A 230686-nucleotide genomic window follows, 5' to 3' on the forward strand; every position below is an offset into this window, starting at 1 on the left:
ATTACGGCGGACGGGTGTTTGTGGGTAGGCCCCTACTGTGCGGCATTCCAAACAAAAAATCCCGGTGCATACTTGCACCGGGAAAATACCAATCTTATCGCTTCTCCAGCGGAACGTACTCCTGCGGCTTGCCGAGGTACTTGTAGGCGGGGCGGATGATGCGGTTCGCGAACTCGACCTCCTCGACGCGGTGGGCACACCAGCCGGGCACACGGGCAATCGCAAACAGCGGGGTGTACAGGTCCTCGCTGATGCCGAGCATACGGTAGATCAGGCCGCTGAACAGGTCCACGTTGGCGCAGACCTTCTTCGGGCCGTGCTTTTCCTCGGCAAAAACCTGCGGGGCCAGGCGCTCAATGCTGCACAGCAGCTCGTACTCCTCGTCGTAGCCCTTCTTGTAGGCCAGGCTCTTGGCGTGGGTTTTCAAAATCTGCGCACGGGGGTCGCTCATCGTGTAGACGGCGTGGCCCATGCCGTAGATCAGGCCGCTGCCGTCGCCGCGCTCCTTGCGGAGGATCTTGCGCAGGAACTCGCGGACCTCGTCGTCGTTGGACGGGTCCTCGACATTTTCCAGAATGTAATCCAGCTGGTGCATGACCTTCAGGTTCGCGCCGCCGTGCTTGGGGCCTTTCAGCGCGCCGATGGCCGAGCTGATGGCCGCATAGGTGTCCGTGCCGGAGCTGGACAGCACGCGGCAGGTGAAGGTCGAGCAGTTGCCGCCGCCGTGGTCCGCGTGGACGAGCAGGCAGAGGTCGAGCAGACGCGCTTCCTCGTGGGTGAACTTCTGGTCGGCGCGGTAGGTGCTCAAAATATGCTCCGCCGTGCTCTGGCCCTCGGTGGGCAGGTGGAAGTACATGCTGGACCGGTCATAGACGCGGCGCTTGATCTGGTAGGCGTTCACCATCATCGTGGGCAGCTCGGCGATCAGGTTGATGCTCTGGCGCAGGATGTTGGGCAGACTGTTGTCCTCGGCGTGCTCGTCGTAGCTGTACATGGCCAGCACGCTTCGTGCCATCTTGTTCATCAGGTTCGGCGACGGCGAATTTAAGATCATGTCGTCGGCAAAGCCCTGGGGCAGCTCGCGATGGTGCTCCAGCAGCTTGCGGAACTTGGCGTACTGCTCCTGCGTGGGCAGGGAGCCGAACAGTAGCAGCCAGATGACCTCCTCAAACATGAAGCGGTCATGGGCGTCGGCCTCGGCGGCCAGCGTGTCAATGTCGATGCCGCGGTAGACCAGGCGGCCCGGAATGGGCACGATGGTGCCGTCCTCCTTCTTGTCATAGCCGATAACGTTGGAAACGTTCGTGATGCCGGCCAGCACGCCGGTGCCGTCCAGATTGCGCAGGCCGCGCTTGACGCCCATCTGATCCGCCAGATGCGGGTCAAGGGTGGCGTTGTGTTCCAGATATTCGTGGCAGAGCAGCTCAAGCTCATCCGGCTCCAGGGCCGGGACGTCCGGGTAATACATCATGCGTACCCCTCTCTTTGACCAATTTTATATACTTTGCATACTTATACAGGCGCATACCACTGTTGGCTTCCCCTAGCAATATGCCCGATAGATTGATTTTATAGCATTTCCGCAAATTTGTCAAGAAAAACTTAAAATTTTTCTAAATTTTTCGGGAAAATGCTTTAAAAAATTAAGCTGGCGGCCAAAAATGTGCCTATTGTGTAAAAATGCGGATTGACAACCGGCTCTAAACCGGGTAGTATGTTAGGTATACCGCAGAAAATGCAGAGTAAGACAGGGAAAGGGGAAAAGTACTATTTATGAAAGCAGTTCTGATTCCGGGCGACGGCATTGGCCGTGAAATTGCCGAGAGCGTCCGCGAGGTATCCGCCGCACTGAACACCGGCATTGAATGGCAGGAGTTTGCTGCCGGTGCCGAGTACGCCGCCGAGAGCGGCGAGCTGATCGCCCCCGGCACGCTGGATGCGATCGAAGCGTGCGGCTGGGCACTCAAGGGCCCCACCGCCACCCCCATCGGCAAGGGCTTCCGCAGCATCAATGTGCAGCTGCGCCAGCGCTTTTCCACCTATGCAAACCTGCGCCCGGTGCACACGCTGCCGGGCGTACCGACCCGCTTTGACAATGTAGACCTTGTCATCGTGCGCGAGAACACCGAGGATCTCTACAAGGGCATCGAGTATATGCTGAACGACGAGATCGCCAACGGCGTCAAGCTCATCACCCGCCCCGCGTGCGAGAAGATCTGCCGCTTTGCATTTGACTATGCCCGCAAAAATGGCCGCAAAAAGGTCACGGCAGTCCACAAGGCCAACATCATGAAGCTGACCGACGGCCTGTTCCTGCGCACCTTCCGCGAGGTCGCCGCGGAGTACCCCGAGATCACCGCGGACGACTGCATCATCGACGCTTTGTGCATGAAGCTGGTGCAGAAGCCCGAGCAGTTCGACGTGCTCGTCGCGCCGAACCTCTACGGCGATATTATCAGTGACCTGTGCGCCGGTCTCGTCGGCGGCCTGGGCTTTGCGCCCAGCGCCAACATCGGCGACAGCACCCGCATCTATGAGGCCGTCCACGGCTCTGCCCCCGACATTGCCGGGCAGGACAAGGCTAACCCCAGCGCCATCCTGATGGCCTTTGCCATGATGCTGAACGACCTTGGCGAGACTGACAAGGCCGCCAAGCTCAATGCCGCCATCCTGGCCCAGGTCGAGGAGGGCAAGGTCGTCACTGCCGACATCGGCGGCACCGCGGGAACGAAGGAGTTTACCCAGGCAATCATCAGCCGACTGGCAGAGTGAGCGGTGCTCAAATAATAAAGAATAAATAAAAAATAATAAATGCGGTGGATCGCGTCGCTGTGCTCCGCTCAAAAAAATGTGCATCGTAGGGGCGCATTCTATATGCGCCCGCAAGGCGGCTGCCTGTGTCCGGGCGGATATGGAATCCGCCCCTACGTTTTTGTTTTCGACCAACGGGAGAAAACTCCACAATCTTTATTATTTATTATTTTTTATTTCTTATTTGCAAAAACGGAGGTTTTCCCATGAAGCTGCACGACACCGGCGTATACCTTGTAAACGGCGTGCCTCAGACTTCCGCCCCGGCGGGCGTCACCGAGGCAGACGCCAAAAAAGGCACCATCGCCTACGGCATTTTGAAGGCCCATAATACCGGTGACTCCATGCAGGACCTGCGCATGAAGTTCGACTCGATGACCAGCCACGACATCACCTATGTCGGCATCATCCAGACGGCCCGCGCGTCCGGCATGACGGAGTTCCCGCTGCCCTACGTCATGACGAACTGCCACAACAGCCTCTGCGCTGTCGGCGGCACCATCAACGAGGACGACCATCAGTTTGCCCTGTCCGCTGCCCACAAATACGGCGGCATCTATGTTCCGCCGAACATGGCCGTCATCCACAGCTACAACCGCGAGATGATGTCCGGCTGCGGGCGGATGATCCTGGGCTCTGACTCCCACACCCGCTACGGCGCCCTCGGCACGATGGCCGTCGGCGAGGGCGGCGGCGAGCTGGCCAAGCAGCTCGTGGGCCGCACCTACGATATGAGCTATCCCGGGGTCGTTGCCATCTACCTGACCGGCAAGCCCGCTCCGGGCGTCGGCCCGCACGACGTCGCGCTGGCGCTGGTTGCCGCGACCTACGCCAACGGCTATGTGAAGAACAAGGTCATGGAGTTCGTCGGCCCCGGCGTGGCAAACCTGAGTGCCGACTACCGCAACGGCATCGACGTCATGACCACCGAGACGACCTGCTGGTCCTCCATCTGGCAGACCGACGATACCACGAAGAAATATTTTGTGCAGCATGGCCGCCCCGAGGCTTATAAGGAATTGAAGCCCGCCGACGTGGCCTACTACGACGGCTGCATTGAGCTGGACCTCTCCACCGTCGAGTGCATGATCGCGCTGCCGATGCACCCCAGCTACGCCTACCCGATCCGCGAGCTGAAGGCCAACGCCAAAGAGATCCTGCAGGCGGCGCAGGACCAGGCCAACAGGCAGCTGGGCGGCAAGGTCGAGATGGACCTCGTCGGCAAGATCTGCGACGATGGCCGCATCTACGTTGACCAGGGCGTTGTGGCCGGCTGCTCCGGCGGCACGTATGAAAATATCTGCGCCGTGGCGGACATCATTAAAGGCAAGAGCTGCGGCAACGGCGAGTTCAAGTTCAGCGTCTACCCCGACAGCATGCCGACCTATCTGGAGCTGGTCAAAAATGGCGCGGTGGCGGACATTGTCGCCGCCGGCGGCATCTTCCGCGAGTGCTTCTGCGGCCCCTGCTTCGGCGCGGGCGACACCCCGGCCAACGGCGAGTTCTCCATCCGCCACACGACCCGCAACTTCCCGAACCGCGAGGGCTCCAAGCCCGGCGAGGGCCAGATCAGCGCCGTCGCCCTGATGGACGCCCGCTCCATTGCGGCCACCGCGGCCAACGGCGGCTACCTGACCGCCGCCAGCGAGCTGACCGACGTGGAGTACACCGTGCCCGACTACCACTTTGAGCAGGGAGTCTACGACAAGCGCGTCTACAACGGCTGGGGCCATCCGGAGCCGGACTACGCGCTGAAATTCGGCCCGAACATCAAGGACTGGCCCGAGCAGCCCGCTCTGACCGACGACCTGCTGGTCAAAATTGTCAGCTACATCACCGACCCCGTCACGACGACGGACGAGCTGATCCCGTCGGGCGAGACATCGTCCTTCCGCTCCAACCCGCTGCGGCTGGCGGAGTTCACCCTCTCCCGCAAGGACCCGGCCTACGTGCCGAACGCCAAGGCCGTGAAGGCGCTGGACGAACAGCGCAAGGCAGGCAAGCTGCCCGCCGAGGTTGCGCGTGTCTACGACGATTTGAAGAAGCTGGGCTACGCGCCCGACGCGGCCAACACCAACATTGGCTCGGCCATTTTTGCCAACAAGCCCGGCGACGGCTCCGCCCGTGAACAGGCCGCCAGCTGCCAGCGCGTGCTGGGCGGCGCGGCTAACTTTGCCTGCGAGTACGCCACAAAGCGCTACCGCTCCAACTGCATCAACTGGGGCATGCTGCCGTTCCTGGTGGAGAACCCCGGCGCGCTGGACAACGGCGATTACGTCTACCTGCCCGGCGTCCGCAAGGCTCTGCTGGAGGCCGCGGACGAGCTGGACGCCGTGGCCGTCAAGCCGGACGGCGGTCTGGTGAAGTTCACCGTCAAGCTCGGCGCCATGACCGACGCCGAGAGACAGATTCTGGCGGACGGCTGCCTGATCAATTATTACAAGAATAACTAAAGAAAAACGGCCCGCTGGGAAAAAATCCCGGCGGGCCGCTTCTGTAGGGGCTGATGCTTGCATCGGCCCGCGGAGGGGTCAAGACCTCTCCCTACAATGCAATTCAAAAGGGGTGCTGTAGGGGCGAACATTGTTCGCCCGCGGCACATGGCGGCGGTCACAACACTTCCGGGGCGATGACGAGCATCGCCCCCTACACCGTAGGGGCGGATTCCATATCCGCCCGTAGTGTCCGGCGGATCGCTGCAAAAATTCTTGCATACCGTCGAAATTTCTGCTATAATACAAAAGCCGCCTGTTTCACAACAGACGGCAAGGCGCTGCACACAACGGCAGGCGGTTGGCCACACTTCCGTAAAGGAGGTGAGACCATGCGTTTTACATTTACGTTCTATATCGGTCGCAAGACCTTTACTTTGAGCTTAGTTGTAAAAAGCAATAACCGCCACCCTGGCCGGTGACGGTTATTAGTTTGAGCTTTTAACTTTCACCTGAAAGGGCCAACCGCTTGTCGCAGCGCCTTTTCTATAGTCATTATACCCCACTGCCGCGGCCATGTCAAGCGTGCCTTGCACCCCGCGGCATTTCGTGCTACAATAGACGTACCATTAAAAAACAAAGGACGAAAAACAATGAGTGCGATTTTAGCAGTATGCGGTGATACCTTCTGCGCCATGGTCAGCGATGGCCGCTATGTCGAGGAACCCATCACCGGCGAAAAGCCCCATATCCTCAAAAACGACCTGCCCAAGGTCCGCAAGATCAACCGCAACGTCGTGGTCGGTTTTGCGGGCGACACGCTGGCCGCCGTGCAGATCATCAACGCGGTGGACGAGTACCAGACCCAGTACCTGACGCTGGAAAAGGTCGTCAAGATCCTGCGCGAAAAGGCCGCCACGGTCTCGGTGCAGCCGGTGGGCGTGCGGCTCATCGTGGGTGGGCGCAACCGCAAGGGCGTGTTCACCATGACGATGATGGGCAGCGTTGACGGCTACGAGCCGCAGACCCAGGCCGCCCGCAAGGGTGCCTACCTCATCGAGGGTGCCTGCTCCCACACCGACGTGGCCCCCTGGCTCGAGGAGGAGGTCAAGCCGCAGGCCGCCAACTGGCACAGCCTGGACGATGTGGCCCATACGCTGGACGGCTGCATTGCCAAGATGGCCAAGCTCGACAAGAGCATCAACACCACGTATTTCCGTCAGCTTGTAATGTGAATTTGACGATAAAAGGAGAAAAACTATCATGAAAATCGCTCTGATCAATGAGAACAGCCAGGCCGCCAAGAACGCCCTGATCGAGGCCACCCTGCGCAAGGTCGTCGAGCCGATGGGCCATGAGGTCGTCAACTACGGCATGTATGCCGCCGACGATGCCGCCCAGCTGACCTACGTTCAGAACGGCATCCTGGCCGCTGTGCTGCTGAACTCCGGCGCTGCGGACTACGTCATCACCGGCTGCGGCACCGGTGAGGGCGCTATGCTGGCCCTGAACAGCTTCCCCGGCGTCATCTGCGGCCACGTCGAGGACCCCGTTGACGCTTACACCTTTGCCCACGTCAACGACGGCAACGCTGTGGCTCTGCCCTTTGCCAAGGGCTTCGGCTGGGGCGGTGAGCTGAACCTCGAGTACATCTTCGAGAAGCTGTTCGGCTTCGGCCACGGCCAGGGCTACCCCAAGGAGCGCGTTGTCCCCGAGCAGCGCAACAAGAAGATCCTGGACGGCGTGCGCGCTATTGCTTTCCGCGACCTGTCCGACATCCTGAAGGATCTGGACCGTGACCTCGTCAAGGGCGCCTTCGCCGGTGAGCACTTCGCCGAGAACTTCTTCCCCGCCTGCAAGGACGAGAAGCTGGCCGCCACTGTCAAGGAACTGATGGCGTAAGCCTTGCCGTAAAATAAAAGAACTGCCGACTCCCGGTACACTGTAGGGGGCGATGCTTGCATCGACCCGCCAGTTGCCGGGCGTCGGCTTTTTATTTGTACAGCCGCGTATTTGTAGGGGGCGGCGTCCTCGACGCCCCGCGTGGCCGCTTGGGAATGACCGGGTCGTCCGTCAGACCTAACAAATAATCCGTGGTTGTATTGTACAACTTGGCAAGTTGAATCAAAATGTCGGTGGGAATGTCCCGCAGGCCCTGTTCGTAGCGGAAATACTGCGGTTGAGGCATGCCAAGATATTCTGCAAGTTTCTGCTGGGTCAGGTCGTGGTCCTCGCGCATGTCCCGCAGACGGGGATAGTAAGCCATAGCATTGCTCCTTGATAACTGATTGGTTATATTGACAATACTATGGATTTGTGCTATCTTGTCTATGTAATATCCGTTTGGTTATAAAAGCATGAAAGAAAGCTGCGCCCTCATGGAGGACGCAGTCACGGCGTGTCACGCAGACCTAAGAAATAATCGCTGGAAACGTGATACAGTTCGCATAGTTTAATAAGATGGTGGATCGGCAGCTCATTTGCACCGCGCTCATAGCGGGCGTACATTGTTTGTGATGTACCAAGTTTTGCGGCGACTTGTGCCTGAGTCAGGTCGGCGTCCTCCCGCAAGTCGCGCATACGGCGGATGTAGTCCATAGAAATTTTCCCTTTGCAAATCGCAATTTTCTATTAGAATATGGTAACACAGAGGGATTATTCTACTTGACTTTAGTAAAGATATTTACTATAATAAAGATACAAAATCTGTTTTGGATTTGGTGAAAAAACTGTGGGAGGTGCTCGGTTTGGAGAGTATGACAAACAAAGACTATTATTCCTACAAATCGGCCATAGAGGCAGCCAATGACACGCAGGATAAAGAAGCACTGCGGCAAATTCAAAAGCAATTAATTGCAAAATACACGCTGGATAATGAGGATGTTCGGGATTTGCTTCGCAAATTTCGATACTCTGTATAAAAATTGCGGCTTAGGAGGTACAAGATGATTTACGGCAATGTAAATGTTGACATGAACCCGGATGGCTTGGGTGCGTGGGAGGATATTCCGACCCATGTGCAGGTGGCGGGGCGTTACACGATTGATGACGTGCAGGCATTGCTTGCAAAGGCAGACACGGGCCTGGCTACCAGCGGACTGCCTGTCACCTATGAGCGTGATCAAATCCAAACAGGAAATCTTATCAAAAAAAATTACCAGGATTGCTTGATCGTGAAAAACAGTGAGCACCCGGACGATTATTTCAAATTTGTCTTTGCAACCCGTACAACCGGGAATATGACAACAATCAGCGTCTATCGCAGTGGCAAAAGCCCACTGATTGCCAAGAAAAATGCAGATGATGAACGCCGTCAGAGCAGCAATTTGTTATTGAATATTTTGAGCGCGGTATCCACACTGGACGAAAACGCCCTTGCCGCAGAGTATGATTACTACAGTATCCTTTCCCGTATTATTCGGGAAAATCTTGGTGTATAACTAATTTGGGAGGTAAACGAAAATGGAAAAGAAAAAGATTGTCATTCCTACGCTTACGTTTAACGGTGACTACTTTAAGTGCCCAAAGTGCGGTTGGATTTATCCCGGACCGCTGCGTGTACTGGGGAATGTGGCGCATGGCACACCCTGCCAACAGTGCGGCAACTCGACGCTTGAGCGCATTCAGTGAGCACACAAGTTACGATTTCTAAAAAAACAATCCGAAAAATTGCGACGGCCATTGCGGCAGTAAACAATTCCCGAGAGGTTGGCGGATTGTTTATGGGATACCGACATTCTTCAAAATATCGAATTGTGGATGCAACCGTGCCGGACTGTGAAAAGTGCAGTGGTGTGGCGTCCTTTGTGCTGGATGGTGCAGAGGAAACAGCAAAGGCAGAGGCTTTGGCAGGGCGCTACACGAATACACCGGAAATTATCGGCGTATGGCACAGTCATATTTGGGGAGATGCGGTGTTTTCGCTGCAAGACGAAGAGTCGAATCGAAGACTTGCACAAATCTTGGGAAACTGTCTTTCGGCTCTTGCACTGCCGGAAAAACAGAATAACCTACGGAAACTGATGATTTGGGAAATCGACCCGGCGGGTGAGGCAAAAATCTGCCGAGTCGCCTGTGAAACGGAGAATATACCATGACAGAGGAGCGATGCAGCAACTGCGTATATTGGCAATTCAGAAAATGTGCTGTGACTCAGCAAATCCGAAATGACGGAATCTGTAATTGCGGAAGTTTTCTGCGTAAGGAACTGCGCGATTGAAATAGATTGCCGATATTGGCTTTCTTGCCAATGTCGGCATTTTTTTCTCAAATTGCCGAAATTTACCGTTGACTAATCCGTTCCCAGATGGTAAAGTAACTATAGGTGCGAATAGCGCCGTGTAGTAAAAATTCAAACAAAGGTGAGGTGGTTGTCACAATGGATACCCCCAGTCCCAGTCCTGTGTACCGATGTATCTTGAATAACGGCAGCCACCACTTTTTTGTCAGGCAAACCAAAGCAAACTGTACGCGAAAATAAGCGCACGGTGTTGCTCTGCTTTGCATTGCCTAAAATTAAATGTGCCTGGCTGCCGCCTGAAAAGGAGGCAGCTTTTTTATGTCTGATACCGCGATCCTGACCCTCCGCACGATGCTGGCCAACCTGGACGACGCCAAAAAGTACCAGAGCCTGCGCGATGTTATGTCCACCCTGCCCGCGCCCGACCTGGCCGCCGTGTTCGAGGACCTCCCGCCCGAGAAGCTCCCCGTGCTGTTCCGCCTGTGTCCCAAGGACCTGGCGGCGGAGATTTTCGCCGAGCTTACCCCCGAGACCCAGCAGGACCTTATCGACGGCCTGACCGATAAGGAGCTGAAGGCTGTTGTGGACGACCTGTTCGTCGATGATGCGACGGATCTGGTCGAGGAAATGCCCGCCAACGTCGTCAAGCGTATTCTGGCGCAGGCAGACCCCGCGACCCGCCGCATGATCAACGAACTGCTCAAATACCCCGAGGACTCCGCCGGCGGCGTGATGACCACCGAGCTGATGGAGCTGCGCCCCGACTGGACGGTGTCGCAGGCCATGGCGGCCATCCGCAAGAACGGCTTTGACAAGGAGACCATCAACAACTGCTACGTCACGGACCGTGACCGCACCCTCATCGGCGTCGTCTCGCTGCGCGCGCTGGTCCTGTCCAAGGACCCCGACAACGAGCTGATCCGCGACATGATGGACGACAATGTCGTCAGCGTCAGCACGACCACCGACCAGGAGGACGTCTCCCAGATGTTCGAGAAGTACGGCTACCTGGCCATTCCCGTTGTGGACAACGAGAAGCGCCTGGTCGGTATCGTCACGATTGACGACGCTATCTCGATCATGCAGGACGAGGCCAGCGAAGATATTGCCAAGATGAACGCTATGGGCCCGTCGGACAAGCCTTATTTTAAACAGTCTATGTGGGAACTGTACAAAAACCGCGCACCGTGGCTGCTGTTCCTGATGATTTCCTCCACCTTCTCCAGCATGGTCATCCGCGGGTATGAGGATGCCCTCGCCGCCGTGACCGTGCTGACCGCCTACATCCCAATGCTGACCGACGCGGGCGGCAACGCGGGCAGTCAGAGTACCTCCACCATCATCCGCGGCATGGCCGTCGGTGATATTGAGCCGCACGACCTGCCGAAGATTCTGTGGCGTGAATTCCGCATTGCCATCCTCTGCGGCGGCACGCTGGCGCTGTGCAACTTTGCCAAGCTGATCTTCCTGGACGGCATCGCGCCCCCTGTAGCGGCAGTCGTTTGCCTGACGCTGATCTGCACGGTCATCCTGTCCCAGCTCATCGGCGGCCTGCTGCCCGTCGTTGCGGAAAAACTCAACTTTGACCCCGCCGTCATGGCGTCGCCGCTTATCACGACCATTGTCGATACCACGACACTGCTCGTCTACTTCAACATCGCGCGGGTGTTGCTGAGAATTTAAATTTTAGACACCGTGTTCAATATTGTAAATTGTACCGCACCCGGTTGGTGTGGTACAATTTTTTTAGAGAAAAAGCCTTCCCCTGAGGGGGAAGGTGGCCCCGCAGGGCCGGATGAGGGGCAAAGTTACTGCAGCGACCCGCTGGCGGGTAATAGCGGAAGGTTCGCCCTCATCAGTCAGCGGTCGGGGCCGCTGACAGCTTCCCCCCCCAAGGGGGAAGCCGCGTACCCGCGTGCTCTGCGCCCCGCGGGTCGATGCGAGCATCGACCCCTACAGGAGAGCGGCATTTTACATCCTTACAATCGGGAGTTTTCATCATGAACATGCAGGATTTTTATACCGGGCACGCTTTTGATGCGTATGAGTTTTTCGGTGCGCATACCTATTTCGGCGGCACGCATTTTGCGGTGTGGGCACCGTCCGCACAGCATATTGCCGTTGAGACCGAAATCGGTACCTTTGATCTGCACCGCACCCAGTCCGCCGTGTGGGAGTGCGACGCCCCCGGCGTGCAAGCGGGGATGGTGTACCAGTATTGGGTGCGCGGCGCGAACGGCCAGAGCGTGGCCCACTGCGACCCCTACGGCACGGCCATGACGCTGCGCCCCGACGGACGCAGCATCGTCAGCGATGCCCCCAAGGGCTTTGCCGATGACAAATGGATGCAGGAACGCACAAAATGCTTTGATAAGCCGTTGAATATCTACGAGGTCCACGCCGGCAGCTGGCGGCAGAAGGAGGACGGCAGCTGGTACACCTACGCCGAGCTGGCCGACCTGCTGCCCGCCTACTGCAAGAAGAACGGCTTCACCCATATCGAGCTTATGCCCCTGGCCGAGCACCCGTTTGACGGCAGCTGGGGCTACCAGGCCACCGGCTTTTTTGCGCCCACCAGCCGCTACGGCACGCCGGACGAGCTTGTGGAGTTTGTCAACGCCTGCCACAAGCAGGGGATCGGCGTTATCCTGGACTTTGTGCCGGTCCACTTTGCCGTGGATGCCTACGGTTTAAAAGAATTTGACGGTACGCCGCTGTATGAGTACCCCGCCGCCGCGGTGGGCCAGAGCGAGTGGGGCAGCTGCAACTTTATGCACTCCCGCGGTGAGATACGCTGCTTTATCCAGTCCTGCGCGGACTACTGGCTGCGGGTGTTCCACGCCGACGGCCTGCGCATGGATGCCGTGTCCCGCCTGATCTACTGGCAGGGCGACCCGAACCGCGGCGTCAACGGCTCGACGCTGGAATTCCTGAAGGGCATGAACGCCGGTTTGCAGCAGCGCCACCCCACGGCCATTCTGATCGCCGAGGACTCTACGAGCTTCCCGAAGGTCACGGCCCCCGTCGAGTACGGCGGCCTGGGCTTTGACTACAAGTGGGACCTGGGCTGGATGAACGACACCCTCGACTACTTTAAAAAGACGAGCGACGAGCGGCGCGAGAATCTGGGCAAACTGACCTTCTCGATGATGTACGCCTGGAACGAGCACTACATCCTGCCGTTCAGCCACGACGAGAACGTCCACGGCAAGGCGACCATCGTGCAAAAAATGTACGGCGAGTACGAGGGCAAGTTCCCGCAGGCGCGGGCGCTCTACCTGTACATGGCCATCCATCCGGGCAAGATGCTTGATTTTATGGGCAACGAATTTGCGCAGCTGCGCGAATTTGACGAGAGCCGCGAGCAGGACTGGATGGTGCTCAAGTACCCGAACCACGACGACTTCCACCGCTATCGCAGGGCGCTGAATGAGGCGTATCTTGCCAACGAGGCGTTCTGGAGCCGCGAGTACGACCCCGAGGCGTTCCGGTGGCTGGACTGCGCCCACCCCGAGCTGGACGCCTGTGCCATCTGGCGCGACGGCCATGACGGCGCGGTGCTGGCGGCATTCAACTTTGGCGACACGGAGCTGGCCGACTACACGCTGACCCTGCCCCGCGCGGGCAAGCTGACGAAGCTGCTGGACACCGACTGGCAGTGCTTCGGAGGCCGGACCGAGAAGCCGAAGCGGCTGGTCGGCAAGGCCTGTGGGGGTGAATTGAAGCTGACCCTGGCCCCGTTCAGCGGGCAGCTGTTTAAGCTGGTATAACTGCATACAAACAGGCCGCGCCTTTCCCGATACAGGATGGGCGCGGCCTTTTGCTGTACTGTAGGGGCAGGGCATGCCCGGCCCGCAGCTTTGCCGCTGCAACCCCTTTCGTGGTAGATTTGTAGGGAGGGGTCTTGACCCCTCCGCGGCGGCCAGAGGGCTGGCCGCCCTACAAGCTCCCGCAAACGGGGAGTGCAGGGGAGGGATTCATCCCTCCCGCGGGGCGTCGGGGACGCCGCCCCCTACAGGCGGAACCCGCAGGCGCTTCTGATGCCGAAAGTGCGCATTGACGTCAAACCCTCTGGATAGAATGGCTTCCCCCGAGGGGGAAGCTGTCAGCGGCCCCGCCCGCTGACTGATGAGGGGCGAGCCTGCCATTATTGCGCGTTTACGGCTTGCGGCGGCAAGCTCTCCCTCCGTCCGGCCCTGCGGGGCCACCTTCTCCCCCAAGGGGAGAAGGCAAAGAGAAATTCACCGCCCCCAATACTCCTCCACGATCTCCCGTTCCACAAACGGTTCCTTGATTCCGCCGCGCTCTATCGTTGTCTCGTGGCCCTTGCCTAAGATCGCGATAATATCCCCGGGCTGGGCGTGGTCGAGGGCGTAATAGATCGCCTGTCTGCGGTCCGGTATCTCGGCAAACGGCGTGGCCGGGTTGCCAAGGCGCAGCCCGGCGCGGATGTCCGCTAAAATGTGCTCCACGGGCTCGCCGCGGCTGTTATCCTCGGTGATGATGCAGAAATCCGCCAGCCGTGCGCAGACCGACCCCATGCCGAACCGGCGCAGGCGGCTGCGCGCGCCGCCGCAGCCGAACACCGCGACAAGCCGCGTCGGGCGGTAGGCCCGCAGCGTGCGCAGCAGGCACTCGGCGGCGGCCTCGTTGTGGGCGTAGTCGATGACCACCGTGAACGGCGCGTCCAGCGGCACCGGCTCGACCCGCCCGCACACGACGGCCCCGGCCAGCCCGGCATGGATCGCGTCCTCACCCGCGCCCAGCACCCGCGCCGTCGTCAGCGCGGCCAGCGCGTTGTACACGCTGAACGCCCCGGGCATGCCCACGGCGTACCGTGCGCCGTCCACGGTAAACGCCGCGCCCAGCCGCCCGCCCGCGCGGGTCAGCGCAAAATCGGCGTCGGCGCGTACATCCGCCGGGCAGCCGATGCCGTAGGTCACGGCGCGGCAGGGGAGACCCTGCATAATTTTCCCCACATGCGGGTCATCATTGTTGAAAACTCCCACGCGGCAGCGGCGGAACAGCGCCCGCTTCCAGAACAGATACTCCGCAAAATCCGCGTGTTCGTCGGGGCCGATGTGGTCGGGCGACAGGTTCGTGAACACCCCCACCGCAAATTCGATCTCCGCCGCGCGGTCAAATTTCAGCCCGAGGCTCGAAACCTCCATGACGCAGGTGTCGCAGCCGTCGTCGGCCATGCGGCGCAAAAGCAGCTGCAGATCGCAGCTTTCCGGCGTTGTATGGTTCAAATCATGCCGGTGCCCGGGCCAGCAGACGCCGTTGGTGCCCACCAGCCCGACCCGCCGCCCGTCGGCCTGCAAAACGGCTGCCAGCAGGTGGGCCGTCGTCGTCTTGCCCTTCGTGCCGGTCACGCCGATCATCGTCATGGCGCGTGCCGGTTCGCCGTAGAGCCGCGCGGCCAGCGCCGCCATGGCACGCCGCGGGTCGCCCGCCAGCAGCACGGCACACCCGGCGGGCAGGCCGGGCACATCATGGATGCAGAGCACCGCCGCGGCCCCGGCAGCGACGGCCTGCGCCGCAAAGTCGTGGCCGTCGGCGTGCCGCCCGGGCAGACAGACGAACAGCGCCCCCGGCCCGGCACAGCGGGAGTCACAGCAGACGGACGTGATTTCGGTCAGGGCATCGCCGCGCAGAAGCCGACAGCCGGTGTTTTGGGTAAGCCGCCGCAGGTCCATTCAGCATCACGCTCCAAAAAATTGCTCATACCAGATCAAAAAGCTGTATACGCACCAGATCTGCCGCCAGCAGTCGCCGCCGTGCAGGTGCTGGTTCAACATACTATGCAGCGCGCGCGGGTCAAAGAACTCCGCCGCTGCCGGGCGGCTGAACACGGCCCGCACCCGGCTGGTGTAGGGCTCCTGCCGCAGCCAGTCCCGCACCGGCACAGGAAAGCCGAGCTTTTTGCGCGCGGCGCTGGCGGCGGGCAGCGTGCGTGCCGCGGCCCGGCGCAGGGCAATTTTCGTCGTGCGCGCGTCGGCCTTGGCGGCAGCGGGCAGCGCGGCGGCCAGCGCCCAGACCTCCCGGTCCAGATACGGCACCCGCAGCTCCAAACTGTGCGCCATGCTCATCTTGTCGGCCTTGAGCAGGATGTCCCCGGCCAGCCACAAATTTAAATCCACCTGCTGCATCCGGGTCACGGGGTCCAGTCCCTCGGTGGCGTCCCAGATAGCCTCGGTCAAAAACATCGGGTCGCCGTCCCCGGCGTAATCCGCCAGCAGGCGGCGCTTTTCGCGCTCATTGAACAGGGCTGTGGGGCCGAAATACCGCTCCTCCAGGCTCATGCCGCGCCGCACGAGAAAGTTCACCCCGCGCGCGGGCGGCAGCAGCGACGCCGCCGCCCCCAGCCCGGCCCGCAGCCAGGGCGGCAGGCGGTCATACCATCGCGCCGTGAAGGGGTCGCGGTAGATGTTGTACCCGCCGAACAGCTCGTCCGCGCCCTCGCCCGAGAGCACGACCTTGACGTCCTTCGCGGCCTCGCGGTTCAAAAAGTAGAGCGCCACGGCGGCAGCGTCGGCCAGCGGCTCGTCCATGTGGTACTGTACGGCGGGCACGGCGTCCCAGAACTCGCCGGGGCTGATGCGCCGCACGCGGTTGCGCACGCCGAGGCTGCGTGCCAGCGCCCGGGCGGGGAAGGACTCGTCGTACTTCGGCTCGGCGTAGCTGATCGTGTAGGTGCGCGCGGGGCGGGCCAGCGCGGTCAGGTAGGCCGAGTCCACGCCGCCCGACAGGAACCCCGCGACCTCGACGTCGGCGACCTTGTGCGCCGCCGCACTGCCGCGCAGGACTTCTTCGATCTCGGCAGGGGAGACCGGCGCGTCGCCGGGCAGGAAGGCAGGCTGCACCCACCGCGTCGTGCGGACGATGCCGTCGGAGAACTCGAGAAAATGCCCGGGCAGCAGCTTCTGCACGCCCGCAAAAAACGTATCCCGCCCCGGGGAATACTGGCAGGACAGGTAGAGCGGCAGCTGCGCGGTGTTGAGCCGCTTGGCAAACGACGGGTGGTCTAAAAACGCCTTGATCTCGCTGGCGAAAAGCAGCGTGCCGTCGGCGCAGCGGCAGTAGTACAGCGGCTTGATGCCGAACATATCCCGCGCGCAGAACAGCACCCCGGCGCGGCGGTCCCACAGCGCAAACGCGAACATCCCGCGCAGCCGGGGCAGCAGCTCGCGGCCCCACTGCTCCCACCCGTGCAGCAGGACCTCGGTGTCGGTGCGGGTGGCAAAGGTGTGGCCCAGCGCCGTCAGCTCGGCGGTCAGCGCACGGTAGTTGTAGATTTCGCCGTTGAAAACGACGACTAAGTTTTTATCCTCACTGTACAGCGGCTGTGCGCCGCCCTCTAAGTCGATGATGGCCAGACGGCAGTGGCCGAGCGCCGCGGACCCCTCCACAAAGGTGCCCTGCCCGTCGGGGCCGCGGTGGGCAATGCGCGCCAGCATGGGGGCCAGCGCCGCTGCGTTCGCTGCGCCGTGCCCCGCGATAAAGCCTGCGATTCCGCACATGATTTTGCGTCCTTTCCCGGCAGTGCAACCTGCCGTTACCGCTTTGTCAGCTTAACTTGCTGGTATTTTACCACGTTCTGTGGTAGAATCATGTCAGAAAAAAGAGGAAAGAGGGCGAGCGTATGACACTGGGGCAGAATATCCAGAATGCGCGCAGGGCGCAGGGGCTGAGCCAGGAGGCACTGGCTGAAAAAATCGGCGTCAGCCGCCAGGCGCTGGGCAAGTGGGAGAAGGATACCGCCCTGCCCGGGCTGGACAATCTGCAGGCGCTGGCTGCGGCGCTGGGCATCGGCGTGGACGCACTGCTGGGCACGGAGAACGCCGACCCCGCCGTGCCCGCCGTGACGCTGGACGCGCTGCGGGACCTGCTGGCCGCCCGCGATGCCGAGGAAAAGCGCCGCCGCCGCTTGTGGGGCTGTGCCGGGGGCGCGGCGTTCATCGTACTGGCCGGGCTGCTGGCGGGCGTGGCGCTGCAATATGAGCGGCAGATCAGCGCGCTGAACCAGAACTATGCGGCCATCCAGTCCAGCTACGCCGCCCAGCAGGCGGAGCTGTCGGCGCAGATTTCGGAATTGCAGGACGCCGTCCGGATGGGCGAGGCCACGGTTCTGGACTGGCGTTGGCTGCCCGTGGACAAGCTGCACCGGGACGCCGATAAAAGCTGGATGCCCGTGCAGGTGCAGGTCACGCCGCGCACGACCCGCGGCGGTGTGACGGCCCGGCTGGCTGTGCGCTGCGGGGACGATACGCAGCTGTACGAAATGACCGCCGCGCCCGACGGCAGCTTTGCGGCGGACGGTATCGTTTTTACGGTGGGCAGCACCTATGAATTGAGCGTGCAGTGGACGGCTGACGGCGTGACCACCAACGAGACGCTGGGGACCGTGGATTTCAACGACGAGATGACCGAGCCGCAGATCATCTGGGGCGCGGCGGGCAGCAGCCTGGACTTTGGGTATTTCGTGCAGCGGGTCGGCAATAAGCAGTACCGCCTGACCCTGACCTGCTACCCTGTGGAGGTGCAGGTGGACGCCCCGCCGTGGATGCAGCCTGCGCAGGTGGAAATCGACCTGCGCCTGAACGGCGACGCCGGGGAGCCGACAGCCACCGCCGTACTGGATTGCGAGGGCGAGTCCAGCTATGGCAATTCCTCCCGCATCGAGAGCGTCTGGAACGGCACGTTCTACAGCGAGGACGCGGCAAACGGCTGGGAGTACGACGGCGAGACGATGCCGAAGTACGTTGTGCGTGTGACAGACACGAATGGAGATGTCTGGACGGAGGAAATGCCGCTGAGCAAACGGTGACCTGTAGGGGCCGGGCATGCCCGGCCCGGAGGTTTGCCATTGCAACCCCTTTCATGGTTTGCTTTGTAGGGAGGGGTCTTGACCCCTCCGCGGGGCGTCGAGGACGCCGCCCCCTACAAGCGTTTTTCGACAGCCTGAGCCTTCCCCCTTGGGGGAAGGTGCCCGAGGCCCCGCCCGAGGGCGGATGAGGGGCGGGCTTGCTGTTGCTGCCCGTTAGCGGGCAAATCTCCGCAAGCTCATCCCTCATCCGGCCCTGCGGGGCCACCTTCAGTCTCCGCGCTAAGAGCCGCCTAACGGCGGTTGCGCTCCGACACGCGCCTGCGGGCGCAGCCCCACTTGGGGGAAGGCAAAGAGCACATAATTTCCCCCCTGCCGCATACACTTACGGCAGGGGGGATTTGTATGCCGCGGATGCTGCCGGTGCTGCTGGGCGGGGATGCCAATGTCTACGGCATGGCCCGCAGCTTTTATGAATGTTATGGCGTGCGCAGCCTGGCCGTCTGCCGCCGCGCCCTGCCCGCGCTGGCCCACAGCCGTCTGGTGCGGGTCGCCGTGCAGGACCCGGCGTTCGGGCAGGACCACGTCTTTACGGCCACGCTGCTGGGGCTGGCGGCGCAGTACCCCGGCGTGCCCAAAATTCTCATCTCCTGCGCCGACGACTACACGGCCCTGCTGGCCCGCCATGCCGACGCGCTGCGCGGGGCGTACCGCTTTGCCTGCCCGCCGCCCGCAGCGCTGCCTCTGGCCGATAAACGGCAGTTTGCTGCGGCCTGCCGCGCCGCGGGGCTGCGCACACCGCAGACCGTGACGCTGTGCCCGGCGGACGCCCTGCCGCCGCTGCCGTTTGGCTGGCCGGTCATCGCCAAGCCCGCGGACCAAGCGGCCTACGCCCGCTGCGATTTCCCGGGGCGGCGCAAGGTGTATCTCGTTCAGGACGCCGCCCGGCTGCGGGAGCTCCTTGCCGCCGCGGCGCGGGGCGGCTATTTTGGCAGCTGGCTCGTGCAGGAGTACATCCCCGGCCCGGACACGCGGCTCGGGGTCGTCAACGCCTACTGCGCGGCGGACGGCAGTGTGCCGTGGCTTGTGCAGGGCCAGCCCCTTTTGCAGGAGCGCACGCCCGAGGGCACCGGCAACTACGCCGCCGTGCTGGTGGAGCCGTCCCGGCAGGACGCGGCGCTGGTGGATGCCCTGCGCGGCCTTTTGCAGGCGGCGGGCTGGCACGGCTTTGCCAATTTTGATTTGAAGTATGACCGCCGCGGTGAGCCGGTTTTATTTGAGCTGAACCCCCGGCAGGGCCGCGCGTCCTATTTTTGCGACGCCGCGGACGCACCGCTGGCCGTGCCGCCGGTGCAGGACCTGCTGTACGGCGGGCCGGTCACGCCGCCGACGCTGCGCCCCGCCGTCTGGTACACCGCGCCGTGGTACGCCGTGCACCGCGCCTGCCCGAACAGGCTTGCCCTGCGCCGTGCCGGGATTTTGAGACGCCGCGGGCGGGCGACGACACACCTGCTGGCGGCGGGGGAGGGGGCATCCCGGCGGATATGGTTTATGGCTCGGCAATTAAGTTATTACCGCAAGCTGTAGGGGGCGGCGTCCTCGACGCCCCGCAGCTGCCGCAAACATCCCGGGAGGGATGAATCCCTCCCCTACAAATAACGCGAGCGGGAGATTGTAGGGCGGCCAGCCCTCTGGCCGCCGCGGGTGGGCGTAAAAACGTCTCCGTAAATCCACTTAAAAAGGGGTGACAAACACATGTGCGGCATCGTCGGCTTTACCACGCCCGGGCAGGACCCGGCGGCGGCCAAACAAATCGTGCAGGGCATGGCGGACCTCATCCGTCACCGCGGCCCCGACGGCGAGGGCTGCTACGCCGACGGCACCGCGGCGCTCGGGCATCGGCGGCTGTCGGTCATTGATCTGGCGGGCGGCGGCCAGCCGATGCTCAATGAGGACGGCACGCTGGTGGTCGTGTTCAACGGCGAAATTTACAACTACAAGACCCTGCGTGCCCGATTGCAGCAGCGCGGCCACACGTTTGCCACGGATTCCGACACCGAGGTCCTGCTCCACGGGTATGAGGAATGGGGCCGCGACCTGCCCTGCCGCCTGCGCGGGATGTTCGCGTTTGCGGTGTGGGACCGCACCCGCGGCACACTGTTCTGTGCGCGGGACCTGTTCGGCATCAAGCCGCTCTGCTATTATAAAAAGGGCGAGACGCTGCTCTTTGCCAGCGAGATCAAGGCATTTCTGGCTCACCCTGCCTTTGAAAAGCGCCTGAACGAGGCCCGTCTGCCCGACTGGCTGAGCATGGAGTACCTGCCCGACGCCGAGACGCTGTTCACCGGCGTGTATGAGCTGCCGCCCGCCCATACGCTGACCTGGCAGGCGGGCCGGGTCACGCTGGCCCGCTATGCCGCGCCGCGGTTCCGGGCAAAGCGGGGGCGCAGTCTGCGGGCTTGGGCGCGTGAGATCGGGGACGCTGTCGCCGAGAGCGCCGATGCCCACCGCATTGCCGATGTAGAGGTCGGCTGCTTTTTGTCGGGCGGGGTGGACTCGTCGCTCATCACCTGCGAGATGGCCCGCCGCCAGCCCGCCGTGCAGTGCTTCTCGGTGGGCTACGCCGAGGAAGCGTATTCCGAGCTGCCTGTCGCCCGTGCCGCGGCGCAGGCGCTGGGCGTGCCGCTGACCGAAACCACCGTGACCGCAGAGGATTTTTTTGCGGCGAACCGCGCCATTCAGTGGTATCTGGACGAGCCGATGCCCAACCCGGCGGAGGTGCCGCTGTATTTCCTGTGCAGGACGGCGCGGCAGCGGGTCAAGGTCGTGCTCTCGGGCGAGGGCGCGGATGAGCTGTTCGGCGGCTATCCGCTGTACCGGCAGGCCGTCTGGGCCGAACGCTGGCAGAAAATGCCCCGGGCCGTGCGGCGGGCGCTGGCGGCCCTGCTGCCCGGCTGCGGCCTGCTGCACCGGGGCGCACTGCCGCGCTGGCAGCGGTCCGCCCGGGCTAACTATGTCTTTGAAACAACGCAGGAGCGCGATAAATATTTGAAGCGCGACTACCGCGCCCCGACCCCCGCGCAGCGCTGCAAGCCCTATTTTGACGCGGTGCGCGGGCTGGATGAGCCGACGGCGGTGCAGTGGGTCGATTGGCAGACCTGGCTGCCGCGGGACATCCTGCGCAAGGCGGACCGCATGAGCATGGCCCACAGCCTGGAGCTGCGGGTGCCGTTCCTGGACCGGCAGGTGCTGGCCGCGGCGCAGGCCCTGCCCCGGCGGTACCGCTGCACCGGGCGGCGCGGAAAAATCGCTCTGCGCGCCGCCGCGGCCCGCCGCCTGCCGCCCCAACTGGCCGACGCGCCGAAGCGCGGCTTCCCCGTGCCGCTGGCGGACTGGCTGCGGCAGGAGAAATATTACGCGCTGGTCAAGGCCAAACTCACCGGCCCGGTGGCCGAGCGCTTTTTTGACACGGGTGCGCTCTGCGCCCTGCTGGACGCCCACCGTGCGGGAAAAACCAACGCTATGACGAAGCTCTGGGCGTTTTACTGCTTTATTGAGTGGTATGAGGTGTATTTCACGGGAAAAATCCCGCCGGATTTGTAAAAAAGTTTTTGCAAAATGCTTGACAACCCGGCTCTCCGTTGCTATAATATCTTACGCAGTATGTCCCTCGCGGACATGAACCCGCAATAAGCGCCCGTAGCTCAGCTGGATAGAGCAACTGCCTTCTAAGCAGTGGGCCGGGGGTTCGAGTCCCTTCGGGCGCATTATGTGGTGCCTATGGCGCAGTTGGTTAGCGCGCCAGATTGTGGCTCTGGAGGCCGAGAGTTCGAATCTCTCTAGGCACCCCACCAAAGACCGTACAGGCGCGTTCCTGCACGGCCTTTTCTTTTATAATGGGTCGTCGCCAAGTGGTAAGGCACGGGACTTTGACTCCCGCATTCGTGAGTTCGAACCTCGCCGACCCAACCACAGCTCATCCTGCATGAATGTGCAGGGTGAGCTTTTTGTTTTGTAGGGGCGACCAATGGTCGCCCGCGGACGCCTGCGGCAATGGCAAGCCTTCCGGGCGGATATGGAATCCGCCCCTACGCCGTAGGGGGCGATGCTCGTCGTCGACCCGGGAGGGCAGCGGCTGCCGCAAGGCCGGCGGGCGGCCAATGGCCGCCCCTACAGTCTCCCCTTGGCCCCCTCTGCGAGGGGGCTCCGCCCGCAGGCGGTGGGGGAGAGAACTGTACGGCTGCCCGAAATATTTCGGGCTATGGCAAAGTTCTCTCCCTCCGCCCCTTCGGGGCACCTCCCTCGCAGAGGGAGGTTTTATTTCTTCCAAAGTAATGTAGGGATGGGTCTTGACCCATCCGCACCGCTGGCTGCTGTCGGCTAAGCTGCACGGAACGGTCAAGACCGTTCCCTACAAACCCGCCGAAGGCTCGCGATCATCCCGTTAGGTTTTTTCGACACCCCCGCCCCCTCTGCGAGGGGGCTTTAAAGCAAAAAACACCTTTTTTTCTTTAGACATTTATGCTATGATAAATTAAAACTTAGCTGCCAAAGGTGGTGCGTGCGATGATGACCTACGAAGAATTTGATAAGCGCTGCGACGAACTGGAAAACGCCCCACTGCAGGAGCGCAAGACCTTCTTTGCCGATGTACTGGCCGGGGAGACCGAAAAGACCGATGTGCGGATGATGGCGTTCTTCCGCTATGCGCTGCTCTTTTACCGCGCGGGCAACTTCCTCGCCGCGCGGGAAATCCTGGAGCCGTTCATTATTGATTACAAAAGCTACCGGTACCGCCCGGAGATCATCGCCTGCTTCAACCTCGTCGGTGTGGTGGCCTACTATGTGCAGGAGTACGCACTGTCCCGCTTCTACATTCGTGAGGGCCTTAAAATTGCGCGGGAACACAGCGAGGTCAGCCGTTACGCATACGAGTACAACAACCTTGCCGTGACCTATCTGGCCCAGCAGGACTACGAGAAGGCGCTTGAGGTCATCCGCGAGGCAGAGAAAAACATGCCCGTCTCCGATGAGGTGATGCACGCCTACATCTACCGCAATCTGGCGGAGATCTGCTGCCATCTGGACCGGCTGGACGAGGCAAAGGATGCCCTTGCCAAATGCGTGGCCTACCGGGGCCGGGAGATCCTGCCCGAGGAAGTGCGGATCGTGAACACGCTGCTGACCTATAAGTCGGGCGACACCGCCGGGTACAAACGCTGCTGCGCCGAGCTTCGGGAGCACCTGCCCCAGCTGCACGCGGAGGAGTTCCTGGCCTCCTGCAAGGTGCTGTTCGACTGTGGCATGGATGCCGGGGACAATGCGCAGGTCGAGTGGGTGCTGGACGCCATGGACGCCTACCTGCGCCGCGACCCCAAGGAGGCCCAGGTCGGTCTGCGGGCCGAGACCTGCCGCTATGAATACGCCAAAGCCAACGGCAACACCGCCCTGATGCTGGCCGCGCTGGAAAAGAAGGAGACCTACTACGCGCTGGTGCTGGCCCGCAAGGAGGAGGTCCATGTCCGGGATGTGGGCCGCTACCTGCGCATCGGCCAGCGGCTGCACAATGCGCTGGAGAGCGAGGCCGGCGCCAACCGCACCAAGACGCGCTTTTTGGCCAACATGTCCCACGACATCCGCACGCCCATCAACGGCATTCTGGGCATGCTGGAGGTCATCCGCGACTGCCGCAGCGACGAGGCGCGGGTCGATGACTGCCTGGGCAAGATCGATATTTCGGCTAAGCACCTGCTCTCCCTTGTCAACGACGTGCTGGACATGAGCAAGATCGAGAGCAACAGCTTTGTGGTGGACGCAAAGCCCTTCAACCTCGCCCGGACCCTTGCTGAGGTCGATGACATCGTCCGCATTCAGGCGGAGCAGAGCGGGCTGCGGCTGTACACGGACCACGACGATGTGCACGACGCCGACCTGCTGGGCAGTGCGCTCTACCTGAAAAAGATCCTTGTGAACCTGTACAGCAACGCCATCAAGTACAACAAGCCCGGCGGGAGCATCACCACCCGCCTGTGTGAGGTGAGCCGCACCGCCGACACCGCGGTCTATGCGTTCACGATCCGGGATACCGGCATCGGCATGACGCAGGACTTTATTGACAACCACCTGTTTGAGGCGTTCAGCCAGGAGGACAACGCCGCGCGCTCCCAGTACGGCGGCACCGGGCTGGGTATGTCCATCGTGAGCCAGCTGGTGCAGAAGATGAACGGTACGATCACCGTCGAGAGCACGGTGGGGGAGGGCAGCAGCTTTACCGTCACGCTGCCGTTTGCCATAGACCACGACCCGCCCGCCGCCGGGCCGGAGAAGGAAGCCTCCACCGACCTGCACGGCAAGCGCCTGCTGGTTGTCGAGGATAACGAGCTGAACATGGAGATCGCCGAGTTCATGCTGAAAAGCGCCGGGGCCGAGGTCGTCAAGGCGTTTGACGGCGAGAGCGCCGTGCGCGCCTTTGCCGCCGACCCGGCGGGCTGCGATGCGATTTTGATGGACCTGATGATGCCGGTCATGGACGGCTACGCCGCGGCCAGGGCCATCCGCGCCAGCGGGCAGCCCCGTGCCGGGACTGTGCCCATCATCGCCATGAGCGCCAACGCCTACGCCGAGGACGTGAAGAAATGCCTGGATTCCGGCATGAACGCCCACATCAGCAAGCCGCTGTTCAAGGATGTCATGCTGCGCACGATTGCGCGGTTTGTATAAATCTGCCGGGGACCATGCCATGAGGTCAAGGCACAATAAGGAGACTGCTAACATGAAAAAAGCTGTGATTTTTGATTTGGATGGTCTGCTGATCGACAGTGAGGTCATCTCCCATCGACTGTATGACGAACTGCTGCACCGGTACGGTAAGAGCGTGACCGTGGCCGAGTACGCCCGGGATTACAGCGGCAAAACGGGCGTGGCCAACATGACGAACGTCATTGCCCGGTACAATCTGCCCATCACGGTGGAGGAGGGCCTGACCTGGGAGGCTGCCCGGGAAAAGGAGCTGCTGCAGGATGTGCAGCTCAAGCCCGGCGCGGCGGCCCTGCTGTCCTGGCTGAAAACCGAGGGCGTGGCCGTGGTGCTGGCAACCTCCAGCGTGCGGGAGCGCGCCGTCGAGGTGCTGACCCGGCTGGGCGTCGTGCAGTATTTTGACGACATGGTCTTTGGCACCGAGATCGAGCGCGGCAAGCCCTGGCCGGATATTTTCCTGAAGGCTGCCGAAAAAGCCCACGCCGCCCCGACGGACTGTCTGGTTCTGGAGGACAGCGAGGCCGGCATCCAGGCCGCCCACGCCGCGGGCATCGACGTCCTCTGCGTGCCCGATATGAAAATGCCCGCGGAAAGTTATCAACAAATGACGGCGGCCATGTTGAAAAGCCTCGACGAGGTCAAGGGGTGGCTGACTGCGGAATAAGCGCGGCAGGGGCAGAGGGTCCGGGTCGATGGCGAGCATCGACCCCTACGCCGTAGGGGCGGATTCCATATCCGCCCGTGCCCGCTTGCCATACCCGCAAACACGACCCGCGTATAACCCCCTCCGCGCCTGCACATACTGTGCGCACGGAGGTGTTTTTATGAGCTATCTTGATTGTGCCCAGTATGACTGCTGCCATAACAAGGCGGGCTGTTGCTGCCTGGACGGCATCAACGTCCGCCATACCGGCCCCGGGGACGCTGTCTGCGGCAGCTACCGCAACAGCGGGGGCTGCGGCAACGTCGCTACCGACAACCAGCCGGCCTCGCCCGAGACCGAGATCCACTGTGACGACAGGGGCTGCCGCCATCTTGAGGGGCGCTGCTGCTGCGCCGACCACGTCAGCATTGACGAGTGCAGCTGCGGCCCCGAATGCGCCACCCGCGCCCCGCGGGAGACCGCCGAATAATTTTATCCCGGAACGGATGCCGTTTTCACAAAGCGGCATCCCTTTTTTATTGCTAAATCATCCGCTTTGTTGTATAATAAGACGATATAGTAGGTCTTGTCCGCCCTTTTGCGGGAAAACGTGGTGCACATGCGGGTCGTCGGGGACGCCGACCCCTACAACGCCGCAAATTTTTGAGCGGTGCGCAGCGCCGCGGTCCACCGCATTTATTATTTATTATTTTTTATTTATTATTTAAACGAGGTGTCACTCCATGTCCGAAACTCCTGTTACCGTGCCGTTTGTCTCCTTCCGCCCGATGGAGCGGGAGCTGGATGCCGACCTGCGCGGCGCGTTTGCCCGCGTGCTGGACAACAGCTGGTACATCGGCGGCAGAGAGGACGCCGCCTTTGAAAAGGCTTTTGCCGATTACTGCGGCGTCAGGCACTGCGTCGGCTGCGGCAACGGGCTGGACGCACTGGTGCTCATTTTAAAGGCCATGGGCATCGGCCCCGGGGACGAGGTCATTGCCCCGTCCAACACCTTTATCGCCACGGTGCTGGCCATCAGCTACGTGGGCGCAGCACCCGTGCTGGTCGAGCCGACGCTCGAAAGCTACAACATCGACCCCGCCCGCATCGAGGCCGCCGTGACCCCGCGCACGAAGGCCATCATGGCCGTGCACCTCTACGGCCAGTGCGCCCCGATGGACGAGATCAACGCCATTGCCCACGCCCACGGCCTTAAGGTCATCGAAGACGCCGCCCAGGCCCACGGCGCGACCTACAAGGGCCGCCGCGCGGGCAGTCTGGGGGATGCCGCCGGGTTCAGCTTCTACCCGGGCAAGAACCTGGGAGCGCTGGGCGACGCGGGCTGCGTGACGACGAACGACGACGCGCTGGCCGAGCGCATCCGCGCGCTGGGCAACTACGGCAGCGACTACAAATACCACCATGTCTACAAGGGTCAGAACTCCCGCCTGGACGAGCTGCAGGCCGCGTTCCTGGCCGCCAAGCTGCCGCACCTCGACGCTATGAACGCCGAGCGCCGCCGCATTGCCGCGCGGTATCTGGCCGAAATGCACAACCCGGCGGTCACGCTGCCCGCCGAGCTGCCCGACTGCACCCACGTCTGGCATATCTTCGCCGTGCGCTGCGCCGACCGCGACGCGCTGGAAAAGCATTTGAACACCCGCGGCATCGGCACGAACAAGCACTACCCGACGCCCATCCACCTGCAGGGCGCTTACGCCGAGCTTGGCCTTGGCAGGGGGGCACTGCCGCTGGCGGAGGAAATTTCCGCCACCGAGCTGAGCCTGCCGATGTTCTACGGCATGACCGACGCGCAGGTGCAGGCCGTCATCGACGCCGTGAACGAGTTTGAGGGGTGAACCATGCCGAAGGTCGGTATCGTAATTTCCAATTATAACGGCTGGCAGGACACGCTCATCTGTCTGGACAGCCTGCAAAAGCAGACGTTCACGGACTTTGAAGTGATTTTAATCGACGATGCGTCGCCGAATGATTCCGTTGCACAGCTGCAAAATAAGCTGCCGCCGAACACGGTGTTCCTGCCGCAAGAGCGCAACGTCGGCTTTGCCGCGGCCAACAACATCGGTATGCGCCGTGCGCTGGACGACGGATGCGACTTTGCGCTGCTGCTGAACAACGACACGTCGGTCCGTCCGGATTTCCTTGAAAAGCTGCTGGCCGAGACCCCCGCGGGGGCGGCCAGCTGCCCGAAAATGCTGTTTATGGACCCGCCCGACGAGATCTGGTTTGCGGGCGGTGAGCTGGACCCCAAGACCGGCAAGGTAAAGCACCTGGGCGGCCACAAAAAGGACGGCCCCGAATTTGCCGAAAAAAAGCAGGTCAGCTTTATCACGTTCTGCTGTGTGCTGCTGCCGCGGGCCGTGATTGAGAAGGTCGGTTATCTCGATGAGACGCTGTTTATGTACTGCGAGGACGTTGACTACTGCATTCGTCTGGCGCAGGCCGGCGTGCCGATGTGGTTTTTGCCCGATGCTGTCATCCACCACAAGGCGGGCGGCAGCGCGGGCGGGATGTTGTCGGTCTACTACATCACCCGCAACACGCTGTACCTGACCTGCAAGGGCAAAAGCGCGGCCTATGCGAAGCTGAAAACGATTCTCCCCCTCCTCACCGGCGCGGCACGCTACGCCCTGACAAAGCTGCTGGGCCGCAAAAAAGGCCGCAGCTACGGCGCGTTCCGAGGCGCCGTGGATTTCTGGAACGGGAAAATGGGGCGGATGAAAGGAGCAAACTGAACGTGCCGCAAATCACCATTGTCATCCTGCAATACCGGCCTGACGCTGCGGCGCTGCGGCGCACGCTGGCTTCGCTGGCGATGCAGGACACGCGCGATTTCGCCGTGGTGCTGGGCGACGACGGCTCGGCGCAGGACTATTTTGCCGAGAGCCGTGCGTATTTAGCGGCGCACGGCATCACCGACGTGCAGACCACGAAGCTGCAGCCGAACGGCGGCACCGTGAAAAACGCCCGGAATGCTGTGCGCGCCGCCGCGACCCGATGGGTGCTCATGCTCTCACCGGGGGATTTCCTCTACGACAGCGAAACGCTGCGCTGGTGGCTGGGGCGCTTGCAGGCCGACGAGCCGCACGTGGCCTTCGGCAGGCAGGCCTACTTCACCCCCGATCCGCCGCAGCCCACGGCAGGCGAGACACCCTTTGACCGCACACCCTATGACCCCGCCCACTACGACGCCAAGGCCATCCGCCGAAACCTGCTATTGTACGACGACGGGATCAGCGGCGCGGGGCTTGTGTACGAGCGGGCGCTTTTCCTCTCGGCGCTGGACAAGATGGCCGACCATGTGCGGCTGGCCGAGGATTTCTCCCTGCGACTTTTCGCTGTGCAGGGGGTGCGCATCACCCGATATGACCGGCTGACCGTCTGGTACGAGTACGGCGGCGGCGTCTCGACCGATGCAGCTGCCCGTGCCCGGATGCTGGGCGACTGGCGCGCCATGCTGGAGGTGCTGCGGGCGGAATACCCCCGCGACCGCACGGTGCGCCTGGCCTATGAATATTACTTCAACGACCGCCGCAAGTCCCGCCTTGTGCGCGGGCTGGTGGGGCGGCTCATCGTGCCGCAGAACGCCCCCTTCAAAAAAGCCCAGCGCGCCTGGAAGCCGCCCACCAACGGCGACGCGGCAAAACTGCGCACTGTGTACGAATTTGCGGAAAAGGAGAACGCCGCCGAATGATGCCGCTTTTACAAAAATCAAAGACTGCCGCACGCGACTGGCTGCAGGGTATCGATACCGCGCTGCTGCGCACGGTAGCGGCGGCTGCAGCGCTGTGCATGCTGCTGGCGCACGGGTTCGCCTTCACGAATCTGTTCCCCAACCATGACAGCACTGTGCTGGTGTTCGATGCCCAGTGGACGATGTATGTGCTGGGGCGCTGGGCGCAGAACCTGTATTTCCCGCTCGTGCGCGGAAAAATCGCTGCGCCGTGGCTGATCGGCGCGTTTAGCATCGTGTATCTGGCGCTGACGAGCTACTGTATCACATCGCTGCTGCACCTGAAAAAGTGGTCGGCGGCACTGCTTACCGGCCTGCTGGGAACTTGCGCCTCGGTCACGGCACAGCTGGCGACCTACACCTACGAGACGGACGCCTACCTGCTGGCAATGCTGCTGGCCTGCGCCGCCGTCTGGTGTACCGAGCGGCTGCCCCGGCTGTGGGGCTATCTGGGTGCGGCGGTCTGCCTGTGCGGCTGCTTGGCGCTGTATCAATCCTACATCCAGTTCGCGGTGGGGCTGTACCTGCTGCTGCTTTTGCAACGTGCACTGCAAGGCGCAGAGTGGCGGCACTGGCTGCGTCAGGGGGTGTGCGCTTTAGCGGCATTGGCGTTGGGCACGGCACTGTATCTCGTGTCGCTCAAAGTTTCGCTGGCGGTCACGGGCTACCGATTGGCCGACACTGGCAACGGCCTGACGCAACTGCTTCGTCTGGGGCCTGCGTCGGTGCTGGCGGGCATCCCGGCGACCTATGGCAACTTTTTCAAGACGCTGTTCGGCTATTCCGGCTGGAATGACCGGGGCATGCGGGCGGCCACCGCACTGCTTTTTGTGTTGACGGCGGCGGGGCTTGCGCTGCGGCTGCGTGGGCGCGGCGGGCGCATGGCTGCCCAAGTGCTGTGGGCGGTGGCGCTGCTGCCGCTGGGGCTGAATGTCAGTCATCTGCTGGCATCCGGCAATGTGTATATCCTGATGCAGCACGCGCTGTTCCTTGTTTATCTTGTACCGATGCTGCTTTTTGACGGGGCAGCGCTTACCCCCGCTGATTGGAAAGTGGGTGGGGTACTCGTCAAACTACTCTGCGGTTTTCTGATCCTGCGCAATATTCTCTGCGCCAACGGCGCGTATGTCTACACGAAGCTTGTCTATGACAACACCGCCCGCCAGATGACGCAGATCATGGCCGACGTGGGCAAGCTGGACGGCTACGAGCCGGGCACAACGCCGGTGGCCTTCGTGGGCAGCTTTACCGATTCTCAGCTAGCCTACCATGACCCGGCGTTCAGCCGCTATGAGGAGGGCGACCTGCATCAGGTGAACTCCGCCGTGACCTATGACGGCACGATCAAGTGGTGGTTCCAGCATGTCATGGGCAGCAGCGCCGCCGTGATTGCGGACAGCGGCACATTGATCGCGCTGGGCGAGACCCCGGCTGTGCAGGCTATGCCGCTTTACCCGGCAAACGGGTACTGCGCCATGGTGGACGGCACCGCCGTTATCAAACTGTCTGACTGAAAGAAAGGCAAAACTATGATCATCCAGACCATCAGCATGAAGAGCATTACGGCCGAGGGGCTGGGTACGCTCTCGGTCTTTGAGGGCGGCCACGACGTCCCCTTTGACATCAAGCGCATCTACTATATTTATGGCGCGCCGCAGGGTACCCAGCGCGGCGGCCACGCCCACAAGGCGCTGCGGCAGGTGCTGTGGTGCCCCTACGGCAGCATCCTCATCCGGCTGGACGACGGCCACGAAAAGAGCGAGGTGCTGCTGGACGACCCCGCCAAGGGACTGATTGTGGAGCACAACATCTGGCGCGAGATGATCTGGCAGCAGGAGAACTCCGTGCTTTGCGTTGCGGCGGATTCCTACTACGAGGCGGCAGATTATATCCGTGACTACGACGAATTTCTGAAGACCGTACAGGCGAAGGGGTAAACCGTGCTGAATGTTATGCTTCTGTCCGCCGGGGTCACGACCGGCTGGCATCTGGCGCAGGTGGCGCAGCGGGCGTTCGGCGACGAGATCTGCCTGCACCTCTGCGATACGAACCCGCGCGAGCTTGTCCCTGCGGCGGCGCTGGGCGGGGCGTTCCACCGGGTACTGCCGCTGGCCGACCCGGCGTATGAACAACAAATTCTCGATCTGTTGCAGGAAAATCATATTGATGTGCTGATTCCGCTCATCGATCAGGATCTATTCACTTGGGCGGCGGACGCCCCGGCGCTGCAGGCACTGGGGGTGCGCTCCACCGCGCCGCTGCGCCACACGGCGGAACTGCTCAGCGACAAAAAGGCCATGGCAGAATTTTTGCAGGCGCACGGTCTGCCCACCCCGCCGCTGGTTGCGCCGGAGGCAATGGAACAGGGGCGCGCCTACGTGGAAAAACGGGAGGTCGGCTGCGGCTCCATCGGGCTGCGTACCGTGGTCGGGGGCGAGGGCTACACGCCGCACCCCGGCAGCATTCTGCAGGAAAAGTGCGACGGCGGCGACACCGAGATCACCGCCGAAATCTTCAACGCGCAGGGAAAGCTGCGGGTCTTCTGCCGGGAGCGCGTCGCGACGAAGTCCGGCGTCTGCACGAAGATGCGCCCGCTGGACGTGCCGGAAATCGAGGACTACATCCGAACCCTGACCGGTCTGCTGCCTTGCCCGGCGGCGTTCTGCGCGCAGTTCATGCAGCACCGCGGGCGGTGGAACCTCATCGACTGCAACCTGCGCATCGGTGCGGGCACGGCGATGGCTTCCGCCGCCGGCTTCCAGCTGGTGCGGGCATTCTGGGCGAACCTCTGCGACCAGCCCGTGCCCGACGCATGGCTGCAGCCCGACCCCACGGTCAAAGCCGTGCTGCGGGTCTATCAGGAAGTGGTGATCCGGTGACGCTGTACTGCGATGTGGATGGCACGCTGCTGGACAGCAGTGCCCGCCACGAAAAACTGCTGCGCGACCTGCTGGCGGCGCGGGGACTGCTCTGGCCTGCCGCCGCGCCGGATTACCTGCGCTACAAAGCCGACGGCCACAGCACAAAGGCGTGGCTGATGCTGGCCGGGTTTGCGCCGGAAACCTGCGCCGAGCTGGCCGATGCTTGGCGCACTGGCATCGAGCAGCCCGAATATCTGGCGCTGGACACGGTCTACCCCGACACGCTGCCGTTTTTGCAGGCCATGCGGGCAGCAGGGCGGGACGTCGTGCTGATCTCGGCACGGCAGAACGCCGACGCGCTGCGGCAGACGCTGGCGCGCTGCGGCATTCTGCCGTTAGCGGTGGAGCTTTTGGTCGTGCCGCCGGTGCACGCTGACCGCCGCAAGGCGGAGCTGCTGCGCCCCCGCATCGCCCCCGGCGACGTTATGCTGGGCGATACCGAGGTGGACAAGAGCTGCGCCGAGCTGCTGGGGCTGCCGTGGATCGTGCTGGATCGAGGCTTCCGCAGTGCCGTCTACTGGCAGGCGCACGGCGTGCAGCCGGCGCACGATCTACACGAAGCCGCCCGGCGGTTACAAAATTTGCCATAACACGATAAAAAAGAGGTACCCACCATGAACCAGCCCAAGGTCAGCGTGCTGATCTCGTTTTACAATCTGGCACCCTATGTCGACAAGACGATGGAGACTGTACTTGCACAGAAGACGAATTTCCCGGTCGAAGTCCTCTGCGCGGACGACGGCTCCGACGATGGGACGATCGAAAAGCTGCGCGTCTGGGAAGAAAAATATCCCGATACCGTGCGTGTTTTTGTGATGGATCGCATCCCCGGCGCAAAATATGAGGCCAACGAGCGCATCAAGCGGATGAACGCCATCCGTGGGCGGCTGTTCTACGAGGCCAAGGGCGAGTACGTCAGTTATCTGGACGGCGACGACTTCTACACCGACGACCACAAGCTGCAAAAGCAGGTCGACGTGCTGGACGCCGACGTCGAGCACAAATACATTGGCTGTGGTCACAACGGCTGCTATTATTGGGAGAGCACCGGCAAGACCGTCCCCATCGAGCGGCCAATCCGGGAGTGCAGCCTGACCGCCGAGGAATATTGGAGCTTTTTGTACATCCACACGAACGCGCTGCTGCTGCGCAACATCGGCCTGCAGGGCATCGACCCGTACAAGAGCGGCATCCCCATCATCGATAACCCGCTGACCTTCCAGTTTTTGCCCTACGGCGACATCTACTATCTGCCAGACTGCATGTTCAACTACCGCCAGATCGAGGGCAGCACCTACCACCGCCGCAGCCCTTACCAGAACGACATCCTCACGGCGCTGATTTTGTACGAGCAGCGCTGCATCACCCGCAAATTCGACGCGGCGGGGCTGGTGCGCTTTCTGCGCGAGTACGAAGACCTGTATAAAGCGCGCAAGGACCCGCGTCTGACGCAGGACGCCCAGACCTACATGGAAAACCTGCACACCTACCACGCCGACCGTCTGCGCCGCATCGTCAACTACAATAACGAAAGTGCGCTGTCCCGCCTGTGGTGCGAGGTGGAAAACCCCGTATGGTTCTTTATCACGAAGGTCTGCCGCCATTTTATCTGGAAGCCCAAGGTGCGGGCCCTGCTGGAAGAGGCACGTATCAAAACCGAAAAAGGGGAGTGCTGAATCATGGAAGAAATGAACGAACTGACCGCCGAAGAACGGGCCCGCATTTTACAGCATGAGCTGGAGGCCGTCTACGGTTCGTCGTCGTACAAGATTGGCCGCGCCGTGACCTGGCTGCCCCGCCATGCGAAAAAGGCGCTGGCGTACCTTGCCCACAACGGCCCGACCATCAGCGCCAAATATCTGTATACCTACGCGAAATATCACAAGGTCGCCAACAAGGAATACGCCTACTGGGCTTGCCTGCAAAAAAAGGACTACCCCGAGGCGCTGAAAAAATGGTTTCAGGAGACAAACTACACTCACACACCGCTCGACCTCGAACACCCCAAGACCTTCAGCGAGAAGACCCAGTGGCTCAAGCTGTACGGCGGGTTCGAGGATGTCTATCCCCTCGTTGACAAGTATGCCGTGCGCGAGTGGGTCAAGGAGAAGATCGGCGAGGAATACCTTATCCCGCTGCTGGGCGTCTGGGATCGCTTTGACGACATCGACTTCGACAAGCTGCCGGACAAGTTCATGCTGAAGGTCAACCACGGCGCGGGCTGGAACATCGCCGTGCAGGATAAATCCAAGTTCGATAAGGCGGATGCCAAGCGGAAGATCGAGGGCTGGCTTAAGCTGAACTACTGCTACCTGATGGGCGGGTTGGATGTGCAGTACATCCACATAAAGCCGCGCATCATCGCTGAAAAGTTCATCGAAAACGACGGCGGCGACCTCTACGATTACAAAATTTTCTGCTTCAACGGCGAGCCGAAAATTATTTTGCATATTGAGGAGCGCTATACCGACAAGGAGGAACGGATGTTCTTTCTGGATACCGACTGGAACCAGCTGCCCTTCAACATCAATGTGCCGCTGGAACTGGACGCCGATCTGCCCCGCCCGGCGAACCTTGAAAAAATGCTGGACATTGCCCGCACGCTGAGCCAAGGCTACACTGCCGTGCGCGTCGACCTGTACTCGCTCAATGACGGCAGCATCAAGTTCGGCGAGATGACCTTCACCACCGAGAGTGGCATCTCCCGCTGGCACCCCGAGAGCGCGAACGACTTCATGGGCAGCCTGATCCACCTGCCCGGTGTCGACGACGCCCCGGCGGAGGGCAACGCGTGACGCCCGCCGTCAGCGTCATCGTCCCGGTCTACAAGGCCGAGGCGACCCTCGACGCCTGCGTCGAGAGTATCCTTGCGCAGACGTTCCCGGACTTTGAGCTGCTGCTCATCGACGATGAAAGCCCGGACCGCTGCCCGGAAATGTGCGATGCCTGGGCAAAAAAAGACCTGCGCATCCGCGTTTTGCACCCGGCTAAGGCCGGGCCCGGCCCGTCCGGCGCGCGCAACGCCGGGGTGCAGGCCGCCGCGGCCCCCTGGCTGACGATGGTGGACAGCGACGACACGATAGCGCCCGACCTTGTGGAAAAGCTGTTGGCGGGCGCGGAGACCACCGGCGCAGAGCTGGTGATCTGCAACGGCTGCCCCGTGACCGAGGATGGCGCACAGCACCCGCTGCCCGCCGACGAGCAGTTCACGAAGGACACGCTGCTGGACGTAGATGCGTTCTGGGACGCCTTCCATACGCCGTGGATCAACCAGTTCACCGGCACGGCCCACCGCCTCTACGCCGCAAGGCTTTTTGACGGCGTGCGCTACCCCGTGGGCCTGCTCCACGAGGATTACTACGTGCTGCCGGATTTAATTGCACATTGCAGCGCTGTTTACTGCATGGCCTTTACGGGTTATTATGTGCTGCGCCACGCGGGCAGCATCACCGACGGTGCGCGCCATGAGGTGCGCCTGGCCATGACGAAAGGCGACATCCACCGCGCCGAATACTTTTTGCACAACGGCTGGTATGACCGCGCCGAGGGTGCGCTGACCGATGCTGCGCTGTTTTTACACGACAACAAGCGCGCCTACGATTTGACCAAGCCAGGTCACCGCGCGGAATTTGCCGAGACAAAACGTGAGCTTTGCCGCGTGTACAATGCGCTGGCCGCCCAAAAAGGGAGCGCGTCGATGAAACTGCGGGCCGCCGCACTGAGGGCGGGGCTGGGCGTGTTTGCCATGTATGTGAGAGCGCGGGGGTGACGGGCAGAGCCCCTCCGGCCATCGCTGCGCGCGGCCGCCCCCCCAACAAAACCGCCAACAAAAGGAGCCCCCTCATGCCCACCGTCACCGTTATTATCCCGGTCTATAAGGTCGAGCGCTATCTCGACGCCTGTGTGGAGAGCGTTGTGCGGCAGAGCTATGCGGACTTGGAGATACTCCTCGTCGACGACGGCAGCCCGGACCGCTGCCCGGCGCTCTGCGATGCCTGGGCAGAAAAGGACCCGCGCATCAAGGTCATCCACCGGGAGAACGGCGGTCTGTCCGCCGCGCGCAACTCCGGCATCGACGCCGCCATGGGCGAGTTTTTGCTGTTCGTTGACAGCGACGACTTATTAGAACCCGACGCCGTCCGCCGCGCGGTGGACGCCCAACGGCAGCAGGACGCTGATCTGGTCATCTTCAACCTGACCTACGTCGATGAAGAGAACCGCCCGCTGCCGCAGCCGGATTTCAGCGGCTTTACGGATGAGATCCTCGACGAGGACGGCGTCTGGCAGCGCTGCTTTGCACTGGCGGAAACAAGGATTTACTACGTTGTGGCGTGGAATAAGCTCTACCGCCGCAGCCTGTTCCAACACCTGCGCTATGCCCCGGGCAAACGGTATGAGGATCAGTTCCTGCTGCCCCACCTGCTGGCACAGTGCAAAACCATTGCCTGCCTGGCCGCGCCCGGTTACCGCTACGTGCAGCGCAGCGGCAGCATCATGGCGCAGGGGTCGAGCCGCACCTATCTGGACCGGCCCGAGTACCTGCTGGACTGGTGCGCCTACTTTACCAAAAAGGGCGATGCCCTGCGGGCCGAGGGGCTGCTGAACGACGCCATACAGAACCTTGCCGAAAAGCAGTGCTTTGACCTGTCCACACCCGCCCAACGGGCCCGCTACCGCGCCGCCTGCCGCGCCTGTGCCGACAGCTACACCGCGCTGGCCGCGGCTACGGGGCAGCGCTCGATGCGTCTGCGCGCCGCGCTGCTGCGCATCGGTCTGCCCGCCTACCAAGCCTTTTTGAAACACAAAACCTAAGGAGTTCCACGCATGGAAAAAACGCAACTGCAAAACTACCATGTCCACTACGGCCCGGCCCAGGGCTGGAGCCGTGTCGACCTGCGCGAGCTGTGGCGCTACAAGGACCTGATCTGGCTCTTTGTCAAGCGCGATTTCAACGTCATGTACAAGCAGACGGTGCTGGGCCCGGCGTGGATCTTAATTAACCCGCTCATGTCCACGGCCATGTACTGCGTCATGTTCGGCACGATTGCCCAGCTGTCCACCGACGGCGTGCCGCAGATTCTGTTCTATCTGGCCGGCACGGCGCTGTGGGGCTTCTTCTCGTCCTGCATCAACAAGGTGTCGGGCACGTTCACGACGAACTCCAACATCTTCAGCAAGGTGTATTTCCCGCGGCTGGCCATGCCGATTTCGACGGTGATCTCCGGCCTTATCAACTTTCTTGTGCAGTTTGCACTGTTTTTCATCCTGCTGCTTGTCTACCTTGCCAAAGGCGAGGTCAGCCCGCACTGGGGTATGCTGCTGCTGTGCGTGCCGCTGGTGCTGCAGGTCGGCCTGCTGGGCCTTGGCTGCGGCATCATCGTGTCCAGCCTGACGACCCGCTACCGCGATCTGATGGTCGTTGTTACCTTCGGCGTCCAGCTGTGGATGTACGGCTCGCCCGTCGTCTACCCGCTGTCGATGATCACCCACCCCGTCCTGCGCGCGGTCATGGTCATCAACCCCATGACCGCACCGATGGAGAGCTTCCGTTATATCTTCTTCGGCACCGGGCAGGTCACGGGCGTCATGTGGGCGTCGTCGCTGATCTGGACCGTTGCGCTGCTGGCGCTGGGACTGTCGCTTTTCAGCAAGGTCGAAAAGACCTTCGTCGATACGGTGTAAGGGGGCGCGAGTATGCGTGAAAATTCGTTGATGATTCGCGTCGAGAACGTGAAAAAGCAGTACCGCTTGGGGCAGATCGGCGGCGGCACGCTGCGCGGCGACCTGCAAAGCTGGTGGGCCCGCAAGCGCGGCAAGGAGGACCCGAACACCCTCATTGGCACCGACCAGCGCCTGATCGGTACGACGTTTATGGCGCTGAACGGCGTCAGCTTCACGGTCAACAAGGGCGAGGCCGTCGGCATCATCGGCTCGAACGGCGCGGGCAAGTCCACGCTGTTAAAGCTGCTGACCCACGTCACAGCCCCCACCTCCGGCGATATTGACCTGTATGGCCGCGTCGCCTCGATGCTCGAGGTCGGCACCGGCTTCCACCCCGAGATGACGGGCCGAGAAAACGTCTACCTGAACGGCGCGATTTTAGGTATGACCCGCGCCGAAATTGACGCCAAGATGGCGGAAATTATTGAGTTCTCCGAGGTCGGCGACTTTATCGACACGCCGGTCAAACGCTATTCCAGCGGCATGTTCGTGAAATTGGCATTCTCCGTTGCCGCCCATCTGGACAGCGAAATTATGATCATGGACGAGGTCCTCGCCGTCGGTGACATGAAGTTCCAGAAAAAGTGCCTGACCAAGATGCGCCAGGCCGCCCGGCGCGACGGCAAGACCGTCCTCTACGTCAGCCACAACATGGCGACGATCCGCGACCTGTGTGACCGCTGCATCGTGCTGGACAAGGGCAAGGTCATCTTCGACGGCGACGTGGACGAGGGCATCGCGCTGTACCTCTCCACCAAGTCGCAGGAGGCATCCTTCATCGACTACTCGGGCGTCAAGCGCGACAACTGGTTCAAGCGCGACAACATCCGTCTGCAGTCCGTTGAGCTGCTCGACGCCGACAATGAGGTGCTCGAGCGCCGCAAGCCGGTCACGGTGCGCTACCGCGTCCATGTCAACGAGGCTGTCGCGGACGTGGGTCTGCGGCTGGAAATGCGCGACGAGGTCGGCAACCCGCTGGGCGCGACCTGCGTCTATGGGCTGGATCTGCAGCCCGGGTATACGACGTTCACGGCGCGGTATGATTTGAGCGTGCTGGCCCCCGGCAAGTACGGCAGCTATTTCACCGTCATCACCCAGGGCGAGGGCGGCGCGCATACGGTGGAGGACTGGGTCCCCGGCATGATGTTCCGCATGGTGGACACCCTGACCGAGGGCGAGACCGAGTGGAACACCACCGCATGGGGCCCCATCGAGCTGCCCACCGCCGCCGTGGTGGAGGTGCAGCATGACTAAGGTCGCGGCGCTCTACATCGCCACCGGCAGGTACACGGTGTTCTGGCCGGAATTTTACGAGAGCGCCGAGAAATACCTGCTCAAGGACTGCGAGGTCCACTACTTTGTCTTTACCGACACCGCGACCCTGCCCGGGGACGACAACCCCCGCGTGCATATCTGTGCGCAGGAAGCCTACTCCTGGCCGTTTGCCACGCTGCGCCGGTTTGAGATTTTTTTGAAGCAGGAGCAGGCGCTGAAAGCGTTTGACTACATCTTCTTCTTCAATGCCAACGCCGAGTTCATGCAGCCCGTCACGCGGGAGATGCTTTTGCCCCGCGCTGAAAAGGGCGAGCACCTGCTGGTCGTGCAGCACCCGTCGTTCTACGCCAAACCGAACTATGAGTTCACCTATGACCGCAACCCCCGCAGCACGGCCTGTATCCCCTACGGGCTGGGCAAATACTACGTCTGCGGCGGCGTCAACGGCGGCGAGGCGGCGGCATTTTTGCAGCTTTGCCACACGCTGGATGCACGCATCCGCCGCGACCTGCAGCGCAACGTCATTGCGCTCTGGCACGATGAATCCCAAATCAACCGGTATATCCTGTTCCGCAAAGACTTCCGCGTGCTGACCCCGGCGTTCTGCTACCCCGAGGGCTGGGACCATCTGCCGTTCCCCTGCATCATCCGCATCCGCAGTAAGGCGCGGTATATCGACATTCCGGCGCTGCGCAAGGACGCGCCGGAGACGAAGCTCTCCCCGGCGGTGGCGCGGTGGAACCACTTTGCCATGCGCGCCGCGCGGTGGACGCAGAACCATATTTTCAAAAAAGGAAGCTGACCGATGACCGATACAAGCTGGCAAAACCGTGTGACCCTGCTGGTCAACAGCTGCGACGCCTACGCCGATTTGTGGCAGCCGTTCTTTACGCTGCTCAAGCGCTATTTTGTGCCGCTGCCTGCGGAAATCCTGCTGAACACCGAGACAAAGGACTTCGCCTTTGACGGGCTGAATCTACGCTGTGTGCACAGCACCGCGCCGACCTACGGCGAGCGGATGACAGACGCCCTGCGCGAGGTGAAAACCGAGTACACGCTGCTGCTGCTGGATGACTTTTTCCTGCGGCGGCCCGTGGATATTGCGCGGCTGGCGGACATCGTCCGCTGGATGGACGCGGATCGGGACATCGTTTATTTCAACAGCGACGTGACCGCCGCGGTGTGTGATTTGGAGGTGGACCGCTACCCCGGCTACCGCCGCCTGCCCGCCGGCAACCGCTATACGCTGAATTTGCAGGCTGCCGTCTGGCGCACGGCCAAATTTGCTGCCTACTGGCAGCACAAGGTCAGCCCATGGGACTGGGAGGAGCGCTGCAACGTGCTGACCGCCGCCCACCCGCGGGATAAGTTCTACTGTGTTACGCGAGAGGATGCGCGGTTCCTCGACTACGGCTACCACGGCGGCCAGTGGATGGGCATCTGCCACGGCCAGTGGGTGGAATCTGACGTTGTGCCGCTGTTTGAGAAGGAGGGCATCGAGGTCGATTTCTCAAAGCGCGGCTTCATAGACCTCGAGAACCGCCCCGCCAGCCTGAACAAAAGCGCGGACCGCGCCGAGCGCTATGCCCGCGTGCGCGCCTGTCTGGGGACGGCGTACCTGCTGCCGTATTTTGTATTCTGCCGCCGGTGCAATCTGTATTCCAAGCGGAACCACTGCGCCGTCGATGAGGATTATTTCCACTATTTGCAGCGCAAGGCCGATTTGCAGAATAAGACCGGCAAAAAAATCTGGTTCGGGCCGATGCAGCGATAAAAAGCCGATGAAAAGCCTCCCCCTTGGGGGAGAGTGGCCGCAGGCCGGGTGAGGGGCAGCTTTGCCGAGATGACCCGATTATGGGTTGTAATGGCGGGGTCTGTCCTCATCAGTCACCTGCGGTGACAGCTTCCCCGAGGGGGAAGCCTTTGCATGCTAACGAAAAAAGGATATGCAACAGAAAAGCTCTGCTGCATATCCTTTTATTTTTTACCGGTAATCAATCGGCAGCGTCGGCAGGCCGTTCAGGCTCCAATCGGCTAAATTGCCGTCCTGAAACTCGTAATACCCCTGCGCGGCGATCATCGCGCCGTTGTCGCCGCAGTATTTCAGCTCGGGCAAAAAGACCTTTGCGCCGAGCTTCTGCGCGCCGTCGTTGACCAGCTGGCGCAGACGGCCATTGGCGGCGACGCCGCCGGCCAGTACGACCTGCCTGGCGTTTGTGTCCGCCGCCGCGGCCAGCAGCTTTTTGGCCAGGATCTGGTCGATGCGCTCCTGGAAGCTCGCGGCCATGTCGGCCACGTTCACGGTCTGGCCCTTCTGCTCGGCGTTGTGGACCTCGTTGATGACGGCGGTTTTCAGGCCGCTGAAGCTCACGTTGTACTTGCCGTCCACATGGGGCACGGGCAGCTTGTACGCCTTGGGGTTGCCGTCCCGCGCCGCCGCGGCCACGCTGGGGCCGCCGGGGTAGGGCAGACCCAGCGTGCGGGCGACCTTGTCGTAGGCCTCGCCCGCGGCGTCGTCCACGGTGCGGCCTAAGATTTTATAGCGGCACCAGTCCTCGACCAGTACAATGTGGCTGTGCCCGCCGCTGGCGACGAGGCACAGAAACGGCGGCTTCAGATCCTGATGCGTTAAATAGTTGGCCGCAATGTGCCCGCGCAGGTGGTGCACCGGCACAAGCGGTTTGCCCGCCGCGTAGGCCAGCCCCTTGGCAAAGTTGACGCCCACCAGCACCGCGCCGATGAGCCCCGGCGCAAACGTCACGGCTACGGCGTCCACGTCGGCCATCGTCATGCCGGCGTCGGCCAGCGCCTTGTCAACGGTGGCGCTGATATACTCCGCATGGCGGCGGCTGGCGATCTCCGGCACAACGCCGCCGTAGAGCGCCTGCTCTTTGACGCTGGTGGAGATGACGTTGGAGATGACCTTCCGTCCATCCTCCACAATCGCCGCCGCGGTTTCGTCGCAGGTGGACTCGATACCTAAAACATACATATTATCACCCTTTTTAAAGGAGTAGAGTAAAATCTCTTGGCCCCCTCTGGGAGGGGGCTCCGCCCGCAGGCGGTGGAGGAGAGAACTTTGCGGTAATACGAAAAATTTCGGGTAATGGCACAGTTCGCTCCCTCCGCCCCTACGGGGCACCTCCCTCGCCGAGGGAGGCAAGTAGCGCGCGTTCGCGCGAAATATTTAATGTGCCTCCAGCCATGTCTTTCCCACGCCGACCTCCGTCGTCAGGGGAACGCTGTAATGCACGACGTTTTCCATTTCTTCCTTCAAAATGCGCTTGACTTCGTCGATTTCTTCCTCGGGCGCTTCGACGATCAGCTCATCGTGTACCTGCAAAAGCAGACGCGCCTGCAATTTCTCGTCCCGCAGGCGCTGCCAGACGTGGACCATGGCCAGTTTAATGATGTCCGCCGCAGTGCCCTGGATCGGCGTGTTGCGGGCCATCCGCTCGCCGCTGGCGCGCACCTGAAAGTTCGAGCTGGCCAGCTCCGGCAGGGCACGGCGGCGGCCAAACAGCGTCTCGACGTAGCCCTTGTCCTTCGCGTGGGCGATGCAGTCCTTCATATAACCGTCCACCTTCGGGAAGGTGTCGAGGTAGGTCTTTAAGAAAGTGTCCGCCTCCTTGACCGGGATGCCCAGATCCTTGCTCAGGGAGTACGCGCCCTTGCCGTACATGATGCCGAAGTTGATGGCCTTGCTGGCTGAACGCAGCTGCGGCGTGACCTCGCTCTCGGGAATGTGGTAGATTTTGGCAGCGGTGGAGCGGTGGATGTCCGCGCCGTTCAAAAACGCCTGCTGCATGTGCTCGTCGCCTGTGATGTGCGCCAGAATGCGCAGCTCGATCTGCGAGTAGTCGGCGTCCACGAGCGTCTCGCCCGCGCCCGCCACAAAGTAGCTGCGCAGGCGGCTGCCCAGCTCGGTGCGGATGGGAATGTTCTGCAGGTTCGGCTCGGTGGAGGAGATGCGCCCGGTGCGCGCCTCGGTCTGGATGAAGGTCGAGTGGACCCGCCCGTCCGCAGCCTCGGCGTTCAGCAGGCCGTCCACGTAGGTGGACAGCAGCTTGGCGTAGGTGCGGTATTTCAGGATCTCGTCAATGACCGGGCTGTAGGGGCGCAGGCTTTCCAGTGTCTCGGCGTCGGTGGAGTAGCCGCGGGCGTTTTTCTTGCGCGGCGGCAGGCCCAGCTTGTCAAACAGCGCCTCGCCCAGCTGCTTCGGACTGTTTACGTTGAACGAATAACCGACAGTTGTATAAATATTGTTTAAGATCCCGTCCAGCTCGCTGCGCAGGCTGTCGCCGAACGCGCGGATGCCGTCGGCGTCAATCGCAAAGCCGATGCGCTCCATGTCGGCCAGCACCCGGGCCAGCGGCAGCTCCATCACGTCCAGCAGCTTGCGCTGGCCGCTCTCGTCCAGCGCGGCGGCCAGCGTGTCGCACAGGCCCGCCAGCACGCCCGCATCGGGCGCGGCCTCACAGGCAAAGGCGGCGTGTACGCCGTACTCGGCGGCCAGGGAGTGTACCTCATAGCCGCTGGCCGACGGGTTTAAAAGATACGCGGCCAGCTTGCCGTCAAAGCGCAGCGCACTGCCGATGCCGCCGTGCTCCAGCGCCAGGCGGTAAAGCGGCTTTGCGTCGAACGCCCAAAGCTCGGCGCCGCTGTCCAGAATCGCGGCCAGCCGGTCCGTGTCGGGCAGGTAGACGTCCTGCCCCTGCACAAGGTACCAATCGCCGTCGGCGTTCCGGGCGGCGTAGAAGCGGCCCTCCAGCAGCAGCGGCAGGGGGGACGGCTCGACTGTCTCGAGCGGTGCGGCATTCTCGGATGGGGCGGGCGCGGTGCCGCCGTTCAGGCCCCAGCGGTCCACCAGCTTGTGCATTTCCAGCGCGGCCAGCAGCTGCGCGGCGGCAGCGGGGTCACCGGGCTGGCGCAGGTAGGCGGCAGGGTCGGTCTCGATGGGCGCGTCCTTGCGGATCGTGCCCAGCATATAGGACAGGTCGGCCTTGTCGCGGTTGGCGGTCAGCTTGGCGCGCTGCCCCGGCTTGACGGCCTTGTCGTCGATGTTGTCATAGACGCCTTGCAGGCTGCCGAACTTCGAAATCAGCGCCAGCGCGGTTTTTTCACCGATGCCGGGCACGCCGGGGATGTTGTCCGACGCATCGCCCATCAGGCTTTTGACGTCGATGAGCTGCGGCGGCTCGATGCCGTACTTCTCGCGGATGGCGGCGGGGTCCATGGGGATGGTCTCTTTGTTGGTTGCCAGCAACACGGTGGTTGCATCGTCCACAAGCTGCAAGCTGTCGCGGTCACCGGTAGCCAGCAGCGTCGTGCCGCCCGCGGCCTCGCACGCTGCGGCCAGCGTGCCGAGAATATCGTCGGCCTCCCAGCCGGCCTTGCTGACCTGCACAAAGCCAAGGTCGGTCAGCAGCTCCTTCAAAACCGGCATCTGCTGGGCCAGCTCCTCGGGCATGCCGTGGCGGGTGGCCTTGTAGCCGTCGTAGGCGGTGTGGCGGAACGTCGGCGCACGCTCATCCCACGCGATGGCGACGGCGTCGGGCTTGTGCGCCGTCAGCAGGTTGAGCAGTATATTTTGGAAGCCGTAGATGGCGTTGGTGTAGCGGCCATCCTTCGTCGTCAGCAGCTTGATGCCGAAAAACGCGCGGTTGACCAGGCTGTTGCCGTCCAGGACCATGAGTTTCATGCGCAATACTCCTTATAAACAATCTACATTTCAGTATACCACATTTGCGGAAAATATGGTAGAATAGAATGTAAAAATCGAAAAGTCTAAAGCCTTCCCCCGCGGGCGGGGGAAGGTGGCGCGCAGCACCGGATGAGGGGGCGGGCTTACGGCCGGGACCCGGTCACGGGCGGCTGCGCGGACTTTGCCCCTCATCAGCCGCCTGCGGGCGGCAGCTTCCCCCGAGGGGGAAGCCTTTTGGAAAGGAAACTTATGCAGCTACGCAACCTATCCATCCCCACCGGCGCGGTGTTTGCGCCGATGGCCGGCCTGACCGACGCGGCGTGCCGCCATCTGATGGCCGACCACGGCGCGGCCTGGACCGTCAGCGAGATGGCCAGCGCCAAGGCGCTGAACTTCCACGATGAAAAATCCCTGGCTCTGCTGCGGGACAAGCACCCCCACGGCCTGTACGCCATCCAGCTGTTCGGCGCGGAGCCGGAGTCGATGGCCAAGGCAATTCTGTTTGTAAGGGAGCAGGGCATCCAATTTGACATTCTCGACATCAACATGGGCTGCCCCGCGCCCAAGATCACCGGCAGCGGCGCGGGCAGCAGGCTGCTGCTGGACCCGCCGCTCTGCGGGCAGATGGTCGCCGCCGCGCGCAAAGCGCTGGGCGATGATACGCCGCTGACCGTCAAGATGCGCATCGGCTGGGACGCCGACCACCTGACCGGCGTCGAGGTCGCCAAACAGCTTGAGGCCAACGGCGCAGACTTGATCGCCGTCCATGGCCGCACGCGGGAGCAGATGTACATCCCGCCCATCGACACGGCGGCCATCGCGGCCATCAAGCAGGCCGTGTCCGTCCCGGTGCTGGCCAACGGCGACGTGACCACCGCCGACGAAGCCCTTACCTTATTAGAAGCAACCGGCTGCGACGGCGTTATGATCGGGCGCGGTGCGCTGGGCGACCCGTGGCTGTTTGCGCAGGTGCGCGCAGCGCTGTTGGGCGAGGAACGCCCGCCCGAGCCGACGCTGAACCAGCGGATGACCGCTTTGCGCGACCAAATCTACGAAATGTGCGAGGAAAAGGGCGAGTGGGCCGCCATGCCCCAGGCACGCAGCCAGGCCATGCACTATATGAAGGGCCTGCACGGCGCTGCCGCCCTGCGCCGCTACTGCTCGATGCTCGAGCACTTCAGCGATGTGGATACGCTGATCGAGGCGGTGTATAGGTTGCAATAACGTAGGGGCCGGGCATGCCCGGCCCGCAACCTTCCCGTAAAAGCGCAATAACCGGTATGCCGCGGGCCGGACATGTCCGGCCCCTACCGTGGCGCTTCAAAACCGTCCCCTCGTCAATTCGTCCAGATTCTGCTCGTAGCAGGGCAGCATGTGCTCGATGAAATACTCCGCCTCGGGGCTGTGCATGGCGTGCAGGGCGGCCATCTGCTGGGCGTAGGCGGCCTCAAACTCGCGGTTGCCGCCGCGGTCCTCCTCAATGCACTTGATAACGGCGGAAAGCCGGTCCGCGGCCTTTAAAATTTTGCGCTCGGCGTCGTTCAGTACGCTGCCGGTCAGCCAGACCTGGGTCTCGGCCTGTAATTCTTCGGGCTGCAGGCTCGCCATCACGCGGGCGCTCTCGTGCTCCACGGCCTTGTACGCTGTGCGCAGGGCGTCGTTCTTGTACTTGACGGGCGTCGGCATATCACCGGTCAGAATCTCCGGTGCATCGTGGTAAATAGCCGCTGTGGCTACGACCTCGGGCCGCAGGGCCGCGCCGGTGCCCGTGCAGTGCCTGCCGATCAGGCAGAGCGTGTGCGCCAGCATGGCTGTGTCGGCGGTGTGCTCGCTCAGGGACTCGGGGCGGGTGCTGCGCATCAGGCACCAGCGGGTGATGTACTTCATGCGGCTGAACAGCGCGCTGAACGGATAGGTTTTCATCTTCACGCGACCTCCGGTTTGTGGTATAATGGGGCGTATGCAGGGGCCGATGCTCGCCATCGGCCCGGGGGGCGTCAGGCACGCCGCCCCCTACAGCTCTACGGTAAGTATACCACAACTTTCCTCAAAGTGAGGCCCCATAAAGGGGACTATCAATATGCAAACCACAATTTTTAAACAAAAATCGAACTATTGGCGCGTCTTTGCACTCTGCTTTTTCACGGCAGTGCTGCTGTTTGCGCCTCACTGCATCGTGGATGCCGTCGCGGGCGGCGGGTACTTCCACTACGCGGGGGACTTCAACGACCAGCAGATCAACTTTTACCAGTACGCCAACGCCTTTGTCAAAAACGGCGGGTCGTTCAGCTGGGCCACCGACCTGGGCAGCGGGTTTGTCAATTCCTACTCGTTCTACCTGCTGGGCAGTCCGTTCTTCTGGCTGTCCATGGTCGTGCCCGCGCGGCTCATGCCGTGGGCCATGGTGCCGCTGCTCTGCCTGAAAATGGCCGTTGCGGGCGGCGGCGGGTATCTCTGGGCGCGCCGCTGGGTGCGGGACGAGACCTGGAGCATGCTGGCGGGCTGCCTGTATGCGTTTTCCGGGTTCAGCATCTACAACATCTTTTTCAACCACTTTCTGGACGTTGTGGCGCTGTTTCCGTACATGCTGGCCGCGCTGGACGACGCGGTCATCGACGATAAAAAGGGCGCGTTCCCGTTCTGGGTCGCGCTGAACCTTGTCGATAACTACTTCTTCTTCGCCGGGCAGGCGGTCTTTCTCATCATCTATTTCTTCTGCATGGCCGCCGGGCGGCGGTATGAGCTGGGTCTGCGCAAGTTCGTGCGCCTGGCGTGGGAGACAGCTCTGGGCTGTGCCTGCGGGTGCGTGCTGCTGCTCCCGGCGGGGCTGTCGCTGCTGCAAAATCCGCGTACCATCGACCCGTTCAGCGGGTACGGGTATCTGTTCTACGGTAAATCCCAGCAGTACGGCGCGATTTTTTACAGCACCCTGCTCATGCCCGACGCGCCCTATTTCAAGGACCTGTTTCAGGAGGGCATCCTCAAGCACACGAGCCTGACGGCCTATCTGCCGCTGGTCGGTGTCGCGGGCGGGCTGGCGTTCTGCCGCGCAAGGGAGCGCCACCCGTTCACCTACGTTTTAAAGGTCTGCGTCGCCTGTGCGTTTGTGCCGGTGCTGAACAGCGCGTTCTATGCGCTCAACTCGAGCTACTACGCGCGGTGGTACTATATGCCGATTCTGGTTTTGTGCGGTGCAACGTGCTATCTGCTCTCCCGCCCGGCGCTGGCCGAGCAGCGTCTGCCGCGGGCGCTGCGGCTGACGACCTTCCTGACGCTGACGGCGGTGGTGTTTGCCGTTGTGCCGGGCAAGGACGACGACGGCAACACGGTCTTTGGCGTGCTGGACGAGCCCGCGCGGTTCTGGGCTATCTTCGGCATGACGATGCTGGGTATCGTGATTTTTGCGCTGCTGTGGCATTTTTGCCGCCATAAGCGGCGGTGGGGCGCGATTCTGACCGCCGCCGTGCTGGGATTCAGCCTGCTGTACGGCAGTTTGCATCTGTCTCTGACGAAGTACGCCCAGTGGGATGTGGACAGCAATCTGATTGCCGAAACCTATGATTCCGTCGAGGACGTCGCCGCCGCGCTGCCGGACGATGCGTTTTACCGCATTGACGCCTACGGTGCGCACAACAATCTGGGGCTGTGGTTCAACAGGAGCTGCCTGCAATTCTTCAACTCGACGGTTGCGCCGAGTATTATGGCGTTTTACCCCGAGGTCGGCGTCAAGCGGGACGTGAACTCCAAGCCCGACGCCGAGAACTACGCCCTGCGCGGCCTGTTGAGCGTGCGGTACACGCTGGTCGCCAAGGACAAGGAGACCGAGTGGACCGACAAGGATCTGCCCGGCTGGCAGCGCACCGGCGAGACCGACGCCTACGCCCTCTACGAGAACGAAAACTGGGTGCCGATGGGCTTTACCTACGACTGCTACGTGACAGCGGACCAGCTGGAGCGGGTAAGCGAGGAAGAACGCGCCCAGATTTTGTGCCGCGCGATTTTGCTGGACGACGACCAGATCTCCGCCTTTGGCAGCCTGCTGGAACCCTTGCCCGACGAGGAGCTGACCGACCGCGGCGAGGACGCCTACGCCGCCGACTGTGCCGCCCGCCGTGCCGCCGGTGTGGCAGCGTTTACCGCGACGGACACCGGCTTTACCGCAAAGACCGCCTATGACGCGGACGAGCTGGTGTTTTTCAGCGTGCCTTATGACGACGGGTTCAGTGCCACGGTCAACGGTGAGCCCGCCGCAATCGAGAAGGTGGACGACGGCCTGATGGCCGTGTACGTGCCCGCGGGGGAGAACGAGATAGAATTTACCTACCATACGCCCGGATTGAAGGTGTCCGCCTGCGTGAGCGCAGCGGCGATTGCAGTGTATGGGGTGTATTTGCTGGTGATTATAAGGAAACGAAAAAGCCAGCCGGGAAGTAAGCGGTAACATTTGTAGGGAGGGGTCAAGACCCCTCCCTGCGAACCTGTTGGAAAAGGACGCCATTTGCGCGGGCGAAGCCCGCGGGGAGAGCCTCCCCATCAGGGGAGGTGGCCGCGAAGCAGGGCGGAGGGGTTCAGCCCGTTGACGGGCAGCATAGCAAAGCCGCGGGCCGGACATGCCCGGCCCCTACGGACTGCCGTGAATCGTTGTGCACGAGAGGGGCAAGGGAGGGCGGCAGCCCATCCCCTTCCAAGTTGGCGGGTGGTTGACCGGGAATGGGCAGCCACGCAAGGCCCGTCGGAATCCCCCAGTCACCTAACGGTGACAGCCCTTCGGGCCCGGGCCCCTCTGTCGCTCCGCGACATCTCCCCGCGCAGCGGGGAGTCACCCTTTGACAAGGGGGCCTCTACCTCACCCCTGCGGGGGTTCGGGGGAACACCCGAGTTTAAGGTGGAGGAAGGCTCGGCGGCGTTAAGAACGGACAGTAATACTGCGTCCGTTTAGCCGCCGAGACTTCCGACCTCCGCTTTGGGGGTCTTGGGGGCGTGCAGCCCCCAAGTCGCGGGTCCGCTGCGTCGAAACAGCGGCAGTTTTCTTTGCAAGCTTTCTTTTGCTGCCAAAAGAAAGCGAGTTTCCGGGAGGATGCCGTTCATACTTTAGCCGAACCGAGAAAGGAAAAACCATGCCAAACCATGCTGAACAGCTCGCACAGGAGCTGAACTTAAACGTAAAAAACGTGCAGGGCGCGATTGAACTGATCGACCAGGGCAATACGATCCCGTTTATCGCCCGCTACCGTAAGGAAGCCACGGGCTCGATGGATGACCAGGTCCTGCGTGACCTTGGAGATCGTCTGGAATACCTCCGCGGCCTCGATAAGCGCAAGGATGAGGTCACGTCCTCCATCACCGAGCAGGGCGCGATGACGCCCGAGCTGACCGCCGCACTGTCCAAGGCGAAAACCCTCGCCGAGGTCGAGGACATCTACCGCCCGTATAAGCCCAAGCGCAAGACCCGCGCCAGCATCGCCAAGGCGCGCGGTTTGCAGCCGCTGGCCACGGCTATCTTCCGCCAGGACGCCGCATTTGACCCCGAGCGGGCCGCCGCGGACTACCTCAACGACGAGGTCCCCGATGCCGCCGCGGCGCTGGCCGGGGCACAGGATATTATTGCCGAGGCGGTCTCCGATGATGCCGCCTGCCGCGCCGAGCTGCGCCGCTACTACCGCGCGTTTGGCCGTGTCGCCAGCGCCAAGGCCAAGGACGAGGACAGCGTCTACGCCCAGTACTACGACTACGCCGAGCCGCTGAACAAGATCCCCGGCCACCGCGTGCTGGCACTGGACCGCGGCGAGCGCGAGGGCTTTTTGAAGGTCACGATTCAGGTCGACGCCGAGCGTGCCGCGGGCATCGTCAGCTGGATGTTCGCCCGCAAAAAGACCGGCGGCAAAAGCGCCGAGCTTGTGGATGCCGCCGCCCGCGATGCCTACAGCCGCCTCATTCATCCCAGCCTTGAAAACGAGCTGCGCGGCGAGCTGTCCGATGCCGCCGCCGAGGGCGCAATTAAGGTCTTTGGCGATAATCTGCGCCAGCTGCTTTTGCAGCCGCCCATCCGCGGCAAAACGGTCATGGGTCTGGACCCCGGCTACCGCATGGGCTGCAAGGTCGCTGTCGTTGACCCCACCGGCAAGGTGCTGGACACGAACGTCGTCTATCCCGTGCCGGAGTTCAAGCGCGTGGACCAGGCAAAAAAGACCATCAAGGCGATGGTTTTGAAGAACGGCGTCGAGGTCATGGCCATCGGCAACGGCACGGCGGGCCACGAGACGGAGGAATTTGCCGCCGAGGTCATCCGCGAGCTGGCCGACGAAAAGAACCTGCATTTGCAGTATATGGTCGTCAGCGAGGCCGGCGCGTCGGTCTACTCCGCCAGCAAGCTGGCCGCCGAGGAGTTCCCCCAGTTTGACGTCAACCTGCGCAGCGCCGTGTCCATCGCACGCCGCTTGCAGGACCCGCTGGCCGAGCTGGTCAAGATCGACCCCAAGGCCGTCGGCGTCGGCCAGTACCAGCACGACATGCCCCAGAAGCGCCTGAATGAGACGCTGGACGGCGTGGTCGAGGACTGCGTGAACAGCGTCGGCGTCGATCTGAACACTGCCTCCGCGCCGCTGCTGCGCCGTGTGGCGGGCGTCAGCGCAGCCACTGCCAAAAATATCGTCGCCTGGCGTGAGGAGGAGGGCGCGTTCACCTCCCGTGCGCAGCTGAAAAAGGTCAAGGGCCTCGGCCCCAAGGCGTATGAGCAGTGCGCGGGCTTCCTGCGGCTGCCCGAGGCGAAGAACCGCCTGGACGCCACCGCCGTCCATCCCGAAAGCTACGCCGCCGCCAAGGCCCTGCTGGACGCCTGCGGCTACACGGCTGCCGAGATCGGTACAGACAAGCTGGCAGATCTGCCCGGCGTCGTCAGGGCCAAGGGGGCCGGGACCCTCTGTGAGGCGCTGGGCGTGGGCGAGCCGACGCTGAACGATATTGTGGCCGAGCTGTGCAAGCCGGGACGCGACGTCCGCGACAGCCTGCCCAAGCCGCTGCTGCGCAGTGACGTCATGGGTCTGGACGATCTGAAGCCCGGCATGGAGCTGACCGGCACTGTGCGCAACGTCATCGACTTCGGCGCGTTCGTCGATCTGGGTGTGCATCAGGACGGCCTGGTCCACGTTTCACAGATCAGCGATAAATTTATCAAGCACCCGCGCGAGGTACTCAAGGTCGGCGACATTGTGCGGGTCAAGGTGCTGAATGTGGACACCGCCAAGAAACGCATCGCCCTGACGATGAAGGGCGTGCCCCAACAAAACTAATACAAAACCGGCACGAACATATATAAATGTTGCATATAAAAGAAGACGGTGTTAAGACTTTAACGAGATAAGTCGTGCATTTACACCAAAACACGACAAAAACATTCAGGAAACGAAAATATTTGTTGGCAAATACATAATATATGTGAAAACAAAAGGCCGCGGCGGGCAAAACTCGGGCATTCTGACCAAAAGCCAAAAATGAAGGATTTTCTCTTTTGTGCAGGAAATGGAAAAAATCGGATTTGTGCATTATGAACAAAGAAACGGCACATAATTATGCTATAATGCCCAATGTAAGGAGCAGATAGAGCATGGTGGCTCACCTCCTTACCGCAAGCCGTGCGCCCGGTTCCACCCTGGACACCGGTGCTGAAGATGCGGCAGATTGCGTGAGACTATTTTGGAGGTCATTTATTATGGTGAAACAAGTCAAGGTTTCCAATTTTACCGAGGTCAAGGGAATCGTGTCTGCTGCCGCCAAGTGTTATAACGATGTCGGCGTGCATGACATGAAGGGCAGCATTGCCGATGCCAAGAGCATCCTGGGCATGATGAGCCTGGATTACAGCCATCCCGTCAAGATCGTCTGTGAGGATGAGCGCGACCTGAACAGCGTTGTCAACGCGATCAAGCAGTAAAATTAGGAAGGACCGCCCCACGGTGTAAAAGCCGCGGGGCGGTTTTTGCTGCCGCAAAAAGGCTTCCCCATCGGGGGAAGCTGTCCGCGAAGCGGACTGATGAGGGCAAGGCTTTCGTGATTTCCCGCTTGTGGGCAACACCCGGCCACCCACCCCTCATCCGGCCCTGCGGGGCCACCTCCCCCCCGCGGGGGAAGGCAAGGAGCGCATCACGCCGCTGCGTAAAATTTTCTGAAAATAGAAAGTTTGAAAACACGAGAAAACAAGAGCATTTGAGAGAATTCGAGAGCAAGCACAGTATAAATTAAAATTCTTGCCAAAACCCGTTGACTCTGCTGCCCTTTTCTGCTATAATCACACTTGCGCGAAAAAGCGTCCTGCGGGGCGCTGTTAAATACCGTTATTAGACGGACGTGTTAATTTCTCAATGGAGGTTCCTACTATGAGCACGACTCTCGCTAAGCCCGCTGAAATGGCTGACCGCAAGTGGTATGTGATCGACGCCGCCGGCAAGCCCCTCGGCCGCGTTGCTGCCAAGGCTGCTGTCATCCTGCGCGGCAAGAACAAGACCACTTTCACCCCCAACGTTGACTGCGGTGACCACGTCATCATCATCAACTGCGATGAGGCTGTCCTGACCGGCAAGAAGCTGGAGAAGAAGTTCCATCGCACTCATTCCGGCTGGATCGGCGGCCTGAAGGAGACCCAGTACAAGACCCTGATGGCTGAGAACAGCGACAAGGCCATGACCTACGCTGTCAAGGGCATGATCCCCTCTAACACCATCGGCGCCAAGGCTATGACCCGCCTGCACTGCTACAAGGCTGCTGACCATGCTCATGCTGCTCAGAAGCCCGAAGCTGTTGAGATTTGAGTGAGGAGGCAATAGAAGATGTACGAAACCAAACCTTATTTCTACGGCACTGGCCGTCGTAAGCATTCCGTTGCCCGCGTTCGCGTTTACAACGGCACCGGCAAGATGACCATCAATGGCCGCGACATCAACGATTACTTTGGTCTGGAGACCCTGAAGCTGCTCGCCAACAGCCCGCTCGTTCTGACTGAGAACGAGGGCAAGTTCGACGTTGTCGTCAACGTCGTCGGCGGTGGCTGTGCCGGCCAGGCTGGCGCTATCCGCCACGGCCTGTCCCGCGCCTTGCTGCAGTTCAACCCCGAGCTGCGCTCCACCCTGAAGAAGGCTGGCTTCCTGACCCGCGATCCTCGTATGAAGGAACGTAAGAAGTACGGCTTGAAGGCTGCCCGCCGCGCACCTCAGTTCAGCAAGCGCTGATTATCAGCAGTATTTGCGAACCTTTCAGAACGCTTCACAGCTTTTTTGCACGACTGTGTGCAGAAAATCGGAAGTGTCTGAAGCCGTGGAATGCAGCAAATCGCTTGGGAGCTTGCTGAAAAAGCAGCATACAATAAGCGAATATGTACTAACCTTCCACAGCGACATAAGCCTTATCGCAGGAGATGTTTTCCGCAAGGAGAGCATCTCCTGTTTTTTTGTTTGAGAAAAAATCCTCATCAGAATATTGCGCAAAGACTATTGCAAAAAAGAAGTAAGCGCGGTATAATGTGGAAATAAAGATAAATGCCGCTGCAACGGTGCAAAAAAGACCTTGGACGTTTCCCGAAAGGGGAAAATCGAGTGGAACTTATCCTCGGTGAATAAAAGACGCTGATAGGCACTGCCTGCAGTAAGTTATTTGAATAAGCAAAAAGGCCGCAGAAATGCGGCTTTTCTTAAATGGATGCGTTAGTCAATTCTAACCCAAAAGCGTATGCGTATCGGTTTGCTGAATCTTACATCGAGGAGGAAGGATTACAATGCGAGAACATAAGAACTTTTGGGACAGAAATGCAGGTTGGTATGACCGCTTTATGCGAAAAGACAGGGCGGCATACGAAACAATGTATGGACTGATCCGTCCGGTCGTGAAAGGCAAAACAGTGCTGGAGCTTGCCACCGGCACGGGTCTGATTGCTAAAAACATCGTAAACGCGGCGGCGCATATCGAGGCAAGCGATACCTCTGCCGAAATGATCCGGGAGGCAAAACGCAGGAATCACTCTGCCAAGCTGTACTTTTCGGTGCAGGATATGTTCTGTCTGCCCTATGCGGACGAGTCCTTCGAGGTGGTGATCGTGTCCAACGCCCTGCACATCGTACCGCAGCCGGAGAAAGCCCTTGCCGAGATTCATCGGGTACTGAGGGATGACGGCGTGTTGATCGCGCCTACCTTCACCCACGCAGAAAACTCCTTTTTCGGAAACAGGAAGGCTTTTTTTCTGAAGCTGGCGGGCTTTCCCCTACACAGCAGGTGGACGAGTGAGGAATACCTGTGTTTCCTGCAGCAAAATGGTTGGACTGTGCGGAAAAGCGATGTACTAAAGGCGTCTTTTCCGCTGACTTATGTTGAATGCGTGAAAGCGGAGGTGTGATATGTCGTTCTTTGAAAACACCCGCAAGCCTGTGGGCTTTGGCGGGAAAATTATGGTTGCTATGATGAATCTGGGACACAGTCCCGTGGCGCGGTGGGGGCTTCGCTTTTTAGAGCTTGCGCCGGATGCCAGAGTGCTGGATTGCGGCTGCGGAGGAGGCGCCAATATCAAAAGGCTGCTGAAAAAATGCCCGCAAGGCATCGTCAGAGGTGTGGATTATTCTGCTGTCAGCGTAGAGAAAGCCCGGAATTTAAACCGGACTGCCATTCAGAAAGGGCGCTGCGCGGTGTGGCAGGGCAGCGTGGAACGTATCATCTTTGCCAAGGATTGGTTTGATGCGGTCACCGCGTTTGAAACGGTCTACTTCTGGTCGGATTTGCCGCAGTGCCTTCGGGAAGTCCGGCGGGTGTTGAAGCCCGGTGGGACCTTTCTCATCTGCAACGAAAGCAACGGTGACACGGACAAGGACGAAAAGTGGACGGAGATCATCGGCGGCATGACCATCTACAAAGATATTGAATTAAAGGCGTATCTGGAGCAGGCGGGTTTTCAAAATATTCAGATACACAAAAGAAAAAACTGGCTTTGCGTCACGGCACAGAAATAGGATGCAGCGGTGAACCACCCGGCATCAGAAGGGCGATTGTAATGCGGAAAAATGAGGAGAAACCCCTATGGAGCGAAAAGAAGCGATCCGCGGCGCCTATCGGCTGACAGGCGGCAGCAATTTTTACGACGGTATGATCACCTGCTCAACCTTGAGCGGGAAAGCGGTATGCCGCTTGGTGTGGGATATGAACAAGGCGGAAAACGACGCCTATCTGGAAAAGGCAATGGCAGGTCTTCCTGAAAACTTCTCGGGTAAGCTGCTGGAGGTACCGGTGGGAACCGGCATTCTGACCATGCCGCTTTACCAAACGCTGCCCCAAGCGGATATTACCTGCCTTGATTACTCGCCGGACATGATGGGGCAGGCGCAGGAAAAGGCGGACCGTCTGCACCTGAAAAATGTGACCTTCCGGCGGGGGGATGTGGGCGCATTGCCCTTTGCGGACGGTGCGTTTGATATTGTGTTGTCGCTGAATGGCTTTCATGCGTTCCCGGATAAAGAGGCCTCTTATCGGGAGGTCTTTCGGGTGCTGAAGCCCGGCGGTACCTTCTGCGGCTGCTTTTATGTGGCGGGAGAGTGCAAGCGGACGGACTGGTTCGTCCGGCGCGTCTATGAAAGGACAGGGTTCTTCACGCCGCCCTACGAGACGGTTTCCGGTCTGAAAGCACGGCTGGATGGAATGTATACGGATGTGGATAGGGGAAACCTGAAAAGCATGGCGTGGTTTGTCTGCCGAAAGGCAAAATAGGAGGCGATGATATGTCAAAGAAAGCAACCGAGTTTCAGAAAAAAGAAATGAGCAAGATGTACCGAGGCAAGGAGATCTTCAAGCCGCTGAATACCGGCTGGATCGACGGGAGTGTCGCCTGTGTGCGTGAATGGGTGGCGAACATCTTCTTCTACCGCAAGGGCGATACGGCCATTATGATCGATGCGGGCTATAACTACGACCGCCTTGCTGAAAAAATGAGCTGGCTCAGCATCGATCCGGCATCCGTCCGGCACATCCTCATCACGCATCAGGACACTGACCATGTGGGTGCAGTGGAGGCCGACAGTCCGGGACTATTCCGGGACGCAAAGCTCTACATCGGCGAGGTTGAGAACCGCTATCTGACCGGCGAAGTGCGCCGCAAGGTGATCTATCGCCTGTACAAGCTGCCGCAGGTCACGATCCACAACGAAAAGGTACTGTTGCATGACGGCGAGGTTTTCGATATTGGCGGCATCAAAATCGAATGCTTCCTTGTCCCCGGTCATACCTGGGGGCACATGGTATATCTCATTGACGATAAGTATCTGTTCACCGGCGACACGCTGTGGTTCGGTGCGGACGGCGGATACAGCTTTATTTCCTCTCTGGCAGAGGATAATAAGCTGGCTGTGCAGTCACTGGCGGAGCTGGAACGGAAACTGCGCGCCCGTGGTCTGCATCCGTATTTCATCACCGGTCACACGGGATGGACGGACAATTTGGAATTTGCTTTTGCCCATAAGGACAAGCTCTGTTCGCCATTCAAGAAACGGGTACACGACCCGTCGGCACCCTATGATGCCTACGACGAATCGGACGACACCGAAGAAAATGCAAAGAGCGGTTTTCTGAAAGGCGTGGGAAGATGAAGGACAGCGAATTACAAATTGACCGCAGCTGCCATGTGCTGTATTCCAAGCCCTGCAAAAAGGAAATACTGGCGAAAATCGCCCTGCACTATCCGGAAGCAGAGCGGGAGACAGTATGGGAAAAGGTGCAGCGGCAGTACGCGGTCTTTCTCTCCGACTGGCGCACCGACTTGGGCGGCAAAAAGAACTTCCACAACGGCGTAGGCGGCACCTACGACTGCATCGCCTTCATGAGCTATTATGTGGTCTGCAAAGCAGTTACTTCGTTCCGTGAAATCGAAGAGATGGAGGAAAATCTGATTCTTCCGACTTTCCGCAAGCTGAAAATTGTGGACTGCAACAAGCCGTTCTGGAGGAAGCTGATGTATAAGGCGTTTGTTCGTGCGAAAAGCGGCTGCGACAAATGGCACGATTACGAGATGTCGGTTGCGCCTTATGAAATCGACAAGCCTATTTATTATGAATTTACGGCGTGCCCTGCAGCGGAGTTTGCTATCCGGCACGGTCTTACGGACATCATGCCCGCCCTGTGCAATGTGGACTATGCGTCCATGGAACTGCTCCATGCCAAGCTGGTGCGGACGACCACCTGCGTGGACGGCTGCCGATGCGACTACACCATCTGCGGCGATAAAGACCCGTATTTGAAGGGACATCCCGAATACCGGGATGAGGCGGGCTTCAGGAGGAATCGGTAATGCTTTTACAGGTGATTTTGGAAGGCATCGGGCTGGGCGTTCTGCTCATTTTGGTTTGCGCCATCGGTATCCGCAAGGGCGCGGTGGGTATGGTGCATCTTTACAGCCCGGCGGTGCAGCAGCGGTGCGTGAAGCTGGGACTTACAACACACGAGAAAATCAAGCGCAATTCTCTACTTTTCAAAGCCGTCTGCGTTCCCGGCTATATTGGCTATGTGCTGGTTTGCGTCTATGGGATAAACGGTGCGCGCAGCTTTGCGGCGGGCTTCTGGCAGCTGCTTGTCATCTTGTCCGTTATGAATCTCATTGACCGCTTTTTGATCGATGGCTACTGGGTGGGGCACACGAACGCATGGACGATTCCCGGAACAGAAGATCTAAAGCCGTACATCACCGCAAAAGACAAGCAGAAAAAATGGCTTTTCGGTACGGTAGGTATGGCAGTCATAGCGGCGGTGCTGGCGGTCCTTATGACGGCTTTTATTCACTGAGGAAAGGAGAGACAATGAAGTTTAAGACATTGGGGAATCGAAATGCTCCCGCTGTTTTGTTTTTTCACGCAATGGGCGTGACGGGGGAGAGCAGCGAACCGGTTGCAAACTATTTACAGAATCGGTATTTCTGTATTCTGCCTACTTCCACGGTGTACTGCAAAGGGCAGAAATATGTCAGCAAGGCAGACGAGGTTTGTCAGGTGGAAGCATATCTGAAATCACAGGGAGTGGAACGCCTTGAACTGGTTGTGGCTTCCTCAATCGGTGCCGACCTTGCCATGGCGTTTTTGACAAGTACAGAATTGCCCATCGGACACGTTTTCTTTGACGGCGGGCAGTTTGCGCAAATCGCAAAAGGTACGCGCCGCGTTATGACGCCGTTTTTGTATTTCGCTATCAAGAGCCTGTATTGGTCAAAGGGCGGCACACTGAAAAAGATTTTGTGGTGTGACGATGATTCCATAAAGCCGTATTTTATAGCCGCAGGCGAAAATCTGACCTATACAAATCTGCGGCGGCAGATTTTGGACAGCTTGGAGGATAAACCCTTTCAGTCACTTTCCAAAGAACTGCAAAGGCATATTTATTTCGAGTTTGGCAGCATAGAAGAGCATTTCAAATACCGTCAGGCAGTGATGGAAGCCTACCCCTGCGGCAATTACCCCGTGTTTGAGGGATACGATCACATGCAATATCAGATTCGTGACCCGCAAGGCTTTGCTGAAATGCTGACATATATCGCTGCGCATGACGGTATGCCGAAGCTGCCGTTTATCAGAAAGTGTGAGGACCCGATATGAAATACAGGATTGAGAAAAACACCGTGCAGGAAACGTTAATTCTTCCGCTGTATTCCCGGAAGCTGTGCACAGAGCTGTATCCGAACCTTTACCGGGACGAAACGGCGGTGCGTCTGATCGACCAGATCGACTACGACTTTTCAGAGGCAGAGAAAAACGCCCGCAGCCTGATGCAGCGTTTCGGTGCGCTGGAGGTCGCCATGCGGCAGAATGACCTTGCCTTTGAAGTGCAGGCATACCTGAAAACCCATCCTAGCGCAGCGGTGGTCAACCTCGGCTGCGGGCTGGATAACACCGGCAAAGCCTGCGACAATGGCAGATGCAAGATCTACAATCTGGACTTCCCCGATGTTATCGCCTTGCGGCAGCAGCTTCTGCCCGCCGGGGAACGGGAGCAAAACATCCCCTGCGACCTGAAAGATCCCGCATGGTTTGACAAGATCGATGCCTCCGGCGGGGCGGTGTTCTTTGCCTCCGGGGTATTCTATTACTTCCTGACGGAGCAGGTCAGGGCGCTGGTGCAGGGGATGGCGAATGCTTTCCCCGGCGGGGTGCTGGTCTTTGATGCCGCCAACCGCACGGCGGTGAAGATGATTGCAAAAACGTGGCTCAGGACGGCGAAAATCAAGGATGTGGGCGCGTATTTCGCGGTTTCCGATGCGGAAGGGGAGCTTTCTCCATGGGACAGCCGTTTGCAAGTATCCAGCAGGGGCTATATGCTGGGGTACAACGATTTGAAAGACCCTTCCGTCAGCGGCTTTTTCCGATTCCTCGCTAAGGTCGGGGACAACGGGATGAAAATGCAGATCGTGAAGATCGGATTTGGAGACAAGCTATGAAAATTCTGGTATATGGTGCAGGCGTTCTGGGGTGCAATCTGGCAAGAAATCTGCTGCGCGCCGGAAAGGATGTCACTCTGCTTGCGCGGGGTAACTGGGCTGCGGAGATCAAGCAGAACGGCCTGCGGATCAAGGATAAGTTTTCGCTCCGCACCTCGGTCAGCCGCATTCCGGTGGTGACGGAACTTGCACCGGATGCAATGTACGATGTGATCTTTGTGGTCCTGCGCTATACACAGCTGGATTCCGTTCTGGACACGCTGCGGGCGAACCGGACGAAGAACATCGTTTTTGTGGGGAACAATGTGCAGGCGAGGGCGCTGGCGGCGGCGCTGCCGGGGAAGAACATCCTGTTTGCCTTTGCGCTTTCTGCCGGGCATCGGGAGGCTGACCGGGTGGTCTCCATCGACCTGAAAAAGATCACCATCGGACAGCTGCCGGATGCAACCTCCAATAAACAGCTGATCGGGCGCATCTTCCACGGCACAAAATATAAGGTTGTTTACGAGCCGAACATGGAGGACTATCTGCTCTGCCATGCCGCGTTTGTGATGCCTGCGGCCTTCGCCTGCTATAAGACAGACGGCGACTTGAAAAAGCTCAGGGGAGATACCGCGTACCTGAACCGTGTGCTGGATGCCAACATCGAGGGATACCGCGCCATCCGAGATGCCGGGCACACCATTCTGCCCAAGGAGGATGCAGACTTTGAAGGAGAGAAATACCGCAAGACCTGCCTGCGCTTTTTCAAGCTGATGTGTGCCACCTCGCTGGGCAAGCTCTGCGCCTCCGACCACGCCATGAACGCCATCGATGAAATGAGTGCGCTGAACCGGGATCTCAAGAAATTTTTCGATGCGAACGGCGCAGCCTACCCGGTGTGGCAGGCACTGGAAGCGGAAGCCGGGAGGTATCTGCAATGAAATACGCCGGAATGCCCTTTGGGATGTGGGCGCTGTTTGCCGGTTCCTTTCAAAAGCAGCTGACCGCGGTGCTGGGCTATGATGCAGACACTGCAAAAGCCATCACGAAAAAGGCAAAGCCACAATACCGGCAGATCATTGCTGGTTTGCCGGAGTTTGAAAAGGCCGACCGCTTCAAGATGAATCTTGTCAACTGCGCAATGCTCGGCGCGTTCATCCTCTCCATGCCGCAGCGCCCGGAGGTGGACAGGCTGACGGATTACTACGCAAAAGCCATGATGACAGCGCCCGTGCAGTGGTTCTGCCGCAAAAGCGGAAAAAGCAAATTTACCCCAAAGGATATTGCCGCTATGAAAGCCACTGCCGCCCTGAAAGCCGCCGACCGCAACCCCTATTCGTGGAACATGGAGTTTTACGAATACCCGGATGGCAGCGGCTACGAGGGACGCTTTACCAAATGCGGCATCTGTGTGCTGATGAAGGAGCTGGGACTGTACGACCTGACCCCTGCTTTGTGCCATCTGGACTACACCATGAGCGAAGCGGGCGGCGTGACAAATTTTGTGCGGCAGTATACCCTTGCCTCCGGCGGAGCCTACTGCGATTGCGGGTACAAAAAGAAGAAAAATAAATAGGAGAAGCGCACGATGCCTGTCAAGTCGATAACAGAGGAAGAAATTTACGGTATCGGTCATACTTTCGGCTATTATGACTACGGAGAGGAAACGGGAATGTCCGCTGCCTTTTCCGGGAAAGAAGCACAAAAGAAGCAAGGCATATAGTCGATTTTTGTTACAAATGCGGCTATTTTGTCAAAAGACTTGCGAAACCTACGATTTTGTGTTATTATTTCAATTCGAAACCGCAAAGACTGAAATATCAATAACACATCCTCTGCGCCGCATAAGTTCGGCAAGCGCTGATTTCTGCTGCGCAGCAAAAGCTTTATCCCACAGCATTTATGGCGTCGGTCCTTGTGGGCCGGCGCCTTTTCTATGGCAAAAAAGGAGGCTTTCTCATGGCCTTATCCGTAAAAACAAGGGAGCATATCCGCCGCTGGGCGGCGCTGGCGGGCCCCAAGTGGGGGGCACTGCTGGGCGGGGCGGCAGCGCTGGCAGCGGCCATCGCGTTTACCGGGGCGGCGCTGCACTTTACCACCGTCGCCGATACCCACGGCGATACCGTGCGCATTTTGACGGCAGCCACCGATCTGGCTGCCGTTCTGCAGCAGTCCGACACGCCGCCGCTGGGCGAGCACGACGAAGCCGTCTGGTCCCAGACCGAGGACGGGGAGCGGCTGGACGTCCTGCGCGCCTACACGGTGCCGGTCACGGCGGACGGCGCAATGCAGGAGCTGACCGTCACCGGCACGCACACAACGGCGGAGCTGCTTGAGCGCGCCGGGCTGACCTACACGGCGGACGACCTGCTGACCCCCGCAGCGGATGAAATCGTCCCCGAGGGCAGCGGCATCACGGTGCAGCGCGTTACCTACAACGAGTACACTGTCGATGAGGTCGTCCCCACCGAGATCGAGGAGATCCCGACGAGCCTGTTCTACCGCAAGCAGAGCAAGGTCATGACCCTGGAGGAGGGACACGATGGGCAGGACACCGTTGTCTACCGCGAGAAGTGGATCGACGGCGAGTGGGCCGAGACGAATGAGATCGAGCGTGTGAATGAGGCCGAGATGGTGCCCACCGTGCAGAAAATTTACGGCGAGCAGGCTCCCGTTTCCGGCTTTGTCGGGCCGGATGTGGTCGACGGCGTACCCGTCGAGGGCGTCGCCGCAACCTATACGGGGCAGCGTGCCACGGGTTATTCCGCCTCCGCCACGGCCAAGGGTGCCAGCGGACGCCGACTGACCTACGGCACAGTGGCCATCAATCCGGGCGTCATACCTTACGGCTCTCTGCTGTACATTACCAGCGACGATGGAAAGTTCGTCTATGGCTACGCCTACGCCGCCGACACCGGCACGGCTCTGGTGCAGGGAAAGGCTTTCATTGATCTGTACTATGAGACGTACGAGGAGTCGGTGGAGAACGCGGTTATCCCTGTCACGGTCTACGTGCTGGATGACGAGACTGCCGCCCGGTATAAAGAGCAGAACGACGCAATTTTAGAGGCGGATACGGTTGTAGGAAGATAAAAGCGCTGCCGCCCTCAATTTTCCCGCAAATGACTGTTTGCCTTATACGCGCGGGCCGGGCATGCCCGGCCCCTACAAAACTGAAAAAACAGGGGCGTGAATCCATAACGGTTCACGCCCCTGCTTTTATTTTAAAGTCTTACTTCGTGCCGAAGATACGGTCACCGGCATCGCCCAGACCGGGGACGATGTAGCCGTTATCGTTCAGCTTCTCGTCCAGTGCGCCGACATAGATGTCCACATCGGGGTGGGCCTCATGCAGAGCCTTCAGACCCTGAGGGGCAGCAACCAGACCGATGAACTTGATGTGCTTGGCACCGCGCTTCTTGATCTGGCCGATGGCGTCGCAGGCGCTGCCGCCGGTAGCCAGCATCGGGTCGAGGACAAAAACCTCGCGCTCGTTGATGTCGTTGGGCAGCTTGCAGTAGTACTCGACCGGCACCAGCGTCTCCTCGTTGCGGTACATGCCGATGTGGCCGACCTTGGCGGCGGGGATCAGGTTCAGCATGCCGTCCACCATGCCGAGGCCGGCGCGCAGGATGGGGACCAGAGCCAGCTTACGGCCGGCCAGGACCTTGGTGCGGGCCAGAGCCACGGGGGTCTCGACCTCGACTTCCTCGGTGGGCAGGTCGCGGGTAGCCTCATAGCAGAGCAGCATCGCGATCTCGCTCACGAGGTCACGGAACTCCTTGGTGCCGGTGTTGCGGTCACGCAGCAGGCTGATTTTGTGCTGGATCAGGGGATGGTCAACAATTTCAACAACGCTCATGGTACGATCTCCTTGCATTTTAAAGATATTCAGCCTGCCGTGCAGGCAATGTGAAACTTAGTGGTTTTCCAGCGCCATCATCTTGTCGATGCGCATCTGGTGGCGTCCGCCCTCGAACTCGGCGTTCAGGAAGGCGTCCACGATCTGGCAGCCCAGACCCGCGCCCACGACGCGCCCGCCCAGGCAGAGGGCGTTGGCGTTGTTGTGGCGGCGGGTAAACTCGGCGCTGAAGGTATCGCTGCAGCAGCAGGCGCGGATGCCCTTCATCTTGTTGGCGCACATCGACATGCCTACGCCGGTGCCGCAGCACAGGATGACCAGTGCGCAGCTGCCGTCCTGCACGGCCTTGCAGCCCTTGGCGGCAAAGTCCGGGTAGTCCACGCTGGCGGTGGAATCGGTGCCAAAGTCGGTGTAGGCTACGCCCAGCTCGTCCAGATGGGCCTTGATGGCCTCCTTCAGCTCATAGCCGCCGTGGTCGGCAGCAAGTGCAATCGGTTTGTCAAACTTCATTTTGTTTCCCCTCTGTTTTTTCACGTTCCGCGCGCTCCCGCTCGGCCTGACTCAAACGGTGGTAGTCAGGCAGCAGGGCGGCAGGCGGCACACACTCGCCGCGCTCCCACATGGCCCTGGCGGCCAGTGCCACGCCCGCACCGCGCAAAACCTGCATCGGCTGCGGCACGCAGACCACGCCCGGAACATTCTTATATGTATTGTAGCACAAAGTTGCGCCGTCGCCAACAAAAAACAGAGGTTTTTTGCAGGTTTGGACAAAATTTTCCAGCGTCGTGACCGGTGCGGCGGTGTCCGGGGTCAGGCGGTCATGGGCCGCCAGGTCAAATGCGCCCCAGTAGACCTGCCCGCGGCGGGCGTCCTGCGCACCGATGACGGTGCCCTCGCCCGCCAGGCCGTAGGCCAGCGCGGCCATCGTGGAGACGCCCGCGCAGGGGATCTGGCAGGGCAGGGCCAGCCCCTTGACGACGGCCAGCCCGATGCGCAGCCCGGTAAAGCTGCCGGGGCCGTTCGTCACGCCCAGCACGTCGAGGTCGTCAACGGTCAGCCCGGCGGCCTTCAGTGCGGTGTCGATCATCGGCAGCAGCGTTTCGCTGTGGGTCAGGCCGTTGTTGCACTGGGCCTCGTACAGCAGGACATCGTCCCGCAGCACCGCCACCGCCGCCGTCTTGCCCGCGGTATCTACAGCTAGGATATTCATTGGATCACCTGTTTAAAAATGTAATAGAGTATAGAGTCTTCCCCCTTGGGGCTGCGCCCGCAGGCGCGTGTCGGAGCGCAACCGCCGGAGAGGCGGCTTTTAGCGCGGAGACTGAAGGTGCCCGAGGCCCCGCCCGAGGGCGGATGAGGGGCGAGTGTACTGCGATTGCCCGTAAATGGGTTGCGATGGTACGGTCCCGGCGGGGTGAGGGCACCCCGCCCTACATCCTGTTGAAAAGTAGTGCGTAGGGCGGCATGCCCTCATGCCGCCGCAACCGTGCGGCAGCCGCACAGCTCCCGGGTCGTCGAGGACGCCGACCCCTACAGCCGCAGAGGCTTTACCCAATCGTGATCTTCCGCGTCGTCTCGTCCACCCGTTCAATGTGGATGCGAAGGGGATTTTCCAAATCCAGCAGTTCCGCGCAGTTCTCGCTCCACTCGCAGGCGACAACGGCCCCCATGTCGAGGTAGTCGTAGAATCCGGCGGCGGCCAGGTCGCCCTCGGTGTGGATGCGGTATAAATCAAAATGCGCAAAGGGCCGCGGGCCGCGGTAATAGTTCACGATGGCAAACGTCGGGCTGGACACTGGGTCGGTGCAGCCCAGCCCCTCGGCCAGCCCCTGACAGAACGCGGTCTTGCCCGCGCCCAGACCGCCCGTAAACGCGATCAGCGCCCCGGCGGGCAGCGTTTTGGCAAGCTCACGGCCAACGGCGACGGTTTCCTCCCGCGAATGGGTCACAAATTCCTGCATAAGCAAGCTCCTTGTTTTGGGCCGCATAAGGCGCGGCCACACACATATATATTATAGTACAGAAATCCGCATTTGTAAAATTTAATCTGTAACTTGGCAAAATTCGTCGAAATGCGCTATAATAAAGGCATCTATCAGGAAAGGAGCCTGCCCATGTATCCGCTCATCCGCCGGTATCTGCGCCGGGTCGATGTGGTCTATCTGCTGCTCTGTGCGGCGTGCTCGGCAATCAGCGTCGTGGTGCTGCTGTCCATCGGGCAGACGCAGCTTGGCAGCAACAACAAGGCATCGGTACAGCTCATCGCCAGTCTGCTGGGGCTGATGCTGGCCGTCGTCTTTTCCACGGCGGATTACCATGCGCTGGCCCGGGCGTGGCCGCTGCACGGTGTTGTGGCGTGGGGGCTGGTGCTGCCGACGCTGTTTCTGCACAACGTCAACACCGGCCTGGTCACGATTGGCTATGACGCGGGCGGCACGTCCAACTACAGCTGGTACCGGGTGGGCGGCATGACCTTCCAGCCCGCCGAGCTGGCAAAAATCAGCTTTATTTTGACGCTGGCGCTGCATTTGAGCCAGGTGCGCGGGCAGGTGAACCGCCCCAAAAATCTGCTGCTGCTTTTTGTGCACATTGTGCTGCCTGCGGCGGCCATTCATGTGCAGGGTGACGACGGCACGGCGCTGGTGTTTCTGGGCATCGGGCTGGTCATGCTCTACGCGGGCGGGCTGTCCCACTGGCTGGTGGCGGGCGGCCTGACGGCAGGTGTGGTCGGCGGCGCGGCGCTGCTGGCACTGCGGCCCGGCATTTTGAAGGGCTACCAGTTCAAGCGCATCCTGGCCGTGCTCACCCCCGATGACCCCGCGCTGGCGGACATTACCTACCAGCAGAACAAGGGGGCCATGGCCATTGGCACCGGCGGGCTGACGGGGCAGGGGCTGCTCTCCGGGGAGCACATCTTTGTGCCCAACGCCTGGAACGATTTTATTTTTGCGTATCTGGCAAACGTTTTGGGCTTTCTGGGCGCGGCGGCGGTGCTGTTGCTGTTGTTTGCGCTCTGCCTGCGCACACTGCGCACCGGTCTGCAATGCCCCGACGCTCTGGGCTGCAATATCTGCGTCGGCATCTTTGCGGCGCTGTTTTTGCAGTGTGTGATAAACATAGGCATGAATTTGCAGGTGCTGCCGGTCATCGGCGTGACGCTGCCGTTCTTCTCGGCAGGCGGGTCAAGCGTCGTCATGATGTATCTCTGCGTCGGCATTGTGCTCAGCGTCGGCATGAACACCCGCCGCAGCAAGCTGGAAATGCAGCAGATTTTATGAAAAACAGCGGGTGTCCGTGCGGCACCCGCTGTTTCTTGGCCCCCTCTGCGAGGGTGACTCCCCACAGTGTGGGGAGATGTCGCGCCAGCGACAGAGGGGTCCGGGCCCGAAGGGCTCCGCCCGCAGGCGGTGGGGGAGAGAACTTCATCTCTACCCGAAGCTTAACCTTTACTCCGCAGTTTTCGTCTCGGCCATAAACAGCCCGGGGATCAGGCAGAGCGACGACAGCCCCACGATGATGAACACGGTGCGGGACAGCCAGCTCATGCTGCCGCCCAGCAGCCACCCCACAGCGTTGAACCCCCAGATGCCGTAAATGCCCCAGTTGATGCCGCCGACAATGGAAAGTAGAAGCAAAACCTTTTTGAAACAAGACATGGATGGACCCTCCTTTGTAGGAGAGTATGTGCGGAGTGGATGGCGTTTATGCGCAGCCGCATCGTAGGGGCCGGGCATGCCCGGCCCGCAGCTTTCCAATAAGTACACGCTTATCCTTACAAACTGGAAGTTGTCACTGCGATTTCTCATTAAATAATGCGGTTACTTACTTCGATACTATTTCAACAGTCGGCAGCTTGCTCGCCAATCCGATTTCATTCTCTTCCGCAACTCTATAATTAGTAACCTCTATTGAGTACATATAATCCGAAATATCTGGATTTTCCTCATCAGCCGGAAGTTCAACTTCAAATGTCTTGAACTCAAACACATAAGGTGTTCCTTCAACAAGTTCTCCCGTCAAATCTTCCTGAAACCAAAGTAAAAATGGTCTGTCCTGAAAGAGGTGAACTACGGCAATCGTTTTGCCCGGAGCCACATAGTAATCCGTCAAGAGTTGCTCAACGGTAGCTGTAAAAGCCCCCGAAAACTGTGCAAAGCACTTTTTGTTTTCGGTCATTTGTTGCTTTCCATCATTATACCCATCCTCGTAGCCAGCGGTATAACCTTCTTCGTAGTTCGTATCATGTGTATCTGAACTTTGATTATTATTTCCACAACCAACCAATGAAAGTACCAGCACAAGACAAAGAACTATTGCAATAATCTTTTTCATACTGTTTCCTCCATCAACTTTCGATTTGTTGAACTAAGCCTAGTATACCACACTTTCCCATGAAAGAACAGGCAGATATAGCACAAAAGGCAGGATACCATCGCCATGATGATACCCTGCCTTTGGTCGTTACTGTTCGGGGTCAGCGTTCGGACATTTGTTGGACTTCGATAGTACTCTTGTTGGAGAGCGTCTGCCCCAAACCCTGCTGGAACCGAGTACGGCAAACCGGAAGTCAACGAATGGATGCCATTTTATCAGTCGACCATGATCTCCTAAGAGCCGCATAGGAGATTAAAAAGTTTGCAAGCCAGCCAACTGGTACCGCAAGCCAGACAAAGGCAATGCCGAAACGTGGTGCACAGATTAGGGCAACGGACAGACGAATCGCAAGATTCACTATGTTTGCAACGAGGAACGGACGCATAATTCCGAGACCGCGAAGAACGCCATCGGTTGCCATCTTGATACCCATGAAGATGAAAAAGTAACCAAGCCACCTCATATAATCACCAGACACCTGATAGGCCAACGCCGTTCCGTCTTTTCCTAAGAACAGTGAGGAGATCTGCGTATGCAGCGCTTCAATGGTCACAAACGCAATGGCCGCAAAGCACACGTCCAGCACCAGCGCCGCATGGTAGCCTTTTTTGATGCGCTGGGGCTTGCCTGCGCCAAGGTTTTGGGAAACAAACGGCGAAACCGCATTGCCGATGGAGACAAAAATCAAAGCGAACAAATTCTCTACTCGCATTGTCGCCGAATAGCCTGCCAGCGCCTGTGTGCCGAATGGATTTACAACTGCCTGCACAATCAGCATACCGATGGACACCGTAGACTGCTGAAGAATCGACGGCACGGCAATTTGCAGTATGGATTGCAGCCCCCGCCACTCAAATCGTTGAAATGGGCTCTCGTATCGCCGCATTCGATGAAGAAAAATCAGAAGGGAAAATACGGCGGAAATGCCTTGGGCAATCAAAGTTGCAAGAGCGGCACCGAACACGCCCAGACCAAGCCCGGAAACCATCCAAAGGTCCATAAAAATATTCAGGACAGAAGAAAAAATCAGGAGTGCCAAGGGAATTCTTGATTCACCGATGGAGGTGAACATGTTGGAGAGAATGTTATACATAAACAAGAACGGAAAGCCCGCAAAATAGACCTGCAGATACAGCACTGCCTCATCCAGAATGTCGGGAGGGGTTTGCAAGCCCTGCATCATCGGGCGGGAAAAGCATAAGCCAAAAACGCCAAGGACAATGCTCAGAATCAAAAAGCTGAGCAAGGACGTTGACACAATGGTTTTCATTTTGCCATATTCTTTGGCACCGAAATAGCGGCTCACCAGCACACCGGCACCTACGCCGGCTCCCAGTGCCACACAAATGAACACATTGGTCAATGCTGCACAGGCACCGACAGCTGCAAGTGCAGAAGAACCAACAAACTGGCCGACAATAATGGAGTCGGCCATATTGTATATTTGCTGAAAAAAGCTCCCAAGAATCATCGGCATTGCAAAAAACGTCAACGCTTTGAGGGGCGCATCGGTTATCAAATACTCATCTTTCGACATTCTCATATTCCTCCATGGTACTTGTATCGTAGTATCCGATTCATTTACCTTCACAACTTCCGATTTATCATCCTGATTATACCACAAAAAGCCGCCCGTGCCAAATCCGGCAGGGGCGGTGTGTATTGCAATCAGTTCTTCAATGCCTGCATCGGGGCGGGGATGCGGCCGCCGCGGTGGATCATGACCGCGGGGCTGTACTGGCTGATGGGCATGATGGGCGCATGGCCCAGCAGGCCGCCGAAGTCCAGCACGTCGCCGGCCTTGTGGCCGATGGCGGGGATGACGCGCACGGCGGTGGTCTTGCTGTTCACCATGCCGATGGCGGCCTCGTCCGCGATCAGGCCGCTGATGACCTCGGCGCTCGTGTCGCCCGGGATGACGACCATGTCGATGCCGACGGAGCAGACTGCGGTCATGGCCTCGAGCTTTTCCAGCGTCAGGCTGCCGCAGTTGGCGGCGTTGATCATGCCGTCATCCTCCGACACGGGGATGAACGCGCCGGACAGGCCGCCGACGTGGTTGGACGCCATGACGCCGCCCTTCTTGACCGCGTCGTTCAGCAGGGCCAGGCAGGCCGTCGTGCCGCAGCAGCCGCAGCTCTCAAGGCCCATCTCCTCCAGAATGTTCGCAACGCTGTCGCCAATCGCGGGCGTAGGGGCCAGCGACAGGTCAATGATGCCCGCGGGCACGCCGAGGCGCTCACTGGCGAGGTTCGCTACCAGCTGGCCCAGGCGGGTGATCTTGAATGCCGTGCGCTTGACCAGCTCGGCCACCTCGTCCATCGGGGCGTCCTTCGGCAGCTTGGCCAGCGCGGCGCGCACCGCACCGGGGCCGGAGACGCCGACGTGGATCTCACAGTCCGGCTCGCCCGCGCCGTGGAACGCGCCCGCCATGAACGGGTTGTCCTCGGGCGCGTTGCAGAACACGACGAGCTTTGCATCGCCCATGCACATATTGTCCTTTGTCAGCTCGGCGGTCTCGCGCACGACCTCGCCCATCAGCTTGACGGCGTCCATGTTGATGCCCGATTTCGTCGAGCCGATATTGACGCTGGAGCAGACAATATCGGTCTCGGCCAGTGCGCGGGGGATGGCGGCGATCAGCCGCTTGTCGCCCGCGGAAAAGCCCTTGTGTACCAGCGCACCGAAGCCGCCGATGAAGTTGACCCCCACGGCCTTGGCCGCGCGGTCCAGCGTTTTGGCGTACTGCACGGGGTCGGCGTCGGGCGCGGCGCCCAGCAGCATCGCAATGGGCGTGACGCTGATGCGCTTGTTGACGATGGGAATGCCGTATTCGGCGCTGATGCCGTCCACGACGGAGACCAAATTGCCCGCCAGACGGGTGATCTTGTTGTAGATTTTCTCGCACGCCTTGTCCGCATCCGGGTCGATGCAGTCCAGCAGGCTGATGCCCATTGTGACGGTGCGCACGTCGAGGTTCTCGGCGGTCAGCATCTCAATGGTCTCCATAATGTCGCGGCTGTTGATGATTCTCATGTGGCAGCCCCCTTAAATGGTGTGCATGGCATCAAAGACTTCCTGCCGGGTCACGGTGACCTGCATCTTCATCTCTTTGCCCAATGCCGCAAAGCGGTCCCGGACCTCAGCGGCCCCGGCGTTCGCCTTGCTCAGATCGACCAGCATGATCATGCAGAACATATCCTGCATGATGGACTGGGAAACGTCCTCAATGTTGATGTTCAGCTCGGCGCACACCGCGCTGACCTTGGCAACGACACCCACCGTGTCCTGCCCGATGACCGTGATGACTGCTTTCATAAAATGACCCCCTCAAAATGTCCGATGATAAACGGAATACTGCCATTATAACAAAATTCCGCAAAAGAGTAAAGAATATAATGAGAAGTAATACTTTTTGAGCGGGCAGCTGCCTGCGAGGCGTCGGGGACGCCGCCCCCTACCGTAGTTCCGTAGGGGCGGATTCCATATCCGCCCGCGGAACCTGACGGCGGCGGTCACGTCCGCGGCTTTTAGGCGAACAGCCAACAAGCTGCCGCTTTGTAGGGGCCGCACATGTGCGGCCCGCAACTGTACGGCGGACGAACGCTTGCCTTTCACGCGCGGGCCGGGCATGCCCGGCCCCTACAGGGCATCGTGAACATCAAAACTCCGCCGAATGCTCCTCCGCCCGCACATCATCCCGCTGCAATTCCGCCAGCAGCTCATCCTCGCCGCCGTGGAGAAGCAGCTTCTCGCTGTACTGCTCAAACCGCTCGCAGTCGTTTTCGGCCAGAAACGGCGCGGAGTCGGGGCCGAGTGCCAGCTCGTTGACGAAGACGACCATCTCCTGCCCGTCCTCGAACGCCTGCTCCATAAAGTCAAAGGCAAATTCCAGCGCGTTGCTGGCGGCGGAGACCGCTTCCTCGCGGCGCTGCACCTGGGTGTTGAACGCGCCGCGCACCGTGTCAAACGCCTCGTCGGCGTCCAGACCGTTGTCAAGGCTGCGGCTCCACGCGGTCAGCAGCGCCAGCGTGCGGGTGCGGGCCGCGGCCTCGTCGGGCAGCAGCGCCCCGGCGGTCTTGTCGGCCTCCAGCTTGGCGCGGTAGGCGTCGCACCGCTCGGCAAACAGGTCGGCAGGGTCGGCGTCGGGCTGCTGGGACAGCGTCCGCTTGAAGCTGCGCAGCTGCTGGTAGCAGGCATCCGTCACCGCACCCGTGGCGCGGGCGTCGGCAAAGCGGGTGTTCAGGCCCGCCAGCAGAAGACTGACCAGACTGATGCGCTCGTCAAAGCTCGCGTCCATCGCCCGTGCAATGACGGCGTCATAGGGCTTGCCCTGCAAAATATCCTCGACGCCGTAATCCTCGTGGTACTTGCGGTAGAGCACCCAGTAGGCCGCAAAATCCCGCGCGACCTCGGGGTGGCGCAGGTACTGCCCGATGACCCCCTCGTCCACGGGCAGCGCCAGCCTGTCCGCAGCCTGTAAATAGGCAGACAGATCCTCCCACCCGCGGGCGGTCACGAACTGCACGCCGTCCACATCGTTTTCGATTTTGTAAAAATGCTGCGGGCGCAGCTCCAAGTAGGCCGTCACGGCGGGGTGCAGCCGGTGGGCGCGGGCGTAGTCCTGCCAGACGCTCAGCTTCGGCTCAATGTCGATACGCCGCACGCGGTCCAGCGTGACAAGGTCAAACTCCCGCACGCTCTTGTTGTACTCCGGCGGATTGCCCGCGGCCACAATGACCCAGCCGCCCGGCACAGCCTGGTTGCCGAAGGTCTTGCACTGCAAAAATTGCAGCATCGTGGGGGCCAGCGTCTCGCTGACGCAGTTGATCTCGTCGATGAACAGGATGCCGTTTTTCTTGCCGGTGCGCTCCATGGCGGCGTAAACGCTGGCGATGATCTCGCTCATCGTGTACTCGGTCACGCTGCGGGTGCGTCCGCCGTAGTTCCGCTCCCGGATGAACGGCAGTCCGACGGCGCTCTGGCGGGTGTGGTGGGTGATGGTGTAGGCCACCAGCGCAATGTCGCACTCCTGCGCGATCTGCTCCATGATCTGGGTCTTGCCGACGCCCGGCGGGCCCATCAGCAGAATGGGGCGCTGCCGCACGGCGGGAATCAGCGGACGGCCAATGTCGTCCGTGGCAAGGTACGCCTGCACGGCGCGCTTGATTTCCTCTTTGGCACGTTGAATATCCATGGTTCATCGTCCTTTCGGGTCAAATTCTTCGGGCTGCAAGACCAGGCGCATGGCCCAGGGCGGCACGTCGGGCGGCGGGGTGCCGTCCTCTAAAAACAGGAACGCCGTCTCAAACGGCGGGCGTTTGGCGGGGTAGATGCCCTTGCCGTCGGTAAAATACAGCACGCCCTGCAGGTCCCGCAGCGCACCGTCCTGCCGCAGCTGCGCAATGCGGGCAAACGCGGGGCGGAAGTCCGTTCCGCCGCCGCCCACCAGCGTGAACTGCGCCGTATAGCGGTCCAGTGCGTCCAGATCGTTCAGCCAGACCTCATCCCGCACAGCGTTGTCCGCCTGCATGACCAAAATGCGGCACTGCCGGAAAAAGCTGTCCTGACTTTTTAATAAGGTGAACGTCTCTTTTAAGAACGCCTTGACCAGCTCGCCCGCCGTGGATTCGCTGGTGTCCACCACAATGACGAAGTCGCGTATTTTCTTCACCTCGCGGCTTTCCAGCGGCTCTATCAGCGGCAGGTTGCCGTAGGTGCGCAGGCCGTAGCTGTAAAAGCCAAGGTCGAATTCCTCGGGGTCGAGGTGCGGCTCCTCATGCCAGACGGCGAACCGGCGCAGAAAATCCCGGTAGGTGCGGCGGCTGCGCCCGGCCTGCACCTGCGCCTGCAGGGCTTGCGCGGCAGTGTCCTGCCCGGCGCGCCGGCCGCTTTCCTCCATGCTCAGCTCCGTCTGGCGGCCCAGGTTCTCCCACTGTTTGCCGCGCATCTGGGCGGCGGGGCTGTCCGGGTCAGCGGGCCAGAGGCGGTGGCTGTCGGTGTAAAATTCCCGCTGCCACTTGTTTAAGGTCTCCGCGTCGGTCTGTGCTAAGACGCGGTAGATGGGGCCTGCCGCTAAAAATTTGCACTTTTCGCGCAGCTGTGTGTAACATTGCTGCCGCACCCAGCCGACGGGGCGCTTCGTGGCGGGAGTGTTCAGGGTGTCCAGCGTGGCCTCCACGGCGATGTCACAGGCCAGCCCCCACAGGTCGGGGTCGCGCCTGTCCCGCAGCCAGAGATGCCGGAAGATGCAGTGGAACAGGCTGTGCAGGTAGGCCCGGGGCAGGTACCGCCGGTTCCTGCGGTAGGTGTCCAGCAGCCATGCGGTGGGGTAGTAGAGTGCCCCGCCGTCGGTGGCAAAGCTGCCGCCGCTTTCCTGCGGGGCCGCGGGCAGCGCACCGAGCGCCGCCGTTAAGTAGCGCTGGTCAAGGTACAGTTCCCCCCGCAGCTGCTCCATGACCCGGCGGGCCATCGTCTGTTCCCATTCCGATTGGGTTTGGATGTGTTTGGCTATAGTGGACACCTTCTTCCATGACTGTATGTAGGGGCCGGGCATGCCCGGCCCGCGGGCTTACGTGGCTGCCCGGCAACGGGCTGAACCCCTCCGGCCTGCTTTGCGGCCACCTCCCCTGATGGGGAGGCTTTCCTCGCGGGCTTTGCCCGCGCCTGCCCGGCCTGAGGGGCTTTGACGGGCCTTGCGCTGCCACCCGCTTATGGTCTACAAATCGTCAAAATCATACGTTTTTTTCGCTCGCTTGGCCCTGCCTAACAGCACCGCCGCCCCGGCACTCCACCCGACGCGGGCGCAATAGACCGCGGCGTCTGCTGTCGGCAGACTCAGCCCCACCAGCAGCCGCAGAGCGGCCTCGTCCCGGTCATCAATAGCACGCCGGAACGCTGCCTCCGGGTGGGCGGTCAGGTAAAGCTCGTAGTCCGCGCGGGCGTCGTCACCCAGTCCAAACGGCTGCACAAGCCGCCCGAGTGCTAATCGGCAGAGCTTGTCCTCACTCTCGCCGACGCAGGCCTGTGCAAACGACGCATCAAACGCGGCGTAATCCACCGCGCCGCCGGGCGTGAAGCACTGCCGCATCCGGTAGCCCTCGCCCTCAATGCTGTGGTTGAAGATATGCGCGGGCGTGTTCTCGTCCAGAAACTCCGAATACTCGGGGTAAAACAGCTGCGCACCGTCCAATTTCACCGTAATGTCCGCGCTGACGGCCCCCAGCAGCTTTTTTAAGCCCGTCGGGGCATCGGCGGCAGCCCGCAGACGGAAGGTCTGCAATTGGCGGCAGTTCGTAAATAAATCGCTGCCAAACCCCTCGACCCCGGGTCCCAGCGTGACCCGGCGCAGCCTGCGGCAGTTGTAAAACGCCGCGCTGTCCAGCACCCGCACGGTGTCGGGCAGGGTGACCTCCTCCACAAAATTGCCGGTGATCTCATGCACGTCGTCCCCGGTGCGCCGGGCCCCGGGCCTGACCGGCTTGTCCGCAAAGCAGTACGGCCCCAGCTCCGCAACGGGCAGCCCCTCAATTGTGCCCGGCACGGCGGGGCAGGGGGTATCGCCCAGCAGCCGCAGCAGCCGCGCACCGCCGGGACAGGGCTCCCAATAAAGACCCACAAAAATCACCTCTTTACATTAGGGCCATTATAGCATAAAATGTGGTTGCGAGAAACAGAAAAGTGAGAGAAATTCTATGAAAAGCGTCAAACAAACGGATATTCTGACGGGCAGCATCCCCAAACAGCTGCTCCTGTTCTTTCTGCCCATCTGGTTCGGCACGCTGTTCCAGCAGCTGTACAACACGGCGGACACCCTGATCGTCGGTAACTTTGTGGGCACAAACGCGCTGGCCGCGGTGGGCGCAACAGGGCCCTTCGTCAACCTGCTGGTGGGCCTGTTCGTCGGGCTTTGCAGCGGCGCGGGCGTCGTCATTGCCCAGAGCTGGGGCGCACATGACCCCGATGCCGTGGACAGGCAGGTGCACACGGCGCTGGTGCTGAGCATTGCCGTTGGCGCACTGCTGACCGTGCTGGGCCTTGTGACCGCCGCGCCGATAATGCGTCTGCTGGGCACGCCGGACGAGATTTTGCCCGACGCAGCGCTGTATCTGCGCATCTACTTTCTGGGCATGATCCCGCAGATGCTCTACAACATGGGCACCAATATCCTGCGTGCCATCGGCGATTCCAAGCGTCCGCTGTACTTTCTGATCGCGGCGTCGCTCGTCAACATTGTGCTGGACGTCGTGTTCATTGCGGTGTTCGGCTGGGGCGTCATGGGCGCGGCGCTGGCGACGGTGCTCAGTCAGGTGGCCAGCGCGGTGCTGACGCTGCGCTGCATCGTCGGCTCTCAGGGGATGCCGTGGCACATCCGCACCGAAAAGCTGCGGCTGCACGGAGACGTTTTCGCGGCCATCTGCACCATCGGCGTGCCCGCCGCCGCCCAAAGCGCCATGTACAACATCAGCAATATGTTCATCCAGAGCAGCATGAACAGCTTCGGCACCAGCACGATTGCGGCGTGGGGCGTCTACGGCAAGATCGATTTTTTGTTCTGGATGACGATCAACTCGCTGGGCATCGCCATCACGACGTTTGCGGGGCAGAACTTCGGCGCACGGCAGTATGACCGCGTGCGCCGCGGCGTGCGGGTCTGTCTGGCAATGGCCGCGTGTACGACGCTGGTCATCAGCTTTACATTTTACAATCTGGCGGAGGTGCTGTTCCGCCTGTTCAGCCAGGACGACGCGGTGGTCGCCGTCGGTGTCGGCATGATGCACGTTCTGACGCCGGTCTACATCACCTACGTATGTATTGAGGTACTGGCCGGTGCGCTGCGCGGCTGCGGCGATGTCCGCGTGCCGACGCTGATCACCGTGTTCTTTGTCTGCGGTCTGCGGATGCTCTGGCTGTTCATCGCCGTGCCCATCCGCCACGAGGTCGCCACGGTGGAGATGAGCTATCCCATCACCTGGTCCCTCGCGTCCGCGCTGTTTATTCTGTACTACGTCAAGGGCGGCTGGATGCAGCGGTGCGCGGAGAAGTGGGAGAAGAAGCAGGCAGGGTGATGCCGCGTAAATTGCCGCCGCCCCTGTAGGGGCCGGGCATGCCCGGCCCGCAGGCTTGCGTTGCCGCCCCTTTAAGGATGGCTTTGTAGGGAGGGGTCTTGACCCCTCCGCGGCGGCCTGAGGGCAGGCCGCCCTACATCCCCCTTACAAACAATACGTAGGGCGGGATGACCTCACCCTGCCGCGGGGCGTCGGGGACGCCGCCCCCTACAGCAAAACCCCCATCGGAGCAACATCCGATGGGGGTCATTTTTTGCAAATTACAGCTTAAAGCTGTCCTTCAGCGTGACGATTCGATTGTACACGCCCTCATGCTTGCTGTCCGGGGTAAAATACCCGTTGCGCACGAACTGGAAGCGGTCACCGGGCTTGGCATCCTTCAGGCTCTCCTCGAGCTTGGCGCCCTGCAGCACCTTGACGCTGTCGGGGTTCAGGTAATCCTTGAAATCCGCATCGTCGGGGATGCTGTTCATGTTGGCCTCGGTGAACAGCTTATCATACAGCTCGACCTCGGCGTCCAGGCAGTGGGCGCAGCTGACCCAGTGGATCGTGCCGCGTACCTTGCGGCCATCGGCGGGGTTGCCGTTGCGGGTCTCGAGGTCGGCCTCGGCGTGGATGGCCACGACCTTGCCGTTCTCGTCCTTGTCCACGCCGGTGCAGCGCACCAGATACGCACCCATCAGGCGAACCTCGCTGCCAAGCGTCAGGCGCTTGAATTTCGGCGGCGGCACCTCAAAGAAGTCGCTGTTCTCGATCCACAGCTCCTTCGTGAAGGCGACCTTGCGGGTCGTCGTGTCGTTGGCGTCGCGGTTCGGGTTGTTGGGCAGGTCAAAATACTCGCACTGGTCGGCGGGATAGTTGTCGATGATCAGCTTGACAGGCTCCAGCACGGCCACGCGGCGCTGGGCGTTCAGCTCCAGCTCGGCGCGCAGCACGGCCTCCAGCTGGCGCATATCCACGAGGTTGTCAGCCTTGGAGATGCCGGCCTCTTTCACGAAGGTGAAGATGCTCGTCGGCGTGTAGCCGCGGCGGCGCAGGCCGGACAGGGTCGGCATACGGGGGTCGTCCCAGCCGTCCACGATGTTCTTCTCGACCAGCTCGCGCAGGTAACGCTTGCTCATGACGGTGTTCGTCACGTTCAGGCGGGCAAACTCGCGCTGCTTCGGGAATTCTTTGCCGAACAGGTTCGTGATGACCCACTCATACAGCGGGCGGTGGTTCTCAAACTCAAGGCTGCACAGGCTGAAGGTGATGCCCTCAATGGCGTCCTGAATGGGGTGCGCAAAGTCGTACATCGGGTAGATGCACCACTTGTCGCCCTGGCGGTGATGCTCGACATGCTTGATGCGGTAGATGGTCGGGTCGCGCATGTTCATGTTCGGGCTGGCCAGGTCGATCTTGGCGCGCAGCGTTTTTTCGCCGTCGGCAAACTCACCCGCGCGCATACGGCGGAACAGGTCGAGGTTCTCCTCCGGCGTGCGGTCACGGTAGGGGCTCGGGCGGCTGGGCTTGCCGGCGTCGTTGCCGCGGTACTCCTGCATTTCCTCGCGGGTCAGGTCATCCACGTAGGCCTTGCCCTCCTTGATGAGCTGCTCGGCGTACTCATAGCAGCGCTCAAAATAGTCGCTGCCGTAGAAAATGCCGCCGTTCGGCTCGGCACCCAGCCATTTCAGGTCCTGCAGGATGCTCTGCACGTACTCGTCACCCTCGCGGGCGGGGTTCGTGTCGTCAAAGCGCAGGTTGAACAGGCCGCCGTAGTGTTTGGCGATCGTGTAGTTGATGAAGATCGCCTTGGCGGAGCCGATATGCAGGTAGCCGTTCGGCTCCGGCGGGAAACGGGTATGCACGACATCGACCTTGCCCTCGGCGAGGTCGGCATCGATAATATCCGTCAGAAAGTTGGAAAATTTTTCGTCTGCCATGATTACACCCCAAAATTAGTAAGCGTCACGTTGTTGCAGGGGCCGATGCCTGCATCGACCCGCTGCAAGGCTATAGGTACGCTAGCTTTGATTATCTTACTATTATACATAGGTTTATATCATTTAGCAAGAGGTAAAAACTTGCCTGCACCTACTGTTATTTATAAAAGGTTTGTGCTATAATCAATACTGATTTACAATGCCTAAGATTTGCCGTTCTTACAAATCCTAACAAATCCTAACGAAAGGGGGCTGTGCCATGCCGACCCCGAATGACCGCGGGCCCCACCGCCCGCGCACAAATATACAGTACCATGTGGAGAATGGCTGGGCGGTGCCCGACCAGCCGCAGCCGCAGCCGCGCCGTACCTCCACGCAGGAGCAGCGCCGCGCCGCCGCCCGCCGCGCGCGGGCAAAGCGCCGCAGACTCCGTCAGCTGGCGCTGATCGGTACGGCGTGCGGCATTCTGGTCGTGTCGGGCGTCATCACGGCGCTGCTGCCCGCTAAGGGTGCGGACGCGCCGCTCACCTCCGATGCCCCCGCCAACACGCGCCTTGTGGCCCCCGTGCCCTACGCGGGCAGCAACGGCAGCACAGGCACGGCACAGCCCCTGAACTGGGGCACCGTCGGCCCGCAGCGCCAGAGCGCCGACACGGGCTATACCTACACGGCGCTGCCCGCCGCCCCCGCCGCGCTGCCGGCGTTTGGCCGCGTGGACACCAGCTGGTTTGCGGATGCCGCCTTCCTCGGCGATTCGCTGACCGCGGGTTTCTGCGTGAACGAATACAACATTGATGTGGGGGGTGCGCTGGTCTGCGGCTATGAGGGCATCAGCCCGAACACCGTCGTCAACCGCGCCACCGTCACCAGCCCGGACCGCGGCGAGGAGGTGCCGCTGGACGTTCTGGCTGCGGCCCAGCCCGCGAAGCTGTACATCCTGATTGGCACGAACGCCCTGGTCCAGCCCGGCAACGATGACAGCTTTTTGGCGTACTACGGCAAAATGCTGGACGACCTGCGCACCGCCCTGCCGAACACGGTGTTCTATGTGCAGTCGGTCCTGCCCGCCACGCAGGAGAAGGTCGCCGACAGTCTGCCGGGTCTGGCCCCGGACCGTCTGGCGGTCATCAACGCGGCCATTCAGCAGCTTTGTGCCGAGCGCGGGTGCTATTATCTTGACCTCAGCGCCGAGTTTGCTGACGACGCCGGGTATCTCTCGACGGAGTTCTCCCAGCCCGACGGCGTGCATCTGACGGTCTCCGGCTACAGCAGGTGGGTCAGCTATCTCTGCACCCATGTGCCCTACAGCAAGGACAACCCCTATCAGGCCGGGAGCACCTACTATTTAAGCGAGGATATGAAGGGGCTGCTGAGTGATCTGCCTTAAGATGAACGGCAGCCTCCCGGAAGGTTGTTCTTTCTTTTGCCAACAAAAGAAAGAACCAAAGAAAATTGCCGCTGTTTCGACGCAGCGGACCCGCGACCTAGGGGCTGCACGCCCCTAGGAACCCCAAAGAGGAGGTCGCAGAGGGCGCGGGCTACGCGAACGCAGTATTACTGTTCGCGCTTAACGCCCGCGCCCTCTGCTCCGATTTGGAATTCGGGTGTTCCCCCGAACCCCCGCTGCCGGAAACAGCAGTCCGTAGGGGCCGGGCATGCCCGGCCCGCCACCTTGCCATTACTGCCCATGTGTCTTTTGCATCGTAGGGAGGGGTCTTGACCCCTCCGCGGGGCGTCGAGGACGCCGCCCCCTACAACATTCACCGCAAACCTTCCGCCATGTGTAGGGGAGGGATTCATCCCTCCCACGCCACTTCCGTTACAGCCAACCCTCCGGGCCATTTTCGCCGCCTCACCAAAGGAGCCTCACCCATGCCCAACGATCATGAAAATCCGAAATATACCAACAAAAACGAATACCACGCCGGGGACGGGCCGTTCCAGTTCCCGTGGTGGGCCATTGTCATTGCGTTTGTGGTGTGGTGGCCGCTGGGTCTGGTGTTTATCGGCCTGAACGCCGCCATGAAAAACGGCAGGCTCGGCGGCTTTGAGCAAAAGGCCCGCGAGGCGACCCGGGACCGCACGGCATCCGGTGCAAGGCCGGTGTACAATGCCGAGTTCCACCCCATCTACGATACCCCCGCCCAACCGCAGCCGAAGGCGGCAGCCCCCCATGCGGCTCCGCAGCAGGCGCAGGTACGGGCGGCAGGCAAAAAGCTCAAGGGCGCGGCGCTGGCCACCGGCCTGACGGTGGCGGGCGTGCTGCTGCTTATCTGCGCGCTGGCGGCGCTGCCCGACGCCATCTACTGGCTGCCCGAGGCCCTGACGGAGGGCGGCAGCTATTGGACCTGGCTGGTCGAGGATTCGATGCCGATGCTGATGTCGCTCACCGGCGGTATCGGCTGCCTGTTCGGCGCCAATCACATCCGCACCACCCGCCGTATGCGCAAGAAAATCGACAATATTGTCGGTGATGCGAAATATATGTACATTCAGGACATCGCCGACGCCATCCCGTGCAGCTATGAAAAATGCTGCAAGCATCTGGAAAACTGCATCGACGAGGGACTGTTCGGCCCGGGTGCCTATCTGGATATGCACCGCAAATGCCTTGTCGTCAAGGAGCGCCCGCCCGAGCCGACGCCCGCCCCGGCCCCCGCGCCGAAGCCGCAGAAGGCTGACCCGATGCCCGAGGCCGACCAGTACCAGAAGATCCTCGACGAGCTGCGCCGCGTCAATGACGCCATCCCCGACGAGGAGATGACCGACAAGATCAGCCGTCTGGAGGCCGTGTCCGCCAAGATTTTTGAGCAGGCCCGCACCGACCCCGACAAGCTGCCCCAGATGCGCAAATTTATGGATTATTACCTGCCTACGTCGTTAAAGCTGCTCAATACCTACGCCGAGCTTGACAAGCAGGGCATCGAGGGCGAGAATATCTCGGAGTCCAAGCACCGCATTGAGCAGACGATGGACACGCTGGTCAAAGCGTTTGAAAACCAGCTGGACCGCCTGTTTGCCAGCGACGCCCTCGACGTCAGCACCGACATCGACGTTATGCAGAACATGCTGCGCGCCGACGGCCTGACTGACGATGCACCGTTTAAGCTGTGAGAAAGAAAAGCCTCCCTTGTCAAAGGGAGGTGGACGCCGCAGGCGGCCGGAGGGATTCCGACGGGCCTTGCCGTATACGCTGTTACACCCGCAGCCGGGCAGGAATCCCTCCGCCTCGCTTACGCTCGGCACCTCCCTTTGACAAGGGAGGCTCAATCATTCCAAAGGAGCCAACACCCCATGCAAAAATCCACAGGTCAGCTGCATAACAGCTGGCACAATTTTTCCAAGTACCGCCCGCTCATCCGCGAGCTGGTCACCCGCGACCTCAAGGTCAAATACCGCCGCAGTGTGCTGGGCTATATGTGGAGCATTTTAAACCCGCTGCTCATGATGCTGCTGCAAACGCTCGTTTTCTCCTACATGTTCCGGTTCGACATCCCGAACTTCCCGCTGTATCTCATCTGCGGCAACACCTTGTTCAACTTCTTCAACGAGAGCACGAACATGGGCATGGGCAGTGTGCTGGGCAATGCGTCGCTTATCAAAAAAGTATACGTGCCCAAGTTCATCTTTCCCATCAGCCGCGTGGTGTCCAGCTTTGTGAACCTGCTGTTCAGCCTGGCGGCCATCCTGCTGGTCATGCTTATCACCCGCTCGCCGTTCTACTGGACGATTCTGCTCGTCTGGGCACCGCTTTTGCTGCTGCTGGCGTTCTGCTGCGGCATGGCCGTGCTGCTTTCGGCGCTGGCGGTCTACTTCCGCGACCTGCAATACCTGTACGGTATCCTGACGATGGCTTGGATGTACGCTACACCGCTGTTTTATCCCATCTCGGCGCTGCCGCCCTTCATGGTGCCCGTCATCAAGCTGAACCCGCTGTACCATTACATCAACTGTATGCGGTGCCTTGTCATGTACGGCACGTTGCCCGGCCCCAACACCTGGATCGCCTGCGTCGGCAGTGCCGTGGTCATGATGGGCGTCGGCCTCGCTGCGTTCCGCAAGCTGCAGCGCAACTTCATTCTGTATCTGTAAGGAGCTTTTCATGTCCATCATTCAGGTGGAGGATGTCTCGATGCGTTTCAACCTCGCGCAGGAGAAAACCGAGACCCTCAAGGAATACACCGTCAAGCTGCTGAAGCATCAGCTGTTTTTCAACGAATTTTACGCACTGCGGGACATTTCGTTCAAAATTGAGCCCGGCGAGTCGGTGGCGCTGATTGGCCGCAATGGCAGCGGCAAGAGCACGATGCTGAAGCTGATTGCCGGCGTTATGTACCCCACGACGGGCAGCGTGACCGTCAACGGCGAGATCGCGCCCCTGATCGAGCTGGGCGCGGGCTTTGACCTGGACCTGACCGCGCGGGAGAACGTCTTTCTGAACGGTGCGGTGCTCGGCCATGACCGCGCCTACATGCAGGAGCATTTCCAGAACATCATCGACTTTGCCGAATTGTGGGATTTTGTCGATGTGCCGGTGAAAAACTATTCAAGCGGCATGATCGCGCGGCTGGGCTTTTCGATTGCGACAGAGGTCCGGGCCGACATTCTGGCCTGCGACGAGATTTTGTCCGTCGGTGACTTTATGTTCCAGCAGAAGTGCCACCAGCGGATGGAGCAGATGCTCTCCGGCGGCACAACGCTGCTGTTCGTCAGCCACGACATCAATCAGGTCAAGCAGCTGTGCAAGCGCGCCATCTGGATCGACCACGGCCACCTGCGCGGCGACGGCCCCGCGGAGGAGGTCTGCAACGCCTATGTAGCCGCGATGGAGCGGGGCGAGTAAAGGCTTCCCCCGAGGGGGAAGGCTCAGACTGTCGAAAAAGGTGTGCTCACCCCTTGGCCCCCTCTGCGAGGGGGCTCCGCCCTCAGGCGGTGGGGGAGAGAACTGTGCGGTTGCCCGAAATATTTCTGGCTATGGCAAGGTTCTCTCCCTCCGCCCCTTCGGGGCACCGCTCCCCCTCTGGCGCAAGCGCCACCTCCCCCGTATCGGGGGAGTCTGTCTCGCAGAGGGAGGTCTTTCGACACGCTGACCTTCCCCCAAGGGGGAAGGCATCCCAGCCCAAGTAAGCAACACAAAGGAGACCCCATGCTGACCAAAAAACAAAACCTTACACGGGAAATCCTGACCGTTATCCTGCTGCTGGCGGCGGTGGCGGCCACGGAATACTGGTTCTTCCAGCTGTGGCGGCTGGACTGGCATGTGCCGATGTTCTACGGCGGCGACGGCATCTACTGGGTCGGTCAGGTGCAGCGCAGCTACGGCGAGCTGTCCGGCTCCCTCGGCTGGCCGTTCTATGAGGTCGCGGGCAGATACGACCCGAACTATGATCTGATCTACGACATCTTTGTCTGGCTCGTCGGTCTGTTCACCAAGGACACCGGCACGGTGTTCAACCTGTATGTCCTCGTCATCCCGTTTGCCAACGCGCTGGCGGGGTACGCGGTGTTCCGCACGGTCGGGCTGCGCCGCTGGCTGAGCTTTGCGTTCGGTCTGACGTTTGGCCTGACGCCCTACGTCCAGCAGCGCATGGCCGGGCACATGATGCTGGCTGCCTGCGAGTTTGTGCCGTTCTCGGTGCTGCTCTGTCTCTGGTGCGCCGAGGATGAACAGTTCAACCGCCCGGGCAGGGCCTTCTTCAAAAACAAGCGCAACTGGCTGGCGCTGGCCATGGCGTGGGGGATCGCCAACAACGGCGCGGCTTACTACCCGTATTTCACCTGCTTCTTCCTCTGCGTCACGGCGCTCTGCCTGATTTTGCGGGACCGCAGGTGGCGCGCGGGCACGTCCTGCGTTGTCACGATTGCCGAGATCGTCGCCTGGATGATCCCCGACTTCTTCCCGATGGTGCTGGGCATCCTGAACGGACAGGGCAGCACGCTGACCAACGGCGTCTACCGCAGCCCCGTCGGCGCGGACATCTACAGCCTGCGCATCAGCAGCCTGCTGCTGTCGCCCAACGGCTTCGGCCTGCAGAAGCTCGCCAACTGGATGGGCCGCTACTTCCACGTTCTGGCCACCGACGAAGGCCCGATGTACAACGAGAACGCCTACGGCTACCTCGGCATTGTGGGCATTTTCGGCTTCCTCGCGCTGCTGCTCATGCTGCTGCACAGCCGGGACTGGAAGGCGGGCCGCACCGAACGCCCCGAGTTGGGGGACCGTCTCTGGCTGCTGAGCCGCCTCAACGTCATGGCGCTGCTGCTGGCGACGATTGCCGGCTTCGGCGGCATCATCGGCATCTTTGTGCGGTTCATCCGCGGGTACAACCGCATCAGCCCGTACATTGCGTTCTTCGCGCTGCTGGCTGTCGGCCTGGCTCTTGAAAAACAGCTGACCCGGTACACCGGGCGCAGCCGCAAGGCGCTGGCGGCTGTGGCCATCCTGCTGCTGGGCTGCGGCTACTGGGAGCAGCAGGGCTTCTTTCGGCCTGAGTACGAGGAGATTCAGGACAAGTGGTATCAGGACGCGGCCTTCATGAACGAGGTCGAGGCCGCGGCAGGGGACGGCGCGATGCTTTTCACGCTGCCGTACATGAAGAACTTTGAGAACGGCTCGCTGAACAATATGTGGGATTACACGCTGCTGCGCGGCCCGCTGCACAGCAAGACGCTGAAATTCACCTACGGCGCGGGCTACGGCACGAAGAATGACCTCTGGTACCGCGAGACGAGCGAGCTGGAGCCGGACGCCATGGTGGCCGAGCTGCGCACACAGGGTATGACCGGCATCTATCTGGATCTGGACGGCTACCCCGAGGACGAGCAGCAATCGACGCTGGCCGCCCTGACCGAGGCCGCCGGCTGCGGCCCGGAGGATGTCATCCACAGCGGAAGCGGGCTGCTCTGCTACATCCCGCTGGGGCAGGAGTAACGCATGAAACTGCAAAAAATAACGAAAAAGCGATGGTTCTGGCCGCTGGTCTGCGCGGTGTCCGTCGTGTTCGGCTGGTGGTATTTAAGCATTGTGACCTGCGCACCGCTGGGCGGCGACGATGAGCTTATCAACCTGCAGAACTACTATTATATTACGCACACCACGTTTGGCCAGAGCGTGCTGGACTACCTTGGCGATTTGTGGGCGCAGTTCAGCCTGCAGAACGGGCGGTTCCGGCCCTTCTCGTCGCCGCCGGTGCGCGGCCTGACGAGCTGGTTCCTGGGGGATCTGGTCGGCTACCGGCTCTACATTCTGGCGTGGACCTACGCGGACATTGTGCTGACGGCGTGGCTCGTCGGCAAGGCGTCCCGCAACAAAAAGCTGGGCATTGCCTGCCTCTGCCTGCTGCCGATGATGTTCAGCGTCTGGCAGGACTCCACGGGCAACAGCCTCTACTCCTACGGCGCACTGGTGCAAAGCACGCTGCTGCCCGCGCTCGTCGCCGGGCTGGCCGTGCTGCGCTGGCAGGACACCGGCCACAAGCGGTGGGCCGTGCTGGCGGGCTACTGTATGTTCCAGTGCTGCGCCACGTTTGAGATCGGCTTTACCTATATCGTCCCGATTTTTGGTCTGGCGTGGCTCTACACCGACAAGGCCCGCGACGCGCTGCGGTTAAGCATCCCGGCGCTGCTGGGCGAGTGCGTGACGCTGGCCTTCAATATGGGCGCACGGCTCGTGAACACGCTGCGGGCCGCGGGCATTCTCGAGGGCAGCGTCTCCCAGATCGAGGGCATCTCCCCGAACTTTGACCTGCCCGCCATCCTGCGCACCTGGGCCATGCAGATGTCGGCGGGCTTCCCGCTGAACGCGATGCTGTTCGGCAAGATGCGCCCCGGGAAAATATATCCCGTGGACGTGCTGTGCGGCGTCATGGTGGCCGGTGCGGCAGTGGCCGCGCTGGCGGCGCTGGATAAGCTGCCGAACAAAAAGCAAAATCTGCTGCTGTTTTTAAGCGGCCTTGCCATGCTGTCCGCCCCGGCACTGCTGATCGGGCTTTCGCCCAAGTACCAGCAGCCCGGTCAGGTGGACTGGCGGCACGGCTACATTCCCCAGACTGTGGAGAGCTTCGGCGTCGGTTTAATGGCGCTGGCCGTGCTGGTGATGCTGCTGCGCCGGGCGCGCGGCAAGAGCTGGCGGCCCGGGGGCCGCGCGGTGCTCTACGGTCTGCTGGCCGTCTGCATGGCCGGGTCGGTGGTCTGGCAGCGCGCCGCGACCCGCTCAGCCTACGACCAGGGCGGGCGCGCCTACACGGTCTTTGGCGACGGCGTCGCCGCGGGCCTGGCCGCCGACTGCGGCGACACGCCGGTGGTGACCGATTACATGATCTGGGGCGGCCATGAGGTCGCGGAGAACGCCTTCTTCCTGCGCTACGGCGATCTGGACGCCGATGCCCACGCCCTGCAGGTCTGGCGCACCGAGGACCACGCCGACGACGAGGCAGTGTACCGCGTCGGGTTCACGCTGGGGCAGGGCAGGCACTACGACATTGCCTGGTGCGGCCTTGGCCACGGGGCAGACCCGGATGTGCTGACAGATGTCGAGGTCTGGCTGCCCGCGGGCACCTTCCTCTATGATGTGCTCTATTACACAACCGCCGACGGCGAGGAAGTGCGCAGAGAGGTCTACCCCGACAAGAACGGCACCATGATCACGCTGGACGGCGAAATTCTCGCGGACAGCATCCAGCTGGCCGCTCATTAGGGGGCACCCCGCCCTACGCATAACGCAAATCGGGGCCTGTAGGGCGGCCTGCCCACAGGCCGCCGTGCCCGCTTGCGGAAGTGCAAAGCCTGTTGGACTGCCACCCCGTAGGGGCCGGGCATGCCCGGCCCGCTGCCCTCCCGCAAAAGCCCGTCCATCTTCCCGCCGCGGGCCGCAGCTATGCGGCCCCTGCGTACTCTATCAATTCAAGGAGGTGCCGCCCTTGGCACAAAATAAATCCCGCCGCCTGCTGTGGGCGGTCTGCCTTGCGGCGCTGGCGGCATTTGCTGCGGCCATGGTCTGGCTGCACTACCAGCAGCTTTGCTCCCCCGGCGGCGGCAGCGACCCCTATACCTCCGACCTTGGTATGCACCTGGCCTTCGCGCAGCGCGGCATGGTCTACTCCACCGTGTCGCTGCTCATCGGCCCGGCGTATGCACTGGCCGGGCGCATCGGCATTGCCGTGCTGCTGGCGGCGTTCCATCTGGCCGCCGTCGCCGTGTTCGCCTGCGGCCTGCGCACTGCCCTGCCCGATGCCCCGCGCCCGGCGCGGCTGCTGGTCAGTCTGGTGGTCAACCTTGCCACGGCGGTCTGGATGCCCCGCGGCGGCTACTGGTACCAGGGCACTGTCGGCGGCACGATTTATCACAACACAACGTATATTATGCTCGCGCCCTTTGCACTGCTGGCGATGCTGGCCTTTTACCGTGTCTGGCCGACGATGCGCGATGACCTGGATCTGCGCGCCTACGCGGTCTACACGGTGCTGCTGACCGTGGCGACCAGCTTCAAGGCCAGCCTGATCTTTGCATTCGCCCCGGCGCTGCTCGTGCTGCTGATTGCCGATTTTGTGCGCACCCACGCCAAAAACCTGAAAAATGAGATCATCATGGGGTGCAGCGTTTTCCCCGGTGTAGCGCTCTGCTTTATCCAGGCCAACGTCCTGTTTGCCGAGGAAGGCTCCGGCATACGCCTGATTTTCACCGTCCCGTTTGACCACCACCGTATGCTGTGGGGGCCGTTCAACGAGGCCGGCGTGCTGGGGCTGGCGCGGTCCTTCGTCTTTGTGGCGGCAGTGGGGCTGCTGCTGGGCCGCGCGGCGTGGCAGCGCTTCCGCTACCGGTTCAGCCTTTTCACCTTCACCTTCTCGCTGGCCGAGGCGCTGCTGCTGGTCGAAAGCGGTGAGCGGCTCTATCACGCCAACCTCTGGTGGGGGCCGTTCATCTGCTTCTGGGTGTTCTGGCTCGAGTCCGTCAGCGTCTTTTTGCAGCAGACGCGCACCGGGGCCGTGCCCCGCTGGCGGCTGGCCGTCTGCGCCGCCGCGCTGGCGTGGCACATCGTCAGCGGCGTCTGCTTCTTAGCCATGCTTTTGCAGGGCGTAAGCTATAACGTGCCGATCCTGACGTATAATTTGTGGTAAAAAAATAAGCCGCAGGTGCAAAAACGCATCTGCGGCTTTTGTATGTTGTCAGCTTCAACCCGTAGGGGCGCATTCTATATGCGCCCGTGGCTGTGTGCGGCAATGAGTAACGCCCGCGGGCGGATATGGAATCCGCCCCTACGATGGAGGGGGGCGATGCTCGTCATCGACCCGGCCAGGCAACGGCAGCGGCAGACTGCACACCAGCGCAATGCCCAGCGCCAGGGCCAGCGCGACCTTGAAGGTCTCGCCGCCTTTGCTGGCGAAAAGCTCCTGCTCGCCCTGCAAAAAGTAGTAGGCCGTGTAGTAGATGCCCGCGCCCGGCACAAGCGGAAAGATGCCCGGCAGCAGAAAAATCGTCACCGGGGCCTTGTGGCGGATGGCAAAGAACCGCGCGCAGCCGGTCAGCGGCAGCGTGGCGACCAGCGTCGCAATCGCCGGGCTTAACGCGAACAGCTCCACGCAGAAGATGTAGACCATCCAGCCCACCGCGCCGGTCAGGCCGCAGGCCAGGTAGTGCCGCCGCGGCATCTGGAATGTGATGCCAAAGCTGATCGTTGCAATGACGGCCACCATAAAATGGGCAAAATAATGCGTCCAGATCGGCATCACGCCACCCCCAATCCACGGGCCATGATCCAGCCCAGCACCACGCCGCCCGCAATGCTGCCCGCAATCAGCAGGGCATCCAGCAGGCGGATGGAGCCGGACAGGTAATCGCCGTTCAGAATATCCCGCACACCCATCGTCAGGGCAACGCCGGGGGTCAGCACCATCAGCGCGCCGATGATCGCCGCGTTGGCGTTGACGGCGGGCACGACGGTCTGCACCGCAATGGCCCAGATCGTGCCGCAAAACGCCGCCACAATGTCGGTGAATATCCGGTTGATGCCGTGCCTCGCAAACTGCTGGCAGACGAGCGCCTCCAGCAGGCCCGCCACCGCGGCCACCGGCATGTCTGCCAGCGTGCCGCCGAACAGGTACGCGAACCCCGCTGCCCCGACAACGCAGGCCAGAATTTCCAGCTGCGGTGTGCTGCGCGGCAGCGTGCGGGCCGTGTTCAGCCGTGCTTCGGCCTCGACGACGCCCAGCCTGCCGGCGGCCAGCTCACGGGAAAGCTCGTTCACGGCCTCGACGCGGCCCAGATGGACCGACACGGTGGGCACGTGCCGCACCAGCGAGACGGCATCCCGCCCCGGCAGGTGCGCCGACGCAAAGATGCCGTTGGTCAGAACATAGACATGGAAGTCCCGCACACCGAGGCTGGCGGCCATGATCTCCATGGTCTGCTGCGCGCGGAACACCTCGCCGCCGTTTTCCAGCAGCGTCTGGCCCGCGTCCATGACCAGCTCCAGCGCACGGTCAAACAGTGCATCAGCCACGGATATTCTCCCGCACAGCGCTGAATTCCGGGTAATGGGCGTACAGATGCTGCGCGATGGCCTCCATGAGCAGGTAGTCATGCTCGGAGTCGATGTCGATGATGCCGGTGTCCATCATAACGCTGACGCCGAACTTGGAGTGCCACAAAATCGGGTCGGGGTTGTCCACAAGGAACGCGCGGCGGATGACGTAAATCGACGCATTGACGTCGTATACCTCGGGTGCCTGCTGACGGCCCGTGAACTGGCTCTCGATGACCATCTCGGCGTGGTCGCCCACGATCTTGAACATATTGAACCACGGATTGCGGCGGGCCTCGCAGACGCTGAAAATGATTTGCAGGTCCTCGCGCTCCTGCGCTTTGGCAAAGGCGTTCTCGATGTCCTGCTCGGTGCGCAGGGGGCTGGTGATGTCCAGATCGATCATAGCATCGTACTGTTTGCCGGTGCGCGCCTCCATGCGGGCAAAGCTGTCCTTGTAGACCTCGACCTTCGGCACGCGGTCCCCGCCCAGCTCGGCCCCGCGGGGCAGGTAGATGACCTCCGGGTACTCGGCGGCCACCAGTCTGGCCAGGTCCTCGCTGTCGGTGTTCAGCGCAACGTCGATTTCCAGCTCCGGGTGCTTTTTAATGAACAGCTCCGCGGCGCTCAGCGAATAGTAAACCAACGGCTTGCCGCAGAAATTTTTCAGGTTCTTGTTTTTAAAGCCCTTGCTGCCGGCACGGCCGCAAATTGTAATGAGCAGTCTTTTCATTGTACGTTCTCCCCCAAGGTAAGTTTCAGCACGTTCAGTGCCAGCGCGGGCGGGTTGCAGCTCTCGCCGCTGCCCGTCAGCGCGTAGTCCACAAAATATTCCATCTCCCGCTCATAGCGGCGGTTGACGTCCTCCTCATAGTGCTGCACGGTGCCGTCCGGCAGGGTCAGCGTGCCCGCGCCAAAGTCGGCCAGATAGCTGCCGTCATGGCAGAAAAGCTCGATGCTGCGCCGGTATCCGCGGCCAAAGTAATCGAGATGCACCTCGGCCAGCAATGTGGGGTATCTGGCGATATACACCGACAAATCGTCGGAGTCGATTTCGAGGTCGGAGTAGGTGCCCTTGAAATTGTACAGCTTTTCAGGCACGCCGAACAGCTCGACGAGGTAGTCCCATTCGTGGATGAGGTCAATCGTCACGCCGCCGCCCATCGCCTTGTGGGCACTGTAGACAGTGCGGTAGTCCACGCCGGGCCGCCAGTCGGGCAGATAGCTTGAACAGATGACCCGCGCGCAGTAGGGGTGCAGACCGGGCAGCCGATCCTTGAGCGCCAGCATGACGCCGCACCACCGCATGGGCGCGGCCACATAGGCCTTTTGCCCCGCGGGCAGGCAGTCGGCCAGATCCAGTCCGGTCTGGTCGGCGGAAAAAATCGGTTTTTCGATGAAAAGTGCCCCACCGCGGCCCCTGACCCGGGTCAGAGCGTCGGCGTGCAGGCTTGTGGGGTTCGTGATGAACACCATGTCATAGTGTGCGGGCGCGTCGGCCAAATCGGTGTACTGGGCGTGCAGCAGCGCGGCCACGCCGTCCCGCAGCGGGCGGGACAGGTCGCTGCGCAGTGCGTCGGCCTGTAAAGTCCAGCCCCGGTCCGCACAGAGGTTGGTCAGATTTTTTAAATGGCGCGTCCCGATGGAGCCCAGCCCCACGAACAGCGCGGTGATGGTACGCATAGGAGGTCCCCTTTTTATAACAAGTTTACGGCAGGTTTGTGGGGAGGCATTTATGCCTCCCGCGGGGCTTGCGGCAACCGCAAGGTGCCCGGGCGGATATGGAATCCGCCCCTACGCTGTAGGGGTCGATGCCTGCATCGACTCGGAACCCCAGAGGCTGCCGCACGTAGCTTTTCCTGGCCCCCTCTGCGAGGGGGCTCCGCCCGCAGGCGGTGGGGGAGAGAACCCTGCGGCTATCCGAAATTTTACGGGCTATGGCAAGGTTCTCTCCCTCCGGCCCTGCGGGCCACCTCCCCCGCAAGCGGAGGAGGCTTTAGTGACTTTCAATAAAGTCCATCAGCTCAATTGCCTTCAGGTCCTTTTCAAAGCTCCACTTCGGCTGCTCGTCGCCCTTCAGCACGCCAAAAAAGTTCGTCAGCTCGTCCACATAGGCGTTTTCTACAACGTTGTCGCTGTAGCGGCTGTCGTGCTCAAAGCTGGCGTAGGTGTTGACAAACCGCTTGTCGCCGTCCTTGAACTCGTACAGCGCCTTGGGGTTGCCCTCCCAGAACAGGTGGATGCCGTCCCCGAAGCACTCAAAGCTGCGCACGGCCTTGCGGCTGACGACGTCGGCAGCCAGCACACCCTGCACGCCGCCCTTGTGGCGCAGCAGCAGCGTCACGCAGTCGGGGTAGGGGAGCCCTAAGTCGCTGATCGTGTCCTTCTGCACGGTCACGCTCTCCACGTCGCCGAAGGCGTCCAGCAGCCACGGCAGGTCGATGCCGAAGATCTCGCGCACGCCGCCGGTGCGGGCGTTGCCGACGAAGAAATTTTTATAATTCTCCCACGGGTGCCAGTCGGGCAGATACTGCCCGATGTGGTAGATGTAGTGTACGGGCTTGCCAAATTCCGCGACCTGCTGTTTAATATACTGTGTCTCGCGGCGGTACAGCATCGTGGAGGACAAAAACAGCGGTAGTTTTTTGGCCGCAGCCTTGGCCATATTCTCCCGGTAGCCGTCACTGACCAGATTCAGCTCGGTAAAGACGGGCAGGTCGTTGTCCAGCAGCTCGCCGATGACCGCCGCGTGGGCCAGCGGCGCGGTGCAGACCAGCGCGGCGTCGGGGTGCTCGGCGGCGACGGCCTCGCCGATGGCGGCATAGGCTGCGTCCGCCAGACCCAGCCGGAGGGCCTCGTCGCGGCGGCTCTCGGCGGTGTCCACGCCGACGATCTGAATAGCCGCGTCAATGCCTTTGGTCAGCCGGGCGCGGCGTTTGCCCATGCTGCCTAAACCGACGATGAGAAGTTTCATACCAAAACGCTCCTTTGCGGGTCAAATTCCGGCACAGGGCCGTCATAAAAGATTTTAGGTCTTGCAAAATCAAATTTTGCCAGCACAGCGCAGATTTTTTCGCTGGTCTCGCCGCCGTTATACGGGCTGACGGCGCCGGCCGCCACGGGGGCAAACGCCGGGGACAGCGCCCTGCGCAGCGCGGCCTCGATGGCCGGCTCGTCGGCGTCGCAGCAGAGCACGTTCGCGCAGATGGTGCGCCCGGCCTGCCGTCTGCCGATGTTGACCGTCGGCACCTTAAAGGTGGGCGTCTCGACGACACCGGACGACGAGTTGCCCGCCACGAGCGCCGCGCAGTCCATGGCGGAGAGGTAGCGCCGCAGACCGAGGCTCTGCACAAATCCGGCGCGGTCCGGGTGGGCGGCGGCGAACGTCTGCATCATGGCGGTGCAGACCTGCCCGCCCGCGTCGGCGTTCGACCCGGTGATGAGCCAGAACACGCCGTCCACGGCGGCCATAGCGTCACACAGCGCCTGCACCTGCACAGCGGGGGAGCCTGCGTCGGGGGCGGTCTCGGGGTGGTAGGTCACGAGCGCGAAGGGCTGCATGAGGTCAAACCCAGTCGATTTGCACAATTCCTCACGGCTCATTTTGGGCAGAGTGCGGATGTTTTCATCCCCCAGCCCGCCGACGCAGAACACGGTGTCGGGCGCTTCGCCCATCCGCACAAGCCGCGCGGCGCTGTCGGCGCAGGACGGAAAGTGTACCGCCGCCATTTTGCTGATGCAGTGGCGGTAGTATTCGTCCGCCGCGCCCAAGGTCACGTCACCGCCCGAGATATGGGCAATCGGGATATGCCGCGCCGCTGCCGCAGCGGCCACGGCGAAGATCTCAAACCGGTCCCCCAGCAGCAGCACGGCGTCCGGGCGGTGGGCGGCAAAGTGGTTGTCGAAAATTTCCATCGTGCGTGCGATGGTTTTGGCGACAGGCTCATCGGCGTTGTCGGTGAAGATCGGCAGTCTTGCCGCGATGGGCAGGCCGTCGGCTTCGATTTCATGCACGGTCTCGCCCAGACGCGGGCAGAGATGCGCCCCGGTCACGACGAGCTGCAAGTCCAGCACATCGGACGCCGCGATTTTCTGCACCACCGGGCGCAGCAGGCCATATTCCGCCCGCGTGGCGGTAACGACGGTGATGGTACGCATGGTTATGCTTCTCGCTTTCTTTTTTAACGGCAGTCTCCCGGAAGGTCGCTTTCTTTTGGCAGCAAAAGAAAGCTCGCAAAGAAAACTGCCGCTGTTTCGACGCAGCGGACCCGCGACCAAGGGGCTGCACGCCCCTTGGATTCCCAAAGCGGAGGTCGCAGAGTGCGCGGGCTACGCGAACGCAGTATTACTGTTCGCGCTTAACGCCCGCGCCCTCTGCTCCGTTTTAAAATTCGGGAGTTCCCCCGAACCCCCGCAGGGGTGAGGTAGAGGCCCCCTTGTCAAAGGGGGCTGGCCGCGTTAGCGGACTGGGGGATTCCGACGGGCCTTGCGTGGCCGCCCATCAACGGGCATTCACCCACTAACTCCCGCGGCGGCCTGGGGGCAGGCCGCCCTACGTACCCCTTTTAAATTGGTTTGCAGGGAGAGGGGTGACCCCTCCGCGGGGCGTCGGGGACGCCGCCCCCTACAGCGCCTTTGCCACTACCCTTTTGCCTGTTGTAGGGGGGATTTATCCCTCCCGGCAAGGCGTTCCTCACACCTCGATCTTCTCATCCTCGGCAAAATCGCGTTTCGCGGTCTGGCCTAAAATCTCATGCCAGCGCATGGGCGAAATCCCATCCCCCGGGCGCTTGGTGGTGAGATTTTCCTCGGTGAAAACCTCACCCGCTTTGATTTCCCGGGCGGCCACAATGCTCTTGCGGGCAATGGCTTTGTTGGGGGCTTCGCTGGCGGTCAGGTGCTTGTGGCCGTCGCCGAGGGCGGCTTCTGCGTGGCGCACGGCCAGCACCATCGCCGCAAACTCGGCGGGGTCCAGGCTGGCCTTCTGGTCGGGGCCGGGCAGGGATTTGTCCAGCGTAAAGTGCTTTTCAATGACCTGCGCGCCCAAAACCGTCGCGGCTACGTCGCATTCCCAGCCGGGCGTATGGTCGGACAGCCCCACCGGCAGACCAAACTGGTCGTACAGCTCGATCATGGCGGTCAGGTTCGCATCCTCGTAGGGCGTCGGGTACTGCGTGTTGCAGTGCAAAATCGTCACCTCGGGGCAGCCGCCGTCATCCAGCACGCCCAGCGCGTCGGTGATCTCGTCCAGTGTGCTCATGCCCGTGGAGAGCAGCACCGGCGTTTTCTGCGCGGCCATGGCCTCGAGATACGGCAGGTTCGTGATCTCGCCGGAGGGGATTTTTAAAAGCGGCAGACCCAGCGTGCCCAGGAACTTCACGCTCGGCACGTCAAACGGCGCGCTTAAATACTGGATGCCGATGGAATCGCAGTATTCCTTTAATTCTTTATGCGCCTCAAACGAGAAATGCAGCTTGCGGATCATCTCCAGCTGGCTCTCGGCGGCATCGGTGGTCTGCTTCTGGTACTCGGCCTTCTCGGCAAATTTGCTGACCACCAGCTCGGGCACGGCGGTCTGATATTTTACAATGTCCGCGCCGCATTCTTTGGCAACGCGGGCCATCTCCTTGGCCATTTCCAGACTGCCGTTGTGGTTGACCCCGGCCTCAGCTATGATCGTTACAGGCATAGGTAAAAACCTCCGGTTTTTATAGTGAGGAGTGAGAAGTTAGGAGTGAGGAGTTTTTGGTTTCAGCTGAAAGCTCCGTTTTATGTGCCACTCCTCATTCCTCACTCCTAACTCCTCACTGGTTTACTGCTGATTCTCCAGCTTTCTTCTCATCTTCTCCAGCTCCTCCAGCTGGCCCATGTCCATCCAGCTGCTCTCGCTGATGGGATAGACGCCGACCTTCTCCCCGGCCCGGCGGTAGCGCTCGATCACATCGGGGAAACCGATCTTCTCGCCGTCGCGCATTTCCTCCACGACGCGCGGCTCCACCACGTAGACGCCGGTGTTCGTCAAAAAGTCCAGCTCGGGCTTTTCGCGCATGGCGGCAATGCTGCCGTTCTCGCCCAGCTCCACCACGCCGTAGGGCACGGTGTAGTGCTTGAACGCGCAGATCATCGTGACCAGGTTGCCGTGGGATTTATGGTACTCATAAATATCGCCGAAGTCTACATCCAAAAGCGTGTCACAGTTCGTAAAAAAGAACGGTGCTTTGATTTTTCCTTTCAGCAGGCAGAGCCCGCCGCCGGTGCCCATGAACACTTCCTCGTCGGCAAAGTCCACGTTATAGTTCTTTTCCAGCTCATTGAAATAGGACTTGATCATGCCCTTTTTGTAGTTCACGATCATCGTGAAATTGTGGCAGCCGAAGTCCCGGAACCGGTCCATGATCAGCTCGGCAATGGGCTGCTCGCCCACGGGGATCAGCGGCTTGGGCAGAATTTTTGTGTACGGGTACAGCCGCGTGCCCAGCCCGCCCGCCATCATCACAACGGGAATATCGACCTGCTTGCGGTTGTCCAAATCCAGGCCGTGGGCAAAGATGATGTCGGTGATGATGCCGCGCTTGTTCAGGACCGGCAGCGCGTCGATGCAATGCTCCTGCAAAATGCTGCGGGCCTTGCCGCGCTCGGACACCGAGACGCTCAGCGGATGATAGTTGGCCGCGTGGTCCACGGTCTGGTCCGGTGTGCCGCCGCGCAGGAAAAACTTGCGGATGTCACCGTCGGTGATGACGGCCTTCAGATGTCCCTCCGGTGCAATGAACAGGATGCGCTGGCCGGTCTCGTCCAGCTTGCGCAGCGTTTCCAGCACCGTGGCGGTGGGCTCAATAAAAAGTTCTTCTACTTTTATCAAGGGTGGTCCCCCTTTGCAATTACTTGGCCCCCTCTGCGAGGGGGCTCCCGCCGCAGCGGGTGGGGGAGAGAGCCTTACGGCTATCCGAAATATTTCGGGCAATGGCAAGGTTCTCTCCCTCCGGCCCTGCGGGGCCACCTCCCTCGCAGAGGGAGGCAAGGGCACTTACAGCCCCAGCACTGCTTCGATCACGCGGTCACAGTCCTCAAAGGACAGGTTCGTGGAGCAGGGCAGGTTGACAATATACTTGCGGTAGTCCAGCGCCTTGTCCAGACCGTAAGCCTCGTTGCGGGGGTAGTCGGCCTGCTCATGGATGAGCGCCCACACCGGGCGGGTCTGGATGTGCTGCGCCTGCAGCTTCTCGATCACAGTGTCGCGGTCCAGCCCGGAATCCTTCAGATACAGGCTGAAGAACCAGTGGTTGGAGCGGCACTCCCCCTCGCGGAAGGGCAGGATGCGCAGCCCCTTCACGCCGTCCAGCGCGGCCACATAGCGGTCATACAGCGCCTTTTTGTGGGCGATGAAGCCCTCGAGCCGCTCGAGCTGGGCAAGCCCTAAGGATGCCTGCACATTCGTCATGCGGTAGTTGTAGCCGACCTCATCGTGCAAAAATTGCAGCAGATCGGCCTTGGCCTGGGTGGACAGATGCTTGGCGTGCTCGGCCCAGTCAGCGTGGTTGGACACGACCATGCCGCCTGCGCCGGTGGTGATGATCTTGTTGCCGTTAAAGCTGTAGCAGCCGATGTCGCCGATGGTGCCCGCAAACTTACCGGCAAACGGGCCGTCGGTGCAGCGGGTGCCGAGTGCCTCGGTGGCATCCTCAATGACGATGAGGCCGTAGCGCTTGGCTATCGCCATCAGGCGGGGCATATCGGCCATGTTGCCGAACACATGCACGACCTCCAGTGCCTTGATGTGTGCGCCGGTGGCTTTGTTGTACAGCCTGCCGTCCCGCAGCTCGCAGCGGTTCGCACAGAAATCCTCGACGGCGTCGGGGTCAATGCACAGGGAGTCGTCGCAGCCGATGAAGACCGGCTCCGCGCCGACATAGCGGGTCAGCGGGTTGACGGCGGCGATGAAGGTCAGCGTCGGGACAATGACCTCATCCCCGCGGGTGATGCCGGCGGCCATAGCGGCCAGATGCAGCGCGCTGGTACCGGCGTTGCAGGCCACGGCGCGGGGCATGCCCACGTAAGCGGCCAGCGCTTCCTCGAACTCCGTGACCTTGCCGCCGCTGGTGGAAACCCACCCCGACGTGATGGCCTGCCCGGCCAGCTCGGCCTCGCGCGCGCCGAAATTCGGAACCGAAAGAGGAATAAATTCAGACATGGTACTGCCTCCAAACTCTATCCTGGTGCCCGCCGTGCAGCGGCGGACGGAATTTTACAAATATTCTATTTTATTATACCGCGTTTGCAGGATAAGGGCAAGAAAAAGATGCGATGGACTTTCTGTATCTTTCCCCCGGGGAAAGCCCGTTTTTCCCGTTGACAAACCTTCTCCCTTGCACTACTATAAATACTGAATATAAAGTATAAAATAGGGGGGTTACCATGAAATACGGTTTTATCGGCTGCGGCAACATGGGCGGGGCTGTGGCGCGCGCGGTCTGCAAGGGCGCCGGGTCCGGCGATGTGCTGCTGGCCAACCGCACGCCTGCCAAGGCACAGGCACTGGCGGACGAGCTCGGCTGCGCCTGCGGCACGAATGAGGAGGTCGCCGGCATCTGCGACTTCATCTTTCTGGGCGTAAAGCCCCAGATGATGGCCGATATGCTCGACGAGCTGACCCCAACGCTGGAGGCCCGCGCCGAGAGCCGCCCCTTTGTGCTGGTCACGATGGCGGCGGGCCTGTCGATGCAGCAGATCCGCCAGATGGCGGGCAGCGGCTATCCCATCATCCGTATGATGCCCAACACCCCCGTGGCGCTGGGCGACGGCATGATCCAGTACTGCTCTGACGATGTGGAGCCGGAAAAAATGGCCGAGTGGCTCACCGCCATGGCCCCTGCAGGCCGTCTGGACGCCGTGCCGGAGAGCTTGATCGACGCCGCAAGCGCGGTGTCCGGCTGCGGACCGGCCTGGGCGTACCAGTTCATCGAGGCACTGGCCGACGGCGGTGTCGCCGCAGGTCTGCCCCGCGCCAAGGCGCAGGAGTACGCCGCCCAGATGCTTTTGGGCAGCGCGCGGATGGTGCTGGAGACCGGCAAGCACCCGGGCGAATTGAAGGACGCCGTCTGCAGCCCCGGCGGCTCGACCATTCAGGGCGTGCGCCTGCTGGAGGAGCGCGCTTTCCGCGGTGCCGTGACCGACGCCGTGCTGGCCGCGTTTGAAAAGACAAAGGATTTGGGGAAGAAGTAAGGCCTTCCGAGAATGTAGGGGCGAGCATTGCTCGCCCGCAGACCTGACGGAAAGAAGTGCTTTTCCGGGAAAATACCCCGCGCGGCAGACGCCTGACGGGCGAGCAATGCTCGCCCCTACAAAGCGGTTGCCAAACAGGAATAGAAAGAGAAATTTTATGCGTATCGTCGTTAAAGTAGGCACCAGCACGCTGGCACATCCCGGCGGGCTGCTCAACATCCGCCACACCGAGGATCTGGTCAAGGTGTGGAGCGATATTCAGAATGCCGGACATCAGCTCATCGTCGTATCGTCGGCGGCCACGGGCCTCGGCGCAGGCAAGCTGCAAATTGAAAAGCCAAGCGACCTTGTCACCAAGCAGGCTGCCGCCGCGGTGGGCCAGTGCGAGCTGATGTATACCTATGACCGGCTGTTCGGCCAATACAACCATACCGTGGCCCAGATGCTGCTGACGTGGGAGGATTTTGACCACGAAAACCGTCTGCACAACCTGCAAAATACGCTGGAGCGTCTTTTGCAGCTGCACGCCATCCCCATCATCAACGAGAATGACCCCGTCGCCTGCGAGGAATACTCTTTGGGCGACAACGACACGCTGGCCGCGCTGGTGGCCAAGTGCATCCACGCCGATCTGGTCGTGCTGATGTCCGACATCGACGGCCTGTACACCGCCGACCCGCACACCCACCCGGACGCAAAGCTCATCCCGGTGGTCGAGGAGATCACGCCGGAAATTGAGCTGCTGGCGGGCGGCGCGGGCTCGGCCCTGGGCACCGGCGGCATGCTGACGAAGGTCACCGCCGCTAAGCGTGCCACCGAGGCTGGTGTAGACATGATCATTACCAACGGTGCCCACGCCGAGGTGCTGTACGACATTGTCGAGGGTAAGCCCGTCGGCACCCGGTTCGTGGGCCGCAAGGCATAAGGGAGGTCTGACCCCATGACTACGCAGGAAATTTTGCAGGCCGCGCAGGGCGCAAAGCTGCCGCTGGCGCTGGCCGACGCCGACACGAAGAACGCCGCGCTGGAGGCGATGGCCGTTGCGCTCATCGCCGCGCAGGATAAAATTCTGGACGCCAATAAGCAGGACGTCGAGAACGCCCGCGGGCGGGTCAGCGACGTGATGCTGGACCGTCTGGCGCTGACGCCGGGCCGCCTGACCGACATGGCCAAGGGTATGCGGGAGGTCGCGGCCCTGCCCGACCCGGTGGGCGCAGTGCTGCGCAAAATTGTGCGCCCGAACGGCCTTTTGATCGAAAAAACCGCCGTGCCGATGGGTGTCATCGCCATCATCTATGAGAGCCGCCCCAACGTCACGAGCGACGCCGCCGCGCTGGCCATCAAGGCGGGCAGTGCGTGCATCCTGCGCTGCGGGCGTGACGCCTGGGCCAGCTGCCACGCCATCGTGGAGGCCCTGCGCGCCGGTCTGCGCAGGGTGCGCCTGCCGGAGTGCGCGGTGAGCCTCATCGAGGACACCTCCCACGCCAGCGCCAACGAGCTGATGACCGCGGACGGGCTGGTCGATCTGCTGATCCCCCGCGGCGGGGCCGGGCTGATCCGCGCCTGCGTCGAGAACGCAACCGTGCCCTGCATCCAGACCGGCACCGGCATCTGCCATGTCTACGTGGACAAGGCCGCCGATCTGGAGATGGCCGTGGATATTGTGGAAAACGCCAAGACGAGCCGCCCCAGCGTCTGCAACGCCGAGGAGGCGCTGCTGGTCCACAGGGACGTGGCAGCGCAGTTTTTGCCGCTGCTGAAGGCCCGCCTTGTCGATGCCCGCGCCGCTGCCGGCATCACCCCGGTGGAGCTGCATCTGGACGCGCGCGCCGCGGCCATCATCGACGGTGTGCCCGCCGCGCCGCAGGACTTTGACACCGAGTATCTGGATTATAAGCTGAGCGTGGCCGTTGTGGATGACGTCGATGCGGCTATCGCCCACATTGCGAAGCATTCGACCCACCACAGCGAGGCCATCGTCACGGCGGACGCCGCGGCGGCACAGCGGTTCACGACCTGCGTGGACAGCGCGGCGGTCTACGTGAACGCCAGCACCCGCTTTACCGACGGCGGCGAGTTCGGCCTTGGCTGCGAGATGGGCATCAGCACCCAGAAGCTCCACGCCCGCGGCCCCATGGGGCTGGCCGAGCTGTGTACGTATAAATATATTGTGCACGGCAATGGGCAGGTCAGGGGCGGAAGCAGCGCGAAGATGAGCTGCTACACAAACAAATAAGAAATAAAAAATAATAAATAATAAAGATTGTGGACCGCGGTACTGGCGCACCGCTCAAAAAAAGACGTAGGGGACGGCGTCCCCGACGACCCGTGCCCGTTTGCGGCAGCGGTGACGTCCGCGGGCGGATATGGAATCCGCCCCTACGGATTTTGTTTTTGCCCTTGGGGGCAAAAACTCCACCATCTTTATTATTTTTTATTTATTCTTTATTATTTAAAAAAGCACCCGCGTTTCCGCAACGCGAGTGCTTTTCATTTACCTGCTTTTATCCAATATTCATATCCACCGGCTTCGAGATCCCCTTGACGCTGCCGGAGCCTGTGTACTGCCATATATTGTGCTTGTAGCTGAAGCTCAGCGTATCGCGGTACTGGGCGATCCAGATGTTGTACTTGCTGATGTTCGCAAAGTTCAGCGCGTTATAGAACCAGCTGGCATAGGAGTAAACGCCCGCGCTGTACCCCGCGCTGCGGATCGTCTCGCAGAAGGCGACGGCGCAGGCCGTGCGCTCGGCGGCGCTCAGGGCATTGGCGCGCCCGCCGCCGACACTCTCGGTGTCGTAGTAGACGCCCAGCGGCAGGCTGTAGCCGCTGACCAGGCTCAGCACCATGCTGGCCTCCTCGACGGCCTCGGCCTCGTTGATGGCCTGGCTGTAGAAGTAAACGCCGACGCGCAGGCCCGCGTTGATCGCGCCCTGAATGTTCCGGCGATATGTAGAATCCTCGACCAGCGCACCGCTGCCGTAGCCGCGGTAGCCGCAGCGGATGATGGCAAACGTGATGCCGTCCGCCTTGACGGCGTTCCAGTCAATGCTGCCCTGGAACTTCGAGACATCAATGCCGCGGGCCGTGCGGTTCAGTGCGCCGTCCGCCGCAAAGGTGTAGACATTGCCCTGAATGACCTGCTGGCCCGTGACGGGCTGGTGGGTGGACGGGTCGTAATAATACGTTGCGCCGTCAATATCCTGCCAGCCGGTATACTCGTATATCGTGGTGGTCGCGCTGGTCACGGCAAAGCCGTAGTTGGCCAGCTCCTGCACCGCAATGTTATCCGGCCAGCCCGCCGTCGGGTCGGGCACCTGGGTAGGTGCTTGCGTCGGAGCCGCTGTCGGGGCTTCCGTAGGGGCTGCTGTCGGGGCAGGCGTTTGCGTTTCGGCGGGTGTCTCCGTCGGGGCCTCGGTGGGGGCGGGCGTCGCCTCCGGGGTCGGCTCGGGCGTGATCTCGGGGGTCGGTTCCGGCGTGGGGTCCGCCGGGACAGGGGTCTCCTCGGCAGCCGGGGCGGCCCCGCCGGTGTCCTCCTGTACGGTCACCGGCTCGTCCGCGCGGTGTACCCACGCCATGCGGGTGTTGGCCGCACCCAGCAGCGTGACGGAATCCGCCGCGCCGGGCAGCCAGGCCGCCGCGGCCGTGTTGGCGGCGTAGCTCGTATCGCGCATTGCGCCGATCAGGTCCTTCGTGCCGTCCTGATAAACGGGCAGGTAGGGCGTCTCGGTGCCGTTGGCCAGCAGCAGATGACCGCTGCTGCTCAGCTTGGCTGTGTAGCTCGTCTTGCTGCCGGTCTCGGTCCTGGCGCTGTCGGCGTAGGTCACGGTGTCGGTGACCTCGTTGACGATGGGGGCCGAGCCCGCGTTGCTGACGCCGGAGTCCTCGGCACTCTCGTTGACCTGGCTTGCCTGGACGATCTTCTCTTTAACGGCCTTGACGTCCGCCTTGTAGACGACCTTTTCTTTGACCGTCACGGTCTGGGCCTCGGGCTGCGTGTAGCCCTCGATGGGCTGGACCGCCAGCGTGTAGTCGCCGGGGGTAACGTCCTCGGCCAGCGCGGTGCCGGTCTCGGTATCCAGCTCGTAATCCGTGGCATTGCCCTTGGCGTCGGTCAGTGTGATGGTGGCCGCCACGCCCAGCAACGGGGTCTTTTCGTTCTCGGCGTCATCCTCCTTCGCGCTTTTGGACGGCGTCGGGGACGGCGAGGCAGACGCATCGGGCGTGGGGCTGGGCTCGGGGGCGTTCTCGACGTAGAGCGTCACACCGACGTCCTGCTGGATGACGCTGGCCTCCATCGTCAGCGGCTTGTCCGGCTCCGGCGTGGGGCTCGGCGTCGGGGAAGGGGTCGGCGTGGCCGCCGTCTCGGGGGTGGCCGTCACGATGGGCGTGGGGCTGGGCTCGGGCGCGGAGAGCGGACCGACGCTGGCCGCAAACGCGCCCAGGCCGATGCTGGCGGTCAGCACCACCGCCGTGCCGCCCGCGGCCAGCTTATACAGCGGCAGCCGCGCAAAGGTGCTGCCGGAGAAATACCGCATGGGGTTCTTCTTATTAAACATTCCTGTTCCTCACAGTTAAAAAGCGATAAACTACTACAAAATGAATCATACCACGAAAAAAGCCCCCGCCGCAAGTGGGCAGGGGTGGAAAAGTGCACAGAAAAACGCCGAAATTTTCAACATCCATAGGGTCTGTTTGTGGATAATTGTGACACCGCGGACACAACTTTCCGGGCATCTAGTGGTCGCGGCTGCCGTCAGGCGCCAGCAGTTGTGTTGGGCAAAAATTCCTCCACCAATAAATCGACACACGCACCGTAGCTGCGCTCCGGCCCCGCAAGAAACGGCCAGCGCCCGGTCAGCGGGTCGTAGAGGTGGCTGTACCCCGCAAAAATTTCGTTTTTGTACTGTTTATTATAGAAGAATAGCACCATGCTTGCAAGCCGGTTGCCTTCCCACGCGGGGGAGGGCTTAGGGGGACTGGATTTTTACGTTGGATTTGCTATAATAAGCGTAAAGGATGCAGGGGCGGATGCAGGCATCGACCCCTGCAGCAAACGGAGGGCAATACAACAGGAATGTTTAATAAGAGGTAAACACCATGCAATACGTCAATTTCGGCACCACAGGCTTACAAATCTCCCGCCTTGGGTTTGGCGGCATTCCCATTCAGCGCATCGACCAGCCCGGCACGCGGGAGCTGCTGATCGCCGCGCATAAGGCGGGCATCAATTACATCGACACTGCCCGCGCCTACACGGTCAGCGAGGCATGGATCGGCCAGTCGCTGGAGGAGGCCGGGCTGCGGGATGACTTCATTCTGGCGACCAAATGCCGCGCACTGACCAAAGCCGACATGGAGGCCGAGATCGCCACGAGCCTGAAAAACCTGCGCACCGACCACATCGAGCTGTTCCAGTTCCACAACCCGAGCCTCGACGGACTGAAAACCATTCTGGCGCCCGGCGGCGCAATGGAGGCGCTGCTCGAGGCAAAGGCCAGGGGCATCGTCGGGCACATCGGCATCACGGCACACCTGGCCGCTGTGTTTGAGGCAGCGCTGGACATCCCCGAGATCGAGACGATCATGTTCCCGTACAACATCGTGGAGCAGCAGGGCAGGGAGCTGATCGACCGCTGCGCCGCGGCGGGCAAGGGCTTTATAGACATGAAGCCGCTGGCGGGCGGTGCCATTGAGGATGGCCGCCTGGCACTGCGGTACGTGCTGTCCAACCCGGCAGTCACGGTGTCCATCCCCGGCATGGCGACGGTGGAGGAGCTGAACGCCAACGTGGCGGGCGCGGCCAACACCGCCCCGCTCACGCCCGAGGAGGAGGCCGCCTGCCAGAAGGTGCGCGACGCGCTGGGCACCCAGTTCTGCCGCCGCTGCAACTACTGTGCGCCCTGCACGGTGGGGATTTCCATCCCCAGTGTGTTCCTGTTCCAGGGGTATCTGAACCGCTACGGCCTGCAGCAGTGGGGCCGCGAGCGCTATGCGACGCTGCAGACCAAGGCCGGTGCCTGCATCCGGTGCGGCGCCTGTGAGCCGCGCTGCCCGTACAACCTGCCGATCCGGCAGATGATGCAGAAGGCCGCGGAGGATTTTGGGGAGTAAGGGTAGATAAAACAAGGCGTAGGGGCGGATTCCATATCCGCCCGTGGGGGCTTTCGCAGCCGCAAGCTGCCCGGGCGCATATAGAATGCGCCCCTACAGGGTCAACAGAATAAAGCGGCCTTCCCACAATCGCACATTTGCCGGTAAGCCGCGGGCCGGGCATGCCCGGCCCCTACCGAGTTACAGCCCGTAAATGGGCAATCAGGATGAACTCTGCCCGCATCAGTCCGCTTCGCGGCCGGCTTCCCCCACGGGGGAAGCCTTTTTTTGTTTCTGAATATTGTTTTTTGCTAGGCGAACGTGTATAATTTAATCTGTATAATTTTGTGCAATAATGTGAGGAATGAGTGCTATGCTTTCCGACCCCCAGCTGCATTATCTTGATAACGCCGCCACGTCCCGGGTGGACCCGGCGGTGGCGCAGGCCGTCAGCGAGGCGCTGACTGAGCTTTGGGCCAACCCCAGCAGCCTGTATGACCCCGCCGTTGCCGCGCAGGATGCCATTGCCGCGGCCCGCGCCCGCGTGGCCAAAACGCTGCACTGCCGCAGCGATGAAATCTACTTCACGGCCTGCGGCAGTGAGGGCAACAACATGGCCGTGACCGGCGCGGCCCGCCCGCGTAAGCACTGGGGCAATAAAATCGTCGTCACGGGCTTTGAACACCCCAGCGTGCAGCGCCCCATCCGCGCGTTGAAGGACGAGGGCTTCAACGTCGTTGAGGTCATGCCCGGGGCGGACGGACGCATTGACACGCAGAAATTCCTGGCCGAGATCGACAAAAACACGGTGCTGGCCGCCTGCATGGCCGTCAACAACGAGACCGGCGCTGTGCAGGACATCGCGGCGCTGGGCAAGGGCATCAAGGCGCGCAACAGCCGCACCCACTTCCATGTGGACGCCGTGCAGGCGTGGCTGCGCATGCCCATCGACCTGCAGAAATGGCGCGAGGTCGATACGCTCTCCGTCTCCGGCCACAAGGTCCACGCACCCAAGGGCGTCGGCGCACTGTTCATCCGGGACAGCCAGCGCCAGACGCTCAAACCGCCCTATCTCGGCGGCCATCAGGAGCGCGGCCTGCGCCCCGGCACCGAGAACACGCCCTACATTGTGGGTCTCGGCGTGGCCGCCGCGCAGGGCCAGCAGAAGCTGCGCCCCCGCATTGCACACATTGCCGCGCTGAATCGGCAGCTGCGCGCGGGACTTGAAGAATTGGACGGCATCACGCTCAATTCGCCCGACGACGCGGTGGGGGAGATCGTGAATTTCTCCACCGGCTGCATCAACAGCCAGACCTTCATCAACTACCTGAACACCCGCGCGGTCTATGTTTCGGGCGGCTCTGCCTGCGACAAGGGCGAGCCGAGCCACACCCTGCTGGCCATGGGCTGCGCCGACCTGACCGTCCGCACCGCCCTGCGCGTGAGCTTCTGCGCCGATAACACCGCCGAGGACGTGGACGCGCTGTTAGCGGGGCTGCGGGACGGATTACAGGAATTGCAGCATATTTGAACGGCTGCCGACGGCGGCCTGAGGGCAGGCCGCCCTACGTACCCCTTTTCGAGCAAATCGTAGGGCGGGGTGCCCTCACCCCGCCGCAGGCAGTAGGGACGGGACATGTCCCGCCCGCAGCCTTCCCGTTACAGCGTGTTTGCCGTAAAGCTGCGGGCCGGGCATGCCCGGCCCCTACTGCGGCACATCCATTTTGAAAGGAACCATTTTATGAAAGAACTCATCCTCGCCTATCAGGGCGAAATGACGCTGAAGGGCCTGAACCGCGGCAAGTTTGAGGCGCGGCTGGCCAAGACCATCCGCTGGCGGCTGGAGCCGCTGGGCAAGTTCAAGGTCTATCAGGCCCAGAGCACCGTTTTCATCGAGCCGAAGGAGGACGGCCTCGACATGGACGAGGCGTTCCGCCGCGTGTCCCATGTGTTCGGCATCGTGAAGCTGAGCCGCGCCGTCGAGTGCCCGAAGGACTTTGCCGCAATATGCGAGACCGCCGAGGCGTATCTCGGCGAGACGCTGCGCGGCATCCGCACCTTCAAGGTCGAGGCCAAGCGCGCCGACAAGACCTACCCGATGAAGAGCCCCGAGATCTGCCGCGAGCTGGGTGCCTACCTGCTGGACAAGCACCATCATCTGCGCGTCGACGTGCATAACCCGCAGCTGGAGATCATGGTGGAAATTCGCGACTACGCCGCCTATGTCCACGGCCCCAAGGTCGAGGCCGCGGGCGGTCTGCCCGTCGGCACGAGCGGGCGCGCGCTGAACCTGCTGTCCGGCGGCATCGACAGCCCCGTCGCCGCATGGTGCATGGCCCGCCGCGGTCTGGCGCTGCACCACATCCACTTTGCCAGCCCGCCGTACACGAGCCTGCGCGCCAAGCTGAAAGTGCGCGATCTGGCCCGCGAGCTGGTCGAGTACACCGGCAACTGCACGCTGTTCGTCGTGCCCTACACGAAGCCGCAGGAGTATATCCGTGACAACGCGCCCGACGTGCTGTTCACGGTTCTGATGCGCCGCAGCATGCTGCGCATTGCCAATCAGGTGGCGAAAAAGCTCGAGCTGCAGGCCCTCATCACCGGCGAGAGTCTGGCTCAGGTCGCCAGCCAGACCATGGCCGCGCTGGCCTGCACAGACCAGGCGCAGGACCTGCCCGTGCTGCGCCCCTGCATCGGCATGGACAAGATCGAGATCATCAATATTTCGCGTAAGATTGGTACATTTGAGACGTCCATCGAGCCGTATGAGGACTGCTGCACGATCTTTACCCCGCCGCACCCCAAGACGAACCCGACGCTGGACGAGATCTTGGCCGCCGAAGCCGCTATGCCCGGCCTGGCCGCGCTGGAAGCCGAGGCCGCCGAGAACGTCGAGAAAATCTATATCCGCATGGGAGATGACGAGCTGCTGTGACTGCTGAAATTATCTGCGTAGGTACGGAGCTTCTGCTGGGCGACATCCTGAACACCAACGCGCAGTTTTTAAGCCGCGAGCTGGCCGAGCTCGGTATTAGCGTGATGCACCAGCATGTCATCGGCGATAACCCCGCCCGCCTGAAGGAGCTGGTTTTGCAGGCGAAAAGCCGCAGCGACCTGCTCGTCTTTTCGGGCGGTCTCGGCCCCACCGAGGACGATCTGACGAAGGAGACCGTGGCCGAGGCGTTTGGCGATACGCTGGCCTTTGACGAGGGCGAGTGGCAGAAGATCATCGACTTTTTCGCCCGGACAAACAGACGCCCCACACCGAACAACCGCAAGCAGGCCATGTGCCCGACGGTGGGCCACAAGCTCATCAACGACCACGGCACGGCCCCCGGCGCGTGGTTTGAGGACGCCGACGGCCACTGCGCCGCGCTGATGCCCGGCGTCCCGCGGGAGATGAAGGCTATGTGGGCCGAGCAGGTCCGCCCGATTCTGCTGAAACGGCAAAACTGCACGATCCACAGCCGCACGCTGCGGGTGCTGGGCGGCGAGAGCGCCATTGCCAGCAAGGTCGCGCCGCTGTTTGAGGCCGCGAATCCCACCGCCGCCATCTACTGCAAGACCGGCGAGTGCGAGATCCGCGTGACGGCCCGCGAGACCACCGAGCAGGCCGCCGAGGCCGCCTGCAATGCCCGCATTGCGGAGTTTAAAGAGATTCTCGGCGCAGCCGCCTACGATGTGGACGTGCCCGCGCTGGAATACACGGTGGTACGCGCTTTGCGGGAGCACGGCTTGCACGCCGCCGCGGCGGAGAGCTGCACCGGCGGCATGATCGCCGAGCGGCTGACGAACGTGCCCGGCTCCAGCGAGGTGTTCGGCTACGGCTTTGTCACCTACGCCGAGGCCGCCAAGCAAAAGCTGCTGGGTGTGGATGCGGCTGTCATTGAAAAGTACAACGTCGTGTCCGGCCCCGTGGCCGCAGCCATGGCCTTTGGCGCTGCCCGGGAATCCGGTGCAGAGCTGGCCGTGGGCATCACGGGACTGGCCGGACCCGGCGGCGCACTGCCCGGCAAGCCGGTGGGTACGGTCTATCTGGCCGGTGCCGACACCCGCACGGACACGGGGTATTTAATGCGCCTGACCCTGGGCGGCTATCAGGACCGCCAGATCATCCGCACCCGCGCCGCCCTGTACGCGCTGGATATGCTCCGCCGCATGGCGCTGGGCCTCGATGTGCCGGACAGCATGCGCTTCACGCCGGAGACGGCGGACAGAGATTTAGATATTTAAAACGCAAAACCGTAGGGGCGCATTCTATATGCGCCCGGCCCGTTTGCGGCTGTAGAAAGCTTCCCCGGGCGGATATGGAATCCGCCCCTACGGACAAGCTCGGCAACATTTCCAAACAAAGAAAGGTTCCACCATGGTCAACACTCAACTGAAAATCCTGCGTGTTTTCGGGCCCACGGGCGCGGAGGTATCCTCCGTGCTGCGGGGCATCCGGGATGATGGCTGCCCCGGCCTGCGTCTGCTGGAACGGGACGGCGAGTTTGCCATCTGTGTGCAGGTCAGCGCCCCCAACCGCGCCATGGCGGAGCAATACTGCGATAAATGGGCCGCGCGGCTGCGCGCCAAGTTCGGCGACGATGTCTTTGCCGAGGGGGAGACCAGCCTGGCCCAGGCCACGCTGGACGCTCTGCTGGAAAAACGCAAGCTGCTGGTTGCCGTGGACGAGCCGACGGGCCGCCTGCTGGGCAGCCTTTTGCAGCCGCTGCCCCACAGCGAGGCCGTCTTTGACTTTGGCACCGAGAGCTACGCCGATCCGCAGAAATCCCGCCGCATCACCGTGCCGGAGCAGCTGCTCCGGCGCTTCCCCGGCGACATTGTGCAGGCCGCAGCGGGCCGTGCGCTGGCCGCGCTGCAGGTCACGGGCGCGGATTACGCTGCCGCCTACATGCCCGCCAGCGTCGGGCAGTGCCCCTTTGTGCTGGTGTGTGACCGCCGCGGCGCGGTGGCCTGCGCCCTGCCGCCCGATATGAACGATACCTTCATCGGCAACCAGATCCTGGACCTGCTGCGCCGCCGTTTGTTCGGCCTGCAGCTGACAGATTCCTGCATCACGTTCCGCCCCGGCCATGACCGGCCGCTGCTCGTTGTGTCGGAGGCCGCCCGGAGCCGCGGCAACACGGTGCGGTTCTCGCTGCGCCGCCGCACGCCGCCCACGCGGGACGCCGACCATACCGCCGATTTTGAGCCGATGCTCGATTTTGACCGGCCCGCGCCGGTCAGCCCGCCGAGCTTCCCGCAGCCGGAGCAGTCTGCCGCGCCCGACCCCGCGGCCACGCACCGCACGCTGCACCGCCGCGACGCCGCCGCGACGCCGCCCGAGGTCTCCGAGCCGACAGGCGTCATCCGCTTTGAAACGGACGCGGACGCGCAGACGGCGGCCCCGGAGCCGGCCCAGACGTCCGGACCGGAAGCGCCGCGGCACGCCCGCATCCGCCGTGCCCGGCCCGTGGAGCCGCCCGCCCCGGCGGACGAAGCACCTCTGCCCGACGTCCCGCAGGGCCGTGCCCCCGCACCGTCGGTGCTGGACGATGACATCCCCGACTTCTCCGCGGATCTTGACCCCGCCGCCATCGCCGCCGCGCAGGCTGCCGATGACGCCGCCGAGGCCGCGGGCAAGAGCGCCAGCGTCGAGGACTTTACCCGCGCTGCGACCCAGCTGTTTGACGCCAGCGCCGTTGAGGAGGCCGCCGCAGAAAAGGCCGCGCAGAAAACCGACAAAAAGCGCCGCCGCAAGGCCGAAAAGCCCGAGAGCGGGCCGGTGCAGCCCAGCATCAAGAACCGCAGCCTTGAGATCATTGAAAAGAGCGAGCGCCGCCGCAGACGCACCGTTATTCTGGGGCTTGTCGTGCTGGCGCTGGTGCTTGTGCTGGGCGGCGGGGCGCTGTGGCTGTTCCTGCGCTGTGATCTGGGCGCACGCCCCGCGGCCAAAAGCTACGGCACGGCGCTCTACGATACGACCGCCGAGAACTATCTGGGCAAGGCGCTGGAGCGCCGCCCCGGCGTCGTCGGCTATCTGGGCTGGCCCGGGCTGAACGGCGCACTGGTTTACGCCGCCGACACGCCCGACCCGGAAACGCCCGAGAGCGGCGAGGCACCGTCTATCGTCCGCTTTGCCACGCCCAGCGCACTGGACGCCGCCACCCCCGGCAACACCGTGGTGGAATGCACGGGCAGCGACTACAAGGCGCTGGCCGACGAGGATACGCTCAAGCAGAACAGCGGCTTCACGCTGTACACGGCGGGCGGTGTCTACCGCTTCAAGGCCATCGCGGTCTACTATTTTGACCCGTCCGAGCAGGGCGCGGGCGCATTTGACCTGTACGGCAGCACCGACCTGTCGAGCTATTACGACTACCTGACCTTCGTCGCGGGCATTCAGGCCCGCAGCCTGTTTGACACCGGCGTTGACGTGGGTGACGACTCCCGCTTCCTGACCGTGACGACCCACAGTGACGAGAGCGGTGTGCTGCTCTGCATCACGGGGCGGCTGATCCGCGAGGGAGAGGCAGAACTTTTAAACACCTCGGCCATCGCGGCAGCGGAGGAGCCGCTGCTGACGGCGGCCCAGTATGAGCGCAAGGGCCAGCCGATGCCGACGGTCAGCACGCTGGTGCAGGCCAGTGTGGACCGCTACGCCCAGCAGAGCACCGCTGCCCAGGCCGCCCGCAAGAACGGCGGCACGGGCAGCGACACCGCCGCGGACACGGCGGACCTGGCACAGCGCGCGGATGACCTGCAGGCCATCACGGACAGCCTGCTGGCCAGCACCGACAAGCTGCTGGCGGGCCTGACCGACGTGGCCGGCTCGACCTCCGCCGCGGAGGCCGACCTGAACAAGGGCGCCGAGGGCAGTCTGCCCGAGCAGACCGTGACGGTGGATCAGATCAAGACCAGCGCCACGCCGGAACCGACGGCCACGTCTGCGCCCACCGAGCCCCCGGCGGATTCCGCCGCCGGTGAGACGACGACCGAGCCGACAGCCGCCCCCACCGAGGCTCCTCAGCCCGACAACAGCGGCACAGGGGAGACCATCAACGTGACGATGAACGGCACGGCCCAGACGATGGATCTGGTGCAGTGCCTGGCCATGGTGGCCCAGAACGAGCTGGGCCCCAACGCACCCGCCGAAGCCTACAAGGCTCAGTGCGTGGCGACCCACTGCTGGATCATCAGCCAGTCGGGCTACCCGTCGGTGCTGGGTGCCGAGCCGGGCGCTGCCGCGCTGGCCGCCGCGCAGGAGGTCGCCCATGTGCTGGTTACCTACAACGGGCAGGTTTGCTTCACGCCGTACTTTGCGTCGGCCAGCACCGGCACGGCCTCCGCTGCCGAGGTCTGGGGCAATGACCGCGCCTGGCTGCAGGCCGTGGACAGCCCGTATGACCAGAGCGTGTCCAGCCACTGGAACACGAACGGCAATTCCAGCGGCACGGCCCGCTTCTCCCGCCAGACGCTGCAGGACCGCATCCGCGATGTGATGGACATTGACCTGTCCGGCGTGGACCCCAACAGCTGGTTCACGATCCAGTCCGCCAACCAGTACGGCTGGGTCGCCAAGATCCAGGTCGGCCCGGACGCGGGCGTCGGCACCGTCAGCGGGCGCTGGTTCCGCGAGAATCTGCTGGCCCGCCAGAGCGTTGACGGGCGCAGCCTGCGCAGCCAGTGCTTCACAGTCAGCTACAACGCCGATCTGGACTGCTTTATCTTTGATGTCTACGGCTACGGCCACGGCTGCGGCATGAGCCAGTGGGGTGCCATCGGCTACGCCCGCAACGGCTGGGGCTATCAGGATATTCTGACGCATTATTTCGTTGGGACGACGATCACGACGTATTGAGACATAAGAAAAGAGCGTGTGCACAGAAAAGCACACGCTCTTTTTTTGCCGCACGGTAGGGGCCGGCGTCCCCGACGACCCGCGGGGCCGTTTGCCATAGTAGCAGGTATACCATCTGCCTGTAGGGCGGCATGCCCTCATGCCGCCGCTGCCCGTTTATCACAGCGCCAAGCTTACCCCATTCAGCACCGCCTTTACCAGCACATCCCCGTCATAGGTCAGCTCTAAATGAAAAAACGGTGCGTCCTCCGCCAGCAGCTTGAAAAATATCTTGTCCCCCTGCCAGATCGGAAGATCCTGCACGGCGGCCTTGTCCACCCACTCTAAGCACCCCTCGTCGCAGTCGGTCATCACGCCGGAAAAATCCGTGCAGGTGTACAGGTGCATCCGTTCGGCGGGCCATGGGTCACAGAAAAAATCCACGATGCCGCGGTAAACCGGCGCGTGCATCGTCAGGCCGGTCTCCTCGCGCACCTCGCGCAGGGCGCAGGCCGGCGCGTCCTCACCCGGTTCAAACTTGCCGCCGACGCCGACCCACTTGTCGTGGTTGACGTCGTTTTTCTTTTTGACGCGGTGCAGCATCAGGTACGCACCGTCCTTTTCGAGATAGCAAAGCGTTGTCTGCAATAGTTCCATAACCAAACTCCTTACATATTTTTAAGCACCCCCGCAGATACTACCAGAAAAAACCAGGGGGGATTTTGTATGAGAGAAACCGGAATCGTGCGCCGTATCGACGAATTGGGTCGGGTGGTCATCCCGAAGGAAATTCGGAAAACGCAGCGCATCCGCACCGGAGATTCACTCGAAATTTACACGGACGGCAACGGCGAGGTCATATTTAAAAAGTATTCGCCGCTGGCCGAGCTTGGCGAGCCTGCCGCCGTCTATGCGGACGTGCTGGCCCGGCGGCTGCGCTGCGCCGTGGCCGTCTGTGACCGGGAGCATATCGTCGCCGCCGCCGGAGCGGGCAAGGGTGAGCTGCTCGGCGCACCGCTCCCGCCCGAGATCGAGCCGCTGCTGACCCGGCGCAAGCTCTACACGGCCCCGGCGTCCGCCGCGGAGCGGGAGCCGCTGGGCAGCCGGTACCTGCTGTGCGCCGCGCCGATCCTGGTACACGGTGACATCGAAGGCGGCGTGCTGCTGCACGGCACCCTGCGCGAGGCCGCGCCCAACGCCGAGACCGTCCGCGCCGCCGCCACCGCCGCAGAGTTTCTGGCGCGGTGGATGGAGGAGTGAAAAGCAGCGGCAGCGTAGGGGCCGGGCATGCCCGGCCCGGGGGTTGACGTGACTGCCCGTGAATGGGCTGCTTGTGCAAGGCTGCGGGCCGGGCATGCCCGGCCTCTACATATATAATAATAGGGAAACTGCCCAATCCGATTGTGACGAAACTGTTAAACTTACAAAAAATTCGGAAAAACCCTTGACAGTTTGCAAAACGGGGATATAATAAACTTAGCACTCGGAGATAAAGAGTGCTAAACAAACCAACAAAAGCAAACCAAAGGAGATGAGCAGCATGGCCATGGATGCGCGCAAACAGCGTATACTGGAAGCTATTGTTGCCCTGTATGCCAACGACGGTGAGCCTGTCGGCTCGGGTCTTTTGGCAAACTACTTTGACATGGCACTGTCCAGCGCGACGCTGCGCAATGAGATGGCTGCCCTGACCAAGCTGGGTCTGCTGGAACAGCCCCACACCAGCGCGGGCCGCGTGCCCAGCGCCCAGGGCTACCGCTACTACCTCGATCATCTGATCGACGCGCCAAAGTCCGGCACCCTGCCGGAGAAGGACCGCCGCCGCATTGACGATTTGTTCGCCGCCATGGATGCCGAGCCGGAAAAGCTCGTGCCCGCCGCGACCCGCTGCCTGGCCGATATGACAGGCTGCGCGGCTGCCGCTACCACACCGCAGGCGCCGGATCTCTGCATTGCCCATTTTGAGGTCGTGCAGGTGGGCCGCTACAGCGCCGCAGTGCTGGCCGTGACCAGCGCAGGCGGCGTGCGGACCCGCGTGGCCCGCGTTGACACCGGTCTGACCCGGGACGATGCCGCCAACCTGGCACAGCTGCTCAACCGCGGGCTGACTTTCGTCGCCCCGCAGGATTTAAGCCCGATGCTCATGGCCAGCATGGTGCTGGCAGCAGGGCAGCGGCTGGCCCCCGTCATCATGGCAGCACAGGCGCTCGTCACCACCGGCCCGCAGGCCTGTCTGGAGGGTGCGCAGTATCTGGCAAAGATGGCGGACGTCCGCCAGAACCTCGGCACGCTGTTGGAGATCTTCTCCGACAATGAGGCCGCGACGGAGCTAATCCGCCCCGAAGGCAACAAGATCACCGCAACGCTGGGCTGCGACCTTGACCCTGCGATGCCGGGTGCCTGTATCGTCAGCAAGCGGTACTTAGCCGGCGGCGGGCTGACAGGCTCCGTCGCACTGATCGGCTCCACCCGCATGGAGTACGAGCGGCTGCTGCCGATCCTGGACTACTTTGCCGCCAGAATGGGGCAGAGCATGGCCGGGCAGGGCCAATAAACGAAGAAGGAGAGACCCGCAATGAGCCAAGAAGAGAAGAAACAGACCGCCCCGGAGACGGAAGCGGCTGCTGAAAAGCCTGAGACCCCCGCACAGGAGGCCCCTGAAAAAGAGGCCCCTCAGACCGAGGAAAAGAACGAGGGCAAGCACGACTGCAAGCATCACCACCACGAGACCGCGGCCCTGCAGGCCAAGCTGGAAGCGGAGGAAAAGAAAAACGCCGACCTCAAGAACCAGCTGCTCCGCACCGCTGCCGAGTATGACAACTACCGCAAGCGCTCCCAGCGCGAGGCTGACCAGAAGTTCAACGACGGTGTGTCCCACGCCGTGACCCAGATCCTGGGCATCCTGGACACGCTGGATATGGCCGCCAACGCCGCCTGCGCGGACGAGAACTACAAGAAGGGCGTCACGATGACGCTGGACAAGGCCGCCAAGGCTCTGGAAACGCTGCACATCACCGAGATCGAGGCGTTGAACCAGCCGTTTGACCCCAACTTCATGAACGCCGTCCAGCAGGTCCCCGCCGCCGAAGGGCAGGAGAGCGGCAGCGTCGTGCAGGTTTTCCAGAAGGGCTATAAGATCGGTGACAAGATCATCCGCCACGCGATGGTCGTCGTCGCAGAATAACGCACCGCTTACTTGCCTCCCCTTGCAGGACAGACTCCCCCGATACGGGGGAGGTGGCACGAAGTGCCAGAAGGGGATGGTGCCCGCAGGGCGGAGGGGTAGAGCCTTCCGGAAGGTTCGCTCCCTCAGTCGCTGCGGCGACAGCTCCCTCGCCGAGGGAGCCAAGAAAACACGTCGAACCGAATCAAACGATTCGTTTCCATATAAATTGACATTCACTGCATTCAAAGCAAATTTGAAGGGAGTTTTATTTATGAGCAAGATCATCGGTATTGACTTAGGTACTACCAATAGCTGCGTCGCCGTTATGGAAGGCGGCGAGCCCGTCGTCATCGCGAACGCCGAAGGCGCCCGCACCACCCCGTCTGTCGTCGGCTTCACCAAGACCGGCGAGCGTCTGGTCGGCCAGGTCGCAAAGCGCCAGGCCATCACCAACCCCGAGAACACGATTTCTTCCATCAAGCGTAAGATGGGCACGGCTGAAAAGGTCCATGCCGGCGGCAAGGACTACACCCCCGAGGAGATCAGCGCTATGGTCCTCTCCAAGCTGAAGGCTGACGCCGAGGCTTATCTGGGCGAGCCTGTCACCGAGGCCGTCATCACCGTCCCCGCCTACTTCAACGACAGCCAGCGTCAGGCCACCAAGAACGCCGGTACCATCGCCGGTCTGAACGTCAAGCGTATCATCAACGAGCCTACGGCTGCTTCTCTGGCTTACGGCATCGATAAGGAAGCCGACCAGAAGATCATGGTCTACGACCTCGGCGGCGGTACGTTCGATGTCTCCATCATCGAGATGGGCGACGGCGTTACCGAAGTTCTGGCTACCAACGGTGATACCCACCTGGGCGGCGATGACTTCGACCAGCGCATCATCGACTGGATGGCCGAGGACTTCCAGCGCGAGAACAACATCGACCTGCGCAAGGACAAGATGGCTGCCCAGCGCCTGAAGGAGGCTGCCGAGAAGGCCAAGATCGAGCTGTCCAGCGCGACCACGACCAACATCAACCTGCCCTTCATCACCGCGGACGCCAACGGCCCCAAGCATCTGGATATGACGCTGACCCGCGCTAAGTTCAATGAGCTGACCGCTGATCTGGTCGAGCGCACCATGACCCCCGTCCGCAAGGCTCTGGCCGATGCCGGCTTGAAGGCTTCCGACTTGGCCAAGGTCCTGATGGTCGGCGGCTCCACCCGTATCCCCGCCGTTTACGACGCTGTCAAGAAGGAACTGGGCTGCGAGCCGTTCAAGGGCATCAACCCCGATGAGTGCGTTGCTGTCGGCGCTGCCATCCAGGGCGGCGTTCTGCAGGGCGACGTCAAGGGTCTGCTGCTGCTCGACGTTACCCCGCTGAGCCTGGGCATTGAGACTCTGGGCGGCGTCTGCACCAAGATCATTGACCGCAACACCACCATCCCCACCAAGAAGAGCCAGATCTTCTCCACTGCGGCTGATAACCAGCCCAGCGTTGAGGTCAACGTCCTGCAGGGCGAGCGTGAGTTTGCCCGCGACAACAAGAGCCTCGGAACCTTCCATCTGGACGGCATCGCTCCGGCTCCCCGCGGCGTGCCGCAGATCGAGGTTACCTTCGATATTGATGCCAACGGTATCGTTCACGTCAGCGCGAAGGACCTGGGCACCGGCAAGGAGCAGAGCATCACGATCACTGCTTCCACCAACATGAGCAAGGACGACATCGACAAGGCTGTCAAGGACGCCGAGCAGTATGCCGCCGAGGATAAGAAGCGCCGCGAGGAAGTCGATGTGCGCAACAACGCCGACCAGATGGTGTTCCAGACCGAGAAGGCACTGGGCGAGTTCGGCGACAAGGTTTCCGCCGAGGAAAAGAGCGAGGTCGAGACCAAGCTGTCTGCCCTGAAGGAAGCCCTGAAGTCCGGCAGCGTTGATGACATCAAGGCAAAGCAGGATGACCTGCAGAAGGCCTTCTACGCCATCAGCGAGAAGGTCTACCAGCAGGCCGCCCAGGCACAGGGCCAGCAGCCCGGTGCACAGCCCGGCCCCGATGCCGGTGCGCAGCCGAAGGATGACGGCGCCGTTGACGCCGACTTCCACGAGGTCTAAGCTGTAACAAACCCATAATAAGGCCGCCGCTGGGCAAACCCGGCGGCGGCCCTTGGGGGTTATAGAGAAAGTTAAAATAAAGCCTTCCCCCCGCGGGGGAAGGTGGCCGTGCGCAGCAAGGCCGGATGAGGGCCAAGCTGCCGGGATTGCCTGTTTGCGGGCAATATCCGGCAGGTCTCACCTCATCAGTCCGCTCCGCGGGCAGCTTCCCCCTCAAGGGGAAGCCTTTTCACAACCCATAAATAGAGGGGATAGATTCTATGGCAGAAAAACGTGATTACTACGAGGTGCTGGGGATCGGCAAAAACGCCACCGATGCCGAGATCAAAAGCGCCTACCGCAAGCTGGCCAAAAAGTACCACCCCGACCTGAACCCCGGCGACAAGGACGCCGAGGAAAAGTTCAAGGAGGTCAATGAGGCCAACGATGTTCTTTCCGACCCGAACAAGCGCAAGCGCTATGACCAGTTCGGATTCGCTGGGGTCGATCCCAACTATGGGGCCGGCCAGCCCGGCGGCGGCTACGGTGGCGGCTTTGGCGGCTTCGGCGGCACCGGCGGCGTCGATCTGGGCGACATCTTCGGCGATATTTTCGGCGGCGGCTTTGGCGGCTTCGGCGGCTCGACCCGCTCCAACCCCAACGCGCCGCGCAAGGGCCATGACATTCAGGCCAATGTGATCCTGACCTTTGAGGAGGCCGCCCACGGCTGCGCCAAAAAGGTCACGCTGAACCGTCAGCAGACCTGCCCGGACTGCGGCGGCAACGGCTGTGCGCCCGGCTCCAGCCCAGAGACCTGTACCGAGTGCGGTGGCCGCGGCTATGTCGTGACCCAGCAGCGCACGCCGTTTGGTGTGATGCAGAGCCAGCAGCCCTGCCCGCACTGCGGCGGACGCGGCACCATCATCAAGAACCCCTGCAAGACCTGCCGCGGCACCGGCAAGACCAGTGCCCGCAAGACGCTGGAGGTCAAGATCCCCGCGGGTATCGACGACGACCAGAACATTGCGCTGCGCGGCCAGGGCGACGCCGGTACGAACGGCGGCCCCGCGGGCGACGTGATCGTCCATGTGACGGTCAAGCCCGACGCCGTGTTTGAGCGCGACGGCTACGATGTGTACGTCCGCGTGCCCATTACCTACTCCCAGGCTGTGCTGGGCGCTGAAATTGAGGTCCCCACCGTGGACGGCAAGGTCGCCCAGAAGATTCCCGAGGGCACCCAGAGCGGCACGAAGTTCCGCCTGCGCGGCCAGGGCATCCAGTACCTGAACGGGCGCGGACGCGGTGACCAGTACGTCATTGTGGACGTGGAGATCCCCAAGAAGCTGAATCGCACCCAGCGCGAAGCCCTGAAGGCCTTTGAGGACAGCCTGAAGGACGAGAACTACGAGAAGCGTAAGAGCTTCTTCAAGAACCTGAAGGATCGGTTCATGTCTTAAAGTTTTAAACAGCCCAGCCCCCGCAATGTGGAAAACAGTGCGGGGGCTGGGTTTTGTTTATGCTAACGGAAACGGCCACGGCGGGCAGTCCTCTGGCCGCCGACAGGCAGCCGACAGCCCCACGGCCAGCCCGTAGGGGTCGGCGTCCCCGACGACCCGTGCCCGCTTCCGGCCAGTAAAAACCGCCCGGGCAATGACACTCACCCCACAAACTCCATCTCCGTATACTCCGTACTCCCGTTCAAAAATGCGTCGGCGGGGATGGTGGCAAGCTGCGTTGAGGCGGAAGTTTTGCCGATGAGAAGTACAACGCGGCCATCATCCAGCAGGGTCAACGGCGTGTATACAGCCAGCCCGGCAGGGCGGGCGTTGGCTCCAAGCCTGTTGCCCTGCAAATCATAGAACGTAAACGCAGTCATGTCGCTGTTGTACGTCATAAGCCAACGCAGTTCACCATCAAGGTCGAGTGCAGAGCAGTTCCAATCCTCTGCAACATCCAGCGCATCCTGTGTGCCGTCGCTGCGGATGCAAAGCACGGAAACGCTGTGCTGGTCGGTTGCATACGGCGTGTGGTAGCCCGAAAAATAAAGGTCGCTGCCGTTATGGCCCAAATAATAATAGAGGGTCCTCATGGTGCCGTCATCCTCCCCATACCAGGGGTAGGACAACAGCTTTTGGACGGGCTTGCCGGTGACAGCGTCCGTCAGGTCAAATTCACACAGGGAATTTTGCAGAAAGGCATCGGACATTTCGGAATCCTCGGGAAAGGGAACAGGAGAATCCGACAGAATGCGGCAGGTCACAAGCTGACCGTTTACCACGTCCAGCACATTCGTGGTTTCGCCGGGAATGTTCCACGGCAAAGTCTCCCCGGTCTGCAAATCAAGCCGCTGCCCCTGTGTGTAGGCATAAGGTGCGGTGACGGAGCTGATGGAGTAAAGATACTGCTCGTCGTAAAGCACATCGACCCATTCGCCGCTGTCATAGGGGATTTCACGCGGTGCGCCGCCTGCCAGCGGAAAAGCCAGCAGCTTGTCTGCAACAATATACAGTGTATCCTCTGTTGCAAACGGAAACGCAGAAAATAGCGAATCGGCGTGATAAAACAAGGTGGTCTTTCCCGTGGAAAAATCCGTTTTATACACATTTGTACCCGTGGTTTCTTGCGCGGTGGAACCGTCAAAAACGGTCTGGTACAGCGCGTTGGAGAAAATGGAGAGGTGAACGGTGCTGCGCAGCTCCCCCACCGGTTCAGGTGCCGCCGTCGGTTCTGGTGTGGCGGCGGCAGTCTCCGCGGGCGCGGCTGTGGTTGCGGAATTCGCCGCCGACGCACAGGCGGACAGCGCCAGCGCCGCGGTGAGGATGAGGGGAATGCGCTTATTCGTTTTCATGGGTACACGTCCTTTCCGGTGATTGAAAAAACCTGCGGCAGCGGGCACGGCCGCGGCGGGGTGGGGTCACCACGCCCTACGTCCTGTGCGCTTTGCGGCGGCGGGAACGGTGCGAGCCGATGCGAGCATCGGCCCCTACGGTTACCATGCCGTTCCCAGTAGGGCGGCCTGACCTCAGGCCGCCGTCAGGCAGGTACCTACTTCACGGGCTACCCGTAGGGCGGGGTGCCCTCACCCCGCCGTCAGGCAGCCGCCAGCCCCACGGGCCACCCGTAGGGGTCGGCGTCCCCGACGACCCGTGCCCGCTCCCGGCCAGTAAAAACCGCCCGGGCAATGACACTCACTCCACAAACATCATCTCGCGGTATGCCGACCCGCCGTTCAGAAATTCGTCGGCGTCCATCACGGCGTAGCGGGCCGCGCTGTCGTGCTCCCAGTCGTAGCCGACGACCATCAGCAGGCGCCCGTCGTCCAGCATACAAAGCGGGAAGAAGGTCTCCAGCCCGGCGGGCCGTTTGTTGCGGCCAATCTCATGGCCTTGCGTGTCGTAAATCAGATAGATGCCGTCGGTGCCGCGGGTCAGGAGCCAGCGCACCTCGTCGCCCTGCAAAACCGCACAGTAATCCAGGTAATCCGGCGTTTTGGTAATGCCAAGGTCGGTCCGGGTGCAGTCCGTGCCGATGCGCAGCACGGACTGGGAAACCAAAGCGTACTCATCGTCGCACTGGTCTGCGCGGAAATAGAAGTCACTGCCGCACTTGCCAAGGTAGGTGTAGACCGTAAGGTTCCCCGGCTGCGGTATGTCATAGGGGAGGGTAAAGCAGGTCTGCCGCACCGCGCCCGTCGCGGGGTCGGCCAGGGTGTATTCCAGCGTGGTGTTCTGCAAAAGCGCCTGGGACATCTCGTCGTCGTCCGGGTAGGGCACCGGATAATCCGAGACAACGCGGCAAAGCAGCAGCGCGTCCCCGACGACATCGGGAATGTACATTGTCTCCACCGGGATATTCCACGGCGCGGTCTCCCCGTTTTCCAAGTTAAACCGCATACCGCCGGTACGGCAGAACGGCGCGGCACTGACGCTCCGGCAGTAGAGGTAGTGACCTGCGTAAAAAACAGGCATCCAGTCGTCGTAGGAGAACGGCAGCACGCGCGCCTCACCGCCCGTCGTCGGCAGGGCCAGCATACCGCCGTCGTAGCAGATGAAATACAGCGTGTCGTCTATGATCAGCGGCGCGGACGCAAGCTGGGAGCCGGTGCGGTACATCTCATAGGTCTGCCCGGTGGTAAGGTCGGTTTTGTAGACGGTGCTGTGATCAAAGCTGCCGAGACTGTCCTCGCTGCTTGAAAAGTGGGAGACCGCCGTATAGACGCTGCTGCCGCTGACTGCGCAGGCGCTATAGGCCGAGAGGGGGTGCGGCTCACCCGGCAGCGCCGCTTCTGTGCTGTCCTCCGCCGCGGCGCTCTCCGCCGTACTCTCAGCCGGTGCGGCCTCCGAAGCCGCCGCGGTATCGCCCGCAGACGCGCATCCGGCCAGCGCCAGCATGGCTGCCGCCAATAATAAAGCTACTTTTTTCATCCTCAAAGCTCCTTTCTGTGCCTGGTTTGCCACTATCCTACACCCCGGATGTTGCAAAGTTGTCACACGGAGCGGGTGTTTTGGAGATTTTTGCAATTTTTTTGCGGGAAGTGGGTGCGGGTCGTCGGGGACGCCGCCCCCTACAGGCTGGCAGTAAAGTGGATGCCTGCCCGCGGCGGGATGGGGGCATCCCGCCCTACGAATGACATAAAGTGAGTGCGTAGGGCGGCATGCCCTCATGCCGCCGCCACTCGCCGCCTGCAAAAAAAGGGGAGAGCACCATACCCGGCGCTCTCCCCTTGCTTATGTTTAAAATTCTTTTGGTTCTTTTCTTATAAGAAAAGAACACCCGTACTCCTCGTACCCTTAAAACTCGTGCTTCTCCATCAGCTTGCGGCCCATCAGGACGCCCATGACGGAGGCCATCATCAGGCCACGGGTCCAGCCGGAGGAATCGCCCAGGCAGTGCAGACCCGCGATGTTCGTCTCCAGATCGGTGTCCATCTTGACCTTGTTGGAGTAGAACTTCAGCTCAGGGCTGTACAGCAGCGTTTCGGGGCTGGCAAAGCCGGGCACGACCTCGTCCATCATCTTGATGAACTCGATGATGTTGACCATGGCGCGGTAAGGCATGGCGGCGGTGATGTCACCGGCCACGGCGTCCTTCAGCGTCGGGCGGACGTTCGTGCGGGCCAGCTCGTTGGCCCAGGTGCGCTTGCCGTCCAGAATATCGCCGTAGCGCTGCACCAGAATGTGGCCCGCGCCCAGCATGTTCGTCAGTTCGCCGACCTTCTGTGCGTAGGCGATGGGCTGGTTGAACGGCTCGGTGAAGTTGTGGCTGACCAGAATGGCCAGGTTCGTGTTGTTGCTCTTTTTCTCCTTGAAGCTGTGGCCGTTGACGACGGCCAGATCGTTGTCGTAGTTCTCCTGCGCAACGAAGCCGCCGGGGTTCTGGCAGAAGGTGCGCACCTTGTTGCGCCACGGGGCCGGGTAGCCGATCAGCTTGCCCTCATACAGGACCTTGTTGATCTTCTCCATGATCTCGTTGCGGCACTCAACACGGACGCCGATGTCAACGGTGCCGGGCTTGTGGGCAATGTTGTGCTCGGCGCAGATCTTTTCCAGCCAGTCCGCACCGCGGCGGCCCGTGGCAATAACGACCTGCTTGGCGTAGACGTCGCGGACGCCGTCCTTCTCGCGCAGGCGGACGCCCTTGCAGACGGAACCCTCGAGGATGATGTTCTCGCACTCGGTACTGAACAGCATCTCAACACCGGCGTCGGCCAGATAGTTCTGGATGTTCAGGTAGAGCTGCTGGGCCTTCTCGGTGCCCAGATGGCGGATGGGGCAGTCAACGAGCTGCAGACCCGCCTGAATGGCGCGCTTGCGGATGTCCTTGATGTCGGGACCCTCGTAGATGCCCTCGACCTTCGGGTCGGCGCCAAACTCGAGGTAAATTTTGTCGGTGTAGTCAATAAGCTCCTGCGCGAAATCCTCGCCGATCAGGTCGGGAAGCTCGCCGCCGACCTGATAGGACAGGGACAGCTTGCCGTCCGAGAATGCGCCCGCGCCGGAAAAGCCGGTGGTGATGGCACAGGTCGGCTTGCAGTTTACGCAGACGCCGGTTTTATCCTTGGGGCAGTGGCGCTTTTCCACAGGCTTGCCCTTTTCGACGAGCAAAATTTTGTGGGGGGTGCTGCTCTTGCGCAGCAGCTCCAGCGCGGTGAAAATGCCGGCAGGGCCGGCGCCTACGATGATAAGGTCATACATGGATAGGGGTTCTCTCCTTTAAAATAACTCGCGATCCTTCGCGCGGGAAACAAAATAAGGACAAACGGAGCTTGTAGGGGCGGATTCTATATCCGCCCGTGTCCGTTTGCTGATGGCACGGCGCTGCGGGCGCATATAGAATGCGCCCCTACGGTGTCACGGAACGGTTATTCACCGTCCTCCGATACATCCTTGCTCTCGGCGTCGTACACCACAGGGCCGTCGCTGCCGACATCGCGCTCGGCGGCTTCGGCCTCGTCCAGGGCGTCGCCGATGGCACCCAAGGCCGCATTGGCGGCGGCAGAGGCCATGCGGTCCAGTGTGCGCAGCTCCATGGCGGCATAGAGAATGCAGCCTAAATTCAGCGCACCTTCGATGATCAGCAGGATGCCGCAGAGCATGACGACGCTGACCGCCGCATCAAACGGGTGCAGCACCAGCAGTACGCCCAGGGCAACGGATACGATGCTGAACAGCAGCAGCAACCACCATTTCTGCCCCTTGCGCTTGGCAAGGTCAATGGCGGTACCGATGCGGCTCAGGCCGTCAACGACGATGAAGATGCCGAACACAATGGGCAGAAAGCTGGTCACTACCTGCGGCTTTGCCAGCGTGAAGATGCCCAGCCCCGCCGTGATGACGCCGCCCACCAGCATGAACGGCGCGGTAAAGCCGGTGCCGCGGATGCGGGCATACTGGATCAGGCAGACAATGCCGGTGATAAGCACCACAACACCAAAAATGTTGCAGATCCAGAGCAGACTGGTCTCGGGCATGATGAGCAGCAGCATACCGATGACGATATACGCGACGCTCAACAGCAGCATTCCGTTTTTGACATAGCGCAGCATAGTGAAAGGCTCCTTTTTACTTGTCGGCTTCCTGCATAGCCCTGGCGGCGGCCACGATCAGGTCGGCGCAGGCCTCGCGGCCCAGGGTCGCATTCAGGCACAGATCGTAGTTCTTGGCCTCGCCCCAGCGGTTCTCGGTGTAATAGTTGTAGTAGCTTGCACGGGCGCGGTCATGCTTGGCCAGCTGGGTCTCCCACAGGCGGTCCGGCATGTCCTTGGCGTCGGGGCGGCTCTTGGCAAACTGGATGCGGGTCTCCAGCGGCGCGTAGACGAAGGTGCGCAGCACGTTGGGGCGCTCACGCAGGACGTAGTCACCGCAGCGGCCCAGAATGACGCAGGGACCCTCGGCGGCCAGCTCCTTGATGACGTTGCTCTGCAAAATGTAGACCTGGTCGGCCAGGGGCATCGTGTTGCCCATCATGTACAGGCTGTAGATCAGGCTGCCGCTGCGCTGGTTCTCGCTGGCGGCAATGGCCTCCTCGGTCAGACCGCTCTTTTTGGCGGCAAGGGTGATCAGCTCCTTATTATATAGGGGAATACCCAGCTTGTCGGCAACAGCCTGTGCGATCTCGCTGCCGCCGGATGCGTACTCACGCGCCATAGTGATGACCATAGGTTCCTTCATACTGATACACCTCGCAATATTTTATGTAGTATGCGCAAAAAGGCATACTATTCTGCTTATAGTATAACCTGATTTTGTGGAAAACGCAAGAAAAAATTGCGGGAAAGGAGCAGTGCGGGAGGGGAAAAGCCCCTCAGGCCTCGCAGGCTCGGCCAGCTCCCCGCAAAGCGAGGAGCCTTTTTGCGCGGGCTTTGCCCGCGAGAAAGCCTCCTCACGCAGTGGGGAGGTGCCGAGCGAAGCGAAGTCGGAGGGGGGTTGCGCCTTGCCGCCAGCGTTCGTCCCCACAAAAACTGCCCGCGGCAGAACACCGCGGGCAGGGAAAACAGGATGTAAAATTTTATTCGGTCACTTCGCCGGAAATCTCCTTGATCGCGGACACGGTTGCGGCGAGATTCTGCATGTCGCTGGGCACGATCAGCTTGGTGGCCTTGCCGTCAGCGACCTTCTCCATGGCCTCCATGCTGCGCAGGGCCAGGTAGTTGTGGTTGGGGTTCGCCTCGTTGATCATGCGGATGGCATCGGCCTGTGCCTTCTGGACGGTCAGCAGGGCTTCGGCTTCGCCCTCGGCCTCGCGGATGCGTTGCTGCTTCACGGCCTCGGCGCGCAGGATGGCGGACTCCTTTTCGCCCTCGGCGCGGGTGATGGCGGCCTGCTTTTCGCCCTCGGCCAGCAGGATGGAGGCGCGCTTCTCGCGGTCCGCCTTCATCTGCTTCTCCATGGCCTGACGAATTTCTACCGGCGGCTCGATGTTTTTCAGCTCGACGCGGTTGACCTTGATGCCCCAGCGGTCCGTGGCCTCGTCAAGGCTGGCGGTGATCTTTGTGTTGATGAGGTCGCGGCTCGTCAGCGTCTCGTCCAGCGTCATCGAGCCGATGATGTCACGCAGCGTCGTGGCGGACAGGTTCTCGATGGCCTGGATCGGGCGGTTCACGCCGTAGGCGTACATCTTGGCGTCAAACACCTGAAAGAAAACGACGGTGTCGATCATCATCGTGACGTTGTCGCGGGTGATGACGGGCTGCGGCGGGAAGTCGGCGGCCTCCTCCTTCAGCGAGACCTTGCGGGAGATGCGCTCGACAAACGGTGTGCGGATGTGCAGGCCCGCGCCCCAGGTATCCTTGTAGACGCCGAGCCACTCGGTGACATAGGCGTTGGACTGCGGCACAATAACGATGCAGCGCACCAAAACCACCAGAATAATGATGAGCAGGATGGCAAAGACTAACAGCATTTGGGGGTCCTCCTTTTTCCTTTGTGATTTAAACCGCAGCCGCGTCAGCGGTCACGGGAGCGACAATAAGGATCGCACCGTCCACGGCCACGACCTTGCAGCGGGTGCCCTGCGGGAGTGTGACCTCGGCGCGGGCCTGCCAGTCCAGGCCGTCCACGCGGACCCGGCCCGGAAGGCCGGGCTCAATGTCCACAAGCACAACGCCCTGCTTGCCGATGGTCAGCGGCGAGCCGTTCGTGACAGGGGCACGGTGCGCACCGCGCCGACTGATGAGCCGGGGCAGCATCAGACCGAGCGTAATGGCCGATACAACGGCAAAAACAAGCATCTGCCAGCCAAAGCCGACATTAAAAAAGCTGACCAGCATGGCCGCGGCAGCGCCCACCGCAAACCAAACCGAGACAAGCGCCGTTGTGGCGGCCTCGACCATGATGAACGCCACGACGGCAACCAGCCATAAAATCGTATCAAACCACATGGAAATCTCCTTTCAGGGATAGAAAGCGGCTTTGTGACCACTTTAACATTATGACGGTATTCTGTCAAGATTGCCGAAGAAATTTTACAAAACTGCAGGAAAAGTGCAAAGGACTGCAGCCCCCTTTCGAGCGGCTTTGCAGGGAGGGGTCTTGCCCCCTTCGCGGCGGGGTGAGGGCACCCCGCCCTACAGTTTGCTTGTAAGGGGGGATGTAGGGCGGCATGCCCTCATGCCGCCGGGATGTGTGCGGCTGCAGCAAAGTGCCCGGGGCGTCGGGGACGCCGCCCCCTACAGCACCGACGCGCCCGGCAGGCGGGAGCTGACGAAGATTTTTACGAAAAACATCGGTTTTCCGTAAATTATTGTAATTTCCAATCATACGGCTCTTTACCTTTTGGAAAAAAGTGGTATAACAGAAGCAGGTAAAGTGAACAAAGTATGCGCTGTAAACAGTGTACCACAAAACAGGAGGAGCGACAATGAAAAACTGTTTTGACCGCACACCCCACACGATGAAGGACTGGCTGTTGCTGGCGGCGGGCGTCGCGGCGGTGTTTGCCGCGGCAGACTGGCTGCCGGGCGTGCTGCGCGGGGCCGGGGCGTTTCTCGGGCTGCTGGCACCGTTTGGCTGGGGGCTGCTGCTGGCCTATGTACTGGACATACCCACGCGCTTTTTTGCGAAAAAGCTCTTTGGCGGCAGGCGCGGCGGGGCGATGGCCGTCAGCTATGCGCTGTTTTTCGGTGCGCTGGCGCTGCTGGCGGCGCTCGTCGTCCCGCAGCTCGTGCAGAGCGTGACGACCTTTGCCGGGCGGCTCGGCGCGTATGAGGAGACCATCCGCGGCCTGCTGGTCTGGGTGCAAAATACGTTCGGCATCGATACGGCCACGGCGGAACAGCTTGTGCAGATGGTGGGCACGGCACTGCAAAATTGGTTCGGCGGTTTGTCTCACAGTGCGGCGCGTGCGGCGGCGGATTTCGTCTCCGGCGCGGCGGGGGCTGCGGGCAACGCCGTGGTGGCACTGGCCGCCAGCATCTACCTGCTCTCCGGCAAGGAGGCGCTGCTCCGCGCGGCCCGGGCGTGTCTGCACGCGGCGCTGCCGCCGCGTGCCGCGGGCAGTGTGTTGGAAATCTGCCGTCTTGCCAACAAAATTTTCAGCGGCTACATCGGCGGGCAGCTGGTGGACGCCCTGCTCGTGGGCGGGGAAACATTTGTGCTGATGTCGATCTTCGGGCTGGAATACGCGCCGCTGCTGGCCGTGCTGGTCGGCGTGACAAACATTGTCCCGGTGCTGGGGCCGTTCCTCGGTGCGGTGCCGGGGCTCATCATCCTGCTGCTGGAATTGCCCTGGAAGGCGGCAGAATTTGCCATCATTATTTTTGTGGTCCAGCAGGTGGACGGCAACTTTATTGCGCCGCGCATTCTGGGCGGGGCCACCGGCCTGCCGGGGCTGGGCGTGCTGTTGGCCATCGTGGTGGGCGGGGCGTGGTTCGGCATCCCGGGCATGGTGCTGGGCGTGCCGACGCTGGCCGTGCTGGCGGCGCTGCTCAAACAGGCTGTCGGGGCAGGGCTGACGGCCCGCGGCCTGGATGAAAACGGTGAGCCGCGCCGGAATTTACCAGGCGGGCCGCAAGAAAATTAACAAGTTATTCCTTGCAATACAGGCGTGCATAGCGTACAATACTCTTGTAAAATGATGTAAAAGGAGCGGAGCATTTGAAAGAGGAACATATCTGGACCAAAAAGCCGGAGACGATGCTGGACTGGTTCTGCGTGGTCGGGGCCTGTATTGCGCTGTATCTGACTTTGAACAATCTGGGGTACTTTCTGGGGAAAATCGGTGCGTTTATCGGCATCGTGTCGCCGTTTGCGGGCGGCATAGTCATTGCCTATGTGCTTGACCCGATGGTCAAGTTCTTCTACACAAAGCTGTTTAGAGAGAAGAAAAAGACGCGCGGATTCGCGATCCTTCTGGCGTATCTGGTGGCAATCCTGCTGCTTGTGCTGCTGGCATGGCTGGTCATCCCGCAGATCGTGGACAGCATCGCCATGCTGTTTACGAACTTCCCAAGCTACATACAGAGCGTACAGGATATGCTGGGCATGGTTCAGGATCGTTTCGGCGTTGACCTGTCGTCGGCCACAAAAGTGCTGGACGATTCCGAGGCGATGGTCAAGGAAATCTACAGCATGGCCAGCGCCGCCATGCCGCAGATCGTGGCCAGCATCGGCAGCGTGGCATCGAACTTTGTTGCAATCTTCACCTCGATTGCGGCCAGCATCTATATGCTGGCGGACAAGGAGCATCTGCTCCATCAGCTGCGCACGCTGGCGCATGCCTTCCTGCCGGAAAAGGCTGCGGAAAACACGCTGCGCATCTGCCATTACGCCAACGTGAATTTCACGGGCTTCTTTGTGGGCAAGATCATTGACTCGGCCATCATCGGCGTTATCACGTTTGTGGCAATGGCGATCCTGCGGCTCGATTTTGCACTGCTCATCAGTGTGTTTATCGGCATCACGAATATTATCCCGGTATTTGGCCCCTTCATCGGCGCGATCCCCAGCATCTTCATTCTGCTGTTGGTTGACCCGATCCAGGCGGTCATCTTCGGCGTGCTGATCCTGGTCATCCAGCAGGTGGACGGCAACTTCATCGGCCCGAAGATCCTGGGCTCGTCCATCGGCATCTCTGCCTTGTGGATCCTGTTTTCCATCGTGGTCGGCGGCGACCTGTTCGGTCTTGTGGGCATGGTCGTCGGCGTGCCGCTCTTTGCGACCTTCTACGGCCTGGCGCGGGAATTTGTGCACTATATGCTGGACAAGCGCGGGCTGGACAGCGAGGGAAACCACGTTGGTGAAGTGGTGGAGGATGAGGAGAACGTGTTTGAGTGAGTAAAAGGGGGACGGGCGGTTTGATTTACGCCCGGCAAAGCCCCTCCGGCCATCGCTGGCGCTTGGCCACCTCCCCTGTGAGGGGAGGCTTTAGACGCGGGCGAAGCCGCCTGAGGGACTCTGCCCGTTTACGGCTGCCCGGCACTTGGCCCCCTCTGTCCTTTCTTTATAAAGAAAGGACCAAAGAAATTTCAGCGTCTTACCCCAAAAGCAAAGCACCTGTTTACTGCTTTTTACCGCAGCAAACAGGTGCTTATTTTTTATGGCTTTGTCTGTGGCTGATTCTGTGCGCCCGGCAGCAGGGTCACCACATCCCGCAGCAGTACCAGCGGGCTTTCGCCCTTCTGCACGCGCAGGCTGAAATAGGGTCGGCCCAGTGCATTGTACAGCACCCGATGCGGGAACTTTTCCATGACCTCGCCCAGCTGCTTTGGCCCGACGATGTCACTATACAAAATCAGCTGGTCGCCGCGCTGGACGATCTCCGCAATGCCGACGCGGGCTGCGGTCACGCGCACGAGGGAGACGTCCACCAGCCCCTGCACGCTCTTGGGCGGGCTGCCGTAGCGGTCGATCAGCTCGTCGAGCACGTCCTCGGCGTCGCTCGTCGTCTCGATGGCCGCAATGCGCTTGTATGCCTCGATGCGCCCGGCAGCGTCCGGGATATATTCCTCCGGCAGGAATGCGTCCACGGTGATGTCCACCAGGCAGTCGCTCTTGTCGGGGGCGGGGGCCTCGCCGCGGGCCGCGGCAATGGCCTGACCCAGCATCTTCACGTACAAATCGTAGCCGACGGCCTCCATGTGGCCGTGCTGGCTGTGGCCCAAAAGACTGCCTGCACCGCGGATCTGCAAGTCGCGCATCGCAATGCGGAAGCCCGACCCGAACGACGTGAACTCCCGGATGGCCGAAAGCCGCTTGGCTGCGATCTCGGTCAGCACCTTATCGCGTGTGAAGGTGAAATACGCATACGCCTTGCGGGAGCTGCGTCCCACGCGCCCGCGGATCTGATACAGCTGGCTCAATCCCATGCGGTCCGCATTTTCAATGATCAGCGTGTTGCAGTTGCGCACGTCCACGCCGGTCTCAATTAAGGTGGTGCAGACAAGGATGTCGATCTCGTTGTCCAGCAATTGCTGCCACACCGACGAAATCTGTTCCTCGGTCATCTTGCCGTGGGCAATGCCGATACGCGCCCCGGGCACGAGCTTGCCCACACGCGCGGCGCATTCCTCAATGTTGTCCACGCGGTTGTGCAGGTAGTATACCTGCCCGCCGCGGGCCAGCTCCTTGCGGATGGCCTCGGACACAATGCCCTCGTTGTACTCGAGCACATAGGTTTCAATCGGCTGGCGCTCAAACGGCGGCTGCTCAATTGTGCTCATATCGCGGATGCCCGACAGCGCCATGTTCAGCGTGCGGGGGATCGGCGTGGCCGACAGCGTCAGCATATCGACGCCGATGAAGCTCTCTTTGAGCTTTTCCTTGTGCTTGACGCCGAACCGCTGCTCCTCGTCGATGATGACAAGGCCCAGGTCCTTGAATTTCACATCGCCGGACAGCAGCCGGTGCGTGCCGACTACAATGTCCACGGTGCCGTCCTTCAGCCCGCGCAGCGTCTCCTTCTGCTCCTTGGCGGTGCGGTAGCGTGACAAAAGCCCGATGCGGATGGGGAAGGACTCCATGCGGGTCAGCGCGGTGTTGAAGTGCTGCCACGCCAGAATCGTCGTGGGGGCCAGGATCGCGCACTGCTTGCCGCCCATCACGCATTTGAACGCGGCGCGCAGTGCGACCTCGGTTTTGCCGACGCCGACGTCACCGCAGAGCAGCCGGTCCATCGGCCACGGCTCCTCCATATCGTGCTTGATGTCCGCCGCGCAGGTCAGCTGGTCGGGCGTTTCCTCATAGGCAAAGCGCTGTTCAAAATCACCCTGCCAGGTGTCGTCGGCGGGGAAGGCGTAGCCGTGCGCCTGCTTGCGGCGGGCGTACAGCTCGATCAGCTCCTTCGCCATCTGCTCCGTCGCAGCCTTGACCTTCTTGCGGGTCTTGGCCCAATCGCTGCCGCCCAGGCGGCTCAGCTTCACGTTGTCGCTGTCGCCCGGCGCAGTGTAGCGGGACAAAAGGTCCAGCTGGGTGACGGGCACGTACAGCACGTCCTTTTTGTCGTACTCGATGCGCAGATAGTCCTTTGTGACGCCCTGCACGGCCATCCGCTGGATGCCCGCGTACCGCCCGATGCCGTGGTTCTGGTGGACGACCAGATCACCCACCGAGATCTCGCTCAGGCTGTTCAGCGCGTCCTTATTGCGCTTTTTCTTCTTCTGTGCGCCGCTCACGCCGAAGGCGCGGGCCGTAAACACGGCGTATTTCGCAAACGGCAGGCTGCACCCGGCGGAAAGCTGCCCCGGCAGGATCTGCACCAACCCGGCGCTCGGCTCCGCCGCCGCGTCCGTCGTGACGTTCAGCCCTTTGGTGCGCAGGTCGGCGGCCAGACCCGCCGCCGCACGGGGCGTGCCGGCCATGACCGTGACCGCCGTGCCGCCGCTGCAAAGCGGCTGGATGTCCTCCAGCAGCGCCGCGACCTCGCCGCCCCAGGCGGGCAGCGTGTGGGCGGGTGCGTTGACGATGGTTTTCAGCGGCACATCGGGCATGCTGCGGGCAAAGTTCTCGGCGCAGAGCGTGCGGTGCGCGGCGCACTGCGCCCAGAGCCAGCCGCTCTCGGCGTAGAGCTTATCCAGCCCCGCCGCCAGCACGCCGTCCTCCAGCAGGGCGGAAAGCTCCTCGCCCCGGCGGAACGCGGTGGCGCGCTCGGCCTCCCGCAGGGAGGCCGGCTCCTCCAGGATCAGCAGCGGATCGTCAAAGTAGTCTAAAATCGTCGCGGGCTCGGGATAGCGCAGCGTGAGATATTTGTCCATGTTGACGGGCATCGCGCCGCCGTCCAGCTGTGCCAGGTCCGCAGCGGTGCAGGTCTCTAAGGCGGTGCGCCGCCTGCCGCGGGCCTTTTTGATATAGGAGCGGATCTTCTCCGCTGCGTCGGCGGGCTGACCGAACAGTATCTCCCGCGCGGGGGAGACGTAGATTTTTTCAATCGGCTCGTCGCGGCGCTGGGTCGCCAGATCGAAGGTGTGCATCGTGTCGATCTCGTCGCCCCAGAACTCCATGCGGGCGGGCTGTTTCATGTCGGGCGCGTAGATGTCCGCAATGTCGCCGCGGATCGAAAACTGACCCGGGCCGTCCACCTGGTCGCGCCGCGTATAGCCTGCGCCGTACAAAAGCGCGGTCAGCTCGGCGCGGGGCAGTGTGTCGCCGGGGCGCAGGCTGCGGGTGTTCGCGCAGAAATCCGCTCGCGGCGTCGTGTATTGGGTCAGGCCCTCGTCGGGCACGCAGACGGCCTGCAGCCGTCCGCCGACGAGGTCGCCCAGCACGGCCAGACGGCGGTATTCGTACTCGCGGCCCGTGCCCTCGATGGGGCGCAGCACATAGTCGCGGGCAGGGAACACTGCCGCCGCCACGCCCAGCGCGTTCAGGTCGCCCGCAAACCGGGTCGCCTCGGCCTCGCCGGGCGTCACGATACAGAGCGGCTTGTCGAGGGCCTTCGCCAGCGCGGCATAGACCATCGCCCGGCCCGACCCCGGTATGCCAAATAAGGCGCAAGCCCCCGGACCCCCGAGCGCCTGCGCCAGTCTTGCGTATTCGTCTGTTTTGGTGAAAAGTGCGTTGAACATAAAAGAACCCATTGTATAAAGCAAACGTAGGGCGGGGTGACCTCACCCCGCCGCGGCGGCCTGAGGTCAGGCCGCCCTACGTCTGACCGAAAATTGGTTTCTTGCTTATCAGCCGTTCAAGAACTCCGTCTTGAGCCAGCCGTAGGTGCCGTTGTAGTTCACAACGACCCAACTGCCGTCCTCATTGGTGCCCAGCGCGGTCACGCCGGTGGAGGCGGGCACCTGACCGATCTTGTCATAGTCGGTGCCGGGGCCGCCGCGCATGTTCAGGTTGTTGCCGTCGGTCACGGTGTAGGTCGGCTGCTCACCCTCATTATAATAGGTGGTGGGCTGCACGCTCAGGCCCTCGTACTCGGGCACGGGCGTGGGCTCCGGCGTCGGCTCGGGGGTGGCCTCGGGCTCGGCGGGCACCTCCTCGGCAGAGGCGCTCTCTGCGGTAAAGCTGTCGGCGGTGGGATCGTCAACGCCCTCCGCGGGGGCACTGCTGCTGATGGTATCGCCGGAGGCAGGCTGGCTGCCGCCGGTTTGGCCGTCAAAGGTGCCGTTCAGCAGCAGGACACTGAAAATGATGGAGGCGACGAGCGCTACAGCGCAGAGCACCAGACGGGTCATTGCTTTTTTACGGATTTCACTCATGATTCACGTCCCCTTAGTGGTTGAACTTGTTCTGGGCGTACTGCAGATTGTCGTCCATCAGCAGCTTGCAGGCTTCCTCAATGTCCGGGTAGCGGTCCGTCATGGCCTTGCGGTCTGCGGCAGGCAGCTTGCCCAGCACCCAGGCGGCCAGGTCGTACTGCGGGTTCGGTTTGGCACCGATGCCGATGCGGATACGGCTGAAATGGTCGGTGCCCAGGCTGGCAATGATGCTTTTCAGCCCGTTGTGCCCGCCGGCAGAGCCGTGGGGCCGGATGCGCAGATGTCCCGGCTCCTGGGTGATGTCATCGCACAGCACAATGATGTGGTCTGCCGGGATCTTGTAAAAGTTGGCGGCGGGGGCAATGCTCTGGCCGCTCAGGTTCATGTAGGTCAGCGGCTTGAGCAGCACGACCTTGTGGCCGTTCACCTGTGCCGTGCCGTACAGGCCCTGCCATTTGGCCTTGGCAATGTCGCACTGCCACTGCGCGGCCAGATAGTCCAGCGCCTCAAAACCGGCGTTGTGGCGGGTGCCGTCATATTTCGGTTCGGGGTTGCCCAGTCCGGCAATCAGCCAGTCCGCCCCGGAGGTCATTTCGAACATAGATATATCCTTTGAAAAATCGTGAAGTACCGTAGGGGCCGGGCATGCCCGGCCCGGCAGCGTAAGATAAGCGGCTGCTTATGGGAAGGCCGCGGGGCGTCGAGGACGCCGCCCCTTACAACGCTTTACTTCCCTTTCTTCTCCGCTTCCAGCTTCTGCTTCTTGGCGATATACTTCTCCAGCTTGCGCTCGCCCCAGCCGTCGATCTCGGCCTGCTTAGCGCGCTCGATGCCCAGCGCACCGGCGGGCACATCATGGCCGATGGTGGAGCCGGCAGCCGTGAACGCATGGTCGCCGATGGTGACGGGTGCGACCAGGTTCGTGTTGCAGCCGATGAACGCATAGTCGCCGATGGTCGTGTGGAACTTGCCCTCGCCGTCGTAGTTGCAGGTGACGGTACCGCAGCCGAAGTTGCAGTACTTGCCCACCGTGGCATCGCCGATGTAGGTCAGGTGGCTGACCGTGTTGCCCTCGGCAAAGTCGGCGTTCTTCGTTTCGACATAAGCGCCCAGATGGCAGCCCTCGGCGGTTTTGGTGCCGACGCGCACATGGGTGAAGGGACCGATCTTGTTGTTGGGGCCGATGTGGCTCCCATAGCACTGGCTGGCATTGATCGTGGACCCGGCGTCAACGACGGTATCCTCCAGCAGGGTGTTGGGGCCGATGACGCAGTCCGGGCCGACGACCGTCTGGCCGCGCAGGATGCAGCCCGGCAGGATGGTCGCACCGGGGGCAATGATGACCTCCGGCTCAATGCAGACGTTATCACTGATAAAATTCACGCCGTTATCCAGATGGCGCTCAAACGTGGCGGCATAGCGCTGCTGTGCCAGCTCGAAATTCTCTCTTGCGGTAGACATATAGCGGTTCTTCCTTTATACACTCATTTCGTGCCCGCGGCGCACGGGGGCTGCCGACGGACCTTATACCTATGGCAATACCGCATAATTCCAAGTGCCGATACGCCGAAGCGGTGCTTACGCCGTAAGGCGGGAATTATGCGGTGCTGCCCTATATATTGTATAACATGCGGCGCATTTTAGCAAGCCGAAAAACGCCGTTCGCCGCAAAAATTTACCGCGGCACTCAAAAAGAAAAAAGTGACAGCTCAAAAATATTTCGAACTTCCCACCCATTATAAAATACACGATTTTTGTGCAAATTGCAATACCTGAACCAAAAAAGTTTGGCTACTTTTCAGCGAAACTATTGAGCATTTTTTTAACAATCTACTGGAAATCTGTCTTTCGGTCTGTTATAATGGACTATGCAAACATGATTTATGTGATGCAAACACGTCACCAATTTGGGAGGTAACTATGAGCAAGAAATTCTTGTATCTGTTCAAAGAGGGCCATGACGCCTTCGGCGGCGACCAGACCACCATGAAGAACACTCTGGGTGGTAAGGGTGCCGGCCTGGCCGAGATGACCCACGCCGGCATGCCGGTTCCGCAGGGCTTCACCATCACCACCGAGGCCTGCACCCAGTACTATGCTGACAACCGTGAGATCAACGATGAGATCAAGGCAGACATCTTCAAATACATGGGCATCCTCGAGGAGCAGACCGGTAAGACCTTCGGCTCCATCGAAAACCCCCTGCTGGTTTCCGTCCGTTCCGGCGCACGTCAGTCCATGCCCGGCATGATGGACACCATCCTGAACCTCGGCCTGAACGATCAGGCTGTTGAGGGTCTGGCCAAAAAGACCAACAACCCCCGTTTTGCCTACGACTGCTACCGCCGCTTCATCCAGATGTACTCTGACGTCGTCATGGAGCTGGGCAAGAGCTTCTTCGAGGAGCGCATCGACGCTATGAAGGAGCGCAAGGGCGTCAAGCAGGACGTTGAGCTGGACGCCAACGACCTGAAGGAGCTCGTCAAGGAGTTCAAGCAGATCTACCTTGAGAAGCAGGGCGAGGAGTTCCCGCAGGATCCCAAGGAGCAGCTGATCGGTGCCGTCAAGGCCGTTTTCCGTTCCTGGGATAACCCCCGCGCCAACGTGTATCGTAAGATGAACGAGATCCCCTACGAGTGGGGCACTGCCGTCAACGTGCAGCAGATGGCCTTCGGTAACTCCGGTATGCGTTCCGGCACCGGCGTTGCCTTCACCCGTAACCCCGCCACCGGCGAGAAGAAGCTGATGGGCGAGTACCTGATCAACGCTCAGGGCGAGGACGTCGTCGCCGGTATCCGTACTCCTTCTCCCATCAGCAAGCTGCATGAGGAGATGCCCGAGGTCTACGATCAGTTCGTTGAGATCGCTACCCGCCTCGAGAACTACTACAAGGATATGCAGGACATGGAGTTCACCATCGAGGATGGCAAGCTCTTCATGCTGCAGACCCGTAACGGCAAGCGCACCGCCCAGGCTGCTCTGCAGATCGCCTGCGACCTGGTCGACGAGGGCGTTATCGACGAAAAGACCGCTGTTCTGCGCGTCGAGCCCAAGCAGCTGGACACCCTGCTGCACCCGCAGTTTGATGCTGCCGCTCTGAAGGCCGCCGAGGCAATCGGCAAGGGCCTGGCCGCTTCTCCGGGATCTGCCTGCGGCCGCGTCGTATTCTCTGCTGAGGACGCCGAGGAGAAGGTCAAGGACGACGCTTGGAAGAAGGTCGTTCTGGTTCGTCTCGAGACCTCTCCCGAGGACATCGTCGGCATGCAGGTCTCTCAGGGCATCCTGACCGTCCGCGGCGGTATGACCAGCCACGCTGCTGTTGTCGCCCGCGGCATGGGCACCTGCTGCGTCTCCGGCTGCGGCAACGATAACGACGTCGCCATCGACTATGACGCCAAGGTCATCACCATCAACGGCCACACCTTCCACGAGGGTGACTGGATGAGCATCGACGGCTCCACCGGCAACGTCTACGAGGGCCAGATCGCTACCGTCGCTTCCACCGAGAACGCCAACTTCAAGCGCTTCATGGGCTGGGCTGACGCAAACCGCCAGATGAAGGTCATGACCAACGCCGACAACCCGCGCGACGCGCAGAACGCCGTTGACATGGGTGCCGAGGGCATCGGTCTGTGCCGTACCGAGCACATGTTCTTCGCCGAGGACCGCATCAAGGCTGTCCGTGAGATGATCTGCGCCCGTACCGTTGAGGAGCGCAAGGCTGCCCTGGCTAAGGTCGAGCCGTTCCAGGAGGCCGACTTCACCGCTATGTACCGCATCATGGGCGAGCGTCCGATGACCATCCGTTATCTGGATCCGCCGCTGCATGAGTTCCTGCCCACCAAGGCCGAGGACATCGAGGCTCTGGCTAAGGACATGGGTATGACCACCGAGGAGCTGAACAACGTTGTTGTCAGCCTGCACGAGTTCAACCCCATGATGGGTCACCGTGGCTGCCGTCTGGCTGTTACCTATCCCGAGATCGCCGAGATGCAGACCAACGCTGTCATCAAGGCTGCCCTCAAGGTTTCTGCCGAAACCGGCAAGATGATCACCCCCCACATCATGATTCCTCTGGTTGGCGAGGTCAAGGAGCTGAAGTTTGTCAAGGACGTTGTCGTCAAGACTGCCGATGCCCTGATCGCCGCTGCCGGTGTTGACATGAAGTACGAGGTCGGCACCATGATCGAGATCCCCCGTGCAGCCCTGACTGCCGGCGAGATCGCCAAGGAAGCTGACTTCTTTAGCTTCGGCACTAACGACCTGACCCAGATGACTTTCGGCTTCAGCCGTGACGACGCTGCCAAGTTCCTGACTGCTTACTACGACAACAAGATCTACGAGAGCGATCCGTTCCAGCATCTGGATCAGATCGGCGTTGGCAAGCTGGTCAAGATGGCTGCCCACGATGGCCGCGCGACCAACCCGAACCTGGGTCTGGGCATCTGCGGTGAGCACGGCGGCGATCCCAGCAGTGTCGAGTTCTGCCACAACGTTGGCTTGGACTACGTCAGCTGCTCTCCCTACCGTGTTCCCATCGCCCGCCTGGCCGCCGCACAGGCAGCCATCAAGTCGCCTCGCGGCTGATTTGCCAGCGAGTATAAACCATTAAGTTGAATTACGAACAGGCTCGCGCCTATCGAAATTCGCGTGGTTACGTACTTTGGCCGGGGAATTGGAAAGACCTGACAGTTAAGGTTCTTCTATAAATCCTATCAAGTCCCGAATTGCTTGTATCTGCAATTCGGGACTTTTTGTTTTATTTTGCCCTGTTTTGTACATTTTCCTGAAAATGTACACGGTTTGATGGGTCAGACAAAAAAGCGCACTCCCTTCGGTGTGCGCTCGGATTTCACGTCTGCGTCGATTCCCGCAGGCTTACCTGGTAACCCAACTCCATGCGGGCTTCAACAGGCTGCCCCTGCAAGGCGCACAGCAGCTGCTGCGTTGCTTTTAAGCCAAGGATATCCGCATTAAACTGCACGGCGGTGATGGGCGGCACGGTATTGACCAGATTCTCATTATCATACAGCGACGCCAGCCGGATATCCTGCGGCACGCGCAGGTTCAGCTGCTTGAGCATATTCAGCGTCAGCTGTGCCAGCCGTTCGTCCATGCACAGGATGCAATCCGCCCCGCGCTCTACAGCCTGCTGCACAGCCTCCATGCGCAAATCGTCGCTTTCCAGCTCCAAAAACAGCAGGCTTTCGTCAATTTTTTGCCCCATCTTGACATAAGCCTGCCGGAAGCCCTCCAATCGGGATTGGTTGACGGTGTACAGCATACTGCCGCCCAGCAGCGCGATATGCTTCATGCCCTTCATCAGCAGCAGACTGGTCATCTCACGGCAGCCGCCCACCTGGTCATGGTCAACGGAAAGTACCTGATCGTCCTCCGGCTGACCGATGGCGACAAACGGCACCTTGCGCGCCTTCAGCAGCGGGATCAAGGGGTCACGCTCCAGTGTGCGGGTCAAGATCAGACCATCGATTTTGCGGTTATCCAGCAGTCGTTCCACAGGGCGGGTTTCGTTTTCGCCCACCAGCGTCAGCAGGACATCGTAGTCGGAATCCCCGGCAACCTGATAGACAGAGCGCATCACCTTGCGCAAAAAGGGCAGCTCAAAGTCGGAAAATTGCGTGGAAATCACCAGCGAAATATTGTAGGAGCAGCGCTTCACCAGCCCGCGCGCCATCATACTGGGGGTATAGTTATGCTCTTTTACATAGTCCAGCACGCGTTGGCGGGTTGTTGCGCTGATGCGCCCGTTGCCGGATATGGCACGGGACACGGTTGTCTTGGATACGCCAAGCGCCTGCGCGATTTGCGTGATATCGATCGGCTTGTCGTTCTTCGGCAAAGGTGACATGGTTTCTCATCTCCGATATGTATTTATCATTATCATAATCGTTTTTTGCCGAATCGTCAATTATTTCTTGCGTAAAGCTTCCCCTTGCACAGCCCTCACACCGTTCGTCTGCACAGTTTTTTGCGTAATTTACGGCACAGGGCGCGTACCTCCTGCGCGGTTTCGGCGGTGCATGGATCGGGCGCAAACTGTGCCGCCTGTACGGCATCCAGCAGGTGCTGCACGGTTTCGCGGTCCGTCTGCGGGCAATGCGTTTGCAGAAATTCCGCAAATGCCGCTTCGTCAGAGGACACCTCCGCCGCCAGCCCGCAGCGCCGCATCTTGCGATGGAGCGCACAAAATTCTGCCTGTACGGTCTGCAAAGGTGTGCGCCTTGCACGGCGCAGAAGTGCCAAGGCCAAGACGAGCAGCAGCAAAACCGTAGGCAGCACCCACAAAAGCGGGACGCTTTGCGGCGTTTCGGTAGGGGAGTCGGCCTCCTGCCGCGCGGGCAGAGGTGTATCACTGTCTGCGGCATTTTGCCCTGCCTGTGCGGCATCGGCGGCAAGCTCGCCCTCGGTCAGTTCGGCTGTCATACCGGGGGTGACCTCCAGCGGCGTCCAGCCCTGCCCGGAAAGGTAAATCTCTGCCCAGGCGTGGGCGTTGTCGTCCTGCAAAACAGCACGGCAGCTGCCGTCGCCCGCAGCGGTAAACAGACTTTGCGGTGCGGCGTAGCCTACCACATATCGGGCGGGCAGCCCCACCATGCGGCACAGCAGCACCGCTGCCGAGGCAAACTGTGTGCTGCTGCCCGTGTGGCTCTCGCTCAGGAAATACAGCAGCGGGTCGGTGTCGTCGGGTGTCTCGGCGTCCGCGCTGTAACGGCAGTGCTCGTTCAGCCAGCTGCGCACCAGTGCGCGTCGGCCATCGATGTCATCATCCCTGAGTTTGCGCTCCTTCACCAGCGCAGCCAGTTCCTTGTCTATGGCATCGTACCCGGCACCGTCGGGCACATCCAGGCAGCGCGCACGAACATACGCGGCGTAGGCGCTTTCCAGACGGTCCAGCACCCCCGCGTCATCATCGTCACGGGCCGCCAGCAGTTCCTTTGCCTGTTTGCGCGGAAAATAGTAGAACATATCGTCCTGCACGGTCTGCCCCGCTATGGCTCCGTCGCCGTCCGGCGTGTAGTAGTCGTTAAAATATGCGTTGTACGGCGCAAACGTGTAGGCATCGTTTGCATGCAGACGCTGTACGGTCATTTGCCGCGGCTGTGCGCCGCTGTATGCCGCGCGCAAAAACGGCAGGTTCGCAATGGCAAGCCGCCCGTCGCCGTCGGTTTTCCAGTTTGCTGCGGCACTGTCGAAGGCAGCGGCATTCCCTGCCTGCCAGCTTGTGCCGTCATAGTCCACGCCGATAAACCCGCGCAGGTAGACGGTCTCCTCCGGCTTGGCGTCGGTCGTGACCATTATATCCTCCAGCCCCGTCAGCGCCAGGCCGTCGCCCCGTGTCAGGCTGCCGTCCTCCACGCCGCCCGCAGCAGCGCTGACATGGAAATTCAGTGCCCCGCCGCTGATTTTCGGCAGCCACTCGATCGCCGCGCTCAGCCCGGCCGCGCAGATTTTGTCGGTCACAGGCTGCAGCGCGTTCAAGGGCAGCATCAGCACGGGGCGCAGTGCCAGGGCAGGCAAAAACAGCACCGCGCAAATGGCAGCCATGCCGACACCGGCCAGCCTTTGGTTTATGCGGTGGGTCTGCAGGTTGGCGGCATAGACAGCGGAACCCTTGCCGCGCCACAGCCGTTTGCGCACCAGCGACCGCGCCGCCGCACAGCTTCCCAACCAGCCCGGCAAAAGCAGCAGCCAGCCCAAAACGGCACGGCCCGTCCCCGCCAACAGCGTGAACACCACGATCGGCAGAAGCACCGCCCCCAGCAACAGCGCGTCGGTGTGGCGGGCTGTCAGCGCGGCCAAAAACATTGTAAACGGCACTGCCGTCAGCAGCGCAAACAGGCCCATCTGCGCCGAAACCGGCGAGGCGGACAACACAAAATTTGCGTTGAAGCGTGTATCCAGGCACAGCCTGACGGCATCCGCGCACTGTGCCGCACCGGCCAAAAACGGCTGCTGCACGGCAAACAGCAGCACCAGATACCCCACGGCCAGCGCCAGCGCCACGCCGTAACGGCCCGCCTTGGAAAGCGGGACGCGGTGCAGTGCCGGCCACGCCGCACACAGTGCCGCCACGCCAAGCCACACCCAAATCGGCAATGCCAGTGCAAACGCACCGTTCAGTGCCGTCAGCAAGCCCAAGGCCAGCAGTTCCGAAATCAGCAGATCCGCCGCCGTTTCCGCCATGGGGTGGGCAGCGGCCTTGGTGCGGGGCAGCAGCACACGGTCCACAAATACCAGCCCCGTAGCGGGGTCGGTGTCCTTGCGGCGGGTCAATCTGCGCAGCCGCTTTACGGCGGCCTGCCCAAAGTGCAACAACTGCTGCGGCGCGTCGGCCCCCTCAGCCAAAACGCTGCCCGCAGGGTCAGCGCGGTAGGTTGCGCCCAACGGCTCGCGCACGGTCAACTCGCCCACGCGGGCGGTCAGTTTCCAGTGGATCAGCTTCGGTGAATCGCCTGCACGGTAGGGGCGCAGATCATAAACGCCGTCGGTCAAATCGCAGCCCGCCGCAGTCACTTTTTCGGCGCAGTTCTGCGGTTTTGTGCCTGCGCCGTCGTCCTCGCCCTCGGCGGGGGGCAGCACACACAGTTCTCTGCTTTGGGGCGGCACGGCGCAGTGCGCGGCAAACAGCCCCAACGGGTCGCGCACGGTGGCTTCCCGCACACGGAACCGCCACAGACTGCTTTTTGCTGCGCGCAGGGTCACGCGCAAATCGGCACACTGATGCGGGGCCAGCATCGCACCGCAGGGCAGTTCAATGGCCGTTCCGCTTTCGGCGTCCACAGCCTGCAAAACGACACGCAGCTCCGGCACGGGCCGCCGCCCGTTGTTGTGCAGTTTCACCAGTACGGCAAAATCCTCGTCGGGGTGCACGGGGCGGGCAGGCAGCTGCAGCGTTACCGTCACATCCCTGCGCAGTGTGCGGACATACCACGCCAAAAAGCCGACCAGCAGCACCGCCAGTGACACCAAAAAGACCGCAAACGACGTGCGGCTGACCGCTGCCGCGGCAAACAGCACGGCCAGCAGCAGCGCGCAGCCCACCTTACCTGCCATGGAACGGTTTCTCCGGGCGGGGGCGCGGCACGGTGTGCAGAACATCGTCAAGGATATTCTGCACTGTATCGCCGCCGGTGCGGGCCTGTTCGGTCAGGCACAGACGGTGGCGGGCCGCATCGGCAAAAATCGCGGTAATATCCTGCGGGGCCACATAATTGCGCCCGCTCAGAAAAGCCGCCGCGCGCGCCATACCGGCCACTGCCAGCGACGCACGGGGCGAAAGCCCCAGCATCAGGCGGCTGTCCTGCCGCGTCGCACGGGAGAGTTCCACGATATACCGTCTGATTTCATCGCTCATATATACTGCGTCTACCTGCTGCTGCATAGCCAGCAGGTCGTTTTTGTCCATCACCGGCTGCACACGGTCCAGCAGGGCGCGGCGTGGCTGGCGGGACAAAATCTCCATTTCCGCCTCCGCATCGGGGTAACCCATGACCACGCAGACCATAAAGCGGTCCAGCTGGGATTCCGGCAGCATCTGCGTACCCACCGAGCCGACGGGGTTTTCCGTTGCAAAAACGGTAAACGGCTGCGGCAGAACGCGCGTCACGCCGTCCACCGTGACGGCGCTTTCCTCCATGACTTCCAGCAAGGCGGACTGGGTGCGGGCGCTGGTACGGTTGATTTCATCGGCCAAAAACAGGTTGCACATCACCGCGCCGGGGTGGTACACAAATTTGCCGGTTTCCTTTTGGTACAGTGAGAACCCCACAATGTCGGACGGCAGAACGTCGGGGGTAAACTGCACGCGGTTTTGGGTCAGGTCCATAGCGCGGGCAAACGCCTGTGCCAGCGTAGTTTTGCCCACGCCGGGGATATCCTCAATCAGCACATGGCCGCGGGCCAGTATCGCCATCATGATTTTCAGCACGACTTCCGGCTTGCCCAGCACCGCCTTGCTTACCTCGGCTGTAACGGCCAGCGCCTTTTCGTTGATATTCTGCATGGGTCAATCCTTTCTATGCCTGCGCCAAATCAGCATACAGCCGATCACGGCGGCAATCAGCAGGCATCCCGCCCACAGGGCGTTGTTTTCCAGCCAAATCATCCAGTTGGAGTACGCGCCGCCCGCGTTTTCGCCGCCGCCCTCGTGGGGCAGGGGAGTGATACTTTCGGGGGTGACTTCCTCCAGCGCGGAGGTTCCGTCGGCCTCCACCGTCACTTGGCGCGGTGCGGCGTCCCAGGTTTCGTCACACTCGGCCAGGTCTGCCGCATGGGTGGCGGCCTCTGCGTCGGGGTCGCGCTCGGCTATCACCAGGTAGCGCTGGGTGTTTTGGGTGTAGGGGTGGCAGGTCGTCAGGGTAAGCAGGTCGCGGCCGGGCTGTATCAGCACGGCGTTTATGTCGTCCGGCTGTATAATTTTCAGCTCGCACACGCGGTAAACCAGCGTGTCCCACGGCGTTGTCAGGGTAATTTTGTCGCCGATTTGTATCTGCTGCACGTTGCGCAGCATTTCCGCGCCGTAATAGCCGCGGTGGGCGGCAATGACGGTGTTGGTGTTTTCGCCGCCCAGCGGCATGGAGGTCTGCCCCAGCAGCGCGCCGCCGCGGGCCATGTTGGCCGCGTTGGCCCCCAGATAAACAGGCAGTTCCAAGTCCAGACGCGGTATCCACAGCGCGGCGATAACGTCGTCGGGCAAGCCGTAGCCCGTCAGGTCAAAGGCGGGGGTCTCGTAGGCAAAGGGGTCTTTCAGGCCGCTTTGGCCTTGGGCAAAAAGCTGTTGGTTGTAGGCCAGAAACGCGTCGTACAGTTCGGGGTAGGCGCGCGCGGGTTCGGCGGCGGAGGTTTCGGGCGCGGCGGGGGCGGCAGCTTCGGCGGCCTGCACAAATTTTTGCACGGTTTTTGTGCTTTTCTGCTCCGTCAGATATCGGCTGACCGTGGGCTGCAGCATCAGCCCTACGCCCAGCAAAATTGCCAGCCATGCAAAAATTTGCAGAAACAGGCGTTTCATCAGTCTTCCTCCTCGCGCTTTTTGCAGCGGTGCAACAGCAGCAGCAACAGCAGCGCCTCACCGCCGATAACCACACTGCCCGTCACGCTGATCCACGGCCAGGCGTCCACAATGCGCTTTACCACGTTGCCGGTATTCAGCTGTTGGTACTGCACGGTCTGCGGCGTGTCGGGCTGCTCGTCCTCTCCGTTATACGGCACACGGGCGCCGCGCACAAGCATACGGTGGGTGTTGATGGCATAGGGTGTGCAGGTGACCAGCGTGCAGTAGTCCCCGCCGGGGATAATTTCCAGATCCTCGGTGTTTTCCGGCTCCACGACCTTGACCTGGTCTACCTGATACGCCAGCACCTCGTCCATGATGTGGAGGTAAAAACGGTCGCCCTCGCCCAGCTTGTCCAGGTCGGTAAACAGCACGGCCTCGGCCAGACCGCGGTGCCCCGTCAGCACACTGTGGGTGCCCGCGCCGCCCAGCGGATAGCTGGAGCCTTCCAGATGTCCGACGCCCTTTACCAGCACATCGTCGCTTGTGCCCTCATAAATGGGCAGGTTTACGTCAATTTTGGGTATGGTAATGTAGCCAAGGCTCTCGCCCACGTCCAGCATGTCCACATAGCTTGTGCCGATGTCGGCACCCTCGCCCGCCGCGTCGCGGTCGATGGCATTGTTCAGCTGTTGGTTGTAGCGGCGCGCAGCCTCCTTGGCGGCGTCGATTTTCTCGGCGTCCATCGACTGCACGTTGTCGTTGTAGCTTTCAATGACCGAGCTTGCGTGGCGCTGTGCCACCGCGTTGCTGACAACGGGGTACATGGCCACGCCGATGCCGGAGACGATCATCAGCGCAGCAAAGCCAAGTTTTAATTTGACGGTGGTTTCCATTGCAAAGAGCCTTTCTGTAAATGGGTGACGCACTGCCACAACCGCCCATAGGGGAAGAACTGTTTCCGGCCCTTCCCCTATGGATTACCCGTTTATTTTGCTGTGGGTGTTTGGATGGTGCGCATTACGCACGGTTGGATTTCTTTTTCAGGCTGAACAGAACGCCGACGCCCGCCAGAACCAGCAGCACACCGATACCGCTGAACAGCAGCGTACCGAAACCGCCGGTGACAGGCAGCGTAAAGCCCGCACGGTTGATGATTTTAATCTCTTCGCCGGGGGTCACAGTCTCGCCGTCTCTCTTGTAGGTCGGGGTCTTTATTGTACGCTTGGTCAGGTTGCCATTTTTATCACACGTTGTCTTGGTTTCCCATGCTTCAGAATAGGTAAGGTTCAGTTTGGCATCCACAGGCTTAGACAGCAGGTTGTAGCCGTTCACGGTCTTGGTCTCGACCAGTTTATAGGTGCCGGAGGGCAGACCCTTTGCGGAGGCGTAGCCGTCCTTGCCGTCATCGCCCGTTGTAAGGGTCTTGACCTTGATCCATTTTTCAGTTGCGCCAGAATCGTTCAAGCCCAGTTTTTGGGCATCGGTGTCATTGATAGCGGTGTATGGATTGCCGCAGAAGAGATATTCATTCTTGTCATTCGTCTTTTCCGTATCCACCTTCTTGTACAGGTCAAAGGTGACGCCTTTAAGATCCTTTTCGCCCTCGGTACCGCCCTTGCCGGTCTTGTGGATGTTTAGGGCAAAGGTGTAAACAACGCCCTTATCCGTGATTTCGTAGGGCTTGTTGCCGTCAGTTCCTTCATCGATTTCGGTGTTGGTTGTGCGGGAATAGACGATTTGGGCAGTGTTCACGTTGCCATCACCGGCAACAACTGCACCACTCTGAACGGTAGCGGTATAAGTAATAGTAATTTCACCGCCGGCAACGGCAGCCAAAGTACTCGGCGTAAAGTCAACCGTCATAACGGAGTTATTTTTATCTGGAGTAACGGTAACGGAGGATGCAGCGATTTCATTCACTGCTGTACCCGCGCTATTCTTGCCGCTGATTTTTACGCTTTCCTGTTTCTGAAGTAACTGGCTTGCAACCGTGGTATCGGTAACCTTGAAGGTTTTCAGGCTGGCGACGTTTTCAGGGACTTTGATAGTCAGGGTATACTGCACGTCATCGCCAACACCGTAATCGGCTTCATGTGTATCTGCGGTGCCGTCGCGCTTGGTGACGGTCTTTTTAATATCGGGCTTGTAGTTCGTGACGGTCAAAGTAGTGCCGGTAGTGTCAATGGTAAAGCTTGCGTCACTCACTTTATTCGTATCGGTAATGGCAGGGTCAGTTGCCGCCACAGCCTTGCCATTTTTGTCAATGTCAAAGTAGAATTTGCCTGTGGTGTTCAGGATATAGCCCTTGTCATTATTTGCGGTATAACCTGTTTCTTGCAGATAGTAGCGGCCTTTGGTAAGGTCTTTCAAAGCGATTTCGCCGTTAGCATCAGTTACCAAGGGATCGGCAGTTTGTACCGGAGTATATTCATCTTTTGTGTCACTCTTCCTGTACAGGGTAAATTGGACGTCTGCCAGCTTTGTTGTTTTATCTCCCTGTTTGCCTAGCTTGACAAGTTTTACCGTGCCCTTGGCAATGCTGTTTTTGGGGTAGACAGTCACATCATACAGCCATTGCTTTTGGTTTTGACTGGCCTCACCCTCTGCCGTGTCGCCAATGCGGGTCATAGGAATCGAAACCAGGAACGGCTCCGCGGGTACGGTAACAGCCTGCGGGGCTTGGGTTTCAATCACAAGGTACATACCGACATCGAGTTCGGTGAATTGGGCCACGCCTTGCGCATTTGTAAACACTTGTTCCCTATAAGGAGTCTTATACTTCTCTTTTAGCCCTGCTGCCGTCTTATCTTTAGTATAGTCAGTAAAGTAGTCCTCAACTTCTACCTGCTTGTCAGTTGGGTTATCATTATAGTAGTCAAGCAACTGCTGTGTATTCATGACCTGATAGAGGGTAAAGCCTGTATCCTTCAATGCAGTACCCGGTGCCGTCATCGTTTCGCCATCACCGGCGGTGCCTGATACGGTACCATCCAGTGCGCGCTTATAGATGGTGATAGAGCCTTTCTGGCCTATGTCAATCGTGCTTGTGCTTGTCTTAGGCGTCGTCCCCGTCGTCGTCGTGCCCTCAACCGCCATTGCGGGCATGGCGCAAAGGCTCAGGGCCAGGGCGGCGCTGAGGATTGCGGTAAATAAACGTTTCAGTTTCATCTTGTTGCATACCTCTTTCTTTCTATGTTGTTTTGTGTAGAGGGCTTTTTTAGGGGGTTCAGGAATGTTTGCCCCCTTTCTTATTGTATCGGAACACCAGCACCAGCAGCACAGCCACCAGTGCGGGCAAACCTATCAGCAGCCACAGGCTGGGTGCGTCCGCGCCCGTGTGCGGCAGGGTAAAGCCCTTGCGGTTGTAAATGGTCAGGGCAATGTTGCACACGCCGTCGGCATCTGTGGTTTTCGCGCCAAACGCCGCGCCATCGCGTAGGCATTGCCCGTCCGCTTTCAGCGTAAACTCGATGGCTTCGCTCAGCAGGGTGTAGCCATCGGCGGTCTTGGTCTCGGTCAGGCGGTAGTTGCCGGGGGACAGGGACGTAAAGCTGCATTTGCCTTGGCTTTCGCCATCGCTGCCCGTCATGCACGTTTTGGGTGCTTCAGCCGTGCCGTCAGCCTTCAGCTTTTCCAGCTTGAATTCCACACCGCCCAGCAGGGGAGTGGTTGTACCGTCTATGCCCATTTTGGTAAGGTTCAGGGCAAATTCCGGGTCGGTGCGCTTGTTGGTCAGGGTGATTTTGCCATCGGTAAGGTCGGTCTGCGATGCGGTGTAGGTGTATGCGCCAATCGTAACCGTACCGTCTGCCTTATACTTGCCGTCTTTGCTTGCGCACTCCGCTACGCGGTACACATAGGGGGTGTTGCCGTCGTTGACATCCGTCTTGTCCAGACGTTCAAACGTGTGCGTCCACGTTTTGGACATATAGTCGTATTTTAGCTCGACAGCGTCCATAGACGGCACGTCTTGCCACGCGCCGGTTGTGTCATTCACATGGCGGCGCTCCAGCTTGACCCAAATCGCATCCGGCAGGTTATCGGTCAGCGGCTTGTCGTCTGCATCCTGCCACTGCTTTTCCACCTCAATATCCATCAATTGGTGTGCCGTGTTGGTAAAGGTGGCGGTGACTTGTTCTGCTTCGCTGGTAACCGTGCCGCGCACACCGTTGTCCACATCGTACTTTGCGTCAGTGGCGTCGCAGATTACGCTTTTCAGGCTGCTGCCATCGGCGGGCGTTTCAACTACCTGGAAGCGTGTGCCAATGGGGATGCCGGTAATTTCCCAGCTTTCGTCAACTGGAATGGTATTGGTCATTGGTTCTACGCCGCCCAAGCCGATACCGCCAACGTTGCTGAAGGTGACGGTAAATTTGTAGCTTTTGCCTGTCAAATCGCTTCCATCGTTCGCCTGTTCCTTTTTAATTACCAGCGTACCGACCTTGACGGTGTTAATGAACTTGACCTTCAATTTGGGGAATTCTTCTTCCGGCGCGGCGTAACTGCGGAACACCAGCGTCTTTGCGTCTTTGGGCTTGTTGCCGTCGTAGCTGTTGTCTGTTGGTGGGTTATCCGCCTTTTCGGTTCGGTTATCCTCCGGCTTTGTGCTGTTGCCTTGCAGCGGGAGGGGGGATGCGGCGTTTACAGACGAACTTTCCCCCGCTGTGTTGACCAACGTCCCGTTCTCGTACACTTCCCAGCGGGTGTCGTACAAGGCGGTGTTTTCCGTCTCTTGCAGCGAGATATAACTGCCACGGCGGAACTGGTCCGTAAAGGTCACGGTTTCGCCGTCTTGCAAATCAAACGTGCCATCGGTGTCCACCGCCTGCGTGCCGCTGCTCGCTACGCTGGACGTAAATATCGCGCCGCTGGCGGGCTTCAAGGTATTGTTTTCCACCGAGCCATAGTCCGGGATATCCTCTTGCTCTACCGAGAAGCCCACCATGTGTTTTACCACGGGCTTGGCGGTAAAAACAAAATTGCGGAAGTAAACCGTGCGCTCGTAGTCATCGCCAATGCGGATTTTTTTGATGTTTTTCAGGTCAAAGCCATCGTCCTGTGGCATTTTGCTCAGCTGCAACTTGACCGTGACCCATTGGTTGTTTTGCATCACAACGCTGCCGCTGAGCATGGTGTTCAGATAGGACTTTTGGCCGTTAGTCAAATCGCAGCCCATCTGGTTGTCCTTGTCGTCCTCCAAGGTCAGATACAGGTAGTTGGTGGACAGAACGCCGTCACCCGTGTTGCCCACGGCGTAAACGTCAAAGGACAGATAGTCGCGTTTTTCGATGTTGAGCGATTTTTCCAGCGTCATAGTGCCGTAGCGCAGGTCGCGGTGTTGGCTGCCTTTATCATACCCTTGGGCGTACCATTTTACGGTTTGACCATGGTATGTTCCGCTTTTGTCGGGCGGATTATCGTCCTTTTCCATGGTTGTTTTGTCAGTATTGCTGCTGCTGGCGGTGAAATTGCTGCCGACTTCCACGGGTTTGGGGGTGCCGTTGTCAGCAATTGGTTTTGCGCCGTAATGCGTAGCCAAGTTTTGCAGGGTAAAGGTAAAGAGCTTTTGATCTTTAAATAAATCTTTGAACGCGTCGTTTACCTTGTCGACATTGACCTCCTTTTCAACCTGCAATTCGTTGCTGTCGGGGAAGTTGAACGCCACCGCCATGTTGGAGTCCCACATACCGCGCTCCATATAAAACATGGTCAGGGTGTGGGTGGTGAGGTCTTTGTCTAATGGGATGGCTTTGCTTGTCGTCTTGGTGAACGTGATAGGGGTCTGGTTGAAGTAGACGGTTTTGTTTTTGGCATCAGTCGTGTAGACCATGGGGTCTTTTGTGTCGGTGTTCTTGTTGGAACTGACGTAGGGGGTTACGGTGTTGTCCTTGCCAAATTCCAGCAAACCGGACGCTTTGCCGTGCGCACCGCCGACATCCAGAACCAACTTGCCGTCAATGTAGACCCACACGTCATCGTCACCGGAGAAGAAGAACTTGATGGGGACTTTGGTGTTGGAATCATTACCTGCAACGACCTGACCGTCGTCTGTAAGCGTAAAGTCAAATTGCAGCTTGGCGCCAAAGCCGTAGTTGTATTGGGACGCCCCGACTGTGGAAACTGTTTGGTTAAACGGGAAAAAGCCGTGTGATGCATTAATGTTTTTTGAGTTGGCGTGCGTGGTGGGTTTGCCCTCATCATCTATGGGGGATTCCAGATAATACTTGCCGTCGCCCTTATCCTGCTTCAGATACAGCGAGGCTTTGCTGCTGTCGTAGTACCAATATTCGGCGTATTGTTCTGGGTCGTTTGGGTTGGTACTGCTCTTAAAAACGGCGTCCTTTGTGAACGGGAAGGAAACATCCTTATACACCTTGCCCAGCACGGTGTTAAAGCTGTTTTTGCCTTGCAAGAATGCTTCATCAAAGTGCGGGTCAACCAGCGCATTTGTTGTGATGGAATCCTTGGCTCTTAACAGCGGCAGACCGTTTGCCGAACCGTCAGAAGTCTTGCTTTCTACAAGACCTTGGAAGGTGCGGGAGTAATCACCACTCTGTTGCCCCCCCTTATCGTCATAGGTGGAGTTGTTTACCGCCATAAAGGTGTTGTATAATGCCTTTTGGTCTGGATCGCCGTCTGGTTTGCCCCAGCCATACAGCTTCATACCACCGGCAACACCCGCGAAAGACGCCCCTCCAGTCGGTTCGAAATGCCCGGTGTAAAGCGGGTATTTTACATTGTCGCTTTTCGTGTAAGCACTGCTGAGGGCGCGGTCAAACTGCTCAAAAGTGACAAACCTGCGTTGGGAACTTCCGTCAATGTTCGGGGCGCTGTCACGGTTCAAGCCGTTCAGCTCGTAGTCGGTGTAGTAATCGTACAGGGTGCTGGTGATATACTTTGTACCCTTCTGTTGGGTAAAAATGCCGCTGTTATCAATGTCCACAACGGTCGAGTTTTTGCCGCTTTCGGCATCGTGGAGGGAGTCTTTCTCGCCCCAGTAGCCGTCGCGGACAACGGTGCCTTGCGAGTAAGCCGAAGGGTCGCCATCGTCGGCAAAGAAGCAGGGTTCCGTTAGTGTCGGGGGAAGCTCCGCCGTGGTGTACACCTTGGTTTTGTTGTCTTGTGCAGTGGCGTCTTGGTTATCCGTTGCGGAGAATTGCACTGCGGTGTAAGTTTTTCCGTCAGGAATTGTGTAAGACCACAGCTGGCGGTCGGTGGCGGGGTCGGGAGTGGCGGGGTCGGCTTTTACCAACGTCATCTCCTGCGAGGTAACAATGCTCGCTGAATCCGTCAGGAAGCAGTACATTTTCTTGTTACTGCCCGGCATAGGCTGTTGCTGTAAACCCTCGCCCTCGTAACCGTAAGAGGACAGCGTGGCATCAAAGTAAATGGTTTTGCCCTTGGCAAGCAAATCGTTGCCCGCACTTTGCCAAGAGGATGCGGAATCATTGTAGACAAAGCAATTGGCTTTTGTTAAGTCGAACGTTGGTACGTTGTCGTAGGGGTCTGTGCTGAAATTATACAGGTCGCTTTCGCCGTTGCCGTCCCAAGTGAACTGTACAAACTGCGACTGATTGTCCGGGATCAGGATTTTCTGCGCGTAAAACTTGCCCGCTTCCACCGTGCCGATTGGCAGGCTGGTGGTTTTTACCGTGCCATTGGTTCCATCTTGTTTATAAAATACTGCGGTTACGTTGTTAAGGTCGGTGCTGCTTGCATTTTGGAAGTAAAGCGGCGTGTCCTTGTAATAGTACTCCACGCGCGTCCATTGGGAGGGGTTGTAGGGTTGATTTTGGTTGAAATGTGTGCTCAGCTGATCATTGTTAGTAATGCCTACACTGACAAGCTTTTTGCCGGCAAGCAAATCAATCGCTGTCAGCTTGTCAGTATTGCTAACATTGTCATTGCCAAAGGCGTTGATTTCTTCTTTCCAACTATTGCCTTCCATATACTGGAAGATGATTCGATAAAACCCGCCCGCTGGATAGTCCGCCGAATTCAGCGTAACGCTGAAGATTTTGTGTTGTTTCCCATCTTGGTCGGTTACTGTCTCTCCGGTATCCGCCATGACCTTGTCTATGTAGGCGTTCGTTTTGCTATCGGTGCACGCATGGAAATGAATGGTGCATTTTCCGCCAAGTTTGGAATCGTATCGGCCGTCATCCTCAAAATAAATGGTTGCCGTTGCCGGGATAAAGCCCTGCGATGCGCCCGTGTCCGCTATCGTATCAGGTGTGTTCGCGTCATCGTTGTCAGGCAAATCATCCGCAGGCATAGTATCTTCTTCGTTGGGGTTGTCCCCGTCAGCAAAAAGAACATCTTGCTCTGTGTTGGTTTTTGCCGCCGTGGTTTCCTGCGCGTTGACGGCGGTGGCCTTGTCGGCCGTGGCGTCCTTGTCGGCGGCAGGGGCGTTGTCGGTGGCAGGGGCGGTGTCCGTGTCGGCGGCGGGAGTCTGATTTTCTGCCGCTTCCTGGGTTTTGCCGTCATTGTTCGGAACCGCTGCTGTATTGTTTACCGTGTTTCCCGCTTCTGTTCCCGGCTCGTTCGCAGTGGGCGGGGTATCTCCTTCATCCGGAATCGTTTCCAAGTCGGATACAATAGGTTCTTGCGCAGGCTCTACACCCTCGCTTGACGTGTTTGCGGCAGGAATGGTCGGAATCGTTTCCGAACCTGCGTCAAAAAATAAAGCCTCATCCTCAGCTGCATAAACCGGCAGAGCCATACCGATCAGCAGGCACAGGGCGACAAGCAGTGCCGCCGCACGGTGCAGGATAGAAAATGCTTTCGTCATTTGCTTCGACTCCTTTTCTATATGTGTGTTCTCATGTGTGTTCTCACGATATATCGGGGGAACGTGCGCCATTCGGCGCGATTTTATGCGCTGCGCACATCTGGCCCGGAAACGGACTTTTTCCACAAGCGGAGCTGTATTTACAGTCTTTTTTGAGAATATAATCCGATGTGCAAACATTGCGCTTACGTCGGGAAAAGTAAGACACGGTATGTTTGTGTGTGCCTTTTTATTTATAAGGAACAGTATAATACTTTGGAATGAAAATTTCAATACGGCTACATTCAAGCAAGTGATTTTTTGGCAGATTGCAAAATTTTGACTTGTCGAATTCGTCACAATGACAAGCGCTTTCGGCAACTATTATACACACCGCCAAGCATTTGTTGAAATTTTGCTGATGCTTTTGCGCAACTGTTGCGCAAAAATCGCCACAAAAAAGCGTAAACACAACACAAATTCAACGGGAATGTCCGTGAATTTGGTCGTGTGTGTGCCCGTTTGCCTGTGAAAAAACTTACCCGGAAAAGGCGTTGCTGCGCCAAGTTGGCGGGCAACCAATGGTCGCCCCTACATATTCAATAGGCCACGAATGTGATTTTTTGACACGCCGGAGTATGAGCAGGAGCTGACAAGCAAGTTACGGTGGCCGCATAAAAAGGCGCACGGCAAACACACCCGGGCAAGGACTGCGCTTGCCGGGAACAGCATGTGAGAGGTGTCCCTTGCGCTATAGGACACCCGGCAAAAGGGCGCACCTCGCCCCTGGTCGGAGCCTTTGGGGGCGGAAGGCTTTACCCGCTGATAGCATCCTCGACCACGTCCAGCAGGTGGCAGGGGTCGAGCTGGGCGGCGGTGCAGCGGCGTGCGAGGGCCTCGACGAAGGCGCGATCCAACGATACGTCGGAGATAAACTGTACGACCTGCTGGCAGCCGCGGAGGTCCCGCGCGGCCAGAATGCCGTAGGTAGTGTAGGGCCCGAGCTCGGGCGCGGAGAGCTTTTGACAGACAACGCGATAGGTATACACGATTTTCACCCACTCCTGCTATGCTACATAACAAAATATATTGACAAAAAATGGTAACTAGAGTAAAATTGTGGTAGTGTTAGTGTACTTATAGATGCCGCCCTTCACAATATAGCATATCCCGGTGTGCAAAGTACACAACCAGTGCCGGAAATTTTGGCGGCGCATTTTGCACCGCCGCTTTGCTGTTTTTCCGGCGGTGAATCGCGTTTTGAGGGGAGAGAAGATGTTATGTCCGCATATCGATGCCGTGTGGCAGAAGCAATGACCGCTGCGAGGGAGGCAGCGGGTGTTTCACAGCGGGAACTGGCAGACCGCCTGGGCCGGGATAAGCGCACGATCCAGAAATGGGAAAAGGGCGAGATGAAAATCGCGCTTGAGGATTTTCTGGCCGTCTTTGATGCGCTAAAAGTGCAGGTGGAGCCGTACTCCAAATGGATTCGGCACCCAGAGCTTTTCCCCAATGGTCTGTCGGACATCCTGCAATACTCCACCGATAAAAAGCGCGCGGCACTGGGGGATTTCTACTGCCGCCAGGCGTCGCCCATGGAGGTCGAGCAGGAATATTACTTTCTGTTTGCTGACCACGGCAGCGACTACCACGGCATGTACCAGCAGTGGATGGCCAACCTGCTGACACCGCTGCGGGATCGCCGCCGCATCTGTGCCCAGGTTATTGAGAATTATAACGAGGCCCTTGCCACCGGGACCATCACCGACCCGGACGCGCCCCAGCCCAACATGGAGGTCCTGCAGGCCTGCTATGAGGCCAGCGCCCAGAGCATCCAGAACGGCGCCAACGGCTACACGATGCTGAGCCTTGATTTGAACCGCTGACAAAAGCATAAACCCGCCGCCCCCTGCGTACACTCTGCGCAGGGGGCTTTGTTATGGCTGCACTTGTACAAAGGATTCGGGCGCGGGCGGCATCGCTGCCGACATTCGACATACCGTTTCTGCTGATCTTGCTGCTGTTGTTGAGCTACGGGCTCATCATGCTGTTCTCCGCGGGGTACGCGGTGGCGCTCTACCGCCGCGGCGACGCCTACACCTACATCCGCCCGCAGCTGCTGTTTGCGGCGCTGGGCGTGCTGGCTATGTACGCGGCCAGCCTGGTGGACTACCACGTCTGGCACAGGCTGGCCTGGCCGATGCTGGGGATCTCGCTGCTTTTGCTTGCCATCGTGCTTTTCATGCCGGAGTACAACGGCTGCAAGCGGTGGATCGTGCTGCCGGGGCTGGGCACGCTGCAACCCAGTGAAATCGCAAAATTCTCGATTGTGCTGGTGTTCTCGCATATCATCTCACTGAATCATGACAAGATGAAGTCGTTTTCCACAGGCGTTGTGCCGTTCGCGTTGATTCTGGGGGTCGTCACGGTGCTCATGCTGCTGGAGCCGCACCTGTCCGGCACGCTGCTGATCCTGTCCATCGGCGCGGTGCTGATGTTTGTGGGCGGCACGGGGCTGCACTGGTTCGGGCTGGCCGGGGGGCTGGGCGCGGCGGCCATTGCGGCGGCGGTCATTGCGCTGCCGGAGCTGGTGCCCTACGCCACGGACCGGCTCGCGTCGTGGCGCGACCCCTTTGCCGACCCGCTGGGCGAAGGTCACCAGACGATCCAGAGCCTCTACGCCATCGCGTCGGGCGGGCTGGCCGGGCTGGGGCTGGGCAACAGCCGACAGAAATATCTGTACGTGCCGGAGCCGCAGAACGACTTTATTTTTTCGATTTTGTGTGAGGAGCTTGGTTTTATCGGGGCGGCGCTGGTCGTGGCGCTGTTTTTGCTGCTGCTCTTGCGCGGCATGTCGATTGCGGTGCGTGCGCGGGATAAGTTCGGCGCACTGCTCGTCGTCGGGTTCGTCGTGCAGGTCACGCTGCAGGCAATTCTGAACATGGCCGTTGTGACGAACACGATCCCGAACACCGGCATCAGCCTGCCGTTTTTCTCGTCGGGCGGCACCAGCTTATTGATGCTGCTGGGGGAGATGGGCATCGTGCTGTCGGTGTCCAGGCAGACGGATATGGTGTAGGGAACATTCCCTTGGCCCCTCGCAGAGGGAGGCAAGGACGTCCCAATATTTGTTCAACCTTTTTTCACACTCCCACCGTTGCAACGGCGGGAGTTTTGTTTTATAATTAAACTGTATTTTTGTGTGAAAGGGGTGCCGCATGGCAAAACCAAAAAACCAAAAACCACCCTTTGCCCTGCGGGCGCTGGCGGCGTTCGCCGTGACGCTGGCGGCGCTTTTCGTGCTGCTGCTGGCGGCCTACGCCCTGCCCGGGGAGCCGGTGCGGGACCATGTCTACGACTCAGCGGTGAAAATCGCCGGTGAGGGGCTGTACCCGGAATATCTGAACTTCAAGCTGTTCCAGATGGACAACTACACCGACACGATCATGCTGACCGAGGCCGCGTCCGCCGACGAGGCCCCGCCGCTGACCGCCATGATGACGAATACGGCCTACAACGTCGATAACTTTGAGACGCTGGCCGACGACCTGCAATGGTACATAGAAAGGGACTGGGCCGCGGGCGCACAGCGCACCGACGCGCCCGCGCTTGTGCCGTTCTCCTACGCGCGGTACTGGCACGGCTACCTGATCTGGCTGCGCCCGCTGCTGCTGGTCACCGACATCACCGGCGTGCGCGTGGTGCAGTATCTGGTGCTGGCGGCGCTGTTTGCCGCGGTGGCGGTACTGCTGCGCCGCCGCTGCGGGCTGCGGGCCGCGGTGTGGTTCGCGGTCAGTCAGCTGCTGGTCACGGCGTTCTGGGCACCGCATCAGGTACAGTTTTTCACCTGCTTTGCCGTTGCCTACGCGGGCTGCGTCTGGGTGCTGGCCAAGCCCCGCCGCAGCGATGATGTCTGCCTGGCACTGCTGGTTCTTGGTGTTGTGACGTCGTTCTGTGACCTGCTCGTCACGCCGGTGCTGACCCTTGGCCTGCCGCTTGTCTGCTGGCTGCTTGAGCCGCAGCAGCGCCTGCGGGCCGGCACAAGGCAGTGCGGCATCGTTGTGGGCGGCAGCCTGACGTGGGGCGTCGGCTACCTGCTCTGCTGGGCATCCAAGTGGGTGCTGGCCGGGCTTGTCACCGGGCAGAACGTCATTGCCGACGCGCTGCATCAGGTGGGCGTGCGCACTGCCGCTGACAGCTGGCACGGTATGGAATTGACCTGGGGTAATATTTTACATTTTGTATACATAACACTGGCGGGCAAACACCTGTTCTGGCCGCTGGTGCTGGCTGTCGTTCTGCTTCTGGCGCTGTTTGCGGCCAGCATCCGGGACAGGCAGCAGCTCGCACGCGCACTGCCGCTGGGGCTCTGCGCGCTGATGACCCCGGCGTGGTTCATCGTGCTGCGCACCCACAGCATCCAGCACGGCTGGTTCACCTGGCGTGCACTGGGACTGACCGTCTTTGCAGGGCTGGCGTTTTTGTATTATTGCTGTGATGTGCGGCAAATCGCCAAACGTTTAAAACGCACGTAATACGTGTAGGAGCAGCCATTGGCCGCCCGCCGACCTTGCCGCGGCAGTTCTTTCCGGGAAAGCTGTGTACATGGCAAGCGGGCACGGGCGAGCAATGCTCGCCCCTACACAATAGGATTATAGGTAAGGCAACAACAGGGGAAAGTAAAAATATGAACGAACTGGAAACGAAAACTGAAAAAACAACCGATGGAACGCCAAAAAGGAACCCGTGGCGGCGCCTGCCCAAGGGCGGCAAAATCGCAGTCATTGTTGTCGGCATTCTGGCCGTGCTGGCTGTGCTGGCGGCCCTTTACGTCAACGGCAAGCTCGACCTGCTGCGCTATGATGACGGCAGCGTCAGCGAGATGGGTGAGATCGGCGCGGACGAGGACCAGGACCTGGACGGAACCGGCCTGACCCACACCGAAAGCGAGATGACAATGCCCGAGGGCAGCCCGTTCTCTGACGACAGCGTGCTGAACATCCTGCTCATCGGCACCGACGAGCGCACCGAGGCCGTCAACGACGCCGATGCCTTCACCCACCTGAACCAGCTCGACGGCACGGAGGACACCACCGAGTTCAGCGACGACGCGCGCTCCGACAGCATGATCCTGGTCTCGCTCGACATCAAGGATCACGTCATCCGGCTGGTCTCCATCGAGCGCGGCACCGGTGTGCCGATCCTGCTGGACGGCTATGAGGGCCAGTACGACTGGATCACCCACACTTTCCGCTACGGCGGCGCAAAGCTGACAATGAAAACCATCGAGGACTGCTTCAACGTGCAGGTAGACCACTACGTCCGCGTCAACTTCAACTCCTTCGTCCAGATCGTGGACGCCGTCGGCGGCGTAGACCTTGATATTACCGAGATGGAGGCCAAGGCCCTGAACTGGGAGGTCCCCTCCAACTCGATGCTGATCGTCAACCACGTTGACCCGGGCCCCAACCACTTTGACGGCTACACGGCGCTGCAATACGCCCGTCTGCGCAAGATCGACAACGACTGGAAGCGCGTCGAGCGCCAGCGCACCGTCATTAAGGCCGTGCTGGATCAGGTGCAGAACGCCAGCGTCATGGAGCTGGACAACCTGCTCAACACCATTCTGCCGCTGATCCAGACGAACTTTACCAAGTCCGAGATCGCCGCGCTGCTCGTGCAGCTGCCGGGCTTTTTGGGCTGCGATGTACAGCAGATGTCCTTGCCGCTGCAGGGCACCTACGGCATCCGCACGGGCATGGATGACCGCCTGATGTACGACCCCGACTGGGTCGTGAATATTAAGGCATTGCAGGACTTTTTGTACAATGATAAGACCGCCGAGGAGGTCATTGCCGCCACGCCGGAGACCGCCGCCGCCGAGGCCGCGGGCGAGCTGGTCATTGCGACCCGCGAGAGCGCCGACGTGACCAACCCCGTGGAGGAGTACAATAGTAAGTATCTGCACCGCATTGATATGACTTATGCGCTCGATGCGTCGGACTTCGGCAGCGACGAGTACCGCGTCTTTGTGGCCGACACCGACAACCTGCGCGGCAATGAGCTGCGCGGTGCGCTGATCGACAAGCTGTACAGCGCGGGCGTGCGGGTCGTGGCCGTGCCGGACGGCGCCGCCGCGGGCGTGCTGCTGGACAACTATCTGCAGACCGGCAATACCGGGAGCCTGGACAGCTACCTGTCCGTGCTGCCCGCCGACCGGCGCGACAGCGCCCGCACCCTGTGGGAGCACGTCCGCACGCGCTACCCCGGTGCTTTCCACGCCGCGGGTCTGGGGGCAGATGCCCGCAGTGCGACAGTGGGCAAAGCGCTGACCGTGCTGGCCAATGCGAGCCACAACACGCCCGAGACAGAGATCACCGAGGCTGTGCAGGTCATGCGCAGCGGCACGACCAGCAATGCCGTCTACTGGTTCAAGACGGCGATGGCCAAATATCCGCGCCAGATGGAGCGGTTCTTCGGCAGCAGTTACGCCGCCGTGTCCCGCCTGTACTACGCCATGCAGGGCACGCTGAACGTCGCGGACGACAGTGAGCTGCCGACCTACGACGCGAAGCAGCTGCTGAAAACCTATAAGAAGGACGGCATCCTGATCTTTACCGACGAGGCCGGCGCCCTGATGACCGAGGGCAGCATGGCGTCCGAGCTGCAGGCGCAGCTGGATAAGCAGAAATACGGCGAGGACGAGGACCCGCAGCGCGTCTGCGCCATTGGCGCAGTCTACGGCACCTGGAGCAACGCCGGCAGCTTCACGCCCGACGATACCGAGACCGCCTGGGACGCCGACAGCCTGACCGAAGCCTTAGGCAGCGACGCCCTGCGCGGAAAAGATATGCTGCTGGTGCTGGACGGCGAGGACAGCCCCTACCTGACGGAGAACTGCCTGCTGAAGGACACCGACACCCCCGTGGCCGAACAGGTGCAAAAACTGTTTGTGTTGGATAAAAACAACATGGCGTCGCCGGAATCCGCAGAATCTGAATAAAATTTGAAATTGGGTGTTGACAAACACGCCCGTGTGTGGTATAAATGCTTTAAACCAATGAAGCGAAAGTAAAGCACACAGCGCAGTTACAGAGAGTCCCCGATGCTGGGAAGGGGATACAGAGCGGGTCTGCATAATGGTTCGCGGAGGGCACGGGGAAACGGGCATGGCCCGCAGTATCCGTTGACGGGCAGCTCCCGTTACAGAGCAGGGGAATGTTGGTTCCCTACAGAGTGGCCGTGATAGTATAGTAAGCACGGCAAGCAAGGTGGCACCACAGATTTGTTTTATCTGCCCTTGCACAGGAGAAGTTCTGTGCAAGGGCAGTTTTGTTTTTAACAATGGGGGAGAGGGAACATGAACCTGATGAAAGAGCGATGGCAAGCCTGAATTTGTAAAACTGGATGGCCCGGAAACGCACCGGGCACTATAGGGGCAATGACCGCCCCTACAAACCTGACATTCACTACAATTTACAAAGTAAGGAGAATTTACCATGAAAAAGTTTGTTGCTGTTCTGTCCGCCGCCGCTATGATGACCAGCTTGGCCGCCTGTGGTTACACCGCCGATACCGCCAACACTGCCGCATCTTCCGCCGAGACCACCGCGTCCGCTGCTGAGAGCACCGCGGACACCGCCGCCGCTGACAGCTACAAGGTCGCCATTGTCCAGCAGCTCGACCACGCCAGCCTCGACGAGATCCGCGTGGCTATTGAAAAAGAGCTGGATGCCAAGGCCGCCGAGAAGGGCATCACGATCGAGTACAAGGACTTCAACGGCCAGAACGACGCCACAACGCTGAACCAGATCGGCACACAGGTCGTCGCCGACGGCTATGACGCCATCATTCCCATCGCGACGCTGGCCGCCCAGTGCATGACCACCGCCGCCGAGTCCACCAAGACCCCGGTCATCTACGCGGCCATCTCCGACCCCGCCGCCGCAGACCTGACCGACATTGACTATGTCACCGGCACGTCCGACGCGCTGAACACCCAGTCCATCATGGATATGATGTTCGCCGCTCAGCCCGACATCCAGACCGTCGGCCTGCTCTACTCCAACTCCGAGGCCAACTCCACGACCCCGATTGCCGAGGCCAAGGCGTATCTGGATGCCAAGGGCATTGCCTACGTCGAAAAGACCGGCAACACCAACGACGAGATCATGACCGCCGCGTCCAGCATGGTCGGCCAGGTCGATGCCGTCTTTACCCCGACGGACAACGTGGTCATGGCCGCTGCCGCCGCTGTCTCCGAGACGCTGACCAAGGGCGGCATCCCGTTCTACACCGGCGCGGACAGCTTCGTCACGGCAGGTGCGTTTGCAACCTGCGGCGTCAACTACACCGAGCTGGGCACCTACACCGCAGACATGGCGCTCGACATCCTCGAGACCGGCGTTGTCCCCGCGTACCACGTCATGGACGGCGGCATCATCACCGTCAACACCGAGACTGCCGCCGCCTTGGGCATCGACTACAGCGCCTTCAACGATCTGGCCGGCCAGGTCGTCGAGGTCACCACGGCGGAATAAAAAAATCCCGGCCCCCTCTGGGAGGGGGCTCCGCCCGCAGGCGGTGGGGGAGAGAGCCTGGCCATCACCCGAAATATTTCGGGCAGTGGCAAGGTTCTCTCCCCCTGTCCTGCGGACATCCCCCTCGCAGAGGGGGACAAGTTTAATCAGAGAGGAAGTCACCCTATGTTTACCGTTGCCACCGTGCTGAATGCACTGGAGCTGGGCTTTATCTACGCGCTGGTCGCTATGGCGCTGTTTTTGAGCTTCCGCGTGCTGAACATCGCCGATATGACCACCGACGGTGCGTTCACGCTGGGCTGCGCCGTGTCGGCCACCGCCGCCGTGGCGGGCCACCCGTTCCTGGGGCTGCCGCTGGCCATGCTGGCCGGTGCGGCGGCGGGCTTTATCACCGCGTTTTTGCAGACAAAGCTCGCTGTGCCGTCGATTCTGGCGGGCATCATCACCAACACGGGGCTGTACACGGTCAACCTTGCGGTCATGGGCTTCTCCTCCAACGTGCCCATGCTGAAAACCAAAACAGTCTTTACCGCTGCACAGAGCGTTTTTGGCGAGAGCGCACCCTATAAGCTCATCGTGGCGGCGCTTGTCACCGTTGTGGTCTGCGCGCTGCTCATCGCGTTCCTCGGCACCCGGATGGGCCTGTCCATCCGCGCTACCGGCGATAACCCGGACATGGTCCGTGCGTCGTCCATCAACACAGCCTTCACCATCACGGTGGGCCTCTGCATCGCCAACGCCATGACCGCGCTGTCCGGCGCGGTGCTGGCCCAGTACCAGCGCTCGGCGGACATCAACCTCGGCACCGGCATGGTCGTCATCGGCCTGGCCTCGCTCATCATCGGCGAGACGCTCTTTGGCCGCGGCGGTATGTGGGTCAAGGCTGTGGCCGCCGTCGCGGGCAGCGTCATCTACCGCTTCATTATTGCGCTGGCTCTGCGTGCCAACGTCCCGTCGGAGTGCCTGAAGCTGATCTCCGCCGTCATCGTCGCGCTGGCCATTGCAGCCCCGGCCCTCAAGGCCAAGGCAGATTTCCGCCGCCGCCGCGCCAACGCCCAGAAGGGAGGTGCCCGCCATGCTTGATCTGAAAAACATCGGCAAAACGTTCAATCCGGGCACTGTCAATGAGAAGGTCGCCCTCGAAAACGTGAACCTGCATCTGGACGACGGCGACTTTGCGACGATTGTCGGCTCCAACGGCGCGGGCAAGTCCACGCTGTTCAACGCCATTGCGGGCGAGTTCATCGCCGACACCGGCATGATCACGCTGGACGGCAGGGACATCACCTTCCTGCCGGACTTCAAGCGCTCCAAGGCGATTGGCCGCATGTTCCAGGACCCGCTGCGCGGCACGGCCCCGCACATGACGATTGAGGAAAATCTGGCGCTGGCCTTCCTGCGCGCGTCGGGGCACACCTCGGCGTTCTCCCGCATCAACAAAAAGGACCGGGAGCTGTTTGCCGAAAAGCTCTCCGCGCTGGGTCTGGGGCTTGAGGACCGCATGAAGCAGCCCGTGGGTCTGCTGTCCGGCGGCCAGCGCCAGGCGCTGACCCTGCTGATGGCGACCCTCGTCACGCCGAAGCTGCTGCTGCTTGACGAGCACACGGCGGCGCTGGACCCCGGCACGGCGGACAAGGTGCTGGAGCTGACAAAAAAAATCGTGGCCGAAAACCACCTGACCTGCCTGATGATCACCCACAACATGCACGATGCGCTGACCCTGGGCAACCGCACGCTGATGATGGACCACGGTCATATTGTGCTGGACATCAGCGGCGGGGAGCGCGCCCACACCACCGTGGACGGCCTGCTGGACCGCTTCGCAGAGAACGTCGGCCACGCGCTGGACAATGACCGGATCTTGCTGAGCAAAGAGAAGTAAAAAAGAACCGCCCCGCACGAAAAAACGTGCAGGGCGGTTCTTTTTACGGTTACGCGGTAGGGGCCGGGTATGCCCGGCCCGGCAGGATAAGGCGGGCGAGCGTCTGTGGGAAGGCCGCGGGCCGCACATGTGCGGCCCCTACGACGCTGCTTGCCGGTCCGTAGGGGCGGATTCCATATCCGCCCGCGGAGGGGTCAAGACCCCTCCCTACAAGGCAAGTGAAAAAGGGGTGCTGTAGGGGCGAACATCGTTCGCCCGTTTTCACATCTCCGCCAAATCAAACCGGTAGATCGTCGTCGAGCTGTACGGCTTGCCCGGCAGCAGCGTCGTGTCGGGGAAGTTCGGGTGGTTCGGCGCGTCGGGAAAGTCCTCCGTCTCAAAGCAGACGGCATCCCGGGCAGCGTAGTGTGCGCCGTCCTTGCCCGCCGTGACCGGGGCCAGGAAGTTGGCTGTGTACAGGTGGACGCCCGGCAGGGTCGTCAGTACCTCCATGCGGATGCCGGTCTCGGGGCCGACAGCCCAGGCGGCGTGGCGCAGACCACTGTCACGGATGACATAGCACTGATCGTAGCCGCAGCAATCGGTCAGCGGGGTGAAATCCGCGCCGATGTCCAGCCCCAGCGTCTTTTCTTCGGTAAAGTCCATCGGGGTGCCCTTGACCGGCAGCTTGCGCCCGGTGGGGATGCTGGCGGCGTCGGCCTCGAGGTAAAAATCGGCGTCCACCGTCACGCGATGGCCCAGCGCACTGCCGCTGGCGTGGCCGTTCAGGTTAAAATAGCTGTGGTTCGTCATATTGCAGACGGTAGGCGCGTCGGTGGTCGCCCCGTAGCGGATGACCAGCCCGCTCTTGGCCAGGCTGTACTGGATGGTCAGCTCAAAATTGCCGGGAAAGCCGTCTGTCCCGGCGGGGCTCGTGGCCGTCATCGTCACGCTGTCGGTCTCGCCGGGGGTCAGCGCCACGTCAAACATCGTGTGATTGAACCCGTGCAGGCCGCTGTGCAGACAGTTTCCGTTCTGGTTCGGCGTGATATGGACGATCTCCTCATACAGCGGGAACTGCGCACCCGCAATGCGGTTGGCAAAGCGGCCCACGGCGGCGCCCATGCTGTCGGTGTTCAGCTCATAGTCGGCGGCGGTGTCATAGCCCAGCACGACGTCCACGGGATTGCCTTTGCGGTCTTTTACGATGATGCGATGGATAATGGCGGCATAGCTCAGCAGCTGCACCTCGATAAAATCGTTTTTCAGCGTCGCCAGCTTAACGGTCTGGCCGCTGGTGGACTTGCCGAAATCCTGAATCGAAACGGACATGGTGGGACCCTCCTTATTCCTTTGTGTCGGCGGTGACGCCCTGTGCGGCCAGGTCCTCGCGCACGCTCTCGGCCACGCTGCCGGTGCCGTAGTTCAGCATACGGTTCACGCGGCTGACCGTGGCGCTGGATGCGCCGGTCTCGCGGCGGATCTCGCTGTAGACCTTGCCCTGCAAAAGGCACCCGGCCACAGCGTAGCGCTGCTCCATCGTGCGCAGCTCGGTCACGGCGCACAGGTCGTCAAAAAAGCGGATGCACTCATCCAGGCTGTTCAGTCGCAGGATCGCCTCATACAGGGCGGTGTTACGTTCATTCTGCTGCATAGCGTAAAGGCGCACAGCGGTGCGCCGACCTCTTTCTTTGTAAAATTTGCATTTGTTCGGTCTTGGCATCTTTTAATATTCTAGCAAATTTGCCCAAACAAGTCAATACACTAAAGTACGAAAGTGTGTTAAAACCGCTTGCATTTAACACCAAAATGTTGTATCATAGAAGCATCAAATGTAAGGGCAATACCGCATAGTTCTAAGTGCCGATACGGCGAGCGAGGTGCCGCAGCCGCCGGAGCGGTGCTTAAGCCGTAAGGCGGGAATTATGCGGTGTTGCCTTAGGGAGACTGCTATGCCGACAACATTACTGATTGTGTATCGCGTGCTGGGCACCGTGCTTTTTGCACTGGCCGCAGCCGCCATTGTGGAAAAATACCGCACGGTCCGCGGGGCCGCGCTGCTGCCCGCCCGCGTGTTGGAATGCCGCCGTGCGTCATCCACCAGCAACAGCCGGGGTGCGGGCGGCTACCGCTATCTGGTGGAGCTGTACGCCAACGGTCGGCGGCTGGAGCTGGAGACGAACGACGCCTTCTGGTTCAGGCACGACAAGGACAAGGGGAAGGTGCTGCAGGTCTGGTACAACCCCAACGCCCGCTGTGTGGAGCGCAAAAGCTGGGAGACGGAATTTTTTGCGGCGGTGCTGGCCGTGATCGGCGCGGCGCTGCTGCTGATCCGGTGAGGTGCCTATGAGCTGGATTTTGTATGTGCTGCTGGTGCTGGCCGTGGCGGGGGACATCCTGCTGGCCGTGGTGCTGGCAAAGGTAATGCACAAAAACGACGAACCACAGCAGAAAATTGATACGGCGGATGACTTTGTCCGCGCGGTGACGCCGGTTTTGCAGAGCGAGACCGACCTGCTGGCCGAGCAGCTGCGCGCCATGCAGGGTGAGAGCGCCCGCACAACGACGGCGACGCTGCGGGATTTTTCTGCCGTTCTGGCCGAGAACCAGCGCCAGAACGCCGCCGCCAGCACGGCGCGGCTGGAATCCATTGACCGAGCCGGGGCCGCCCGCCAGAAGGCCGCGAACGATGCCCTGCTGGCCCAGCTGACGATGATGGAAACGCGGCTGAAAAATCTTGAGGACTCCAATGCGACCCGGATGGACAGTGTGCGCGGCGCGCTGGTGCAGGGTCTGAACACGATCCGCGCCGACAACAACAAAAAGCTGGATGAGATCCGCGGCACAGTCGAGGAAAAATTGCAGGACACACTGCAGCAGCGCATCAACGACTCGTTCAAGACGGTCAGTGCCCAGCTTGAGCAGGTCTACAAGGGTCTGGGTGAGATGCAGAATCTGGCCGCCGACGTGGGCAGCTTAAAGCAGGTGCTGTCCGGCGTCAAGACCCGCGGCATCCTGGGCGAGGTGCAGCTCGGCGCGATTTTGGAGCAGATCCTGGCCCCCGGCCAGTACGCCTGCAACGTCGCCACCGTGCCCGGCAGCACGAACCGCGTGGAGTACGCCATCAAGATGCCGGGGCAGAACGGCACGGTCTGGCTGCCCATCGACGCGAAATTCCCGGGCGATACCTACGCGCATTTGCAGGCGGCGCAGGAGCGCGGCGATGCTGCCGCTGTGGCCGCCATGCGCAAGGCGCTGAACAATGTCCTGCGCGCCGAGGCCAGGGACATCCACGACAAGTACATTGAGGTGCCCTACACGACGAGCTTCGGCATCCTGTTCCTGCCGTTTGAGGGGCTGTACGCCGAGGTGGTTTCCAGCGGTGTAACGGAGCTTTTGCAGCGGGATTACCAGATCACGGTGGCCGGGCCGTCCACAATGGCGGCGCTGCTCAACGCCCTGCAGATGGGCTTCCGCACGCTGGCCATCCAGAAGCGCAGCGGCGAGGTCTGGACGATCTTGGGTGCGGTCAAGACCGAGTTTGAAAAGTTCGGCGCGGGTCTGCAGCAGATGCAGCGCCACCTGAACCAGACCGGCTCCGATCTGGAGGAGCTGATCGGCCCCCGCAGCCGCGCCATCACCCGTAAGCTCGAATCCGTCCAGCAGCTTGACCCGGATACGGCCACAGAGCTATTGGGCATTGAGGAGTAGGGGGGAGCCTCCCTGCCGGGCCGTGTGCGGGTTATTGCATTGCTAAAAGTTTATAGAGCAGTAGGGGCGGCATATATGCCGCCCGCCACCTTGCGCCGCCCTCTGCCCTTATTTATAGCTTCTTCCAAAATCACATCTTCCGTAGGGGCGGATTCCATATCCGCCCGCCGCTTTCCCACAAATGGTCATTTGCTATACACGGCAGGGCCGGGCATGCCCGGCCCCTACAGTGTGGTTGTTTGCTTTCCACGCTGTCATTTTTGCCAGAATCCGCCCCCGCAAGGGGGCTTTTTCTATGCCCTTATCCACTTTACAGCGCGGAAAAACTGTGGTATACTAAACAAGTTATTGAACAGTCAACAACATGCGGCGCTGCCGCACGCCCATAAAGGAGTTACTGCCATGATCCGTATTGTTACCGATTCCGCCGCCGATCTGACTGCGGAGCAGCTGTCCGTCCCCGGCATCTTTGTTGTGCCGCTGTCTGTCACCTTTGCAGACGGCACCACCCAGCTCGATGACGGCACGATGACGAAGGATGAATTTTTCGTCCGCCTGGCAGAGGACAGCAAGCTGCCCCGCACCAGCCAGCCCAGCCCGGCCAGCTTTATGCAGGTGTATGAGGATGCCGCCGCAGCGGGGGATGAGGTCCTTGTGATCACCATCGGCCAGAAGTTGTCCGGCACCTACCAGTGCGCGCATCTGGCCGCCGCCGATGTCGGTCTGCAGGTGCATATCGTGGACTCTGAGGCGGCCTCGCAGGCTGAGGCGCTGCTTGTCCGTGAGGCGGTGCGCCTGCGCGATGAGGAGGGCCTGACGGCGGAGGAAATCGCCGCCGTGCTGGAGCAGTTCAAAAAGCGGGTGCGTATCGTCGCCGTAGTGGACAGCCTCAAGCATCTGCAGAAGGGCGGACGACTGCCCGCCGCCGTTGCCATTGTGGGCGGTGCGCTCGGCATCAAGCCGGTGCTGGCCCTGAAGGACGGCGAGATCAAGCTGGTGGACAAGGGCCGTGGACGCCCCGGCGCGCTCGTCGCCATGTTCAAGCAGCTGGACGCGCTCGGCGGTATTGACCCGCGCTACGGCTATACGCTGCTCTACAGCGATAATAAGCAGCTTATTGCACCGGTACACCACTACATGCACCAGAATCTCCAGCTGACCGGCGGCCGGGTGGCCCAGCTTGGCCCCACCATCGGCACCCATGTCGGTCCCGGCGTGGTCGGCGTGGTGTTTGTGGCGAAGGAGTAAACCTGTAAAATATAAAAAAGCAGGGGCGAGCAATGCCCGCCCCTGTAAGTTGAGCTTCTCCATTCGGAGAAGCTTTTTTATTTTCCACTGAAAAACTTATTCAGTGCATACACCCCCAGCACGAGGACGCCGAGGACGAGAAAGATGCCGGCCATACCGGCGCAGAGCATCGAGAGGGTGACGGGAAGAAGTGCGGTTGACATGGGTTGACCTCCTTATACGCAGCTGCTCATAAGGGTCAGGATCAGGCCGCCGGCAATGACCGACGCGATCTGGCCCGAGACGTTGACACTGATCGAGTACATCAGCAGGAAATTCTGGTTGTCCTCAGCCAGGCCCATCTGGTTGACGACGCGCCCGCTCATCGGGAACGCAGAAATGCCTGCCGCGCCGATCATCGGGTTGATTTTTTTGCCCTCGGGCAGGAACAAATTCAACAGCTTGGCGAAGAAAACGCCGCCGGCGGTGTCAAAAATAAACGCGACCAGACCCAGCGCCAGGATCAGCAGTGTGTCGGGCCGGACGAATTTGTCGGCGGTCATCTGGCCCGCCACGGTCAGGCCCAGCACAATCGTGATAAGGTTCGCCAGTACGTTCTGCGCGGTCTCTGACAGGGCGTTCAGCACGCCGCACTCGCGCAGCAGGTTGCCGAACATGAGGAAACCGACCAGCGCTACACTGGCGGGCGCGACAAGCCCGGCCAGCATAGTGACCACAATCGGGAACAAAATTTTGGTGGTTTTGCTGACGCTGCCCTTCTGGTACGGCATCCGAATCAGCCGCTCTTTTTTGGTCGTGCACAGGCGGATGACCGGCGGCTGCACGATGGGCACAAGCGCCATGTAGCTGTACGCCGCGACCATGATGGCACCCAGGTATTTGCTGCCCAGGGTGTTCGCCACGAAGATAGCCGTCGGGCCGTCCGCCGCGCCGATGACCGCGATGGACGCCGCGTCGGGCAGGTCAAAGAACAGCCCCGCCAGCACGAGTGTGACAAAAATGCCGAACTGCGCCGCCGCACCGAACAGCATGAGCCACGGCTTTTCCAGCAGCGGGCCGAAGTCGATCATGGCGCCGATGCCGATGAAAAGCAGCAGCGGGAACAGCTCATTAGACATACCGGCGTCAAAAAGTGCGCTGATGGGGCCGACGGTAGTCCCCTGCGTGATGGCCCCGGACAGCGGCAGATTGACAAGGATCGCGCCGAAGCCCATAGGCAGCAAGAGACTCGGCTCCATCTTTTTGGCGATGGCCAGGTAAATCAGCAGGCCGCCGATGACCCACATGACCACCATCTGCCATGTGAGATTGCCGAAGTTGGCGAACAACCCGGCGAAGGTTTGCAGAAATTGCATGTATGATACCTCCCGTTTGTGGGCGGCAGGGTACAAAAAAAGACCCCTGCCGCAGAAAAGTCTGCGGCAAAAGTCTCAGTGTTCACAGTATGCCCCGGGGCGGCAGGCCACCCGTGGTGACGAAGCGATACGGCGCGCGGCAGGGGCGCGTCCCTTACTCCCTTTTACCTTGAGGGTATTATAACGCGGAAAAGGGGATTTTGCAAGAGAAATTTTGGAGGGATGCGGGGTGAGGGAGACGGGAGGGATGAATCCCTCCCCTGCAAGCAGCCAGAAGGTTTGCGGCAAATTTGTAGGGGGCGGCGTCCCCGACACCCCGCGGAGGGGTCAAGACCCCTCCCTACGATGCGGGGGTGAAAAGGGGTGTAAAGCGGAAAAGGGCGTTGGCGTAAGGCTGCGGGCCGGGCATGCCCGGCCCCTACAGACTGCTATAAATGGGTGTGGCCGAGAGGGGCAAGGGAGGCACCCGTCCCCGGATTAGTAGACCGAAAAATACCCCACATGCTCCGGGTGGTTGTCCTCGACCAGCACGGTGAAGCCGCCGGGGTTGACCTCGGTGTTCTTGCCGAAGGCTTCCTCGGCAATCAGATGCGGGCCGCGGTTCAGGATGATCTCCGCCGTCTGGACAATGCCGACGCGGCGGTAGTGGAGAATATCCCCCTCGGCGCGGACGATCTCGAGCCGCCCGCCGTCAAAGGCGTCGCAGCTGCGGCGCAGGGCGGCCAGCGTCTTGATCGGGCCGCGCAGCCGCTGCTCGGTGGAGTTCCAGTCAAAGAACGCACGGTTGAACGGGTCGCGGTAGCCCTGCATGGCGATCTCGTCGCCGTAGTAGACGCAGGGCACGCCGGGCAGCGTGAAGATCATCGCGTAGCCCAGCAGTTCCCTGCGGATGGCTTCGTCCATCTGGCCGGAGGGAATGACCCGCTTGCTCTGCCAGTAGCGGTCCCGGTTATTGCAGGGCTCGCCCGCAATCGCTGTGATGGCGCGCTCGGTGTCGTGGGTAGACAGGAAATTCATCGCACAGTTCAGCGCCGGGGCAGGGTAGTGCTCGCAGATCTGCATCAGAGCGTCGGCCACGGCGGTGACGTCCGCGCCGTGCAGGTAATCCAGCGTGGCGCTGCGGAACGGGTAGTTCATCACGGCGTCCAGACCGTGCCCGCGCAGGTAGGTGCGGCGGCGGCCAAAGGCCTCCTTCGTCGTCGCATCTTCCCACACTTCGCCCAGCAGCAGCTTGTCCTCGCCGTGGGATTTGACGGCAGCGCGAATTTTTTCAATAAAATCGTCGGGCAGCTCGTCGGCTACGTCCAGCCGGAAGCCGGACGCGCCCAGATTCAGCCAAGTGTCGATGACGCCGCCCTTGCCGCAGATAAATTCCACGTAGGAGGGGGATTCCTCCTGTACCTCGGGCAGCGTCTCAAAGCCCCACCAGCTGCGGTAGCCGCAGGGATAGCCCGAGTCAAAGTCGTACCAGCTGCGGTAGGGAGAGCTGCGGTCCCGGTACGCGCCGCCCGGGCCGTATCGACCCTCGCGGTTGAAGTAGCGGGAATCCGACCCCGTGTGGCTGAACACGCCGTCCAGGATGATGCGGATGCCCTCTTTGGCGGCAGCGGCGCACAGGGCGCTGAACTCCTCGTTCGTGCCCAGCAGCGGGTCGGCCTTGAGGTAGTCCGCCGTGTTGTAGCGGTGGTTGGCGTGGGCCTCAAAAATCGGGTTCAGGTAGATGCAGGTCACACCTAAATCGCGCAGGTACGGCAGCTTTTGTTGGATTCCCGCGAAGTCGCCGCCGTAATAGTCCATGTTCAGGTAGCCCTCGCTCTGCTCGGTGGGCCAGAAATACGGCTCGCCGGTCTTGTCGGTGCGGTAGATGCGGTCTGCAAACGGCATCGCTTTGTCAGGCTTTCCCTCGCAGAATCGGTCCGGGAAAATCTGATACATCGTGCCGTTTTTCAGCCAGTCGGGCGTCTTGAAGTCCGGCTCGTAGACCGTCAGCTGCCAGTCCTGACCGTCAGTCCAGCTGAGCACACCCTCACCGCCCGGCGTGCGGTAGATGCGGCGGAAGTCGGTGTAGAGGTCAAAGTGATAAAAGTACAGCCCCGAGGTCGTTGGCGTGACGGTCAGCGCGAAGTGGTTGACCTTGGGTGTCTGGCCCGTGAACTCCATGCGGTAGTGGACGGGGTCCTCGCGGTCTTTCGTCAGCACCAGATGCGGGTCAACGTAGCCGAGGTCCTCCGGCACGGTCAGATTGAAGGTCACAGGCTGACCGGCCTTCACCGCCCCGAACGGGGATTTGCAGGTGAGGTCGAGGCTGTTGTAGAATGTGTGGGACATGGATGTCTCCCCTTTACGTTAGCGTAAAGCCTTCTCCCCTGGGGGAGAAGGTGGTCCGGAGGGCCGGATGAGGGGAGAGCCTGCCGCTATGGCCCGGCAAAAGGGCGGCAGGGCAGACTTGGCCCTCATCAGTCACCTTCGGTGACAGCTTCCCACGATGGGGAAGCCTGCACAAAAAAGCCGTGCCCCGGACAGGGCACGGCAAAAATCAGATAACCAGATTATTTGACGGGAGTAGCGCCCCAGATGTCACGCGCATAGTCCATGATGGAACGGTCTGCGCTGAAGATGCCTGCGTTGGAGATGTTCTTCAGGCTCATGTGGTTCCACTTCTGCTTGTCGCGGTACAGCTCCTGCAGGTCGTGCTGGGCACGGCGGTAGTCCTTGAAGTCCGCCATGACCATGTACGGGTCGGAGTTGCGCAGGTTGCTGGTGACCTCGTTGAAGTTCTCGCCGTTCCAGCCCTTCTCCAGGAAGTCCAGAACTGCCATCGCGGTGTTGTCGCCGTTGATGAAGGCGTTCGGGTGGTAGCCCATGCCCTTCAGCGCGTTGACCTCGGGGGTCAGCATACCGAAGATGATCTCGTTCTCGTGGCCGGCAGCGTCGGCGATCTCAACGTTCGCGCCGTCCAGCGTGCCCAGCGTGATCGCGCCGTTCAGCATGAACTTCATGTTGCCGGTGCCGGAGGCCTCGGTGCCGGCCAGAGAGATCTGCTCAGAGACCTCGGAGGCGGGCATCAGGCGCTCGGACAGGCTGACGCAGTAGTCCTCGAGGTAGACGATGCGCAGCTTGCCGCGGACGGCGGGATCCTCGTCGATCAGCTTGCCCAGCTTGCAGATCATGCGGATCATCTGCTTGGCCATGTAGTAGCCGGGGGCGGCCTTCGCGCCGAAGATGTAGGTCTTGGGGGTGAACTCGGCGTTGGGGTTGTTCTTCAGGTACAGGTACTCGGCAGCGATGTTCAGCGCGTTCAGGTGCTGGCGCTTGTACTCGTGCATACGCTTGACCTGGCAGTCAAAGATAGAATCAGGGTCAATGACCTGGCCGGTGGCCTTCTGCAGGTAGTTGGCAAAGTCGGCCTTGTTCTCACGCTTGACCTTGGCGGCGGCAGCCTGCACGGTCTTGTCGTCCACGAACTTCTCCAGCTTCTTCAGCTCGGAGGCGTCGGTCTTGAAGCCGTCACCGATGGTCTCCTCCAGCAGATGGGTCAGGCCCGGGTTGGAGCAGAGCAGCCAGCGGCGGTAGGCAATGCCGTTCGTGACGTTCTTGAATGCCTGCGGCTTGTACAGGAAGTAATCATGGAAAACGCTGTCCTTGATGATCTCACTGTGCAGCTTGGAAACGCCGTTGATGGCGTGGCAGGTGTAGGCGCAGATGTTGGCGGTGCGGACCTGGTTGTCGCCGATGATCGCCATATAGTCGATCTTGCCCTGGTCGCCGGGGAAGGCCTTGGCCAGGTCGGCGCGGCAGCGGCGGTCCATCTCGCAGACGATCTGCCAGATGCGGGGCAGGGTGTTGCGGAAGATGTCCGCGTTCCACTTCTCCAGTGCCTCGCTCATGACGGTGTGGTTGGTGTAGGCAAAGACCTTGCGGCAGATGTCGAAGGCAGCGTCCCACTCGTAGCTGCACTCATCCAGCAGGATGCGCATCATCTCGGGGATGGCGACGGTGGGGTGGGTATCGTTCAGCTGGATGGCGACCTTGTCGGCCAGGTTGTCCAGCGTGCCGTACTGGTTCAGGTGGTTCTGCAGGATGTCTGCGATGGACGCGGCAGAGAAGAAGTACTGCTGGCGCAGGCGCAGGATCTTGCCCTCGGTATGGTTGTCGTTGGGGTAGAGGATCTTGGAGATCAGCTCGGCAGAGGCAGACTGGCTGATAGCCGTGTTGTAGTTGCCGGCGTTGAAGCTGCTCATATCAAAGCTGGGGGCCTTAGCCTGCCACAGACGCAGCTTGGAAACACCGTTGGAGCCGTAACCGGCAACATACATATCGTTGGGCACGGCGATAACGGAGTTGTAGTTCTCATACTTGACGTGATGGAAGCCGCCCTCCCAGGTCTCGATGGCCTGGCCGTCAAAGCGGATCTCCTGGGCCTGGTCGGGATGGCTCTTGATCCAGACCTGACCGCCGGGCAGCCAGTTGTCAGCAGTCTCCTGCTGCCAGCCGTCCACGATCTTCTGCTTGAAGATGCCGTACTCGTACAGGATGGAGTAGCCGGTGCCGGGGATGCCGTCGGTGGCCATGCCGTCCAGATAGCAGGCGGCCAGGCGGCCCAGACCGCCGTTGCCCAGGCCCGCATCGGGCTCCTGCTCATAGATGGTGTCGATCTTGACGTCGGCATCAGCCAGCACGCTCTCGGCAACCTCGTTCAGGCCAAGGTTGAACAGGCTCGTGCGCAGGCTGCGGCCCATGAGGAACTCCATGCAGAGGTAGTAGACCTGCTTCTTGCCCTCGCCCAGAACCTTGGACTGGAACTGCTTCTGGCGGTCAGACATGATCTGGCGGGTGATCATGGCCAGGCAGCGGTAGATCTGATCGGCGGAGGCGGCGTCGATGGTGACGTTGCACTCACTCATCAGCTTGTCCTTGAGCAGCTTCTCAAATTCACGCTTTGTGTATTTCAAAATCGTTCTCTCCTTCTTTGCAGTCATGAGAATTCATGATTTTTGCGCTCTTTTCGGTGCTTTCAATAAACCACACTCTAGATTATAACGATATTTAGCGGATTGCGCAAGTCGAAATTGCCTGTTTGCAGGTTTTTTATACAATTCCGTCAAAAAGGGCTTTTGCAAATCGGTAATTTGTACTATAATAGATGTAAGATTCTGCGCCCCACTGTAAATAAAGGCGTGCAGAGACCGGAAGGAGTATGATTATGGGTATGGCTACCTCAAAAGTGCGGCTGAACATCTGCGGTTCCAGCTATGTAGTCAACACGAGTGAGAGCGAGGATTACATGAAGAACCTCGCGGACCGACTGAACCTGGACATGAACGAGCTGATGGCGTCCTCGAACTCGGTCTCCATCACGACGGCGGCAGTCATGACCGCGCTGAACTATCGTGATGAGCTGGAAAAGGCCAGCGGCAGCGCCGACAATATGCGCCGCCAGATCAAGGACTACCTCGAGGATGCGGCCAGCGCCAAGATGGCTGCCGAGGAGGCCCGCCGTGAGAATGCGTCGCTCAAACGCCGTGTGGATGAGCTGGAGCGCCGCCTGCGCCGCAATCAGTTCCCGGCGGAGGACGAATGAGCCGCCCCGAGATTTTAGCCCCGGCGGGCAACCGCGAGATGCTTGGCGCCGCTGTTTTCAGCGGCGCTGATGCTGTTTATCTGGGGCTGACGGGCTTTAACGCGCGCCGCACGGCGGGCAACTTTACCCCCGACGAGCTGCGGGAGGCCGTGGCGTTCTGCCATGCCCGCGGCGTCAAGGTGCATGTGACGCTGAATACGCTGGTCTATGACCGGGAGTTGTCCGGCCTGGCCGACGCCGTGCGCGCCGTGGCTGCAGCCGGGGCGGATGCCGTCATTGCGGACGACCTGGCGACGGCGCAGCTGGTCAAAAGTATTGCACCGACGCTGCACCTGCACGGCTCGACCCAGATGAGCGTCCACACGCCCGAGGGCGCTAAGGAGCTTGCCGCGCTGGGCTATGACCGCGTCATTCTGGCGCGTGAGCTGTCGCTGGAGGAGATTCGTGCCGTCTGCGAGGCCAGCCCCATCGAGGTCGAGGTCTTTGTCCACGGCGCGCTCTGCATGAGCGTGTCCGGCCAGTGCATGATGAGCGCGTTCCTCGGCGGGCGCAGCGGCAACCGCGGTGCCTGTGCGGGTCCCTGCCGTCTGCCGTTTGACGCAAGTGCCGGTCTAAAACCCGGCCAGCCGGGCCGTGCCTGCCATTTGAGCTTAAAGGACATGGACTACATCCCGCACCTGCGGGAGCTGATGGACGCGGGTGTCGCCAGCGTGAAGATCGAGGGCCGCCTGCGCACGCCCGAGTACGCGGCGGCAGTCGTCACAGCCTGCCGCGCGGTCTGCGCGGGCCAGCCCTACGACGAAAAGCTCGTGCGGGACATCTTCTCGCGCTCGGGCTTCACCGACGGCTACCTGACGAACCGCAACGACGGCAAGATGTTCGGCGTGCGCACCGAGGCCGACGCCGCGGCGACCCGCGCCGCCACGCCCAAGGCACGCGAGCTGTTCCGCCGCGAGCTGCAGCGCGTGCCCGTACACTATGAATTGAGCGGCGGCGTAGAGGACGGCGGCGTCAAGCTGACCGCCCGCGACGACGACGGCCACAGGGTCAGCGTCTACAGCGCCGACGAGCCGCAGCCTGCCCAGAAGGACCCACTGCCCGGCATTGAGCGCGCCCTCGGCAAGACCGGCGGCACGCCGTTTGTCATGGACGGCCTTGCCGCCGCGCCGGGGGAGGGGGGCTTCGGCTTCCTGCCCGGCGCCGCCTGGAACGAGCTGCGCCGCGAGGCGCTGGACAAGCTGCTGGAAAAGCGCAGCGAGGTTACGCCCCACGCCGTACAGGCGTTTGAAATGCCGACCTATCCCGCCCATACCGTGGGGCAGCTGCCCGCGCTGGCCGCCCGCTTTGCCAATGCGGCCCAGTGCCCGGCGGAGGCGGCGGAGAAGCTGCAATACCTGATTTTCCCGATCACCGAAGCCGAGAGCATTCCTGAGGCATGGCGGGGGAAAACGCTGCTGGAGCTGCCGCGGGTCATGTTCGGCAGACTCGAGCAAAAGACCGCCGCGCGGCTGGACGCCCTGCAGGACGCGGGTTTTGCCGGGGCGGTGGTCAACAACCCCGCACAGCTGCGCTATACCGACGGCTGGACGCTGTACGGCGGCCTGGGCCTGAACGTCACGAACCCGATGAGCGCCGCGCGGTATGCGTCCCTGGGGGTGCAGGGCATGCTTTTGCAGCCCGAGACCGCGCTGACGGCCATGCAGGCCGTGGCCCCCGGCGTGCCCACGGCGGCGCTCTGCTACGGCCATCTGCCGCTGATGCTGACCCGCGCCTGCCCCCTGCGCAATGTGCGCGACTGCGGCAAATGTCCGGGCGGCGGCACGCTGCGGGACCGCAAGGGCCGCGACTTCACCGTGACCTGCTCGGCCCCCGGCGGGGCGGGCGTGCGCACAGTGTTCAACCCGGTGCCGCTCTACATGGGTGAGCGCCTGCGTGAGCTGCCCGTGGACGTGGCGGTAGCGGCCTTCACGACAGAGACCCCCGCCCGCGTATCCCAGATTTTGGACCTGCTTTTCAACGCCCAACCGTTTGACAGCGAGTTTACGCGTGGGTTATACTATACGAATAACTAACACCGCAGGCTGACCCGAAAAAGGGCGGCTTGCAAATAAAAAATAAGAAATAATAAATAATAAAGAATGTGGAGTTTGCGCCACGGCGCAAACAAATTTTTTGAGCGGAGCGCGGCGACGCGGTCCACCGCATTTATTATTTATTATTTGAAAATCGGAGACTTTGCCTTATGAATCCCATTGTAAAATACAAAAAGTTGGATGCCCGCGCCGTTGTGCCGCAGTACGCTACGCCCGGCGCGGCGGCGGCGGACCTGTGCGCGGTGCTGGATACACCGCTGACGCTGGCCCCGATGCAGCGCGCCCTCGTGCCCACCGGCCTTGCCATCGAGCTGCCCGGCCCCGCGTGCGTCGCCCTTGTCTACGCCCGCAGCGGCCTGTCCATCAAGCACGGTCTCTGCATGGCGAACGGCGTCGGTGTCATTGACAGCGACTACCGCGGTGAGCTGCGCGTGCCGATGGTGAACCTGTCCAACGAACCCTACACCATCCAGCCCGGTGAGCGCGTCGCCCAGCTCTGCATTGCCCCTGTCTGGCAGGCAGCGTTCACCCCGGCCGATGAGCTGACCGACACCGCACGCGGTGCAGGCGGGTTTGGGTCGACGGGGAAATAAACGGCATTCGCCGCGAGGTTCTCTCCCCCACCGCCTGCGGGCGGAGCCCTTCGGGCCCGGGCCCCTCTGCCGCTTCGCGACATCTCCCCACACCGTGGGGAGTCACCCTCGCAGAGGGGGCCAAGAGCCCCTTGCCTCCCTCTGCGAGGGAGGTGGCGCCGCAGCGCCGGAGGGAGAGAACCTTCCGGCAGTGCCCTTTTCCTAAAATTTCTGCTCACACCTTGTTTCGGCAAACTCTGCACACTCCGACTTTTTATAATAGACCAGAAAGGAAGCACACTATGGCTCTGATCCTTGCCTCCGGCAGTCCGCGCCGGCGTGAGCTGATGTCTCTTATCACCCCCGACTATACTGTCATCACCAGCGACGTGGACGAGACGAAGATCGCGGCGGATTCCCCGGCGCACCTCGCCAAGGCTCTGGCCACTGCCAAGGCCCGCGCCGTGGCCGAGGAAAACCCCGATGACGTCGTCTGCGGCTTTGACACGGTGGTCGAGTGCGAGGGCGAGGTGTTCGGCAAGCCGAAGGACGAGGCCGACGCCGTGCGGATGCTGCGCGCTCTCTCCGGGCGTGAGCACCGCGTCCACACCGGTGTCTGCATCTGCCGGGGCCGCCGTGCCGCCGCCACTGTCGAGACAACCGTTGTCCATTTCTCGCCCATCGCGGAGGACGACCTGTGCGCCTACGTGCGCACGCCGGAGCCCTACGACAAGGCGGGAGCCTATGCCATCCAGGGGCACGCGGCGCTGTGGTGTGCGGGCATCGAAGGGTGCTACTACAACATCATGGGGCTGCCGGTTCACCGCACGGCGCAGCTGCTGCGCGAGCTTACCTGACCCGGACAGCCCCGGAAACGGGAGTCTGTATGGGAAAAATCTGCAACTTTTTTACATGCTTTTTCGGGAGAATACACGCTATGTTTACCAAAGACATCGGCATTGATCTGGGCACCGCCAACACCCTTGTGTACATGAAGGGCCGCGGCATCATCATGCGCGAGCCAAGCGTCGTCGCCGTGGACCCGCGCAGCGACGAGCTGCGGGTGCGCAGCGTCGGCCATGAGGCCAAGGCGGTCATTGGCCGCGCACCCGGCTCCATCGTGGCGGTGCGCCCCCTCAAGGACGGCGTTATTGCGGATTTTGACGTTACCGCGGCTATGCTGCAGAGCTTTATCCGTCAGGCCTGCGGCAACAGCATTCTGGCTCGCCCCCGGGTCGTCATCTGTGTGCCCTCCGGTGTGACCGAGGTCGAGCGCCGCGCCGTGCGCCAGGCTGCAGCCAAGGCGGGCGCGCGCCAGGTCACGGTCATCGAGGAGCCGATGGCCGCCGCCATCGGCAGCGGTCTGCCCACCACCGACGCCGTCGGCAGCATGATCGTGGACATCGGCGGCGGCACGGCGGAGGTCGCGGTCATCAGCCTGTCGGGCATCGTCGCCAGCCGCAGCGTGCGCTGCGCGGGCGACGCGCTGGACCAGAGCATCATCGCTTTCATCAAGCGCAAATACAACCTGCTGGTCGGTGAGCGCACGGCAGAGCAGATCAAGATCGAGATCGGCTCGGCCTGCCCGCAGGACCCCGAGGCCAGCATGGAAATCAAAGGCCGCAACCTTGTGGACGGCCTGCCGAAGGACATTCTGATCCGCTCCGAGGAGGTCCGCGACGCCATGAACGACTGCCTGCTGCGCATCGTCGAGGCCATCAAGGACACGCTGGAATGCACCCCGCCCGAGCTGTCCAGCGACATCATTGACCGCGGCATCATGCTTTCCGGCGGCGGTGCGCTGCTTCGCGGGCTGGATACCCTCATCCAGAATGAGACGGGCATCGAGGTCCACATTGCCGAAAGCCCCCTGGACTGTGTAGCCCTCGGCGCCGGTGCCGTCCTCGACAACCCCGATCTGGCCGGACGCCGGAAAGAGGAAATGAGCTACTTATAAAATGAGGGCCTTCCCCCGATGGGGAAGCCTTTTCAACCGAAAAAAAGATTGACAAATGGGGAAAATCCGGCTATTATTAGATTGTTCGCATATACCCGGAGGGACGCTATGCCTTTACTCGATCAGGATCTGCCCGCCCGCGCACAGCAGGGGGACGAGAACGCGCTTGCCGCACTGATCGCCCGCATGATGCCGGCCATCCGCAAGGGTGCGGCGGAATGCACTGCCCCCGGCCTCGATTTTGACGATGCCGTGCAGGAGGGGCTGATCGGCCTGTTCCATGCTGTGCGCAGGTTTGACCCCGCTGCCGGGCAGACCTTCACGGCCTACGCCGCGGCCTGCATCCGCCACGCGCAGCAGGACGCCCGCCGGGCGGCTCTGCGCAAAAAGCACGCACCGCTGAACTACAGCGTGCCGCTGCCCGCCGCCGAGGAAAGCACCGACACCCGCCCCGGCCCCGAGGAGCTTGCTATCTTCGGCGAACAGTACGCGGACACGCTCCGCCGTATGCAGACCGAGCTTTCCGCGCTGGAACGCACGGTTTTAATGGCCGGACTGGAAGGCCGCACCCCTGCGCAGACCGCGCGGGAGCTGGGACTTCCCGCCAAAAACGTGGCCAATGCGCTGGCCCGTGCGCGCCGCAAGCTGCGCGGTGCGCCCACAACCTAGGATTCAGGCGATTTGCCTGCGTCATATATCAACCTGCCCCCAGTAGCGCCTAAAATCAGTTCAGTTGGTCCATTCCCATTGCGTTGTTTTAGATTCTTCCGCGGGCAAAATAAACACAGAGGAGATACCCACTATGTTCGAAGACAAGACTTTGGTATGCAAGGATTGCGGCAAGGAGTTCGTTTGGACCGCCGGCGAGCAGGAGTTCTACGCCAGCCGTGGTTTCGAGAACCAGCCCCAGCGCTGCAAGCCCTGCCGTGATGCCCGCAAGAACTCTACCCGCGGCGAGCGCCAGATGTTCGACGCTACCTGCGCCAGCTGCGGCAAGGCCTGCAAGGTTCCCTTCCAGCCTCGCGAGGACCGTCCGGTCTACTGCAGCGAGTGCTTCGCTAAGATGAAGGAGAACGGCTGATTTACGCGCTTTTGCATGTAAACTGAGTTGAATGTTCCATTCCGCGCCCCGGCCTTATCGCCGGGGCGTGGTTTGTTATCGGGACGATTACAGGTTGATAGAATGAAAAAAACTCTCTCAAGGCTGCCGCGCGTCGTCCGGCTGGCGGCGCTGTCGGCGGTGCTGCTGGCTCTGTGCAGCAAGTCGTCGCCGCTCTACGCCTTCAACGACTGGATGGACGCAAACATCTTCTTCACGATGGGCCGCTCCATGCTCGACGGCAGGGTGCTTTACCGTGACGTGTTCGACCACAAGGGCCCGGTGCTCTACCTGCTGTACGGGCTGGCGGGCCTTGTCGGCGGCACAGACTTCCGCGGCGTGCTGGTGCTGGAAATCATCGCCATGACGTCGTTTCTGTACACGGGTCTGCGCACGGCGGAGCTGCTGGCGGGCCACCGCCTTTCGGTGTGGTGGATGGCGCTGCCCGCAGCGGGCATGGCGGCCAGCCGCGCGTTCTCCCACGGCGGCAGTGCCGAGGAGTTGCTGCTGCCGTTTCTGGCAGCGGCGCTGTTCAGCCTGCTCAGGGCGCTGCACAGTCCCGGCACCAAGCCGCTGCGCGCGGTCTGTGTGCAGGGCCTTCTGGCCGGGTGCGCGCTCTGGCTCAAGTACACGGTGCTGGGCTTCTACCTCGCGTGGGTCGTGGTGCTGGCGGCGCTCTACCTGCGGCGCGGCTGGCTTGCGCAGCTGGGCCGCAGCGTGGGGGCGTACCTTGGCGGCATGGCGCTGGCCACGCTGCCGTGGGTCGTCTACTTCGGCGTACACGGCGCGCTGGGGGACTGGTTCACCGCCTACTTTTATGACAATCTCTTCCTTTATAAGGGGGAGGGCGGCGGTCTGCCCGCGCTGGCGCAGCACCTGTGGTGGGCGGTGCGGGATGGCTTGCCCGCCGCGCTGCTGCTGGCGGCGTTCCTGCTCTGGGCGCTGCTGACCCGGCGTTTTGCCGCAGCGGGGGGCGTGGCCGCACTGGCCGCGGGGCTGGCCGCTACCAGTCTGATGGGCGGCTACCTGGTCTATTACGGGCTGGTTCTGGCGGTCTTTGCGCCGCTGGGCCTTGTGCCGCTGGTCTGCCTTGCGGAAAAGACCCCCGCGCCCGTCCGTACCGCGCTGCCCTGGGCTGTGCTGGCCGCGTGCGCTGCCGCCTGCTATGCCCTGACGCCCAACCGGGCACTGCGGGGCCGCGCCCGCGCCGACTTGCCCCAATACCGCTTTGCAGCGCAGATCAACGGCGGCAGCCTGCTGAACTACGGCACGCTGGACGGCGGCTTTTACACGGCGGCGGGCGTGCTGCCGCCCTGCAAATATTTCTGCGTGACGAACATGCCGCTGGACGACCAGTGGACCGACCAGCAGGCCGTATTGAAGGCCGGTGCTGTGGACTACGTCGTGGCGCTGACCGGCGACCTGCACGGCGATTTCCCGCAGTATGCGGTCATTGACCGGTGCAGCTATGACGGCGGCGAGGGCGAAGTGACCTGGTATCTCTACCAATTGCAGCGGTGATTTGCGTTTTTGTGCCCTATGCGGTATAATAGCACTGATCCCTGTACATCCTGCCAGAAAGGCAATGCCTATGAAACAAAAACTCACCCTGCGCCGCGTCCTCGCCAGCGCTGTGGCGGCGCTGGCTGCCGCTGCGGCGGTCTGGCTGCTCTGCCGCTGGGTCGGCTATGATTTGCAGCTGCGCATCGGCAATGAGCCGGTCTATGAAATCGCAAACGATGACTATACCCAGATCATCGACGTACCCGAGGACGGACTTTGGCAGGCCGTCCCGCTGGAGGCGGGGCAGACGCTCTACGGCTGCCGTCTGCGGTTCAGCACCCACGGGGAGCTGTACCGCGCCGGTATGGTCATGGTCGATCTGTGTGATGCCGACGGCACGATCCTGCGCGAGGCGGCGGGCAACTACGCCAACATTTTTGACGACAACTTCACGGGCTTTGCCTTCGGCACGGCCTACACGGCGGCACAGGAGGAAACGCTTTACCTGCACATCTATAACGTCGTCGAGTGGGAGGGGCCGCTCGGCCTCTGGGCCAGCACCGGCACAGTGGGGGCGCTGTCCCTGACCGCGGACGGCGTTGATGCCGACGCCACGCTGGCATTGCAGTATATGACCGACGATACCGGCAGCTGGCCGTCCGATTTGGCAAACGGGCTGGCCCCGCTGCTGGCGTTCGCAGCGTTTGCCGCCGTGCTGCTGTTCGGTCTGCGTGCCCCGCTGCCGCTGACCGTGGCGGTGGTCGGCCTTGCGTGCGGACTGCTGTTTGTGCGCGTCACCCCGGCGCTCGTCGCGCCCGATGAATACACCCACCTGGCCGCAGCCTATGAGCTGGCCAGCCGCCTGGGCGGCGAGACGCCCGCCGACGAAAACGGCTGTCTGTTGGTGCGGGAGAGCGATGCGCCGCACTTCGGCACCCGCAGCGGCGAGATCGGCATTCTGGCCTACAAGGCCGAGGCACTGGCCCGTCAAAATGAAGCCGGTGGTCCCGACGCGCTGACCGCCGTCAGCGAGGCCAAGGCCGGGCAGGGCAGCGGCAACTACCTGCCGCAGGCGCTGGGCATCCGGCTGGCCCGCAATGCCGGTGCCAACTTTTACACGATGCTGCGTCAGGCGCGGACCTTCAACCTGATTTTCTATCTGCTGCTGGCCGTGCTGGCTGTGGTGCTGGCCCCGGCGGCGGTGCGCGGGCTGCTGGCCTGCATTGCGCTGCTGCCGATGCCGCTGCAGCTGGCGGGCAGTCTCTCGCCCGATGCGTCGGTGCTGGGCATGGTGTTCTGCTACACGGCGCTCTGCCTGCGGCTGCGCACCAAAAAAGCCGTGTGGTGGGAAAAAATCCTGCTCATCGCCCTCGGCGGGGCTGTCGGCCCGGCCAAGGCCATCTACCTGCCGGTGGTGCTGCTCTGCTTTATCATCCCGGCGGACAACCTTGTGGGGCCGACGGAATTTGTCCGGGGCTCGTTTGGTGCGCGCGTGCGGTCCGGGCAGCTGATCCGGGAGACCGTGCTCGTGCTGGCGGGCTGCCTGTGGCTCTCCGCCAACCTCGGCGAGCTGGCTTATGCCGCCCGCGACACGAATCAGATGCTTCTGGCCGTCGGCGCAGTGGGCGTTATCCTGCTGCTGGCACTGACGCGCCGTCTGTATGAAAAGGTACAGAATGACGCCAAAAAGCTGCGCCTGTTCAAGGGCGCACTGGCCTGTGCCGTTGTGCTGGCCGCCGTCTGCGGGGTGCTTGCGCTGTCCCGCATGGGGGGCGGGCTGGCCCCCGACCAGCTGCTCATGACGAACCCCAACGGCGATTCCATCTGGACGTTCTCGCTGGGGTACATCTGCCGCAACCTGCCCGCCACGGCGAAGCTCTTGCTGCGCACGATCCCCGCGCAGGGGGCGCTCTGGCTGCAGGGCATTCTGGGCACGACGCTGGGGGAGCCGATCGTCTACCGCATCGACGTCAGCTGGCTGCTGGGCGTCGGGCTGGTGCTGGCATTGCTGGCGGCAGCCCTGCCGGTGCAGGACGAACCGGATGAGCCGCTGCTGGGCCGCCGCACCGGCTTCGGCGTGCTGGGCATCATCCTCTGCGTTGCGGCGGCGTCGCTCGTCGTGGCGCTGAACTGGACGCCCATCAACTATGAAACGCTGTTCGGTATGCAGGGCCGCTACTGGCTGCCCGTGCTGCCGCTGGCGCTTCTGCTCGTCAAGGGAAACCGCAGCGTTTGTGCGCGGCGCGACCTTTCCCGCGGGGCGGCACTGGCCGTCACCGCCTGTACACTGTTGACCCTGCTGCAGGGCTATAGCCTATACGCAAGCTGGCAGCCGGTATCATAAATCTGCCCACACTATTATAAAGGAGACACTCTCATGACTGTTACGAAGAATACCATCATCGCCGAGATCCTGAACAACGACCCCACCCAGGGCTGCGTGCCCATCTTCCTGTCCACCGGTATGCACTGCCTGGGCTGCATGGCCTCCCATGGTGAGACCGTCGAGGAGGCCTGTGCTGTCCACGGCGTTGACGCCGACGAGCTCGTCGACGAGCTGAACGACTACTTTGCACACCTGTAATGCGCCGCGGCTCGATGCCCGCCTGGCCGCTGCCTATGATTTTGTACGTCCGGGGCACGCGGCGGCGGACATCGGCTGCGATCACGGCAAATTAAGCGCCGCACTGGCGGGCAGCGGACGCTGCCCGCTTGTTTTGGCTTGCGACCTGCGCCCCGGTCCGCTGGAAAAGGCCCGCATGACCTGCGCGCCCTACGGGGATAAGGTGCAGTGCCGCTTGGGCAGCGGGCTCTCGGTTTTAGAACCCGGCGAGGTCGATGACATCATCATCGCCGGTATGGGCGCGGAGACGATCATTGAGATTCTGGAGGCAGCGCCCTGGGTGTTCGATGCGCGGTACAATTTGGTGCTGGTCCCCGCGACGAAGCACAGCATCCTGCGCCGCTGGCTGGCCCGCCGCGGCTTTGCACTGCGGGCCGAGACCCTCTGCCAAGCCGCAGGCCGGTGGTACGCCGTCATGAACGCGCAGTACACGGGTGCCGCCCGCGAGCCGGACGGGCTGTTCTGCCTGACCGGCCTGACGAACGGCCAGCCCGGGTGCAGCGAGTATTACGCCGTGCAGAATGAGAAGCTGAAGAAGTACCGTTTGGGTCTGCCGGAGGGAACAGAACGGGACGCGGTGGGGGAGCTCATCGCCGAATTAGATGCGTTAGCGGCACGGTAAACGCCCGCGGGCGGATATAAAATCCGCCCCTGCGCACAGTGGAAAAAGCCACAGCGTTCCCCATCGCCTCGCCGTAGGAGCCGGGTATGCCCGGCCCGCAGCGTCAAATCAGGCACCCGCAGACGGGCATTCTCCGCAAGCCTGCGGTAAAACAGAATCCATCAGGAGGTAAAAACATGTCAGTAAGCGTACAGCAGATTTTGGGCTTTCTGCGGGCGGTGGCCCCGCAGGAGCTGGCATTGGATTGGGATAACGTCGGCCTGCTCGTCGATGCGGGTCAGCCCGTGGACGGTGTGCTGACCACGCTGGACATCACCCCCGCCGTCGTGCGGGAGGCTGTCGAAAACGACTGCCAGCTTATTGTCAGCCATCACCCGGTCATCTTCCATCCGCTCAGGACACTGGCTGCCGATGATGTGCCCGCCCTGCTGATGAAAAACGGCATCTCGGCCATCTGTATGCACACAAACCTTGACGCGGCCCCGGGCGGCGTCAACGATACACTCTGCGACATCCTCGGCATCGCCGCCGAGGGCCGCGAGAGCTTCGCCGAAGGCTGCGGGCGCATCGGCACCACGATGCCCACCACGGTGGAGGCGCTGGCCAAATTCTGCGCCGCCACGCTGCGCAGCGGCGTCAAGTACGTGAACGGCCAAAAGCCTGTCACCTGCCTGGCCGAGGTCAGCGGCGGGGGCGGCAGTTACTTAGAGGAAGCCATCGCGCGCGGCGCGGACTGCCTTGTCACCGGCGAGGCAGCCCACCACATTGCGCTGCTGGCCAGGCAGAAGGGCATCGGCCTTGTGGTCGCGGGCCACTGGGGCACCGAGCACGCCATTGCCGATGTGCTGGCCGTCCAGCTGGAAAAGCAGTTCCCGGCCCTCACCGTCGCCCACGCCGAGGCTGATGCTGATCCGTATTCCTACCTATTATAATAAGGAGCCATTCCCATGTCCCTTGATGCCGCAACGCTGGCGCTGGTCGCCGGTGAACTGAAAAACACGCTGCTCGATGCCAAGATCGACAAAATTTTTGAGCCGACCCGCGACGAGGTGCTTATGACGCTGCGCACCCGCACCGAGACCCACCGTCTGCTGCTGTCGGCCCGCAGTGGCTCGGCCCGCGTCTGCCTGACGAAGGAGAGCTTCGAGAACCCGCTCACGCCGCCGGGCTTCTGTATGCTGCTGCGCAAGCACCTGACCGGCGGGCGGCTCATTGAGCTGCGCCGCGAGCCGGGGGACCGCATCGTCTATTTTGACTTCCGCTGCACGAACGAGATGGGCGACCTGGTCACGAACACGCTGGCTGTCGAGCTGATGGGCCGCTACTCCAATCTGGTGCTCGTGCAGGGCGGGCGCATCATTGATGCCCTCAAGCGGGTGGACTTTGACGACAGCGAGGTCCGCCAGTTGCTGCCGGGTCTGGCCTACACGCTGCCGCCCAAGCCCGCGCGGCCTGACTTTTTGGAGACGAGCGCCGCCGCCATCGTGGCCGCTGCGTGCGAGAAGGATCTGCCCGTTGCACAGGCGCTGGGCAAGACGGTGGCGGGCGTCGGCCCCGTCGTCGTGCGGGAGGCCGTCTGCCGCGCACTGGGGGAAACGCCCGCGCTGGCCTGCGACCTGACCGCCGAGGAGAAGGCCGGGCTGGCCGCGGCCATCGACGAATTGAAGGACGAGCACGCCCACGGCGGCACGCCCACCGCGGTGCGTCTGCCCCAGCCGGACGGCGCACCGAAGCCCGTGGAGTTCAGCTTCTTTGTGCCGCAGCAGTACGGCAGCGCGGCGATTTTGACCCGGTATCCGTCCTACAGCGAGATGCTCGAGGACTACTACGCCACGAAGGACCGCGCCGAGCGCCTGCGCCAGAAAAGCCGTGAGCTGTACAAGGCCGTCCACAATATGTATGACCGCGCCGTCCGCAAGCAGGCCGCGCGGAAGGAGGAACTGAGCCAGTCCGCCAAGGCCGACACGCTGCGCCTGTACGGCGAGCTTTTGCAGGCGAACCTCTGGGCCATCCACAAGGGTGACCCGCAGGTGACCGTGCAGAACTACTACACCGGCGAGGATGTGACCATACGCTTGGACCCGCGTCTGGGCGGCAACGAGAACGCGCAGAAGTATTTCAGCGATTATAAAAAGAAGCAGACCGCTCACGCCATGCTGCAAAAGCTGCTGGTGGAGGGCGAGGCCGAGATCGAGTATCTGCGCACGGTGCTGTATGAGGTGGAGAGCGCCCCCGGCGAGATGGCACTGAACGAGATCCGCGCCGAGCTGAAAAGTCAGGGCTACTTAAAGTATTACAAGCAGCGGGACCGCAAGCAAAAGCCTGCGGACTTCCTGCGGTATACCTCGAGCGACGGCTTTGAGATCCTGGTGGGGCGCAACAACCTGCAGAACGACAAGCTGACCCTGCACACCGCCCGCGGCAAAGACCTGTGGTTCCACGTCCAGAAGGCACCCGGCAGCCACTGCGTCGTTATGAGCCGCGGAGAGGACATCCCCGACACGACCAAACAGGAGGCCGCCGAGTTGGCCGTCCTGCATTCGAGCCAGAACGGCGGTGCAAAGGTCGCCGTGGACACCACCGAGGTCAAAAATATATGGAAGGCCAACGGGGCGAAACCGGGCATGGTGCTGTACGAGGTCTACACGACGGTCTACGTGACGCCGCGTGAAGGGCTGGAGGAGCAGCTGAAAAAACGGTAAATGTAGGGGGCGGCGTCCCCGACGCCCCGCAGGCCGATGCGGACAGCGCCCCCTACAATCTGCCGCACGGTAGGGGCCGGGCATGCCCGGCCCGCGGCCTTCCCGCAGGAGGTCGTCTGCCATACAGCTGCGGGCCGCACATGTGCGGCCCCTACAAGGCAACTATAATATGAGGTACGCAATATGAAGAAAAATTTTCCGATTCTTGTATCTCTTGTTTTACTTACCGCCTGCGCCTCCGCCCCGGCGGACAGTGTGGCGGCTACCCCCGTGCCGACGGAAACGCCCGCACCTACGGCAGAGCCGACCCCGGAGCCGACGGCCACGCCGTCCCCGACGCCTGCGCCGACGATGGCGGTGTACGATGAGGTCTCCTTCGACGATTGGCGGGACGGTGCAGGCTGCACGATGCCGGACTACACGTTCAGCGCTCCGCATAAGCCGCAACCGCAGGAACAGGTCACATGGCCCACGGACGGCGTGACGCTCTGCTATAATGCAAAGACGCTGGAAGAAGCAGCGGAGATTTTCCACACCACGGTGGAAAACTTAAAGGAGTTGAACCCGGACTGGCAGGACAAATACAGCCGCGCCATTGGGTGCTACTGGGCCCTGAAAGTACAGGCCGACCCCTACACCCTGCCCATGAACAATGTGGTGACGGTCACAGTCAATGCACCGTGGGTGGAAGGCTACTATGACCGCACCGAAGTCTGCGATGTTCCCGCGTCGCTGGACAAGCAGGCCCGGGCGGTGCTGGCCTCGGCGTATTACTTCCAATATCACTGGTGGGGGATGCACGCGGGCTTTATGCCCTATGAGAAACTGGACGAGCCGGTTGGGTTTTTCAACTACCGCGCGGCGGACGGCGCGTTTTACACGAAGTTCTCGGAGTTCGGCAGCTTTCTGCACACGGTCTACTCCGATGCCTGGGTGGACGATATGCTGAGCATGGACCCCGCACCTTTTGCCGAGGGCGAAAATGACACTATCCTGACGCTGGACGGTGACCGCGGCGGCAACATCGCCTACTGCGGGCATCTTTTCACCGAGCCGGAGCTGCAGCCCGACGGCAGCCTTGCATTCTGGCAGCTCTCGCTGACCTGCGAGAGCGACGATTTTAAAGGCTGGGCAGGGGAGGAGACGATTGTGCCCGATACAGCCACTGTGACGACGGTGCGGTTGGTGCCGACGGAGAATGGCTGGCGGGTGGATGTGCTGGAGCTGCCGAATTAACCCCCTTGGCCACCTCCCTCGCAGAGGGAGGCAAGGAGCAGACAGTGACAATTTCCTTACAAATTGCCCACAAATCCAACAAACTTTCCCCAAAAACCATGCACTCTGTTGAAAACTCATACAACCTCCACTACTTTCGGCATAACGTAAAAATTTCTCAAAAAAATTTTATAAAAATGCCAAAAAACACTTGCAACACCGGGAGACGTGTGCTATAATACATCTTGGCTGCGGAAGGCTTGTGCAGAATAAGCAAGCTGCGCAAGCCGCGATATGCGTTGATGCGGGAGGTTGCCGCCGTAAAGCCGAAGGGCTGGCGGGTTTTTCCGCGGAGTATGTCCGATCTTAGAACCGGGCGAAAGAATTACGGAAACAAAGGGATATGTACGCCACTGCATTCTGCGGTGCGGACCAATGTTCACCTTACTTTGTGATGATTCTTTCCGGGAGAACTGTGCGAACACGGTTCACCGGATTTTGTCATGCGAAAAGGTTGAACACCCGGAAACGTGTGTGATTTATCGGCTCGCCTAAGGCGCAAAATTTTATAGGAGGCGAATGCAATGGCAGTCAAAGAAAAAATCAGAATCCGTCTGAAGAGCTACGATGCATCCCTGATCGATGCTGCGGCACAGAAGATCGTGGAGACCGCTAAGCGCACTGGCGCTCGCGTTTCCGGCCCGATCCCTCTGCCCACCGACAAGGAGGTCGTCACGATCCTGCGCGCTGTCCACAAGTACAAGGACAGCCGTGAGCAGTTCGAGACCCGCACGCACAAGCGTCTGATCGACATTCTGAAGCCGTCCAACAAGACGGTCGAGGCTCTCATGAGCCTGCAGCTCCCCGCCGGCGTTGACATCGAGATCAAGCTGTAATCGAGTTTCTACATTATAATGGCCGATACGCGCGGCCGTGATCCGTGAACGGTCGGCGTGTAATGGAAAGACACGGTAAAGCACCATCTCGCTGCAATGCAAACAGCGGAGAGGTCATGTTGATGGGAAACCACCAACCAATAACCTTTACAGGAGGACAAACACAATGCAAAAAGGTATCATCGGCAAGAAGCTGGGCATGACCCAGCTGTTCGACGCCAACGGCAAGGTCGTTCCGGTCACCATCATCGAGGCCGGCCCCTGCACCGTCGTGCAGAAGAAGACCGTTGAGTCTGACGGCTACCAGGCTGTTCAGATGGGCTACGGCGAAGTGAGCGCCAAGAAGGTCAACAAGGCCGCCAAGGGTCACTTCGACAAGGCTGACGTCGCTCCCAAGCGCACCCTGCGTGAGTTCCGTTTTGATGACATCGCTGCCGTCAACGTCGGCGACATCCTCAAGGCTGATGTCTTCGCAGAGGGCGACAAGGTTGACGTTGTCGGCACCAGCAAGGGCAAGGGCTATCAGGGCGTTATCAAGCGCTTTGGCCAGCACCGCCTGCGTGAGAGCCACGGCACCGGCCCTGTTGCACGTCATGCCGGTTCTAACGGTTCCACTTCCAGCCCGTCCCGCGTGTTCAAGGGCAAGCGTCTGCCCGGCCACATGGGTGCGGTCCGCGTGACCGTCCAGAACCTGAGCATCGTTAAAGTCGATGCTGAGAACAATCTGATCGCGATCAAGGGTGCGATCCCCGGCCCGAAGGGCTCGGTCGTGACCATCCACGACAGCGTGAAAGCGTAAAGGAGGAAAACACAATGGCACAGTTTGATGTCGTCGATATGAACGGCAAGAAGGTTTCCACCGTTGAGCTTTCCGACGCCGTGTTCGGGATCACCCCGAACGAGAAGGCTGTCCACGAGGCAGTCGTCAACTTCCTGGCCAACCAGCGCCAGGGCACCCAGAACACCAAGATCCGCAAGGAAGTCCGCGGCGGCGGCAAGAAGCCTTGGCGCCAGAAGGGCACCGGCCACGCTCGTCAGGGCTCTATCCGTGCTCCGCAGTGGACCCACGGCGGTGTTGCTCTGGGCCCCAAGCCCCGCAGCTACTACTACACCATCAACAAGAAGGTCAAGCGTCTGGCTCTGCTCAGCGCCCTGTCTGACAAGGCTGCCAACGGCAACATGATCCTGGTCGACAAGATCGCCGCTGACGAGTACAAGACCAAGACCGTCGTTGCTTTCCTGGCCGCTGTCGGCGCAGGCAAGAAGAACCTGATCGTCAATGACACTCTGGACGCCAAGTTCGTCAAGAGCGCCGCCAACATCCCCGGTGTCCAGACCGCCGCTACCGGCATCAACACCTACGATGTTGTCAACGCCGACAAGCTCATCCTGAGCGTTGACGCTGCCAAGAAACTTGAGGAGGTATATGCGTGATGAAATTCGCACAGGACATCGTTCTCGCCCCCGTCATCACCGAGAACTCCATGGCTGGCATCGCTGACAAGAAGTACACCTTCAAGGTCGCTACCGACGCCACCAAGATCGACATCGCCAACGCTGTTGAAGAGCTGTTCGGCGTGAAGGTCGCCAAGGTCAACACCATCTCCGTCCGTGGTCGTTATCGCCGCCAGGGCATGCACGCCGGCTACACTGCCAAGAGCAAGAAGGCCATCGTCACCCTGACTGCCGACTCCAAGGAGATCGAGTTCTTCAACTCCATGGTTTGATGACCGGATGGCCGCAAGGCCGTCTTGAGGACCCCGCCGAGGGGTTCGGTTATGGGGATATGACCCCGATAAAAATTCATAAGATAACAACAAGGAGATCAACATGGCTATCAAGAAGTACAAGCCGACTACCCCCGGTCGCCGTGGCATGACTGTTACTGACTACAGCGTGCTGTCCAAGGTCGATCCGGAGCGCAGCCTGCTCGAGTCCAAGAAGAAGCATGCCGGCCGCAACAACACCGGCAAGATCACCGTCCGCCATCACGGCGGCGGCAACCGCGTCAAGTACCGTGTCATCGACTTCAAGCGCAACAAGTTTGATGTCCCCGCCACCGTCAAGACGCTGGAGTATGACCCGAACCGTTCCGCCTTCATCGCACTCGTTGAGTACGAGGACGGCGCCAAGAGCTACATCCTGGCTCCCGATGGTCTGAAGGTTGGCGACACCATCATGGCTGGCCCCAACGCTGACATCAAGCCCGGCAACGCTCTGCCCTTCGAGAACATCCCCGTTGGTACCATGATCCACAACATCGAGCTGTATCCCGGCAAGGGCGGCCAGCTGGTCCGTTCCGCTGGCGTTATGGCGCAGCTGATGGCTAAGGAGAATGGTTACGCTCTGGTCCGTCTGCCCTCCGGTGAGATGCGCAACGTTCGTCTGAACTGCATCGCCACCATCGGCGTTGTTTCCAACCTCGACCACGAGAACGTCAACCTCGGCAAGGCCGGCCGCAAGCGCCACATGGGCGTCCGCCCCGGCAGCCGTGGTTCCGTCATGAACCCCTGCGACCATCCTCATGGTGGTGGCGAGGGCCGCGCTCCGGTTGGCCATTCCAGCCCGCGTACTCCGTGGGGCAAGCCCGCTCTGGGCCTGAAGACCCGCAAACACAAGGCTCGCAGCGACAAGTTCATTGTCAAGCGCGCCAACGGCTAAGGGAGGTTTTTGAACAATGTCTAGAAGCACTAAGAAGGGCCCTTACGTTCTGCCTTCCCTGTACAAGAAGGTTGAGGCTCTGAACGAGGCTGGCAAGAAGAGCGTCGTGAAGACCTGGAGCCGCTCCTCCACCATCTTCCCCGAGTTCGTCGGTCACACCTTCGCCGTCCATGACGGCCGCAAGCATGTGCCCGTGTACGTTACCGAGGACATGGTTGGCCACAAGCTGGGCGAGTTTGCACCTACCCGCAAGTTCACCGGCCACGTCGGCGCTAAGACCGCCGGCAAATAAGAGAGGAGGAACATCGAATGGAAGCACGGGCTATTCTCCGTTACGCCCGCATTAGTCCCCGCAAGGTTTCGATCGTGATGGACCTCATCCGTAACAAACCCCTGGACGAAGCGCTGGCTATCCTGCAGTACACCCCGAAGGCCGCCTGCGAGCCCCTTCTCAAGCTGGTGAATTCTGCTGCCGCTAATGCGGAAAACAACTTCAACATGGATCGCAACAATCTCTACGTCGCAGAATGCTACGTCTGCCCCGGCCCCACGCTCAAGCGCATCATGCCTCGCGCACAGGGCCGTGCATACCGCATCCTGAAGCGCACCAGCCACATGACTGTTGTGCTGAAAGAGAAACAGTAAGGAGGTAAACAAATGGGCCAGAAAGTCAATCCCCACGGCATGCGCGTGGGTGTTATCAAAGATTGGGACAGCCGCTGGTTTACCTCTAAGCAGGCATTCGGCGACACCCTGGTCGAGGATTACAAGATCCGTAAGACCCTGAAGAAGCAGCTGTACGCTGCCGGCGTTCCCAAGATCGAGATCGAGCGTACCGTCGACTCCCAGACCGGTGCCCCCCGCGTGAAGGTCAATGTCTTCTGCGCAAAGCCGGGCATCGTTATCGGCAAGGGCGGTGCTGAGAGCGCCAAGATCGAGAAGCAGCTGGCAAAGCTGACCGGCAAGGCCGTCAACCTCAACATCATTGAGGTCAAGGGCACCACCACCAATGCACAGCTCGTTGCTGAGGACGTTGCTTCCCAGCTGGAGCGCCGCATCGCTTTCCGCCGCGCTATGAAGCAGGCCATCCGCAATGCCATGCAGCCCCGTGACCGCAGCGCCACGCCTGCCAAGGGTATCAAGGTCACCTGCTCCGGCCGTCTGGCCGGCGCGGACATCGCCCGCGTTGAGAGCTACCATGAGGGCACCATCCCCCTGCAGACTCTGCGCGCTGACATCGACTACGGCTTCGCTGAGGCCAACACCACCTACGGTAAGGTCGGCGTCAAGGTTTGGATCTACAAAGGCGAGATCCTGAAGGGCGCCAAAGCCCCCGCCAAGAAGGAAGGAGGCAAACAGTAATGTTACTGCCGAAGCGTGTTAAGTATCGCCGCGTCCAGCGCGGCCGCATGACCGGTAAGGCCATGCGCGGCAACAAGGTCAACCAGGGCGATTACGGCCTGGTCGCTCTCGAGCCGGCTTGGATCACCTCCAACCAGATCGAGGCAGCCCGTGTTGCCATGACCCGTTATATCAAGCGTGGCGGCAAGGTCTGGATCAAGATCTTCCCCGACAAGCCCGTTACCGAGAAGCCGGCCGGCACCCGAATGGGTTCCGGTAAGGGCAGCCCCGAGTACTGGGTCGCCGTCGTCAAGCCGGGCCGCGTGCTCTTCGAGCTGGCTGATGTCAACGAGGAGACCGCTCGCGAGGCCCTGCGTCTGGCCAGCCACAAGCTGCCGATTCGCTGCAAATTCGTCAAGCGCGAGGAGCTTGACACTGTAAAGGAGGGTGACGCTGAATGAAAGCCACTGAACTGCGCGAAATGACCGATGTCGAGCTGAACAAGCAGCTCAAGGACCTGAAGGCCGAACTCTTCAACCTGCGCTTTCAGCACGCCATCAACCAGTTGGACAACCCCATTCGCATCGAGGCCGTTAAGAAGGACATCGCCCGCGTGATGACCGTCCTGGCTGAGAAGAATGCCAAGAACGCTTAAGAGGGAGGGTAAAGCATGGAACGTAATCTGAGAAAGACCCGTGTGGGCGTCGTTGTCTCCGACAAGATGGACAAGACCATCGTTGTCGCTGTTAAGGACAGCGTCCAGCACCCTCTGTACAAGAAGATCTTGAAGCGCACCAAGAAGTTCAAGGCCCATGACGAGAACAACGAAGCCGGCATCGGCGACCGCGTCGAGATCATGGAGACCCGCAAGATCTCCAAGGACGTCAACTGGCGTCTCGTGAAGATCATCGAGAAGGCAAAATAATCAGCCTGGTACTTTGAAAGGAGGACCTGAAAGATGGTTCAGATGCAAACTTATCTCAAAGTGGCCGACAATACCGGTGCTAAGGAGTTAATGTGCTTCCGTGTACTGGGCGGTACCCGCAAGAGATACGCAAACATCGGTGACATCGTGGTTTGCAGCGTCAAGAAGGCTGCTCCCGGTGGTACCGTGAAGAAGGGCGACGTGGTCAAGGCCGTCATCGTCCGTAGCAAGCACGGCCTGCGCCGTGACGACGGCTCCTACATCCGCTTTGATGAGAACGCCGCCGTTATCGTCATGGCCGACAAGAGCCCCAAGGGCACTCGTATCTTTGGACCCGTCGCTCGCGAGCTGCGCGACGCCGGCTTCACCAAGATCCTGAGCCTGGCTCCGGAATCGCTGTAAGGAGGTTTTAATTAAATGAACAATCTTCATGTTAAAACCGGCGACAACGTCATGGTCATCTCCGGCAAGGACAAGGGCAAGACCGGCAAGGTCCTGCAGACCTCCCCGAAAGAGGGCAAGGTCATTGTCGAGGGCCTGAACATGGTCACGAAGCACGTCAAGCCTCGCCGTCAGGGTGAGCAGGGCGGCATCGTCAAGGCCGAGGGCGCTATCTACGCCTGCAAGGTCATGCCCGTCTGCCCCAAGTGTGGCAAGGCCACCCGCGTGGGCCATTCTGTCAAGGACGGCAAGACCGTCCGCGTTTGCCGCAAGTGCGGCGCTGAACTGTAAGGGAGGAGTACACAATGGCACGTTTGAAAGAACAGTATGTCAACGAGATCGCTCCGGCCCTGAACAAGAAGTTCGGCTACAAGAGCGTTATGCAGATCCCCAAGCTGGATAAGGTCATCATCAACGTTGCCGCTGGTGAGGCCAAGGAGAACGCCAAGGTCATCGACGCCATCGTCGCCGACCTGGGCCAGATCACCGGCCAGAAGGCTATCGTCTGCAAGGCCCGCAAGAGCGTTGCAAACTTCAAGCTGCGCGAGGGCATGCCCATCGGCGCAAAGGTCACCCTGCGTGGTGAGCGTATGTACGAGTTCGTTGACCGCCTCTTCAATGTCGCGCTGCCCCGCGTTCGCGACTTCCGCGGCATCAACGGCAACTCCTTCGATGGCCGCGGCAACTACGCCTTCGGCCTGAAGGAGCAGATCATCTTCCCCGAGATCGACTTCGACAAGGTTGATGCGATCCGCGGCATGGACATCTGCTTCGTCACCACCGCTAAGACCGACGAGGAGGCCAAGGAGCTGCTGAAGGCTCTGGGCGCTCCGTTCGCTAACTAAGGGAGGGAACTCACATGGCAAAAACTTCTATGAAGCTCAAGCAGCAGCGTCCCGCCAAGTTCTCGACCCGCGCTTACAACCGCTGCAAGATCTGCGGTCGTCCCCACGCTTACCTGCGCAAGTACGGTGTCTGCCGTATCTGCTTCCGTGAGCTGGCTTACAAGGGCGAGATCCCCGGCGTCAAGAAGGCTTCCTGGTAAGCCCTTGATTGCTTCTGTCTGAACGAATTAACAACACTCTTAAACACAACCTAAGGAGGTTAGTGGCATGCAAATCACCGATCCTATCGCGGACCTGCTGACCCGCATCCGCAATGCTAGCACTGCCAAACACCCTTCCGTGGATATCCCCGCATCTAACCTGAAGAAGGCGATCTGCCAGATTCTGGTTGACGAGGGCTACATCAAGGGTATGAAAGTGACCGAGGACAATAAGCAGGGGACCATCACCCTGACCCTGAAGTACCAGGAGAACGGTACTCCGGTCATCGCCGGCCTGAAGCGCGTTTCTAAGCCGGGCCTGCGTATTTACACCAACTGCGAGGATATGCCCAAGGTCATGAAGGGCCTGGGCACCGCAATCATCTCCACCTCTAAAGGCGTCATGACCGACAAGGCAGCCCGCGCTGCTCACGTCGGCGGTGAAGTTCTCGCCTTTGTGTGGTAAGAAAGGGGTATAGACAATGTCGAGAATTGGAAGAAAACCCATCGTCATTCCCGCCGGTGTGGAAGTGAAGGTCGATGCGGCCGAGCACGCTATCACCGTTAAGGGCCCCAAGGGTACCCTGCATTCCAAGTTTCATCCTCTGATGACTGTTGCTGTCGAGGGCAATGAGATTTTGGTTACCCGCCCCAATGACGAGAAGGAGGCACGCAGCCTCCATGGCCTGACCCGCACCCTGATCCATAACATGGTCGTCGGTGTTACCGAGGGCTTCCGTAAGGATCTGGAAATTCAGGGCGTCGGCTATCGTGCCGCCAAGCAGGGCAGCAAGCTGACCCTGACCCTGGGCTTCTCTCATCCCGTTGAGTTTGAGGACACCGATACCATCAAGATCGAGCTGAAGGATGCTCTGCATTTCAGCATCACCGGTATCGACAAGCAGGAGGTCGGCCAGTTCGCTGCCGAGGTCCGCGGTGTCCGCCCGCCCGAGCCGTACAAGGGCAAGGGCATCCGCTATGTTGGCGAGTATGTCATCCGCAAGGAAGGCAAAGCCGGCAAGGGTAAATAATAGGAGAGGAGAAACATTATGGTCAACAAGGCTGATAAGAACGTTGCTCGTCTGCGCCGCCACCGTCGTGTCCGCGGCAAGATCAGCGGCACTGCTGCTCGTCCCCGTCTGGATGTTTTCCGCTCTGCCAAGCACATCTACGCTCAGGTCATCGATGATGAGCAGGGCGTGACCCTGGCCAGCGCTTCCAGCATGGACAAAGATTTCAACGCTTACGGCGGCAACGTCGAAGCTGCTAAGAAGGTTGGCGAGAACATCGCCAAGAAGTGCCTCGAGAAGGGCATCACTGAGGTCGTCTACGATCGTGGCGGCTTCGTTTACCACGGCCGTGTGCAGGCTCTCGCTGAGGGTGCCCGCGAGGCCGGTCTGAAGCTGTAAGGAGGGAGAAGATACAATGGCCATGCAGAGAAGACAAGAAGATGACGGCATGATCACCAAGGTCGTCTCCATCAACCGCGTTTCCAAGACTGTCAAGGGCGGCCGCGTTATGAAGTTCGCTGCTCTGATCGTTGTGGGCGACGGCAAGGGCAACATCGGCTACGGCGTCGGCAAGTCCGGCGAGGTTCCCGAGGCTATCCGCAAGGGTGAGGGCGCTGCCAAGAAGAACATGCGCAAGGTCTGCCTGAAGGGCACCACCATTCCTCACGAGATCGTCGGCGAGTACGGCGCAGGCCGCGTCCTGATGCGTCCCGCTGCCCCCGGTACCGGCGTTCTGGCCGGCGGCCCCGTCCGTGCCGTGCTCGAGTGCGCCGGCATCAAGGACATCCGCGCCAAGAGCCTGCGTTCCAACAACCCCATCAACGTCACTGCTGCTACCTTCGCAGGCCTGTGCGGCCTGACCGACGCCGAGAGCGTCGCTGCTAAGCGCGGCAAGACCGTTGCCGAGATCTTGGGCTAAGGAGGGTACCACAATGGAGAAAGTTACCATTCGTCTCGCCAAGAGCCTGATCGGCCGCGGCAAAGAGCAGATCGCCGTTGCGCACTCCCTGGGCCTGAACCGCCCCGGTGAGGTTACCGAGCAGCCCGACAACGCGGCTACCCAGGGCAAGATCGCCAAGATCGCTCACCTGGTCGTCGTGACCAAGGGCTAATGCAAGGAGGTGCAAGCATGAAACTTCACGAACTGAAAGCTTCCGCCGGCGCCCGTAAGGCCGTGACCCGCAAGGGCCGCGGTGCTGGTTCCGGCAACGGCAAGACCGCTGGCTTCGGCCACAAGGGCCAGAAGGCCCGCAGCGGCGTCAAGAAGGCTGGCTTCGAAGGCGGCCAGATGCCTCTGCAGCGTCGTCTGCCGAAGCGCGGTTTCAACAACATTTTCGCAACCAAGTATGTTACCATCAAGGTGTCTGACCTCGAGAAGTTCGAGGCCGGTGCTACCGTTGATACCGAGGCACTGCTGAAGGCCGGCATCATCTCCAAGACGCTGGACGGCGTCAAGGTGCTGGGCAATGGCGAGCTGACCAAGGCTCTGAATGTCAAGGTCGCTGCTTATACAGCCTCCGCCAAGGAAAAAATCGAGAAAGCAGGCGGGAAGGCTGAGGTGATGTAAGGTGCTGGAAACCTTCCGTAACGCATGGAAGATTGAAGATCTGCGCAAGCGTCTTCTGTTCACCCTTCTGATCCTCGTTCTGTTCCGTCTCGGCTGTGCGCTCCCTGTGCCGTACATCAGCGCAGGCGCACTTACCTCGATGTTCGCCGGCGGCAACGGCGATATGCTGGAGTACCTGAACATGATGAGCGGCGGCGCTCTGAGCGAATGCACGTTGTTCGCCCTGGGTGTGCAGCCCGCCATCAATGCCTCCATCATTATGCAGCTGCTGGCGGTAGCCATTCCGTATCTGGAAAACCTCGCCAAGGAAGGTGAGGAGGGCCAGCGCAAGATGCGCCGCATCACCAACTATGTTGGCGCGGGCATCGGTCTGATGCTGTCCATCGGCTACTACTTCATCATCCGCAATATGGGCGCTCTGTCCTACACGGAGGGCTTTGCGGGCATCTTCAGCGCAGTCGTTATCGTGCTGTCCTTCACGGCGGGCTCTCAGCTCTGCACCTGGATGGGCAACCAGATCGACTCCAAGGGTATCGGCAACGGTCTCTCGCTGATGATCTTCGCAGGCATCGTGGCCCGCTGGTCCAGCATCTACACTGCTACGACCAACATTCTGGCCCGCGCCCAGAACGGTGAGCCGTTCTTCTACATCATGCTGCCCCTGCTGGTCGTCCTGGCCCTGGTCGCCGTGCTCTTCGTCGTCATCCTGACGAACGCGGAGCGCCGCATTCCGGTCCAGTATGCCAAGCGCGTTATGGGCCGCAAGATGTACGGCGGTCAGGCCAGCTACATCCCCATCAAGGTCAATATGACCGGCGTTATGCCCATCATCTTTGCCTCGACGCTGTGCAGCCTGCCCGGTCTGATCTTCCGGTTCATCAATCTGGATGCTTCCTCGCATCCGGCGCTGTACGCTTTCTTCAGCGTGTTCAATTACAACAGCGCTCTTTACCTCATCGTTTACGTGCTGCTGATCGTTGCGTTCAACTACTTCTACGTTGCGATCCAGTACAACCCCGTGGACATTGCCAACCAGCTCCGCAAGAACAACGGCACCATCCCCGGCATCCGTCCGGGCAAGCCCACCAGCGATTTCATCACGAAGACTCTGTCCAAGATCACTCTGATCGGCGCGGTCTTCCTGGCCATCGTGGCAGGCTTCCCCATCATCCTCGGCAACATCACCGGCACCTCCATCCAGCTGGGTGGTACTACGCTGCTGATCGTCGTGGGTGTGGCGCTTGAGACCGGCCGTTCTCTGGAAGGCTATATGACCGCCCGTTACCACAAAGGGTTCTTGGAATAAGAGAAAGGGAATGTACGATGAAACTGATCCTTTTGGGCGCCCCCGGCGCCGGCAAGGGTACTCAGGCAGAGATCCTCTGCGATAAGCTGGGCATCCCGACCATTTCCACCGGCAACATTCTGCGTGCCGCCGTCAAGGACGGCACCCCGATGGGCAAAAAGGCAAAAGGCTTTATGGACGCCGGTGCTCTGGTGCCTGACGACGTGATCGTCGGCATCGTGAAGGAGCGCCTGGCCGAGCCTGACTGCGCGAAGGGCTTTATCCTCGACGGTATGCCGCGCACGATTGCCCAGGGCGAGGCCCTGGAGCAGATGGGCGTGGAGATCGACAAGGTCGTGAACCTGATCGTTCCCGACGAGGCCATCACCCGCCGCATGTCCGGCCGCCGTGTTTGCGCAAAATGCGGCGCCAGCTACCACATCGTCAACAAACCCAGTGCCAAAGAGGGCGTTTGTGACCGCTGCGGCGGTGAGCTTGCCATCCGCAAGGATGATGAGCCTGCCACCGTACTGGATCGCCTGAAGGCTTACCATGAGCAGACCGAGCCGCTGGTCGAGTTCTATCGCCAGCGCGGCAAGCTTGTGGAGGTACCCGACCAGGGTTCCATCGAGGCCACGACTGCGTTCCTTCTCAAGCTTTTGGAGGCTTAATCATCCATGATCCAAATCAAAAACGCTGCCGAGCTGCAGAAAATGCGTAAGGCATGCGCGATCAGCGCTGCTGCCTTGAAGGCTGGCGGCGAAGCGATTGAACCCGGTATCACTACCGCAGAGATCGACAAAATCATCTATGACTTTATCGTGCGCCACGGTGCAAGACCCAATTTCCTGCACCTGTACGGCTTCCCGGCCACGGCGTGCATCAGCGTGAATGACACGGTCATTCACGGCATCCCCAACAAACAGCAGCAGATCCGCCCCGGCGATATCGTCTCGATCGACACCGGCTGCAAGATCGACGGCTTCAACGGCGATAATGCCTGCACCTATGCGTGCGGCAAGATCGACCTCGAGGCCCAGCGGTTGCTGGATGTTACCAAAGAAAGCCTGCATCGCGGCATTGAGATGGCGTGCGGCGGCAATCGGGTAGGGGATATCGGTCACGCTGTACAGTCCTATGTCGAGGAGAACGGCTTCTCCGTCGTGCGTACCTTCGTCGGCCACGGTGTCGGCAAGGAGCTGCACGAGGACCCGGAGGTCCCGAACTTCGGCAATGCCGGACGCGGTCCGCGTCTGGTGCCGGGCATGTGCATTGCCGTTGAGCCGATGGTATGCCAGTACAAGTACGCGGTAAAGACGCTGAAGGACGGCTGGACGGTCAAGACGTGTGACGGCGGCCTGGCGGCTCACTTTGAGCACACCATGGCTATCACCACGGCTGGCGCCGAGGTCCTGACCCACGGCTGGGAGGAACCCGGATGGACTTTGTAAAAGGCCAACTGGTCCGCTCGAAAGCCGGGCGGGATAAGACCCGCACACTGGCTGTTCTGGCTGTGGAAGAACAGATGCTTCTGCTCGCGGACGGGGACCTGCGCAAGCTGGACAACCCCAAGCGCAAAAAGAAGCAGCACGTTGCACCTACGACCACCGTTCTTGAGAACGAGCTTCTGAAAAGCGATCAACAACTCAGGGATGCGATCCGCGCCTATGACGCGGCGCAGAACTGACGGAACCCTTCAAGGAGGCAATCAGCTTGTCTAAAGAAGATGTCATCGAAGTAGAAGGTATCGTTCGGGAGGCCATGCCCAACACTGTGTTCAAGGTTGAACTCCTCAACAAAGAGGGTAAGCCCAACGGCCATGTGGTTATGGCTCACATTTCCGGCAAGCTGCGGACCAACTTCATCCGCATCCTGCCCGGCGACAAGGTCACGATGGAAATGTCTCCCTACGACCTGACCAAAGCCCGGATCACCTGGCGTTCCAAGTAAGAAGCGCCTTGTGTTATAAAGGAGGTTAACATCATGAAGGTAAAACCTTCCGTGAAACCCATTTGCGAGAAGTGCAAGGTCATCAAGCGCAAAGGCCGCGTGATGATCATCTGCGCCAATCCGAAGCATAAGCAGCGTCAGGGCTAAAGGTCCGCGGAGCATTCCGCGGAAACCGTACCCAAAACGCTTGGGGGCCAAGTGCGTAGATTCCCGGCGCAGGCCCCGACCAGGACATGGGATGTTACTAATGGAGGTGCTTTATGGCACGTATTGCTGGTGTTGATCTGCCTCGCGAGAAGCGGATCGAGGTTGGTCTGACTTATGTTTACGGCATTGGCCAGTCCACTGCCGACGAGATTCTCGCCGGTACCGGAATTAACCCTGATACCCGCGTCAAGGATCTGACCGCTGATGAAGAGGCCAAGATCCGTGACTACATCGACAAAAACAACATCATGGTGGAAGGCGACCTGCGCCGTAACGTCGCGCTTGACATCAAGCGTCTGACCGAGATCCAGTGCTACCGTGGTGTGCGCCATCGCAAGGGTCTTCCCTGCCGCGGCCAGCGCACTAAGACCAATGCGCGTACCTGCAAAGGTCCCAAGCGCACTGTCGCTAACAAAAAGAAGTAAGGAGGAACTGAGACATGGCTGCTAACAAAGCTACTGCGGCAAAAACCCGCACTAAGAAAAAAGAGCGCAAGAATATCAGCGCCGGTGCTGCTCACATCCAGAGCACCTTTAACAATACCATCGTGACCATCACCGACACCCAGGGCAACACCGTTTCCTGGTGCAGCACTGGTGCGCTGAACTTCCGTGGCTCCCGTAAGAGCACTCCTTACGCTGCGCAGAGCGCTGCTGAGGTCGCTGCCAAGGCCGCCATCGAGCATGGCATGAAGACCGTTGAGGTCTACGTTAAGGGCCCCGGTTCCGGCCGTGAGAGCGCCATCCGCGCCCTGCAGGCAACCGGCCTGGAGGTCACCATGATCCGTGACGTGACCCCCATCCCCCACAATGGCTGCCGCCCGCCCAAACGCCGCCGCGTTTGATTGAAAGGAGAACATGAGATATGGCTAAGAATACCCAACCTATCGCTAAGCGCTGCCGTGCTCTCGGCATTTCTCCTGCTGTTATGGGTTATGGCAAAAAGACCACCAATCGTAACCCCGGCGGCCAGATGAGAAAGAAGAAGAGCGAGTACGCCACCCAGCTGAACGAGAAGCAGAAGGTCAAGTTCGTCTATGGTATCCTGGAGAACCAGTTCCATACCTACTACGAGAAGGCCTCCCGCATGCCCGGCCAGACTGGTGTCAACCTGCTGGTCCTCGTCGAGCGCCGTCTCGACAACGTCGTCTACCGTCTGGGCTTTGCCAAGACCCGCCGCGACGCCCGCCAGCTGGTTTCCCACAACCACTTCACTGTCAATGGCAAGCGTGTCAACATCCCCTCTTACCAGGTCAAGGCGGGCGATGTGATCGCAGTCATCGAGTCCAGCCGTTCCTCCGTCAAGTTCAGCAAGCTGCTGGGCGAGGAGGCTCCTGTCGTGCTGCTGCCCTCCTGGCTGGAGCGTGACAAGAACGCCCTGAAGGGCACTGTCACCAAGCTGCCCGTTCGTGAGGACATCGATGTGCCCATCGCAGAGCACCTCATCGTCGAGTTGTACTCCAAGTAATCCTCTTAACTGTTTTCTACGATTTTTCCAACCGAACCGGTGCCTTCGGGCACCGGCTTAACAAGGAGGGTTTTTATGATGGAGATCGAACGCCCCAAGATCGAAACGGCTGCCCTTTCCCCGGATGGCCGCTACGGTAAGTTCGTCGTCGAGCCCCTCGAGCGCGGCTTCGGCACGACCTTGGGCAACAGCTTGCGTCGTGTGCTTCTGTCCTCTCTGCCCGGTGTGGCTGTCACCAGCGTCAAGATCGACGGTGTGGTGCATGAGTTCACCACCATCGAGGGCGTGCGTGAGGATGTCACCGAAATCGTCCTGAACCTCAAAGGCATCGCTGCCAAGATCTACGGCGAAGCCCCCAAGACCGTCCGCGTGGAGGCCGTCGGCCCCTGCGAGGTCACTGCCGGCACCATCAAGGGCGGCGACGACCTCGAGATCCTGAACCCCGAGTGGCACATCGCCACCCTGGGCGAGGGCGCTAAGCTGGTCATGGAGCTGACCTTTGACAAGGGCCGCGGTTACGTTCCTGCTGAGAAGAACAAGCAGGCGCTGATCGAGAAGAACGACATCAGCACCCTGCCTGTGGACAGCATCTACACCCCCGTCCTCAAGGTCAACTACACGGTGGATCGTACCCGTGTGGGCCAGATCACCGACTTCGATAAGCTGATTATGGAAGTCTGGACCGACGGCACCTGCAATGCGCAGGAGGCCCTGAGCCTGGCGGCGCGCGTGCTGACCGAGCACCTGAACCTGTTCGTGAACCTCTGCGATGAGACCGGCGAGACCGAGATCATGGTGGACAACGACGACCAGGGCCGTGAGAAGGCACTGGAGATGACGATTGAGGAGCTGGACCTGAGCGTCCGTTCCTTCAACTGCCTCAAGCGTGCCGGCATCAACACGGTTGGTGACCTCATCGGCAAGAGCGAGGACGAGATGATGAAGGTCCGCAATCTGGGCCGCAAGTCTCTCGAAGAGGTCATGGCAAAGCTGGACAGCCTTGGTTTCTCTCTGACCAAGGAAGACGAAAACTAACCCCCCGCGACACGCGGATTCTATTGATAAGGAGTGAATCGAAATGCCCGGTACCCGTAAACTCGGTCGTGCCACCGACAGCCGCAACGCTATGCTGCGCGCTATGGTGACCTACCTGTTTGAGAACGGCAAGATCGAGACCACCGTTACCCGCGCCAAGGAAGTTCGTTCCATGGCCGAGAAGATGGTCACCCTCGGTAAGCAGGACGATCTGCACGCAAAGCGTCAGGTCTTCTCCTACATCACCAAGGAGGACATTGCCAAGAAGGTCATTGATGAGATCGGCCCCAAGTACGCTGACCGCAATGGCGGCTACACCCGCATCTACAAGACCGGCCCTCGTCGCGGCGACGCCGCCGAGATGGCTATCATCGAGCTGGTCTGATTAGTCAGATAACTTGATAAAAAGACACCGCTTGCCCGCAAGGGCAGGCGGTGTTTTTGTTTTGATGAACTGCAGGACTATGTAGGGGCGAGCATTGCTCGCCCGTGGAACCTCATTATTATTGCCTTTTCGCCCTATGCCCTCCGTAGGGGCGGATTCCATATCTGCCCGCCCCGGCAGCAACCCGACACCGGGCCATCGCCCGTAGGGGCCGGGCATGCCCGGCCCGCAGCTTACCCGTAAGCGAGCGTGCTGCGGGAAACGGGCAAAGCCCCACCGGCCATCGCTGGCGCTCGGCCACCTCCCCACCGCGTGGGGAGGCTCTTTGCGCCCTGCGGGCGAAGCAACAACGAACAAGCGGGTGCGTACCATACGCTTCTTTTGTTCCTTCTTTGCAAAGAAGGAACCGAAGAAATTCCAAAATTAGATAAAAACACGTTTTTACACAAATTTGACGGCGTACCCTTTGCGTTGCGTGCATATCTATGCTATAATAAATAAAATGTGTATTTGTACACATAAATAACATACAGAAAGAGTTGATAGTTCCCCAATGGACGATGGCAGTATATTTATGATCGTCGCACTGATAATCCTGATCGGTTTGTCTGCATTTTTCTCGGCGGCAGAAACAGCGTATAACTCGCTGAATGAGATCCGCCTGCGGAGCAAGGCGGAGGACGGCGACGCCAAAGCAGCGCACACGCTGGCGCTGGTTGAGCGCTACGACAGCCTGCTCAGCACCATTCTGATCGGCAATAACATTGTCAATATCGGTGCGTCCTCTCTTGCCACCGTGCTGTTTACCCGCCTTGTCGGCGGCGTTTACGGCCCTACCGTCTCGACAATCGTCATGACCCTGCTGGTCTTGGCCTTTGGCGAAATCACCCCCAAGAGCATGGCCAAGGAAATGCCCGAAACAATGGCCATGGCCTTTGCCCCCGTGCTCAGTGCGCTGGTCACGATTTTCACACCGCTGAACGCCCTGTTCGGTGCGTGGAAAAAGTTCCTTGCCAAACGGTTTGATACCGGAGAAAAGGACACCATCACCGAGGGTGAGCTGGTGACCATGGTCAGCGAGGCCGAGAAGGACGGCGAGCTGACGAACCGCGAGAGTGAGCTGATCCGCAGCGCCATCGAGTTTGACGACGTCGAGGCCCAGGATGTGCTGACCCCCCGCGTGGATGTTGTGGCCGTGGCCGACGACACCCCGATGGACGAGGTCACCGAGCGCTTTGCCGAGAGCGGCTATTCCCGTCTGCCGGTTTACCACGATACGATTGACAATATCATCGGTGTCGTACATGAGAAGGACTGTTTTGCGGCCCTGCAGAAGCATGACAAAAATGTCAAGCTGGAGGACCTGATCGGCCCGACACTCTACACGACGAGCGTGACCCAGATTTCCGCGCTGCTGCGCACCCTGCGCGAGAGCAAGCACCACATGGCCGTCGTCGTCGACGAGTACGGCGGCACGGCGGGCATCATCACGCTGGAGGATATTCTCGAGGAGCTGGTCGGTGAGATTTGGGACGAACACGACGACGTGGTCGAGGACGTCCGCCAGCAGTCCGACGGCAGCTGGCTGATCTCCGGCAGCGCCAGTGTTGACGACACCGCCGACGAGCTGGGCATCAAGGAGGACGACGACATTGACGCCGTCGCCATCGGCGGCCTGGTCCAGGAGAAACTGAGCCGTCTGCCCAAGGTGGGCGATAAGTTCATCTGGGGCGACTTTGACGGCACCGTCACCCGCGCCACGAACCGCCGCGTCCAGGAGGTCCGCCTGACCCCCCGCAAGGTCCAGGACGAGAACGAGAAGTAAATACCCATAAACCGCACTGCGCCCGCCGAGGGAAACCCGGCGGGCGCGTTTTTTGTGTAAAATTTTTGGGTCTATCAGCAAATGGACACTCTCTGTCTAAGGCAAAGGCTATACTGAAAGAAACCCTGTAGGGGCCAATGCTCGTCATCGGCCCGCGGGTCATTTCTCGGCCTCATCCAGCAAGCAACAAACCTGCTCAATCAGCTCCGCTACATGGGCGGCCTGTGCGGGGGAGAGCCGCCGCATACGGTCGGTCACATGCTGGATAGCCGCAGCACTGTCGAGGTCTGTGTTCGGTTCAGTCAACAAGAGTTCGGTCAGTGTAATGCCCAGCCCATCGCAGATGCGTTGCAATGTGTTCAGTGTGGGGCTGCGCATCCCGCGCTCCACATGGCCGAGAAACGCAGGGTTCATATCGCAGGAGAGCGCAAGCGATTCTTGGCTTAGGCCTTGCTTGAGACGCAGATATTTGATTTTTGCGCCAACCTCGCGCGCAAGCCGTGTGTTGTCAGTCATGAGATGCTCTCCCTACTTTATGATAGCATATACAAGTATACTTTAATGGGATTTAGTAGGAATAACAATTTACAAAAGATAGTGAACATGCTATCATAAAGTATAGAAGTGAATCGTATGTGAAAAATTATAACAAAAAAATAGAGAGGATTATTGTGCAATTTGCAAATTGAGATTTATTTCGGGGGGGTATGATAATTTATATGGACGGAAAGTAAAAGTAAGTTGAAAGGAGTTTATAAATGTTTAACAATTCACTGAAAAAAGAAGCCCTGTCGATTCATGAGAAAGCGTTGAAAGAATATAATCAATCTTATCAAAGGATGACGGATTGGGCAGAAACACTTTATACACATCGTGTAGAAGCGGAAAACCAAATAAAGAAGATTGAACTCGTCGTCAACAGCATTGCCAATACTCCAAAAGAGTATGACACAAAGATGGGGAATGTCCGTCAACAGCTTATAAATTTTCGTAAAACGCGGGAATATGCACAAGAAGCCTATGACGCGGCAGTAAAGGCAGGAACGAACATTGCTGGCGGTGCAGCGGCCGGATTGGGTGTGGCGGCTGTGGCACCAACGGCACTGATGGGGATTGCAACGACATTCGGCACAGCGGCTACCGGAACGGCAATCAGTGCGTTGTCTGGCGCGGCGGCACAAAAAGCGGCTGTAGCATGGTTGGGACGCACTTTTGCGAGCTTTGCAGTTACAGGCGGAACCGCGGGAATGGCAGCGGGAAATGCTTTCCTTGCGCTTGCGGGGCCAGTTGGATGGGGAATTACAGCGGCAAGTACAGGAGTTTCGCTGATTACCATGACGAACAAGAACAAGGAAATTGCAGATAAAGCAGTCAGCGAAGCAAAAGAAATCATAAAAGCAAGAGGCTCACTTGATGAAAGCGCAACTAAAATTTTACATCTTTCTATGAGAACAACTGCAATCGCAAAGCAGTTGCCAATGGAAAGAATAGAGAGCTTTATGAATGCAGATTACAAAAATCTGAGCGGTGAGGACCAGTACTTTCTGGGACAAACGGTTGACCTTGTTGAAACACTTTCGGTTTTGTTGAATGAAACAGTCAGCTGATAAGGAGAAAGCGATGGATGCTGATGCAAAAGAGAGAATTGCGAAAAGTACGCAAGAACAGGCGGTGGCGGCTTGGACGCATTGGCTGAATGAGGAAGTACAGAAAAAAGTCGATGCAATGCTGGCAGAAGAGGACGGAAACTTGGAAAAAGCGCTTGCAGAAATGCAGGAACTAAAAAAGTTTGTGTCTAACCCTGAACATATTTTGGGTGCTGTGCAGACGAAACACGGAGAGGTCGCCGAGCATGTTCAGGTAAATGTTTCAAATGCTAGAAATTATATGAAAGGGCTGGCGGCAGAATATACATTTGAGGGTGTCGGAAGAACGGCACCGGAAGATTATTTGAAAAACGGTGCACAGATACAGTCGAAATTTTACAACGGTGCAAAGCACACGATGGAGGCAGTAAAAGGGCATCTTGATAAGTACCCTGATTTTGTAAAAAATGGCGGAAGCTATGACATTCCGCAGGATCAGTATAATGCAATCGTTCGGGTGCTGAATTTGCAGAAGGAAAGCCCATCATCTCTCAGTAAAGAACAATGGAGACTGGCAGAAGCGGCAAAGCAATTCCAACAGGATACAGGGCTGAACTTTGGAAGAGATGTTTCGCCGGCGATTGCGGATTATTCGGATGTACAACTGGGGAAAATTGATGATACCATCCGAAAAGAAGAACAGTCTCTGCACAAAACAGACCAAGAAAAGCGTGCGGAAATTTATGAGCAGGGAAAACCGAACTTCAAGCAGGGCGCACAAGCGGCAGGTGTCGGTGCGGTGTTGGAGGGCGGAATGGCCTTCTGCCTTGAAATTGCGAGAAAGTGTAAGGAGGGTAAGAAACTTCAAAATTTTACAGAGGAAGATTGGTGCGAAATCGGTAAAAAGACCGGCTATGGAACCGTTAAGGGCGGCATTCGAGGCGCGGCGGTCTACCTGCTGTCCAACTTTACCGTTACGCCCGAAAATGTGGCGTCTGCTTATGTGACTGCCGTTTTTGGCGTTGGGGAGCAGCTGAACGCGTACCGTACAGGGAAAATCACACAAGAAGATTTCCTGATTAACAGTGAGACGCTCTGCCTAGATGTTACGGTAAGTGCGATTGCGTCTATCGTGGGCCAGACGGTTATTCCGGTGCCTATATTGGGGGCACTGGTTGGTAATGTGGCAGGCGAGTATGTATATGAGATTTGCAAACAATACAACGCAGAAAAAGAACAGAAACTTGTCAGCACATATAGATTGCAGATGGCAGAACTTGGAACGGAGATAAACCTGCGGTGCATTGCGTTTGCCAACGAAACCATGAAAAAGACGAAAGAGTTCGAATCGCTGGTGGACATAGCTTTTGATGAAGATGTGAATATCGCGTTTGAAGGCGCGATAAAGCTTGCTCGAAGTGCAGGTGTAAAAGAAGAAAAAATTCTGAAAACAAAGGCAGATATTGACGCATATTTCTTGAATTGAAAGGAAAACAATCATGGATTTGAATAAGGAATTAAGAGAACTGGAACTGACAGAACTGAACGAAAAGGCAGAAAATGCTGTGGCGGTTGCTGTAGCATCTACGGCAGTAACGGGCTTTGTGCCTATCCCGTTTGCCGATGCCCCGCTTTTGATTGCCCAGCAGGTAGGACTGATGGCGTCGATTTGCGCCATTTATAAAATTGACATTGAAAAAGACGGCCTGAAAATGTTGGCAACTGCCGCCATCGGTGCAGGCGGGGCTGTGGTTGTGGGCAAGACACTGGCAACGAATCTGCTGAAAATGATTCCGGGCATTGGCACTGCGGCGGGAGGAGTAGTTTCCGGCGGTACAGCTGGTGTGGTGACGCTGGCAATGGGAAAAGCATTTATTGAAGTGTGCAAGATGGTTAAGGTCGGAAAATTGAGCGAGGCGGATTTGACATCTTCCAAGGGTACGGAAATTATGAAACAACAATTCCGTGAACAACTGACGAAAGCAAAGAAAAAGTAAACGGAAAGCGGCATCGGTCAGGTGCCGCTTTTTATGTGGTGAGAATATTAGAAAGTGTTATGGAATACTGTGAAGATCATAGTTTGCAAATTTTTTGTAAAATCCGCCAGAATTTTTTGCTACTTGCGTGGCTTACAATGTTTAAACCGCGGAAAATGTCGAAAATGCAGAAATTCTTGCCTTGCAGGGCTGATTTTATGCCGCCGCTGTGCTACAATACTAGTAAATGGGGCATTGCGGCACGCCGCGCCCCTGTGGTATTGACAACACAAGATGGAAGTAAGGAGTACCTGTAATGGCTGAACAGAATCTTGGCCCGCGTGATTTCTTTGCCAAAGAGGACGCAATCGCCGATCTCGGTCTGATTGCCTGTCCCGGCGCAGAGGAGCTTTGCAAACTCGTTGACAGTCACCTCGTCCGCTGGGCGCGCGAGGTCGGCAACACGGATGTCGACAGCTTCATCATCCCGTCCGACTGCCCGCGTTTCCAGTCCGGCGACGCAAAGGGTCTCGTCAAGGCGTCCACCCGCGGCGACGACCTGTATATCTTCGTCGATCCGGGCAACTACAGCGTTACCTATCAGTTGTTCGGGTATGAGAACCATCTCTCCCCGGACGATCACTTCCAGAACCTGATGCGTCTGATCCAGGCCGTTGCAGGCCGCGCCCACCGCATCAGCGTCATCATGCCCAGCCTGTACGGCGGCCGCCAGCATCGCCGCGTCAGCCGTGAGAGCCTGGACTGCGCCTTTGCGCTGCAGCAGCTGCGCGACGTCGGTGTCAAGAACATCATCACCTTTGACGCCCATGACCCCCGCGTTATGAACGCCGTGCCCACCATGAGCTTCGACAACGTCATGCCCACCTATCAGGTGCTCAAGTGCCTGCTGCATCATGTGCCGGACGTTTCCTTCCACAAGGATAACTTCATGATCGTCTCTCCCGACGAGGGCGCCATGAACCGCAACATGTATTATTCCAGCGTGCTGGGCTGCAACCTGGGCATGTTCTACAAGCGCCGCGACTACAGCCGCATCGTCAACGGCCGCAACCCCATCGTCGCCCATGAGTATCTGGGCGAGAGCGTTGAGGGCAAGGACGTCTTTATCGCCGACGACATCATCGCCTCCGGCGAGTCCATGCTGGACATCGCCTACGAGCTGAAGATGCGCGGCGCCCGCAACATCTTCACCTGCTGCACCTTCCCGCTGTTCACCGCCGGTCTGGAGAAGTTCGACAAGGCCTACAACGACGGCATCATCAAGGCCGTTCTGGGCACGAACCTGACCTACCGCAAGCCGGAACTGCTGGAGCGCGAGTGGTACTACGACGTCGACGTCTCGAAGTATACCGCCTACTTCATCGCGGCCATCAACCACGACAAGAGCGTTTCCTCCATCATTGACCCGATGACCAAGATCCGCACACTGCTGGACAAGCACGGCATCCCCATGGGCGGCGAGCAGTAATCATGATTTTCCTTCGGTCCGCCTTGGCGGGCCGAATTTTGTTGCAGAAATACGGCATTTTGTATATAATAGAAGTAGAAACTACGCCAGAGGAGAGATATTTATGCTGCCGATCCAACAGCTGCAAGAGCTTATTCAGGGCAAAAAGGTTGCCTTTATCGGTGCGGGCGTCAGCCACAAGCGCTGCATTGAGCAGTTTGTCGAGCTGGGCGCGCAGGTCACGCTCTGCGACCAGAAAAAGAGCCTGGACGACTTCGGCGACTACGCCGACACGCTGCGCCGCCTGAAGGTGAATTTGAGTCTGGGCGAGCATTATACCGACGGCTTCGCCGGCCAGGACATCATCATGCGCACGCCGGGCTATGAGTACTACAAGCCCGCACTGCAGGCCGCGCTGAAAGCCGGTGCAATGGTCACGAGCGAGGTGGAGCTTTTCTTTGAGTTTTGCCCCTGCGAGATCGTGGCCGTGACCGGCTCCGATGGCAAGACCACGACGACGACGCTGATCTCCAAGATGTTCGAGGCTGCGGGCCGCAAGGTCTTTTTGGGCGGCAACATCGGTGCGGCGCTGCTGCCCCAGCTGGCCGACGTGACCTCCGACGCCGTGGCCGTCGTCGAGCTGTCCAGCTTCCAGCTCATCAGCATGCGCCGCAGCCCGAAGGTGGCCGTCGTCACGAACGTGACCCCCAACCACCTCGACCACCACAAGGATATGCAGGAGTACATCGACGCCAAGCGCAACATTCTGCTGTGGCAGACCCCGCCCTGCCGTGCCGTGCTGGGCTTTGAGAACGACATCACCCGCGGCATGGAGAAGGACTGCAAGGGTGAGCAGGTCTGGTTCACCCGCCTGCACGAGACCGACAGGGGCGCGTTCCTGCGCGAGAGCGACGACACGCTCTGCTATGCCGAGAACGGGGTTGTGACGCCGATCCTGCCCCGCAAGGAGATTCAACTGCGCGGCCTCCACAATGTGGAAAACCTGCTGGCCGCCTGCGCTGCCGTCTGGGGCCGCGTGCCCATCGAGGCCATGCGTCAGGTCGGCTCGACCTTCACCGGCGTCGAGCACCGCATTGAGCCGGTCCGCACGCTGGACGGCGTGACCTACTACAATGACTCCATCGCGTCCAGCCCCACGCGCACGATTGCGGGTCTGCGCAGTTTTGACCAGAAGATCATCCTGATCGCGGGCGGCTACGACAAAAAGATCCCCTATGAGCCGCTGGCCCCGGAGGTTCTCGCCCACGTCAAGACGCTGGTGCTGATGGGCGCTACCGGCCCCCGCATCGAGAAGGCCGTCCGCGAGTGCGATGGCTTTGCCGAGAGCGGCCTGACCATCCTGCACGCCGACAGTATGCAGCACGCCGTCGAGCTGGCGCGCGGTGCCGCCAAACCGGGCGATGTCGTCAGTCTCTCGCCCGCCTCCGCGTCGTTTGACTTGTACCCGAATTTTGAGGTCAGAGGACGGGATTATAAGAATATCGTGAAGAATTTGAAGTAAGCGGCTGAAGGGCTCTGCCGCCTGCCCGCCACCCGCAACTTGACCCGAAAAAGGACCCCTATGATTCAATCCGCTTCCACCTCCGAGCTTCAAACCGAATTTCTCCGCCGTATCGCCCACAAGCCCTACTTTGAAGCCACCCTCGGCACGCACCTGCACCTGTTCGGCAGCCACCCTGCCAGCGGGTGGGCGTTCTACCTGCTGCCCGGCTCCGCGGTGCTGGAGCTGCGCGGCGGGTCGGCGGTGCTCTGCGGTGCGCTGCCCGGCGGGGAAGCGGGGGAGGACGCCCGGGAGGAATTGACGGGCTTTCTCCGCTTTCTGCACGCCGACACCCTGCGAACCGAGCACCCGCTGACCCTGCCCGGCTGGCAGCCCGCCGCGCCGCTGACGCTGTGGGAGCTGCCAAAGGGCCGTGCCCTGCCGCTGCCGCCCGCGCCCCCGGCGGAGCTTGTCCCGGACAAAGCGCCGTCGATGCTGCCGGTCAGCCGCCTTGTCTTTGCCGAGAGCGACGCCGAGGCCGACGAGTTCTACTCCGCGGCCTGCACGGCGCTGGCCCACGGGGTGGGCACCTGCCGCGCGCTGCTGCACAACGGCAGACCCGTCTGCACGGTGGGCTGCTACGAGCAGAGCGATACCGAGAGCTACATGGCCGCGGGCGTGACCGACCCCGCGTGGCAGGGCAGGGGGCTGGCGCGGTATTTGATTGTCGGGCTGGCGAATGAGCTGACCGCCGAACGCGCGGTGCGGTTCGCCTGTTTCCCGGCGCTGTGCGGCTTTTATGCACAGCTTGGATTTTTACAAATCGGCAAAATTCAACATTATACTACAGATTGGAATACTACATGATCGAACAATTTTACGACCTGCGCCCCGAAGTGCTGGCGCTGGACCGCAAGGCCCTCGACCTCTGCCGTGCGCAGTTTGCCCATGTGGAGGAGATCCGCGACTACAACCAGCTCAAAATGCTGCGTGCCTTCACCGACTGCGGCGTCGAGGCACGGCATTTCTGGGGGTCCAGCGGCTACGGCGTCTGGGACGACAGCCGCAACAAGCTGGAGGAGGTCTTTGCCCGCTGCATGGGGGCCGAGGCCGCACTGGTGCGCCCGCAATTCATGAGCGGCACCCACACGCTGACCGTCGCGCTGTTCGGTCTGCTGCGCACCGGCGACACCTTGCTGGCCGCCACGGGCCGCCCTTATGACACGCTGGAAGGCGTCATCGGCATCGGAGACGCGGGCAAGGGCTGCGGCACGCTGCGGGAGTTTGGCGTGAACTACGACGAGTGCCCGCTGCTGCCGGACTTCACCCCCGACTATGACCTGATTGCCGAGAAGGCCAGGACCGCCACGGTGGTACACATCCAGCGCAGCCGCGGCTACACCCAGCGCAATGCGTTTGACCTTGCCACGATTCAAAAGGTCGCGGACACCGCCCGCAAAGCCAACCCGAACGCGGTGATTTTCGTGGACAACTGCTACGGCGAGTTCACCCAGACCGCCGAGCCCGTTACTTTCGGCGCGGACATCATGGCGGGCAGCTTCATCAAGAATCCCGGCGGCGGCATCACCCCTACGGGCGGCTACATTGCGGGCCGTAAGGACCTTGTCGAAAAGTGCAGCCACCGCTTCACTGCGCCCGGCATCGGCGGGGACCTGGGCTGCACGCAGGACAGCCTGCGGGATACCTTCCTCGGCTTCTACTACGCGCCGGGCGTCGTCTGCGAGGCGCTGAAAACCGCCATCTATGCCCAGTGTCTGCTGGAGCTGGCGGGCGTCAATCCCGTGCCGCGCTACACCGCCGACCACAACGACATTGTGACCTGCTTTGACTCGGGCAGTGCCGCCGCGCTGACGGGCTTCTGCGCGGGCATCCAGCACAACAGCCCTGTGGACAGCTTTGCCAGCCCCGAGCCTGCCGATGAGCCGGGTTACACCGACAAGGTCGTCATGGCGTCCGGCAGCTTTACCGAGGGCAGCACGATTGAAATTTCCTGCGACGGCCCGCTGCGCGCGCCCTACACCTGCTATCTGCAGGGCGGCGTGAACTTTACCGCAGGCCGTGCCGCCGTGCTGAACGCCGTGCAGAATGCGTTTTTTGCAGAGTAAACAACAGACTCGGCCCCCTCGCAGAGGGGGCAAGGGTGAGCGCACCTTTTTCGACAGTCTGAGGCTTCCCCCTCGGGGGAAGCTGTCAGCGGCCCCGCCCGCTGACTGATGAGGGGCAGGTTTGCCATTATAGCTCATAAACGGGAAGCCGCGGCAAACTCGCCCCTCATCCGGCCCTGCGGGGCCACCTTCACCCCCCCTGGGGGGAAGGCTTTGAAGTAAAAAAATCTCCCGCGTATCCTAACCGATACGCGGGAGATTTTTTACATTCTACTGTTTTAGTGCTTCACAAAATCACGGACCAGCGCTTGCAGCAGGTCGTCGCGGTCAATGCGGCGGATGATGGCGCGGGCGTTCTTGTAGGTCGTGATGTAGGTCGGGTCCTCCGACAGGATGTAGCCGACGAGCTGATTGATGGGGTTGTAGCCCTTCTCCTCCAGCGCACGGTACACCTGCAGCACCGCCTGCTTGATCTCCATATCACGGTCATCACGGATGGAAAAAACGGCGGTAGGTTCAGAGATCGGCATTTCAATTCTCCCCTTCATTATGATATTACTAGCCCTATTATACTCAACATGCGCCAAATTTGCAAGATGAAAACGCAGGATTTTTATACAGAAATGCAAATTCCGCTTCTTTGCTTTTTGCCCGCCGCTGTGCTATAATACAGACAAAACTGTCCGTAAAGGAGCTACACTATGAAATTTTCGGAAATGCCCTATGCACGCCCCGACCTGGACGCCGTCAAGCAGCAGTTTGCTGACCTGCTGGCCCGCTTCAAGGCGGCTGCCACCTACGCCGAGGCCCACGCCGTTTTTCTGGAGGAGGAAAAGCTCAACAAGCATGTGGACACGCTCGCCCAGCTGGCCAGCGTGCGCAATACGATTGACACCCGCGACAAATTCTACGATGAGGAGATGAACTTCTGGAACGAGGCCACTCCCCAGCTGCAGGAGTGCCAGAACGCCTGGAGCCGCGCGATGCTCGATTCGCCGTTCCGCGCTGACTTCACCGCCGAGTACGGCGACCTGATGTTCGTCAACGCCGAGATCGCGGACAAGGCGTTCTCGCCCGACATTCTCGACGAGATGGCACAGGAAAATAAGCTGACCACCGAGTACGGCAAGCTGATCGCGTCGGCGCAGATCCCGTTTGAGGGCGGCGTCTACACGCTGAGCCAGCTGTCCCCGTTCAAGAACGACCCCGACGATGCCCGCCGTCTGGCCGCCTGGAAGGCCGAGGGCGCATGGTACAAAGAGCACGGGGCCGAGTTTGACGGCCTCTACGACCAGCTCGTCCACCTGCGCGACACCATGGGCAAAAAGCTCGGCTATGAGGGCTACACCACGCTGGGCTACTACCGCATGGGCCGCAACTGCTACACGAAGGCCGATGTGGAAAAGTTCCGCGCCGCCGTCGTCAAGTACATCGTGCCGCTGGCCGACAGCATCTACCGCGAGCAGGCCGGGCGGCTGGGCAAGCAGTACCCGATGAACGCAGCCGACAACGCCCTGATGTTCCGCAGCGGCAACCCCCGCCCGGCGGGCGACGCCGACGCTATCCTCAAGCAGGGCAAAAAGTTCTATGAGGAGCTTTCCCCCGAGACCGGCGTGTTCTTCAACAAAATGCTGGACGACCAGCTCATGGACGTGCTGTCCACCCCCGGCAAGGCGGGCGGTGGCTACTGCACGGGCCTGGGTGATTACGAAATGCCGTTTATTTTTGCCAACTTCAACGGCACCCAGCACGACGTCGAGGTCGTGACCCACGAGGCCGGCCACGCCTTTGCCGCCTACATGAACCGTGACCGCATCCCGTACTCCTACGTCTGGCCCAGCATGGAGGCCTGCGAGGTCCACTCGATGTCGATGGAGTTCTTCGCCTGGCCGTGGGCCGATGGCTTCTTCGGCGCGGATGCCCGCAAGTTCCGCTACAGCCATCTGGCGGGTGCGCTGACCTTCATCCCCTACGGCACAATGGTGGACCATTTCCAGCACATCGTCTACGAGCATCCCGAGCTGACCCCGGCCCAGCGCCACGAGGAATGGAAAAAGCTGGCTGCCATCTATCAGCCCTGGATGCGTCTGGACGGCGAGATCCCGTTCTACGGCGCGGGTGAGTACTGGCAGCGCCAGATGCACATTTATCAGAGCCCGTTCTACTACATCGACTACTGTCTGGCCCAGACCGTCAGCCTGCAGTTCTGGGCGATGCTGCAAAAGGACCGGGCCGATGCGTGGAGCCACTACATGGCCTACACGAAGCAGGGCGGCAGCCGCACCTTCACCGAACTGCTGAAAAACGCCGGCCTGACCACGCCGTTTGAGGAAAGCTGTCTGCGCGGTGTCAGCGAGGCGGCCAAGGCGTGGCTGGACAGTTACGACCTGACGGGGATCGTCTGATGGCGGACCGCGAGCGCGAGAAGAAAAAGAAGCGCGCCTATCTCGACGACTTTGAAAAGGATCTGAACGGCAATTATCAGTATCGCGGCGCGCATTACCGCTATGCGGGTGAGCCCCCTCACAGCAGGATGCTGGCTTTGCTGTGGCTGTTTTGCGGCGGCGGGGCTGCGCTGACCGTCGGCGCGGGCGCACTGCCCGGGGCCACGGCCCACGCACCTGTGTACCTGCTGCTGCCCTACATGGCGGCACTGGTGCTGGCGCTGTATGCGGTGGTGCTGCTGGTGCGGCTGACCCGGGGCGGCGCGCGCGTGCGGGCTTATATCCACGAACAGACCGCACAAAAATTGCCCTCTTTGTGCAGGGCGACAGCGGTACTCTGCGCTGCTGCCTGCGCGGGGCAGGGGGTGGCTGTGTTTGCAGCGGACGCACAGCTGCTTTGGGGAATGCAAGGTGTTTTTATACTTTTTGAACTGCTCTCCTGCGCTGCTTTTGCCGCTGCTGCGCGGCTCCTCAAGCGGATGCCGTGGGAAAAAGAAGAATAATTATACAGTATTATAATAGAGCGTGCTCCGCAGAAAAAACGCAGGGCACGCTTTTTTTGGGGTTAGACAGGATAAGGCTTGCCCCGAAGGGGAAGATTAGACTGTTGAAAAATCGCATTCTTGCCTTATTGCGTGTGTAGGGGCGACCATTGGTCGCCCGTCAACTTACCGCAGCAACGCATTTTCTGGAACGGTTTGTAGGGAACGGTCTTGACCGTTCCGTGCTGCCTTGCCAAAAGCACAACGCGACGGGAAAACCGCGCACCATTCGGCGCGATTTTATGCGCTGCGCGCGGCCAGATGTGCGGATGGGTCAAGACCCATCCCTACAAACATCCCGGAAACAGGCTTTTTCGACACGCTGCACCCCCCGGGGAAGGCTTTAGGTCCTTCCAAAATTTTTCTCTCAAATTTGGTAAAAGGTACAAAAAACAGCAAAAGTGTGATTTTATGGTTGACTTTTTGTCAATTTTAAGGTATCTTATAAACTAAGCCATTATCGACAAGTGTACGCTGTAAAGACACACAGGGTGCGGAAAGGGGGCGTCCCCCTTTCTCGTATTGCGCTCTTGGGGAGCGCAATAATGATTTGTGGGTGAGGGCAAATTATAGGAGGTTTTACCACATGAAAAACACCAAGCAAGCCATTGCACTGGCATCCGCTGCCGCTCTCAGCGTCGGCATGCTGGCAGGCTGCGGCGGTGCTGCTTCCTCCGCTGCGACTGCGTCCGGCGAGAGCACCAGCACGGCCACGGCCGAGGCATCCACCACTGCCGCTTCCGACGGTACGCTCGTTTTGGCCGAGACCGGCTTTGAGAGCAAGTTCAGCCCCTTCTTTGCTGCTTCTGCCTCTGACCAGGATGTCATCGACCTGACCCAGATTGCCCTGCTGGGCGCTGACCGTAAGGGTGAGATGGTCCTGAACGGCATCGAGGGCGAGACCCGCGAGTACAACGGCACTGACTACACCTACCACGGTCCTGCCGACTGCGTTGTCACCGAGAACGCCGACGGCACCGTTACCTATGACATCAAGCTGCGCGAGGACCTGAAGTTCTCCGACGGCGAGCCTGTCACCATCGACGACGTCATCTTCTCGATGTATGTTTTCCTCGATCCTACGTATGACGGTTCTGTAACCATGTACTCCACCCCCATCGTTGGTCTGGACGAGTACCGCAGCTCCATGACCACGCTGTCCAAGCTGATCGCTGAGGCCGGCGAGGACAACACCGACAACACGAACTTCACTGCCGAGCAGCAGAAGGCTTTCTGGGACGCTGTCAACGACGGCGGTGTGAAGTTTGCCCAGGAGATCATCGACTACTGCGTTGAGAACGGCGCTGCCGCCGACGCTAACGATGCTGCCGGTGCCGCCTCCGCCTGGAACCTGGGCGAGCTGCCTGCAGGCGCAACCGCGAAGGATATGTTCGAGCTGATCGGCGCGAACTACGACTGGAATTTCTCTGCCATGGAGGCCGAGACTGCCGGTACCGCCCTGTCTGACCTGATCCCCGAGGACGTCTACGCCTACTCCACCACCGGTGTCAACGTCGGTGACGCCGTTGCTTCTGTGGCCGGTATCGTCAAGACCGGTGACTACAGCATGACGCTGACCACCACCGAGCTGTCCACCACCATGATCTACCAGTTGCAGATGCCCATCGCCCCGCTGCACTACTACGGTGATGAGAGCCTGTACGACTACGACAACAGCTCCTTCGGCTTTGCCAAGGGCGACCTGAGCAGCGTCCGCGCCAAGACCAGCGCTCCCATGGGTGCCGGTATGTTCACCTTCTCCAAGTACAGCGACGGCGTTGTCTATCTGGATGCCAACCCCTCCTACTATGACGGCGCACCCAAGGTCGCCCACGTCAACATGAAGGAGACCCAGGAGGCCGATAAGATCACCGGCGTTCAGGCCGGCACCATCGACATCTCCGATCCTTCCTACTCTCTGGAGGTTGCTGACCAGATCGCCGACATCAACGGCGTCGAGGGTGAGGACGGCCCCGTCATCACCACCCGCCTGAAGGACTACCGCGGCTACGGCTACATCGCCCTGAGCGCCAAGAACGTCAACGTCGGCGGCGACCCCTCCTCCCAGGCTTCCAAGGACCTGCGCAAGGCCATCATGACCGTCATCGCCGCTTACCGCGATGAGGGCATCGACTCCTACTACGGCGACACCGCCACCGTCATCAACTACCCGATCTCCAACACCTCCTGGGCTGCCCCGTCCGTCACCGACGACGGCTACCAGATCGCCTACTCCACCGACGTGGACGGCAACGAGATCTACACCTCCGACATGAAGAGCGAGGACAAGTACGCCGCCGCTCTGCAGGCTGCCCTGGGCTACTTCGAGGCTGCCGGTTACACCGTCGCGAACGGCCAGATCACTGCCGCTCCCGCCGGTGCCAAGATGGAGTATCAGATCAACATCGGTGCTTCCGGCAACGGTGATCACCCCTCCTTCCAGACCCTGACCAACGCTGCCGCCGCTCTCAAGACCATCGGCTTCACCCTGACTGTCAACGATATGGCCAACGCTTCTGACCTGTTCGCTTCCTATCAGTCCGGCGCTGCCGAGGGTTGGGTCGCAGCCTGGCAGTCCACCAATGACCCCGATATGTACCAGCTGTACCACAGCCAGGGCGCTACCAACTACTACACCATCAATGACACTGACCTGGACGAGCTGATCATGGCTGCCCGCGCGACCACCGACCAGGAGGCCCGCAAGGCCATGTACAAAGAGGCCATGGAGATCATCCTGGATTGGGGTGTCGAGCTGCCCGTCTACCAGCGCAGCGAGGCTACGATCTTCTCCACCGAGCGTGTCAACATCGACACCATCGCGAAGGATCAGACCCCGTACTGGACCTACAAGTCTGAGCTGAACAACCTCGAGCTGAACTAAGTTCAACTTACCGTTGTGAAAGCAGGTGACCGCCCGCCAAGGGCGGTTGCTTGCTGTATTGGACGAACCGAGGAAAGGGGGAGCGGGCAGCCTGTGCGGGCGCATATAGAATGCGCCCCTACGAATGCGCTGCCCTGTAGGGGCCGGGCATGCCCGGCCCTCTGCCCGGCGGTAATCGCCATTCTTCCCCTATACCACTAATATGGTCGTCCCACTCCCACGCAGGGCGTCGTCCCTGCGTGGGATGGGGATGCCCACATTACGGCATTTCCCTGCAAAATAAACGCGGTTTAACCGTGCAAGGAAGGAACGAAAACTCTTGCGAAACTACATCATCAAGCGTGTCGCGCAGTCGGTACTGATCCTGTTCTGTGTCATGTTCATTATCTATGCGCTGATCCGCAGCCTGCCCAGCTCCTTTGCAGAGACAATGGCAATGCAGCTGGCTCAGGCCCCCGGCGCCAAGCCCTATGAGGAATGGCTTGCCCAGCTCAACGCTTCCTACGGCCTTGACCTGGACATCGTCCCCGGCTTCTTCACCTGGCTGAGCAAAGCCGTTGTCGGCAACTTCGGCGACAGCTGGAAGTGGAACGTGCCTGCCACCCAGAAATTCACCGAGGTCATCGGCCTGTCTGTCATCATGGGCGGCATCTCCTTTGTGCTGTCCCTCGTGATCGCCGTGCCCCTCGGCGTGCTGGCTGCTACCAAGCAGTACAGCCGCGCGGACTATGTCATCACCTCTGTGGCGCTGGTCGGTATTTCGCTGCCCACCTTCTTCTTTGCCACGCTGCTCAAGCTGTTCTTCTCGGTCAAGCTCGGCTGGTTCGACCTGTACGGCCTCGTCGGACGCGATTACGCCCAGCTGGATTCGATGGGCCAGTTCCTGGACAAGGCCAACCATCTGGTCCTGCCCATCGTCACGCTGGTCATTGTCTCCATCGGCGGTTACATGCGCTATACCCGCACGAACATGCTCGAGGTCCTGAACGCCGACTACATCCGCACGGCCCGCGCCAAGGGCCTGTCGGAGCGCACGGTCATCTATAAGCACGCCTTCCGCAACACGCTGATCCCGCTGGTCACGATCATCGGCGGCAGCCTGCCCGGCCTGTTCAGCGGCGCCCTCATCACCGAGACACTGTTCTCCATCCCGGGCATCGGCTACATCTCTTACCAGTCCATGGTCGCGGGCGACATCCCGTTCACGATGTTCTACCTGTCCTTCATGGCGGTGCTGACGCTGGCCAGCAACCTGCTGACCGATATTCTGTACGGCGTGGTCGACCCGCGCGTGCGCATTTCTTAAGAAAGGAGACTGCACACCCATGAGCGAAAATACGCAGAACCAGAACCCGAAGCAGGAGCAGTACTCCCTAAACGATGACCGCCGCGTCAAGGTTTTGTCCCCGGGCGCACTCGTCGCCAAGCGGTTCTTCCGCAACCGTCTGGCTGTCGTCGGCCTGTCCATTCTGGTGGCCATGTTCCTGTTCTCCTTCGTCGGCGGCCTTGTCAGCCCCTACGGCCAGGATGAGCAGTTCTTCACCTACACCCAGATGTCCAAGGAGTTTGTCGGCGTTACCCGCAACGATACGATGCGCTTTGTTGTGGCCGATGGGCAGAACTTCGGCTCCATCGCCCAGAGCAAGGCACTGGAGGCCGTCAAGAAGGGCAATACGGAATTCAACTATAAGGATGTTGACTACACCGTCGACATCCAGAGCGACGACTTTTACGTTGTCTACCAGGGCAGGGACATCATGGGCTACGCCAGCCGCGACCTTGTGAACGAGGCCGACGGTGCGCCGAAGTTCAGCTTTGACGTCAAGCTGGCTGCCCTGACCGCCATGACGGCAGGGGAGAAGGAGTTCACTGCCGACGGCGTGGACTACACCCTCGACGCGGACGGCAATATCCTCGCAGGCGGTGAGGAGCTGGGCTACGTCAGCCGCTTCGTCGTCTCCGCCGCCGATTCCAGCGTCGTCGTCACCCGTGACTTCAAGGACCGCCTCGAGGAGGCCATCGACGACAACGCCGCCAAGTTCAATTACACCGACGCCGAGGGCAGCGAGGCCGAGTATGACATCGTCTACGACGCCTCCGCCAAGGTCTGGAGCGTCAAGCAGATGACCGAGACCTACGTTTATGACCGCTACGCCGCCCCCAGCAAAGAGCACTGGCTCGGCACCGACACGAACGGTATGGACATGCTGACCCGCCTGATGTACGGCGGACGTGTCTCGCTGATCATCGGCTTCATCGTTGTTGTCATTGAAGCGTCCCTCGGCATCCTGATGGGCGGCATCTCCGGCTACTTCGGCGGCTGGATCGACAACATTATTATGCGTATCGTCGATGTTTTCTACTGCATCCCCTCGATGCCCGTCATCATCATCATCGGTGCGGCCATGGACGCGATGCGCGTCGATTCCTGGAAGCGCATGATGTACCTGATGCTGATCCTGGGCTTCCTCGGCTGGCCGAGCATTGCCCGTCTGGTCCGCGGCCAGATCCTGTCCCTGCGCGAGCAGGAGTTCATGCTGGCCACCGAGGCCTGCGGCATCAAGGTCTGGCACCGCATCTTCCGCCATCTGATCCCCAACGTCATCCCGCAGCTGATCGTCACCTGCACGATGGGCCTCGGCTCCACCATCCTGACCGAAGCCACGCTGTCCTTCCTGGGTCTGGGCGTCAAGTACCCGTTTGCCTCCTGGGGCAACATCATCAACGACGTCAACAACGCCTACGTCATGACGAACTACCTGTTCATCTGGATCCCTGCCGGTGTCTGCCTGCTGCTCACCGTTCTGGGCTTCAACTTTGTGGGCGACGGTCTGCGCGATGCGTTTGACCCCAAGATGAAACGCTGATTGGAAGGAGAAACACACGATGGCTAAAAATCAGGACGGATACCTTTCCGCCAAAGAGTCGCGGCGTATCTCCAAGGAAAACCGCCGCATCACGGACCAGTACGAAAAGCGCCGCAAGCGCCGCAACGTGCCCGAGTCCGAGTACACCACCCAGATGAAGGACCCCGCCAACGCGGTGGAGTTCGATAACCTGCACACCTACTTCTTCACCGACACCGGCGTCGTCAAGAGCGTCGACGGCGTCTCGTTTGAAGTGCCCATCGGCAAGACCGTCGGCGTCGTCGGCGAGTCCGGCTGCGGCAAGTCTGTCACCAGCCTGTCCCTGATGCAGCTTTTGCAGCGCCCCCAGGGCCAGATCGTCGAGGGTGCCATCCGGCTGAACCTCGGCAATGACAAGGCCTACGACATTGCCAAGACCCCGGCGGACAAGATGCAGGGCCTGCGCGGCAACTATATCTCGATGATCTTCCAGGAGCCTATGACGAGCCTGAACCCGGTGTTCCGCATCGGTGCCCAGATCGACGAGGTCATCGCCCTGCACGAGGGTGAGGGCAAGACGAAGGAGGACATCAAGAAGCGCACCATCGAGATGCTCGAGATGGTCGGCATCGCCAACAGCGAGGGCGTCTACGCGATGTACCCCCACGAGCTGTCCGGCGGTATGCGCCAGCGCGTCATGATCGCCATGGCGCTGGCCTGCAACCCGAAGATCATCATTGCCGACGAGCCGACCACCGCGCTGGACGTGACGATCCAGGCACAGATCCTCGACCTGCTGCGCAGCCTGAAGGACCGCATCAATTCGTCCATCATGCTCATCACGCATGACCTGGGCGTCATTGCCGAGATGGCCGACTATGTCGTCGTCATGTACGCGGGCCGTGTCGTCGAGAAGGGCACTGTCGAGGAGATCTTTGCCCACCCGAGCCACCCCTACACCATCGGCCTGATGGCGTCCAAGCCCGTTGTCGGCAAAAAAGTGGACCGCCTGTACTCCATCCCCGGCAAGGTCCCCAACCCCGTTGATATGCCGAACTACTGCTACTTCAAGGACCGCTGCGAGCTGCAGCTGCCCTGCTGCAGCGGCGAGTACCCCTGCGAGATCAGCCTGTCCCCGACGCACAAGGTCAGCTGCTACCGCTACTATGAAGAAAACAGAAAGGCGGGTGAGTGACGCATGGCAAACAAGGGTAAGAACCTGATCGAAAACGATTACACCCCCGTCACCTATGACCCTCAGTATATCCTGATGGTCAACCACCTCAAGAAATATTTCCCCATCAAGGGCGGCCTGCTGTCCCAGACCGTGGGCCACGTCAAGGCCGTGGACGGCGTGACGTTCAACCTGCGCCGCGGCTGCACGATGGGCCTTGTCGGCGAGTCCGGCTGCGGCAAGTCCACCACGGGCCGCACGATCCTGCGCTTGGGCGGCGAAAAGACCGGCGGCCAGGTGCTGTTCAACGGCAAGGAGGTCTACGACATGACCCCCGCCGAGATGCGTGAGCTGCGCACCAAGATGCAGATCATCTTCCAGGACCCGTTCTCCAGCCTGTCCCCGCGTCTGCCCGTCGGCGAGATCATCGGCGAGGCCGTGCGCGAGCACAACCTTGTGCCGAAGAACGAGTTCAACGACTATATTGACCAGGTCATGGACGACTGCGGCCTGCAGCCCTACCACAAGACCCGCTACCCGCACGAGTTCTCCGGCGGCCAGCGCCAGCGTATCTGCATTGCCCGTGCGCTGGCCCTGAACCCAGAGTTCGTCGTCTGCGATGAGCCGGTCTCCGCGCTGGACGTCTCCATTCAGGCGCAGATCATCAACCTGCTGAAATCCTTGCAGGAAAAGCGCAACCTGACGTATCTTTTCATCTCCCACGATCTGTCCGTCGTCGAGCATATCTCCGACACTGTCGGCGTTATGTACCTGGGCAATCTGGTGGAGTACGGCGAGACCGACGACATTTTTGCCCACCCGCTGCACCCCTACACCAAGGCGCTGTTCTCGGCCATTCCCATCCCGGACCCGACTGTCAAGCGCGAGCGCGTGGTGCTGCAGGGCTCCATCCCGTCCCCGGCCAACCCGCCGTCCGGCTGCAAGTTCCACACCCGCTGCCCCTATGCCACGGAGCGCTGCAAGACCGAAGCGCCGAAGCAGCGTGAGGTCGAGCCGGGCCATTACGTGGTCTGCCACCTGTACGAAAAATGAGGAAACGCGACGACTTCGAGGACGATGGCCGCACCATCGCCGATATGAGCGGCATCGGCCCTGCGCCGACGCTGCGCCCCCACCGCCGCAAGGCGGACGCCCTGCCCCCGGAGCCGGCGAATGACCGTCCCTGGGAGCAGGCCCCCGACTGGACGCCCAAAGAAAAATTTTGGGCCGTCATGGGTGTGCTGAAGGCCACCCTGGCCATTGCCGGGGTGTATCTGGTGGGTTTAGGTGTGCTGCTGGCCGTGCTGTTCCTGCTGTGGAAATGAATACAAAATAAAAAGGCATGTACGATTGGATAAG

General features: G+C 60.7%; 204 protein-coding genes and 3 tRNA genes. 148 read left to right on the forward strand and 59 right to left on the reverse strand.

Annotation, left to right across the window (positions count from 1 at the left end; translation table 11 throughout):
* Window positions 1-94: 94 nt before the first annotated feature.
* Window positions 95-1468, reverse strand: a complete 1374-nt coding sequence (locus tag B5D32_RS01930; protein ID WP_078783633.1) for a citrate synthase — start codon at window positions 1466-1468, stop codon at window positions 95-97.
* Between the two features lie 305 nt (window positions 1469-1773).
* On the opposite strand from B5D32_RS01930, the gene B5D32_RS01935 reads away from it, so the two are divergent.
* From B5D32_RS01935 to B5D32_RS01950, 4 genes are all read left to right on the forward strand, one after another.
* Complete coding sequence (locus tag B5D32_RS01935) at window positions 1774-2772, forward strand: isocitrate/isopropylmalate dehydrogenase family protein (protein ID WP_078783406.1); 999 nt, start codon at window positions 1774-1776, stop codon at window positions 2770-2772.
* Between the two features lie 245 nt (window positions 2773-3017).
* A complete protein-coding gene (locus B5D32_RS01940; protein WP_078783407.1) occupies window positions 3018-5264 on the forward strand; it encodes a hydratase in 2247 nt (748 codons plus the stop codon).
* Between the two features lie 632 nt (window positions 5265-5896).
* The gene (locus tag B5D32_RS01945) at window positions 5897-6478 is read left to right on the forward strand and encodes an Ntn hydrolase family protein (RefSeq protein ID WP_078783408.1); all 582 of its coding nucleotides are present in this window, start codon (window positions 5897-5899) and stop codon (window positions 6476-6478) included.
* Window positions 6479-6506: 28 nt separating this feature from the next.
* Entirely contained in the window at window positions 6507-7145 is a 639-nt protein-coding gene (locus B5D32_RS01950) for an RpiB/LacA/LacB family sugar-phosphate isomerase (RefSeq protein WP_078783409.1), read from the forward strand.
* Window positions 7146-7236: 91 nt separating this feature from the next.
* On the opposite strand, the gene B5D32_RS01955 is transcribed toward B5D32_RS01950, so the two are convergent.
* Window positions 7237-7509, reverse strand: a complete 273-nt coding sequence (locus B5D32_RS01955) for a helix-turn-helix domain-containing protein (RefSeq protein WP_078783410.1) — start codon at window positions 7507-7509, stop codon at window positions 7237-7239.
* A gap of 125 nt (window positions 7510-7634) precedes the next feature.
* Window positions 7635-7841, reverse strand: a complete 207-nt coding sequence (locus tag B5D32_RS01960; RefSeq protein WP_078783411.1) for a helix-turn-helix domain-containing protein — start codon at window positions 7839-7841, stop codon at window positions 7635-7637.
* Window positions 7842-7990: 149 nt separating this feature from the next.
* On the opposite strand from B5D32_RS01960, the gene B5D32_RS15150 reads away from it, so the two are divergent.
* The 6 genes from B5D32_RS15150 to glgB all read left to right on the forward strand — a co-directional run bounded on the left by B5D32_RS15150 (window position 7991) and on the right by glgB (window position 13253).
* A complete protein-coding gene (locus tag B5D32_RS15150) occupies window positions 7991-8164 on the forward strand; it encodes a hypothetical protein (RefSeq protein WP_159446957.1) in 174 nt (57 codons plus the stop codon).
* 24 nt (window positions 8165-8188) lie between these two features.
* Window positions 8189-8683 (forward strand): hypothetical protein, encoded by a 495-nt coding sequence (locus B5D32_RS01970; RefSeq protein WP_078783413.1) that lies wholly within the window; start codon window positions 8189-8191, stop codon window positions 8681-8683.
* Between the two features lie 22 nt (window positions 8684-8705).
* The gene (locus B5D32_RS15155) at window positions 8706-8873 is read left to right on the forward strand and encodes a hypothetical protein (RefSeq protein WP_159446958.1); all 168 of its coding nucleotides are present in this window, start codon (window positions 8706-8708) and stop codon (window positions 8871-8873) included.
* On the forward strand, window positions 8870-9340 hold the full coding sequence (locus B5D32_RS01975; RefSeq protein ID WP_143402646.1) for a Mov34/MPN/PAD-1 family protein: 471 nt from the start codon (window positions 8870-8872) through the stop codon (window positions 9338-9340). Before B5D32_RS15155 ends, B5D32_RS01975 begins: the two co-directional genes overlap by 4 nt.
* A 461-nt stretch (window positions 9341-9801) precedes the next feature.
* A complete protein-coding gene (gene mgtE / locus B5D32_RS01980) occupies window positions 9802-11166 on the forward strand; it encodes a magnesium transporter (protein ID WP_078783415.1) in 1365 nt (454 codons plus the stop codon).
* A 317-nt stretch (window positions 11167-11483) separates the two neighbouring features.
* On the forward strand, window positions 11484-13253 hold the full coding sequence (gene glgB / locus B5D32_RS01985; protein WP_078783416.1) for a 1,4-alpha-glucan branching protein GlgB: 1770 nt from the start codon (window positions 11484-11486) through the stop codon (window positions 13251-13253).
* A 471-nt stretch (window positions 13254-13724) separates the two neighbouring features.
* Here the strand turns inward: glgB and B5D32_RS01990 are convergent, their stop codons facing one another.
* Entirely contained in the window at window positions 13725-15182 is a 1458-nt protein-coding gene (locus B5D32_RS01990) for a UDP-N-acetylmuramoyl-L-alanyl-D-glutamate--2,6-diaminopimelate ligase (protein ID WP_078783417.1), read from the reverse strand.
* A gap of 6 nt (window positions 15183-15188) precedes the next feature.
* Entirely contained in the window at window positions 15189-17006 is a 1818-nt protein-coding gene (gene asnB, locus B5D32_RS01995) for an asparagine synthase (glutamine-hydrolyzing) (protein ID WP_078783418.1), read from the reverse strand.
* A gap of 122 nt (window positions 17007-17128) precedes the next feature.
* Here asnB (B5D32_RS01995) and B5D32_RS02000 point away from each other — a divergent pair, with 122 nt between their 5' ends.
* The 24 genes from B5D32_RS02000 to B5D32_RS02110 all read left to right on the forward strand — a co-directional run bounded on the left by B5D32_RS02000 (window position 17129) and on the right by B5D32_RS02110 (window position 41154).
* Complete coding sequence (locus B5D32_RS02000; protein ID WP_078783419.1) at window positions 17129-18313, forward strand: helix-turn-helix domain-containing protein; 1185 nt, start codon at window positions 17129-17131, stop codon at window positions 18311-18313.
* 402 nt (window positions 18314-18715) lie between these two features.
* Complete coding sequence (locus B5D32_RS02005; RefSeq protein WP_078783420.1) at window positions 18716-19897, forward strand: carboxylate--amine ligase; 1182 nt, start codon at window positions 18716-18718, stop codon at window positions 19895-19897.
* 168 nt (window positions 19898-20065) lie between these two features.
* The gene (gene asnB / locus B5D32_RS02010) at window positions 20066-21913 is read left to right on the forward strand and encodes an asparagine synthase (glutamine-hydrolyzing) (protein WP_078783421.1); all 1848 of its coding nucleotides are present in this window, start codon (window positions 20066-20068) and stop codon (window positions 21911-21913) included.
* Window positions 21914-22003: 90 nt separating this feature from the next.
* Window positions 22004-22077 (forward strand) — tRNA-Arg (locus B5D32_RS02015).
* A 7-nt stretch (window positions 22078-22084) separates the two neighbouring features.
* Window positions 22085-22161, forward strand: a tRNA-His gene (locus B5D32_RS02020).
* A gap of 46 nt (window positions 22162-22207) precedes the next feature.
* A tRNA-Gln gene (locus B5D32_RS02025) sits at window positions 22208-22282 on the forward strand.
* A gap of 594 nt (window positions 22283-22876) precedes the next feature.
* Window positions 22877-25030: an ATP-binding protein gene (locus tag B5D32_RS02030; protein WP_078783422.1), complete on the forward strand. Its 2154-nt coding sequence runs from the start codon at window positions 22877-22879 to the stop codon at window positions 25028-25030.
* Window positions 25031-25082: 52 nt separating this feature from the next.
* Window positions 25083-25730 (forward strand): HAD family hydrolase, encoded by a 648-nt coding sequence (locus B5D32_RS02035; protein WP_078783423.1) that lies wholly within the window; start codon window positions 25083-25085, stop codon window positions 25728-25730.
* Between the two features lie 160 nt (window positions 25731-25890).
* Complete coding sequence (locus B5D32_RS02040; protein ID WP_078783424.1) at window positions 25891-26199, forward strand: hypothetical protein; 309 nt, start codon at window positions 25891-25893, stop codon at window positions 26197-26199.
* 253 nt (window positions 26200-26452) lie between these two features.
* Window positions 26453-27568 (forward strand): DegT/DnrJ/EryC1/StrS family aminotransferase, encoded by a 1116-nt coding sequence (locus B5D32_RS02045; protein ID WP_078783425.1) that lies wholly within the window; start codon window positions 26453-26455, stop codon window positions 27566-27568.
* A gap of 3 nt (window positions 27569-27571) precedes the next feature.
* On the forward strand, window positions 27572-28465 hold the full coding sequence (locus B5D32_RS02050; RefSeq protein ID WP_078783426.1) for a glycosyltransferase family 2 protein: 894 nt from the start codon (window positions 27572-27574) through the stop codon (window positions 28463-28465).
* Between the two features lie 2 nt (window positions 28466-28467).
* The gene (locus tag B5D32_RS02055; protein WP_159446959.1) at window positions 28468-29424 is read left to right on the forward strand and encodes a glycosyltransferase; all 957 of its coding nucleotides are present in this window, start codon (window positions 28468-28470) and stop codon (window positions 29422-29424) included.
* On the forward strand, window positions 29421-30977 hold the full coding sequence (locus B5D32_RS02060; RefSeq protein ID WP_078783428.1) for a glucosyltransferase domain-containing protein: 1557 nt from the start codon (window positions 29421-29423) through the stop codon (window positions 30975-30977). The genes B5D32_RS02055 and B5D32_RS02060 overlap by 4 nt, the downstream gene beginning before the upstream one ends.
* Window positions 30978-30992: 15 nt before the next feature.
* Complete coding sequence (locus tag B5D32_RS02065; protein ID WP_078783429.1) at window positions 30993-31400, forward strand: sugar 3,4-ketoisomerase; 408 nt, start codon at window positions 30993-30995, stop codon at window positions 31398-31400.
* A 3-nt stretch (window positions 31401-31403) separates the two neighbouring features.
* Window positions 31404-32342 carry an ATP-grasp domain-containing protein gene (locus B5D32_RS14775; RefSeq protein ID WP_143402647.1) on the forward strand — a complete coding sequence of 313 codons (939 nt, stop codon included), beginning with the start codon at window positions 31404-31406 and terminating at the stop codon, window positions 32340-32342.
* Window positions 32339-32974, forward strand: a complete 636-nt coding sequence (locus tag B5D32_RS02070) for an HAD family hydrolase (protein WP_159446960.1) — start codon at window positions 32339-32341, stop codon at window positions 32972-32974. Before B5D32_RS14775 ends, B5D32_RS02070 begins: the two co-directional genes overlap by 4 nt.
* A gap of 24 nt (window positions 32975-32998) precedes the next feature.
* The gene (locus B5D32_RS02075) at window positions 32999-34060 is read left to right on the forward strand and encodes a glycosyltransferase family 2 protein (RefSeq protein ID WP_078783431.1); all 1062 of its coding nucleotides are present in this window, start codon (window positions 32999-33001) and stop codon (window positions 34058-34060) included.
* A 3-nt stretch (window positions 34061-34063) separates the two neighbouring features.
* Window positions 34064-35179: an ATP-grasp fold amidoligase family protein gene (locus B5D32_RS02080; protein ID WP_078783432.1), complete on the forward strand. Its 1116-nt coding sequence runs from the start codon at window positions 34064-34066 to the stop codon at window positions 35177-35179.
* Entirely contained in the window at window positions 35176-36153 is a 978-nt protein-coding gene (locus B5D32_RS02085) for a glycosyltransferase family 2 protein (RefSeq protein WP_159446961.1), read from the forward strand. Before B5D32_RS02080 ends, B5D32_RS02085 begins: the two co-directional genes overlap by 4 nt.
* 74 nt (window positions 36154-36227) lie before the next feature.
* Window positions 36228-37196, forward strand: a complete 969-nt coding sequence (locus B5D32_RS02090; protein WP_078783434.1) for a glycosyltransferase family 2 protein — start codon at window positions 36228-36230, stop codon at window positions 37194-37196.
* A 12-nt stretch (window positions 37197-37208) separates the two neighbouring features.
* Entirely contained in the window at window positions 37209-38066 is an 858-nt protein-coding gene (locus B5D32_RS02095; RefSeq protein WP_078783435.1) for an ABC transporter permease, read from the forward strand.
* Window positions 38067-38078: 12 nt separating this feature from the next.
* Complete coding sequence (locus B5D32_RS02100; RefSeq protein WP_078783436.1) at window positions 38079-39359, forward strand: ABC transporter ATP-binding protein; 1281 nt, start codon at window positions 38079-38081, stop codon at window positions 39357-39359.
* Window positions 39352-40182, forward strand: coding sequence for a family 6 glucosyltransferase (locus B5D32_RS02105; RefSeq protein WP_078783437.1), 831 nt, complete (start codon window positions 39352-39354; stop codon window positions 40180-40182). The genes B5D32_RS02100 and B5D32_RS02105 overlap by 8 nt, the downstream gene beginning before the upstream one ends.
* A gap of 3 nt (window positions 40183-40185) precedes the next feature.
* A complete protein-coding gene (locus tag B5D32_RS02110; protein WP_078783438.1) occupies window positions 40186-41154 on the forward strand; it encodes a hypothetical protein in 969 nt (322 codons plus the stop codon).
* A 210-nt stretch (window positions 41155-41364) separates the two neighbouring features.
* On the opposite strand, the gene tsaD is transcribed toward B5D32_RS02110, so the two are convergent.
* Together tsaD and B5D32_RS02120 are read right to left on the reverse strand one after the other, a co-directional pair.
* Entirely contained in the window at window positions 41365-42372 is a 1008-nt protein-coding gene (gene tsaD, locus B5D32_RS02115; protein ID WP_078783439.1) for a tRNA (adenosine(37)-N6)-threonylcarbamoyltransferase complex transferase subunit TsaD, read from the reverse strand.
* 195 nt (window positions 42373-42567) lie between these two features.
* Window positions 42568-45081 (reverse strand): DNA polymerase I, encoded by a 2514-nt coding sequence (locus tag B5D32_RS02120; protein WP_078783440.1) that lies wholly within the window; start codon window positions 45079-45081, stop codon window positions 42568-42570.
* Window positions 45082-45318: 237 nt separating this feature from the next.
* Here B5D32_RS02120 and dusB point away from each other — a divergent pair, with 237 nt between their 5' ends.
* Window positions 45319-46308 (forward strand): tRNA dihydrouridine synthase DusB, encoded by a 990-nt coding sequence (dusB, locus tag B5D32_RS02125; RefSeq protein WP_333490655.1) that lies wholly within the window; start codon window positions 45319-45321, stop codon window positions 46306-46308.
* A 96-nt stretch (window positions 46309-46404) separates the two neighbouring features.
* On the opposite strand, the gene yfbR is transcribed toward dusB, so the two are convergent.
* Entirely contained in the window at window positions 46405-47007 is a 603-nt protein-coding gene (yfbR, locus tag B5D32_RS02130) for a 5'-deoxynucleotidase (RefSeq protein WP_078783442.1), read from the reverse strand.
* A gap of 157 nt (window positions 47008-47164) precedes the next feature.
* Here yfbR and B5D32_RS02135 point away from each other — a divergent pair, with 157 nt between their 5' ends.
* From B5D32_RS02135 to B5D32_RS02210, 16 genes are all read left to right on the forward strand, one after another.
* A complete protein-coding gene (locus tag B5D32_RS02135; RefSeq protein ID WP_078783443.1) occupies window positions 47165-49525 on the forward strand; it encodes a YfhO family protein in 2361 nt (786 codons plus the stop codon).
* A 676-nt stretch (window positions 49526-50201) separates the two neighbouring features.
* Window positions 50202-52373, forward strand: a complete 2172-nt coding sequence (locus B5D32_RS02140; RefSeq protein ID WP_078783444.1) for a Tex family protein — start codon at window positions 50202-50204, stop codon at window positions 52371-52373.
* 419 nt (window positions 52374-52792) lie between these two features.
* Window positions 52793-53014 carry an HPr family phosphocarrier protein gene (locus tag B5D32_RS02145; RefSeq protein ID WP_078783445.1) on the forward strand — a complete coding sequence of 74 codons (222 nt, stop codon included), beginning with the start codon at window positions 52793-52795 and terminating at the stop codon, window positions 53012-53014.
* Window positions 53015-53456: 442 nt separating this feature from the next.
* Complete coding sequence (gene rplM, locus B5D32_RS02150) at window positions 53457-53888, forward strand: 50S ribosomal protein L13 (protein WP_078783446.1); 432 nt, start codon at window positions 53457-53459, stop codon at window positions 53886-53888.
* Window positions 53889-53906: 18 nt separating this feature from the next.
* Window positions 53907-54305: a 30S ribosomal protein S9 gene (gene rpsI, locus B5D32_RS02155; RefSeq protein WP_078783447.1), complete on the forward strand. Its 399-nt coding sequence runs from the start codon at window positions 53907-53909 to the stop codon at window positions 54303-54305.
* A gap of 542 nt (window positions 54306-54847) precedes the next feature.
* Entirely contained in the window at window positions 54848-55462 is a 615-nt protein-coding gene (locus B5D32_RS02160; RefSeq protein WP_078783448.1) for a class I SAM-dependent methyltransferase, read from the forward strand.
* Between the two features lies 1 nt (window position 55463).
* Window positions 55464-56069 carry a class I SAM-dependent methyltransferase gene (locus B5D32_RS02165; protein WP_078783449.1) on the forward strand — a complete coding sequence of 202 codons (606 nt, stop codon included), beginning with the start codon at window positions 55464-55466 and terminating at the stop codon, window positions 56067-56069.
* 67 nt (window positions 56070-56136) lie between these two features.
* On the forward strand, window positions 56137-56820 hold the full coding sequence (locus B5D32_RS02170) for a class I SAM-dependent methyltransferase (protein WP_078783450.1): 684 nt from the start codon (window positions 56137-56139) through the stop codon (window positions 56818-56820).
* Between the two features lie 11 nt (window positions 56821-56831).
* Window positions 56832-57695, forward strand: coding sequence for an MBL fold metallo-hydrolase (locus tag B5D32_RS02175; RefSeq protein WP_078783451.1), 864 nt, complete (start codon window positions 56832-56834; stop codon window positions 57693-57695).
* Complete coding sequence (locus B5D32_RS02180; protein ID WP_078783452.1) at window positions 57692-58393, forward strand: L-2-amino-thiazoline-4-carboxylic acid hydrolase; 702 nt, start codon at window positions 57692-57694, stop codon at window positions 58391-58393. Before B5D32_RS02175 ends, B5D32_RS02180 begins: the two co-directional genes overlap by 4 nt.
* Window positions 58393-58884: a hypothetical protein gene (locus B5D32_RS02185; protein WP_078783453.1), complete on the forward strand. Its 492-nt coding sequence runs from the start codon at window positions 58393-58395 to the stop codon at window positions 58882-58884. Before B5D32_RS02180 ends, B5D32_RS02185 begins: the two co-directional genes overlap by 1 nt.
* Entirely contained in the window at window positions 58809-59687 is an 879-nt protein-coding gene (locus B5D32_RS02190) for an alpha/beta fold hydrolase (protein ID WP_242943382.1), read from the forward strand. The genes B5D32_RS02185 and B5D32_RS02190 overlap by 76 nt, the downstream gene beginning before the upstream one ends.
* Window positions 59684-60526 (forward strand): class I SAM-dependent methyltransferase, encoded by an 843-nt coding sequence (locus B5D32_RS02195; RefSeq protein ID WP_078783455.1) that lies wholly within the window; start codon window positions 59684-59686, stop codon window positions 60524-60526. Before B5D32_RS02190 ends, B5D32_RS02195 begins: the two co-directional genes overlap by 4 nt.
* Entirely contained in the window at window positions 60523-61449 is a 927-nt protein-coding gene (locus B5D32_RS02200) for a ketopantoate reductase family protein (RefSeq protein ID WP_078783456.1), read from the forward strand. Before B5D32_RS02195 ends, B5D32_RS02200 begins: the two co-directional genes overlap by 4 nt.
* A complete protein-coding gene (locus B5D32_RS02205) occupies window positions 61446-62084 on the forward strand; it encodes an L-2-amino-thiazoline-4-carboxylic acid hydrolase (protein WP_078783457.1) in 639 nt (212 codons plus the stop codon). The genes B5D32_RS02200 and B5D32_RS02205 overlap by 4 nt, the downstream gene beginning before the upstream one ends.
* Window positions 62085-62467: 383 nt before the next feature.
* Window positions 62468-63601, forward strand: coding sequence for a 3D domain-containing protein (locus B5D32_RS02210; RefSeq protein WP_159446962.1), 1134 nt, complete (start codon window positions 62468-62470; stop codon window positions 63599-63601).
* A 139-nt stretch (window positions 63602-63740) separates the two neighbouring features.
* On the opposite strand, the gene upp is transcribed toward B5D32_RS02210, so the two are convergent.
* From upp to tsaE, 4 genes are all read right to left on the reverse strand, one after another.
* Window positions 63741-64370 (reverse strand): uracil phosphoribosyltransferase, encoded by a 630-nt coding sequence (gene upp, locus B5D32_RS02215; RefSeq protein WP_078783459.1) that lies wholly within the window; start codon window positions 64368-64370, stop codon window positions 63741-63743.
* 57 nt (window positions 64371-64427) lie between these two features.
* On the reverse strand, window positions 64428-64880 hold the full coding sequence (gene rpiB / locus B5D32_RS02220) for a ribose 5-phosphate isomerase B (RefSeq protein WP_078783460.1): 453 nt from the start codon (window positions 64878-64880) through the stop codon (window positions 64428-64430).
* Window positions 64870-65580 (reverse strand): tRNA (adenosine(37)-N6)-threonylcarbamoyltransferase complex dimerization subunit type 1 TsaB, encoded by a 711-nt coding sequence (gene tsaB / locus B5D32_RS02225; RefSeq protein ID WP_078783461.1) that lies wholly within the window; start codon window positions 65578-65580, stop codon window positions 64870-64872. Before tsaB ends, rpiB begins: the two co-directional genes overlap by 11 nt.
* Window positions 65581-65917: 337 nt before the next feature.
* Window positions 65918-66331 (reverse strand): tRNA (adenosine(37)-N6)-threonylcarbamoyltransferase complex ATPase subunit type 1 TsaE, encoded by a 414-nt coding sequence (gene tsaE, locus B5D32_RS02230; RefSeq protein WP_078783462.1) that lies wholly within the window; start codon window positions 66329-66331, stop codon window positions 65918-65920.
* 153 nt (window positions 66332-66484) lie between these two features.
* On the opposite strand from tsaE, the gene B5D32_RS02235 reads away from it, so the two are divergent.
* The gene (locus B5D32_RS02235) at window positions 66485-67648 is read left to right on the forward strand and encodes an FtsW/RodA/SpoVE family cell cycle protein (protein ID WP_078783463.1); all 1164 of its coding nucleotides are present in this window, start codon (window positions 66485-66487) and stop codon (window positions 67646-67648) included.
* A 168-nt stretch (window positions 67649-67816) separates the two neighbouring features.
* On the opposite strand, the gene B5D32_RS02240 is transcribed toward B5D32_RS02235, so the two are convergent.
* The 8 genes from B5D32_RS02240 to B5D32_RS02275 form a co-directional block, all read right to left on the reverse strand.
* Complete coding sequence (locus B5D32_RS02240; RefSeq protein ID WP_078783464.1) at window positions 67817-68026, reverse strand: DUF378 domain-containing protein; 210 nt, start codon at window positions 68024-68026, stop codon at window positions 67817-67819.
* A gap of 166 nt (window positions 68027-68192) precedes the next feature.
* A complete protein-coding gene (locus tag B5D32_RS02245) occupies window positions 68193-68702 on the reverse strand; it encodes a hypothetical protein (RefSeq protein WP_078783465.1) in 510 nt (169 codons plus the stop codon).
* A 235-nt stretch (window positions 68703-68937) separates the two neighbouring features.
* A complete protein-coding gene (locus tag B5D32_RS02250; protein WP_078783466.1) occupies window positions 68938-70281 on the reverse strand; it encodes an MATE family efflux transporter in 1344 nt (447 codons plus the stop codon).
* 131 nt (window positions 70282-70412) lie between these two features.
* Entirely contained in the window at window positions 70413-71780 is a 1368-nt protein-coding gene (locus B5D32_RS02255; protein ID WP_078783467.1) for a PFL family protein, read from the reverse strand.
* Window positions 71781-71792: 12 nt separating this feature from the next.
* A complete protein-coding gene (locus tag B5D32_RS02260; RefSeq protein ID WP_078783468.1) occupies window positions 71793-72062 on the reverse strand; it encodes an ACT domain-containing protein in 270 nt (89 codons plus the stop codon).
* Window positions 72063-72405: 343 nt separating this feature from the next.
* Window positions 72406-73941: an ATP-binding protein gene (locus B5D32_RS02265; RefSeq protein WP_078783469.1), complete on the reverse strand. Its 1536-nt coding sequence runs from the start codon at window positions 73939-73941 to the stop codon at window positions 72406-72408.
* A 3-nt stretch (window positions 73942-73944) separates the two neighbouring features.
* Window positions 73945-75216: a vWA domain-containing protein gene (locus B5D32_RS02270; protein ID WP_242943383.1), complete on the reverse strand. Its 1272-nt coding sequence runs from the start codon at window positions 75214-75216 to the stop codon at window positions 73945-73947.
* Between the two features lie 246 nt (window positions 75217-75462).
* Window positions 75463-76362, reverse strand: a complete 900-nt coding sequence (locus tag B5D32_RS02275; RefSeq protein WP_159446963.1) for a leucine-rich repeat protein — start codon at window positions 76360-76362, stop codon at window positions 75463-75465.
* A 76-nt stretch (window positions 76363-76438) separates the two neighbouring features.
* Between B5D32_RS02275 and B5D32_RS02280 the strand changes: the two genes are divergently transcribed.
* Window positions 76439-77812: an MATE family efflux transporter gene (locus tag B5D32_RS02280; protein WP_078783472.1), complete on the forward strand. Its 1374-nt coding sequence runs from the start codon at window positions 76439-76441 to the stop codon at window positions 77810-77812.
* A gap of 260 nt (window positions 77813-78072) precedes the next feature.
* On the opposite strand, the gene B5D32_RS02285 is transcribed toward B5D32_RS02280, so the two are convergent.
* Complete coding sequence (locus B5D32_RS02285) at window positions 78073-79734, reverse strand: glutamine--tRNA ligase/YqeY domain fusion protein (protein ID WP_078783473.1); 1662 nt, start codon at window positions 79732-79734, stop codon at window positions 78073-78075.
* 259 nt (window positions 79735-79993) lie between these two features.
* On the opposite strand from B5D32_RS02285, the gene B5D32_RS02290 reads away from it, so the two are divergent.
* The 7 genes from B5D32_RS02290 (at window position 79994) to B5D32_RS02320 (ending at window position 89849) form a co-directional block, all read left to right on the forward strand.
* Window positions 79994-81121 (forward strand): GDSL-type esterase/lipase family protein, encoded by a 1128-nt coding sequence (locus B5D32_RS02290; protein WP_078783474.1) that lies wholly within the window; start codon window positions 79994-79996, stop codon window positions 81119-81121.
* 485 nt (window positions 81122-81606) lie between these two features.
* Window positions 81607-82848, forward strand: a complete 1242-nt coding sequence (locus B5D32_RS02295; protein ID WP_159446964.1) for a 5-bromo-4-chloroindolyl phosphate hydrolysis family protein — start codon at window positions 81607-81609, stop codon at window positions 82846-82848.
* Between the two features lie 180 nt (window positions 82849-83028).
* Window positions 83029-83826, forward strand: a complete 798-nt coding sequence (locus tag B5D32_RS02300; protein ID WP_078783476.1) for an ABC transporter permease — start codon at window positions 83029-83031, stop codon at window positions 83824-83826.
* A 10-nt stretch (window positions 83827-83836) separates the two neighbouring features.
* Window positions 83837-84577 (forward strand): ABC transporter ATP-binding protein, encoded by a 741-nt coding sequence (locus B5D32_RS02305; RefSeq protein WP_078783477.1) that lies wholly within the window; start codon window positions 83837-83839, stop codon window positions 84575-84577.
* 303 nt (window positions 84578-84880) lie between these two features.
* Entirely contained in the window at window positions 84881-86665 is a 1785-nt protein-coding gene (locus tag B5D32_RS02310; RefSeq protein ID WP_078783478.1) for a DUF6311 domain-containing protein, read from the forward strand.
* A gap of 3 nt (window positions 86666-86668) precedes the next feature.
* Complete coding sequence (locus B5D32_RS02315; protein ID WP_078783479.1) at window positions 86669-88429, forward strand: hypothetical protein; 1761 nt, start codon at window positions 86669-86671, stop codon at window positions 88427-88429.
* A 223-nt stretch (window positions 88430-88652) separates the two neighbouring features.
* Window positions 88653-89849, forward strand: a complete 1197-nt coding sequence (locus B5D32_RS02320) for a hypothetical protein (protein WP_078783480.1) — start codon at window positions 88653-88655, stop codon at window positions 89847-89849.
* 138 nt (window positions 89850-89987) lie between these two features.
* Here B5D32_RS02320 and B5D32_RS02325 read toward each other — a convergent pair whose 3' ends face one another.
* The 9 genes from B5D32_RS02325 to B5D32_RS02370 form a co-directional block, all read right to left on the reverse strand.
* A complete protein-coding gene (locus tag B5D32_RS02325; protein ID WP_078783481.1) occupies window positions 89988-90458 on the reverse strand; it encodes a threonine/serine exporter family protein in 471 nt (156 codons plus the stop codon).
* A complete protein-coding gene (locus B5D32_RS02330) occupies window positions 90458-91231 on the reverse strand; it encodes a threonine/serine exporter family protein (protein WP_242943384.1) in 774 nt (257 codons plus the stop codon). Before B5D32_RS02330 ends, B5D32_RS02325 begins: the two co-directional genes overlap by 1 nt.
* Window positions 91224-91985, reverse strand: coding sequence for an acylneuraminate cytidylyltransferase family protein (locus tag B5D32_RS02335; protein WP_078783483.1), 762 nt, complete (start codon window positions 91983-91985; stop codon window positions 91224-91226). Before B5D32_RS02335 ends, B5D32_RS02330 begins: the two co-directional genes overlap by 8 nt.
* Window positions 91982-92935, reverse strand: a complete 954-nt coding sequence (locus B5D32_RS02340; protein ID WP_078783484.1) for a Gfo/Idh/MocA family protein — start codon at window positions 92933-92935, stop codon at window positions 91982-91984. Before B5D32_RS02340 ends, B5D32_RS02335 begins: the two co-directional genes overlap by 4 nt.
* A gap of 313 nt (window positions 92936-93248) precedes the next feature.
* Entirely contained in the window at window positions 93249-94226 is a 978-nt protein-coding gene (locus tag B5D32_RS02345; protein WP_078783485.1) for a Gfo/Idh/MocA family protein, read from the reverse strand.
* The gene (gene neuC, locus B5D32_RS02350) at window positions 94223-95410 is read right to left on the reverse strand and encodes a UDP-N-acetylglucosamine 2-epimerase (protein ID WP_078783486.1); all 1188 of its coding nucleotides are present in this window, start codon (window positions 95408-95410) and stop codon (window positions 94223-94225) included. Before neuC ends, B5D32_RS02345 begins: the two co-directional genes overlap by 4 nt.
* A gap of 535 nt (window positions 95411-95945) precedes the next feature.
* The gene (gene neuB / locus B5D32_RS02360; protein ID WP_078783488.1) at window positions 95946-96941 is read right to left on the reverse strand and encodes an N-acetylneuraminate synthase; all 996 of its coding nucleotides are present in this window, start codon (window positions 96939-96941) and stop codon (window positions 95946-95948) included.
* Between the two features lie 123 nt (window positions 96942-97064).
* A complete protein-coding gene (locus B5D32_RS02365; RefSeq protein ID WP_337931280.1) occupies window positions 97065-98114 on the reverse strand; it encodes a nucleotidyltransferase family protein in 1050 nt (349 codons plus the stop codon).
* Window positions 98115-98279: 165 nt separating this feature from the next.
* Window positions 98280-99443, reverse strand: coding sequence for a LegC family aminotransferase (locus B5D32_RS02370; protein ID WP_078783489.1), 1164 nt, complete (start codon window positions 99441-99443; stop codon window positions 98280-98282).
* A 224-nt stretch (window positions 99444-99667) separates the two neighbouring features.
* Between B5D32_RS02370 and proC the strand changes: the two genes are divergently transcribed.
* The 3 genes from proC to B5D32_RS02385 all read left to right on the forward strand — a co-directional run bounded on the left by proC (window position 99668) and on the right by B5D32_RS02385 (window position 102710).
* A complete protein-coding gene (proC, locus tag B5D32_RS02375) occupies window positions 99668-100474 on the forward strand; it encodes a pyrroline-5-carboxylate reductase (RefSeq protein ID WP_078783490.1) in 807 nt (268 codons plus the stop codon).
* A 157-nt stretch (window positions 100475-100631) separates the two neighbouring features.
* The gene (gene proB / locus B5D32_RS02380; protein WP_078783491.1) at window positions 100632-101399 is read left to right on the forward strand and encodes a glutamate 5-kinase; all 768 of its coding nucleotides are present in this window, start codon (window positions 100632-100634) and stop codon (window positions 101397-101399) included.
* Between the two features lie 15 nt (window positions 101400-101414).
* Complete coding sequence (locus tag B5D32_RS02385) at window positions 101415-102710, forward strand: glutamate-5-semialdehyde dehydrogenase (protein WP_078783492.1); 1296 nt, start codon at window positions 101415-101417, stop codon at window positions 102708-102710.
* A gap of 268 nt (window positions 102711-102978) precedes the next feature.
* On the opposite strand, the gene B5D32_RS02390 is transcribed toward B5D32_RS02385, so the two are convergent.
* Entirely contained in the window at window positions 102979-105033 is a 2055-nt protein-coding gene (locus tag B5D32_RS02390; RefSeq protein ID WP_078783493.1) for a GH25 family lysozyme, read from the reverse strand.
* Window positions 105034-105574: 541 nt separating this feature from the next.
* Here B5D32_RS02390 and B5D32_RS02395 point away from each other — a divergent pair.
* The 5 genes from B5D32_RS02395 (at window position 105575) to B5D32_RS02415 (ending at window position 114413) form a co-directional block, all read left to right on the forward strand.
* On the forward strand, window positions 105575-106588 hold the full coding sequence (locus B5D32_RS02395) for an aldo/keto reductase (protein ID WP_078783494.1): 1014 nt from the start codon (window positions 105575-105577) through the stop codon (window positions 106586-106588).
* Between the two features lie 352 nt (window positions 106589-106940).
* The gene (locus tag B5D32_RS02400; RefSeq protein WP_078783495.1) at window positions 106941-108098 is read left to right on the forward strand and encodes a cysteine desulfurase family protein; all 1158 of its coding nucleotides are present in this window, start codon (window positions 106941-106943) and stop codon (window positions 108096-108098) included.
* Window positions 108099-108308: 210 nt separating this feature from the next.
* Window positions 108309-109502: a tRNA uracil 4-sulfurtransferase ThiI gene (gene thiI / locus B5D32_RS02405; protein WP_078783496.1), complete on the forward strand. Its 1194-nt coding sequence runs from the start codon at window positions 108309-108311 to the stop codon at window positions 109500-109502.
* Window positions 109499-110800, forward strand: a complete 1302-nt coding sequence (locus tag B5D32_RS02410) for a competence/damage-inducible protein A (protein ID WP_078783497.1) — start codon at window positions 109499-109501, stop codon at window positions 110798-110800. Before thiI ends, B5D32_RS02410 begins: the two co-directional genes overlap by 4 nt.
* A gap of 133 nt (window positions 110801-110933) precedes the next feature.
* The gene (locus B5D32_RS02415; protein ID WP_078783498.1) at window positions 110934-114413 is read left to right on the forward strand and encodes a SpoIID/LytB domain-containing protein; all 3480 of its coding nucleotides are present in this window, start codon (window positions 110934-110936) and stop codon (window positions 114411-114413) included.
* A 159-nt stretch (window positions 114414-114572) separates the two neighbouring features.
* On the opposite strand, the gene B5D32_RS02420 is transcribed toward B5D32_RS02415, so the two are convergent.
* Window positions 114573-115049, reverse strand: a complete 477-nt coding sequence (locus B5D32_RS02420) for an NUDIX hydrolase (RefSeq protein WP_078783499.1) — start codon at window positions 115047-115049, stop codon at window positions 114573-114575.
* Between the two features lie 69 nt (window positions 115050-115118).
* On the opposite strand from B5D32_RS02420, the gene B5D32_RS02425 reads away from it, so the two are divergent.
* From B5D32_RS02425 to dnaJ, 5 genes are all read left to right on the forward strand, one after another.
* Window positions 115119-115652, forward strand: coding sequence for a stage V sporulation T C-terminal domain-containing protein (locus B5D32_RS02425; protein ID WP_078783500.1), 534 nt, complete (start codon window positions 115119-115121; stop codon window positions 115650-115652).
* Window positions 115653-115932: 280 nt separating this feature from the next.
* Window positions 115933-116946, forward strand: a complete 1014-nt coding sequence (gene hrcA / locus B5D32_RS02430) for a heat-inducible transcriptional repressor HrcA (RefSeq protein ID WP_242943385.1) — start codon at window positions 115933-115935, stop codon at window positions 116944-116946.
* A gap of 21 nt (window positions 116947-116967) precedes the next feature.
* Complete coding sequence (locus tag B5D32_RS02435) at window positions 116968-117576, forward strand: nucleotide exchange factor GrpE (RefSeq protein ID WP_078783502.1); 609 nt, start codon at window positions 116968-116970, stop codon at window positions 117574-117576.
* 253 nt (window positions 117577-117829) lie between these two features.
* On the forward strand, window positions 117830-119662 hold the full coding sequence (dnaK, locus tag B5D32_RS02440) for a molecular chaperone DnaK (protein ID WP_078783503.1): 1833 nt from the start codon (window positions 117830-117832) through the stop codon (window positions 119660-119662).
* A gap of 260 nt (window positions 119663-119922) precedes the next feature.
* The gene (gene dnaJ, locus B5D32_RS02445) at window positions 119923-121098 is read left to right on the forward strand and encodes a molecular chaperone DnaJ (RefSeq protein ID WP_078783504.1); all 1176 of its coding nucleotides are present in this window, start codon (window positions 119923-119925) and stop codon (window positions 121096-121098) included.
* Between the two features lie 200 nt (window positions 121099-121298).
* On the opposite strand, the gene B5D32_RS02450 is transcribed toward dnaJ, so the two are convergent.
* The 7 genes from B5D32_RS02450 to B5D32_RS02480 all read right to left on the reverse strand — a co-directional run bounded on the left by B5D32_RS02450 (window position 121299) and on the right by B5D32_RS02480 (window position 129020).
* Window positions 121299-122489, reverse strand: coding sequence for a hypothetical protein (locus B5D32_RS02450; protein WP_078783505.1), 1191 nt, complete (start codon window positions 122487-122489; stop codon window positions 121299-121301).
* 340 nt (window positions 122490-122829) lie between these two features.
* Window positions 122830-124065: a hypothetical protein gene (locus B5D32_RS02455; protein WP_078783506.1), complete on the reverse strand. Its 1236-nt coding sequence runs from the start codon at window positions 124063-124065 to the stop codon at window positions 122830-122832.
* Window positions 124066-124431: 366 nt separating this feature from the next.
* On the reverse strand, window positions 124432-125835 hold the full coding sequence (locus tag B5D32_RS02460) for an NAD(P)/FAD-dependent oxidoreductase (protein WP_078783507.1): 1404 nt from the start codon (window positions 125833-125835) through the stop codon (window positions 124432-124434).
* A gap of 167 nt (window positions 125836-126002) precedes the next feature.
* Complete coding sequence (locus B5D32_RS02465; protein WP_078783508.1) at window positions 126003-126686, reverse strand: HdeD family acid-resistance protein; 684 nt, start codon at window positions 126684-126686, stop codon at window positions 126003-126005.
* A gap of 16 nt (window positions 126687-126702) precedes the next feature.
* Window positions 126703-127311 carry a cytidylate kinase-like family protein gene (locus B5D32_RS02470; protein ID WP_078783509.1) on the reverse strand — a complete coding sequence of 203 codons (609 nt, stop codon included), beginning with the start codon at window positions 127309-127311 and terminating at the stop codon, window positions 126703-126705.
* Between the two features lie 337 nt (window positions 127312-127648).
* A complete protein-coding gene (locus tag B5D32_RS02475) occupies window positions 127649-128542 on the reverse strand; it encodes an SPFH domain-containing protein (protein ID WP_078783510.1) in 894 nt (297 codons plus the stop codon).
* A 28-nt stretch (window positions 128543-128570) separates the two neighbouring features.
* Window positions 128571-129020: an NfeD family protein gene (locus B5D32_RS02480; RefSeq protein WP_078783511.1), complete on the reverse strand. Its 450-nt coding sequence runs from the start codon at window positions 129018-129020 to the stop codon at window positions 128571-128573.
* A gap of 479 nt (window positions 129021-129499) precedes the next feature.
* On the opposite strand from B5D32_RS02480, the gene B5D32_RS02485 reads away from it, so the two are divergent.
* Window positions 129500-130660: an AI-2E family transporter gene (locus tag B5D32_RS02485; protein ID WP_078783512.1), complete on the forward strand. Its 1161-nt coding sequence runs from the start codon at window positions 129500-129502 to the stop codon at window positions 130658-130660.
* Between the two features lie 74 nt (window positions 130661-130734).
* Window positions 130735-131913, forward strand: a complete 1179-nt coding sequence (locus tag B5D32_RS02490; protein WP_078783513.1) for an AI-2E family transporter — start codon at window positions 130735-130737, stop codon at window positions 131911-131913.
* Window positions 131914-132173: 260 nt separating this feature from the next.
* Here B5D32_RS02490 and mfd read toward each other — a convergent pair whose 3' ends face one another.
* The 4 genes from mfd to B5D32_RS02510 form a co-directional block, all read right to left on the reverse strand.
* Window positions 132174-135638 (reverse strand): transcription-repair coupling factor, encoded by a 3465-nt coding sequence (mfd, locus tag B5D32_RS02495; RefSeq protein WP_078783514.1) that lies wholly within the window; start codon window positions 135636-135638, stop codon window positions 132174-132176.
* Between the two features lie 108 nt (window positions 135639-135746).
* Window positions 135747-136274 (reverse strand): SH3 domain-containing protein, encoded by a 528-nt coding sequence (locus tag B5D32_RS02500; RefSeq protein ID WP_078783515.1) that lies wholly within the window; start codon window positions 136272-136274, stop codon window positions 135747-135749.
* 13 nt (window positions 136275-136287) lie between these two features.
* On the reverse strand, window positions 136288-136875 hold the full coding sequence (gene pth, locus B5D32_RS02505) for an aminoacyl-tRNA hydrolase (protein WP_242943386.1): 588 nt from the start codon (window positions 136873-136875) through the stop codon (window positions 136288-136290).
* Between the two features lie 125 nt (window positions 136876-137000).
* Window positions 137001-137735 carry a UDP-N-acetylglucosamine diphosphorylase gene (locus B5D32_RS02510; protein WP_078783516.1) on the reverse strand — a complete coding sequence of 245 codons (735 nt, stop codon included), beginning with the start codon at window positions 137733-137735 and terminating at the stop codon, window positions 137001-137003.
* A 459-nt stretch (window positions 137736-138194) separates the two neighbouring features.
* Between B5D32_RS02510 and ppdK the strand changes: the two genes are divergently transcribed.
* On the forward strand, window positions 138195-140861 hold the full coding sequence (ppdK, locus tag B5D32_RS02515; protein WP_078783517.1) for a pyruvate, phosphate dikinase: 2667 nt from the start codon (window positions 138195-138197) through the stop codon (window positions 140859-140861).
* A 265-nt stretch (window positions 140862-141126) separates the two neighbouring features.
* Here ppdK and B5D32_RS02520 read toward each other — a convergent pair whose 3' ends face one another.
* The 8 genes from B5D32_RS02520 to B5D32_RS02555 form a co-directional block, all read right to left on the reverse strand.
* Window positions 141127-142143, reverse strand: a complete 1017-nt coding sequence (locus B5D32_RS02520; RefSeq protein WP_078783518.1) for a LacI family DNA-binding transcriptional regulator — start codon at window positions 142141-142143, stop codon at window positions 141127-141129.
* A gap of 95 nt (window positions 142144-142238) precedes the next feature.
* Window positions 142239-145349: a transglutaminase domain-containing protein gene (locus B5D32_RS02525; RefSeq protein WP_159446965.1), complete on the reverse strand. Its 3111-nt coding sequence runs from the start codon at window positions 145347-145349 to the stop codon at window positions 142239-142241.
* Window positions 145339-146298 carry an AAA family ATPase gene (locus B5D32_RS02530; RefSeq protein WP_078783520.1) on the reverse strand — a complete coding sequence of 320 codons (960 nt, stop codon included), beginning with the start codon at window positions 146296-146298 and terminating at the stop codon, window positions 145339-145341. Before B5D32_RS02530 ends, B5D32_RS02525 begins: the two co-directional genes overlap by 11 nt.
* Before the next feature lie 3 nt (window positions 146299-146301).
* A complete protein-coding gene (locus B5D32_RS02535) occupies window positions 146302-147303 on the reverse strand; it encodes a class C sortase (protein WP_078783521.1) in 1002 nt (333 codons plus the stop codon).
* Window positions 147303-148181 (reverse strand): class C sortase, encoded by an 879-nt coding sequence (locus tag B5D32_RS02540; protein WP_078783522.1) that lies wholly within the window; start codon window positions 148179-148181, stop codon window positions 147303-147305. Before B5D32_RS02540 ends, B5D32_RS02535 begins: the two co-directional genes overlap by 1 nt.
* Window positions 148182-148305: 124 nt before the next feature.
* Window positions 148306-150456 carry a SpaH/EbpB family LPXTG-anchored major pilin gene (locus tag B5D32_RS02545; protein ID WP_078783523.1) on the reverse strand — a complete coding sequence of 717 codons (2151 nt, stop codon included), beginning with the start codon at window positions 150454-150456 and terminating at the stop codon, window positions 148306-148308.
* 58 nt (window positions 150457-150514) lie between these two features.
* On the reverse strand, window positions 150515-156079 hold the full coding sequence (locus B5D32_RS02550; RefSeq protein WP_159446966.1) for a SpaA isopeptide-forming pilin-related protein: 5565 nt from the start codon (window positions 156077-156079) through the stop codon (window positions 150515-150517).
* Between the two features lie 794 nt (window positions 156080-156873).
* Window positions 156874-157107, reverse strand: coding sequence for a DUF6514 family protein (locus B5D32_RS02555; RefSeq protein WP_143402653.1), 234 nt, complete (start codon window positions 157105-157107; stop codon window positions 156874-156876).
* Between the two features lie 231 nt (window positions 157108-157338).
* Between B5D32_RS02555 and B5D32_RS02560 the strand changes: the two genes are divergently transcribed.
* From B5D32_RS02560 to B5D32_RS02590, 7 genes are all read left to right on the forward strand, one after another.
* On the forward strand, window positions 157339-157944 hold the full coding sequence (locus B5D32_RS02560) for a helix-turn-helix domain-containing protein (protein WP_078783526.1): 606 nt from the start codon (window positions 157339-157341) through the stop codon (window positions 157942-157944).
* Window positions 157945-157997: 53 nt separating this feature from the next.
* On the forward strand, window positions 157998-159137 hold the full coding sequence (locus B5D32_RS02565; protein WP_078783527.1) for an FtsW/RodA/SpoVE family cell cycle protein: 1140 nt from the start codon (window positions 157998-158000) through the stop codon (window positions 159135-159137).
* A gap of 139 nt (window positions 159138-159276) precedes the next feature.
* Complete coding sequence (locus tag B5D32_RS02570) at window positions 159277-160593, forward strand: hypothetical protein (protein WP_078783528.1); 1317 nt, start codon at window positions 159277-159279, stop codon at window positions 160591-160593.
* Between the two features lie 152 nt (window positions 160594-160745).
* Window positions 160746-163061 carry an LCP family protein gene (locus tag B5D32_RS02575; RefSeq protein WP_078783529.1) on the forward strand — a complete coding sequence of 772 codons (2316 nt, stop codon included), beginning with the start codon at window positions 160746-160748 and terminating at the stop codon, window positions 163059-163061.
* A gap of 496 nt (window positions 163062-163557) precedes the next feature.
* On the forward strand, window positions 163558-164598 hold the full coding sequence (locus B5D32_RS02580; protein ID WP_078783530.1) for an ABC transporter substrate-binding protein: 1041 nt from the start codon (window positions 163558-163560) through the stop codon (window positions 164596-164598).
* Between the two features lie 165 nt (window positions 164599-164763).
* The gene (locus B5D32_RS02585) at window positions 164764-165681 is read left to right on the forward strand and encodes an ABC transporter permease (protein ID WP_078783531.1); all 918 of its coding nucleotides are present in this window, start codon (window positions 164764-164766) and stop codon (window positions 165679-165681) included.
* Entirely contained in the window at window positions 165674-166480 is an 807-nt protein-coding gene (locus tag B5D32_RS02590; RefSeq protein ID WP_078783532.1) for an ABC transporter ATP-binding protein, read from the forward strand. Before B5D32_RS02585 ends, B5D32_RS02590 begins: the two co-directional genes overlap by 8 nt.
* Window positions 166481-166741: 261 nt before the next feature.
* Here B5D32_RS02590 and B5D32_RS02595 read toward each other — a convergent pair whose 3' ends face one another.
* The gene (locus tag B5D32_RS02595) at window positions 166742-167791 is read right to left on the reverse strand and encodes an aldose epimerase family protein (RefSeq protein WP_078783533.1); all 1050 of its coding nucleotides are present in this window, start codon (window positions 167789-167791) and stop codon (window positions 166742-166744) included.
* A gap of 13 nt (window positions 167792-167804) precedes the next feature.
* Entirely contained in the window at window positions 167805-168113 is a 309-nt protein-coding gene (locus B5D32_RS02600; protein WP_078783534.1) for a YerC/YecD family TrpR-related protein, read from the reverse strand.
* Window positions 168114-168411: 298 nt separating this feature from the next.
* On the opposite strand from B5D32_RS02600, the gene B5D32_RS02605 reads away from it, so the two are divergent.
* The 3 genes from B5D32_RS02605 (at window position 168412) to B5D32_RS02615 (ending at window position 171418) form a co-directional block, all read left to right on the forward strand.
* Window positions 168412-168798 carry a DUF3592 domain-containing protein gene (locus B5D32_RS02605; RefSeq protein WP_078783535.1) on the forward strand — a complete coding sequence of 129 codons (387 nt, stop codon included), beginning with the start codon at window positions 168412-168414 and terminating at the stop codon, window positions 168796-168798.
* Window positions 168799-168805: 7 nt separating this feature from the next.
* Window positions 168806-170170, forward strand: a complete 1365-nt coding sequence (locus tag B5D32_RS02610) for a DNA recombination protein RmuC (RefSeq protein ID WP_078783536.1) — start codon at window positions 168806-168808, stop codon at window positions 170168-170170.
* Between the two features lie 402 nt (window positions 170171-170572).
* Window positions 170573-171418 (forward strand): DegV family protein, encoded by an 846-nt coding sequence (locus B5D32_RS02615; RefSeq protein WP_078783537.1) that lies wholly within the window; start codon window positions 170573-170575, stop codon window positions 171416-171418.
* Window positions 171419-171495: 77 nt separating this feature from the next.
* Here B5D32_RS02615 and B5D32_RS14795 read toward each other — a convergent pair whose 3' ends face one another.
* From B5D32_RS14795 to B5D32_RS02630, 4 genes are all read right to left on the reverse strand, one after another.
* Window positions 171496-171621 carry an OadG-related small transporter subunit gene (locus tag B5D32_RS14795; protein ID WP_143402655.1) on the reverse strand — a complete coding sequence of 42 codons (126 nt, stop codon included), beginning with the start codon at window positions 171619-171621 and terminating at the stop codon, window positions 171496-171498.
* Between the two features lie 12 nt (window positions 171622-171633).
* The gene (locus B5D32_RS02620) at window positions 171634-172773 is read right to left on the reverse strand and encodes a sodium ion-translocating decarboxylase subunit beta (RefSeq protein WP_078783538.1); all 1140 of its coding nucleotides are present in this window, start codon (window positions 172771-172773) and stop codon (window positions 171634-171636) included.
* A 477-nt stretch (window positions 172774-173250) separates the two neighbouring features.
* A complete protein-coding gene (locus B5D32_RS02625) occupies window positions 173251-175101 on the reverse strand; it encodes a glycoside hydrolase family 13 protein (RefSeq protein ID WP_078783539.1) in 1851 nt (616 codons plus the stop codon).
* A gap of 221 nt (window positions 175102-175322) precedes the next feature.
* A complete protein-coding gene (locus B5D32_RS02630) occupies window positions 175323-177752 on the reverse strand; it encodes a glycogen/starch/alpha-glucan phosphorylase (protein WP_078783540.1) in 2430 nt (809 codons plus the stop codon).
* 230 nt (window positions 177753-177982) lie between these two features.
* On the opposite strand from B5D32_RS02630, the gene B5D32_RS02635 reads away from it, so the two are divergent.
* From B5D32_RS02635 to B5D32_RS02870, 47 genes are all read left to right on the forward strand, one after another.
* On the forward strand, window positions 177983-178354 hold the full coding sequence (locus B5D32_RS02635) for a cell division protein ZapA (RefSeq protein ID WP_227594285.1): 372 nt from the start codon (window positions 177983-177985) through the stop codon (window positions 178352-178354).
* A complete protein-coding gene (locus B5D32_RS02640; RefSeq protein WP_078783542.1) occupies window positions 178351-180426 on the forward strand; it encodes a U32 family peptidase in 2076 nt (691 codons plus the stop codon). Before B5D32_RS02635 ends, B5D32_RS02640 begins: the two co-directional genes overlap by 4 nt.
* A 170-nt stretch (window positions 180427-180596) precedes the next feature.
* Window positions 180597-181040, forward strand: coding sequence for a dUTP diphosphatase (gene dut, locus B5D32_RS02645; protein ID WP_078783543.1), 444 nt, complete (start codon window positions 180597-180599; stop codon window positions 181038-181040).
* A 281-nt stretch (window positions 181041-181321) separates the two neighbouring features.
* A complete protein-coding gene (locus tag B5D32_RS02650; RefSeq protein WP_078783544.1) occupies window positions 181322-181876 on the forward strand; it encodes a Maf family protein in 555 nt (184 codons plus the stop codon).
* Between the two features lie 80 nt (window positions 181877-181956).
* The gene (gene mreB / locus B5D32_RS02655) at window positions 181957-182976 is read left to right on the forward strand and encodes a rod shape-determining protein (RefSeq protein ID WP_078783545.1); all 1020 of its coding nucleotides are present in this window, start codon (window positions 181957-181959) and stop codon (window positions 182974-182976) included.
* 108 nt (window positions 182977-183084) lie between these two features.
* A complete protein-coding gene (locus B5D32_RS02660) occupies window positions 183085-183645 on the forward strand; it encodes a sigma-70 family RNA polymerase sigma factor (protein WP_159446967.1) in 561 nt (186 codons plus the stop codon).
* Between the two features lie 133 nt (window positions 183646-183778).
* Window positions 183779-184057, forward strand: coding sequence for a zinc-ribbon domain containing protein (locus B5D32_RS02665; protein ID WP_078783547.1), 279 nt, complete (start codon window positions 183779-183781; stop codon window positions 184055-184057).
* Window positions 184058-184159: 102 nt separating this feature from the next.
* Window positions 184160-185596, forward strand: a complete 1437-nt coding sequence (locus tag B5D32_RS02670) for a hypothetical protein (RefSeq protein WP_078783548.1) — start codon at window positions 184160-184162, stop codon at window positions 185594-185596.
* A gap of 70 nt (window positions 185597-185666) precedes the next feature.
* Complete coding sequence (locus B5D32_RS02675) at window positions 185667-187922, forward strand: DUF2142 domain-containing protein (RefSeq protein WP_159446968.1); 2256 nt, start codon at window positions 185667-185669, stop codon at window positions 187920-187922.
* A gap of 33 nt (window positions 187923-187955) precedes the next feature.
* Entirely contained in the window at window positions 187956-188162 is a 207-nt protein-coding gene (locus B5D32_RS02680; protein WP_078783550.1) for a DUF1858 domain-containing protein, read from the forward strand.
* Complete coding sequence (locus B5D32_RS02685) at window positions 188149-188823, forward strand: class I SAM-dependent methyltransferase (RefSeq protein ID WP_078783551.1); 675 nt, start codon at window positions 188149-188151, stop codon at window positions 188821-188823. The genes B5D32_RS02680 and B5D32_RS02685 overlap by 14 nt, the downstream gene beginning before the upstream one ends.
* Window positions 188824-188999: 176 nt before the next feature.
* Complete coding sequence (locus tag B5D32_RS02690; protein ID WP_078783552.1) at window positions 189000-189755, forward strand: Nif3-like dinuclear metal center hexameric protein; 756 nt, start codon at window positions 189000-189002, stop codon at window positions 189753-189755.
* 15 nt (window positions 189756-189770) lie between these two features.
* Entirely contained in the window at window positions 189771-191525 is a 1755-nt protein-coding gene (locus B5D32_RS02695) for an Rqc2 family fibronectin-binding protein (RefSeq protein WP_078783553.1), read from the forward strand.
* Between the two features lie 183 nt (window positions 191526-191708).
* On the forward strand, window positions 191709-192761 hold the full coding sequence (locus B5D32_RS15360; RefSeq protein ID WP_078783554.1) for a hypothetical protein: 1053 nt from the start codon (window positions 191709-191711) through the stop codon (window positions 192759-192761).
* Window positions 192762-193324: 563 nt separating this feature from the next.
* Window positions 193325-193636: a 30S ribosomal protein S10 gene (rpsJ, locus tag B5D32_RS02705; protein WP_078783555.1), complete on the forward strand. Its 312-nt coding sequence runs from the start codon at window positions 193325-193327 to the stop codon at window positions 193634-193636.
* Window positions 193637-193802: 166 nt separating this feature from the next.
* The gene (gene rplC / locus B5D32_RS02710) at window positions 193803-194435 is read left to right on the forward strand and encodes a 50S ribosomal protein L3 (protein ID WP_078783556.1); all 633 of its coding nucleotides are present in this window, start codon (window positions 193803-193805) and stop codon (window positions 194433-194435) included.
* Between the two features lie 14 nt (window positions 194436-194449).
* The gene (gene rplD / locus B5D32_RS02715) at window positions 194450-195070 is read left to right on the forward strand and encodes a 50S ribosomal protein L4 (protein ID WP_078783557.1); all 621 of its coding nucleotides are present in this window, start codon (window positions 194450-194452) and stop codon (window positions 195068-195070) included.
* On the forward strand, window positions 195070-195363 hold the full coding sequence (gene rplW, locus B5D32_RS02720) for a 50S ribosomal protein L23 (RefSeq protein ID WP_078783558.1): 294 nt from the start codon (window positions 195070-195072) through the stop codon (window positions 195361-195363). The genes rplD and rplW overlap by 1 nt, the downstream gene beginning before the upstream one ends.
* Before the next feature lie 103 nt (window positions 195364-195466).
* Complete coding sequence (gene rplB / locus B5D32_RS02725; protein ID WP_078783559.1) at window positions 195467-196297, forward strand: 50S ribosomal protein L2; 831 nt, start codon at window positions 195467-195469, stop codon at window positions 196295-196297.
* A gap of 16 nt (window positions 196298-196313) precedes the next feature.
* The gene (rpsS, locus tag B5D32_RS02730; protein WP_078783560.1) at window positions 196314-196589 is read left to right on the forward strand and encodes a 30S ribosomal protein S19; all 276 of its coding nucleotides are present in this window, start codon (window positions 196314-196316) and stop codon (window positions 196587-196589) included.
* A 17-nt stretch (window positions 196590-196606) separates the two neighbouring features.
* The gene (gene rplV / locus B5D32_RS02735) at window positions 196607-196942 is read left to right on the forward strand and encodes a 50S ribosomal protein L22 (RefSeq protein ID WP_078783561.1); all 336 of its coding nucleotides are present in this window, start codon (window positions 196607-196609) and stop codon (window positions 196940-196942) included.
* A gap of 12 nt (window positions 196943-196954) precedes the next feature.
* A complete protein-coding gene (gene rpsC, locus B5D32_RS02740) occupies window positions 196955-197659 on the forward strand; it encodes a 30S ribosomal protein S3 (protein WP_078783562.1) in 705 nt (234 codons plus the stop codon).
* Complete coding sequence (gene rplP / locus B5D32_RS02745) at window positions 197659-198099, forward strand: 50S ribosomal protein L16 (RefSeq protein WP_078783563.1); 441 nt, start codon at window positions 197659-197661, stop codon at window positions 198097-198099. Before rpsC ends, rplP begins: the two co-directional genes overlap by 1 nt.
* On the forward strand, window positions 198096-198293 hold the full coding sequence (gene rpmC / locus B5D32_RS02750) for a 50S ribosomal protein L29 (protein WP_078783564.1): 198 nt from the start codon (window positions 198096-198098) through the stop codon (window positions 198291-198293). The genes rplP and rpmC overlap by 4 nt, the downstream gene beginning before the upstream one ends.
* Window positions 198294-198308: 15 nt before the next feature.
* Window positions 198309-198563 (forward strand): 30S ribosomal protein S17, encoded by a 255-nt coding sequence (gene rpsQ / locus B5D32_RS02755; protein WP_078783565.1) that lies wholly within the window; start codon window positions 198309-198311, stop codon window positions 198561-198563.
* A 33-nt stretch (window positions 198564-198596) separates the two neighbouring features.
* Window positions 198597-198965, forward strand: coding sequence for a 50S ribosomal protein L14 (rplN, locus tag B5D32_RS02760; protein WP_007047286.1), 369 nt, complete (start codon window positions 198597-198599; stop codon window positions 198963-198965).
* A gap of 15 nt (window positions 198966-198980) precedes the next feature.
* Window positions 198981-199295 carry a 50S ribosomal protein L24 gene (gene rplX, locus B5D32_RS02765; protein ID WP_078783566.1) on the forward strand — a complete coding sequence of 105 codons (315 nt, stop codon included), beginning with the start codon at window positions 198981-198983 and terminating at the stop codon, window positions 199293-199295.
* Window positions 199296-199309: 14 nt separating this feature from the next.
* A complete protein-coding gene (gene rplE, locus B5D32_RS02770; protein WP_078783567.1) occupies window positions 199310-199849 on the forward strand; it encodes a 50S ribosomal protein L5 in 540 nt (179 codons plus the stop codon).
* Window positions 199850-199863: 14 nt separating this feature from the next.
* Window positions 199864-200049, forward strand: coding sequence for a type Z 30S ribosomal protein S14 (locus B5D32_RS02775; RefSeq protein WP_040917788.1), 186 nt, complete (start codon window positions 199864-199866; stop codon window positions 200047-200049).
* Window positions 200050-200116: 67 nt separating this feature from the next.
* Window positions 200117-200515, forward strand: coding sequence for a 30S ribosomal protein S8 (gene rpsH / locus B5D32_RS02780; RefSeq protein ID WP_007047282.1), 399 nt, complete (start codon window positions 200117-200119; stop codon window positions 200513-200515).
* Between the two features lie 16 nt (window positions 200516-200531).
* Window positions 200532-201080 (forward strand): 50S ribosomal protein L6, encoded by a 549-nt coding sequence (gene rplF / locus B5D32_RS02785; RefSeq protein WP_078783568.1) that lies wholly within the window; start codon window positions 200532-200534, stop codon window positions 201078-201080.
* 18 nt (window positions 201081-201098) lie between these two features.
* Window positions 201099-201458 carry a 50S ribosomal protein L18 gene (gene rplR, locus B5D32_RS02790; RefSeq protein ID WP_078783569.1) on the forward strand — a complete coding sequence of 120 codons (360 nt, stop codon included), beginning with the start codon at window positions 201099-201101 and terminating at the stop codon, window positions 201456-201458.
* A gap of 16 nt (window positions 201459-201474) precedes the next feature.
* A complete protein-coding gene (gene rpsE / locus B5D32_RS02795) occupies window positions 201475-201978 on the forward strand; it encodes a 30S ribosomal protein S5 (RefSeq protein ID WP_078783570.1) in 504 nt (167 codons plus the stop codon).
* 13 nt (window positions 201979-201991) lie between these two features.
* Entirely contained in the window at window positions 201992-202171 is a 180-nt protein-coding gene (gene rpmD / locus B5D32_RS02800; RefSeq protein WP_078783571.1) for a 50S ribosomal protein L30, read from the forward strand.
* Between the two features lie 17 nt (window positions 202172-202188).
* Window positions 202189-202626 (forward strand): 50S ribosomal protein L15, encoded by a 438-nt coding sequence (gene rplO, locus B5D32_RS02805; RefSeq protein WP_078783572.1) that lies wholly within the window; start codon window positions 202189-202191, stop codon window positions 202624-202626.
* Between the two features lies 1 nt (window position 202627).
* Window positions 202628-203932 carry a preprotein translocase subunit SecY gene (gene secY / locus B5D32_RS02810; RefSeq protein WP_078783573.1) on the forward strand — a complete coding sequence of 435 codons (1305 nt, stop codon included), beginning with the start codon at window positions 202628-202630 and terminating at the stop codon, window positions 203930-203932.
* A 17-nt stretch (window positions 203933-203949) separates the two neighbouring features.
* Entirely contained in the window at window positions 203950-204582 is a 633-nt protein-coding gene (locus tag B5D32_RS02815; protein ID WP_078783574.1) for an adenylate kinase, read from the forward strand.
* A 6-nt stretch (window positions 204583-204588) separates the two neighbouring features.
* A complete protein-coding gene (gene map, locus B5D32_RS02820; protein WP_078783575.1) occupies window positions 204589-205362 on the forward strand; it encodes a type I methionyl aminopeptidase in 774 nt (257 codons plus the stop codon).
* Window positions 205350-205598, forward strand: coding sequence for a KOW domain-containing RNA-binding protein (locus B5D32_RS02825; RefSeq protein ID WP_078783576.1), 249 nt, complete (start codon window positions 205350-205352; stop codon window positions 205596-205598). The genes map and B5D32_RS02825 overlap by 13 nt, the downstream gene beginning before the upstream one ends.
* Window positions 205599-205624: 26 nt before the next feature.
* The gene (infA, locus tag B5D32_RS02830; RefSeq protein ID WP_078783577.1) at window positions 205625-205861 is read left to right on the forward strand and encodes a translation initiation factor IF-1; all 237 of its coding nucleotides are present in this window, start codon (window positions 205625-205627) and stop codon (window positions 205859-205861) included.
* 33 nt (window positions 205862-205894) lie between these two features.
* On the forward strand, window positions 205895-206008 hold the full coding sequence (rpmJ, locus tag B5D32_RS02835) for a 50S ribosomal protein L36 (RefSeq protein ID WP_078783578.1): 114 nt from the start codon (window positions 205895-205897) through the stop codon (window positions 206006-206008).
* A gap of 113 nt (window positions 206009-206121) precedes the next feature.
* Window positions 206122-206493 carry a 30S ribosomal protein S13 gene (rpsM, locus tag B5D32_RS02840; protein WP_078783579.1) on the forward strand — a complete coding sequence of 124 codons (372 nt, stop codon included), beginning with the start codon at window positions 206122-206124 and terminating at the stop codon, window positions 206491-206493.
* Between the two features lie 14 nt (window positions 206494-206507).
* Entirely contained in the window at window positions 206508-206912 is a 405-nt protein-coding gene (gene rpsK, locus B5D32_RS02845) for a 30S ribosomal protein S11 (protein WP_078783580.1), read from the forward strand.
* Window positions 206913-206932: 20 nt separating this feature from the next.
* Window positions 206933-207535: a 30S ribosomal protein S4 gene (rpsD, locus tag B5D32_RS02850; RefSeq protein WP_078783581.1), complete on the forward strand. Its 603-nt coding sequence runs from the start codon at window positions 206933-206935 to the stop codon at window positions 207533-207535.
* A 75-nt stretch (window positions 207536-207610) separates the two neighbouring features.
* The gene (locus B5D32_RS02855; protein WP_078783582.1) at window positions 207611-208570 is read left to right on the forward strand and encodes a DNA-directed RNA polymerase subunit alpha; all 960 of its coding nucleotides are present in this window, start codon (window positions 207611-207613) and stop codon (window positions 208568-208570) included.
* A 43-nt stretch (window positions 208571-208613) separates the two neighbouring features.
* On the forward strand, window positions 208614-208955 hold the full coding sequence (gene rplQ / locus B5D32_RS02860) for a 50S ribosomal protein L17 (RefSeq protein ID WP_078783583.1): 342 nt from the start codon (window positions 208614-208616) through the stop codon (window positions 208953-208955).
* A gap of 553 nt (window positions 208956-209508) precedes the next feature.
* A complete protein-coding gene (locus B5D32_RS02870) occupies window positions 209509-210780 on the forward strand; it encodes an HlyC/CorC family transporter (RefSeq protein WP_078783585.1) in 1272 nt (423 codons plus the stop codon).
* Window positions 210781-210939: 159 nt separating this feature from the next.
* On the opposite strand, the gene B5D32_RS02875 is transcribed toward B5D32_RS02870, so the two are convergent.
* A complete protein-coding gene (locus B5D32_RS02875) occupies window positions 210940-211296 on the reverse strand; it encodes a helix-turn-helix domain-containing protein (protein WP_078783586.1) in 357 nt (118 codons plus the stop codon).
* Between the two features lie 242 nt (window positions 211297-211538).
* Between B5D32_RS02875 and B5D32_RS02880 the strand changes: the two genes are divergently transcribed.
* The 7 genes from B5D32_RS02880 (at window position 211539) to B5D32_RS02910 (ending at window position 219437) form a co-directional block, all read left to right on the forward strand.
* Window positions 211539-212387: a hypothetical protein gene (locus tag B5D32_RS02880; RefSeq protein ID WP_078783587.1), complete on the forward strand. Its 849-nt coding sequence runs from the start codon at window positions 211539-211541 to the stop codon at window positions 212385-212387.
* Between the two features lie 13 nt (window positions 212388-212400).
* Complete coding sequence (locus B5D32_RS02885; RefSeq protein WP_078783588.1) at window positions 212401-213852, forward strand: hypothetical protein; 1452 nt, start codon at window positions 212401-212403, stop codon at window positions 213850-213852.
* Between the two features lie 13 nt (window positions 213853-213865).
* On the forward strand, window positions 213866-214363 hold the full coding sequence (locus B5D32_RS02890) for a YcjF family protein (protein WP_078783589.1): 498 nt from the start codon (window positions 213866-213868) through the stop codon (window positions 214361-214363).
* Window positions 214364-214658: 295 nt separating this feature from the next.
* Window positions 214659-215831: a ribose-phosphate pyrophosphokinase gene (locus tag B5D32_RS02895; protein WP_078783590.1), complete on the forward strand. Its 1173-nt coding sequence runs from the start codon at window positions 214659-214661 to the stop codon at window positions 215829-215831.
* A 103-nt stretch (window positions 215832-215934) separates the two neighbouring features.
* Entirely contained in the window at window positions 215935-217332 is a 1398-nt protein-coding gene (murD, locus tag B5D32_RS02900; RefSeq protein ID WP_078783591.1) for a UDP-N-acetylmuramoyl-L-alanine--D-glutamate ligase, read from the forward strand.
* A gap of 60 nt (window positions 217333-217392) precedes the next feature.
* Entirely contained in the window at window positions 217393-218178 is a 786-nt protein-coding gene (locus B5D32_RS02905) for a GNAT family N-acetyltransferase (RefSeq protein ID WP_078783592.1), read from the forward strand.
* A complete protein-coding gene (locus B5D32_RS02910) occupies window positions 218175-219437 on the forward strand; it encodes a methionine gamma-lyase family protein (protein ID WP_078783593.1) in 1263 nt (420 codons plus the stop codon). Before B5D32_RS02905 ends, B5D32_RS02910 begins: the two co-directional genes overlap by 4 nt.
* Before the next feature lie 278 nt (window positions 219438-219715).
* Here the strand turns inward: B5D32_RS02910 and B5D32_RS02915 are convergent, their stop codons facing one another.
* Window positions 219716-219967, reverse strand: a complete 252-nt coding sequence (locus B5D32_RS02915; RefSeq protein WP_143402656.1) for an IreB family regulatory phosphoprotein — start codon at window positions 219965-219967, stop codon at window positions 219716-219718.
* A 171-nt stretch (window positions 219968-220138) separates the two neighbouring features.
* Here B5D32_RS02915 and B5D32_RS02920 point away from each other — a divergent pair, with 171 nt between their 5' ends.
* The 8 genes from B5D32_RS02920 to B5D32_RS02955 all read left to right on the forward strand — a co-directional run bounded on the left by B5D32_RS02920 (window position 220139) and on the right by B5D32_RS02955 (window position 230652).
* Window positions 220139-221842: a M3 family oligoendopeptidase gene (locus B5D32_RS02920; RefSeq protein ID WP_078783594.1), complete on the forward strand. Its 1704-nt coding sequence runs from the start codon at window positions 220139-220141 to the stop codon at window positions 221840-221842.
* Complete coding sequence (locus B5D32_RS02925; protein ID WP_143402657.1) at window positions 221806-222384, forward strand: hypothetical protein; 579 nt, start codon at window positions 221806-221808, stop codon at window positions 222382-222384. The genes B5D32_RS02920 and B5D32_RS02925 overlap by 37 nt, the downstream gene beginning before the upstream one ends.
* 625 nt (window positions 222385-223009) lie before the next feature.
* A complete protein-coding gene (locus B5D32_RS02930) occupies window positions 223010-225307 on the forward strand; it encodes an ABC transporter substrate-binding protein (protein WP_078783596.1) in 2298 nt (765 codons plus the stop codon).
* A gap of 319 nt (window positions 225308-225626) precedes the next feature.
* On the forward strand, window positions 225627-226613 hold the full coding sequence (locus B5D32_RS02935) for an ABC transporter permease (RefSeq protein ID WP_143402658.1): 987 nt from the start codon (window positions 225627-225629) through the stop codon (window positions 226611-226613).
* 19 nt (window positions 226614-226632) lie between these two features.
* Window positions 226633-228174, forward strand: coding sequence for an ABC transporter permease (locus B5D32_RS02940; protein ID WP_078783597.1), 1542 nt, complete (start codon window positions 226633-226635; stop codon window positions 228172-228174).
* A 154-nt stretch (window positions 228175-228328) separates the two neighbouring features.
* A complete protein-coding gene (locus tag B5D32_RS02945; protein ID WP_333490661.1) occupies window positions 228329-229348 on the forward strand; it encodes an ABC transporter ATP-binding protein in 1020 nt (339 codons plus the stop codon).
* A gap of 75 nt (window positions 229349-229423) precedes the next feature.
* On the forward strand, window positions 229424-230380 hold the full coding sequence (locus B5D32_RS02950) for an ABC transporter ATP-binding protein (protein WP_333490662.1): 957 nt from the start codon (window positions 229424-229426) through the stop codon (window positions 230378-230380).
* Entirely contained in the window at window positions 230377-230652 is a 276-nt protein-coding gene (locus tag B5D32_RS02955; protein ID WP_078783600.1) for a hypothetical protein, read from the forward strand. The genes B5D32_RS02950 and B5D32_RS02955 overlap by 4 nt, the downstream gene beginning before the upstream one ends.
* Window positions 230653-230686 lie beyond the last annotated feature (34 nt).

The sequence above is a fragment of the Gemmiger formicilis genome, assembly GCF_900167555.1.
Lineage (GTDB): Bacteria > Bacillota > Clostridia > Oscillospirales > Ruminococcaceae > Gemmiger > Gemmiger formicilis.

Excerpts from the sequence above, each read along its gene's own strand:
- rplC (WP_078783556.1), top strand. The coding sequence starts at position 193,803 with ATGCAAAAAGGTATCATCGGCAAGAAGCTGGGCATGACCCAGCTGTTC.
- B5D32_RS02920 (WP_078783594.1), top strand. The coding sequence starts at position 220,139 with ATGAAATTTTCGGAAATGCCCTATGCACGCCCCGACCTGGACGCCGTC.
- mgtE (WP_078783415.1), top strand. The coding sequence starts at position 9,802 with ATGTCTGATACCGCGATCCTGACCCTCCGCACGATGCTGGCCAACCTG.
- B5D32_RS02170 (WP_078783450.1), top strand. The coding sequence starts at position 56,137 with ATGGAGCGAAAAGAAGCGATCCGCGGCGCCTATCGGCTGACAGGCGGC.
- rpsQ (WP_078783565.1), top strand. The coding sequence starts at position 198,309 with ATGGAACGTAATCTGAGAAAGACCCGTGTGGGCGTCGTTGTCTCCGAC.
- B5D32_RS02955 (WP_078783600.1), top strand. The coding sequence starts at position 230,377 with ATGAGGAAACGCGACGACTTCGAGGACGATGGCCGCACCATCGCCGAT.
- glgB (WP_078783416.1), top strand. The coding sequence starts at position 11,484 with ATGAACATGCAGGATTTTTATACCGGGCACGCTTTTGATGCGTATGAG.
- B5D32_RS02180 (WP_078783452.1), top strand. The coding sequence starts at position 57,692 with ATGAAGGACAGCGAATTACAAATTGACCGCAGCTGCCATGTGCTGTAT.
- B5D32_RS02255 (WP_078783467.1), bottom strand. The coding sequence starts at position 71,780 with ATGAGAATCATCAACAGCCGCGACATTATGGAGACCATTGAGATGCTG.
- B5D32_RS02650 (WP_078783544.1), top strand. The coding sequence starts at position 181,322 with ATGGCTCTGATCCTTGCCTCCGGCAGTCCGCGCCGGCGTGAGCTGATG.
- rpsI (WP_078783447.1), top strand. The coding sequence starts at position 53,907 with ATGTACGAAACCAAACCTTATTTCTACGGCACTGGCCGTCGTAAGCAT.
- B5D32_RS02435 (WP_078783502.1), top strand. The coding sequence starts at position 116,968 with ATGAGCCAAGAAGAGAAGAAACAGACCGCCCCGGAGACGGAAGCGGCT.
- B5D32_RS02065 (WP_078783429.1), top strand. The coding sequence starts at position 30,993 with ATGATCATCCAGACCATCAGCATGAAGAGCATTACGGCCGAGGGGCTG.
- B5D32_RS02335 (WP_078783483.1), bottom strand. The coding sequence starts at position 91,985 with ATGAAAAGACTGCTCATTACAATTTGCGGCCGTGCCGGCAGCAAGGGC.
- B5D32_RS02940 (WP_078783597.1), top strand. The coding sequence starts at position 226,633 with ATGAGCGAAAATACGCAGAACCAGAACCCGAAGCAGGAGCAGTACTCC.
- B5D32_RS02395 (WP_078783494.1), top strand. The coding sequence starts at position 105,575 with ATGCAATACGTCAATTTCGGCACCACAGGCTTACAAATCTCCCGCCTT.
- B5D32_RS02045 (WP_078783425.1), top strand. The coding sequence starts at position 26,453 with ATGTCCGAAACTCCTGTTACCGTGCCGTTTGTCTCCTTCCGCCCGATG.
- B5D32_RS02675 (WP_159446968.1), top strand. The coding sequence starts at position 185,667 with ATGAAACAAAAACTCACCCTGCGCCGCGTCCTCGCCAGCGCTGTGGCG.
- B5D32_RS02260 (WP_078783468.1), bottom strand. The coding sequence starts at position 72,062 with ATGAAAGCAGTCATCACGGTCATCGGGCAGGACACGGTGGGTGTCGTT.
- B5D32_RS02640 (WP_078783542.1), top strand. The coding sequence starts at position 178,351 with ATGAGCCGCCCCGAGATTTTAGCCCCGGCGGGCAACCGCGAGATGCTT.
- B5D32_RS02500 (WP_078783515.1), bottom strand. The coding sequence starts at position 136,274 with ATGAGTGAAATCCGTAAAAAAGCAATGACCCGTCTGGTGCTCTGCGCT.
- B5D32_RS02585 (WP_078783531.1), top strand. The coding sequence starts at position 164,764 with ATGTTTACCGTTGCCACCGTGCTGAATGCACTGGAGCTGGGCTTTATC.
- rplB (WP_078783559.1), top strand. The coding sequence starts at position 195,467 with ATGGCTATCAAGAAGTACAAGCCGACTACCCCCGGTCGCCGTGGCATG.
- tsaB (WP_078783461.1), bottom strand. The coding sequence starts at position 65,580 with ATGAATATCCTAGCTGTAGATACCGCGGGCAAGACGGCGGCGGTGGCG.
- B5D32_RS02050 (WP_078783426.1), top strand. The coding sequence starts at position 27,572 with ATGCCGAAGGTCGGTATCGTAATTTCCAATTATAACGGCTGGCAGGAC.
- B5D32_RS02660 (WP_159446967.1), top strand. The coding sequence starts at position 183,085 with ATGCCTTTACTCGATCAGGATCTGCCCGCCCGCGCACAGCAGGGGGAC.
- rplN (WP_007047286.1), top strand. The coding sequence starts at position 198,597 with ATGGTTCAGATGCAAACTTATCTCAAAGTGGCCGACAATACCGGTGCT.
- B5D32_RS02105 (WP_078783437.1), top strand. The coding sequence starts at position 39,352 with ATGACTAAGGTCGCGGCGCTCTACATCGCCACCGGCAGGTACACGGTG.
- B5D32_RS02425 (WP_078783500.1), top strand. The coding sequence starts at position 115,119 with ATGAGAGAAACCGGAATCGTGCGCCGTATCGACGAATTGGGTCGGGTG.
- rpsS (WP_078783560.1), top strand. The coding sequence starts at position 196,314 with ATGTCTAGAAGCACTAAGAAGGGCCCTTACGTTCTGCCTTCCCTGTAC.
- B5D32_RS02030 (WP_078783422.1), top strand. The coding sequence starts at position 22,877 with ATGATGACCTACGAAGAATTTGATAAGCGCTGCGACGAACTGGAAAAC.
- rplP (WP_078783563.1), top strand. The coding sequence starts at position 197,659 with ATGTTACTGCCGAAGCGTGTTAAGTATCGCCGCGTCCAGCGCGGCCGC.
- B5D32_RS02135 (WP_078783443.1), top strand. The coding sequence starts at position 47,165 with ATGCAAACCACAATTTTTAAACAAAAATCGAACTATTGGCGCGTCTTT.
- B5D32_RS02855 (WP_078783582.1), top strand. The coding sequence starts at position 207,611 with ATGATGGAGATCGAACGCCCCAAGATCGAAACGGCTGCCCTTTCCCCG.
- pth (WP_242943386.1), bottom strand. The coding sequence starts at position 136,875 with ATGTTCGAAATGACCTCCGGGGCGGACTGGCTGATTGCCGGACTGGGC.
- B5D32_RS02695 (WP_078783553.1), top strand. The coding sequence starts at position 189,771 with ATGTCCCTTGATGCCGCAACGCTGGCGCTGGTCGCCGGTGAACTGAAA.
- B5D32_RS02310 (WP_078783478.1), top strand. The coding sequence starts at position 84,881 with ATGCTGACCAAAAAACAAAACCTTACACGGGAAATCCTGACCGTTATC.
- B5D32_RS01950 (WP_078783409.1), top strand. The coding sequence starts at position 6,507 with ATGAAAATCGCTCTGATCAATGAGAACAGCCAGGCCGCCAAGAACGCC.
- B5D32_RS02280 (WP_078783472.1), top strand. The coding sequence starts at position 76,439 with ATGAAAAGCGTCAAACAAACGGATATTCTGACGGGCAGCATCCCCAAA.
- B5D32_RS01945 (WP_078783408.1), top strand. The coding sequence starts at position 5,897 with ATGAGTGCGATTTTAGCAGTATGCGGTGATACCTTCTGCGCCATGGTC.
- upp (WP_078783459.1), bottom strand. The coding sequence starts at position 64,370 with ATGAGCGTTGTTGAAATTGTTGACCATCCCCTGATCCAGCACAAAATC.
- B5D32_RS02460 (WP_078783507.1), bottom strand. The coding sequence starts at position 125,835 with ATGTATGACCTTATCATCGTAGGCGCCGGCCCTGCCGGCATTTTCACC.
- B5D32_RS02250 (WP_078783466.1), bottom strand. The coding sequence starts at position 70,281 with ATGTCGAAAGATGAGTATTTGATAACCGATGCGCCCCTCAAAGCGTTG.
- B5D32_RS02825 (WP_078783576.1), top strand. The coding sequence starts at position 205,350 with ATGGACTTTGTAAAAGGCCAACTGGTCCGCTCGAAAGCCGGGCGGGAT.
- B5D32_RS02480 (WP_078783511.1), bottom strand. The coding sequence starts at position 129,020 with ATGTGGTTTGATACGATTTTATGGCTGGTTGCCGTCGTGGCGTTCATC.
- B5D32_RS02110 (WP_078783438.1), top strand. The coding sequence starts at position 40,186 with ATGACCGATACAAGCTGGCAAAACCGTGTGACCCTGCTGGTCAACAGC.
- B5D32_RS02240 (WP_078783464.1), bottom strand. The coding sequence starts at position 68,026 with ATGTCTTGTTTCAAAAAGGTTTTGCTTCTACTTTCCATTGTCGGCGGC.
- rpmJ (WP_078783578.1), top strand. The coding sequence starts at position 205,895 with ATGAAGGTAAAACCTTCCGTGAAACCCATTTGCGAGAAGTGCAAGGTC.
- B5D32_RS02340 (WP_078783484.1), bottom strand. The coding sequence starts at position 92,935 with ATGCGTACCATCACCGCGCTGTTCGTGGGGCTGGGCTCCATCGGGACG.
- B5D32_RS02885 (WP_078783588.1), top strand. The coding sequence starts at position 212,401 with ATGGATGCTGATGCAAAAGAGAGAATTGCGAAAAGTACGCAAGAACAG.
- B5D32_RS02285 (WP_078783473.1), bottom strand. The coding sequence starts at position 79,734 with ATGGCAGACGAAAAATTTTCCAACTTTCTGACGGATATTATCGATGCC.
- B5D32_RS15360 (WP_078783554.1), top strand. The coding sequence starts at position 191,709 with ATGAAGAAAAATTTTCCGATTCTTGTATCTCTTGTTTTACTTACCGCC.
- B5D32_RS02420 (WP_078783499.1), bottom strand. The coding sequence starts at position 115,049 with ATGGAACTATTGCAGACAACGCTTTGCTATCTCGAAAAGGACGGTGCG.
- B5D32_RS02950 (WP_333490662.1), top strand. The coding sequence starts at position 229,424 with ATGGTCAACCACCTCAAGAAATATTTCCCCATCAAGGGCGGCCTGCTG.
- rplO (WP_078783572.1), top strand. The coding sequence starts at position 202,189 with ATGAAACTTCACGAACTGAAAGCTTCCGCCGGCGCCCGTAAGGCCGTG.
- B5D32_RS02905 (WP_078783592.1), top strand. The coding sequence starts at position 217,393 with ATGATTCAATCCGCTTCCACCTCCGAGCTTCAAACCGAATTTCTCCGC.
- B5D32_RS02450 (WP_078783505.1), bottom strand. The coding sequence starts at position 122,489 with ATGAAAACGAATAAGCGCATTCCCCTCATCCTCACCGCGGCGCTGGCG.
- B5D32_RS02160 (WP_078783448.1), top strand. The coding sequence starts at position 54,848 with ATGCGAGAACATAAGAACTTTTGGGACAGAAATGCAGGTTGGTATGAC.
- yfbR (WP_078783442.1), bottom strand. The coding sequence starts at position 47,007 with ATGAAAACCTATCCGTTCAGCGCGCTGTTCAGCCGCATGAAGTACATC.
- B5D32_RS01990 (WP_078783417.1), bottom strand. The coding sequence starts at position 15,182 with ATGGACCTGCGGCGGCTTACCCAAAACACCGGCTGTCGGCTTCTGCGC.
- B5D32_RS02910 (WP_078783593.1), top strand. The coding sequence starts at position 218,175 with ATGATCGAACAATTTTACGACCTGCGCCCCGAAGTGCTGGCGCTGGAC.
- B5D32_RS02525 (WP_159446965.1), bottom strand. The coding sequence starts at position 145,349 with ATGGCAGGTAAGGTGGGCTGCGCGCTGCTGCTGGCCGTGCTGTTTGCC.
- B5D32_RS02325 (WP_078783481.1), bottom strand. The coding sequence starts at position 90,458 with ATGCCGATCTGGACGCATTATTTTGCCCATTTTATGGTGGCCGTCATT.
- B5D32_RS02385 (WP_078783492.1), top strand. The coding sequence starts at position 101,415 with ATGACTACGCAGGAAATTTTGCAGGCCGCGCAGGGCGCAAAGCTGCCG.
- B5D32_RS02565 (WP_078783527.1), top strand. The coding sequence starts at position 157,998 with ATGGCTGCACTTGTACAAAGGATTCGGGCGCGGGCGGCATCGCTGCCG.
- B5D32_RS02880 (WP_078783587.1), top strand. The coding sequence starts at position 211,539 with ATGTTTAACAATTCACTGAAAAAAGAAGCCCTGTCGATTCATGAGAAA.
- mreB (WP_078783545.1), top strand. The coding sequence starts at position 181,957 with ATGTTTACCAAAGACATCGGCATTGATCTGGGCACCGCCAACACCCTT.
- B5D32_RS02290 (WP_078783474.1), top strand. The coding sequence starts at position 79,994 with ATGCCGACCCCGAATGACCGCGGGCCCCACCGCCCGCGCACAAATATA.
- B5D32_RS02465 (WP_078783508.1), bottom strand. The coding sequence starts at position 126,686 with ATGCTGCGCTATGTCAAAAACGGAATGCTGCTGTTGAGCGTCGCGTAT.
- B5D32_RS02930 (WP_078783596.1), top strand. The coding sequence starts at position 223,010 with ATGAAAAACACCAAGCAAGCCATTGCACTGGCATCCGCTGCCGCTCTC.
- rpmC (WP_078783564.1), top strand. The coding sequence starts at position 198,096 with ATGAAAGCCACTGAACTGCGCGAAATGACCGATGTCGAGCTGAACAAG.
- ppdK (WP_078783517.1), top strand. The coding sequence starts at position 138,195 with ATGAGCAAGAAATTCTTGTATCTGTTCAAAGAGGGCCATGACGCCTTC.
- B5D32_RS14795 (WP_143402655.1), bottom strand. The coding sequence starts at position 171,621 with ATGTCAACCGCACTTCTTCCCGTCACCCTCTCGATGCTCTGCGCCGGT.
- dut (WP_078783543.1), top strand. The coding sequence starts at position 180,597 with ATGAATCCCATTGTAAAATACAAAAAGTTGGATGCCCGCGCCGTTGTG.
- B5D32_RS02570 (WP_078783528.1), top strand. The coding sequence starts at position 159,277 with ATGGCAAAACCAAAAAACCAAAAACCACCCTTTGCCCTGCGGGCGCTG.
- B5D32_RS02535 (WP_078783521.1), bottom strand. The coding sequence starts at position 147,303 with ATGAAACGCCTGTTTCTGCAAATTTTTGCATGGCTGGCAATTTTGCTG.
- B5D32_RS02210 (WP_159446962.1), top strand. The coding sequence starts at position 62,468 with ATGGCCTTATCCGTAAAAACAAGGGAGCATATCCGCCGCTGGGCGGCG.
- B5D32_RS02870 (WP_078783585.1), top strand. The coding sequence starts at position 209,509 with ATGGACGATGGCAGTATATTTATGATCGTCGCACTGATAATCCTGATC.
- rplQ (WP_078783583.1), top strand. The coding sequence starts at position 208,614 with ATGCCCGGTACCCGTAAACTCGGTCGTGCCACCGACAGCCGCAACGCT.
- B5D32_RS02035 (WP_078783423.1), top strand. The coding sequence starts at position 25,083 with ATGAAAAAAGCTGTGATTTTTGATTTGGATGGTCTGCTGATCGACAGT.
- rpsE (WP_078783570.1), top strand. The coding sequence starts at position 201,475 with ATGGCCATGCAGAGAAGACAAGAAGATGACGGCATGATCACCAAGGTC.
- B5D32_RS02315 (WP_078783479.1), top strand. The coding sequence starts at position 86,669 with ATGAAACTGCAAAAAATAACGAAAAAGCGATGGTTCTGGCCGCTGGTC.
- B5D32_RS02635 (WP_227594285.1), top strand. The coding sequence starts at position 177,983 with ATGGCTACCTCAAAAGTGCGGCTGAACATCTGCGGTTCCAGCTATGTA.
- B5D32_RS02590 (WP_078783532.1), top strand. The coding sequence starts at position 165,674 with ATGCTTGATCTGAAAAACATCGGCAAAACGTTCAATCCGGGCACTGTC.
- B5D32_RS02400 (WP_078783495.1), top strand. The coding sequence starts at position 106,941 with ATGCTTTCCGACCCCCAGCTGCATTATCTTGATAACGCCGCCACGTCC.
- rplX (WP_078783566.1), top strand. The coding sequence starts at position 198,981 with ATGAACAATCTTCATGTTAAAACCGGCGACAACGTCATGGTCATCTCC.
- map (WP_078783575.1), top strand. The coding sequence starts at position 204,589 with ATGATCCAAATCAAAAACGCTGCCGAGCTGCAGAAAATGCGTAAGGCA.
- B5D32_RS02235 (WP_078783463.1), top strand. The coding sequence starts at position 66,485 with ATGTATCCGCTCATCCGCCGGTATCTGCGCCGGGTCGATGTGGTCTAT.
- B5D32_RS02665 (WP_078783547.1), top strand. The coding sequence starts at position 183,779 with ATGTTCGAAGACAAGACTTTGGTATGCAAGGATTGCGGCAAGGAGTTC.
- B5D32_RS02295 (WP_159446964.1), top strand. The coding sequence starts at position 81,607 with ATGCCCAACGATCATGAAAATCCGAAATATACCAACAAAAACGAATAC.
- B5D32_RS02000 (WP_078783419.1), top strand. The coding sequence starts at position 17,129 with ATGACACTGGGGCAGAATATCCAGAATGCGCGCAGGGCGCAGGGGCTG.
- B5D32_RS01955 (WP_078783410.1), bottom strand. The coding sequence starts at position 7,509 with ATGGCTTACTATCCCCGTCTGCGGGACATGCGCGAGGACCACGACCTG.
- B5D32_RS02690 (WP_078783552.1), top strand. The coding sequence starts at position 189,000 with ATGTCAGTAAGCGTACAGCAGATTTTGGGCTTTCTGCGGGCGGTGGCC.
- rplW (WP_078783558.1), top strand. The coding sequence starts at position 195,070 with ATGAAATTCGCACAGGACATCGTTCTCGCCCCCGTCATCACCGAGAAC.
- rplF (WP_078783568.1), top strand. The coding sequence starts at position 200,532 with ATGTCGAGAATTGGAAGAAAACCCATCGTCATTCCCGCCGGTGTGGAA.
- B5D32_RS02120 (WP_078783440.1), bottom strand. The coding sequence starts at position 45,081 with ATGAAACTCATGGTCCTGGACGGCAACAGCCTGGTCAACCGCGCGTTT.
- B5D32_RS02060 (WP_078783428.1), top strand. The coding sequence starts at position 29,421 with ATGATGCCGCTTTTACAAAAATCAAAGACTGCCGCACGCGACTGGCTG.
- B5D32_RS02915 (WP_143402656.1), bottom strand. The coding sequence starts at position 219,967 with ATGCCGATCTCTGAACCTACCGCCGTTTTTTCCATCCGTGATGACCGT.
- B5D32_RS02610 (WP_078783536.1), top strand. The coding sequence starts at position 168,806 with ATGAGCTGGATTTTGTATGTGCTGCTGGTGCTGGCCGTGGCGGGGGAC.
- B5D32_RS02815 (WP_078783574.1), top strand. The coding sequence starts at position 203,950 with ATGAAACTGATCCTTTTGGGCGCCCCCGGCGCCGGCAAGGGTACTCAG.
- B5D32_RS01970 (WP_078783413.1), top strand. The coding sequence starts at position 8,189 with ATGATTTACGGCAATGTAAATGTTGACATGAACCCGGATGGCTTGGGT.
- proB (WP_078783491.1), top strand. The coding sequence starts at position 100,632 with ATGCGTATCGTCGTTAAAGTAGGCACCAGCACGCTGGCACATCCCGGC.
- rplD (WP_078783557.1), top strand. The coding sequence starts at position 194,450 with ATGGCACAGTTTGATGTCGTCGATATGAACGGCAAGAAGGTTTCCACC.
- rpsD (WP_078783581.1), top strand. The coding sequence starts at position 206,933 with ATGGCTAAGAATACCCAACCTATCGCTAAGCGCTGCCGTGCTCTCGGC.
- B5D32_RS01960 (WP_078783411.1), bottom strand. The coding sequence starts at position 7,841 with ATGGACTACATCCGCCGTATGCGCGACTTGCGGGAGGACGCCGACCTG.
- B5D32_RS02485 (WP_078783512.1), top strand. The coding sequence starts at position 129,500 with ATGAAAAACTGTTTTGACCGCACACCCCACACGATGAAGGACTGGCTG.
- rplE (WP_078783567.1), top strand. The coding sequence starts at position 199,310 with ATGGCACGTTTGAAAGAACAGTATGTCAACGAGATCGCTCCGGCCCTG.
- B5D32_RS02145 (WP_078783445.1), top strand. The coding sequence starts at position 52,793 with ATGGTGAAACAAGTCAAGGTTTCCAATTTTACCGAGGTCAAGGGAATC.
- B5D32_RS02580 (WP_078783530.1), top strand. The coding sequence starts at position 163,558 with ATGAAAAAGTTTGTTGCTGTTCTGTCCGCCGCCGCTATGATGACCAGC.
- B5D32_RS02560 (WP_078783526.1), top strand. The coding sequence starts at position 157,339 with ATGTCCGCATATCGATGCCGTGTGGCAGAAGCAATGACCGCTGCGAGG.
- B5D32_RS02200 (WP_078783456.1), top strand. The coding sequence starts at position 60,523 with ATGAAAATTCTGGTATATGGTGCAGGCGTTCTGGGGTGCAATCTGGCA.
- B5D32_RS15155 (WP_159446958.1), top strand. The coding sequence starts at position 8,706 with ATGGAAAAGAAAAAGATTGTCATTCCTACGCTTACGTTTAACGGTGAC.
- B5D32_RS02530 (WP_078783520.1), bottom strand. The coding sequence starts at position 146,298 with ATGCAGAATATCAACGAAAAGGCGCTGGCCGTTACAGCCGAGGTAAGC.
- B5D32_RS02605 (WP_078783535.1), top strand. The coding sequence starts at position 168,412 with ATGCCGACAACATTACTGATTGTGTATCGCGTGCTGGGCACCGTGCTT.
- B5D32_RS02005 (WP_078783420.1), top strand. The coding sequence starts at position 18,716 with ATGCCGCGGATGCTGCCGGTGCTGCTGGGCGGGGATGCCAATGTCTAC.
- B5D32_RS02205 (WP_078783457.1), top strand. The coding sequence starts at position 61,446 with ATGAAATACGCCGGAATGCCCTTTGGGATGTGGGCGCTGTTTGCCGGT.
- B5D32_RS02625 (WP_078783539.1), bottom strand. The coding sequence starts at position 175,101 with ATGTCCCACACATTCTACAACAGCCTCGACCTCACCTGCAAATCCCCG.
- dnaJ (WP_078783504.1), top strand. The coding sequence starts at position 119,923 with ATGGCAGAAAAACGTGATTACTACGAGGTGCTGGGGATCGGCAAAAAC.
- B5D32_RS02540 (WP_078783522.1), bottom strand. The coding sequence starts at position 148,181 with ATGGAAACCACCGTCAAATTAAAACTTGGCTTTGCTGCGCTGATGATC.
- rpsJ (WP_078783555.1), top strand. The coding sequence starts at position 193,325 with ATGGCAGTCAAAGAAAAAATCAGAATCCGTCTGAAGAGCTACGATGCA.
- asnB (WP_078783421.1), top strand. The coding sequence starts at position 20,066 with ATGTGCGGCATCGTCGGCTTTACCACGCCCGGGCAGGACCCGGCGGCG.
- B5D32_RS02455 (WP_078783506.1), bottom strand. The coding sequence starts at position 124,065 with ATGAAAAAAGTAGCTTTATTATTGGCGGCAGCCATGCTGGCGCTGGCC.
- B5D32_RS02620 (WP_078783538.1), bottom strand. The coding sequence starts at position 172,773 with ATGCAATTTCTGCAAACCTTCGCCGGGTTGTTCGCCAACTTCGGCAAT.
- tsaD (WP_078783439.1), bottom strand. The coding sequence starts at position 42,372 with ATGTATGTTTTAGGTATCGAGTCCACCTGCGACGAAACCGCGGCGGCG.
- B5D32_RS02100 (WP_078783436.1), top strand. The coding sequence starts at position 38,079 with ATGCGTGAAAATTCGTTGATGATTCGCGTCGAGAACGTGAAAAAGCAG.
- B5D32_RS02615 (WP_078783537.1), top strand. The coding sequence starts at position 170,573 with ATGATCCGTATTGTTACCGATTCCGCCGCCGATCTGACTGCGGAGCAG.
- B5D32_RS02895 (WP_078783590.1), top strand. The coding sequence starts at position 214,659 with ATGGCTGAACAGAATCTTGGCCCGCGTGATTTCTTTGCCAAAGAGGAC.
- B5D32_RS02670 (WP_078783548.1), top strand. The coding sequence starts at position 184,160 with ATGAAAAAAACTCTCTCAAGGCTGCCGCGCGTCGTCCGGCTGGCGGCG.
- rpsC (WP_078783562.1), top strand. The coding sequence starts at position 196,955 with ATGGGCCAGAAAGTCAATCCCCACGGCATGCGCGTGGGTGTTATCAAA.
- B5D32_RS02475 (WP_078783510.1), bottom strand. The coding sequence starts at position 128,542 with ATGCTGTTAGTCTTTGCCATCCTGCTCATCATTATTCTGGTGGTTTTG.
- B5D32_RS02345 (WP_078783485.1), bottom strand. The coding sequence starts at position 94,226 with ATGAAACTTCTCATCGTCGGTTTAGGCAGCATGGGCAAACGCCGCGCC.
- B5D32_RS02415 (WP_078783498.1), top strand. The coding sequence starts at position 110,934 with ATGGTCAACACTCAACTGAAAATCCTGCGTGTTTTCGGGCCCACGGGC.
- B5D32_RS02165 (WP_078783449.1), top strand. The coding sequence starts at position 55,464 with ATGTCGTTCTTTGAAAACACCCGCAAGCCTGTGGGCTTTGGCGGGAAA.
- B5D32_RS02545 (WP_078783523.1), bottom strand. The coding sequence starts at position 150,456 with ATGAAACTGAAACGTTTATTTACCGCAATCCTCAGCGCCGCCCTGGCC.
- B5D32_RS02520 (WP_078783518.1), bottom strand. The coding sequence starts at position 142,143 with ATGTCACCTTTGCCGAAGAACGACAAGCCGATCGATATCACGCAAATC.
- B5D32_RS02195 (WP_078783455.1), top strand. The coding sequence starts at position 59,684 with ATGAAATACAGGATTGAGAAAAACACCGTGCAGGAAACGTTAATTCTT.
- B5D32_RS02270 (WP_242943383.1), bottom strand. The coding sequence starts at position 75,216 with ATGGCCCGCCGGGTCATGGAGCAGCTGCGGGGGGAACTGTACCTTGAC.
- rpsK (WP_078783580.1), top strand. The coding sequence starts at position 206,508 with ATGGCTGCTAACAAAGCTACTGCGGCAAAAACCCGCACTAAGAAAAAA.
- B5D32_RS02390 (WP_078783493.1), bottom strand. The coding sequence starts at position 105,033 with ATGTTTAATAAGAAGAACCCCATGCGGTATTTCTCCGGCAGCACCTTT.
- B5D32_RS02190 (WP_242943382.1), top strand. The coding sequence starts at position 58,809 with ATGGCTTTTCGGTACGGTAGGTATGGCAGTCATAGCGGCGGTGCTGGC.
- dnaK (WP_078783503.1), top strand. The coding sequence starts at position 117,830 with ATGAGCAAGATCATCGGTATTGACTTAGGTACTACCAATAGCTGCGTC.
- B5D32_RS02265 (WP_078783469.1), bottom strand. The coding sequence starts at position 73,941 with ATGGATATTCAACGTGCCAAAGAGGAAATCAAGCGCGCCGTGCAGGCG.
- proC (WP_078783490.1), top strand. The coding sequence starts at position 99,668 with ATGAAATACGGTTTTATCGGCTGCGGCAACATGGGCGGGGCTGTGGCG.
- mfd (WP_078783514.1), bottom strand. The coding sequence starts at position 135,638 with ATGTTCAACGCACTTTTCACCAAAACAGACGAATACGCAAGACTGGCG.
- B5D32_RS02300 (WP_078783476.1), top strand. The coding sequence starts at position 83,029 with ATGCAAAAATCCACAGGTCAGCTGCATAACAGCTGGCACAATTTTTCC.
- murD (WP_078783591.1), top strand. The coding sequence starts at position 215,935 with ATGCTGCCGATCCAACAGCTGCAAGAGCTTATTCAGGGCAAAAAGGTT.
- B5D32_RS02040 (WP_078783424.1), top strand. The coding sequence starts at position 25,891 with ATGAGCTATCTTGATTGTGCCCAGTATGACTGCTGCCATAACAAGGCG.
- tsaE (WP_078783462.1), bottom strand. The coding sequence starts at position 66,331 with ATGCAGGAATTTGTGACCCATTCGCGGGAGGAAACCGTCGCCGTTGGC.
- B5D32_RS02090 (WP_078783434.1), top strand. The coding sequence starts at position 36,228 with ATGCCCACCGTCACCGTTATTATCCCGGTCTATAAGGTCGAGCGCTAT.
- B5D32_RS02575 (WP_078783529.1), top strand. The coding sequence starts at position 160,746 with ATGAACGAACTGGAAACGAAAACTGAAAAAACAACCGATGGAACGCCA.
- B5D32_RS02140 (WP_078783444.1), top strand. The coding sequence starts at position 50,202 with ATGCCAAACCATGCTGAACAGCTCGCACAGGAGCTGAACTTAAACGTA.
- B5D32_RS02510 (WP_078783516.1), bottom strand. The coding sequence starts at position 137,735 with ATGTCTACCGCAAGAGAGAATTTCGAGCTGGCACAGCAGCGCTATGCC.
- B5D32_RS02095 (WP_078783435.1), top strand. The coding sequence starts at position 37,209 with ATGGAAAAAACGCAACTGCAAAACTACCATGTCCACTACGGCCCGGCC.
- B5D32_RS02945 (WP_333490661.1), top strand. The coding sequence starts at position 228,329 with ATGAAGGACCCCGCCAACGCGGTGGAGTTCGATAACCTGCACACCTAC.
- B5D32_RS02600 (WP_078783534.1), bottom strand. The coding sequence starts at position 168,113 with ATGCAGCAGAATGAACGTAACACCGCCCTGTATGAGGCGATCCTGCGA.
- B5D32_RS02080 (WP_078783432.1), top strand. The coding sequence starts at position 34,064 with ATGGAAGAAATGAACGAACTGACCGCCGAAGAACGGGCCCGCATTTTA.
- B5D32_RS02630 (WP_078783540.1), bottom strand. The coding sequence starts at position 177,752 with ATGACTGCAAAGAAGGAGAGAACGATTTTGAAATACACAAAGCGTGAA.
- rplM (WP_078783446.1), top strand. The coding sequence starts at position 53,457 with ATGAGCACGACTCTCGCTAAGCCCGCTGAAATGGCTGACCGCAAGTGG.
- asnB (WP_078783418.1), bottom strand. The coding sequence starts at position 17,006 with ATGTGCGGAATCGCAGGCTTTATCGCGGGGCACGGCGCAGCGAACGCA.
- rpiB (WP_078783460.1), bottom strand. The coding sequence starts at position 64,880 with ATGAAGTTTGACAAACCGATTGCACTTGCTGCCGACCACGGCGGCTAT.
- rplR (WP_078783569.1), top strand. The coding sequence starts at position 201,099 with ATGGTCAACAAGGCTGATAAGAACGTTGCTCGTCTGCGCCGCCACCGT.
- B5D32_RS02175 (WP_078783451.1), top strand. The coding sequence starts at position 56,832 with ATGTCAAAGAAAGCAACCGAGTTTCAGAAAAAAGAAATGAGCAAGATG.
- rpsM (WP_078783579.1), top strand. The coding sequence starts at position 206,122 with ATGGCACGTATTGCTGGTGTTGATCTGCCTCGCGAGAAGCGGATCGAG.
- neuB (WP_078783488.1), bottom strand. The coding sequence starts at position 96,941 with ATGCCTGTAACGATCATAGCTGAGGCCGGGGTCAACCACAACGGCAGT.
- B5D32_RS01930 (WP_078783633.1), bottom strand. The coding sequence starts at position 1,468 with ATGTATTACCCGGACGTCCCGGCCCTGGAGCCGGATGAGCTTGAGCTG.
- B5D32_RS02245 (WP_078783465.1), bottom strand. The coding sequence starts at position 68,702 with ATGAAAAAGATTATTGCAATAGTTCTTTGTCTTGTGCTGGTACTTTCA.
- B5D32_RS02550 (WP_159446966.1), bottom strand. The coding sequence starts at position 156,079 with ATGACGAAAGCATTTTCTATCCTGCACCGTGCGGCGGCACTGCTTGTC.
- hrcA (WP_242943385.1), top strand. The coding sequence starts at position 115,933 with ATGGCCATGGATGCGCGCAAACAGCGTATACTGGAAGCTATTGTTGCC.
- B5D32_RS02680 (WP_078783550.1), top strand. The coding sequence starts at position 187,956 with ATGACTGTTACGAAGAATACCATCATCGCCGAGATCCTGAACAACGAC.
- B5D32_RS02595 (WP_078783533.1), bottom strand. The coding sequence starts at position 167,791 with ATGTCCGTTTCGATTCAGGATTTCGGCAAGTCCACCAGCGGCCAGACC.
- B5D32_RS02075 (WP_078783431.1), top strand. The coding sequence starts at position 32,999 with ATGAACCAGCCCAAGGTCAGCGTGCTGATCTCGTTTTACAATCTGGCA.
- B5D32_RS02875 (WP_078783586.1), bottom strand. The coding sequence starts at position 211,296 with ATGACTGACAACACACGGCTTGCGCGCGAGGTTGGCGCAAAAATCAAA.
- rpmD (WP_078783571.1), top strand. The coding sequence starts at position 201,992 with ATGGAGAAAGTTACCATTCGTCTCGCCAAGAGCCTGATCGGCCGCGGC.
- B5D32_RS02775 (WP_040917788.1), top strand. The coding sequence starts at position 199,864 with ATGGCAAAAACTTCTATGAAGCTCAAGCAGCAGCGTCCCGCCAAGTTC.
- B5D32_RS02890 (WP_078783589.1), top strand. The coding sequence starts at position 213,866 with ATGGATTTGAATAAGGAATTAAGAGAACTGGAACTGACAGAACTGAAC.
- B5D32_RS02185 (WP_078783453.1), top strand. The coding sequence starts at position 58,393 with ATGCTTTTACAGGTGATTTTGGAAGGCATCGGGCTGGGCGTTCTGCTC.
- thiI (WP_078783496.1), top strand. The coding sequence starts at position 108,309 with ATGAAAGAACTCATCCTCGCCTATCAGGGCGAAATGACGCTGAAGGGC.
- rplV (WP_078783561.1), top strand. The coding sequence starts at position 196,607 with ATGGAAGCACGGGCTATTCTCCGTTACGCCCGCATTAGTCCCCGCAAG.
- B5D32_RS02470 (WP_078783509.1), bottom strand. The coding sequence starts at position 127,311 with ATGAAGGAACCTATGGTCATCACTATGGCGCGTGAGTACGCATCCGGC.
- neuC (WP_078783486.1), bottom strand. The coding sequence starts at position 95,410 with ATGCGTACCATCACCGTCGTTACCGCCACGCGGGCGGAATATGGCCTG.
- B5D32_RS02305 (WP_078783477.1), top strand. The coding sequence starts at position 83,837 with ATGTCCATCATTCAGGTGGAGGATGTCTCGATGCGTTTCAACCTCGCG.
- B5D32_RS02370 (WP_078783489.1), bottom strand. The coding sequence starts at position 99,443 with ATGTCTGAATTTATTCCTCTTTCGGTTCCGAATTTCGGCGCGCGCGAG.
- B5D32_RS01935 (WP_078783406.1), top strand. The coding sequence starts at position 1,774 with ATGAAAGCAGTTCTGATTCCGGGCGACGGCATTGGCCGTGAAATTGCC.
- rpsH (WP_007047282.1), top strand. The coding sequence starts at position 200,117 with ATGCAAATCACCGATCCTATCGCGGACCTGCTGACCCGCATCCGCAAT.
- B5D32_RS01940 (WP_078783407.1), top strand. The coding sequence starts at position 3,018 with ATGAAGCTGCACGACACCGGCGTATACCTTGTAAACGGCGTGCCTCAG.